This is a genomic window from Pseudomonas sp. TWR1-1-4, from assembly GCF_049897165.1.
Classification (GTDB): domain Bacteria; phylum Pseudomonadota; class Gammaproteobacteria; order Pseudomonadales; family Pseudomonadaceae; genus Aquipseudomonas; species Aquipseudomonas canadensis.
In genome coordinates, this window is sequence record NZ_JAFCVS010000001.1 from 737,273 (window position 1) to 967,958 (window position 230,686).

At 60.5% G+C, this 230,686-nt stretch carries 197 protein-coding genes, 5 tRNA genes, 1 pseudogene and 1 riboswitch (2 of these 204 cut by a window edge); of the genes and pseudogenes, 92 read left to right on the forward strand and 111 right to left on the reverse strand.

The window, feature by feature from the left end; genetic code table 11:
- The 7 genes from ACP7C6_RS03485 to uvrB form a co-directional block, all read right to left on the reverse strand.
- On the reverse strand, window positions 1-357 hold the 5' portion of the coding sequence (locus ACP7C6_RS03485; protein WP_010209050.1) for a TetR/AcrR family transcriptional regulator. It extends 183 nt beyond the left edge of the window; 357 of the gene's 540 nt are visible here — the first part of the coding sequence; it begins with the start codon at window positions 355-357; its stop codon lies off the left edge, out of view.
- Between the two features lie 182 nt (window positions 358-539).
- Window positions 540-615 (reverse strand) — tRNA-Glu (locus ACP7C6_RS03490).
- Window positions 616-692: 77 nt separating this feature from the next.
- A tRNA-Ala gene (locus ACP7C6_RS03495) sits at window positions 693-768 on the reverse strand.
- Between the two features lie 50 nt (window positions 769-818).
- A tRNA-Glu gene (locus ACP7C6_RS03500) sits at window positions 819-894 on the reverse strand.
- 78 nt (window positions 895-972) lie between these two features.
- A tRNA-Ala gene (locus ACP7C6_RS03505) sits at window positions 973-1,048 on the reverse strand.
- 147 nt (window positions 1,049-1,195) lie between these two features.
- Window positions 1,196-2,677: a glutamate--tRNA ligase gene (gene gltX / locus ACP7C6_RS03510; RefSeq protein WP_015884987.1), complete on the reverse strand. Its 1,482-nt coding sequence runs from the start codon at window positions 2,675-2,677 to the stop codon at window positions 1,196-1,198.
- 200 nt (window positions 2,678-2,877) lie between these two features.
- Complete coding sequence (gene uvrB / locus ACP7C6_RS03515) at window positions 2,878-4,893, reverse strand: excinuclease ABC subunit UvrB (RefSeq protein WP_010209048.1); 2,016 nt, start codon at window positions 4,891-4,893, stop codon at window positions 2,878-2,880.
- Between the two features lie 343 nt (window positions 4,894-5,236).
- On the opposite strand from uvrB, the gene ACP7C6_RS03520 reads away from it, so the two are divergent.
- Both ACP7C6_RS03520 and ACP7C6_RS03525 read left to right on the forward strand, forming a co-directional pair.
- Window positions 5,237-6,433: an amino acid aminotransferase gene (locus tag ACP7C6_RS03520; protein ID WP_028617132.1), complete on the forward strand. Its 1,197-nt coding sequence runs from the start codon at window positions 5,237-5,239 to the stop codon at window positions 6,431-6,433.
- 188 nt (window positions 6,434-6,621) lie between these two features.
- Window positions 6,622-6,831 (forward strand): hypothetical protein, encoded by a 210-nt coding sequence (locus tag ACP7C6_RS03525; protein WP_028617133.1) that lies wholly within the window; start codon window positions 6,622-6,624, stop codon window positions 6,829-6,831.
- 105 nt (window positions 6,832-6,936) lie between these two features.
- Here the strand turns inward: ACP7C6_RS03525 and ptrR are convergent, their stop codons facing one another.
- A complete protein-coding gene (gene ptrR, locus ACP7C6_RS03530) occupies window positions 6,937-7,809 on the reverse strand; it encodes a putrescine utilization regulator PtrR (protein ID WP_068932731.1) in 873 nt (290 codons plus the stop codon).
- Window positions 7,810-7,913: 104 nt separating this feature from the next.
- Here ptrR and ACP7C6_RS03535 point away from each other — a divergent pair, with 104 nt between their 5' ends.
- Window positions 7,914-9,296: an aldehyde dehydrogenase family protein gene (locus ACP7C6_RS03535; protein ID WP_028617135.1), complete on the forward strand. Its 1,383-nt coding sequence runs from the start codon at window positions 7,914-7,916 to the stop codon at window positions 9,294-9,296.
- Window positions 9,297-9,327: 31 nt separating this feature from the next.
- Here the strand turns inward: ACP7C6_RS03535 and ACP7C6_RS03540 are convergent, their stop codons facing one another.
- Window positions 9,328-10,236: a LysR family transcriptional regulator gene (locus ACP7C6_RS03540; protein ID WP_353632348.1), complete on the reverse strand. Its 909-nt coding sequence runs from the start codon at window positions 10,234-10,236 to the stop codon at window positions 9,328-9,330.
- A 110-nt stretch (window positions 10,237-10,346) separates the two neighbouring features.
- Here ACP7C6_RS03540 and ACP7C6_RS03545 point away from each other — a divergent pair, with 110 nt between their 5' ends.
- On the forward strand, window positions 10,347-11,546 hold the full coding sequence (locus tag ACP7C6_RS03545) for an MFS transporter (protein WP_426108260.1): 1,200 nt from the start codon (window positions 10,347-10,349) through the stop codon (window positions 11,544-11,546).
- 3 nt (window positions 11,547-11,549) lie between these two features.
- On the opposite strand, the gene ACP7C6_RS03550 is transcribed toward ACP7C6_RS03545, so the two are convergent.
- Window positions 11,550-11,855, reverse strand: coding sequence for a protealysin inhibitor emfourin (locus tag ACP7C6_RS03550; protein ID WP_426108261.1), 306 nt, complete (start codon window positions 11,853-11,855; stop codon window positions 11,550-11,552).
- A gap of 14 nt (window positions 11,856-11,869) precedes the next feature.
- Entirely contained in the window at window positions 11,870-12,934 is a 1,065-nt protein-coding gene (locus ACP7C6_RS03555; RefSeq protein ID WP_426108262.1) for a M4 family metallopeptidase, read from the reverse strand.
- A 128-nt stretch (window positions 12,935-13,062) separates the two neighbouring features.
- Here ACP7C6_RS03555 and ACP7C6_RS03560 point away from each other — a divergent pair, with 128 nt between their 5' ends.
- On the forward strand, window positions 13,063-13,989 hold the full coding sequence (locus ACP7C6_RS03560; protein WP_426108263.1) for a DNA/RNA non-specific endonuclease: 927 nt from the start codon (window positions 13,063-13,065) through the stop codon (window positions 13,987-13,989).
- Window positions 13,990-14,293: 304 nt separating this feature from the next.
- Here ACP7C6_RS03560 and ACP7C6_RS03565 read toward each other — a convergent pair whose 3' ends face one another.
- Window positions 14,294-14,737 carry a hypothetical protein gene (locus ACP7C6_RS03565; protein WP_028617141.1) on the reverse strand — a complete coding sequence of 148 codons (444 nt, stop codon included), beginning with the start codon at window positions 14,735-14,737 and terminating at the stop codon, window positions 14,294-14,296.
- A gap of 103 nt (window positions 14,738-14,840) precedes the next feature.
- Window positions 14,841-15,035: riboswitch (cobalamin riboswitch) on the forward strand.
- Window positions 15,036-15,136: 101 nt separating this feature from the next.
- On the opposite strand from ACP7C6_RS03565, the gene ACP7C6_RS03570 reads away from it, so the two are divergent.
- Genes ACP7C6_RS03570 through ACP7C6_RS03580 form a run of 3 tightly spaced genes read left to right on the forward strand, consistent with a single transcriptional unit; the run spans window position 15,137 to window position 17,921 of the window.
- The gene (locus tag ACP7C6_RS03570) at window positions 15,137-16,147 is read left to right on the forward strand and encodes an ABC transporter substrate-binding protein (protein ID WP_426108264.1); all 1,011 of its coding nucleotides are present in this window, start codon (window positions 15,137-15,139) and stop codon (window positions 16,145-16,147) included.
- 8 nt (window positions 16,148-16,155) lie between these two features.
- Entirely contained in the window at window positions 16,156-17,160 is a 1,005-nt protein-coding gene (locus tag ACP7C6_RS03575; RefSeq protein WP_205036374.1) for a FecCD family ABC transporter permease, read from the forward strand.
- Complete coding sequence (locus ACP7C6_RS03580) at window positions 17,157-17,921, forward strand: ABC transporter ATP-binding protein (RefSeq protein WP_028617144.1); 765 nt, start codon at window positions 17,157-17,159, stop codon at window positions 17,919-17,921. The genes ACP7C6_RS03575 and ACP7C6_RS03580 overlap by 4 nt, the downstream gene beginning before the upstream one ends.
- Before the next feature lie 47 nt (window positions 17,922-17,968).
- Here ACP7C6_RS03580 and ACP7C6_RS03585 read toward each other — a convergent pair whose 3' ends face one another.
- The 5 genes from ACP7C6_RS03585 to tspO are packed head-to-tail and all read right to left on the reverse strand — an operon-like array spanning window position 17,969 to window position 20,630.
- Window positions 17,969-18,466, reverse strand: a complete 498-nt coding sequence (locus tag ACP7C6_RS03585; protein WP_426108265.1) for a GNAT family N-acetyltransferase — start codon at window positions 18,464-18,466, stop codon at window positions 17,969-17,971.
- Entirely contained in the window at window positions 18,463-18,687 is a 225-nt protein-coding gene (locus ACP7C6_RS03590; RefSeq protein WP_028617145.1) for a hypothetical protein, read from the reverse strand. The genes ACP7C6_RS03585 and ACP7C6_RS03590 overlap by 4 nt, the downstream gene beginning before the upstream one ends.
- Before the next feature lie 58 nt (window positions 18,688-18,745).
- Window positions 18,746-19,204 (reverse strand): GNAT family N-acetyltransferase, encoded by a 459-nt coding sequence (locus tag ACP7C6_RS03595; RefSeq protein ID WP_236639974.1) that lies wholly within the window; start codon window positions 19,202-19,204, stop codon window positions 18,746-18,748.
- A 41-nt stretch (window positions 19,205-19,245) separates the two neighbouring features.
- Window positions 19,246-20,190, reverse strand: coding sequence for an alpha/beta hydrolase fold domain-containing protein (locus ACP7C6_RS03600; protein WP_426108266.1), 945 nt, complete (start codon window positions 20,188-20,190; stop codon window positions 19,246-19,248).
- Window positions 20,190-20,630, reverse strand: coding sequence for a tryptophan-rich sensory protein TspO (tspO, locus tag ACP7C6_RS03605; protein ID WP_426108267.1), 441 nt, complete (start codon window positions 20,628-20,630; stop codon window positions 20,190-20,192). The genes ACP7C6_RS03600 and tspO overlap by 1 nt, the downstream gene beginning before the upstream one ends.
- A gap of 193 nt (window positions 20,631-20,823) precedes the next feature.
- On the opposite strand from tspO, the gene chrA reads away from it, so the two are divergent.
- Window positions 20,824-22,011: a chromate efflux transporter gene (chrA, locus tag ACP7C6_RS03610; RefSeq protein WP_426108268.1), complete on the forward strand. Its 1,188-nt coding sequence runs from the start codon at window positions 20,824-20,826 to the stop codon at window positions 22,009-22,011.
- Here the strand turns inward: chrA and ACP7C6_RS03615 are convergent.
- The 3 genes from ACP7C6_RS03615 to ACP7C6_RS03625 all read right to left on the reverse strand — a co-directional run bounded on the left by ACP7C6_RS03615 (window position 22,000) and on the right by ACP7C6_RS03625 (window position 23,881).
- Window positions 22,000-22,572 carry a nucleotidyltransferase family protein gene (locus ACP7C6_RS03615; RefSeq protein WP_028617150.1) on the reverse strand — a complete coding sequence of 191 codons (573 nt, stop codon included), beginning with the start codon at window positions 22,570-22,572 and terminating at the stop codon, window positions 22,000-22,002. The two genes, chrA and ACP7C6_RS03615, sit on opposite strands and share 12 nt — an antisense overlap.
- 25 nt (window positions 22,573-22,597) lie before the next feature.
- The gene (locus ACP7C6_RS03620) at window positions 22,598-22,831 is read right to left on the reverse strand and encodes a hypothetical protein (RefSeq protein WP_028617151.1); all 234 of its coding nucleotides are present in this window, start codon (window positions 22,829-22,831) and stop codon (window positions 22,598-22,600) included.
- Window positions 22,832-22,936: 105 nt separating this feature from the next.
- On the reverse strand, window positions 22,937-23,881 hold the full coding sequence (locus ACP7C6_RS03625) for a hypothetical protein (RefSeq protein ID WP_426108269.1): 945 nt from the start codon (window positions 23,879-23,881) through the stop codon (window positions 22,937-22,939).
- 222 nt (window positions 23,882-24,103) lie between these two features.
- Here ACP7C6_RS03625 and ACP7C6_RS03630 point away from each other — a divergent pair, with 222 nt between their 5' ends.
- The 3 genes from ACP7C6_RS03630 to ACP7C6_RS03640 all read left to right on the forward strand — a co-directional run bounded on the left by ACP7C6_RS03630 (window position 24,104) and on the right by ACP7C6_RS03640 (window position 27,196).
- Window positions 24,104-25,093 carry a zinc-dependent alcohol dehydrogenase family protein gene (locus ACP7C6_RS03630; RefSeq protein WP_122687085.1) on the forward strand — a complete coding sequence of 330 codons (990 nt, stop codon included), beginning with the start codon at window positions 24,104-24,106 and terminating at the stop codon, window positions 25,091-25,093.
- Window positions 25,094-25,433: 340 nt separating this feature from the next.
- Window positions 25,434-25,673: a DUF6124 family protein gene (locus tag ACP7C6_RS03635; protein ID WP_305381930.1), complete on the forward strand. Its 240-nt coding sequence runs from the start codon at window positions 25,434-25,436 to the stop codon at window positions 25,671-25,673.
- Window positions 25,674-26,212: 539 nt separating this feature from the next.
- Complete coding sequence (locus tag ACP7C6_RS03640; protein WP_426108270.1) at window positions 26,213-27,196, forward strand: LLM class oxidoreductase; 984 nt, start codon at window positions 26,213-26,215, stop codon at window positions 27,194-27,196.
- 38 nt (window positions 27,197-27,234) lie between these two features.
- Here ACP7C6_RS03640 and ACP7C6_RS03645 read toward each other — a convergent pair.
- The 7 genes and pseudogenes from ACP7C6_RS03645 to ACP7C6_RS03675 all read right to left on the reverse strand — a co-directional run.
- Window positions 27,235-27,417, reverse strand: a pseudogene (locus ACP7C6_RS03645) (monovalent cation:proton antiporter-2 (CPA2) family protein); the annotation flags it as partial.
- Between the two features lie 194 nt (window positions 27,418-27,611).
- Window positions 27,612-27,914: a putative quinol monooxygenase gene (locus ACP7C6_RS03650; protein ID WP_071495702.1), complete on the reverse strand. Its 303-nt coding sequence runs from the start codon at window positions 27,912-27,914 to the stop codon at window positions 27,612-27,614.
- A gap of 226 nt (window positions 27,915-28,140) precedes the next feature.
- Complete coding sequence (locus ACP7C6_RS03655; protein ID WP_426108271.1) at window positions 28,141-29,241, reverse strand: low temperature requirement protein A; 1,101 nt, start codon at window positions 29,239-29,241, stop codon at window positions 28,141-28,143.
- 98 nt (window positions 29,242-29,339) lie between these two features.
- Window positions 29,340-29,879, reverse strand: coding sequence for a DsbA family protein (locus ACP7C6_RS03660; protein ID WP_078047886.1), 540 nt, complete (start codon window positions 29,877-29,879; stop codon window positions 29,340-29,342).
- Between the two features lie 11 nt (window positions 29,880-29,890).
- A complete protein-coding gene (locus ACP7C6_RS03665; protein WP_078047885.1) occupies window positions 29,891-30,433 on the reverse strand; it encodes a redoxin domain-containing protein in 543 nt (180 codons plus the stop codon).
- Window positions 30,434-30,945: 512 nt separating this feature from the next.
- Complete coding sequence (locus tag ACP7C6_RS03670; RefSeq protein ID WP_426108272.1) at window positions 30,946-33,186, reverse strand: putative bifunctional diguanylate cyclase/phosphodiesterase; 2,241 nt, start codon at window positions 33,184-33,186, stop codon at window positions 30,946-30,948.
- A gap of 514 nt (window positions 33,187-33,700) precedes the next feature.
- A complete protein-coding gene (locus ACP7C6_RS03675) occupies window positions 33,701-34,288 on the reverse strand; it encodes a TetR/AcrR family transcriptional regulator (RefSeq protein WP_178083559.1) in 588 nt (195 codons plus the stop codon).
- A gap of 149 nt (window positions 34,289-34,437) precedes the next feature.
- On the opposite strand from ACP7C6_RS03675, the gene ACP7C6_RS03680 reads away from it, so the two are divergent.
- The 4 genes from ACP7C6_RS03680 (at window position 34,438) to ACP7C6_RS03695 (ending at window position 38,363) form a co-directional block, all read left to right on the forward strand.
- Window positions 34,438-35,538 carry an alkene reductase gene (locus tag ACP7C6_RS03680; protein WP_426108273.1) on the forward strand — a complete coding sequence of 367 codons (1,101 nt, stop codon included), beginning with the start codon at window positions 34,438-34,440 and terminating at the stop codon, window positions 35,536-35,538.
- Between the two features lie 39 nt (window positions 35,539-35,577).
- Window positions 35,578-36,366, forward strand: coding sequence for an SDR family NAD(P)-dependent oxidoreductase (locus tag ACP7C6_RS03685; protein WP_028617161.1), 789 nt, complete (start codon window positions 35,578-35,580; stop codon window positions 36,364-36,366).
- 82 nt (window positions 36,367-36,448) lie between these two features.
- Window positions 36,449-37,318: an alpha/beta fold hydrolase gene (locus ACP7C6_RS03690; RefSeq protein WP_426108274.1), complete on the forward strand. Its 870-nt coding sequence runs from the start codon at window positions 36,449-36,451 to the stop codon at window positions 37,316-37,318.
- A 46-nt stretch (window positions 37,319-37,364) separates the two neighbouring features.
- Window positions 37,365-38,363 carry an NADP-dependent oxidoreductase gene (locus ACP7C6_RS03695; RefSeq protein WP_028617163.1) on the forward strand — a complete coding sequence of 333 codons (999 nt, stop codon included), beginning with the start codon at window positions 37,365-37,367 and terminating at the stop codon, window positions 38,361-38,363.
- Between the two features lie 546 nt (window positions 38,364-38,909).
- Here the strand turns inward: ACP7C6_RS03695 and ACP7C6_RS03700 are convergent.
- From ACP7C6_RS03700 to ACP7C6_RS03720, 5 genes are all read right to left on the reverse strand, one after another.
- The gene (locus ACP7C6_RS03700; RefSeq protein ID WP_073860023.1) at window positions 38,910-39,428 is read right to left on the reverse strand and encodes a GNAT family N-acetyltransferase; all 519 of its coding nucleotides are present in this window, start codon (window positions 39,426-39,428) and stop codon (window positions 38,910-38,912) included.
- Between the two features lie 78 nt (window positions 39,429-39,506).
- Entirely contained in the window at window positions 39,507-39,692 is a 186-nt protein-coding gene (locus ACP7C6_RS03705; protein WP_426108275.1) for a hypothetical protein, read from the reverse strand.
- Window positions 39,693-39,732: 40 nt separating this feature from the next.
- Window positions 39,733-40,464: a hypothetical protein gene (locus ACP7C6_RS03710; protein ID WP_426108276.1), complete on the reverse strand. Its 732-nt coding sequence runs from the start codon at window positions 40,462-40,464 to the stop codon at window positions 39,733-39,735.
- A gap of 101 nt (window positions 40,465-40,565) precedes the next feature.
- On the reverse strand, window positions 40,566-41,252 hold the full coding sequence (locus ACP7C6_RS03715; protein ID WP_426108277.1) for a hypothetical protein: 687 nt from the start codon (window positions 41,250-41,252) through the stop codon (window positions 40,566-40,568).
- A 45-nt stretch (window positions 41,253-41,297) separates the two neighbouring features.
- Complete coding sequence (locus ACP7C6_RS03720) at window positions 41,298-41,624, reverse strand: hypothetical protein (RefSeq protein WP_308907771.1); 327 nt, start codon at window positions 41,622-41,624, stop codon at window positions 41,298-41,300.
- Window positions 41,625-41,742: 118 nt separating this feature from the next.
- On the opposite strand from ACP7C6_RS03720, the gene ACP7C6_RS03725 reads away from it, so the two are divergent.
- Window positions 41,743-42,042 carry a hypothetical protein gene (locus ACP7C6_RS03725; RefSeq protein ID WP_028617167.1) on the forward strand — a complete coding sequence of 100 codons (300 nt, stop codon included), beginning with the start codon at window positions 41,743-41,745 and terminating at the stop codon, window positions 42,040-42,042.
- Window positions 42,043-42,059: 17 nt separating this feature from the next.
- On the opposite strand, the gene ACP7C6_RS03730 is transcribed toward ACP7C6_RS03725, so the two are convergent.
- Window positions 42,060-42,668, reverse strand: a complete 609-nt coding sequence (locus ACP7C6_RS03730; protein WP_122687155.1) for a LysE family translocator — start codon at window positions 42,666-42,668, stop codon at window positions 42,060-42,062.
- Between the two features lie 112 nt (window positions 42,669-42,780).
- Between ACP7C6_RS03730 and ACP7C6_RS03735 the strand changes: the two genes are divergently transcribed.
- From ACP7C6_RS03735 to ACP7C6_RS03745, 3 genes are all read left to right on the forward strand, one after another.
- Complete coding sequence (locus ACP7C6_RS03735) at window positions 42,781-43,644, forward strand: LysR family transcriptional regulator (protein ID WP_426108278.1); 864 nt, start codon at window positions 42,781-42,783, stop codon at window positions 43,642-43,644.
- A 47-nt stretch (window positions 43,645-43,691) separates the two neighbouring features.
- Window positions 43,692-44,054 (forward strand): hypothetical protein, encoded by a 363-nt coding sequence (locus ACP7C6_RS03740; protein WP_068932067.1) that lies wholly within the window; start codon window positions 43,692-43,694, stop codon window positions 44,052-44,054.
- Between the two features lie 70 nt (window positions 44,055-44,124).
- A complete protein-coding gene (locus tag ACP7C6_RS03745) occupies window positions 44,125-45,372 on the forward strand; it encodes a hypothetical protein (RefSeq protein WP_028617171.1) in 1,248 nt (415 codons plus the stop codon).
- 38 nt (window positions 45,373-45,410) lie between these two features.
- Here the strand turns inward: ACP7C6_RS03745 and ACP7C6_RS03750 are convergent, their stop codons facing one another.
- From ACP7C6_RS03750 to ACP7C6_RS03760, 3 genes are all read right to left on the reverse strand, one after another.
- The gene (locus ACP7C6_RS03750) at window positions 45,411-46,133 is read right to left on the reverse strand and encodes a BPL-N domain-containing protein (RefSeq protein ID WP_426108279.1); all 723 of its coding nucleotides are present in this window, start codon (window positions 46,131-46,133) and stop codon (window positions 45,411-45,413) included.
- Between the two features lie 130 nt (window positions 46,134-46,263).
- Window positions 46,264-46,890, reverse strand: coding sequence for a glutathione S-transferase family protein (locus tag ACP7C6_RS03755; RefSeq protein WP_426108280.1), 627 nt, complete (start codon window positions 46,888-46,890; stop codon window positions 46,264-46,266).
- A gap of 83 nt (window positions 46,891-46,973) precedes the next feature.
- A complete protein-coding gene (locus tag ACP7C6_RS03760) occupies window positions 46,974-47,597 on the reverse strand; it encodes a TetR/AcrR family transcriptional regulator (protein WP_236321173.1) in 624 nt (207 codons plus the stop codon).
- A gap of 135 nt (window positions 47,598-47,732) precedes the next feature.
- Between ACP7C6_RS03760 and ACP7C6_RS03765 the strand changes: the two genes are divergently transcribed.
- Window positions 47,733-48,173 carry a hotdog fold domain-containing protein gene (locus tag ACP7C6_RS03765; protein ID WP_068932072.1) on the forward strand — a complete coding sequence of 147 codons (441 nt, stop codon included), beginning with the start codon at window positions 47,733-47,735 and terminating at the stop codon, window positions 48,171-48,173.
- Between the two features lie 38 nt (window positions 48,174-48,211).
- On the opposite strand, the gene ACP7C6_RS03770 is transcribed toward ACP7C6_RS03765, so the two are convergent.
- The 5 genes from ACP7C6_RS03770 to ACP7C6_RS03790 all read right to left on the reverse strand — a co-directional run bounded on the left by ACP7C6_RS03770 (window position 48,212) and on the right by ACP7C6_RS03790 (window position 54,150).
- On the reverse strand, window positions 48,212-49,948 hold the full coding sequence (locus ACP7C6_RS03770) for an OPT family oligopeptide transporter (RefSeq protein ID WP_068932073.1): 1,737 nt from the start codon (window positions 49,946-49,948) through the stop codon (window positions 48,212-48,214).
- A 182-nt stretch (window positions 49,949-50,130) separates the two neighbouring features.
- A complete protein-coding gene (locus ACP7C6_RS03775; RefSeq protein WP_426108281.1) occupies window positions 50,131-52,188 on the reverse strand; it encodes a methyl-accepting chemotaxis protein in 2,058 nt (685 codons plus the stop codon).
- A 220-nt stretch (window positions 52,189-52,408) separates the two neighbouring features.
- Entirely contained in the window at window positions 52,409-52,699 is a 291-nt protein-coding gene (locus ACP7C6_RS03780) for a DUF3144 domain-containing protein (protein ID WP_028617181.1), read from the reverse strand.
- Window positions 52,700-52,738: 39 nt separating this feature from the next.
- Window positions 52,739-53,434, reverse strand: coding sequence for a tRNA (adenine(22)-N(1))-methyltransferase (locus tag ACP7C6_RS03785; RefSeq protein ID WP_122687104.1), 696 nt, complete (start codon window positions 53,432-53,434; stop codon window positions 52,739-52,741).
- Window positions 53,431-54,150 (reverse strand): FadR/GntR family transcriptional regulator, encoded by a 720-nt coding sequence (locus ACP7C6_RS03790; RefSeq protein ID WP_028617183.1) that lies wholly within the window; start codon window positions 54,148-54,150, stop codon window positions 53,431-53,433. Before ACP7C6_RS03790 ends, ACP7C6_RS03785 begins: the two co-directional genes overlap by 4 nt.
- A 382-nt stretch (window positions 54,151-54,532) precedes the next feature.
- Between ACP7C6_RS03790 and ACP7C6_RS03795 the strand changes: the two genes are divergently transcribed.
- Window positions 54,533-55,894, forward strand: a complete 1,362-nt coding sequence (locus tag ACP7C6_RS03795; RefSeq protein WP_426108282.1) for an MFS transporter — start codon at window positions 54,533-54,535, stop codon at window positions 55,892-55,894.
- Between the two features lie 19 nt (window positions 55,895-55,913).
- Window positions 55,914-57,239: a glucarate dehydratase gene (gene gudD, locus ACP7C6_RS03800; protein ID WP_016976454.1), complete on the forward strand. Its 1,326-nt coding sequence runs from the start codon at window positions 55,914-55,916 to the stop codon at window positions 57,237-57,239.
- A 119-nt stretch (window positions 57,240-57,358) separates the two neighbouring features.
- On the opposite strand, the gene ACP7C6_RS03805 is transcribed toward gudD, so the two are convergent.
- Window positions 57,359-58,282 carry an ABC transporter substrate-binding protein gene (locus tag ACP7C6_RS03805; RefSeq protein WP_122725889.1) on the reverse strand — a complete coding sequence of 308 codons (924 nt, stop codon included), beginning with the start codon at window positions 58,280-58,282 and terminating at the stop codon, window positions 57,359-57,361.
- 241 nt (window positions 58,283-58,523) lie between these two features.
- Here ACP7C6_RS03805 and ACP7C6_RS03810 point away from each other — a divergent pair, with 241 nt between their 5' ends.
- Window positions 58,524-59,765 (forward strand): acyl-CoA dehydrogenase family protein, encoded by a 1,242-nt coding sequence (locus ACP7C6_RS03810; RefSeq protein WP_305381990.1) that lies wholly within the window; start codon window positions 58,524-58,526, stop codon window positions 59,763-59,765.
- Between the two features lie 105 nt (window positions 59,766-59,870).
- On the opposite strand, the gene argE is transcribed toward ACP7C6_RS03810, so the two are convergent.
- The 7 genes from argE to ACP7C6_RS03845 all read right to left on the reverse strand — a co-directional run bounded on the left by argE (window position 59,871) and on the right by ACP7C6_RS03845 (window position 67,094).
- Window positions 59,871-61,034, reverse strand: coding sequence for an acetylornithine deacetylase (gene argE, locus ACP7C6_RS03815; RefSeq protein ID WP_028617188.1), 1,164 nt, complete (start codon window positions 61,032-61,034; stop codon window positions 59,871-59,873).
- Window positions 61,031-61,705 carry a DUF1028 domain-containing protein gene (locus ACP7C6_RS03820; RefSeq protein WP_236320886.1) on the reverse strand — a complete coding sequence of 225 codons (675 nt, stop codon included), beginning with the start codon at window positions 61,703-61,705 and terminating at the stop codon, window positions 61,031-61,033. Before ACP7C6_RS03820 ends, argE begins: the two co-directional genes overlap by 4 nt.
- Window positions 61,706-61,714: 9 nt before the next feature.
- A complete protein-coding gene (locus ACP7C6_RS03825; RefSeq protein ID WP_323986880.1) occupies window positions 61,715-62,446 on the reverse strand; it encodes a class II aldolase and adducin N-terminal domain-containing protein in 732 nt (243 codons plus the stop codon).
- Window positions 62,447-62,500: 54 nt separating this feature from the next.
- Complete coding sequence (locus ACP7C6_RS03830; protein WP_028617191.1) at window positions 62,501-63,331, reverse strand: ABC transporter substrate-binding protein; 831 nt, start codon at window positions 63,329-63,331, stop codon at window positions 62,501-62,503.
- Between the two features lie 42 nt (window positions 63,332-63,373).
- Window positions 63,374-64,246 carry a phytanoyl-CoA dioxygenase family protein gene (locus ACP7C6_RS03835; protein WP_068932083.1) on the reverse strand — a complete coding sequence of 291 codons (873 nt, stop codon included), beginning with the start codon at window positions 64,244-64,246 and terminating at the stop codon, window positions 63,374-63,376.
- Window positions 64,247-64,271: 25 nt separating this feature from the next.
- On the reverse strand, window positions 64,272-65,789 hold the full coding sequence (locus ACP7C6_RS03840) for an amino acid ABC transporter permease/ATP-binding protein (RefSeq protein WP_426108283.1): 1,518 nt from the start codon (window positions 65,787-65,789) through the stop codon (window positions 64,272-64,274).
- 330 nt (window positions 65,790-66,119) lie between these two features.
- Window positions 66,120-67,094, reverse strand: coding sequence for a LysR family transcriptional regulator (locus ACP7C6_RS03845; protein WP_028617194.1), 975 nt, complete (start codon window positions 67,092-67,094; stop codon window positions 66,120-66,122).
- Window positions 67,095-67,276: 182 nt separating this feature from the next.
- Between ACP7C6_RS03845 and ACP7C6_RS03850 the strand changes: the two genes are divergently transcribed.
- The 4 genes from ACP7C6_RS03850 to ACP7C6_RS03865 all read left to right on the forward strand — a co-directional run bounded on the left by ACP7C6_RS03850 (window position 67,277) and on the right by ACP7C6_RS03865 (window position 70,164).
- Window positions 67,277-67,699: a RidA family protein gene (locus ACP7C6_RS03850; protein WP_028617195.1), complete on the forward strand. Its 423-nt coding sequence runs from the start codon at window positions 67,277-67,279 to the stop codon at window positions 67,697-67,699.
- Window positions 67,700-67,716: 17 nt separating this feature from the next.
- Window positions 67,717-68,157: a type II 3-dehydroquinate dehydratase gene (locus ACP7C6_RS03855; protein WP_236321109.1), complete on the forward strand. Its 441-nt coding sequence runs from the start codon at window positions 67,717-67,719 to the stop codon at window positions 68,155-68,157.
- Window positions 68,158-68,341: 184 nt separating this feature from the next.
- The gene (locus tag ACP7C6_RS03860; protein WP_028617197.1) at window positions 68,342-69,592 is read left to right on the forward strand and encodes a flavin-containing monooxygenase; all 1,251 of its coding nucleotides are present in this window, start codon (window positions 68,342-68,344) and stop codon (window positions 69,590-69,592) included.
- Window positions 69,593-69,717: 125 nt separating this feature from the next.
- Window positions 69,718-70,164 carry a hypothetical protein gene (locus tag ACP7C6_RS03865; protein ID WP_426108284.1) on the forward strand — a complete coding sequence of 149 codons (447 nt, stop codon included), beginning with the start codon at window positions 69,718-69,720 and terminating at the stop codon, window positions 70,162-70,164.
- Window positions 70,165-70,220: 56 nt separating this feature from the next.
- On the opposite strand, the gene msrA is transcribed toward ACP7C6_RS03865, so the two are convergent.
- A complete protein-coding gene (msrA, locus tag ACP7C6_RS03870; RefSeq protein WP_028617199.1) occupies window positions 70,221-70,727 on the reverse strand; it encodes a peptide-methionine (S)-S-oxide reductase MsrA in 507 nt (168 codons plus the stop codon).
- A 132-nt stretch (window positions 70,728-70,859) separates the two neighbouring features.
- Here msrA and ACP7C6_RS03875 point away from each other — a divergent pair, with 132 nt between their 5' ends.
- Genes ACP7C6_RS03875 through ACP7C6_RS03885 form a run of 3 tightly spaced genes read left to right on the forward strand, consistent with a single transcriptional unit; the run spans window position 70,860 to window position 73,850 of the window.
- A complete protein-coding gene (locus tag ACP7C6_RS03875; RefSeq protein WP_426108285.1) occupies window positions 70,860-71,903 on the forward strand; it encodes an alpha/beta hydrolase family protein in 1,044 nt (347 codons plus the stop codon).
- Window positions 71,904-71,930: 27 nt separating this feature from the next.
- Window positions 71,931-72,449: a DUF2569 domain-containing protein gene (locus ACP7C6_RS03880; protein ID WP_028617201.1), complete on the forward strand. Its 519-nt coding sequence runs from the start codon at window positions 71,931-71,933 to the stop codon at window positions 72,447-72,449.
- Window positions 72,450-72,455: 6 nt separating this feature from the next.
- The gene (locus tag ACP7C6_RS03885) at window positions 72,456-73,850 is read left to right on the forward strand and encodes a PLP-dependent aminotransferase family protein (protein ID WP_426108286.1); all 1,395 of its coding nucleotides are present in this window, start codon (window positions 72,456-72,458) and stop codon (window positions 73,848-73,850) included.
- Here the strand turns inward: ACP7C6_RS03885 and panB are convergent.
- Entirely contained in the window at window positions 73,838-74,653 is an 816-nt protein-coding gene (gene panB, locus ACP7C6_RS03890) for a 3-methyl-2-oxobutanoate hydroxymethyltransferase (protein ID WP_028617203.1), read from the reverse strand. The two genes, ACP7C6_RS03885 and panB, sit on opposite strands and share 13 nt — an antisense overlap.
- A gap of 139 nt (window positions 74,654-74,792) precedes the next feature.
- Between panB and ACP7C6_RS03895 the strand changes: the two genes are divergently transcribed.
- Complete coding sequence (locus ACP7C6_RS03895; protein WP_068932091.1) at window positions 74,793-74,954, forward strand: DUF2986 domain-containing protein; 162 nt, start codon at window positions 74,793-74,795, stop codon at window positions 74,952-74,954.
- A 1-nt stretch (window position 74,955) separates the two neighbouring features.
- Here the strand turns inward: ACP7C6_RS03895 and ACP7C6_RS03900 are convergent, their stop codons facing one another.
- The 6 genes from ACP7C6_RS03900 to ACP7C6_RS03925 all read right to left on the reverse strand — a co-directional run bounded on the left by ACP7C6_RS03900 (window position 74,956) and on the right by ACP7C6_RS03925 (window position 81,531).
- Entirely contained in the window at window positions 74,956-76,167 is a 1,212-nt protein-coding gene (locus tag ACP7C6_RS03900; protein WP_426108287.1) for a YeeE/YedE family protein, read from the reverse strand.
- A gap of 240 nt (window positions 76,168-76,407) precedes the next feature.
- The gene (locus ACP7C6_RS03905) at window positions 76,408-77,205 is read right to left on the reverse strand and encodes a DNA/RNA non-specific endonuclease (RefSeq protein WP_028617205.1); all 798 of its coding nucleotides are present in this window, start codon (window positions 77,203-77,205) and stop codon (window positions 76,408-76,410) included.
- 133 nt (window positions 77,206-77,338) lie between these two features.
- Window positions 77,339-78,358 (reverse strand): sensor histidine kinase, encoded by a 1,020-nt coding sequence (locus ACP7C6_RS03910; RefSeq protein WP_028617206.1) that lies wholly within the window; start codon window positions 78,356-78,358, stop codon window positions 77,339-77,341.
- Window positions 78,359-78,366: 8 nt separating this feature from the next.
- A complete protein-coding gene (locus ACP7C6_RS03915; protein ID WP_028617207.1) occupies window positions 78,367-79,827 on the reverse strand; it encodes an ATPase domain-containing protein in 1,461 nt (486 codons plus the stop codon).
- Window positions 79,824-80,258: a hypothetical protein gene (locus ACP7C6_RS03920; RefSeq protein WP_028617208.1), complete on the reverse strand. Its 435-nt coding sequence runs from the start codon at window positions 80,256-80,258 to the stop codon at window positions 79,824-79,826. Before ACP7C6_RS03920 ends, ACP7C6_RS03915 begins: the two co-directional genes overlap by 4 nt.
- Before the next feature lie 61 nt (window positions 80,259-80,319).
- Window positions 80,320-81,531, reverse strand: coding sequence for an MFS transporter (locus tag ACP7C6_RS03925; protein ID WP_323986896.1), 1,212 nt, complete (start codon window positions 81,529-81,531; stop codon window positions 80,320-80,322).
- 121 nt (window positions 81,532-81,652) lie between these two features.
- On the opposite strand from ACP7C6_RS03925, the gene ACP7C6_RS03930 reads away from it, so the two are divergent.
- Complete coding sequence (locus ACP7C6_RS03930; protein WP_236318877.1) at window positions 81,653-82,357, forward strand: TetR/AcrR family transcriptional regulator; 705 nt, start codon at window positions 81,653-81,655, stop codon at window positions 82,355-82,357.
- Here the strand turns inward: ACP7C6_RS03930 and ACP7C6_RS03935 are convergent.
- Window positions 82,260-83,183 carry a LysR family transcriptional regulator gene (locus ACP7C6_RS03935; protein WP_236318878.1) on the reverse strand — a complete coding sequence of 308 codons (924 nt, stop codon included), beginning with the start codon at window positions 83,181-83,183 and terminating at the stop codon, window positions 82,260-82,262. The genes ACP7C6_RS03930 and ACP7C6_RS03935 overlap by 98 nt on opposite strands.
- A gap of 145 nt (window positions 83,184-83,328) precedes the next feature.
- Window positions 83,329-83,787 (reverse strand): Hsp20 family protein, encoded by a 459-nt coding sequence (locus ACP7C6_RS03940; protein ID WP_028617212.1) that lies wholly within the window; start codon window positions 83,785-83,787, stop codon window positions 83,329-83,331.
- A gap of 480 nt (window positions 83,788-84,267) precedes the next feature.
- Here ACP7C6_RS03940 and ACP7C6_RS03945 point away from each other — a divergent pair, with 480 nt between their 5' ends.
- The 3 genes from ACP7C6_RS03945 (at window position 84,268) to ACP7C6_RS03955 (ending at window position 86,919) form a co-directional block, all read left to right on the forward strand.
- Window positions 84,268-85,251, forward strand: a complete 984-nt coding sequence (locus ACP7C6_RS03945; protein WP_122725799.1) for a DUF1852 domain-containing protein — start codon at window positions 84,268-84,270, stop codon at window positions 85,249-85,251.
- A 26-nt stretch (window positions 85,252-85,277) separates the two neighbouring features.
- Window positions 85,278-86,306, forward strand: a complete 1,029-nt coding sequence (locus ACP7C6_RS03950; protein ID WP_068932097.1) for a methionine synthase — start codon at window positions 85,278-85,280, stop codon at window positions 86,304-86,306.
- A 100-nt stretch (window positions 86,307-86,406) separates the two neighbouring features.
- Window positions 86,407-86,919: a flavin reductase family protein gene (locus tag ACP7C6_RS03955; RefSeq protein WP_426108288.1), complete on the forward strand. Its 513-nt coding sequence runs from the start codon at window positions 86,407-86,409 to the stop codon at window positions 86,917-86,919.
- A 314-nt stretch (window positions 86,920-87,233) separates the two neighbouring features.
- Here the strand turns inward: ACP7C6_RS03955 and ACP7C6_RS03960 are convergent, their stop codons facing one another.
- The 5 genes from ACP7C6_RS03960 to ACP7C6_RS03980 form a co-directional block, all read right to left on the reverse strand.
- Window positions 87,234-87,866: a hypothetical protein gene (locus ACP7C6_RS03960; protein WP_426108289.1), complete on the reverse strand. Its 633-nt coding sequence runs from the start codon at window positions 87,864-87,866 to the stop codon at window positions 87,234-87,236.
- Window positions 87,866-104,716 (reverse strand): hemagglutinin repeat-containing protein, encoded by a 16,851-nt coding sequence (locus tag ACP7C6_RS03965; protein WP_426108290.1) that lies wholly within the window; start codon window positions 104,714-104,716, stop codon window positions 87,866-87,868. The genes ACP7C6_RS03960 and ACP7C6_RS03965 overlap by 1 nt, the downstream gene beginning before the upstream one ends.
- A gap of 33 nt (window positions 104,717-104,749) precedes the next feature.
- Window positions 104,750-106,471: a ShlB/FhaC/HecB family hemolysin secretion/activation protein gene (locus tag ACP7C6_RS03970; RefSeq protein ID WP_426108291.1), complete on the reverse strand. Its 1,722-nt coding sequence runs from the start codon at window positions 106,469-106,471 to the stop codon at window positions 104,750-104,752.
- Between the two features lie 206 nt (window positions 106,472-106,677).
- Window positions 106,678-106,753 (reverse strand) — tRNA-Asn (locus tag ACP7C6_RS03975).
- A 60-nt stretch (window positions 106,754-106,813) separates the two neighbouring features.
- A complete protein-coding gene (locus ACP7C6_RS03980) occupies window positions 106,814-107,710 on the reverse strand; it encodes a LysR family transcriptional regulator (protein WP_426108292.1) in 897 nt (298 codons plus the stop codon).
- Window positions 107,711-107,812: 102 nt separating this feature from the next.
- On the opposite strand from ACP7C6_RS03980, the gene lldD reads away from it, so the two are divergent.
- Window positions 107,813-108,943: an FMN-dependent L-lactate dehydrogenase LldD gene (gene lldD, locus ACP7C6_RS03985; RefSeq protein ID WP_010208917.1), complete on the forward strand. Its 1,131-nt coding sequence runs from the start codon at window positions 107,813-107,815 to the stop codon at window positions 108,941-108,943.
- On the opposite strand, the gene ACP7C6_RS03990 is transcribed toward lldD, so the two are convergent.
- The 3 genes from ACP7C6_RS03990 to ACP7C6_RS04000 are packed head-to-tail and all read right to left on the reverse strand — an operon-like array spanning window position 108,940 to window position 112,516.
- Window positions 108,940-110,172 carry a CaiB/BaiF CoA transferase family protein gene (locus ACP7C6_RS03990; protein WP_338576341.1) on the reverse strand — a complete coding sequence of 411 codons (1,233 nt, stop codon included), beginning with the start codon at window positions 110,170-110,172 and terminating at the stop codon, window positions 108,940-108,942. The two genes, lldD and ACP7C6_RS03990, sit on opposite strands and share 4 nt — an antisense overlap.
- 26 nt (window positions 110,173-110,198) lie before the next feature.
- Window positions 110,199-111,728 (reverse strand): 3-hydroxyacyl-CoA dehydrogenase, encoded by a 1,530-nt coding sequence (locus ACP7C6_RS03995; RefSeq protein WP_426108293.1) that lies wholly within the window; start codon window positions 111,726-111,728, stop codon window positions 110,199-110,201.
- A gap of 2 nt (window positions 111,729-111,730) precedes the next feature.
- Window positions 111,731-112,516, reverse strand: a complete 786-nt coding sequence (locus tag ACP7C6_RS04000) for an enoyl-CoA hydratase (RefSeq protein ID WP_305382041.1) — start codon at window positions 112,514-112,516, stop codon at window positions 111,731-111,733.
- A 262-nt stretch (window positions 112,517-112,778) separates the two neighbouring features.
- Between ACP7C6_RS04000 and ACP7C6_RS04005 the strand changes: the two genes are divergently transcribed.
- From ACP7C6_RS04005 to ACP7C6_RS04020, 4 genes are all read left to right on the forward strand, one after another.
- Window positions 112,779-113,624 carry an IclR family transcriptional regulator gene (locus ACP7C6_RS04005; protein ID WP_122555173.1) on the forward strand — a complete coding sequence of 282 codons (846 nt, stop codon included), beginning with the start codon at window positions 112,779-112,781 and terminating at the stop codon, window positions 113,622-113,624.
- A gap of 69 nt (window positions 113,625-113,693) precedes the next feature.
- Window positions 113,694-114,848 (forward strand): acyl-CoA dehydrogenase family protein, encoded by a 1,155-nt coding sequence (locus ACP7C6_RS04010; RefSeq protein ID WP_426108294.1) that lies wholly within the window; start codon window positions 113,694-113,696, stop codon window positions 114,846-114,848.
- A 54-nt stretch (window positions 114,849-114,902) separates the two neighbouring features.
- Window positions 114,903-116,177, forward strand: a complete 1,275-nt coding sequence (locus ACP7C6_RS04015; protein ID WP_426108295.1) for an MFS transporter — start codon at window positions 114,903-114,905, stop codon at window positions 116,175-116,177.
- A 307-nt stretch (window positions 116,178-116,484) separates the two neighbouring features.
- A complete protein-coding gene (locus ACP7C6_RS04020; protein ID WP_028617232.1) occupies window positions 116,485-117,411 on the forward strand; it encodes a GGDEF domain-containing protein in 927 nt (308 codons plus the stop codon).
- A gap of 21 nt (window positions 117,412-117,432) precedes the next feature.
- Here ACP7C6_RS04020 and ACP7C6_RS04025 read toward each other — a convergent pair whose 3' ends face one another.
- The 7 genes from ACP7C6_RS04025 to ACP7C6_RS04055 form a co-directional block, all read right to left on the reverse strand.
- Window positions 117,433-118,233 (reverse strand): TenA family transcriptional regulator, encoded by an 801-nt coding sequence (locus ACP7C6_RS04025; protein WP_028617233.1) that lies wholly within the window; start codon window positions 118,231-118,233, stop codon window positions 117,433-117,435.
- Window positions 118,234-118,279: 46 nt separating this feature from the next.
- Window positions 118,280-120,742: an EAL domain-containing protein gene (locus tag ACP7C6_RS04030; protein ID WP_028617234.1), complete on the reverse strand. Its 2,463-nt coding sequence runs from the start codon at window positions 120,740-120,742 to the stop codon at window positions 118,280-118,282.
- A gap of 71 nt (window positions 120,743-120,813) precedes the next feature.
- The gene (locus tag ACP7C6_RS04035; protein WP_028617235.1) at window positions 120,814-122,616 is read right to left on the reverse strand and encodes an ABC transporter ATP-binding protein; all 1,803 of its coding nucleotides are present in this window, start codon (window positions 122,614-122,616) and stop codon (window positions 120,814-120,816) included.
- Window positions 122,609-123,211: a DsbA family protein gene (locus ACP7C6_RS04040; RefSeq protein WP_174890965.1), complete on the reverse strand. Its 603-nt coding sequence runs from the start codon at window positions 123,209-123,211 to the stop codon at window positions 122,609-122,611. The genes ACP7C6_RS04035 and ACP7C6_RS04040 overlap by 8 nt, the downstream gene beginning before the upstream one ends.
- A gap of 36 nt (window positions 123,212-123,247) precedes the next feature.
- Complete coding sequence (locus ACP7C6_RS04045) at window positions 123,248-124,189, reverse strand: rhodanese-related sulfurtransferase (RefSeq protein WP_028617236.1); 942 nt, start codon at window positions 124,187-124,189, stop codon at window positions 123,248-123,250.
- A gap of 118 nt (window positions 124,190-124,307) precedes the next feature.
- Complete coding sequence (locus ACP7C6_RS04050; RefSeq protein ID WP_028617237.1) at window positions 124,308-124,604, reverse strand: BolA family protein; 297 nt, start codon at window positions 124,602-124,604, stop codon at window positions 124,308-124,310.
- Between the two features lie 6 nt (window positions 124,605-124,610).
- Window positions 124,611-125,129: a DUF2059 domain-containing protein gene (locus ACP7C6_RS04055; protein ID WP_014719258.1), complete on the reverse strand. Its 519-nt coding sequence runs from the start codon at window positions 125,127-125,129 to the stop codon at window positions 124,611-124,613.
- Window positions 125,130-125,322: 193 nt separating this feature from the next.
- Here ACP7C6_RS04055 and ACP7C6_RS04060 point away from each other — a divergent pair, with 193 nt between their 5' ends.
- Window positions 125,323-126,705 (forward strand): class II fumarate hydratase, encoded by a 1,383-nt coding sequence (locus tag ACP7C6_RS04060; protein WP_122725772.1) that lies wholly within the window; start codon window positions 125,323-125,325, stop codon window positions 126,703-126,705.
- Here the strand turns inward: ACP7C6_RS04060 and ACP7C6_RS04065 are convergent.
- The 3 genes from ACP7C6_RS04065 to pap all read right to left on the reverse strand — a co-directional run bounded on the left by ACP7C6_RS04065 (window position 126,702) and on the right by pap (window position 130,634).
- Complete coding sequence (locus tag ACP7C6_RS04065; RefSeq protein WP_068932110.1) at window positions 126,702-127,658, reverse strand: DMT family transporter; 957 nt, start codon at window positions 127,656-127,658, stop codon at window positions 126,702-126,704. The genes ACP7C6_RS04060 and ACP7C6_RS04065 overlap by 4 nt on opposite strands.
- A gap of 70 nt (window positions 127,659-127,728) precedes the next feature.
- Window positions 127,729-128,913, reverse strand: coding sequence for a thiolase family protein (locus ACP7C6_RS04070; protein ID WP_028617240.1), 1,185 nt, complete (start codon window positions 128,911-128,913; stop codon window positions 127,729-127,731).
- Window positions 128,914-129,119: 206 nt separating this feature from the next.
- Window positions 129,120-130,634 (reverse strand): polyphosphate:AMP phosphotransferase, encoded by a 1,515-nt coding sequence (pap, locus tag ACP7C6_RS04075; RefSeq protein WP_028617241.1) that lies wholly within the window; start codon window positions 130,632-130,634, stop codon window positions 129,120-129,122.
- A gap of 141 nt (window positions 130,635-130,775) precedes the next feature.
- Here pap and mnmC point away from each other — a divergent pair, with 141 nt between their 5' ends.
- Complete coding sequence (mnmC, locus tag ACP7C6_RS04080; protein WP_426108296.1) at window positions 130,776-132,758, forward strand: bifunctional tRNA (5-methylaminomethyl-2-thiouridine)(34)-methyltransferase MnmD/FAD-dependent 5-carboxymethylaminomethyl-2-thiouridine(34) oxidoreductase MnmC; 1,983 nt, start codon at window positions 130,776-130,778, stop codon at window positions 132,756-132,758.
- Window positions 132,759-132,770: 12 nt separating this feature from the next.
- On the opposite strand, the gene ACP7C6_RS04085 is transcribed toward mnmC, so the two are convergent.
- Window positions 132,771-137,360, reverse strand: coding sequence for an NEL-type E3 ubiquitin ligase domain-containing protein (locus tag ACP7C6_RS04085; protein ID WP_426108320.1), 4,590 nt, complete (start codon window positions 137,358-137,360; stop codon window positions 132,771-132,773).
- Here ACP7C6_RS04085 and ACP7C6_RS04090 point away from each other — a divergent pair.
- The 5 genes from ACP7C6_RS04090 (at window position 137,286) to ACP7C6_RS04110 (ending at window position 142,889) form a co-directional block, all read left to right on the forward strand.
- Complete coding sequence (locus tag ACP7C6_RS04090; RefSeq protein WP_308908911.1) at window positions 137,286-137,555, forward strand: hypothetical protein; 270 nt, start codon at window positions 137,286-137,288, stop codon at window positions 137,553-137,555. The genes ACP7C6_RS04085 and ACP7C6_RS04090 overlap by 75 nt on opposite strands.
- A gap of 328 nt (window positions 137,556-137,883) precedes the next feature.
- Entirely contained in the window at window positions 137,884-139,656 is a 1,773-nt protein-coding gene (locus ACP7C6_RS04095; protein ID WP_028617244.1) for an N-acetylglutaminylglutamine amidotransferase, read from the forward strand.
- Window positions 139,657-139,659: 3 nt separating this feature from the next.
- On the forward strand, window positions 139,660-141,393 hold the full coding sequence (gene ngg / locus ACP7C6_RS04100) for an N-acetylglutaminylglutamine synthetase (RefSeq protein WP_028617245.1): 1,734 nt from the start codon (window positions 139,660-139,662) through the stop codon (window positions 141,391-141,393).
- A 24-nt stretch (window positions 141,394-141,417) separates the two neighbouring features.
- Window positions 141,418-142,602 carry an osmoprotectant NAGGN system M42 family peptidase gene (locus ACP7C6_RS04105; protein ID WP_016976388.1) on the forward strand — a complete coding sequence of 395 codons (1,185 nt, stop codon included), beginning with the start codon at window positions 141,418-141,420 and terminating at the stop codon, window positions 142,600-142,602.
- A gap of 59 nt (window positions 142,603-142,661) precedes the next feature.
- Window positions 142,662-142,889, forward strand: a complete 228-nt coding sequence (locus ACP7C6_RS04110; protein WP_003192759.1) for a YheU family protein — start codon at window positions 142,662-142,664, stop codon at window positions 142,887-142,889.
- Between the two features lie 7 nt (window positions 142,890-142,896).
- On the opposite strand, the gene csrA is transcribed toward ACP7C6_RS04110, so the two are convergent.
- Entirely contained in the window at window positions 142,897-143,100 is a 204-nt protein-coding gene (csrA, locus tag ACP7C6_RS04115; protein ID WP_028617247.1) for a carbon storage regulator CsrA, read from the reverse strand.
- Between the two features lie 129 nt (window positions 143,101-143,229).
- Window positions 143,230-144,045 (reverse strand): SDR family oxidoreductase, encoded by an 816-nt coding sequence (locus ACP7C6_RS04120; protein ID WP_028617248.1) that lies wholly within the window; start codon window positions 144,043-144,045, stop codon window positions 143,230-143,232.
- A 328-nt stretch (window positions 144,046-144,373) separates the two neighbouring features.
- On the opposite strand from ACP7C6_RS04120, the gene ACP7C6_RS04125 reads away from it, so the two are divergent.
- Window positions 144,374-144,526, forward strand: coding sequence for a DUF3309 family protein (locus ACP7C6_RS04125; protein WP_015885095.1), 153 nt, complete (start codon window positions 144,374-144,376; stop codon window positions 144,524-144,526).
- Window positions 144,527-144,692: 166 nt separating this feature from the next.
- On the opposite strand, the gene ACP7C6_RS04130 is transcribed toward ACP7C6_RS04125, so the two are convergent.
- From ACP7C6_RS04130 to ACP7C6_RS04150, 5 genes are all read right to left on the reverse strand, one after another.
- Window positions 144,693-146,780 (reverse strand): LTA synthase family protein, encoded by a 2,088-nt coding sequence (locus ACP7C6_RS04130; RefSeq protein WP_426108297.1) that lies wholly within the window; start codon window positions 146,778-146,780, stop codon window positions 144,693-144,695.
- A 358-nt stretch (window positions 146,781-147,138) separates the two neighbouring features.
- Window positions 147,139-147,330 carry a PLDc N-terminal domain-containing protein gene (locus tag ACP7C6_RS04135; protein WP_003172956.1) on the reverse strand — a complete coding sequence of 64 codons (192 nt, stop codon included), beginning with the start codon at window positions 147,328-147,330 and terminating at the stop codon, window positions 147,139-147,141.
- A gap of 68 nt (window positions 147,331-147,398) precedes the next feature.
- Window positions 147,399-147,929: a hypothetical protein gene (locus ACP7C6_RS04140; RefSeq protein WP_426108298.1), complete on the reverse strand. Its 531-nt coding sequence runs from the start codon at window positions 147,927-147,929 to the stop codon at window positions 147,399-147,401.
- Between the two features lie 42 nt (window positions 147,930-147,971).
- Entirely contained in the window at window positions 147,972-148,487 is a 516-nt protein-coding gene (locus ACP7C6_RS04145; protein WP_028617251.1) for an ankyrin repeat domain-containing protein, read from the reverse strand.
- Between the two features lie 111 nt (window positions 148,488-148,598).
- Complete coding sequence (locus tag ACP7C6_RS04150) at window positions 148,599-150,425, reverse strand: long-chain-acyl-CoA synthetase (RefSeq protein WP_426108299.1); 1,827 nt, start codon at window positions 150,423-150,425, stop codon at window positions 148,599-148,601.
- Between the two features lie 352 nt (window positions 150,426-150,777).
- On the opposite strand from ACP7C6_RS04150, the gene ACP7C6_RS04155 reads away from it, so the two are divergent.
- Window positions 150,778-151,056, forward strand: coding sequence for a DUF3509 domain-containing protein (locus tag ACP7C6_RS04155; protein WP_010208870.1), 279 nt, complete (start codon window positions 150,778-150,780; stop codon window positions 151,054-151,056).
- A gap of 60 nt (window positions 151,057-151,116) precedes the next feature.
- Here ACP7C6_RS04155 and ACP7C6_RS04160 read toward each other — a convergent pair whose 3' ends face one another.
- From ACP7C6_RS04160 to aroC, 4 genes are all read right to left on the reverse strand, one after another.
- On the reverse strand, window positions 151,117-151,386 hold the full coding sequence (locus tag ACP7C6_RS04160) for a response regulator transcription factor (RefSeq protein WP_068932116.1): 270 nt from the start codon (window positions 151,384-151,386) through the stop codon (window positions 151,117-151,119).
- A 212-nt stretch (window positions 151,387-151,598) separates the two neighbouring features.
- Window positions 151,599-152,129 carry a 1,2-dihydroxy-3-keto-5-methylthiopentene dioxygenase gene (locus ACP7C6_RS04165; RefSeq protein ID WP_068932117.1) on the reverse strand — a complete coding sequence of 177 codons (531 nt, stop codon included), beginning with the start codon at window positions 152,127-152,129 and terminating at the stop codon, window positions 151,599-151,601.
- A complete protein-coding gene (locus ACP7C6_RS04170; RefSeq protein ID WP_353632316.1) occupies window positions 152,126-153,286 on the reverse strand; it encodes an MFS transporter in 1,161 nt (386 codons plus the stop codon). Before ACP7C6_RS04170 ends, ACP7C6_RS04165 begins: the two co-directional genes overlap by 4 nt.
- A gap of 10 nt (window positions 153,287-153,296) precedes the next feature.
- On the reverse strand, window positions 153,297-154,388 hold the full coding sequence (gene aroC / locus ACP7C6_RS04175; RefSeq protein WP_016976377.1) for a chorismate synthase: 1,092 nt from the start codon (window positions 154,386-154,388) through the stop codon (window positions 153,297-153,299).
- 143 nt (window positions 154,389-154,531) lie between these two features.
- On the opposite strand from aroC, the gene ACP7C6_RS04180 reads away from it, so the two are divergent.
- Together ACP7C6_RS04180 and ACP7C6_RS04185 are read left to right on the forward strand one after the other, a co-directional pair.
- Window positions 154,532-155,494, forward strand: coding sequence for an alpha/beta hydrolase (locus ACP7C6_RS04180; RefSeq protein WP_122687131.1), 963 nt, complete (start codon window positions 154,532-154,534; stop codon window positions 155,492-155,494).
- A 99-nt stretch (window positions 155,495-155,593) separates the two neighbouring features.
- Window positions 155,594-156,400: a hypothetical protein gene (locus tag ACP7C6_RS04185; RefSeq protein WP_028617256.1), complete on the forward strand. Its 807-nt coding sequence runs from the start codon at window positions 155,594-155,596 to the stop codon at window positions 156,398-156,400.
- Window positions 156,401-156,461: 61 nt separating this feature from the next.
- Here ACP7C6_RS04185 and prmB read toward each other — a convergent pair whose 3' ends face one another.
- Window positions 156,462-157,370: a 50S ribosomal protein L3 N(5)-glutamine methyltransferase gene (gene prmB, locus ACP7C6_RS04190; protein ID WP_426108300.1), complete on the reverse strand. Its 909-nt coding sequence runs from the start codon at window positions 157,368-157,370 to the stop codon at window positions 156,462-156,464.
- Window positions 157,371-157,609: 239 nt separating this feature from the next.
- Here prmB and ACP7C6_RS04195 point away from each other — a divergent pair, with 239 nt between their 5' ends.
- From ACP7C6_RS04195 to ACP7C6_RS04215, 5 genes are all read left to right on the forward strand, one after another.
- Window positions 157,610-158,200, forward strand: a complete 591-nt coding sequence (locus ACP7C6_RS04195; protein WP_016976373.1) for a cysteine hydrolase family protein — start codon at window positions 157,610-157,612, stop codon at window positions 158,198-158,200.
- Window positions 158,201-158,341: 141 nt separating this feature from the next.
- Window positions 158,342-158,662, forward strand: a complete 321-nt coding sequence (locus tag ACP7C6_RS04200) for a hypothetical protein (protein ID WP_028617257.1) — start codon at window positions 158,342-158,344, stop codon at window positions 158,660-158,662.
- Window positions 158,663-158,737: 75 nt separating this feature from the next.
- Complete coding sequence (locus ACP7C6_RS04205; RefSeq protein WP_068932120.1) at window positions 158,738-159,295, forward strand: Smr/MutS family protein; 558 nt, start codon at window positions 158,738-158,740, stop codon at window positions 159,293-159,295.
- A 78-nt stretch (window positions 159,296-159,373) separates the two neighbouring features.
- Window positions 159,374-159,919: a GTP cyclohydrolase I FolE gene (gene folE, locus ACP7C6_RS04210; protein ID WP_003442011.1), complete on the forward strand. Its 546-nt coding sequence runs from the start codon at window positions 159,374-159,376 to the stop codon at window positions 159,917-159,919.
- Window positions 159,920-160,020: 101 nt separating this feature from the next.
- A complete protein-coding gene (locus tag ACP7C6_RS04215) occupies window positions 160,021-160,392 on the forward strand; it encodes a glutathione S-transferase N-terminal domain-containing protein (protein WP_028617259.1) in 372 nt (123 codons plus the stop codon).
- 93 nt (window positions 160,393-160,485) lie between these two features.
- Here the strand turns inward: ACP7C6_RS04215 and ACP7C6_RS04220 are convergent, their stop codons facing one another.
- From ACP7C6_RS04220 to ACP7C6_RS04230, 3 genes are read right to left on the reverse strand one after another with little or no spacing between them, the layout of a single operon-like run.
- Entirely contained in the window at window positions 160,486-160,803 is a 318-nt protein-coding gene (locus tag ACP7C6_RS04220) for an AtuA-related protein (RefSeq protein WP_236320547.1), read from the reverse strand.
- Window positions 160,800-162,125, reverse strand: a complete 1,326-nt coding sequence (locus tag ACP7C6_RS04225) for an acyclic terpene utilization AtuA family protein (RefSeq protein ID WP_426108301.1) — start codon at window positions 162,123-162,125, stop codon at window positions 160,800-160,802. The genes ACP7C6_RS04220 and ACP7C6_RS04225 overlap by 4 nt, the downstream gene beginning before the upstream one ends.
- Before the next feature lies 1 nt (window position 162,126).
- Window positions 162,127-163,419 carry a CitMHS family transporter gene (locus ACP7C6_RS04230; RefSeq protein ID WP_016976366.1) on the reverse strand — a complete coding sequence of 431 codons (1,293 nt, stop codon included), beginning with the start codon at window positions 163,417-163,419 and terminating at the stop codon, window positions 162,127-162,129.
- Between the two features lie 124 nt (window positions 163,420-163,543).
- Here ACP7C6_RS04230 and ACP7C6_RS04235 point away from each other — a divergent pair, with 124 nt between their 5' ends.
- Window positions 163,544-164,500: a LysR family transcriptional regulator gene (locus ACP7C6_RS04235; RefSeq protein ID WP_426108302.1), complete on the forward strand. Its 957-nt coding sequence runs from the start codon at window positions 163,544-163,546 to the stop codon at window positions 164,498-164,500.
- Window positions 164,501-164,505: 5 nt separating this feature from the next.
- On the opposite strand, the gene ACP7C6_RS04240 is transcribed toward ACP7C6_RS04235, so the two are convergent.
- Both ACP7C6_RS04240 and ACP7C6_RS04245 read right to left on the reverse strand, forming a co-directional pair.
- Window positions 164,506-165,108: a glutathione S-transferase family protein gene (locus ACP7C6_RS04240; protein ID WP_068932123.1), complete on the reverse strand. Its 603-nt coding sequence runs from the start codon at window positions 165,106-165,108 to the stop codon at window positions 164,506-164,508.
- A 10-nt stretch (window positions 165,109-165,118) separates the two neighbouring features.
- Window positions 165,119-166,285, reverse strand: coding sequence for a PLP-dependent aminotransferase family protein (locus ACP7C6_RS04245; protein WP_028617264.1), 1,167 nt, complete (start codon window positions 166,283-166,285; stop codon window positions 165,119-165,121).
- An 81-nt stretch (window positions 166,286-166,366) separates the two neighbouring features.
- Between ACP7C6_RS04245 and ACP7C6_RS04250 the strand changes: the two genes are divergently transcribed.
- The 3 genes from ACP7C6_RS04250 (at window position 166,367) to ACP7C6_RS04260 (ending at window position 168,960) form a co-directional block, all read left to right on the forward strand.
- Window positions 166,367-166,798: a MarR family winged helix-turn-helix transcriptional regulator gene (locus ACP7C6_RS04250; RefSeq protein WP_028617265.1), complete on the forward strand. Its 432-nt coding sequence runs from the start codon at window positions 166,367-166,369 to the stop codon at window positions 166,796-166,798.
- A 177-nt stretch (window positions 166,799-166,975) separates the two neighbouring features.
- On the forward strand, window positions 166,976-168,322 hold the full coding sequence (locus ACP7C6_RS04255; protein WP_028617266.1) for an NCS2 family permease: 1,347 nt from the start codon (window positions 166,976-166,978) through the stop codon (window positions 168,320-168,322).
- An 11-nt stretch (window positions 168,323-168,333) separates the two neighbouring features.
- A complete protein-coding gene (locus ACP7C6_RS04260; protein ID WP_028617267.1) occupies window positions 168,334-168,960 on the forward strand; it encodes a LysE family translocator in 627 nt (208 codons plus the stop codon).
- 358 nt (window positions 168,961-169,318) lie between these two features.
- Here ACP7C6_RS04260 and uraH read toward each other — a convergent pair whose 3' ends face one another.
- Window positions 169,319-169,672: a hydroxyisourate hydrolase gene (gene uraH, locus ACP7C6_RS04265; protein ID WP_028617268.1), complete on the reverse strand. Its 354-nt coding sequence runs from the start codon at window positions 169,670-169,672 to the stop codon at window positions 169,319-169,321.
- A gap of 345 nt (window positions 169,673-170,017) precedes the next feature.
- Between uraH and puuE the strand changes: the two genes are divergently transcribed.
- The 8 genes from puuE to ACP7C6_RS04305 all read left to right on the forward strand — a co-directional run bounded on the left by puuE (window position 170,018) and on the right by ACP7C6_RS04305 (window position 177,259).
- Entirely contained in the window at window positions 170,018-170,944 is a 927-nt protein-coding gene (gene puuE, locus ACP7C6_RS04270) for an allantoinase PuuE (protein ID WP_028617269.1), read from the forward strand.
- The gene (gene uraD, locus ACP7C6_RS04275) at window positions 170,941-171,456 is read left to right on the forward strand and encodes a 2-oxo-4-hydroxy-4-carboxy-5-ureidoimidazoline decarboxylase (RefSeq protein WP_122725719.1); all 516 of its coding nucleotides are present in this window, start codon (window positions 170,941-170,943) and stop codon (window positions 171,454-171,456) included. Before puuE ends, uraD begins: the two co-directional genes overlap by 4 nt.
- Before the next feature lie 41 nt (window positions 171,457-171,497).
- Window positions 171,498-172,493: an allantoicase gene (gene alc / locus ACP7C6_RS04280; RefSeq protein WP_028617271.1), complete on the forward strand. Its 996-nt coding sequence runs from the start codon at window positions 171,498-171,500 to the stop codon at window positions 172,491-172,493.
- Between the two features lie 121 nt (window positions 172,494-172,614).
- Window positions 172,615-173,118 carry an ureidoglycolate lyase gene (locus tag ACP7C6_RS04285; RefSeq protein WP_028617272.1) on the forward strand — a complete coding sequence of 168 codons (504 nt, stop codon included), beginning with the start codon at window positions 172,615-172,617 and terminating at the stop codon, window positions 173,116-173,118.
- Window positions 173,119-173,169: 51 nt separating this feature from the next.
- Entirely contained in the window at window positions 173,170-174,471 is a 1,302-nt protein-coding gene (locus ACP7C6_RS04290; protein ID WP_028617273.1) for a urate hydroxylase PuuD, read from the forward strand.
- Between the two features lie 205 nt (window positions 174,472-174,676).
- Window positions 174,677-176,023, forward strand: a complete 1,347-nt coding sequence (locus ACP7C6_RS04295) for a nucleobase:cation symporter-2 family protein (RefSeq protein WP_016976352.1) — start codon at window positions 174,677-174,679, stop codon at window positions 176,021-176,023.
- Between the two features lie 58 nt (window positions 176,024-176,081).
- On the forward strand, window positions 176,082-176,450 hold the full coding sequence (locus ACP7C6_RS04300; protein ID WP_323986956.1) for a hypothetical protein: 369 nt from the start codon (window positions 176,082-176,084) through the stop codon (window positions 176,448-176,450).
- A gap of 23 nt (window positions 176,451-176,473) precedes the next feature.
- Window positions 176,474-177,259, forward strand: coding sequence for an outer membrane protein OmpK (locus tag ACP7C6_RS04305; RefSeq protein ID WP_028617274.1), 786 nt, complete (start codon window positions 176,474-176,476; stop codon window positions 177,257-177,259).
- Window positions 177,260-177,350: 91 nt separating this feature from the next.
- On the opposite strand, the gene ACP7C6_RS04310 is transcribed toward ACP7C6_RS04305, so the two are convergent.
- Both ACP7C6_RS04310 and ACP7C6_RS04315 read right to left on the reverse strand, forming a co-directional pair.
- The gene (locus tag ACP7C6_RS04310) at window positions 177,351-178,484 is read right to left on the reverse strand and encodes a patatin-like phospholipase family protein (protein WP_028617275.1); all 1,134 of its coding nucleotides are present in this window, start codon (window positions 178,482-178,484) and stop codon (window positions 177,351-177,353) included.
- A 30-nt stretch (window positions 178,485-178,514) separates the two neighbouring features.
- Complete coding sequence (locus tag ACP7C6_RS04315) at window positions 178,515-179,450, reverse strand: lipid A biosynthesis lauroyl acyltransferase (protein WP_028617276.1); 936 nt, start codon at window positions 179,448-179,450, stop codon at window positions 178,515-178,517.
- Between the two features lie 119 nt (window positions 179,451-179,569).
- Between ACP7C6_RS04315 and minC the strand changes: the two genes are divergently transcribed.
- The 8 genes from minC (at window position 179,570) to ACP7C6_RS04355 (ending at window position 187,614) form a co-directional block, all read left to right on the forward strand.
- Window positions 179,570-180,307: a septum site-determining protein MinC gene (gene minC / locus ACP7C6_RS04320; RefSeq protein WP_028617277.1), complete on the forward strand. Its 738-nt coding sequence runs from the start codon at window positions 179,570-179,572 to the stop codon at window positions 180,305-180,307.
- 166 nt (window positions 180,308-180,473) lie between these two features.
- Entirely contained in the window at window positions 180,474-181,286 is an 813-nt protein-coding gene (minD, locus tag ACP7C6_RS04325) for a septum site-determining protein MinD (RefSeq protein ID WP_003175251.1), read from the forward strand.
- A 3-nt stretch (window positions 181,287-181,289) separates the two neighbouring features.
- Window positions 181,290-181,544 (forward strand): cell division topological specificity factor MinE, encoded by a 255-nt coding sequence (gene minE, locus ACP7C6_RS04330; RefSeq protein WP_003175252.1) that lies wholly within the window; start codon window positions 181,290-181,292, stop codon window positions 181,542-181,544.
- Between the two features lie 97 nt (window positions 181,545-181,641).
- Entirely contained in the window at window positions 181,642-182,277 is a 636-nt protein-coding gene (locus tag ACP7C6_RS04335) for an RluA family pseudouridine synthase (protein WP_005789965.1), read from the forward strand.
- A gap of 197 nt (window positions 182,278-182,474) precedes the next feature.
- Entirely contained in the window at window positions 182,475-183,764 is a 1,290-nt protein-coding gene (locus tag ACP7C6_RS04340; protein ID WP_028617280.1) for a M18 family aminopeptidase, read from the forward strand.
- 100 nt (window positions 183,765-183,864) lie between these two features.
- Entirely contained in the window at window positions 183,865-184,041 is a 177-nt protein-coding gene (locus ACP7C6_RS04345; RefSeq protein ID WP_010208820.1) for a hypothetical protein, read from the forward strand.
- A 52-nt stretch (window positions 184,042-184,093) separates the two neighbouring features.
- Window positions 184,094-186,259 (forward strand): mechanosensitive ion channel family protein, encoded by a 2,166-nt coding sequence (locus ACP7C6_RS04350; RefSeq protein WP_028617281.1) that lies wholly within the window; start codon window positions 184,094-184,096, stop codon window positions 186,257-186,259.
- A gap of 17 nt (window positions 186,260-186,276) precedes the next feature.
- Window positions 186,277-187,614, forward strand: a complete 1,338-nt coding sequence (locus ACP7C6_RS04355; RefSeq protein WP_426108303.1) for an amidohydrolase — start codon at window positions 186,277-186,279, stop codon at window positions 187,612-187,614.
- A gap of 182 nt (window positions 187,615-187,796) precedes the next feature.
- On the opposite strand, the gene ACP7C6_RS04360 is transcribed toward ACP7C6_RS04355, so the two are convergent.
- From ACP7C6_RS04360 to ACP7C6_RS04380, 5 genes are all read right to left on the reverse strand, one after another.
- Window positions 187,797-188,021: an MbtH family protein gene (locus ACP7C6_RS04360; protein ID WP_028617283.1), complete on the reverse strand. Its 225-nt coding sequence runs from the start codon at window positions 188,019-188,021 to the stop codon at window positions 187,797-187,799.
- 82 nt (window positions 188,022-188,103) lie between these two features.
- On the reverse strand, window positions 188,104-189,498 hold the full coding sequence (locus ACP7C6_RS04365; RefSeq protein WP_305382096.1) for an aspartate aminotransferase family protein: 1,395 nt from the start codon (window positions 189,496-189,498) through the stop codon (window positions 188,104-188,106).
- A 263-nt stretch (window positions 189,499-189,761) separates the two neighbouring features.
- Complete coding sequence (locus ACP7C6_RS04370) at window positions 189,762-190,529, reverse strand: N-acetylmuramoyl-L-alanine amidase (protein ID WP_426108304.1); 768 nt, start codon at window positions 190,527-190,529, stop codon at window positions 189,762-189,764.
- A 123-nt stretch (window positions 190,530-190,652) separates the two neighbouring features.
- The gene (locus ACP7C6_RS04375) at window positions 190,653-191,975 is read right to left on the reverse strand and encodes an ATP-binding protein (protein ID WP_426108305.1); all 1,323 of its coding nucleotides are present in this window, start codon (window positions 191,973-191,975) and stop codon (window positions 190,653-190,655) included.
- Entirely contained in the window at window positions 191,972-192,652 is a 681-nt protein-coding gene (locus ACP7C6_RS04380; protein WP_028617287.1) for a response regulator, read from the reverse strand. The genes ACP7C6_RS04375 and ACP7C6_RS04380 overlap by 4 nt, the downstream gene beginning before the upstream one ends.
- 161 nt (window positions 192,653-192,813) lie before the next feature.
- Here ACP7C6_RS04380 and dsbD point away from each other — a divergent pair, with 161 nt between their 5' ends.
- Genes dsbD through dsbG form a run of 3 tightly spaced genes read left to right on the forward strand, consistent with a single transcriptional unit; the run spans window position 192,814 to window position 196,121 of the window.
- Window positions 192,814-194,541 (forward strand): protein-disulfide reductase DsbD, encoded by a 1,728-nt coding sequence (gene dsbD, locus ACP7C6_RS04385; RefSeq protein WP_426108306.1) that lies wholly within the window; start codon window positions 192,814-192,816, stop codon window positions 194,539-194,541.
- Window positions 194,542-195,384, forward strand: coding sequence for a TlpA disulfide reductase family protein (locus ACP7C6_RS04390; protein WP_028617289.1), 843 nt, complete (start codon window positions 194,542-194,544; stop codon window positions 195,382-195,384). It begins immediately after the preceding gene.
- On the forward strand, window positions 195,360-196,121 hold the full coding sequence (gene dsbG / locus ACP7C6_RS04395) for a thiol:disulfide interchange protein DsbG (protein WP_311893304.1): 762 nt from the start codon (window positions 195,360-195,362) through the stop codon (window positions 196,119-196,121). The genes ACP7C6_RS04390 and dsbG overlap by 25 nt, the downstream gene beginning before the upstream one ends.
- Before the next feature lie 95 nt (window positions 196,122-196,216).
- Here the strand turns inward: dsbG and ACP7C6_RS04400 are convergent, their stop codons facing one another.
- The 3 genes from ACP7C6_RS04400 to ACP7C6_RS04410 all read right to left on the reverse strand — a co-directional run bounded on the left by ACP7C6_RS04400 (window position 196,217) and on the right by ACP7C6_RS04410 (window position 213,614).
- Window positions 196,217-199,657: a hypothetical protein gene (locus tag ACP7C6_RS04400; protein WP_311893305.1), complete on the reverse strand. Its 3,441-nt coding sequence runs from the start codon at window positions 199,655-199,657 to the stop codon at window positions 196,217-196,219.
- A gap of 259 nt (window positions 199,658-199,916) precedes the next feature.
- Complete coding sequence (locus ACP7C6_RS04405; RefSeq protein WP_426108307.1) at window positions 199,917-212,807, reverse strand: non-ribosomal peptide synthetase; 12,891 nt, start codon at window positions 212,805-212,807, stop codon at window positions 199,917-199,919.
- Between the two features lie 54 nt (window positions 212,808-212,861).
- On the reverse strand, window positions 212,862-213,614 hold the full coding sequence (locus ACP7C6_RS04410; protein WP_236318611.1) for a thioesterase II family protein: 753 nt from the start codon (window positions 213,612-213,614) through the stop codon (window positions 212,862-212,864).
- 302 nt (window positions 213,615-213,916) lie between these two features.
- Here ACP7C6_RS04410 and ACP7C6_RS04415 point away from each other — a divergent pair, with 302 nt between their 5' ends.
- On the forward strand, window positions 213,917-214,468 hold the full coding sequence (locus ACP7C6_RS04415) for an RNA polymerase factor sigma-70 (protein ID WP_005789991.1): 552 nt from the start codon (window positions 213,917-213,919) through the stop codon (window positions 214,466-214,468).
- 42 nt (window positions 214,469-214,510) lie between these two features.
- Here the strand turns inward: ACP7C6_RS04415 and ACP7C6_RS04420 are convergent, their stop codons facing one another.
- Together ACP7C6_RS04420 and ACP7C6_RS04425 are read right to left on the reverse strand one after the other, a co-directional pair.
- On the reverse strand, window positions 214,511-215,299 hold the full coding sequence (locus ACP7C6_RS04420) for a substrate-binding periplasmic protein (RefSeq protein ID WP_073860026.1): 789 nt from the start codon (window positions 215,297-215,299) through the stop codon (window positions 214,511-214,513).
- A gap of 94 nt (window positions 215,300-215,393) precedes the next feature.
- Complete coding sequence (locus tag ACP7C6_RS04425; protein ID WP_028617294.1) at window positions 215,394-216,017, reverse strand: TetR/AcrR family transcriptional regulator; 624 nt, start codon at window positions 216,015-216,017, stop codon at window positions 215,394-215,396.
- 153 nt (window positions 216,018-216,170) lie between these two features.
- Here ACP7C6_RS04425 and ACP7C6_RS04430 point away from each other — a divergent pair, with 153 nt between their 5' ends.
- The 8 genes from ACP7C6_RS04430 to ACP7C6_RS04465 all read left to right on the forward strand — a co-directional run bounded on the left by ACP7C6_RS04430 (window position 216,171) and on the right by ACP7C6_RS04465 (window position 225,479).
- Window positions 216,171-217,949 (forward strand): acyclic terpene utilization AtuA family protein, encoded by a 1,779-nt coding sequence (locus ACP7C6_RS04430; RefSeq protein ID WP_426108308.1) that lies wholly within the window; start codon window positions 216,171-216,173, stop codon window positions 217,947-217,949.
- Window positions 217,950-217,962: 13 nt separating this feature from the next.
- On the forward strand, window positions 217,963-218,835 hold the full coding sequence (locus ACP7C6_RS04435) for an SDR family oxidoreductase (RefSeq protein WP_028617296.1): 873 nt from the start codon (window positions 217,963-217,965) through the stop codon (window positions 218,833-218,835).
- A gap of 3 nt (window positions 218,836-218,838) precedes the next feature.
- Window positions 218,839-220,455 (forward strand): geranyl-CoA carboxylase subunit beta, encoded by a 1,617-nt coding sequence (gene atuC, locus ACP7C6_RS04440; protein WP_353632306.1) that lies wholly within the window; start codon window positions 218,839-218,841, stop codon window positions 220,453-220,455.
- A 45-nt stretch (window positions 220,456-220,500) separates the two neighbouring features.
- The gene (gene atuD, locus ACP7C6_RS04445; RefSeq protein WP_016976328.1) at window positions 220,501-221,658 is read left to right on the forward strand and encodes a citronellyl-CoA dehydrogenase; all 1,158 of its coding nucleotides are present in this window, start codon (window positions 220,501-220,503) and stop codon (window positions 221,656-221,658) included.
- Window positions 221,655-222,416 (forward strand): enoyl-CoA hydratase/isomerase family protein, encoded by a 762-nt coding sequence (locus tag ACP7C6_RS04450; RefSeq protein ID WP_353632305.1) that lies wholly within the window; start codon window positions 221,655-221,657, stop codon window positions 222,414-222,416. Before atuD ends, ACP7C6_RS04450 begins: the two co-directional genes overlap by 4 nt.
- Before the next feature lie 215 nt (window positions 222,417-222,631).
- A complete protein-coding gene (locus ACP7C6_RS04455; protein ID WP_353632304.1) occupies window positions 222,632-224,515 on the forward strand; it encodes an acetyl/propionyl/methylcrotonyl-CoA carboxylase subunit alpha in 1,884 nt (627 codons plus the stop codon).
- A gap of 73 nt (window positions 224,516-224,588) precedes the next feature.
- A complete protein-coding gene (locus tag ACP7C6_RS04460) occupies window positions 224,589-225,131 on the forward strand; it encodes an exonuclease domain-containing protein (RefSeq protein ID WP_236318607.1) in 543 nt (180 codons plus the stop codon).
- 63 nt (window positions 225,132-225,194) lie between these two features.
- Window positions 225,195-225,479: a pyrimidine/purine nucleoside phosphorylase gene (locus ACP7C6_RS04465; RefSeq protein ID WP_010208796.1), complete on the forward strand. Its 285-nt coding sequence runs from the start codon at window positions 225,195-225,197 to the stop codon at window positions 225,477-225,479.
- A gap of 66 nt (window positions 225,480-225,545) precedes the next feature.
- Here the strand turns inward: ACP7C6_RS04465 and ACP7C6_RS04470 are convergent, their stop codons facing one another.
- Both ACP7C6_RS04470 and ACP7C6_RS04475 read right to left on the reverse strand, forming a co-directional pair.
- Entirely contained in the window at window positions 225,546-226,352 is an 807-nt protein-coding gene (locus ACP7C6_RS04470) for an MOSC domain-containing protein (protein WP_353632303.1), read from the reverse strand.
- A 39-nt stretch (window positions 226,353-226,391) separates the two neighbouring features.
- Window positions 226,392-227,327 (reverse strand): chemotaxis protein CheV, encoded by a 936-nt coding sequence (locus ACP7C6_RS04475; RefSeq protein ID WP_028617303.1) that lies wholly within the window; start codon window positions 227,325-227,327, stop codon window positions 226,392-226,394.
- Window positions 227,328-227,867: 540 nt separating this feature from the next.
- On the opposite strand from ACP7C6_RS04475, the gene ACP7C6_RS04480 reads away from it, so the two are divergent.
- The 3 genes from ACP7C6_RS04480 (at window position 227,868) to ACP7C6_RS04490 (ending at window position 230,236) form a co-directional block, all read left to right on the forward strand.
- Window positions 227,868-228,317: a hypothetical protein gene (locus ACP7C6_RS04480; RefSeq protein ID WP_028617304.1), complete on the forward strand. Its 450-nt coding sequence runs from the start codon at window positions 227,868-227,870 to the stop codon at window positions 228,315-228,317.
- Between the two features lie 372 nt (window positions 228,318-228,689).
- Window positions 228,690-229,580, forward strand: coding sequence for a sensor histidine kinase (locus ACP7C6_RS04485; RefSeq protein WP_426108321.1), 891 nt, complete (start codon window positions 228,690-228,692; stop codon window positions 229,578-229,580).
- Window positions 229,577-230,236: a response regulator transcription factor gene (locus ACP7C6_RS04490; protein ID WP_028617306.1), complete on the forward strand. Its 660-nt coding sequence runs from the start codon at window positions 229,577-229,579 to the stop codon at window positions 230,234-230,236. The genes ACP7C6_RS04485 and ACP7C6_RS04490 overlap by 4 nt, the downstream gene beginning before the upstream one ends.
- On the opposite strand, the gene yegS is transcribed toward ACP7C6_RS04490, so the two are convergent.
- Window positions 230,195-230,686, reverse strand: the 3' portion of a protein-coding gene (gene yegS, locus ACP7C6_RS04495; protein WP_311893319.1) for a lipid kinase YegS. The gene runs 429 nt beyond the window's last position; 492 of the gene's 921 nt are visible here — the last part of the coding sequence; its start codon lies off the right edge, out of view — the gene reads right to left on this strand; it ends in the stop codon at window positions 230,195-230,197. The genes ACP7C6_RS04490 and yegS overlap by 42 nt on opposite strands.

Here is a 230,686-nt window from a genome sequence, read left to right on the forward strand (position 1 = left end):
GAACTCATCCGGCAGGCGGCTCATCTCGCCGACAGTCGCCGGAATCGGGCAGGCCTGGGCGGTTGAGTCACGGTGCTTGCGCGACAGGTAGAACGCCGCCACCAGGCTTCTGCGCTCCTCTCCGGTCAACTGGGCGTCCATGTCATCAATCGACGCACGACGCTTGGCCAGCAACTGGGTGAAGGCCTCCAGCATCAGTGCGTCCTTGCTTTCGAAATGCGCGTAAAAACCACCGACGGTCAGCCCCGCCGCGCCCATGACTTCACCCACACTCGGTTCGGCCGGACCGCGCTGGATCAACGCGGCGCTGGCGGCCTGCAGAATGCGTTCGCGGGTTTGCGCTTTTTTATCGCTCATCATTGCCTCCGATGTTCATGGGTTGAATATTATTACCATAATAATATTTCACAAGCCACAGGCATGACCGCTGGTCAGAAGAGAAGAATGGGATGGAAGAAAGATTTGGCCAAACACCAGACAAACAAAAGGGCCATTCAATAATTGAATGACCCCTAAAAATCCCGCAGAGCGGGTAATCGTGGCGTCCCCTAGGGGACTCGAACCCCTGTTACCGCCGTGAAAGGGCGGTGTCCTAGGCCACTAGACGAAGGGGACACAAACCTTCTGTACACTGATCAGGCTGAGACTGATCGATCCAAGGACGGTGTGGCCGGAACCTTGGAACTGTAAATTGGTGGAGCTAAACGGGATCGAACCGTTGACCTCTTGCATGCCATGCAAGCGCTCTCCCAGCTGAGCTATAGCCCCAAATTTTTCGTCTTTCGACGCAGCAGACCTTGCGAACTGCTTGTTGAAAATGGCGTCCCCTAGGGGACTCGAACCCCTGTTACCGCCGTGAAAGGGCGGTGTCCTAGGCCACTAGACGAAGGGGACAAAACCTTCTGTACAACTGATCAGCGCTGAGAACTGATCGATTCAAGGACGGTGTGGCCAGACCTTGAACCTGTAAATTGGTGGAGCTAAACGGGATCGAACCGTTGACCTCTTGCATGCCATGCAAGCGCTCTCCCAGCTGAGCTATAGCCCCTCATCGGTGAGGACGGGGCGAATCTTAATGGCGCTTTGGAAGTGTGTCAAATTTATTTTCAACATTTTCCAAAATTTTTTGCCGGGATAACAATCACTTACCGTCGAAACCCCGGAAAACCGGGGTTTCGCCGTTTCAACCGCGTGCTTAAGCGATAGCGCCCAGCAGCTTTTCCCACTCTTTGTTTTCTTTCTTCGACACACCACCAAGCAAATCAAGGGCTTGGCGCAGACGGAAACGCGTCAGGTCCGGGCCGAGAATTTCCATCGCATCGAGCACCGACACCGAACTGGCCTGCCCGGTGATCGCGGCAAACATCAGTGGCATGGCATCGCGCAGTTTCAATTCCAGAGACTCCACCACCGCCTGGATCGTCGCGGTGATCGCATCCTTCTCCCACTGGCGCAGGCTTTCCAGCTTCCACAGGATCAACTGCATCAATTGGCGAACCTGATCACCCGAGAGTTTCTTGGACTCGAACAGCTTAGGGTCCGGATTCACGCCCCCGGCAAAGAAGAAGCTGGCCAACGGCGCGACCTGGCTGAACGTCTCCACCCTGCCCTGCACCAGCGGCGCGATCTTCATCATGTATTCAGGGTTCAACGCCCACTGCTGCACTCGGCTGGCGAATTCTTCCACCGGCAGGTCACGCAGCCACTGGCCGTTGAGCCACGACAGCTTCTCGATATCGAAAATCGGTCCGCCGAGCGACACGCGGGACAGGTCGAAGTTATCGACCATTTCCTGCAGCGAGAACTTCTCGCGCTCGTCCGGCATTGACCAGCCCATGCGACCCAGGTAGTTGAGCATCGCTTCCGGCATGAAGCCCATGCGCTCGTAGAAGGTCACCGAGGTCGGGTTCTTGCGCTTGGACAGCTTGCTCTTGTCCGGGTTACGCAGCAGCGGCATGTAGCACAGCTGCGGTTGTTCCCAGCCGAAGTACTCGTAGAGCAGGATCAACTTCGGCGCCGACGGCAGCCATTCTTCGCCGCGCAGCACGTGGGTGATGCCCATCAGGTGGTCGTCGACCACGTTGGCCAGGAAGTACGTCGGCAGGCCGTCGGTCTTCATCAGCACCTGCATGTCCATGCGGTCCCACGGAATCTCGACGTCACCGCGCAGCATGTCCGGCACCACGCACACGCCTTCACTCGGCACCTTCATGCGGATCACGTGAGGCTCGCCGGCAGCCAGGCGCTGGGCCACTTCTTCTTTCGACAGCAGCAGCGCGCGGCCATCGTAGCGCGGGGTTTCGCCACGGGCCTGTTGTTCGGCACGCATCTGGTCCAGTTCTTCCGCGGTGCAGAAGCATGGGAACGCATGGCCCATGTCGACCAGTTGCTGGGTGTACTGCTTGTAGATGTCGCTGCGCTCGCTCTGGCGGTACGGGCCGTGCGGGCCGCCGACATCCGGGCCTTCGGCCCAGGTAATGCCCAACCAGCGCAGGGCATCGAAAATCTGCTGTTCCGACTCACGGGTGGAGCGCAGTTGGTCGGTGTCTTCGATCCGCAGGATGAATTCACCGCCGTGCTGCTTGGCAAAGCAGTAGTTGAACAAGGCGATGTAAGCAGTGCCGACGTGGGGATCCCCAGTAGGCGATGGCGCGATGCGCGTGCGGACGGTGGTCATGGCAGGTCTCGAATGGGCGATATAACTGAAAATTGAAACAAGGGGCGAATGGTAACACCAGCGCGGGGGGTTCTGGCAGACCGAGGTGCCTGCATTCGCGAGCAAGCCCGCTCCCACACTTGACCGATTTCCGACATGAGAATGCGGTCAACAGTGGGAGCGGGCTTGCTCGCGAAGAGGCCATCACCGTCCCTGCAAGATCAAACAGCCAGCAAGCGCTCACGCAACTTGCCGATCTCGTCCCGCGTCTGCGCCGCCGCCTCGAACTCCAGGTCCCGCGCCAACTGGTACATCTTCTCTTCCAACTGGCGGATGCGCTTGGTGATCTCGCTCGGCGAGCGCAGTTCGTTCTCGTACTTGGCGCTTTCCTCGGCGGCCTTGGCCATGCCCTTACGCTTCTTGCTACGCGAGCCCGGCACGGTGGCGCCTTCCATGATGTCGGCAACGTCCTTGAACACGCCTTTCGGGGTGATGCCATTTTCCAGGTTGAACGCGATCTGCTTGTCGCGACGGCGCTGCGTCTCGCCAATCGCACGCTCCATGGAGCCGGTGATGCGGTCTGCGTAAAGAATCGCCCGGCCATTGAGGTTGCGCGCCGCACGGCCAATGGTCTGGATCAGCGAACGCTCGGAGCGCAGGAAGCCCTCCTTGTCCGCATCGAGGATCGCCACCAGCGACACTTCCGGCATGTCCAGGCCTTCGCGCAGCAGGTTGATCCCCACCAGCACATCAAAGGTGCCCAGGCGCAGGTCGCGGATGATCTCCACGCGCTCCACGGTGTCGATGTCCGAGTGCAGGTAGCGCACGCGCACGCCGTGGTCGGCCAGGTAGTCGGTCAAGTCTTCGGACATGCGCTTGGTCAGCGTGGTGACCAAAACCCGCTCCTCCAGAGCCACACGCTTGGTGATTTCCGAGAGCAAGTCGTCGACCTGGGTCAGCGCCGGGCGGATTTCGATTTCCGGGTCAACCAGGCCGGTCGGCCGCACCAGTTGCTCGATCACGCGGCCGGCATGCTCGGCCTCATAATTACCCGGCGTGGCGGACACAAAGATGGTCTGCGGGCTGATGGCTTCCCACTCATCAAAGCGCATCGGCCGGTTATCCAGGGCCGACGGCAGGCGGAAACCGTACTCCACCAGGGTTTCTTTACGCGAACGGTCGCCCTTATACATTGCGCCCACTTGCGGCACGCTGACGTGGGACTCGTCGATCACCAGCAGCGCATCAGGGGGCAGGTAATCATAAAGCGTCGGCGGCGGCGCACCGGATTCACGGCCCGACAAGTAGCGTGAGTAGTTTTCTATACCGTTGCAGTAACCCAGTTCCAGGATCATCTCCAGGTCGAAACGGGTACGTTGCTCCAGGCGCTGGGCTTCCACCAGTTTGTTGTTGGAGCGCAGGTACTCCAGACGCTCGGCCAACTCGACCTTGATCCCTTCGATGGCGCCCATCAGGGTTTCACGCGGGGTCACGTAGTGGCTTTTCGGATAAAAGGTGAAGCGTGGCAGCTTGCGGATCACCTCGCCGGTCAATGGGTCGAAGGCCGACAGGCTCTCGACTTCATCGTCGAACAGCTCGATACGGATCGCTTCCAGGTCGGATTCCGCCGGGTAAATGTCGATCACATCGCCGCGCACGCGGAACGTGGCGCGTGCAAAGTCCATGTCGTTGCGCGTGTATTGCAGGCTGGTCAGGCGGCGCAGCAGTTCGCGCTGGTCGAGCTTGTCGCCGCGATCGACGTGCAGCACCATCTTCAGATAGGTTTCCGGGCTGCCCAGGCCGTAGATGCACGACACGGTAGTGACGATGATCGCGTCCTTACGCTCCAGCAAGGCCTTGGTCGCCGACAGCCGCATCTGCTCGATGTGGTCGTTGATCGACGCATCCTTCTCGATAAAGGTATCGGAGGATGGCACGTAGGCTTCGGGCTGGTAGTAGTCGTAGTAGGAAACGAAGTACTCCACCGCGTTGTTCGGGAAGAACGCCTTGAACTCGCCGTACAGCTGCGCGGCCAGGGTCTTGTTCGGCGCCAATACCAGCGTCGGTCGGTTGATCTGCGCAATCACGTTGGCAATGCTGAAGGTCTTGCCCGAGCCGGTCACCCCGAGCAGCGTCTGGTGCGCCAGGCCGGCCTCAATGCCCTCGACCATCTGGCGAATGGCTTCCGGCTGATCGCCAGCGGGTTCAAAGCGGGTGACGAGTTGGAAATCCGACATAACGTACCTCGTGTAGTCACCCCCGGACTGTAAACCCGTCGAGGACGAAATAGACCGCCACCCGCGAAGAATCAGAGCGGATAGTAGGAAAAACCATGATAGACATAGAAGTGGTGGCGAATGTGACGGGTTTCAAGGCAATCGCCCTACGTGCCCTGACCGATCAATGTTGCAATAAGACTAACGGTCAGCAAATAAACCGAAAAACTTGGCCGAAAAGCCGTTTCGGCTGTCGCCTCAGGCGGTGATGGTCTCTATACTAACTCCCCGTTTGTGCACCGCTCTAGTGCATTCGGCTGGAGCGCGACACGTCCCTCCTACCCCCCATAGAGCTGCCGCAAAAATGAGCCTGTTCTCCGCTGTCGAAATGGCACCACGCGATCCAATCCTGGGCCTCAACGAAGCATTCAACGCCGATACACGAACCACCAAGGTCAACCTTGGCGTGGGCGTTTACTGCAACGAGGAGGGGAAGATTCCACTCTTGCGTGCCGTTGCCGAAGCGGAAGCCATTCGCGTGGCGCAACACGCCGCCCGTGGCTACTTGCCAATCGACGGCATCGCGGCCTACGACAAGGCCGTGCAAACCCTGCTGTTCGGCGCAGAATCGCCGCTGCTGAACGCTGGCCGCGTTACCACCGTGCAAGCGGTAGGCGGCACTGGCGCGCTGAAGCTGGGCGCTGACTTCCTCAAGCAGTTGCTGCCAAACGCCGTCGTGGCCATCAGCGACCCGAGCTGGGAAAACCACCGCGCCCTGTTCGAAACCGCCGGTTTCCCGGTGCAGAACTACCGCTACTACGACGCCGCCACCCACGACGTGAATCGTGCCGGCCTGCTCGAAGACCTCAACGCCCTGCCACCCCAGTCCATCGTGGTGCTGCACGCCTGCTGCCACAACCCGACCGGCGTCGACCTGACCCCGACCGACTGGCAGAACGTGCTGGACGTGATCAAGGCCAAGAACCTGGTGCCGTTCCTCGACATGGCATACCAGGGCTTTGGCGACGGCATCCACGAAGACGCCGCCGCCGTGCGCCTGTTCGCTGAGTCGGGCCTGACCTTCTTTGTGTCCAGCTCGTTCTCCAAGTCGTTCTCCCTGTACGGCGAGCGTGTGGGCGCACTGTCCATCGTCGGCGACTCCAAGGAAGAAAGCGCGCGCATCCTGTCCCAGGTCAAACGCGTGATCCGCACCAACTACTCCAACCCGCCGACCCACGGCGCGGCGATCGTTGCAGCGGTACTGAACAACCCTGAACTGCGCGCCCAGTGGGAAGCCGAACTGGCCGAAATGCGCCTGCGCATCCGTGGCATGCGTGAGCAGATGGTGGCCGAGCTGGCCAAGGCTGCTCCGGGCCACGACTTCAGCTTCGTTGGCCGCCAGCGTGGGATGTTCTCCTACTCCGGCCTGACCGTTGAGCAAGTTACCCGCCTGCGCAGCGAATTCGGCATCTACGCCCTCGACACTGGCCGTATCTGTGTGGCGGCGTTGAACCAGTCGAACATTGATGCAGTCACAAAGGCAATTGTTCAGGTTCTCTAAACCTGACGGCGCTGCGGAAAGGGAAGCCACGGCTTCCCTTTTTTATGCCTGTCGGAAAACCGCCTGCTCCCCTAGACTGAATCCTGTAGGAGCCCGGCTTGCCGGCGATGGCGTCCCCATGGGCCTCATCGCCGGCAAGCCGGGCTCCTACAGGCAGAGTGTTCCGACATTACCCCAATGAGTAACCTATGAGAAACGACGACCTGGACCTGCGCGCCGACCGCGACGAACTGCATGACTACGCCCCACGCGCACCGCAACCCAAGCGCCAGAAGAGCCTGGTGCTGCAAGTGGCACTGGGTGTGTTCCTCGGCGGCCTGGCACTGTGGCTGGTGCAATTGGGTGCGACCGCACTGATGGCGAAGCTGGCGATGGGCACCCTGCAATTTGGCGGCTGAAAACGATCAAAATGTGGGAGCTGGCTTGCCTGCGATAGCATCAACCAGTTTTGCCTCATACACCGAGGTGCCAGCATCGCAGGCAAGCCAGCTCCCACATTTGAATTACTGCGCTACCAGATTGCGTTCCTCCAACAACTTCACGAAACTGTTCAAACTCTGCGACACCGTCCCCCGCCGCCAGATCAGCCATGTGTGCAGGATCCGGAAGTTGTCCGTCAGCGGCCACACGCTCACCGCCGCCGACCCCGGCATGCTGTCGAGCATGCTGCGCGGCATAAGCGCCAGCCCCGCCCCGGCGCTGACACAGGCGAGCATGCCGTGGTAGGACTCGATCTCGAAGATCTTGCCCGGTACCGCGCCGTCCTGTGAGAACCAGCGCTCAAAGTGATGCCGGTACGAACAGTTGGAGCGAAAGGTGTAGATATTTTCGCCATTCACGTCCTGGCCGCGTTTGATCGGCGCGTGGTGCAGCGGCGCAATCACCACCATCTCCTCTTCAAACACCGCCACGCCTTCCAGGGTGGAATGCAGCACCGGTCCGTCGACAAACGCCGCCGTCAGCCGCCCCGACAGCACGCCTTCAATCATGGTGCCCGAGGGGCCGGTGCTCAGGTCCAACTCAACCTTGGTGTGCTTCTGGTTGTACGCCGCCAGCAGCGCCGGGATGCGCACCGCTGCGGTACTTTCCAGCGAGCCAAGGGCAAACGCGCCCTGGGGCTCCTCCCCCGCCACGGTCGCGCGGGCTTCCTGCACCAGGTCGAGAATGCGCCGCGCATAGCCAAGGAAATTCCACCCGGCCGGGGACAGGCGCAGGCGGCTTTTCTCGCGGATGAACAGCTCCACGCCCAGGTCCTGCTCCAGTTGCTTGATGCGCGTGGTCAGGTTCGACGGCACACGATGAATCAACTGCGCGGCGGCGCTGATGCTGCCTTGCTCGGCAACGGCCTTGAAGATTTCCAGTTGCACCAGGTCCAAATCATTCTCCAATCGTGAACGTATTGCTTAATATTATTCAGTTTCCAGAAAAGAGATAGCCCCGTACGCTGAACCCCACTGAATTCACTCAGCAGGACGGTGCCATGAACGCGACTACCCACGCCCTCTCGATCAACCCGGCCAACGGCGAAACGGTCGGCAGCTATCCGTATGAAACCGCGCAGCAACTGGACGCCGCCCTCGACCGCTCCACCCTCGCCTTCCGCGCCTGGCGCCGCCAGCCAGTGAGCCAGCGCGCCGAGTTGCTGCTGAGCCTGGCCAGCGCGTTGCGCGAACAAGCCGAAGACATGGCGCAGATGATCACCCTGGAAATGGGCAAACCCATCGCCCAGGCCCGTGCCGAAATCGAAAAATGCGCGCAACTCAGCGAATGGTACGCCGCCCACGGCCCGGCCATGCTCGCCCCTGAGCCGACCCTGGTAGACAATGGCAGCGCGCAGATCGAATACCGCCCGCTGGGCCCGATCTTCGCCGTGATGCCGTGGAACTTCCCGGTGTGGCAAGTGCTGCGCGGCGCCGTGCCGACGATGCTGGCCGGCAACACCTACGTGCTCAAACATGCGCCGAACGTGATGGGCAGCGCCTATCTGATCCAGCTGGCGTTCCAAAAGGCCGGTTTCGCCGATGGCCTGTTTGAAGTGGTCAACGTGACCAACGAGGGCGTGTCCAAAGCCATTGCCGACCCTCGCATCGCCGCCGTCACCCTCACCGGCAGCGTGCGTGCCGGCGTCGCCATCGGTTCCCAGGCCGGTGCCGCGCTGAAAAAATGCGTGCTGGAGCTGGGCGGTTCCGACCCCTTTATCGTGCTCAACGACGCCGACCTCGACGCCGCCGTGCAAGCCGCGCTGATCGGTCGTTTCCAGAACAGCGGCCAAGTCTGCGCCGCCGCCAAACGCCTGATCATCGAGGAAGGCGTAGTGGAAGCCTTCACCGCCAAATTCCTGGAAGCCAGCCGTGCCTTGGTGATGGGCGACCCGACTTCAGCCACCACCTACATCGGCCCGATGGCACGCTTCGACCTGCGCGACGAGTTGCATGGCCAGGTCCAGGCCACTTTGGAAGAAGGCGCGACCCTGCTGCTGGGCGGCAATAAAGTACCCGGCGCCGGTAATTACTACGAGCCGACCGTGCTGGGTAACGTCACCGACCAGATGACTTCGTTCAAACAGGAACTCTTCGGCCCGGTCGCTTCGATCATCACCGCCCGCGACGCCGACCACGCCGTGGCCCTGGCGAATGACAGCGAGTTCGGCCTCACCGCGAGCATCTTCACCACCGACCCGGCCAAGGCGCGCGATATCGCCAACCAGCTGGAAACCGGCGGCATCTTCGTCAACGCCTTCAGCGTTTCCGACCCTCGGGTGGCGTTTGGTGGCGTGAAAAAGAGTGGTTTTGGCCGCGAGCTGTCTCACTTTGGCGTGCGGGAGTTCTGCAACGCGCAGACGGTGTGGCTGGACCGCAAGTAACACACGTGGGTGGTACGGGCACGGGTTGTGGCTATCGCCCTCCCAGCCCCGCCACCAAGGCTTCCAGCACCACACTGACCTTGGGCAACGCCTGGCGATTCCTTACCCAGGCCAGCCTGATCGCAGCCCCCTCGGTGGCCAGCTGCGGCAGCACCTCAACCAGCTTGCCTTCCTCCAGCGATGGCCGGACGACCCACGACGGCAGTTGCACGATCCCACAACCGGCCAACGCGGCCTGCATCAAGCCATCGCCATTGCCAATCACCAGGTGCGGCGACATCTGCCAGCGCCGTGCAGTGCCCTGTTCACCGGCGAAGTTCCAGGGGCTGACGCGTCCGTCCACCCAGCCGTAGGCGAGGCACTGATGCCGTTCAAGCTCACGCTCGCACGTCGGGGTGCCATGGTTCGCCAAGTAATCCGGCGAGGCACACAACGTATGCCATTCGTGGGCGAGCACACGCTGTTCGATCGTGTCTGGCCAGCCCTGCGCCCCACCGACACGCACCACCAGATCCACACCCTCCTTGAACGGGTCCACTAACCCGTCGCTGAAGGAAATGTGCGGCACCAAGGACGGAAAAGTCTTCAGCAAAGGCAGCAGCACCGGCAACACCCGGACGCGCCCAAACACATTGGGCAGATCAATGCGCACACGTCCACGCGGCTCGCTTTGCTCGGCGCGCAGCGACAGCTCGGCCTCCTCCAGGTCAGCCAGCACCCCCGTACAGGTACGGTAAAACGCCACACCGGCCTCGGTGAGGGACAAGCGCCGCGTTGTGCGCAGGAACAGTCGAGCGCCCAGGCGCGTTTCGAGCCGCGCGATGCTTTTGCTGATGGCCGAGGCAGTCAGGCTCATTTTCTCGGCAGCGGCGGTAAAGCTGCCGGAGTCCGCGACACACACAAACACATCAATCCCTTTCAAGCGTTCGGAAGAAAACATGCACGCCCCGCATTTGTGAATTCAGGTCAGCCAAACTGGTAATTAACATCCTAAATCAGAATTCAAATCAACAGTAAGCTATGGCCGATGAACCTGGCACTGAGGCTCGGATGCTGACCACGCTGAAAAACTACCCCCTGACCGTCAACCTGCTTCTGAGTGCGTCGCTGGTGTTGACCCTCGCCAGGGCCATCACCTTGCCCTATCTGGTGATCTACCTGTCGAGCCAGTTCCAATTGGGCGTCGCCGACATCGGCCTGGTGATCGGCAGTTCACTGATCGTCGGCTCATTATTGAGCCTGTACGGCGGTTTCCTGGTGGACAGCCAGCCAGGTTACCGCTTGATCCTGGGCTGTTGCGCGGTGTTCACCTGCGGGTTTCTGGGAGCGTTTGCCGCGCGGGACCTGTGGGTGTTCTACGCCTGCCTGGTCGCGATCAACCTGGCGTACGCCGTCATTGATATCGCAGTCAAATCAGGATTTGGCCGGCTACTGCCCGTCGATGCGCGCAGCGAAGCGTTTTCGATCAAGTACACCCTGACCAACATCGGCTACGCCGTCGGCCCTTTTCTTGGTGCGGGACTGGCCGCGCTCGCCATCAGCCTGCCCTTCCTGGCGTCGGCGATACTGGGCGCCGGTTTTTTTATCGTTTACGCCGTGTGGGGTGACAAGCACTCAATGCCCGTGGACACAAGCCAGCCCGGCGCGCCATTCCTGGCGGTCGGCAAAGTGCTGCTCAGTGATTACCGGCTGGTGTGTTTTACCCTGGGCGGTGCACTCAGTGCCGTGGTGTTCGGCCAATTCACCGCTTACCTCTCGCAATATCTGATCGTCACCACGACCCCCGAAATGGCCTACCGGATAATCAGCAGCGTGGTGGCCACCAACGCGCTGATGGTGATCAGCCTGCAGTACGTGATCGGCAAGCGAATCACCCATCAGCACTTGAATCTGTGGCTCGCAGGTGGGTTGGGCATGTTCATCGTCGGCCTGGCGGGGTTCGGCTTGTCCACCTCGCTGATGTTCTGGGTGGTAGCCATGGCGGTCTTCACGCTGGGAGAGATCATCGTGTTCCCTGCCGAGTACATGTTCATCGACATCATCGCCCCCGATCACCTGCGGGGCATGTACTACGCTGCGCAAAACCTGGGCAACGTTGGCGCAGCCTTGGGCCCGGTGCTCTGCGGGATGGTGTTGGCGACACACCCCGCCCACACCATGTTCTATATGCTCGCGCTGTTCGTTATCGCCGGCGGGTTGCTCTACAGCCTCGGTGCGGCGCTGGCAGGCAGGGTGAACGCTCCCACCTGAACCTCAGCAACGAACATGCCGACGCACGCACTGCACCAACCCGTCCAGCGCCTGCGACTTCACCGGCGCCAGCACGCAGACCGTGTGCTCGCGCTGATCCTCCTTCACCGTCAGGGTGTAATGCACCTGGCCCGGATTACCGGTGGCAGGTTCATTGCTTTGCGGCAATTGAAAGAAGTCACAGGCCTCGACAAGCCGCCGCAACTCCTGCTGGTCCTGCTCCGGCAGCGCGTCCAGTTCCACCGTCTGTGGCTTGGCCAGGCCCGGAAAGAACCCAGGCCCGCCATTTTCCTTGATTGAAATTTGCATGGTTGTTCCTCGCGTCAGACAGCAATGCCGACCGCTTTCCAACCGTCCTTGACCGCTTTCTGTTCATCCTTGTTTGCGCCGTAGAGTCGGCCCGCAACATCGTAAGTGATACGCGCAAAGCGCAGAAAGCCGGAGTTGGGCCGCAGCCGCGCATCGCGCAGCGCGTCATACCAGATGCGCCCGGCGCGCTCCCAGGCAAACCCGCCCAGCGCTGTCGCCACCTGGTAGAACGCATGGTTGGGAATGCCGGAATTGATATGCACCCCGCCGTTATCCTCGTAGGTTTGCACAAAATCATCCATGTGCCCGGGCTGCGGGTCCTTGCCCAGCAGTTTGTCGTCAAACGCGGTGCCGGGGGCTTTCATCGAACGCAGGGCGGTGCCTTTGATCTTCTTGGTGAACAGCCCTTTGCCGATCAGCCAATCAGCGTCTTCCGCGCTTTGCTTCAAGGCATATTGCTTGATGAGCGAGCCGAACACATCCGACAGTGACTCGTTCAACGCTCCGGACTGATTGAAATACATCAGCTTGGCCTCGTCCTCGGTGACGCCATGGGCCAACTCATGGCCAATTACGTCAAGCGCCACCGTGAAGCGGTTGAACAACTGCGCATCCCCATCGCCAAACACCATCTGGGTCGAGTTCCAGAACGCATTGTTGTAGTTCTGGCCAAAATGCACCGTGGCATCTAGCGCCATACCGGCGTCGTCGATGGAGTTGCGATCAAAGACCTGGTCGAAAAAATCGAAGGTGGCGCCCAAGCCCTCGTAGGCTTCGTCCACCGCGGCATCACCGCTGGCGGGTTGCCCCTCACCACGCACCAGCGTGCCCGGCAGGCTGTCGGTACCCGCGGCGCTGTAGATCGAGCGGCGCTTATCGGCCCCCATGGCCAGGGCCATGTGTGCCGGTCCTTTGGCAGGTTCGGCGACCATGCGCAACGAGCGGAACGTCGTGTCCTTGGCGCGGGTGCGCAAGGCGACCTCCCGTTGCGCTTTATCACCGTTGCGCGCGATCTGGTCGAGCATATAGGGCGGGATCAGGCAGAAAATCGGATTGCGATGCGGCTGACGAACACACATTGGCTGGCTCCATTTGGCAGGTGACAACGTCCGGGTCATCGATTCAGGATAGCCCCCAGGGGTTAACGCGTGTCATCAATTGTCATTAACCTATGTTGCAGTCGTGTTTATCCAAGGAGGACTGACTGATGCCCGCACGTAAAACCAAAATCGACCTTTCATACCGCCCCAGGCTCGCTGACCTGCGCCCGTTGATCGCACTGAGCCCCACATTGCTGGAGGCACGGGCGGCGACGCCACGCGTCACCCCAGCCAGAGACTTGAAGGACCGACGCGGCTACGCCGAGGACTTTCTCGGCAGCTTCGGGGTGCCCTGGCCCACGGTTGAAGAGGCCTTGGCGGGGGATGCACAGAAGCGCCTGGACTACACGCACTTCTCGATCACGATGTCACGCGCCAAGCGGCTTGCGCTGTATGTGGGCGTCAACATCGATGGTGGTCAGCACGTCGACATCATTCGCAGCAACGACACCTGGGCCTATGACGGCCGCCTGCCCATCGATGCGCAGGTGGGCGAAGCGCTGTATGCCAGCAATGGCCTGGATCGCGGCCACCTGGTCCGCCGACAAGACCCCAACTGGGGCGACGAGGCGCAAACCGCCAACCTCGACACCTTCCATTTCACCAACTGCTCGCCGCAGATGAGCGGGTTCAACCAGAAGACCTGGCTGGAGCTCGAAGACTACATCCTCGATAACACCCAACGCTGGAAAGCCCGCGCCACAGTGTTTACCGGTCCGGTGTTCGCCGACGACGACCGCGTGTACCGAGGCGTGCAGATCCCCAAGGCGTTCTGGAAAGTGGTCGCCTACCTCAACGACAACGGCAAGCCTAGCGCGAGTGCCTACATGATTGACCAGAGCCGCGAACTGGGCCAACTGGATCTGGTGTTCGGCCAGCTCAGGACCTACCAGCGCAGCGTGATCCAGATAGAGCGCCTGACCGGCCTGCGCTTCGGCAACCTGGCCGACTACGACGGCTTCAGCAACGAAGAGCGCGCCACCGGCACGCGGATTGAAGCGCTGATACAGGGTCCTGAAGACATTCGACTCTGACCGACGCTTCACATATTGAACTGCGTCACACCCAACGCCAACCACGATGCGAAGCGAGCCGCTCTGGCTCTTGATCTTGATCTGGCTTTTGATCTCAGGCGCCCCGTCAAACACGCTGGCCGAACGCAGGCTTGAGTCCGTGGGTAACCCGGCAGGACGCCGGGTTAGCCGTCAGGCCGCCTTCGCAGGCAAGCCAGCTCCCACATTCTGGATCACGGGAGTAACAGTAAGATTGCAGCCGGCCGTCAAGCCGCCAGCGCCGTACCCCGCGTGGTGTAGATACCTGCGCCCTTTGGCCGCCCCCTCATTGCGCATTGATGTAATGAAACTGCGCCTGCGACTTCTCAACCGCCGCACGCACGTTTTCCTTCTGCGCATCGGTGCCCGAGTAGTAAATCTGCAGACCCTTCAAATCCTGCCCTTCGACGGCTTTGCCGATCACCGCAACGTCGACCGGCGTGCCAGCCCCCATGATTAAAAAGAACACATCGCCCAAGCGCTTGGTATTCAGCAATTCGCCCCTGAGGCTGGCAGCGTTTTGGTCGCCGGCCATGGAAATCGCCAGGGTGTCGCCGAACATACCGCTTTTGGGGATGCTCATCGTGTGCAAGCGAAGCTTGTCTGAGTCGGCCGGCATCGACTTGACATAGGCGGTGGTGGCCTCGTCGAGAATCTGCTGTTCGGATTTACCTTGCGTGGCACAACCGGCCAGGGTGGCGATAAGGACGAGCGCGACAAATGATTTCACGGTGTATTCCTTGTGATAAAGCGATCCATGGGCTGAGCATCATAGGAGCCTCACTGCCAGAGAGCTACCGTTGAGTTCACGGCCTCCCGTTCAACCGCGTGATCGACTACCATACCGCGCCGGTTCCCGAACGGGACTAATAGGGAATCCGAAGCGCGGTACACCCGTGCCAATCGGAACTGCCCCCGCAACTGTAGGTGCTGAGCCTGCTCCCTGATGCCACTGGACCTTGTCCGGGAAGGCCGGAGCCTGGCGACGACGCATCAGTCAGGAGACCTGCCGGCCCAAGCTCAATTACTAACCGGCGGGGTGTCCGGGAAGGACATTCTTGCTGTCGCTCTCGCAGCGCTTAAGGGTGTATTTCCGAATGGCACGCACGGTTCACTCGGAGATTGCCCCATGCTGCCACGTGTTACCGCCCTGCTCGCTGGCCTGGGTTTCTGTGCCCTGGCCCAGGCCGCGCCCACTCACTATCCGTTGACCGTGGAAAACTGCGGCAGCCACCTCACCTTCCAGCAAGCGCCGGCCCGCAGCGTGACCATCGGCCAGGCCGCCACCGAAATGCTCTACGCCCTGGGCGTGGGCAATAAAGTGGTCGGCACCTCGCTGTGGTTCAACAGCGTACTGCCACAGTACAAAGCGCAGAACGACAGCATCGAGCGCCTGGCCAACAATGAGCCAAGCTTTGAGGCCGTGATCGCCAAACGCCCGCAACTGGTGGCCGCCGAGCTGGAATGGGTGGTCGGGCCGCAAGGCGTGGTTGGCACCCGCGAGCAATTTCATGAGCTGAAGATCCCCACCTACCTGTTGCCTTCGGACTGCGAAGGCAAGGACAACCTGGTCGGTGCCGACGGCACGCGGCTGGAGCCGTTCCGTATCGAAACCATTTATAAAAGCATCAGCCAACTCGCCGAGATCTTCGACGTGCAGGCACGCGGCCAACAGCTGAACGAAGAACTCAAGGCACGCCTGGCCAAATCCGTCGCCACCGTGCAAAGCAAGGGCCTCAAGCAAGCCAGCGCCTTGGTGTGGTTCTCCAGCTCCGAGATGGCCAGCGACCCTTATGTGGCCGGCCACAAGGGCATTCCAGAATTCATGCTGGAAACCCTCGGCTTGCATAACGTCGTACAGTCCGACGAAGAGTGGCCCGCCGTCGGCTGGGAAACCCTCGCCAAGGCCAACCCGACCGTGCTGGTGCTCGCGCGCATGGACCGCCGCCGCTACCCCGCCGACGACCATGAAAAGAAACTCGCCTTCCTGCGCAGCGATCCGGTGACCCGCAACATGGACGCGGTGAAAAACAACCGCATCATCATCCTCGACGCCCTGGCGCTGCAGGCCAGCATCCGCACGTTCGACGGCCTTGAACAACTGGCCACGGCCATCGACGGCTACGATCTGCACCCATGAATACCAGCGTGATCCACACCCTGCTCGCCCTGGCCCTGCTATTAGCCGCCGTCCTCGCGGGCGTGGCCATCGGCGAAACCGCCATCTCGCCGCACGTGGTACTGCAGGTACTCGCGAACAAACTGTGGGCCGCCGGTTATGCGCTCGACCCCATCGACGAAGGCGTGGTGTGGAACTACCGCCTCACCCGCGCCCTGGTCGCCGCGGCGTGTGGCGCCGGGCTGGCGACGTGTGGCGTGATCCTGCAATCGCTGCTGCGCAACCCGCTGGCCGATCCGTATCTGCTGGGCATCAGCGCCGGCGCCTCGACCGGCGCGGTGCTGGTGGCGTTGATCGGTGTGGGCGGCGGGTTGATTTCGTTGTCGGCGGGCGCGTTTGTCGGCGCCATGGCCGCGTTTGCGCTGGTGATCCTGCTCGCGCGCGCCAGCGGTTCGGCCAGCGGCACCGGCCAGATCATTTTGGCGGGCATTGCCGGGTCGCAGTTGTTCAATGCACTCACCGCGTTCCTGATCACCAAATCCGCCAGTTCCGAACAGGCGCGCGGCATCATGTTCTGGCTGCTCGGCAGCCTCAGCGGCGTGCGCTGGCCTTCGGTGTGGCTGGCGGTGCCGGTGGCGATTGGCGGGTTGGCCGTGTGCCTGTGGCACCGTCGTGCGTTGGATGCGTTTACCTTTGGCAGCGACTCGGCGGCCTCCCTCGGCATTCCGGTGCGCCGGGTGCAGTTTGTATTGGTGGGCTGCGCGGCGCTGGTGACGGCGGTGATGGTGTCGATTGTCGGCTCCATCGGTTTTGTCGGATTGGTGATTCCCCACGCCGTGCGCCTGCTGCTCGGCACCGGGCACTCGCGCTTGCTGCCGGCCAGTGCGTTGGGCGGCGCGTTGTTCTTGATTGCGGCGGATGTGCTGTCACGCACCCTGATCAAAGGCCAGGTGATTCCGGTCGGCGTGGTCACCGCGCTGGTCGGTGCGCCGGTGTTTGCGCTGATCCTCATTGGCCGGAGGAATGCGCGATGACCGTGCTGAGCTGCGCAGGATTGGGTTTTAAAGTGCGCGAGGCGCAGTTGCTGAGCGACATTCATCTGGAGGTTCAGCCAGGTGAAACACTGGGGATTGTCGGTCCCAATGGTTCTGGCAAATCCACCTTGCTCAAGCTGCTCGCCGGCCTGCGCACGCCAGCGTCCGGCGAAGTCCTGTTAGGCGGCCAGCGCCTTGGCAAGCTATCGCGCCGCGCCATCGCACAGCAACTGGCGGTAGTGGAACAGCAGGCCGACACCGACGACGCCATCCGCGTGTTCGACGCCGTAGCGCTGGGCCGCACACCGTGGCTGTCGGCGCTGAGCCCCTGGTCCTGCGAGGACGACGCCATCGTCAACCAGGCGCTGCACGACGTCGACGCCACCCACCTGAGCCATCGCGCCTGGCGCAGCCTCTCGGGCGGTGAGCGCCAGCGCGTGCACATCGCCCGTGCGTTGGCGCAGCGGCCGCAGATCCTGTTGCTGGATGAGCCGACCAATCATTTGGATATCCAGCATCAGCTTGGCATTTTGAAGGGCGTGCAAGGGTTGCCCGTCACCACCTTGATTGCCCTGCATGATCTGAACCAGGCATTGACCTGTGATCGGCTGGCGGTGCTGGATCATGGCCGGTTGGTGGCGCTGGGCAAACCACTGGAGGTGCTGACGCCGCAGCGCTTGCAGGAGACGTTCGGGGTGCAGGCGCATTACCTGACGGACCCGTTTGATGGGGCGCAGATATTGCGGCTACGCCCAAACTGATCAACGCGTCCCACTGTAGGAGCCCGCGCCTACAGTGGGTGGTGGGGTTAGAGGGTGCGTTGCATATGCGTCGTGCGCCACACCGGGTCCGTGTCCACATCCACCACCTCGAACCCCTGCCGCAGCCAAAAATCAATCGCCCCCGGCAAAAACGGATGGGTGTGCAGGTACATCACCGCGACCCGATCTGCTTTGGCCTGCGCCTCCAGCGCACGGTACAACTCGCCCGCCAGACCAAAGCGGCGGAACGCCGGCAGCACAAACAGGCGCACCACCTCCACAGTCTTGCGGCCCTGGTAATCCAACTGCGGGAAACGCCCGTCATAGGGTAGGTAGCCAATCGCAGCGACTATCTCGCTCTCATCGCGGGCCAGCAGAAATTGCCCATCGCCCTGCAGATAGATCGCCTCGAACTGCGCCAAGTCCACCGGCATCCCCGTCGCGCTGAGCTTGGGGAAAAGCTCGGCACGGGCTTGCAGCACGAATCTCAATACCTCAGGGATATCCGCCGCAGTGGCCACCTGAATGATCGGGCTTGAACTCATGCAACGGCTATCTGTGTAATCCCCACCACCTGCGCCTGCTCCAGAATTTCATCCGGGCTCGCATCCGCGGGCGGCAGGATCAAGCCATTCTCGGCGTCGCCAAAATGCAGCTGTAGCAGGTGCAACGCCGCTTCATGCACCTGCAATTGGGGTTGCTTGAGTTCGAACACATGGGTGCGGGGCTCGTCGTTGAACAGGTAGTTGAGGGTGTATTCGTGCATGGGGGAGTCCTTTTTATAGAATAAGAGCAACTGATTAACCTGACTCATCGATCAATTTTTAAGTTCCCAATCCATTTGCGCGCTCATAGCGAAGGTAGCCATGGGAGTCTGTCCCCACCGCGATAAACCCTGCACATTCATACATCAGCCGGGCGGGGTTGTCTGGGCGCACGCTTAAACTCAGGTGAGTGCAGCCGCTGCCCAGCGCCGCAACCCCATAGGCATCCAGTAATGCCCGACCTATCCCCTTGCGTCGATAAGCTTCACTGACATTGATCGTGTAGAGCTCGGCGAAACTGTCCTCGGGTCTCCATAACGAATACCCGACAAATTCACCGTCAAGCATCGCTACCGTGAGCAGCTCGAAGTTATCGACCCACAGAGCGAGGTTGTGCTCCACCTTGGAGCGCCAACCGGCTTCGTGAGTGGGCTCCCACTGTTGGATGTAGGCCAGCTCCCCTCGGTAGATTGACGGGAGGTCAGTGACGATCGCCGGGCGTAGACTCAGTGCGTTCACAGGCACGTTGTTTCCTTGGCGCTGTATTGAAAGGCGAAAGATTACTCGGACGATGGAAGGTTAAGTACTTCCCCGTTCACTCGCTGGCTTATCCACTCACGGCTATAGGCAAGCACTTCCTTCCCCATCACCACCGGAAAATGAATAAACCCATGCGCCGCCTCCGGCAACAAATGCGCCTCAGCTCCCGGCCACCGCTCAGCGATCAACAGCGTGTCATCCCTCAACGGGTCCAGTTCCCCCACGAACATCAACGCCGGGGGCAGGCCTTCGAAGTCGCCATACAAGGGTGACAGCGGCGGCAACCGACGCGCGTCATCACTCAACCCCGGCGTGAGCAGGCGCAGCGCCTCGACCATGCCCGGGCCGTCCAGCAACAAGGTGTCGGGCCCCGCCGCGCGCACGCTGGGTGTGCCGGTCAAGTCGTAGACGCCGTAATACAACACCGCCCCGCTCACCCGTTGGAGCAACGCGGGCCATTGCTTCAACGCCAGCAACGTCGCCGCTGCCAGGTGCCCGCCCGCCGATTCGCCGACGACGATCACCGGCAGGCCGGCAAATTCCTCAGTGGTGAGCAGCCACCGCGCGGCCGCCAGGCAGTCGTCCATCAGCCCTTCGACCGGCGTGTCGACCGCCAGCCGATAATCCACCGACACCACCGCCACGTCGCAGGCGTTGACCATGCCCAGGTTGAGGTCGTCATCCATCTGCGCATTGCCGATCACCCAGCCGCCACCGTGGATATCCAGCACCACGCCCTTGGGCTTGCCGCCGGGGCGCAGGATGCGCACGGGGACCGAGTCGACGTAGTGGGTGTCAGCCAAAGGCGCTTGCTTGATCTTTTGACTGACCCGCAACAGCGCCTGGATAAAACGCGGCGTGACGCGATTGCGGATCTTGAAGCGCGGCAACCAGGCAAGCTTTTGATTGAAGCGGCGCATCTCGGCCCGTTCGGGCTCGCTGGCGGGCCAGGCTTTAACGGCCATCAGCGGTTATTCCGCAGAATCGAGAAGTTGAGCGCCGCCGCCACACACAGCCACGCGAGGTACGGGAACAGAATCAAGCCGGTGATCAGGTCCAACTGCACCGCCAGCACCACCATCGTCGCGACGGTCAACCACAACACTGCCAGAATCACCATCCCCGCGAGGATGCGATGGGCGCCGAAGAACACCGGCGTCCACAAGGTGTTCAACGCTATCTGCGCCGCCCACAGCGCCAACACCATTTGGCTGCCAGGGATCAGGCTGAGGCGGTAACCGGCCCAGGCCAGCAGCAGATAAATGATCGTCCACGCCACCGGGAACAACCAATTAGGTGGGGTGAAGCTGGGTTTGAGCAGGGATTCGTACCAGGCACCCGGCTTGAAAATAAGGCCGGTGCTCGCGGCGGCGGCACAAGCCAGCAGAAAAATAAAGAAAGTCATCGTCTGTCCTTGGCTGTAGTCAGCGGTTGTGAAGGGCCGGCTTTTTCCGTGCCTGCTTAAATGACTCAAGCGCGCGGGCAAAAATTCAATCAAAGCGGCACATCGGGCAAACCGACACCGCTTCTTCACGTCATCAAATTTCGCTAAGGTGCTCGCACGTTAGCCCGATTTGTCATGAGCGAGACCCCTCACTTTGGCTCACCCCTCTACCCATCCTTGGAAGGTGTTCCTGATCTTCCTGCGATTGGGCCTCACCTCCTTCGGCGGCCCGATTGCGCACCTCGGCTATTTCAGGCAGGAGTTCGTCACACGGCGACGCTGGCTGAGCGAGCGCAGTTACGCCGAACTGGTTGCTTTGTGCCAATTTCTGCCCGGCCCGGCCAGCAGCCAGGTCGGCATCGCCCTGGGCCTGTCCCGCGCGGGTTACGGCGGTGCCGTTGCGGCCTGGGCCGGTTTCACGTTGCCATCGGCCATTGCGCTGATCCTGTTCGCCCTGGGTCTTGCGCACTACGGTGCCGTAATCCCCACCGGTGCGTTGCATGGCCTCAAAGTCGTCGCCGTGGCCGTGGTGGCCCAGGCGGTTTGGGGTATGGCACGCAACTTGTGCCGGGGCGTGGCGCGTTTCACGCTGATGCTGATTGCTGCAGGCGTGGCACTGCTGGAGCCGTCTGCCTGGGGCCAGGTCGGTGTGATCATCGCAGCAAGCGTGGCCGGCCTGTTGCTGTTCAAGCTCGAACCCGGCGCCGAGCATGACGCGCTGCCAATCGCCATCAACCGCCGCGCAGGCGCCCTGTGGCTGGGGCTGTTTGTGATTGCGTTGGTGGGCTTGCCGGTCCTGGTCAACTGGCTGCCCAATCCCACCCTGGCCCTGGTGGATGCCTTTTATCGCACCGGCTCACTGGTATTCGGCGGCGGTCACGTGGTGTTGCCTCTGCTGCAAGCCGACGTGGTGGCGCCACAGTGGGTAAGCAACGACGTTTTCCTCGCCGGCTACGGCGCCACCCAGGCCGTACCTGGCCCGCTGTTCACCTTCGCCGCCTTCCTCGGCGCCTCGATGAACCACGCCCCGACCGGCTGGCTGGGCGGCACGGTCGGCCTCCTGGCGATCTTCGCACCGTCGTTTCTGCTGCTCTTCGGCGCCCTGCCCTTTTGGGCCAGCTTGCGCCGCAGCCCACGCACCCAGGCTGCACTGGCCGGGGTGAATGCGGCGGTGGTGGGGCTATTGCTGGCGGCGTTGTACCAGCCGGTGTGGACCAGCGCGATTTTCACTGCGCTGGACTTCAGCCTGGCAGTGGTCGCCCTGACATCACTGATGGTATGGCGCTTGCCACCCTGGCTGGTCGTTGCCGGCTGCGGCGTACTGGGAGGCTTACTGGGCTGAACCCGGCTCCACGATCCGCAGCCAAGGCCAGCGCGCCTGATAACTTCTGGCCTTCTGCGCAAACAACGCTGGCTCCGGATGCAGCGGGTTGATGCGCAGCACGCCCTGTGCGATGTCTTCCAACCCATACGGCGCATACAACTCGCCCGTGGCAATCTCCAGGCCGATGCAGGTGCCCGCTACCAGATACCGGTCAATCCCCTGCTTGGCCGTGTGCAACTGTAGATAAGGCCGGCCGAAGCGCTCGCCGTACCAAAGATGAACCCGCGCCTGGTTCTTCACTTCCACATTCACGCCCAGGTCCTGGAACAACTGCTCGGCCGCACGGATTACCCTATCCTCGGCCTCGTAGGACAAGTCCGTATCAAAGTAGAAAACGTCGTAGTCCTTTACGCCCTGGGCAGCAGGCAAGTTCGACTGATGATTCCACACCGCCTGGAACAGGCAGCCCGCCGTGAGGAAACATTGGTCCACCCCGAGGTCAGGCAGGCGCGCGGTGATCTCGGCGTTGATGGGGTTGGCCATGGCCAGGTTGAGCAGGGTTTCGACGGTCAATGTCATATGCACTCCTTGGAACCACGCTGTATCAGCCTTTCAATTCACCCGCACGGTGAGTCGCCGCGTCGTCGTAAATCACATACAACGACTCGGCGATCTGGCTTTTGATGGCCTTGGTGGATTCCAGCCCGAGCACAAACCCTTCGGCTTTACCGCCGGCACGGTTGAGTGCTTCGTGGGTGGCGGCACCGGTGATGGCGTCGAAGAGCTTGCTGGCGTGGGGGCCTACGCCTTTCGGCAGGGAGATTTGGTCGATGGACATGGGCAATACCTTGCGAGAGAGAGATCGGTAGCGCGTGGAACCACTGCCGGGAGGGCATGGTAGACCGGCTGGCATAGAAAGGGGCGGCTTTTGCGCAAATCGCACTCAGGGGCCGGACTTGAACCGGCCTTGAATCGCAATACGCAGACAGGCCCAGGCGATGTAGCCAATGATCACCACCTCGACGACACCGATAAACAGGTTGAATGAAAAGCTCACAGGGTGATCGGCCCAGTCGAAGGTCGTTGCACGTGATCGAAACCCACTGACCCGCAGCCGCCCGGTCAGCAAGGCGGGCACCAGTGCGAAGACCTGCGACAGCTCCAACACCCCCAGAAACGCACCCAGCAAGCCCAGTAGACCCCGTGCGGGTCTGCCGATGGTTTCGGTCGATTCAGGTAAAGAAGCAGGCTCTTTTTCTTTTCGCGCACGGGCGACCTTGGCCGGGGATGGAGCAGGCCGATAGGGCGGCGGCTTGCGAGGCGCCGACGCATCGATCACGTCGGACGGCACCGCCACGTTCAGATAGCCAGCCAACTCCACCAGCCACCGCTCGGTGCGTGGGCTGCCCGGCACTACCGGAACGTTGTCGGTGGTCAGGCGGTGCTCGGTGCCATCGCGCAGCACCAGCCACAGCTGGGTGTAGACCGGCTCGGCCTGCGGACGGCGGCGCAGTTCGAGATGGCTGGGGTGGTCAAGCCGAAAGGCCTGACGCACACGCTCACGGCGCCCAAAGGCATTGCGGGTCAGACGTTGGCCTTCGCCGTCGTGCCGCGACAGGCGCAAGATCTCGCGAATGCCGGTGTAAAACATCAGGAACAGGCCAAGGGCAGGCATCAACAGCAACGCGAGCACGATCAGCAGCGAGGACAGTGGGTCCAGGCCGACCAGCGGCAAATACCCTTCAATGATTCCACACACCACAAACGCCACAGGCACGCTCACGGCCAGCCCGCCCACCAGCCACACAGCACCACTCTGTACCCTGTTGTGGGAGTGGATGAGCACGTCATCTTGCGCGGTACGCTCGAACCGATGGCCAATCCACATGCCGCTCTCCTGATGCGCTTGCGAGGCACCGGATGATACGGGAGCGCGCCCATTTCTTTCATGACCCTGCCCACAAAACCGTGATATCGATAAGTTACTTCCCCCCTGGCCACTGTTCGGCACCTTGCTCAGCGCATCGACCCAGCCCAGTGGCGCTATGTTGGCACTGGCGATTGGAGTGGCCTACATTGAACGCCTCATCGATCAACACCGAGGCCCCCCATGGCACGCATTGTCCGAATCCACGCCTACGGCGACGCCAGCGTCTTGAAACTCGAAGACATCGACGTCCCTGCCCCCTCCGCCGATGAAGTGCAAATCGACGTCAAAGCCTTCGGCCTCAACCGCGCCGAAGTCATGTTCCGCAACCACGCCTACCTGCAAGAAGCCGAATTCCCCAGCCGCCTGGGCTACGAAGCGGCCGGCGTGGTCACCGCAGTCGGCGCCGACGTCATCGACCTCCAAGTGGGCGACGCCGTCAGCGTCATCCCACCTCTCGACATCGCCCGCTGGGGCACCTACGGCGAAGTCGCCAACGTGCCCGCCCACCTCACCGTCAAACACCCGCACAACCTCAGCTTCGTCCAAGCCGCCGCCTCGTGGATGCAATACGTCACCGCCTGGGGTGCCCTGGTCGAACAAGCCAAACTCACCACAGGCGACTTCGTACTGGTCACCGCCGCCTCCAGCAGCGTCGGCCTCGCCGCCTTCCAGATCGCCCGCAGCGTCGGCGCCACCGCCATCGCCGTCACCCGTACCCGCGCCAAACAACAAGCCCTGCTCGATGCCGGCGCCCACCACGTCATCGTCAGCGACGAAGAAGACCTGGTGCAACGCGTGATGCAACTGACCGACGGCAAAGGCGCCCGCGTGGTGTTCGACCCTATCGGCGGGCCGGGCTTTGAAGCACTCACCCAAAGCATGGCTCAGGGCGGGATCTTGCTGGAGTACGGCGCACTAAGTTCCGAGCCGACGCCGTTTCCGTTGTTTACCGTGTTGGGGAAATGTTTGACGCTCAAGGGGTATTTGTACGCCGAGATCGTCGCAGACCCGGCTGCGTTGGCGCGGGCCAAGGCGTTTATTTTGGATGGGCTCGCGTCGGGCGCGTTGGCGCCGGTGATTGCGAAGACGTTTGCGTTGGATGAGGTGCAGGACGCACATCGGTATTTGGAGGCGAACCAGCAGGTGGGCAAGGTGGTGGTGACGGTGTGAGGGCGATGTCCTAGGACATTTCCCAAAGCTGGGGATTGGGTTGCCCGATTGCCTACGCCTGCGTCAGAATCCGCCGGCTTGTGCGCTGGGGTGGTGGAATCTATGGTTGCGCGGTCGCTGAATTTTTCGGTGATCGGGTTTAGTAGCCTGATGGTTCAATTACGTTGAGTGCATGAGCTTCATCAATCTGACATTCCTGTCGGTGCTTGATGGTGGCTGTGCGTAGGGCGCCTCCGGGCGCGCCGGCTTTGCGTAATTCCCCGGTCTACTAACCTGCGTACAGCTGCCACCCTTTCGTTTAGTAGCGATGGGGTGACGGCCCGACTTGGGAATTACGAATATGTGCAAAGCCTCATCTGACCCAACCGTCCTCTTTACTGTCAGTCCCGACGCCAGTACTGAAAGCCTCATTACCAATAGCTACGAGACCTTTAGCTCGGTTAGCACTCTTCTGCTCGACCTCTCGGAAGACCTCAGCGGTAAGCACCGTGACATTGCACTGGCGATTCACCAATTGAGCGAATTGGGCGTGCTGATGACGGCAAGACTCCTCGACCGCGAAGCACCGTGCCCTCGTTAAATAACAGAAATTCCAGTCACTAGCGGACTGCTCGTCGAATCGTCGTATGCGGGAGTTACGATTTGGCGACTTTGCTTCCCATGAAATCGATGAACTCCGGAGCAGGTCTAAACTCCCGGCTTTACCTATGTAGTTCAGGGTCTGCTTTCGGCCAATAGCGGCCGTTCTGGAATGGTAGGAAACGACCGATAACTGTCTTCGATACGCAACTTTCGCCCGGAAGCGGCTCGATTGTAAGAATATGGCGGAGAGCTGCAAAACCGCCTACGCTTATAGAATGATTCCTCGAACGCCTTGCCCATCTGGTGGTATAGAGCCGAGAGATCTGACTTCCTTTGACCGTCCGCTTAACACCCACCCGGGCCAACCCTCGCCTATCGCCAGCAACTGGCCCCTGAGTCCGGTCCACACGACCAGCAGTACGGCGCAACGGGTAAAAGCCAGACCCAGTCCCCCCACCTGCCGTTCAAACGCGACCGATGCCGCAGCACCTCAGGAAACGGGGGCGCTATTCACGTTCTGCCATGAGGTCAATCCGTATGTATCGGCCGAGCACGATTCCTTACCAGCAGCATCGAGGGTTCAGCCGAACCTTCACTCAGGGGCATTTGAGCCTTGGATTGTTCTTTCCCATGGAGGCCTTCGACGGGGACACTCCGAGCATGCTCAACCAGGTCACACTGGCTAAACAAGCCGAGGCGCTGGGCTTCTGCGCGCTCTGGTTTCGCGACGTGCCGCTTCGCGACCCTGGCTTCGGGGATGTCGGCCAAGTCTTCGACCCCTGGGTTTACCTGGGTTATATGGCCGCCCATACCTCGGAGATTGCACTTGGCACCGCCTCCATCGCCATCCCGCTGCACCATCCCCTGCACACGGCCAAGGCGTCAGCCAGCGTCGATCAGCTGAGCACTGGTCGCTTGATTCTGGGGGTCGCTTCGGGAGATCGGCCAGTGGAGTTTTCGGCGTTTGGCGTCGATCCCGAAAGGCGTGGAGAGATCTTTCGAGAACACTACGAAGTGATTCGCCGTGCCCACAGCACCAGTTTTGAGCCCATCCACTGGAGCACTGGTGAAATGCAAGGCGCAGACCTGATTCCGAAACCTACCACCCAATTCATTCCAATGCTCGTGACCGGCAACAGTCGCCAGTCACTGGATTGGATCGCGCGTGAGAGCAACGGATGGATCAACTATCCACGCATTCCGAACATGCAGCGGCTGGTCGTGGAAGATTGGCGACTGGAGGTCACCAGGCAATGTGGCTCTGTGTACAAGCCCTTTACTCAGTCGCTGTACATCGATCTCGATGAGAATCCGTCCACGCCACCCACACGTATCCATTTGGGTTTCAGACTGGGACGTTACCATCTACGGTTTTTGCTGGAGTCGCTTGAGGAAATCGGCGTGGACCACGTCATTCTCAATCTCAAATATGGCAAGCGCCCTGCGGCGGAGGTTATCGAGGAATTGGGTACGCAAATCGTTGCGCAGTTCGGAGTGCAGCCGCGTCCGGCAGCGCATTGAACATCGGTCACTGCTACGCCGACGAATGCTCACTTGACGAAACCATAAAGTGTTACGGCGCGGATGACCTCCGGATCTACATCAATGATGGAGATCTTCGCGCCATGAGCGACCGGTGCCCGGCAAGCAATCTACCCTACCCAGCCTAAACCCGTGATGAGCACATTGCCTTGCAGATTCTGTGCGGCTTCCACGCCGTCCATGGACACGATTTGCGCGCGTATCCTTTCACTTATACCGAGCGCGCGAGCATGGCATGAATCCTGGACACGGCACTTTAGCCATGACATTTATCTTCAATACAGGTGTTTTGATTGATCACCGCCCGGAACAGCAGCAGGCCCAGGCTATCCTGATTTTCACAAAATACATCGTGGGCCTCCCAGTACTGACTGGAGCTTCCTATTGGGTTTGCTTAGCCGGGTACCTTGGCCGCAAGGACGTCAACCTTCTCGATTGATGGCGGTTCGGCAAACAGCTCGGCAGCGTTTGCCATAAGCGCCGCCGCGACCTTGCCCGAAAGATGAGCCTGCCGGCCCGCTTCATCCGGGAATGCGTCAAAGATGCCAAAGGTAGACGGCCCCAAGCGGATTCCAAACCAGGCTGTAGTGGCTGGCTCCTCCTCCACTAAAGGAAGGCCGCTCAAGAGAAAGCGCTCCACCTCTTTCTCTTTCCCAGGTTTTGCTTCCAGACGAACGAACAACGCTACTTTGACCATGACGTGGCTCCTGTTGTAACGATGCGGCTGGTGCTATCTGGTCGCAATAGCTAAAAGGGGCATCCGACTATTAACTATGGTCGACGACACCAGGATTACAAACCCAAAGAGACCAAGGGTAGCGTCGCATGTCGCTCGGACACTGAGAATGACGTAGTAGGCAGCGCGCAAACCGCAGACCAGCCGCGTGATCACTTTTCCCGAGCTGTGGCCTGATAATCAAGACTCAACGATATCTGAAATTCAGGAGAACATAACAAATCATGGTGACTGTCAAGCCGACCAATATGTACTCGACACGTGGTAGAAATATAACTAACCCACCTAAAGAAAACACGATCAAGGTGTTTTGCAGTATGTATTTCCTTATTCGACTCACAGCTATGAAATAGCCATATTGCTTCCCCATGAAAAACAAGACCATGCCGGTGATCGACATAATCTGGAAATCGCGCATCGCAATGTCGTTCAGGATCGCATGCCTAATCAAATTTGCCAGAAGTGCCAGCCCCATAAAAAGAAAAAGGTGCGAGTAGATTAAGGCGTGCCCACTCATACTGCTTTGATGTTTGTTCAATAAGTAAAAACTATCAAAATAGATCCACCAGATACTGCAAATCATGATAAATCCGGTGATGGCCGCCATCACATTATAATAACCCCATTGAATGTTAGACAAGCCTCCGGAAAGGCTAATAATTGACTCTCCCAATAAGATTAGGGTGAGTAGGCCTATGCGCTCAACCAAATGTTCCGTGTGTGCTGGCAACGGTTTTAGTTTAGTCCAGAAAAATACAGGAAACAGAATATCAAGAACAATCCCAATATAAGCAACAAGGTAACGCAAGGGCGGGTCAAAAATAACGGATGAAAGACTAATAACTGCGCTAACTAATAGGGCAAAACCAAGCCTTGAGGAAAGTTCGCCGCGAGAATCGAGTTTACTAATGGATGAAATGTACATAACACTGATGATCGCTCGTATACCAAAATAGCAGGCAATAATAAGCGGGTAGCTCACTTCCAGGTCTTCCCCAATCCGTGCCGATAGCACAATGAGCAGGAGCATTATGAATAATGTTGCCAAACGGTGAAGATTACTGTCTGTATCGAACCTGTTGGAGTAAATCGTGTGACTGGACCAGATCCACCACAACGGTACAAAAAGCAGTAAGAATGTCCATAATTGCTTATGTTCAAAGTGGCCGTCATGAACATGTCCGAGAGTGTGCGTAACCTGGCCTATCGTAACAACGAAAGTCAGGTCAAAAAACAACTCCAACCATGTGGCGTGTCGATTTTCTTCATAATACTTCAAAGATTTCATTAGTTGCCGGCTCCGTGTCCACCTCTTTAATGTAAAAGGAAGCTAACGTTGGTTTTTCCTCGGCTCCGATGTGGGTGATGTTAAGCCGATTTGGCTCTCTAGCGATTTCGTCCACGCACTAACAAAAGTTCAATCATCTGACTCATCCCGATGAACTCTGGAACTCCGTCATAGCGAAGCCCGTCAATGTAAAACGCTGGGGTGCCATTCACGCCGCTGCGTACACCGCCATTGAAATCGGCTTGTATTTTGGGAATGTAAGTATCCTCTTGCATTGCAAGATCGAATTCCTCCTTGGGAAGGCCGTGTTTGAGAACGATGGCGCGATACAGCGGCAGGCCCAATCGATCCTGATTTTCGTACAATTCGTCGTGGGCCTCCCAGAAGAATCCTCGACTCCCGGCATACTCAGCGGTGACCGCTGCACCCAATGCATGGGGGTGAGCGGTGGTAAGAGGGAAGTTACGGAACACAAACAGCAAGTCATCGCGAAAATGCTGTTGCAGATTCTTGACCATCCAATAAGCTTCACCGCAATAGGGACATTCATAGTCGCCAAATTCCACCAAGGTGACCTTGGCATGCGCACTTCCCTGGCGATGGTCGTTGGCACTTACCGGGACTTTGAGAGTGGCCATGTAATCACCTGTTAATTTTTGGTTGGCGTGCTTTGTGGCGAATTCACCAGAGCATCCAGCGCATCCAGAATGCCGTCCGCCCCAGGGTTGATTGCCATTGGTGAGACGTAGCTCCAGGCGACCACCCCCTCCTTGTCAATCACGAACAGTGCCCTCTTACAAACTCCGAGCTGGGACTCGTACGCTCCATACTGTCGTGCCACCGCCCCTTTGGGCTCGAAATCGGCCAGCAGGCTGAAGTGGAAATTTCGATCTTTGGCAAAGGCCTGATGACACCAGGCGCTGTCAACCGAGATACCCAATAGCACCGCACCATATTCTCTGAAGGTGGGTAACAACTGGTTGTACAAGGTCAGTTGGTCACCACACACCGAAGTCCAGTCAGCGGGATAAAACGCCAGTATCACGGGATTTCCCTTTAGCTCACGCAGCGACAACTGTTGATCAGGGGTTGCGTGAAGAGTGAAGTCGGGCGCGACAGTGCCGGCCGGCAGCGGACCCTGAACCAGGTCGCCATTGGTTTTTTGTGCATCATCTAACTCTGAAGTATTCATTGCTTGAACCTTGATAGATGGGTGGTTGGGACGTGCTCAGTGGGATACGACGTGCCCGGCGGGATAACTCCATCCACCATCAAGGGGAAAAAAAAGACAACGCTGCCTCGATCTCAGCCTGAGCCTGAGTAATTTCGGCAGCGAAACGTTTACGTTCCGCATCAAGGAACACAAGAAGATCCGCCGTGTAATCGCGGAATTGGATTAGGCCAGGTTGGCAGGGGAATGGTCGGATTCGCTCTGGCTCACCAATGACTATAGTCGTTGATGACGCTTACCGTAGTAACTGAACGAATTTTCTGTACCCTCCAGTGCCAACAACAGTCACGCGCTTAATGCGTCCACGGCCAGGCGTGTTGAGCAGAGCTTGGGTCTAAAGCGCTCAGTTTCCCAAACGCTTCTGGACCCGGCAAAAGATCTGAAGCGCTCAACAGGAACGCTCCAGGACCGAAGTGGCAACTGAAGTGTGGTTCAGGGCAACCGGACTCGTTCGAATCTGAAGATTCGCCTTTTCAAACTTCGGAACAGACAAGATCGGGCGTCAGGGACCGGGACGCGCGAAGGCTTAGGAAGGCTTCGAGGTCAGCATAGGGCATCGGTTTAGCAAAGTAATACCCCTGAAAAACATCGCAGCGACCGCCCTTGAGAAAATCCACTTGAGACTTGGTTTCCTCACCTTCGGCGACCACCGTCAGGCTGAGGTGATGGGCCATGGAAATAATGCCTTGGGTGATCGCGGCATCGTGATGGTCGGTAGCGATATCCCGGATGAAAGAACGGTCAATCTTGATTTTGTCGATGGGTAAGCGCTTGAGGTAGCTGAGGCTGGAATAACCGGTGCCGAAATCATCGAGCGCAATGCGTACACCTAGAGCCTTGAGCTGGTGCAACGTGTCGATCGCCTGCTCAACGTTATGCAACAGGAGCGACTCGGTAATCTCCAGTTCCAACTGCCCGGCGCTAAGTTCGTACCTGTTCAGCACTGCCTGTATACACTCGACGAACTGCCCACGCTGGAAATGCATCGGCGAAATATTCACGGCCATCGAGATGCCTGTGATGCCCTGCTCGCCCAGTTGACGCAACTGCGCGCAGGCCGTATCGAGTACCCAAAGGCTCAGCGGGATGATCTGACCACTGTCTTCAGCCACTGTTACAAACACCGCTGGTGAGATAAATCCTTTTTCCGGATGCTCCCAGCGCAGCAAGGCTTCGATCCCGACCACCTGCCCCGTGCGTGCGTCTATCTGCGGTTGATAATGCAGCTGGAAGGATTGAGTTTCGATAGCCTTTTGCAAGTCATTGCGCAGGCTCGCGTGCTCGCAAACACGTTGATTGAGCTCGCTGGTGTACCACTGAAAGTTGTTGCGCCCTTGCTGCTTGGCTTTGTACATGGCCATGTCAGCCTGCTGGATCAGTTGCATCGGCTGCTCAATGTGACCATCGCTCAGGGTGATGCCGACACTTGCACTCACATGCAGGTCAATGCCCTGGATGCAGTAGGGTCTGGCAATGCTGGCCATCAAGCGCTCGGCGACTGGCACTGCGTCCTCGTCACGCAGCAGGTCCGGCAGCAGCACAATGAATTCGTCACCGCCCATGCGCACGATGGTGTCACCGGGACGAACTTGCTGGGTCATGCGTTGCGACACTTCGATCAGCACCTGATCGCCGAAGTAATGCCCGATCGAATCGTTGATGGATTTGAATCCATCCAGATCAATGCACATTACCGCCAGACGCCGATTACGCCGACGACTGATGTGGCAATCCCGAACAAGTCGCTCTTCAAGCGAAACACGGTTAAGCAAACCGGTCAGCCGGTCATGGCTGGCATTGAAGCTCAATTCGCGTTCGAAATTTTTCTGTGCGCTGATGTCCCGGGCAATGCCGAATACTCCCACAATCTCTCCGTTGACCATGATGGGCAGGTTGGAGATATCCATGGTCAACAGTTGCTCACTTTCGTCGCGAAGCTGTGCCTCGAAGCGCTGAGGCGATCCGGCACGGGCTGCGCAAAAATGCTGACTGACCCGTTGCAGATCCTCATCGAGTACAAGATGGGAAAAATGATGACCAATGAAATTGACGGCCGTCTGCGGTTTCAGCTTCAGGCCCGCAGGATTGACGCTCTGGACGTTGCCGGCCAGATCGAGGGCGAACACCGGGTTGGGGTTATAGGTGAACAATGAACGAAAACGTTGTTCGCTCTCCTCCAATCGCCGACCGTCACGCTCATGACGGATCGCAATGACTGCCAGTTGCGCGGCAAACACCAGCTGTTGAATCTGCACCTCGTCCGGCGCATGGATACTCTTTTGGTACAGGGCAAATGTCCCCAACACCGTTCCTTCATGGGAGAGCAAAGGGACTGACCAGCAGGAACGCAGGTCATGCCCCAGCGCCAGGCTGCGGAAACGTTCCCAGTTCGGGTCCCGTGCGATGTCTTCGGTGACTACAAGCTCGCGCCGGAACGCTGCTGTGCCGCAGGTCCCTTCCTGCGGACCAATAGCCATTCCATCTATCGCCTCGCTGTACTCGGCCGGCAGACCTGGTGCCGCGCCGTTGAGTAAGTGCTTGCCCTCTGCATCCGCCAGCAGGATAGAGCAGTAGGTTTCGGGAGTCTGTGTGTCGAGCATCTGGCAGATGGCGCAGAGTACATCGCCCAGATGCTGATCGGTCGCGATCATGCCGAGAATGTCACGTTGCGATTGGGGGAAGGTCTTGCTCTGAAAGCTTGGACGAGTATTCATGGTGATTCCTGAAGACTCTCGATTCGTCCGGTCTTCAGAGAGCCAGAAACAGTAGCGGGCCGATCACTGTCCACTTGTGCGTCGGATATACACTCTATAGAGCGTCGCCCCGTTAAAAACAGACTCAGATCTAACAAAAAAAGCAGGATCACATTGTTGCCGTCTGGCTGACTTCGCTGTCTCGACTTTTGGAAATCCACCCTTTTACGGACGTTCACGACACCGCAGGTGGCCACATCGAACGCTGCGATTTTCAAGCCTGATTGTTCACCCGTGGCTACGGCGTGGGCGATGCCAAGACGACGCCGCACCCTAGCGATTTCGTCCGCGCCCTACGGACCGCTCTACTGGAGTCCCGTCATACTCCCTATGGCCGAAAGCAGTCATTTGTGGACGGCAGCTATCGGCCAAAAACCGTCATTCGCGCCCCATCGTTTTGGACTCAAATCAGCTTTCTGCTCCGAGCATAATCATCGCACTTCTACTGAAGCTACTCTTTGAATGAGCGCCGTCTCTACACCGGCTCCACCTCATCGACCGGCAATGAAGCAACCATTTCTGCCCGGCACACTTCAAGTATTTCATCAGCAAGTGCGGAGTCATCCGGGCAGGCGCGCGACAAAATAATCGCGCCGACGGCACGTGAAAGCAGGTCGATCATTTTCTTTCTGCCCTCACCCGGCTCAGGATCCGCTCCCGTCGGGTATTTCTCTTCTAGCGTCTGCAGGGTGTGTTCTATGCCTTCGGCAAACGTCGCTTTCACATCGTCCGCCTGACGCGCCGCGTCGCCACACAGCGCGGCCATCGTGCAACCACTGCCGCGTCCGTCGCGATGTTCTCTATTCACGTAAACGTTGATGAAGCCCGGAACATCCAGAGCTTGGGCGGCTGTCAGCGATTTGGCCAGACTGCACGCCGAGGCTTCGGCCATCAGGTCTGCCTTCGACCCGAAATGTTTGTAGAAACCACCATGAGTGAAACCAGCGGCCGCCATGAGATCAGCAATGCCGACGCCGTCAAAGCCCCGCTCACGGAACAGCTCTGAGGCGGTTTCAACGATGCGCTCTCGATTTGCCTGCGCCTGGGCCTTGGTTACTCTCACTTGCAATACCTCGTGTTTCCCGGGAAATCCTAAGTCCGATGATACATAGATGTCACCTATAATCAAAATTGTTGACAGTTTAGATTTCGATCATCATCATAATTGCAAGCACCACTGATCTTCATCAACGGGCACGGAAGATTCATCAGATGACCAAGCAGACTCTGTTCACTCCTTACATACTAGGCAGCCTCACGCTATCAAACCGCGTCGTTCTCGCGCCGCTGACACGCAACCGCGCCGGTCAAGGCTTCGTCCCTAGCGAATTCGCGGCGACCTATTACAGCCAGCGCGCCAGCGCCGGCTTGCTGATCAGCGAAGCCACGCAGATTTCCCGGCAGGGACAGGGCTATCAAGACACCCCGGGAATCTACACGTCGGCACAGATCGATGGCTGGCGCGCCGTGACTGATGCCGTGCATGCCAAGGGAGGAAAAATCTTTCTGCAACTGTGGCATGTCGGCCGCGTCTCGCACGTCGACCTGCAGGAAAACGGCGCTGCCCCCGTGGCCCCTTCTGCGCTACGCGCCGCCACCAAAGTGTTCGTCAACAACCGCTTCGAAGACGTCTCCGAGCCTCGCGCACTGGACATCAGCGAACTGCCGGGAGTCGTCAGCGACTTCCGTCAGGCGGCGGCCAATGCGATCGCCGCTGGCTTCGATGGCGTGGAAATTCACGGTGCCAACGGCTACCTGCTCGATCAATTCCTCAAGGACAACGCCAATCTGCGCACCGATGCTTACGGCGGCTCGATTGAAAATCGTGCTCGTCTGTTGCTCGAAGTGACGGAGGCTGTGGTTAGTGAGATCGGTGCCGACCGCACCGGTGTACGCCTGTCACCAGTGTCGCCGGCCAATGGCGTATCCAGCAGCGATCCGCAGGCGCAATTCGATTACGTCGTAGAACAACTCGACGCCCTCGGCGTGGTTTACCTACACGTGGTCGAAGGCGCGACCGGCGGCCCGCGTGACGTGGCGCCCTTCGATTTCTCCGCCCTGCGCCAGCGCTTCAAAAACACCTACATCGCCAATAACGGCTATGACCTCGATCTGGCCACCTCGCGGCTCGCTGAAGACCAGGCAGACCTGATCGCCTTCGGTCGCCCCTTCATTGGCAACCCGGACATGGTGGAACGCCTGAAACATGGCGCGCCGTTGTCCGCGTTCAATCCCGCCACCCTCTATGGCGGCGGCGCGGCAGGCTACATCGATTACCCGACACTGGCTGAATCGAGCATCAGCGCAAGCTGAGCTCGTTCTGTTTCTCATATCCTGAAAGAGAGATACCCCATGAGCACTCGCCCAACTGTTTTGATCACTGGCGCCTCCACCGGGATTGGCGCCGTCTACGCCGAACGCTTTGCACAACGCGGCCACGATCTGGTGGTAGTTGCCCGCGATCAGGCGCGCCTGGATGTACTGGCCGCGCGCTTGCGCAGCGAACACAACGTCAACGTCGATGTGATCCCGGCGGACCTGACTCAACCCGGCGATCTGAGCAACGTTGAAAACCGTCTGCGCGACGACGCCCACATCGGGATCCTCGTCAATAACGCCGGCGCTGCACTGTCCGGTCATTTCGTCGAGCAAAGCACCGATAAAGTGGCGCAACTGGTCGCCCTCAATACCACGGCGCTGGTTCGGCTCGCCAGCGCCATCGCTCCACGCCTGGCCAAGGCCGGTGAAGGTTCGATCATCAACATCGGTTCGGTTGTAGGCCTCGCACCGGAATTCGGCATGACGGTCTACGGTGCGACCAAGGCCTTTGTGCTTTTCCTGTCCCAAGGTTTGAGCCTGGAACTGTCGCCTCAAGGCGTCTACGTGCAGGCCGTGCTGCCGGCCGCCACGCGTACGGAAATATGGGATCGCTCCGGCGTCGACATCAACACCCTGAGTGAAATCATGGAAGTGGGCGATCTGGTGGATGCCGCTCTCGTCGGCTTCGATCGTCGTGAACCCGTGACCATTCCGCCGCTGCACGAAGCGGAGCGTTGGGATGCCCTGCAGGGCGCACGACTGGGCCTGATCGGGCAAATACGTCAGTCCGCGGTTGCTCAGCGTTACCAGACTCCAGAGTGATCTTCAGGTAGTGAGCATTTGGGGCGGATTCGATGCAAGCGCAAGGCGTTGCATCGAATCCGTCCAGAAATCGGGAGTGGTAATGAATTCAGCCCAGACAAATCCCCCTTCGGGTTCGCCAACGTCGTTCATCAACGCTGCGAACCAATCGATCACGGTCAACGGTATTCCATTCGCCTACCGCGATATCGGCCCCACTACCGGTGTGCCCCTTGTAATGTTCAACCATTGGGGCGCGGTGCTCGATAACTTCGATCCCGCAATCATCGATGGCCTGGCGCAAACCCGACGCGTCATTACCACCGACTATCGTGGCATCGGCGGCTCGGGTGGAACCGCGCCACTGACCGTTGGCGAGATGGCCGACGATGCGATTCAGTTGATCCGTGCGCTGGGGCTGGAAACCGTTGATGTGCTCGGATTCTCCCTCGGCGGCTTCGTCGCTCAGGACATCGCTCTGAAGGCGCCTGATCGGGTGCGGCGGTTGATTCTGACCGGCACCGGGCCGGCTGGCGGCAGCGGTATCGGCAAAGTTGGCGCGGTGTCGTGGCCATTGATTCTCAAAGGCCTGCTGACCCTGCGCGATCCGAAATTCTACCTGTTCTTCACTTCTACGGCCAACGGCCGTCGATCTGCCGCGCAGTATTTGCAGCGCCTGCAAGCCCGCAAGAACAATCGTGACCAAGGCCCGACGCCCCGTGCTTTCCTGCGCCAGTTGAAAGCGATCACCGCGTGGGGCAAACAGCCGCCGCAAGACCTCGAACGCTTGCGGGCACCTGCGCTGGTCGTCAACGGCGACACCGATATCATGGTGCCCAGCATCAATTCGTTTGAACTGGCCAAGCGTATCCCCAACGCAGAGCTGGTGATTTATCAGGATGCCGGTCACGGCGGGATTTTCCAGCACCACGTTGATTTTGTGGCCAAGGCGCAGGCGTTCCTCGATACCTGACCACGCACCGGCTACCCTCCCTACAACCGACAAGAGCCGCACCTCGATGAAAGCATTTCTTATTGATCGCTACGGCAAGCAACCCGGACGCCTCGGCGAAGCGTCAGCCCCGGAAGTGGGTGCCCACGACGTCTTGATCGAGGTCCATGCCAGCAGTGTCAACGTGCTGGACTCGAAGATCAGCACAGGCGAGTTCAAGCTGATCCTGGCCTACTCGTTTCCGCTGATTCTGGGCAACGACCTGGCGGGGGTAGTGGTGACAGTCGGCTCGCATGTGACACGCTTCAAACCAGGTGACGAAGTGTACGCTCGCCCGCCGCAAGGACGGATCGGCACGTTCGCCGAAAGGATTGCCGTGGACGAGAACGCGATCGCCCTGAAACCAGCCAATACCAGCATGGCGCAAGCCGCGTCCCTGCCCTTGGTGGCACTGACTGCCTGGCAAGTGCTGGTCGACACCGCCCGGCTACAAAAGGGCCAGAAGGTGTTGATTCACGCAGGCTCCGGCGGCGTCGGCACCATTGCCATCCAGCTTGCCAAACACCTGGGTGCCTTTGTCGCCACAACCACCAGCACCGCGAATGTCGAATGGGTCAAGCTGCTGGGGGCTGACGTGGTCATCGACTACAAAAAGCAGAATTTCGAAAATGTCTTACACGGCTACGACGTGGTGTTGAACAGCCTCGGCACCGATGTCTTGGACAAGTCACTCAAGGTCCTCAAACCCGGCGGCCAACTGATTTCCATCTCAGGGCCGCCCACTGCGCTGTTCGCACAGGAGCAAGGGTTATCCTGGCCATTGCAGCAGGTTATGCGTCTGCTGAGCCTCGGCATTCGGCGCAGGGCACGCAAGCAGGACATCAAGTACTCGTTCGTGTTCATGCGCGCCAACGGCACCCAACTGCAACAAATCAGCGCACTGGTTGAGGCGGGCATCATCAATCCGGTGATTGATCGAACGTTTTCCTTTGAATCAACGGCAGAGGCTCTGAAATACGTCGAACAGGGACGGGCCAAAGGCAAGGTCGTCGTTACGATCAAATGACTACCCGCCTATCAATGCCGACTGCGCCCGAGCAATTTGAAGCACACCAGCACTCGTCATCCGAGCTGAGCGAGTCGGCTGCAAAAAAGTTGCCGAAACAGATAGCGCCACAAACAGACCTCTTACCTGTTGCACCGACAGTGATCTTATGGCGCAGTTTGATGCTTCAGCAGTAGAAATCTGGGTGTATGAGAGGCGTGCAGTATGGCTAGCGCCGAATATCGCTGACGCCAACTCCCTATCCGAGTTGGGAAAGTATCGGGCGAATGATTCAGGGCGAAAACGAGCAGGCGTGAACGGCAGCTTCTGGCCGATAGCAGACAGTCATTCTCGCTCTGCTCCGGAGTACACAACTATCCCCCTACCTCCCCAGCAACTCCCGAACCCTCCCCCCAACACCTCCACCGCAAACGGCTTCAACGCACCTATCCCGCCCAGCAACCCCACATCCATCACCAGCAGATCAATGTGCACATCCGCCCTCAACAAGCGTCCGGCAGACTCACCTTCTTTTCCTAGAGGCTTGGAGGCCTGACAGTTTTGTAATTACGCCACTGGCCATGCCATGGCACACCGACTGTCCGGAGCGAATCCATGCTTGTATTCCTCACTCAATATCCCCGCCAGCCTCTCATCTAGATCTGCGGTGGCTTTAGCCTGAAAGCCTATGCGGGAGTAAAAGGGTGCATTCCATGGCACGTTTGTGAATGTTGTAAGCGTTACAAAACTAAGTCTGATTGAGCGCGCATAATCCTTCGCGGCCTCAACCAGTCGCCGCCCTGTACCTTGTCCTTGCATCGATTGCATCACTGATAATTCATAGATATGAAGATCACTGCCATGGCGCTCGGCGCTGAGAAATCCTTGTGGCCGATTCTCGGCATCAAGTGCAACCCAACATGTCGATAGCGCAATGAGTTGGCTATGACGTTCGATGGACATCGGAGGCGATTCAGCCAGCCAACTCAACTCATCAATTAAGCGAAATGCTTGAGCAGCGGAGGTTTCAATGGCAGGCAGGCGTTGTGCATCTTCCGGTACAGCAAGGCGGATAGTTACAGGCATATGTTGCCTTTGGTGAGGTGAGTGAGGTAGCGGTCAAACTGGAAAAGCCAGCTTTGGATAGTCGAAGATATCATGCACTCAGACGACCGGACGCGCGCCCTTCGGGGCACAGCAACTGCAGGGTGCCGAACGACGAGCCGGTATGGACAAGGCGGCGTCGACAATCTTGCCGGAGAGGGCTTTGAGGTCTTGCTCGCCGATCAGGTCAAGGCTAATGCGGTGCAGGCATTCGATGTCCGAGAGGGCGGACTCCGAGTCGCTCAATCGTTATTCTTCAAGATAGGCGACACGCTTATGACCGGGACTACTTCTCCCTACCTTTAATCGATGTAAGCGCATCAAACGCTCGCTCATAGAGCGTTAGAGGCGTCTTGCCGAAGGTCACCGGCGTGGGTGAAAACGCCTCAAAAAACTTCACCGCCCTGTCGGCATTACCATTTGAGGCGATGAGTGCGCCTGCCTGGGCATCGTATAACTCTGCCAATTGAGAGTAGTACCGTAAAAAAGAAATTGCGACTTGAAGCATGAGGATGGCTAACGCAATCGCGCCGATAGAAAATGCAATGGAAGAAAGTGAAGAAACCCAATCAGAACCTCTCATTGCTGACTCTGGTTCCTTTTCTTTGGACGCTTTTTCGGCGCGCTCATACAGCCCAACCAATCGATCAACTTCATGCAGGTAGGCCAGGCGTTCCTCTGACATAAGCTCTACTTTCTTCACCTTCTCGCCATCCATTGCTTTGCCCATGGCGACCAATTCATCAGGGTAGGCCTTATTCAATAAATCTCGGGAGGTACGCAGAAAAATACTGGGGTCACGTGGCGCGCTATTCGAAATTCTTTCTGCAAAACTTCGGTAGGACGTGATGCCACCCACATTAAAAAAATACACAACCGTTACGGCGGTAAAGATCGCGAAAAACATACTGATCGCAATAATTCGCCTCGTTTGCCGCGCGAGCAAAGCCCGTGCTTTCAAGTCCTCGATCGCGGCCTTAAAGTCAAACCCTTTAAATCCCTGGTCTAATTCTTCCATCTTCTTCGCTCTATCATTTTGAACACACAACAGGGGCGTTTTTTCGATGAACAGCCCCAACAAACCTACCGATTTATTGCAAGTGACGCCCCTGCTGTTTCTTACAACCCACGCCCATACTCAAACAGCGCCATATCCATAACCCGAGCAGTGGAATATGGCAGTTTCAGCCGCGTCGTCTTCAACACCAGGGGGCGAACCTTCAATTCTCGGACCACACCTGCCAGCGCAGTGAGGCCCTTTCCGCGGGCCGCAGTGATGTGTGGAAGGCGCGGAAATAGATCTCGGCAAGCCGCAATATAAAAGCGGTCCAGCGCCGGGCACTCCCCCAAGACGCCCATCAGGATTTTGGTCTTGAGCGTATCCGTCCAAGAGACGTTACTGGCCAGCTGCTCCATCGCCCCTAATACCTCGTCCAAGAGCTTCTGGTTGTAGACCAGGTTTGGCGAGCCCGCTGCAAAATCATCCAAAGAGAGCTCAAGCAATTCCGGACCTTTGCCCGTAAAGAGAGACTTGGCCAATGCTTTCATCAGATCAAGGTTGCTGTTTTGCAACAACCCCGAGGAGCCGCGGAACATCCCCCAGTTCGCCAGGTAGAACCCGATGTGCAGCGCTGTCGTGTCGATCTGATCATCATTGATGAGGTCCGCCCAATGAGGTCGGCATTCGTCCCAGATGTACTCGTAGAGGAACTCCCATGCCTTGAGTCGCGGGTAGTCGTTACCCGGTGATGGCTGGATATTCTGGTAATACATTTGAGCATAACGGTTAACGTCAAACATCTTCATCCGGCTTCCTGCGCGAGGCTTCCCTATTGATTACCGCAGCGCAAGTTATCGGCAGGGCGGGCGAGATAATGAGGGCAACATGCCGATCTCAGCAGTCAGCCCCAGCAAATCATTCACCAGCTCAAGGGCTTCCTGCTGATAGCCCTCACGCCAACGCGCGGAGAAGTCCTCGGGCCTGCCCTGCTCTTCCCACTCGGCCAATGCCAAGCCATTGATGATTTCCAGCTCGAACCATTGGCGCTGCCACGCGGCAGCGTCCACCACCAGCACAGTGTCCTGCCACAGGAACTCGGTGTGAGCGACAAATTGGCTCCATGGAAACAGCCCGTATGGGGCCCTTTCTGCCTGCGCGATCAGTTGCGCTTTGTCCATTTAATGCTCCTTTCTAACGACGCCCTCTTTTTCCCAGCCATGCTCTCACAGCGCAGAAAAATAGCCTGGCATTGTTGTAGACTTCCCGGCCCTCAACCCCCTACTTGAGAACATGGACGTGAAAAAAATCCTGCTGCTCGGATGCATCTCCTCGGCCTTGACCGGCTGCACCTTCACCGGCGCCAATGAAGTCGCACCGGGCGAATACATGATCACCAGCCATGGCAGCATCTTCAATTCCCGAGAAGGCCTGCTGGAAAACATCAACCAGAAAGCCGCGAAAGTCTGCGACGGCAAACCGTATCACCTGGAAGGCGACAGTGGCGCGAACATGGTGGTGAGTACCACCACGCATATCGGCCAGACGCCCACTACCGTGCTGGGCTTGAAAGCGGTGTGTGAAGGTCGCAAGGACTGAAGCCCATGCCATTTCCGTCAGCTGTGGATGGGTAACGCCAACCCAAACAGCACAAAGAACCCGCCGCAGACTTTGTTGAACCGTCGCCCCGTTCGCGCCAGCCAAGGCCGAACGCGGTGCGCGGCGCTGGCCACGGTGTATTCAACGACAAACTCGACGACCGCGTAGGTCAACGCAATGGCGGCCGTCTGCGCGATGAGGTTTCTGTGTGGGTCGAGGAACGGTGGAATAAACGCGGTAAACAGCAACAAGGCCTTGGGGTTTGACAGGGCCGATACCCACCCTTGGCGGAACAGCGACCAGTGTCGCTGGCTCACCGTGCCGGTCGTATCCAGGCTGACGGGGGCCGAGCGCCACAGGCCGAAACCCAGCCAGATCAGATAAAGCCCGCCGGCCACTTTCAAAGCCATGAACCAGGTGGCCGAAGCCTGGATCAGTGCCCCCAGGCCCAACGCGCACAGCGTCAGCACCATGGCAAAGCCGAGTACACCACCGCTGATGGTGAACAGGGTTTTGCGGCTGCCGTGGAGCGCGCCATGGGTCAGCACCAGCAGCGCATTAGGTCCTGGCACTACGGCGATGCCGCAGCAGGTGAACAGGTACAGCAACCAAGTCTCGAAGGGCATGATCAGGTCCGGCAACGGTGGGTTCAAGCCCGCATCCTGCGAGCGAACAGCTATCATGAAAAGCGCATAATTCACGCAACAGTCATTCGATTAACGAATAGAGGTCACCCGCATGCCTTCCAGTGATTTGCAGATCGATTGGCTCAAGTGCTTCGTGGCAGTGGTAGACGCCGGTTCGCTGTCGGGCGCGGCCCATGAGGTGAACCGGTCGCAGTCTGCCGTCAGTATGCAAATGAAGAAACTGGAGGCCGCGCTGGGACGCCCCTTGTTGAACCGTGGCCCGAGGCATCTGCAGTTGACCGATGACGGCCAGACGCTGCTGGGTTATGCGCGCCGTATGCTCGCGCTGCACGCCGAGACCCAGGCGGCGTTTCATGGCGAAACCTTGACTGGGCGCATCCGCCTTGGGGTCGCGGAAGACTATGCGGCCAAGTACCTCACGCCGGTGCTCAAGCGTTTTGCGCCGCGCTACGCCGGTGTGGACATTGAGTTGACCTGTGAACAGTCCACCGCCCTGATCCCACGGGTGCGTAGCGGTGATCTTGATCTGGCGCTGGTGTCCAGGGACTCGCCGCACAGTGGCACCTTCCTGTTCAAGGAACCGATGGTGTGGGTAGGCTCGCCTCAGTTCGAACTGTGGCGCCGGGACCCGGTGCCCATCGCCGTCTACGAAAGCGCCAGCCTGGCGCGGCGGTATGCGGTGAGTTCACTGGCCCAGCAGGGGCGTCAGTTCAAGGTGGTGTACAACAGCTCCAGCCTCGCCGGCCAAGTGGCTGCGGTCGAGGGCGGGCTCGCGATTGCCGCGATCACTCAGTGCACCGTGCAGCCGTCACTGCAGGTCTTGGGCAGCGAACAAGGGTTGGGGAGTATTGAACCGATGGAGGTGTCGATTCTGCGCAGTCGAGACTCTCGCGGGTCCAAGGCGGTCAACAGTCTGCATGCATTTATCATCCGTGCGCTTAGGGTTCAGGCGTAGCGCGCGCCCTGTTAATCTGCGGCACCTGCCTTCTTACGGAGCTCTCTGTGAGTTCATCAAAACGCGACAGCACCCGCATCGAACGCCGCCTTGTCGCCGCGCTCACCGACGCCTGCGAAACCGCCAAAGCCGAAATCCCCGGGTTTGAATGGCTGACGCACACGGTCAATTACGCCGACTTCCCCGGCAGCCTGCGTATCACCTGGGTCTTTGACACCCGCGCCAGCCAGGCGCAGGCCGTGGCGACAGGGCTGGACGCGCGTATCCGCGAGTTGACCGCCACCGCGCTGCACGACGCCGAGATCCCGCCGGTACCGTTGGCGCGTTGCGTTCACTTGGATTCTGAAGAAGCCTGCCATGCCCAGCACGGCGGTAACTGGCGTTTGCGCCTGATGCGCTCAGCCAACTAGAGACTGACATCCAACTGCTGGATAATGTCTCCGCCCTGTTCCTCGCCTGTCGATAAGGAAGTCCTGTCCCATGAAGTTGCCGTTTTCCGCTGCCCTGCTCGCGTCAGCCCTGCTGTCGCCTTCCTTTGCCCAGGCCGACGACGCCGCGTTGGTCGACACGCTCAAGGCCTTCACCCGTTGTGACGAGACGTTCTTCAGCCGCCTGAACACGCACCGTGATGCGTGGCAGGCCTATGCCCCACTCAAGCAGGAAAAGAACTTCACCTGGATCGCGGTGCGCGACCGCACCGAACCCAAGGCCTCGGCAGTGCCGGTGACCGCGCCGGCCATCGCGGGGTTGAAGCTGCTGTCCTATAACGATGAGGTCAGCGATCTTGGCCCGCTGGGCCTGTATTACTTCTGGGGCTTCACGGTGGACGGCACGATGGATGAAGTCGCCCCGCGCGTCGCGGCGTTGCTGGACCAACCCGGTGCGCTGCAAAAAGGCGAGGGGCAATACACGCGCAGCGAGTTGAAGGTGGGCAACAGTTGGCAGGCGATCAAGCCCATGCCGGGCAAGGCACCGGGGCTGCGCAATGTGGAGCGGGTGCTGATCGTGGAGCCGGAGGGCAAGCATTCCCGTGTGAGCTGTTCGGTGCAGGGTGGCGTGAATGCCGGGTTGCTGGCGTTGTTGCGGCCGGACATCGCGCCAGTGGATTACCCGCGCACCGTCGCCGACACCCATCTGGCCGATGTGCCGGTGCCACCCAACGTGCTCCAGGGCCTCGACGCGCCGCTGTTGCAGCCCAAGTTCAAGACGTTGAGCTACAGCTATCTGTCGAAGAACGCCGCGGGCAAGGACGCGCCGATCACCATCCGGTTCAAGGCCGAGGGCGGTTTGCTGGTGAAGAATGAAGCCTACGGCGGCGCCTTCAATGTGGACCGCCTGATGCTGGCGGACCTGATCCAGCTGAAATCGAAAATGAACGGCGTGGGCGAAGGCCAGGTGCTGCAGACCCGAGAGGCCGAGGTGAAACTGCCGACGAGCTGGGCGCCGGGCCAAACCCTGAGTGCGCACCTGAAGATGGCCAATGTGCCGGTCAAGCCTACCGACAAACCGGTCGAAACCACCTTGACCTGCAAGGTGGGCGAGCGCTTCCCGGCGCGCCAGGTGTTCGCGTCGTTGACGGGTGATGCCATTCGGTTGACCTGCGAGCAGGACGGTTATTCGTCCAATCGCGCGTTTATCGAAGACCTGGGCGTCGCGTTGACGCTGGAGTCGACGTCGAGCCAGACCCACTATGTGAATGAAATCCAGACGCTGGACGTGGTGCGCTGACACAGGGTGGTCTAACCACTACAAAGGATAGGCGGGTCTCAAAAGCTGCGTATCAGCGAGCCGAAAAGATCCCCCTCAGGCATCTTGCTCAACGGAATGTCGGCATTCTCGAACCACTCCTGACTGGCCTCAGGGTGCGGACCGCTCAGCACCACCACGCCCTTTTCATAGGTATACCGCGCCGCCGCTACGTCGCCGTTGCGGTAGGTGGCGATGGTTTTGTACGACCCTTTGGGAAAGTAGGGGCCGTCCTGGAAGAACACGTGATCAGACCTGCCCGCCCACGTGACCTGTACGGCGGCATCGGCGATGCCGGCCACCTCAAAACCAGGGCGACCGGCTTCGCCGTCTAGGTCCTGGGGGATCAGGCCGAGGTTGTTGTCGTCCGCCAGGTAGGCGCCCATGCACAAGCCCAGGTAGCGGCCGCCGTTGGCGACGTAGCTGCGGATGGCTTCGCTGCGTGCTTCACCCAGGCTACGCAGCGCGCCAGGAATGTCCTGACCGCCGCCCGGCTGCACGTAAAGGTCGTAGCGCGCCAGGGTTTGTGGCGTGATGTCGATCGACTCATCCGCGCCCACAAAATCGATGTGATAGTTGGGGTTGAGTCGTTGCAGGGCCTTCGCCACGTTTTCGGAACAGTCGTCACAACCCGCCGGGCCCCGGTAGATGGCGACGTGGGTGATAGGCCTCGCGGCCTCGGCCGGTGACGGCAGCAACAGGACAAAGGCAAACAACGTGGCAGTGACGGCTCGCAGGTTCATGGCGATGGGCTCCAGGGCGGACACCCCAAAGCCTATAGCGATTGCGCCGGTCAATCCGTTAACAGTTGTAAACACTGCGCGCGGGATGAACGGCGCCTTGCTACCGCCTTAAGACGTCACGCCAGTGGCTTCACTGGGCAAACGCATACGCCCCGCCCTGCTCCACCGCCTCGCGATACGCAGGTCGCGCCTGGAATTTCTCCACCCACGCTGCCAGGTTCGGGTAGGCCTGCAACTTGCCCTGGGCCCTGGCGATTTCGCCGATAAAGCTCATCTGGACGTCCGCGCCGCTCAACTCATCGCCAAGCAGGTAGGCTTTGCCCGCGAGCACGTCGTTCAGGTAACCGAGGTAGTTGGCCACTTCCGATTCGATCCGCGGATGCAACGGCGCGCCTGCCTCGCCCAGGCGGCCGACGTAGAGGTTGAGCATCAACGGCAACATGGCCGAGCCTTCGGCAAAATGCAGCCACTGCACGTAGTGGTCGTAGGTGGCGCTGGCGGGGTCCGGTTGCAGGCGGCCCTGGCCGTGGCGGCGGATCAGGTAGTCGATGATGGCGGCGGACTCGATCAGCACCAGGCCGCCGTCTTCGATCACCGGCGATTTGCCCAACGGGTTGATCGCCTTGAGTTCCGGCGGAGCGAGGTTGGTTTTCGGGTCGCGTTGGTAGCGCTTGATCTCGTAGGGCAGGCCGAGTTCTTCGAGCAGCCACAGGATGCGTTGCGAGCGTGAGTTGTTGAGGTGGTGGACGATGATCATTGAAGGCTCCGCAGGGCGAGAGGAATGTCTTGGAAACAGACTACGCCAGCCTCCAAGAGTGCCGACGATTAAATGTCTGCCGATTATGCAGGCGTTTGGCTGATCGAGGCCCACGCCGCCTGCGCCAGCAACGCGGCGTAGTGATTGGGGCTGTGTTTGACCCGGCCGGATAACCACGCACGGGCATAGCTTTCGGCCGAGCCGATGATCAGCGACAGCAACAGCTCTGCCGGAATATGGCTGAACGCCTCGCGGCGGCCTTCGTCGCTCATCCACTCGGTCAATTGCGCATTGCGCTGCTTGTTGCGGGTGAGCAGTTCGTCCTTGTGCGGGCCGTTGGCCACGGCGAAACGGCTCTGGAACATAAAGCGCGCCCATTCGGGTTGCGCATCCACCCACTCCACATAACTGCGCACCAGCGCTTCCACGCCGGCCTGGGCGGTTTGCGCCGGCTTCAGATAGTGGTCTCGCAAGGCGGCCTGATCTTCCAGCGCGGCAAAAAACAGCGCGGCGACGATGCCTTCCTTATTGCCGAAGTGATGGTAGATGGCGCCCACGCTGGTCTCGCACCGCGCGCGGATGGTTTCGATATTCGTCGCTTCAATACCCACGTCGTTAAAGCTGGCCAGGGCCTCGCGCAGGATGCTGCGCTTGAGGTCGCTGCGCCGGCCCGGGAAGGTGCGCTCGATCAGGTCAGGTGCGTGCATGGAGTGGCTCGCCAAATGTACGGAGTCTAAAGGTACAGCCGCCTGCAGAGAAGGCATGGCTTGACACCCATGGAATTTACAGAATATCGTTCTTTTACAGAATATTATTCTGTTAACCCATTGCGAGGATAATCCATGAGCCAGTTTCTCAGCATGTTCAACAGTGCAGGCCCTGCAGCGTTCAGCCAAATGGCCTGCCAAGTGGCGCCCTACTTCAGCACCATCAACCCGGAAATCGCCGAACTGCGCCCTGGGCATGCGGTGGTCAATGTGCCGTTTCGCAAAGAAATCACCAACCACTTGGCGTCCGTGCATGCCATTGCGTTGTGCAACGCGGCGGAATTGGCAGGTGGGACGATGACGGACGTGTCGATACCGTCAGGTGCCAAATGGATCCCAAAGGGCATGACCGTGGAGTACCTGGCGAAGGCCAAGACGAACATCCGTGCCGTAGCGGATGGCAGCGGTATTGATTGGTCCACCGCGGGGGACAAGATCGTGCCGGTGGATATTTTTGATGAGGGCGAAGTGAAGGTGTTCACCGCCAGGATCACCATGAATGTGAAGATCGCCTGAGGCCATGGCGGCTGGCTCGGCAACTGCCGAGCCACGCTTCAGTGCACCATCGACCACAGTGAAGCACCTACGCCGGTGATGCTCTCCCCCGCAATCAAGCCAGCGGCGGCGGTAATCGCAAAGCGCTCGGTGAGGCTCGGCCAGCGGCAGCTCAGCAGCCAGGTCAGTATCGCGCCCAGGGCCATCATCAACGAGACCGAGGCCGGCAGCACAAAGGCCAGGCCCAGGGCGGCGGCACTCGGGAGGAAGCGGGCACGATGGGCAGGCAAGGTGCTGTCCAGCACACCGAGCACTACGCCAACCAGGCCGCCGATGGCAATCGCCCAGCGAATGCTGGTGGACAGTGAATCCACCCCATGGGTGAGGGTTAGCGCCACGGCTTTCCAGGTAGCGACCGCCGGGGCCGGCCACTCTTCGGTGAGCAGCATGGTTTGCGGGTCCGGGATCAACGCCAGGTAGGCGAATACGCCAACGATACTGCCGATGAAAATCCCCAGGATCTGCGCGATCACCTGCTTATGCGGCGTGGCACCAATGGCCTTGCCCACTTTGAAATCATTCATCAAGTCGGTGCACTGCCCGGCCGAGCCACCGGCCGTGTTGGCGCTCATCAGGTTGATCGGCACCTGCCCCGGCGCGACGATGCCAAAGCTCAGCTGGGACAGTTGCCCAATGGCGCCGATGGGCGGAATGCCGGTGGCGCCCACCACGCGCGCGGCGACGGCGGCGAGGCAGATCGCCAATGGGATCGTGAGCAACGCCATGCCCAGATTAATGCCGAACAGCAGCGCCTGCAGACTCACCACCAGCACAATCGCCAGCACAAAACCGGCGGCCGGCCCCGGTTTTGGCACCGTCCAGGTCGATTCGCCGCCGGAGTGCGTTGATCGGTACAGGGCCCACAAACGAATCGCCAGCGAGGCCAAGGTGGAACACACCATCAAGCTCACGCCCGGCCACAGCAACCACTCCACCAGCGCGGCGAACTGCGGGCCGCTGCTGCCCGCAGGCAAGGTCACCAGGTGTTGCGCCAACAACCAGGGGCCCAGGCCGCCCCACGCGAGCAAGGCGCCGAGCAGCAGGGTCAGGCCCACGCGAATGCCGATGATACCGCCGAAGCCCACCAGCAACAGCGAAGGGTCGGCGGTGAAGGTCAGGCGCTCCAACTGAGCGCTGGGCGACCAGCGCGGGAAGGCCCACATAAAAGTATCGACCCACTTGACCAGCCCGGAGAGCAACGCGGCGCTGAGCAGCACCTTCAAGCGCGTCGCGGCTTCGCGCCCATGGTTGTAAATGTGCAGCAAGGTTTCCAGGGTGGCCATGCCCTCGGGGAATTTCAGCGCCTTGTCATTCAGCAACGAGGGCCGTAGATACCAGGCGATCCAGATGCCCAGGAAACTCACCGAGAACACCCAGGCAATCATGGGGATAGCGTCCAACTGGTTGCCCGTCAGCAAGGTATAGGCCGGGATCGGCGCTACCAGCCCGCCGGAAATGATTGAAGCGGCGGCCGAGGCGACGGTCTGGTTGATGTTGCTTTCATGCAAGGTCCACGGCAGGTGGTCGGTGGAACGCTTGGCCACTCCTTGAAAGATGGCGTAGCCGATCAACAGCGCGATGATCGACATGTTGAACGACCAACCGATTTTCAACCCGGCGTAGACATTGGACGGCGTGAGCAGGATGCCGAGGACACTGCCGGTGATGACGGCGCGCAGGCTGAGTTCGCGGGTGACGGGGCCGTGCGGGAGGGTCGTTGGCGGGGCTGAAGTCATGCGGAGTCCTTTCGGCGACGAAACAGGGCGACCTAGTAAGTGAGCCCTGTAGAAGCCGAAGGTTCCTGTGGTGGGGGAGCTTGTTGTGGTGAGCAGACTTGTTTTGGTGAGCAAGCTTCCTGTGGTGTGAGCGGGCTTGCCCCGCTCACACCACAGGAAGCGTGGTCACCACAAAAACCTGTTCAGCCCAGGCGAAACCGCGCGGTGTTGTCGCTCAATGCCTGGCTGCCTTTGCTCAAGGTGTCGGCCGCTCGGTTCACAGCCCGCGCGCCGTCGAGCAAACGCCCGGCCGCCTGGTCCACTTGCTGAATATTGCCGCTCACTTCATCCGCCGTCGCCGCTTGCTCTTCAACAGCAGTGGCGATCTGCGCCAGGGTGTCGGTGACGTGTTGCACCGCACCGGCAATCTCGCCCAAACGTGTGCCCAGCCCGGTGACGGATTCAGCATCCGTCAGTGCCTGTTCACACGCGGCGCCCATCAACGTGACCGCCTGGCTGACCGTGGCGCGCAGGCTGTCGACCGTGCCGGCGATCTGCGCCGTAGACGCCTGGGTGCGTTGCGACAAGCTGCGCACTTCATCAGCCACCACGGCAAACCCGCGGCCCTGCTCACCGGCACGGGCGGCTTCGATGGCGGCGTTGAGCGCCAGCAGGTTGGTCTGCTCGGCAATGCCACGGATGGTGTCGACCACCGATTGAATCTGCTGGCCCTGCTGGCTGACCTGCTCCAGCGCATCGGCGGTGTCGGTCAGGCGCAGGTTGAGTTGCTGGATGCTGGCCGTGGTGCGCTGGCTGTCGCGGCTGCTGTCTTCGGCGATGCGTCGGGTCTGCTGGGCGCTGCCCGAGGCTTGTTCGCAGCTTTTGGCGACGCCCAGGGAGGTGGCGGCCAACTGGGTCGCGGCGGCGGCGATCTGGCTGATTTGCAGTTGCTGGTCTTCGACTTCGGTCAGGGTGCTGCCCGATTGCGAATTGAGGGTGAGCACCGCCGAGCCGAGTTGCTGCGTCTCGTGGTTGACCCCCAGCAGGCTGGTGCGCAGTTGCACCACCGCAACGTTGAGCGCGGTGCTGATGGCCGCGAGTTCGTCGCGCCCTTCCACCGCCACCTCGACGCACAGGTTGCCGTCGCGCAGGGACTCGGCCAGGGTGGTGATGCCGCTGGCGCTACGGCGGATCGAGGCTTGCAGGCATATGAACAGGTAAAGCGCGGCCAAGGCCAGCAGGCTGAATGTCGCCGCGACGGGAATGAATTTCTGCAGCGAACGATCACGGTAGTAACCCAAGCGCGCGTCCAGCGAATGCAGCGACTGGTTACGCAGCGCGCCGAGGCTGTCGAGCATCGCGTCGACACTGCGTTCGAAGCCTGCGGTGTCGAGCTTGATGGTGCCGCCGAAGACGCCGTCGTCGAGCACCTTGAGTTCGTTGTCCAGCCGTTGCAGGCTGTCGTCGTACTGCGCGGTCCAGGGTTCGAGACCGGCGTATTGCTTGGCCTTGAGCGAGCCTGCCGCCTTGACCAACTGGTCCCGCGCGTCGCCGATCCGACCGCGCAGGTCACGCATCTGCAAGCGGCTTTGCAACGTGAACTGCCCCGACGCGATAGACGACTGGCCGACACTGGCCATGCGCCCGATACGCTCGATCAGGTCAGGGGTGTGCTGGGTGGAAATCTGCATCAGCAGGTAGGTTTCCAGCCACGGGTCGAGGATCAGGCCAGCATCCAGGGTGATCTGCTCGCGCAGGGTTTGCATGGCGGTGAGCGCCGAGGTGAAACGGTCATAACCGTCCGGCCACCAGCCCACCGTGCGCAGGGATTGGGAATCCATGCCCTTGACTGACGCCTGCAAGGCGTCGAAGCGCGCGAGGATGTCAGCGCTGGCGTTCTGGGCTTTGAGTGAATCGCCCAGGTTTTGCAGGCTTTGCAGGATCACCGGGAAATTGGCGTCGACCTTGTCCATCGCCGCCTTCGCCGCGGGGGTGGGCGCGTGCAGTATGTCCGCCGCCTTCCAGCGTGCGGCCAGGTTGCGCTGGGCCGTCAACTGGCCATCCAACGCGTCCAAGGCCGACAGTTGCCGGACACCGGACTGCTCGCTGGAAATCACGGTCAATTTGTCGCGATAGTCCGAGCCGATCATCCACAGGCTACCCGCCAGGGGCAGCATGAACAGGAAGAACAGGATCTGGAACTTGCGCGCAAAGCCGAAACGCCCCAACAGGCGGATACCCGGTGATAAAAGGCTGTGCATGTCCGACCACTCCCCAAAAACGACCCACGCGGTGCACCGCGGGGTGAAGCCTTGAAATGACTAACGGCAAAATGCCATGTCATTGATTAGCTTGACACTAGCAAGATACGGGCCGCTGTCAGCGCGCCCGAGATAGGCGGCGCGGGGAGCAGTCGAGAACATAGCGTGCGCGAAAATGGGGCAAAAGCACTCAAGGCCTGTGCAGACCTGTAACAGTGACCTATCGGGTCGACATGTACCGGTCAAAATTATTGATGTGATCGTCCAGATTATCCTCAAGCATCATCCGGTACTGGTCGCAGAAGTACTTCAACATCGCCTCCCGCGCCTCGGCCATTTCCGCGCCGGACTTGAAGTTGCGCGCGCTGGCCCAGGCATTGAAACGCGTGGTGCCGAACATCATCGAGGCGCTGACCTGGCCGAGGTTTTCGTGAGCCTGGAGTTGCTCGTTCGACAATTCGATGTGCGCGTCGGCGCGGTCGTAGAAGGTGGGGTCGGTGGCGTCGGCCATGGTGGGTGTCCTAGGTCATCAGGTTTGAATGAAGGGGTATCAGGCCAGTAGCGCGGTAATCCATTTGGCCTGCTGCACGATCTCTTGTCGCTTCTCTTCCGGCACCGCTTGCCGAGCGTGCTCGAAGCTGGCCAGGGTCTTGTGTTTTTGGCGCAGCATACGTTGCCATTTGGCGATGAACACCGGGCTGCGCGCCTGCAGTTGCAGCGGCCCGAAGTACAACTGCTCAGCGGTGTAAGCCACTGGCCCGGCGCGCTCTGCGACAATGATCTCGTAGTAAAAGCGGTTTTCGCGCAGCAACTCTTCTCGAAGGATCGAGTAGCCGTTATCCATCAGCCATTGGCGCAACGGTTGCTCACCGCCGTTGGGTTGCAGGATCAATCGCTCTTGGCCGCTCAGGTGCCGCTTACCGCTTTCGAGAATGTCACGGATAGTCTCGCCGCCCATGCCGCAGACGCTGATCGCGGTGATGCCGTCATCGGGCTTCATGGCCGCCAAACCATCAGCCAGACGCACGGTGATCTGTTGCTCCAGGCCGTTGTCGCGCACGGTACGTTGCGCCGCATGAAAGGGTGTGGTCGCGACCTCCCCCGCCACTGCCATCGTGATCAGGCCACGCCGCATCAATGCTACCGGCAAATAACCGTGATCGGAGCCGATATCGGCCAGGCGCGCGCCCTTCGGTACGTTGGCGGCGACGCGCTCCAGTCGCAGGGATAAGGTGTGTTCGTTCAACGCCCCTGCTCCCCCGAAAAACGGTCCCGGCTGTTGGTCAGATGCAACACCATGGCGGCGCGGGCGGCGTCCGGGTCCTGGCGTTTGATCGCGTTGAAGATCGCCTCATGTTCCAGGTTCGCCAACTGGCCCAGTTGGGCAAAGTCGGCGCCGCCACGCTCATCGCCTTTCACCTGGGTGCGCGGGATCATCGCATTGCCCAGGTGCAGCATGATTTCAGTGAAGAAGGTATTGCCGGTGGCTTCAGCGATCAGTTGGTGAAAGCGTTTGTCTTCCTCCACGCAACTGTCGTTGTTGGCCAGGGACGCCTGATAGTCGTCGAGTGCCTGGCGCATGTGGGCCAGTTGTTGGTCGGTGCGGCGCACGGCGGCCAGTGCGACGGCTTGCACTTCCAGGCCCAGGCGCAGTTCGAGCATGTTGCGCACGCTGGCCACCGTGTCCACATGCAGGCGCAGGCCCTGCTGGGCGTGCTGTTCCAGCACAAAGGTGCCGATGCCGTGACGTGTCTCCACCAAACCGGACGCCTGCAACTTGGAAATCGCTTCGCGCACCACGGTTCGGCTCACGCCATGCTCAGCCACGATGGTGGATTCAGAGGGCAGCTTTTCGCCGGGTTTCAACTGGCCGAGCAGGATGCGCTGGGTCAGCGCGTCGACCACGCCCTGGGCCAGGTTGGTGGAGCGTTTACGGACAGCGGGTCCATGTTCAATGGGCATAGTGACGAATCCACAGAGTTAGCGGGTGCGAGCTTAACACCCTGTAGGAGCGAGCTTGCTCGCGAAAAACCTGAGCACGCCGCGTTCATCCAGGGTGCCCGCGTTATCTTTGACGTTTTTCGCGAGCAAGCTCGCTCCTACACAGAATGTCGTGTGAGGCAGAAGATCTCAACTTGTATGACAACCAACATTAATCCAGTTACCGTCCTCCGCAAACACCCAGCCCCGAAAACCCATTAAAACCTAATGGATGCTCAAAAAACCTGTTTATAAACACAAAAAAATCACCCACCCCATTGCGACCTGAAAAAAACAACTTGTATGATGTCTATCAACAAGACACGCAAACCCGCATAAAAATAATCAGGGGGAGTTTTGAATTGTGACCAATTCAATCCATGTATCTGCCGCACCCGAAAGTGATCCCGTCCTCGCGCGCGCCGTGAGCAAAGTGAAGCGCCATGTGCTGCCACTGTTCGTGATCATGTTCATCCTCAACTACATCGACCGGGTCAACATCGGCTTTGTGCGCACGCACATGGAGCACGACCTGGGCATCGGCGCCGCCGCCTATGGCTTCGGCGCCGGACTGTTCTTCATCGGCTATGCCCTCTTCGAAGTGCCCTCCAACATGTTGCTGCAAAAGGTCGGTGCGCGTATCTGGCTGACTCGCATCATGTTCACCTGGGGCATCGTCGCCACGCTGATGGCGTTCATCCAGAACGAAACCCACTTTTACATCCTGCGCTTCCTGCTGGGTGTGGCCGAGGCCGGTTTCTTCCCTGGGGTGATCTACTACTTCACGCGTTGGTTGCCGGGTGTGGAACGCGGTAAGGCCATCGCGATTTTCCTCAGTGGCTCGGCAGTTGCCTCGCTGATTTCCGGCCCGCTCTCGGGCGTGCTGTTGCAAATCGAAGGCTTTGGCTTCCACGGCTGGCAATGGATGTTCGCCATTGAAGGCTTGGCTTCGGTGGTGATTGGCTTCTTTGTGTGGTTCTGGCTGGACTCCAAACCCCACGACGCCAAATGGATGACCCGCGAAGAACAGGATGCACTGGTCAATGCCATCGATCAGGAACAGCGCGACCGTGAGGCCCTCACCAGCGTCAAGCCGACCCTCGGCAAGCTGCTCAAGGACCGCCAGATCCTGCTGTTCTGCGCGCTGTATTTCTGCATCCAACTGACGATCTACGCCGCCACCTTCTGGCTGCCGAGCATCATCAAGAAAATGGGTGACCTCAGTGATGTGCAGGTCGGGTTCTTCAACTCGATCCCCTGGCTGATCTCGATCATCGCCATGTACGCCTTCGCCTCGTTGTCGGGCAAGTTCAAGTTCCAGCAGGCCTGGGTGGCGGCAGCGCTGTTGATTGCGGCAGCGGGCATGTTCATGTCCACCACGGGCGGGCCGGTCTTTGCCTTTGTGGCGATCTGCTTTGCGGCTATCGGTTTCAAGTCGGCATCGTCGCTGTTCTGGCCGATTCCCCAGGGCTACCTGGATGTGCGTATCGCCGCCGCCGTGATCGCGTTGATCAACTCTATCGGCAACCTGGGCGGCTTCGTTGCGCCCACCACGTTCGGCTTCCTGGAACAGACCACCGGTTCGATCCAGGGCGGGCTCTATGGTCTGGCCGGCACGTCGGTGCTCGCAGCGATCCTGGTGTTTTTCGCCAAGACCGCGCCCTCTGCCGCGCTGACGTCACCGAGCGCCGTGCCCACCCGCGCCGCCCTCAGCAAACCTCTTTAAGACCATTCAGGAACTTGCCATGACTACGCCCGTCGTTACTCACTTCCAGGTTATCCCCGTCGCCGGCCACGACAGCATGCTGCTCAACCTCAGCGGCGCCCACGGCCCGTACTTCACACGCAATATCGTTATCCTCAAGGACAGCTCCGGTAATACCGGCGTGGGTGAAGTGCCCGGCGGCGAACGCATCCGCGAAACCCTGGAAGACGCCCGCAGCCTGGTGATCGGCCAACCCATCGGCCAGTACCAGCGCATCCTCAACCAGATGCGCAGCACTTTTGCTTCCCGCGACGCGGCGGGTCGTGGTTTGCAGACCTTTGACCTGCGCATCACCATCCATGCCGTCACCGCCATGGAAGCCGCGCTGCTCGACCTGCTGGGTCAGTTTCTCGAAGTCCCGGTGGCCGCCCTGCTCGGTGAAGGCCAGCAACGCGACGCGGTAAAAATGCTCGGCTATCTGTTTTATGTCGGCGACCGCAGTGCCACCGACCTGGCCTACCGCAACGAAGCCGACAGTGACGATGAGTGGTTCCGCCTGCGCCACGAAACCGCGCTGACGGCCGACGCCGTGGTGCGCCTGGCCGAAGCCGCCAAAGCCAAATATGGTTTCAATGACTTCAAGCTCAAAGGCGGCGTGCTGAGCGGCGACGAAGAAATCGAAGCCGTCACCGCCCTGGCCGAACGCTTCCCGGATGCGCGTATCACCCTCGACCCGAACGGCGCCTGGTCATTGAAAGAAGCCATCCGCCTGTGCCGCGACCAGCACCACGTACTGGCCTACGCCGAAGACCCCTGCGGTGCCGAAAACGGCTACTCGGGCCGCGAAGTCATGGCTGAATTCCGCCGTGCCACCGGCCTGAAAACCGCCACCAACATGATCGCCACCGACTGGCGCGAAATGGGCCACGCGATCCAACTGCAATCGGTGGACATCCCCCTCGCCGACCCACACTTCTGGACGATGCAGGGCTCGGTACGCGTTGCGCAGATGTGCCATGAATGGGGCCTGACCTGGGGCTCGCACTCCAACAACCACTTCGACATTTCCCTGGCGATGTTCACCCAGGTCGCCGCAGCAGCACCGGGCGACATCACCGCCATCGACACCCACTGGATCTGGCAGGACGGCCAGCACCTGACCAAGGCGCCGCTGAAAATCGAAGGGGGTTATGTAAAAGTGCCGAGCAAGCCTGGCCTGGGGGTGGAGATCGACATGGACGCGGTAGCCAAGGCCCATGAGGTTTACAAAGGCATGGGCCTCGGCGCGCGGGATGACAGCGTGGCGATGCAGTTTTTGATTCCGGGGTGGCGCTTCAACAACAAGCAGCCGTGCCTGGTGCGCTGATTCAGATGTTTGTAGGGGCGGGTTTGCTCGCCAAATACTCGAGACCGCCGCAGTCCTCCTGAATGCCCGCGTTATCGTTGGCACTCTTCGCGAGCAAGCTCGCTCCTACAATCAAGGATTTAAAGCACCCGATCAAACAACGGCGCCACGTCATACCGCTGCTTCAACATCTGCGCATCCACCAGAAAATCCGCCGTGGCCTGGGCCTCGCTGATAATCGTCGGCGAGATCGGCAGCACCTTGATCGCATCGCGCTTGAACCACACTTTGGCGATTTCCGGCGCCGACTGGTTGGCCTTCGACCAGGCTTCGGCGTACTCATCCACGTGCGTGTTGCTCCACACCCGGGCGCGGGTCAGGCGGGCGATGAAGTCCTTGATGATCGCGCTTTTCTGCGCCAGCGCCGGCTCGTAGGCGACGATGTAGGTGGGCGCGCTCATCAGGCCCTTGGCGTTGCGGATCAGCGTGCTGCCTTCTTTTTCCTGCAGCGACACGTAGGGTTCCCAGGTGCCGAAGGCGTCGATGTCGCCCTGGGTCAGCGCCAGGCTGGCCTCGGCCGGCAGTAGGTATTTGAAGTGAACGCTGCTGCGCGGCACCCCGGCTTCATCCAGCGCTTTATAGGCCAGTTGCTGGCTCCATGAGCCGTTCCAGATGGCGACGGTCTTGCCCTTGAGGTCGGCCACCGACTGAATGCCCTTGCGCGCGACGATGCCCACGCCGTCGAGGCTGGTCTGGGTGCTGGCGACGACTTTGACCGGTGCGCCATTGGCGGCCAGGCTGATCACCGGGGTGTCGCCGACGATACCTACGTCCAGCGCGCCGCTGGCCACGGCCGAGGCCACCGGCGAGCCGGTGTTGAAGCGCTTGAAGTCGATTTTATAAGGCAAGTCTTTCAGCTCGCCCGACAGCTCCAGCACGATGCGGTTGGAGAAGAACTGGTCACCCACGGTAAGGGTCAGCGGTTCGGCGGCGCCGGCCGATGGCCCATACAAAGCAAGAGAGGCCAAGCCCAGCAAAGACAGCAGTGTTCGACGGTTGATCATGGAAAATCCCACAGGGTTGGAGGGTTGGTTCAACCATCCGTGGGCGTGCAGTCTGGTCGTTGGTCGTAGAAGCTAACGCAATAAAAGCGCGGGGTTTAATACTGTTGGGCACTATCGATAGAACCGTCGTACAGGTCGCTAGCTGCTTTTCGTATTAAAAACTTCGCCGCGCCTGAGTTAGGGTGAGCTCACCAGACCACTGGACCCCAGCACCTGAACCATTTTCTGCAAGGTCCATTGCATGTCGATTCCCGCTTTGAACATCTGGGGCGCACCGCCCACTGCCCGTTACGAACAACTGGCCGCACCGTTTCGCCCGCTCTTTGCGCAGATTCTCGCGCAGGCGGCGGTGGCGGATCAGACACGCGGCAGCCTCGCCACCGTGATCCAGCAACTGAACGCCTTGGGCCTGCCGCGCTGGCGCCTGCCGGCGAGTTATGGCGGCCAGGATGCAACGTTGGTCGAGTTGCTGGCGCTGCTCACAGAACTGTCCGCCGCCGACTCCAACATCACCCAGGCCCTGCGCGGGCACTTCGGTTTTTGCGAAGACGTGCTCAGCGCCAAGGACTTGGATTGGCGCGCCAAGTGGCTGGACCGGCTCGGCCAGGGTGCCCTGCTCTCTCCCGGCAGCACTGAAGTCGGCAACCAGGCCCGTGGCGATTTCGAAACCCGCCTGCACCGTGACGAAGCCGGCGCCTTGCGCATCAGCGGCAGAAAGTTCTACACCACCGGCGCGCTCTACAGCGACTTGATCAACACCATCGCGACGGGCGAAGACGGCACGATCTATAGCGTAGTCGTCGACCTCAAGGCCCCCGGCGTGCAGATCGTCGATGACTGGAATGGCTTCGGCCAACGCCTCACCGCCAGCGGCACCTGCATCTTCGATAACGCGCCTGTGGTGGATGACGATGTACGCCCCACCCAACAGCGCTTTGGCCACGGCCAGTCGTTCTTCCAGCTCTACCACCTCAGCACCCTCGCCGGCATCGCCCGCCGCGCCGCCCTCAGCGGTGCCGAGGAACTCAGCCAACGCGCGCGCACCTTCACCACCGGCAATGCCGACACCGCTGGCCAGGACGTACAACTGCTGCAGGTGATCGGTGAAGTCGCCAGCCAAGCCTACGCCGCGCAAGCCATCGCCCAGCAAGCGGCGCAACGGCTGGAGCACACCGCACGGTATGTCATCGCCCATGACCAGCCGTTGCACGATGACGATCCGCAGGTTGCGCTGGCTGAATTGGAAGTGTGCCTGGCAGTGAACCCGGTGGTGGATGCGACACTGGCGGCCACCACGGCGCTGTTCGATGCACTGGGCGCCAGTGCCACCGCCAGTAACAAGGCGCTGGACCGGCTGTGGCGAAACGCGCGAACCCTGGCGAACCACAACCCGCGCGTGTACAAATCGCGGATTGTGGGGAATTACCTGGTGAATGGGATTTTGCCGCCTGCGCAGTGGCGAGTAGGCGTGGCGAAGGTATAACGGCCATAAATTGGCCCTATGCTGAGCGGGCCTCTGTATGTTGAGCGGGCTTGCTGTGGTGAGCGGGCTTGCCCCGCGCTGGGCTGCGAAGCAGCCCCAAAACGGCTAACGCGTTTTTGCAGGGCGGCTCACAAACCCCAGCACCCGCGCCAGCATCCGATCACAGGCCTGCAACTGCGCCACGCTGATGAACTCGTCCGGCTTGTGCCCCTGCTCCATGCTGCCCGGCCCGCACACCACCGTGGGAATGCCGGCTTGGTCGAACAGCCCACCTTCAGTGCCAAAAGCCACGGTGCCGAATTCCCTTGAGCCGCAGAACTGCGCCACCCACTCGGCGGCCTGACTTTCCAGCGACGTGGCCAACCCCGGATAGCTGGACAACTCGCTGAGACTGATCGCCGATTGCCCACTCACCGCCCGCATCGCCGGCAGCAGGGTCTGCTCGGCGTATACCTGTAATTGCCGGGCGACCTGCCAGGGATCCTGAGTCGGCAAGGAGCGCACTTCGAAGTCGAAACTGCAATCCTGCGGGACGATATTCAGGGCCTTGCCGCCGTTGATAAGGCCGGTCTGCACCGTGGAAAATGCCGGATCGAAACGCTGATCCAGATGCTGCGGCGCCTTGAGCGCTTCGCCGAGCCGCACCAGTTCGCTGATCAAGCGCGCGGCGTATTCAATGGCATTCACGCCCGTCGGCGCATAGGCCGAATGGCACGCCGCACCGTGCACGTGGCAACGCATCGCCAGTTTGCCCTTATGGCCGAGTACCGGCTTGAGTTCGGTGGGTTCGCCGATCACGCACAGCAGCGGTTTGACCGGTTGCCCATGGAATCGCTCGATCAGCGAACGCACACCCAGGCAACCGACTTCTTCGTCATACGACAGCGCAATGTGCACCGGCATACGCAGCGAAGCCTTCGCCAGGGCCGGCACACACGCCAGCACACAGGCGATATACCCCTTCATGTCTGCCGTGCCACGACCGTACAACTTGCCGTCTTTCTCGGTGAGGTCAAACGGCGCCACGCTCCAGCGCTGCCCATCCACCGGCACCACGTCGGTATGCCCGGACAACACAATGCCGGGCACTTCTGCCGGGCCGATAGTGGCGAGCAGATTGGCCTTGCTCTTGTGTTCGTTGTACACCAGCTCGCAGGCTACGCCCTGGTCCTGCAAATACGTGCGCACAAAGTCGATCAAGGCCAGGTTGGATTCGCGGCTGGTGGTGTCAAAACGCACCAGTTGCGCCAGCAGGTCGCGGCTGTTCATCGGTCGTCTCCCGGTACGGCGTAGCCGGGTGCGACCTGTGGGTTGATGGCGCGGTCGATGTAGGCCTGCAACTGCCCGCGATAAGCCTGCCAGAGCTGGTCGAGGGCGCCGATGGGGTCTTCATCCGCCCAGTCCACGCGCAGGTTGACGATGGGCCACAAGAGGTCATCCACCACCACCAGTGCCGCCGAATGCACCGGCCCCGCTTCACCACCGCCTGCCACACCGGCGTGCATCGCCGCCAGCAGGCGGTCGGCCAGATGTCCGGAGGCCTGTTCGAAAGCCGCCACCATGGCGTCGATCACAGCAGGTTGGGCGAGCATATTCCCCGCCGCCACACACTGCTCGCCACTCACCGCATGGTGGATGCCCAGGGTCTGCGCGCCGCTGAAATGCGCCGTGCGGCCTGCGTTATCAATCACCGTCACCTGGCGATATTCACTGTGATCCTGCCCAGCCAAGGTGGCCAGCGCCTCACTGGGCGCCAAGCCCTGTTCCAACAGGTCCAGCACCTGGGGGCCTAGGCTGGGCAAGGTGATGTTCTGCGACGCCACCGCGCCCACGCCGGGCCGTAGCCACGGGCAACGCGCGCCCACCGCAATGCTTGATGAGCTGATGGCGATACCCAACTGGCCCGTCTCGGCGCAGCGGGCGACAATGGAAAAAGTCATGGGGTTTCCTCAGTCGAGCACGGAAGGGTCAGCGTCGATCATCAACTGCTTCATTTCTTCAAAGTGCTGGCGCGAGAAATCGGCAATACCTTCCCAGCCGCGCGCGGTTTTTTCCGCCACTTCATCGGACAACACCCGCAACGGCTGCCCGGTGGACCAGGCGGTGACGAGGATCTGGCAGGCGCGCTCCAGGGTCCAGATATCGTCAAACGCTTCACCGATGGAACCCGCCGTGACCATCACGCCGTGGTTGCCCATCAGCAGCCGACTCTTGCCATCCAGCAGCCCGGCCAGGCGCGCGCCTTCTGCCTCGGTGTCGGCCATGCCGCCGTACAGCTCGTCCACCGCCACGCGGTTGAAATAGCGCGCGGTGTTCTGGTCGATCGGCGGGACATGCGGCTTGGCCAGGCATGCCACAGCGGTGGTGTAGACCGGGTGCAAATGCAGCACCGCGCGGGTTTGCGGCAGCAGCCGATGAATTTGCCCGTGGATTGACCAGGCGGTGGCGTCCACATTCGGGTGATCGGCACAGGATGAATCGTCGGCGTTCAGCAGCAACAGGTCACTGGCGCGGATACGGGAGAAGTGCTTCCACTTCGGGTTGAGCAAAAACTGTTTGCCATCGGCCGATACGGCGGCGCTGAAGTGGTTGGCCACCGCTTCATGCATGCCCAGGTACGCGATGATGCGAAAGGTCGCCGCCAGGTCGATGCGCGTCTGGTCTTCGTGGGATAACGCCATGAATCGGTCTCCGCAGGGCGCGGCCGCACGCGAATGCGGCACGCGCTGATAGGTTTACTTCGGCATCAGTGCCGCGATGTCGGCATCGGTCGGCGCTTCGAAGTTGTACTTCTTGAGCAACGCGGCGTACTCAGGCGTAGCGCGGTATTTTTCCAGGCCGTCGAGCAAGGCCTTCTTCACCGTGTCATTGCCCTTCTTCACGCCGAAGCCATTGAGCACCGGGTAGATCAGGGTGTCGGACGAGATCACCACGCGGCTGCCGAGCTTGTCGATCACGCCACGGGCCACGGCAGCGTCGGTGATCTGAGCTTCAACCGCGTGGGCCAGCAGGGCCTGGGTGGTTTGCGGGTCGGTGCTGTATTCGCTGATCTGGATCGGCTTCAGGCCCTTGGCCACGCAGTACTCGGCCGACAGCTTGTTCATCTGTGCCAACCACGACGTGGCGCCCATCGAGCCGATCTTGTGGCCGCAGAACTCTTCCGGGGTCTTGGGCTGGAAGCTGCTGTCCTTGAGGGTGAGGATCGACTCGCCGCTCTTGAGGTAAGGGATCATGTCGATGACCTTGACCCGCTCCGCCGTGATGTACATCGACGAATTGGTCACATCGAAACGCCCGGCTTGCAAGCCGGTGATCAGGTTGGGGAAGCGCGTGTCGAGGGTCTCGACCTTGCGGCCCATGACCTTGCCCAGGCCGTCCATGAACTCGATGTCAAAGCCTGCGGGCTTGTTGTTATCCATGTACTCATACGGGAAGAACGTTACGTCGGAACCGGCGATGATCTTGCCGTCCTGCTGGAACGCCGAAGCCGCCAACGAAGTCATCGCAACCGCAGCGCCCAGCAGGCACACGGCAAGGGGACGAACACTTTTACGAAACGCTGTCATGGTGATTACCTGCAAGGTTTTAGTAAGTAGCAAGGAATGTGGCTAGGCAGTGGCTGAGTCTTGTCCGGCCTGTTGCACGAAGAACGAAGCGCCACGGGGCTTTTGCGGCAAGCGCATGTGGTTGTCCGTGGAACGCACCAAGCCACTTTCTTCACCGGCCACCAGCAGGCCGGCATGTGCGCTGGGCAGAGGGTTTTCGCCGAATGGCAGCGCGTCTTCAGCGGCGTACACGCTGATGAAGAGGGTGCGCGGCAGTTCGGTCTCGTTAGGGCTGGAAGCATGCAAAAGGCGGGTGTGCATGAAGCACACGGAGCCCGCGGGACCGTAGCAGGCCACCGCTTGCTGGCAGTGTTCTTCGACGACAGCGTCGTCCACCGAACCGGTAAAACGCTGGTGCTGCCAGTGTGACCACAGCGGGCCTTTGTGGCTGCCGGGGATCACGTTCAGCGGGCCGTTTTCCGGGGTCACTTCGCTGACCATCAGCAAGGCGGTGACGATATCGTCGTTGCTGTGGGGCGTGAACAGGAAGTCCTGGTGCCACTTCACCTGGGTCGCCGTATGGGGCAGTTTCGAGTTGATCTTGCTGTGGTGAAAGCGCGTGCCGTGGGCGCCGATCAACTGCGCGGAAATCGCCGCCATGCGTGAGTGCAACGCCACACGCTCATAGGCCGCTGAAATCTCGGTGGGCGAACTGACCCGGCGCAGCGACGGGTGATCGGCGCGGTGATCGCCCTCCAGATCAAAACGCTCGCGGCCATCGACGGTGGCGCCCCAGCCCTGCGCGTGGCTGCGGCTTTCTTCGACCCACTGGTCGAAATCGTGCTGCAACGCGGCCACTTCCTCCGGCGACAGCACGCCTTCGACCACCAAGAAACCGTCACGCTGGAATTGTTCGATTTGCGCTTGCTCGATCATTGTGTTTTTCCTGAACGTTGAAAGGTCACGCCAGCGAGACGTCCTTGAGGAACGCCTCTACGCGTGGGTTGTGGCCGCTGCGCAAGGCGCCCGGCGTGTCGTCGCAGACCACGCGGCCCTTCTCCATGAACACGATGCGGTCGGAGACCTTGAAGGCGAAGTTCATCTCGTGGGTGACAATCACCATGGTGATGCCCTCCTCGGCCAGGGCTTCGATGACTTGCAGCACTTCGTTGACTTTCTCCGGGTCGAGGGCCGAGGTGGGCTCGTCAAACAGCATGATCTGCGGGCGCATCATCAAGGCGCGGGCGATGGCCACGCGTTGTTGTTGGCCGCCGGACAGCTGGTGCGGGTATTTCCAGGCATGGTCGAGCATGCCGACCTTGTGCAGCAGTGCGTAGGCCTGCTGCTTGAGCTCGGACGTCGCGCCCAGCCGATGGTATTTCGGCGCCATCAGCAGATTGTCGAGCACGCTCAAATGCGGGAACAGGTTGAAGCTCTGGAACACCATGCCGATGTTCAGGCGATGTTCGGCGTGCTCGATGTACTGGGGTTTCTGCGCGCCGACTTTGTTCAGGTGAATAAAGGGCAGGCCATTGATCCTGATCTCGCCGTTATCCAGTTGTTCAAGGCCGTTGAGCAGGCGGATCAGCGTAGTTTTGCCAGAGCCCGACGGGCCGATCACCGACACCACTTCACCGGGCTGGATCTGCAGGTTGACCGAGCCCAGCACCTCGATATCGTTGTAAGCCTTGTGCAGCCGTGCGGCTTGCAACGCGGGTTCGCCGTTGCTGGCCGGGCGCGCCAAGGCGGTGCGCTGTTGGGTGGCCAGGGCCAGCACCGCCGCATCAGGAACGCGGGAGACGTTGCGCTGGTTGACGTCGAGAAAGCGCTCCAGGCGTTTAAGCAGGAAGTCGAACACCGTGACGATAAACACGTAGAAAAACGCCACCGCCGCCATGGTCTCGATCACCAGGAAGTTCTGCGAATACAGACGCTGGCCGACCATCAGGATCTCGGTCAGCGAGATCACCGACACCAACGAGGTGAGCTTGACGATAGAGATGTACTCGTTGGCCAGCGACGGCAACGCCACCCGCAATGCCTGGGGAATCACTACGCGCCATTGCGTGCCGAAGAACTTCAGGCCCAACGCCCGCGCCGCTTCGCCCTGCCCTTTGGGGATCGAGAGCAGGCCACCGCGATGGATCTCGGCCACGTAGGCGGTCTCGCAGATCACCAGCGCCAGCAGGCCGGACCAGAACGGGTCGGCCAGGATCGCCGAGGTGCCGGGCAACGCTTGCGGCAGGTTGTAGATAAAGATCAGCAGCACCAGCAGCGGCAGGCTGCGGAACAGCCAGATATAGCCGCGCGCCGGCACGCTGAGCAGGCCGTGCCTGGATTGCTTGGCCAGCGCCAGCAGAAAGCCCAGGCCGATGCTCAAGACCCAGGTCAGGGTACTGAGCTTGATCACCGTCCACGTCGCGCGCCAGAACTCGGCATCGCCCAGCAAACCAAACATGTAATTCCAGTCGAATGTCATCGTCGCTGTGCCCTGAGAAGTTGATCTACATCGATGGGTTCAGAGTCGTGGCGGGAGGCACTTGGGGTCAATTCGTAAAAGCCGGCCCTTTGAGTAGGGAGAACCTATGCAGTGCCAGGGCGCTTGTTTTCTGTGGTGACTGGGCATGCTGTGGTGACTGGGCATGCTGTGGTGAGCGGGCTTGCCCCGCGCTGGGGCGCGAAGCGGCCCCAATCCAGCCCACCTTTTTATAAGTCATCACTCGCCAGCAGATTTTAGGGCCGCTCCGCGCTCCAGCGCGGGGCAAGCCCGCTCACCACAATGCAGCCGGCGCCTGTATTTGGTGCAAGCTCAGCTCACCCCACTCAAGACCCGCACTGCATGCGGATCAAAAAAGCTCGGCGGCGCCATGCCGGGGATGTACTGGTCGGACACAAACATGCGGCAGCGCTCGGCAAACGCCGACACCACGCGCGACAGCTGAGTGTTGCTGGCCGTGGCGTAGCCCAGGCGCATCGGCCGGTGGGCGCCCGCCAGGCGCAGGCGGATCACGCGCTTGCCGTCCTGAGACAGGTTCGATTTCGGCCGCGCATTCGCGAAGGAATAGCCGATCCCATTGCCGACCATGGCACGCACCGTTTCGAGGTTGGTGGAGCGCATGATGATGTTCGGCGTGGTGCCGGCCTGGATAAACAGGCTGAGGAAATAGTCGCGGCTCCACGGTGTGTCGAGCAGCACCACCGGGTAAGCCTCAAGGTCTTGCATGCTCACAGCCGGAGAGTTCGCCAGCGGGTGATACTCGCCGACCATCACATAGGGCGGCAGCTGTGCCAGGGGCTGGAAGTCGATGTCCGGGCTGGTCACCAGGTCGTAGGTCAGGGCGATATCCAGCTCGCCACTGCGCAGTTTTTCCAGCAACTCTTCGTGGTTGCCTTCGGCTTGCGTCAGCCGCACGCCAGGAAACGCACGGCCGAAACCAAACACCAATTCCGGCGTGATCATCGGCGCCAGCGACGCCAGGCAGCCGACCCGCAACGGCCCGCGCACGGTGTTCAAGGACTCCGACGCGATGGTGTAAAGGTTGGTCATCTGCTCCAGGATCAGCTTGGCTTCCTGCATCACCAGGCGCCCCACCGCCGTGAGGGAAATGCCCTGGGCGTGGTGGCGGATAAACAGCTGGATGCCCAGCTCGGCCTCCATATGGGTGATCGCCGCCGAGATCGACGGCGACGACACGTGGATGCGTTCAGCGGCAGCACTGATGCTGCCTGCCTCTCCCGACGCAACGAAATACTCCAGTTGACGCTGAGTAATACGACTGAGCATCACGCCTGCCCCTCAACAATGACTGTACCGGAAGCGTTGCAGGGTTCGTGCCGGGTCAGGCGCCAGGCGATGAGTTGCACGGGCTTCGGTTTTTCCTAAGCACTACCCCGCACAAATGCTGGTTTCGTCGTAACCGGGCCAGTGTGAAGCTGGCGGCATCCCGCTTCCCATGAGTTGCCGTTATGCCGACCCACACCCGCATCCGCATGTTCAACACCCAACAGACCTACCCCAACCAGACGCTGGACAACGACCTGTGCCAAGCCGTGCGCGCCGGCAACACCATTTATGTGCGCGGCCAGATCGGCACTGATTTCGACGGCAACTTGGTTGGTCTCGGCGATCCACGCGCCCAGGCCGAACAGGCGATGAAGAACGTCAAGCAACTGCTGGAAGAGGCGGGTTCTGATCTGTCGCACATCGTGAAGACCACCACCTACCTGATCGACCCGCGCTACCGCGAGCCGGTGTACCAGGAAGTCGGCAAGTGGCTCAAAGGCGTATTCCCGATCTCGACCGGGCTGGTGATCTCGGGCTTGGGCCAGCCGGAGTGGTTGATGGAAATCGACGTGATTGCGGTTGTGCCGGATGACTGGCAGCCCTGAATAACCTGGAGTACGCCATGACCCACCCTGTGTTTTTCCTCAACGGGCCCAACGCCAATCTCTACGGCCTGGACAAAGCCGGCACCTACGGCAGCGAAAGCTTCGCCAGCATCCAGGCCCGCTGCCAAGACCTCGCCGCGACCCTTGGCCTGACCTTGGATTTTCGCCAAAGCAACCATGAAGGCGTGCTGGTGGACTGGATTCAAGAGGCACGACTGAACGCCGACGCCATCGTGATCAACGCCGCCGGGCTCAGCTACAGCTCGGTGCCGATCCTTGATGCGCTGCTGGCCTTCGACGGTCCGATCATCGAAGCGCACATGAGCAATATCTGGAAGCGCGAACGCTTCCGGCACCACTCCTACGTGTCCAAGGCCGCCACCGGTGTGATCGCCGGGTTGGGGGCGCTGGGTTACCAACTGGCACTCACGGCCGTGGCGGAGCTTTTAGAACCATAAGCTTCAGAGACAGCCGAGCTGTTGTGGTGAGCGGGCTTGCCCCGCGCTGGGGTGCGAAGCGGCCCCACACCTGACAGCGAGGTTTGCCTGAAAGAACGCCATGACTTGATCAGGGCCGCTACGCGCCCCAGCGCGGGGCAAGCCCGCTCACCACAAATAGTTAACCTATCCTCGGGAACCGACCATGTCAGTAGAAACCATCAACACCCTGGTCGTCGGCGCAGGCCAGGCCGGCGTCGCCATGAGCGAACACCTGTCGCTGATGGGCGTGCCGCATATCGTGCTGGAACGCCACCGCATCGCCGAACGCTGGCGCTCGGAGCGCTGGGACTCCCTGGTCGCTAACGGGCCGGCCTGGCATGACCGGTTTCCCGGCCTCACATTCGAAGGCATTTCGCCGGAAGCCTTCCCCCCCAAAGAGCGTATGGCCGACTACTTCGAAGCCTACGTGGACAAATTGCAGGCCCCCGTGCGCACCGGCGTCGAGGTGCAGCAGGTAGAGCGTCATGTGGGACGACCCGGCTTCAAGGTGACCACATCGACCGGCGTGATCGAAGCCGCCAATGTGGTCGCCGCCACCGGCCCGTTCCAGCGCCCTTCCATCCCGAACATCGTCCCGAGCACCGCGCCGTTGCATCAACTGCACTCTTGCACCTACAAGAACCCCGGCCAACTCCCCGAGGGCGCCGTGCTGGTCGTCGGCGCTGGCGCCTCCGGCTCGCAAATCGCCGAAGAACTGCAAAAGGCCGGCAAGACCGTGTACCTCTCGGTGGGCGAACACTACCGCCCTCCCCGCGCCTATCGCGGTCGTGACTACTGCTGGTGGCTGGGTGCATTGGGCCTGTGGGATGAAGTCAAAATCCAGCCGAAGAAGAAGCACGTCGCCTTTGCGGTCAGCGGTTACGAAGGCGGCAAGACGGTCGATTTCCGCCGCCTGGCGCACCAAGGGATTCATCTGGTGGGCGTCACCGAGGATTGGAAAGACGGCGTCATGACCTTCCAACCCGGCTTGGCCGAGAACGTGGCTCAGGGGGATCGCGCCTACTTTGATGTGCTGCGCGATGCAGATGCCTATATCGAGGCGAACGGGTTGCCGTTTCCCCCGGAACCGCAGGCCTGGGAGTTGTTGCCAGATCCTGAGTGTTTGGTGAACCCAGTGTTGAGCCTGGACCTGGCAGAAGCGGGCGTGACCACAATCCTCTGGGCCACTGGCTTCACGTTCGATTTCAGCTGGTTGAAGGTCGATGCATTCGATGAGAAAGGCGAGCCGTTCCACAAGCGCGGGATCTCGGCGCAAAGCGGGATTTACTTTTTAGGCCTGCCGAATCTGGTCAACCGCGCGTCATCGTTTATCTACGGGGTGTGGCACGACGCGAAGTATGTAGCGGACCACATCGTGTTGCAGAATGAGTACATGGCGTACGGCAAATCCTGACGCCCTGACGATGGTTTGGTGTTTTCTCGATTCATCGGTGTTGTGTCAACATGGGCTCTATTACCCCATGGATTTAGCCAGGGAACAGCCGATAGTGCTGCCCTGGGACACAAGGAAACGATGACGTGGCAACAGAAAAAACCAGGAAAGTGTTTTGGTATTCCGCGTGGGGATTGCTGTTTGCAGGTTTGGCCGGCGTGCTGATAAAACAGGCCTTCGAAGAGACACCCGAGCCCAGCAAACCCAGCTACCTCAGCGACCTGATCATACTGACCGCGCGAACGACGGCTCGTAATCGAATGGTCAACGAGGACATAAGGTTCGACCGGGCGGAAGCGGCTAACAGCCACGCGATAAGGTTCTATTACACGCTGGTCAATTACGATACCCAGCCTGATAGCTTTGACTTGGACGCGACATTCTCAGACATCACCCAGGCTATTTGCGCCGCGCAGATGCCAAAAGACTCGTCAATTCTCACACTGGGCGGCACCTTCATTTACATTTTTGGCAGTAAAAACGTAAAAGAGGTTGGGCGATTCGAAATCGACAAGCAGAGTTGTGCTGGCTAACGGTGAAGGGGGCGGATTGATTCGCCCCCCTTTTAATTTTCTGCCGATGCGTCGCCTTAACCCCGCTTCGGCAACTTCCAGTTCGGCCGAATAAAGTGGCAGGTATACCCGTTGGGAATCCGCTCCAGGTAATCCTGATGCTCCGGCTCTGCCTCCCAAAACGGCCCCGCCGGCTCAATCTCCGTCACCACCCGCCCTGGCCATAACTTCGATGCATCCACATCCGCAGCCGTGTCTTCGGCAATGTCACGCTGCTGCTCACTCAGGTAATAGATCGCCGAGCGATAACTCGGCCCAAGATCATTGCCCTGTCGGTTCGGTGTGCTCGGGTCATGGATCTGGAAGAAGAACTCCAGAATCTGCCGATAACTGATTACCGCCGGGTCAAACACGATCTCGATCGCCTCCGCATGGTTGCCATGGTTGCGGTAGGTGGCATTCGGCACATCGCCGCCGGTGTAGCCGACGCGGGTGTGCAGCACGCCGGGGTAGCGACGCAACAGGTCTTGCATGCCCCAGAAGCAGCCGCCGGCGAGGATGGCGGTTTCGGTTGGGTTGGTCATGGTCGGTTCTTCCGCGCAATGGATACAGGCAAGTTATGGGGTTGGGTTGGCAAATACCAAGGGTAAAGGGGGGTACCCAGACGATCGGTTTCAGGTAATGATGCGCGACCAAAATCAAGGAAGATAACAACAATGAAAACCGCCTTGCGCGCCCTGCTTGTGTTTTGCCTGACCACGCCCGCCCTCGCGGCCGAAAGCCCTGTCGGCTTCAAGACCACCACCCTGCCCGACGCGCAGACCAGCCGCCCGCTGGAAATGGTGGTCTGGTATCCCGCTGCTGCAACCACCGCAAAACCCCAGCTGATCGCCGACAACGGGGTGTTCATCGGCGCCCTCGCTGTGACAGATGCACCACCGGCTGCCGGTGAGCATCCTTTGGTCGTGCTCTCCCACGGCTACGGCGGTAATTGGGGCAAACAGGTGTGGTTGGCCAGTGCCTTGGCGCACAAAGGATACATCGTAGCGGCAGTCAACCACCCTGGCACCACCACCAAAGATCGCAGCCCGCAGGCCGCCGCTCAACTATGGAAACGCCCGGCCGACCTGAGCCGTGCCATTGATGCGGTCCTGGCCCAGCCCAAGCAATTTGGCGCGGTGGCGAAAAACCGGATTGCCGCCGTCGGCCACTCCCTCGGCGGTTGGACCGTGCTTGAGATTGCCGGCGCGCGTTTCGATCCCGATCTGTTCACCCAAGCCTGCGACGCACACCCGAAGCTCGGCGGCTGCATGGGTTACCACGAGATGAACCCCGCCGGCACACCCGAAGGCAAAGTCCAGTTGGCCGCTGACTTGAGCGACAAACGCGTCACCGCCATTGTGTCCCTGGACCTGGGCCTCGCGCCCGGCTTCACCGACGCCAGTCTGGCCACACTTTCCGTACCGGCGCTGGTGATCGCGGGTGGCGTGCCCACGGAAGATATGGACCCTAACCTGGAGTCCGCCGCGCTGGTCAAGCGCCTGCCCAAAGCCTCGACCCAGTACGTGGAGATCGGCGACGCCACTCACTTCACGTTCATGTCGATCTGCAAGCCGGGCGGCATGGAGCTGATTGAAGAAAGTTCGCCGGGCGATGGCATGATTTGCCGGGATGGAGAAGGGGCTCGGCCAAGGGCAGAGATCCAACAACAGGTGGTAGGACTGATGACTGCGTTTTTGCAGCAATCGTTCAGCCATTGATCAACTGAATCACCCATGGAGCGCAACATGCAAGAAAGCCAAGAGTTGAGAGGGTTACGAGGCTGGCTCGTGCTCATTGTAATAGGCCTGGTCATCTCGATTTCCCGCACGGCCTATAGCCTGCTTGCGGTGCATTACCCTATTTTTGCGGATGGCTCCTTTACCCTGCTGTCGACGCCTGGGACTGAGTTGTACAACCCGTTGTGGGCGCCGATTCTGGTGTCGGAAGCGCTGATTAATGTGTTGTTTGTCGCTACCTACGCGTACCTCATTTACCTCTTCATCACCGAGCACTATCTATTTCCCAAGGTCTATATCGCGACGGTGATTGCTTCGGCGGTGTTCATTCCGCTCGATGCCTGGGTGTGCTCATTAGTGTTCGTAGATGAACCCATCTTCGACGCCAACACGACAAAAGAGCTGGCACGGACATTGATCGCCTTGTTCATATGGGTGCCTTACATGCTGGTCTCCAGACGGGTAAAGGCAACGTTTGTCATGCATAAGCCGCAGAGCGCTGACGCGCACACGGCCGTCGGCTCTTGAGTACGCATGGCTAACCCCAAGGACACCGCCTTCGCCTATCAAGCGGTGTACCGCTACCTCGTCGAGTTGATCGAGGCCGGCCCCGTGCAAAGCGAGCAAAAACTACCGTCCCTGCGCCAATTGGCGCAGCGCCTCGGCGTGTCGGTGTCGACCACCAAATACGCCTATTCGTTGCTGGAGGATGAGGGACGGATCTACGCCCGGCCCAAGCTCGGTTATTTCACGCGGTTGATACCCGCGCCTTTATCGACTGAACGCTCATCCAACCTGCTCGACCAGGTCTTCGCCAACTCCCGCCAACCGGGCATGCTGGCCCTGAGCGCCGACGTCCCGGCCATCCTGCTATCGCTGGAAAACCCGCTGCTGATGATCGAGCGCGAACTGGCCCGCCACTACCCGCGCGCCCTGACACCGCAGTACCTGCCCTTCGGCGAGCCCGAGTTGCGCGCGGCATTGGCTGAACGCTACACCTGTTCCACGGGCAACTACTGGCAGGCCGATCAGGTGTATATCGGTGCGGACCTGCACAGTGTGTTGGAGCTGGCGCTCAACGCCCTGGACCTGGCAGGCAGCGTGGCGCTGGTAGAGTCGCCGTGTTCGTGGGCGATCCTGCGCCAGTTGCAGGCGGCGAACATCCGGGTGATCGAACTGAACCTGGACGACGACGGTCGTTTCGACCTGCTGGCCTTGAATGAACTGCTCGAACATACGCCCGTCCGCCTGGCAGTGCTGTCATCCACTGTGAACATTCCCCACGGCAGCCGCATGCCCGCCGAGGATAAGCAGCAGGTCTGCCGGTGGCTGGCGGAGCGGGCTATCTGGTTGTTCGAAAACGATACGTACGGCGACTTGTATTTCGCGCCCCAACCGGCGCGCTATCGCGACTTTGCCGACCCACAGAAGCTGCTGGTGCTCTCGACCTTCGACAAGGTGATCGGCTCGGAAGCCCCCTATGGTTATGTGCTGTGCCGTGGATGTGGGCCGCAGTTGCAGCGTTTGTTCCTGGAGCGGGCGTTTCGCCTCTCACCGATCCGTCAAAAAGCGATCGCCAAGCTCTACACCTCCAAACGCATCGACGCGCACCTGCACAAGCTGCGGGCCTTGCTGCACGAGTGCATGATCCGCATGAAAAACCTGCTGGACGAATACGCCCAGGACGCCTTTGAGGTCATGACTGCGCAAGGCGGCGCGTGCTTCTGGCTTGCGGCGACGCACCCGGTCGACATGCGCCAGGTGCTCGAACGCTTGCTGGCCGAGCGCATCGTCATAGCCCCCGGTGAACTGTTCAGCCAGCAAGGCAGCTGGAAACAGCACCTGCGCCTGAGCTTCACCCTCGATTGGAGCAAGGATATCGCCCAGGCCGTGGAGCAGTTGTCGCGCGCGGTTCGTCAGAGCCCGTAGCAGTGCCGTGCCTCTGGGAAGCGGCCGTGGCGAACGTCTTCGGCAAACCGCTCGCAGGCGTCGCGGATCACTGCCCCCACATCCGCGTACTGTTTGACGAAGCGCGGCAGGTGTTCACCGCCCAGGCCCAGCACATCTTCAGTGACCAGCACTTGGCCGTCGCAGGCCGGTGATGCGCCGATGCCGATGGTCGGCATTTTCGAATCGAGAGTGATCTGACGGGCCACGCCTTCAGCCACGCCTTCGAGCAACAGGCTGAACGCCCCCGCCTGCAGATTGGCCCGTGCGTCCTCGGCAATCCGCGCGCCGGCTTCAGCGGTGAGGCCCTGGGCCTTGAAGCCGCCCATCACGTTGACGAATTGCGGCATCAGTCCTATATGGGCCATCACCGGAATACCCCGCGCCACCAGGAATTCGACAGTGCCGGCCAAGGCCTGGTTGGCCTCCAGCTTCACGGCATCGCAGCCCGTGCGCGCCAGCACCTGGGCGCAATTGCGAAAGGCCTGCTCGTTGGATTCCTGATAACTGCCAAACGGCATGTCGGCAATGACACACGCCAGACGTGTGCTGTCGACCACGGCGCGGGTGTGGCCGATGATTTCTTCAAGCTGCATGCTCAAGGTCGAAGGCCGGCCATAACCGACCATGGCCGTGGAATCGCCGATCAGGATGAAATCGACCAACGGATCGATCAGCTTGGCGATGGCACTGGAGTAAGCCGTCAGAGAGACGATTTTCTGCTGCCCTTTCATGGCAACCAATTGTGGGACGGTCAGGCGTTTAGTGCGGGTGTGGAGGCTCATCTGGTGACTTCCGTTGTGCGGTGGAGCACCCGATTATTGGCGAAAGGACAGGCGATTCAATGCACAGATCGGCGCTAAAAAGCGACCCAGTGAGCGAAGCTGGTATCATCCCGAGCCTGAATAACCCGGGTAGAACGACATGAACCGCCAGAAAAAACTCCAGCAGCTCTTCAAGGAAAAAGCCAGGAAGGCCAACGCGAAATTGGCGCCGAAGAAAAAGGATAAATACATCAGCAAGGCGGACCGCGAAAAGCTGGCGGCTGAAGCGGCTCAGGCGCCAGACAGTGCCCCGGAAAGCTGATTCAGCAACCGCTCAATGCCACCTGCGGCCGCTCACCCGCAAAGAAAAACGGTCGCAGGCGCACACCCACGCTGTTGCCAATGAACGCCGCCACCAGCCATACCCAGCCATGCAGGCTGCCTGAGGCGATGCCGCTGAAGTACGCGCCGATGTTACAGCCGTACGCCAGGCGCGAACCGTAGCCGAGCAGCAGGCCGCCGATCACCGCAGCCACCAGTGAGCGCGCCGGAATCTTCAGGCTGGGGGCGAAACGCCCGGCCAGGCCGGCGGCCAACAACGCGCCGAGGATGATGCCGATATCCATCACGCTGGTGATGTCTTCCCACACCGGTGCAGCCAGGGCCTTGGCGTTGCCCGGCATCTGCCAGAACGCCCAGCTGGCTACGTCCACACCCAAGCCACTGGCGACCTTGGCGCCCCACAGCGCAAACGCCGAGGTAATGCCCCATGGTCGACCCGCCAATGCGAGGGTGGCGTAGTTGAGCAAAGCCAGGCCGATGGCGCCCCACACCAATGGCCACGGTCCGCGCAGGAAGCGGCGCAGGCCTTGGTGCTCGCTTTTCACGCCCTCCTCCAATTGACCATGACGGCGCTTCTCCAGGCGCACGGTCACCCGCGCAATGATCGCGAACACCGCCAGGCTCAGGCCCATCGCCGGCACCACGCCGAAGCTCTTGACGATGGACACCGCCGGGAAGGCCGGCAGCGCAAACCACCAGTCCACGTGGTGCGTGGCGATCAGCGAACCACAGATAAAGAAGAACAACGTCACCAGCATGCGCGCATTGCCGCCGCCCACAGTGAACAGCGTGCCCGACGCACACCCGCCGCCCAACTGCATGCCGATGCCAAAGATGAACGCCCCAAACACCACCGACACCCCGGCCGGCGCCACCAGCCCGACCACCGGCTGCCCGAACAAACTGCCCGCCCCCAACGCCGGGAAGAACAACAGCACCGCGATCGCCAGCATCACCATCTGCGCACGCAAACCGGCGCCACGGCGATCATTGATGAACACGCGCCAGGCCGAGGTAAACCCAAAGGCGGCGTGGTAGAGGGTCAAGCCCAGTGCCGCGCCAACCACCAGTAACAGCACCTGGTGCGAGCCGACGCTGTTTTGCAGGAACAAGGCGCCCAGCACCAGGAGGATAAAGGCCACCAACGGCGCAATAGGCTTGCGCGCGGGAGCGAGAGGAACAGAGGTGCTCATGGGGTATCTCGGTAGGTTTGAATGGGCGCGAGTATAAACCCCAACCCAAGATATTGTGGTGAGCGGGCTTGTTGTGGTGAGCGGGCTTGCCCCGCGCTGGGCTGCGAAGCGGCCCCATTAAAAACACCGAGCATCGTCAGTTAAACCGAGTCGCCAGAATTTAGGGCCGCTTCGCAGCCCAGCGCGGGACAAGCCCGCTCACCACAAAAAATCTATATGCCATTGGAAAAAGAGGCTTGGTCAGGTCCGCCCCACCGACCCCGACACCGGAAGATCCCCCAACAACCTGAGCCCGGTGCTCTTCACAAACGTCTCGTAATCCATCGGTTTTTGAATGCGCGTCTCGGCATTGGGCAGCACATACGCCCAGGCACGTTTGCTGGAGGCGTCGTACACCAGCTTGAACAGGCGCGTCGGCACCCAGACCTTGTTGTCCCCGATGGTGCCGTAGCCAGCATCGAACAACGGGCCGGTGAACACATACACATCGCCGCCAGCACGCTTGGCGAACTTGCGCACGTCGGCCTCGACCTTGCTCCAGATCTTGCGGTTGTTGGTCGGGTCTTGCGGCACCATGTTCGACAGCGCGAACGACTGGGCCATGGCGTGGGCGTCAGGCGCATCAGCGGCCGGAGCCTGGTGGCCGCGGTCCACCGCCGGATGCTGGCTGCGGTAGTCACTCAACTCCGCGCGCCCCGCCTTGGGGATGCGTGGGTCGGGATAGAACTGGTTGGTGCGTTCCTCGCCTTTGGCGTCTTTCAACTGCGCGGCGTTCAGACGTTCGACCACCACCAGCGGCGTCTTGCTGGTTTGCGAGTACAGCACCGCAAAGGTGTCGGAGCATAGCGCCAGAGGCTTCATCGATGCCGGGACGGTGGCGGTTTTGATCGGCGTGGTGGCGGGGAAAAGTTGCGCGCAACCTTCAAACGAACTGCGTTGCTGCGCGGGGGAATAGGGATTGGCCAGGCTGCGAGCGTCGACAGCGGCGCAAAGCAAAACAAGGGCCGACAGCCCGACTGCAATGTTGCGTAGGTACATGCGTTAGATCTTATGGTGAGGGTGAAACGGACGACAGGCTCCGAGGCGCTGAGCCGACAGACGCACGACCTCAGGCGATCGGGCGGAGCTTATGGACCCTCATAAGCCAATTTGGTGCCGCGCGCTCGCCCCGTTATGCCAATAGCGGCAGCATCACCACAAACTCGCTGCCCTTGCCGTGGCCCTCACTCACGCCCGTCACCGTGCCGCCGTGGGCTTCCACCAGTTCGCGCACGACGGTCAAGCCAATACCCAGGCCAGCACTGTTGAAACCGATAGCGTGTGCGTCTTGCACGTAAGGATCAAAAATGAACGGCAAAGCCTTGGCGGTCACACCGATGCCGTTGTCACAAATGCTGATCCTCAGCTGCTCGGCCTCGACGGTGACAACCATCGAGATTTTGCCACCCGCTTGGGTGTACTTGGCTGCGTTACCCAGCAAGTTGTGCAGTATCTGCGCAAGCCTCACCGGGTCGCCGTTCATCAGCAGGCTAGCGTCGGGAAGCGCCACATCAAATTGCTGGTTACGCGCGATCATCACTGGACTACAGGTATCGACAGCAGCATTGAGGATGCGCAGCATGTCCACCTCACGGCAGTGGATGCGCAGCTTGCCGGTGCTGGCGCGCGACACATCCAGCAGGTCGTCGACCAGCTGGGATATATGCTGAACCTGGCCTTCGATCAACTCACGCATGCGCGGCAGTTGGTCGCTGGGCAACCTGACCATGCGCTCGGCGATCATGCTGATGGGTGTCAGCGGGTTGCGCAGTTCATGGGCCACCATCGCCAGGATACTTTTCTGCTGGCCCAGCGCACGTTCGGCGGTGCCCTGAAGGTCCTGAGCGCTGAGCGCGGCGATTACCAACTGCGCATTCGCTTCGCGCAGTTCCTGGAACAGCTGCTGCTCTTCGGCCTGAGGCGCCGCAGTCGCATCGGATTGCGCAAGGAGTATTGCCAGCACCAACTGCTGATTGGCTTCGATCAGTTGTTCGACGTGCTGAGCGTCCTCCAGACGATTGTTCGCGTCGCTCAACTGGTCCTGCAGCGCAGCCAACACGGCGCGGGCTTTAACGGTTTTGCGACCGAGCAGGAAGAGTTCGTGGGCCGCATTGGCGACCCTGCGCTCGTCTTCTCCGGCGCCGTTATTCATACGTCAGCTCAAACATTGTCACTCCCTGTGCGCCGGGTAGTCGGGCGACCACCCAGCAGCCCCTCCTGATCAGGCAGCATCTCGCCGATCTGCAGGCCATCGTCATTGATGTGGTATTGGCGCAACTCATCGCAGTGAGCACTGGCGCGCACCTTGACCACGGCCATGATGCGCAACAATCGGCTGCGTACTTCGATGTAGCGCTGCACGATGATCGCATCGGTCAGGAACGCCGTGCCGTAGGGACTGAAGCGCAGATCGGTGTAGCGGTCTTCCAGTTCCGAGGTCATCAACACGCTGACGCCGGCGCGGGTCAACGCGGTGACCATGCGTGACAACGACTCACGGAAGTCCGCGCGGAACGTCGGCGCGAGGGCCAGCTCAAAGCCCGACAGCGAATCGATGACCACCCGCGTGGCACTCAAGCGGGTGATTTCGCTGAGGAGCAAGTGAACAATTTCGTCAATCGACAGGTCAGGCGCCCGACTGTCTACCAAACCGACCTTCCCGCTTGCGATCAAATCGGCCAGCACCGCGTTTTGCGAGTGGTTGGGGCGTTGCTCAAACACCGCGATAACCCCGGTTTCGCCACTGCGCGCGCCCTCGGCCAGGAAAGTCGCCGCCAAAACGCTTTTACCCGACCCCGAAGGCCCTGCAACCAGCAGTGAATAACCCCGTGGCAATCCGCCGCCGAGCATCTCGTCAAGGCGCGGCACGCCCATTTTCAGGCGCTGCACAGGCAGTGTCATCGGTTTATCGACCGGGTTCAGCGCGGCCGGCGCAAAAACCTTGATGCCGGAACTGGCGATACGGAAGGTGTGCAGCCCCGGCAAAGTCGGTTGGCCGCGCATTTTCATGATTTCCAGCTTGCGCACCATCGAATTGCGTTCAACGCTCTGGCGCATCCAGATCAGCCCATCGGCCACGGTGAAAATCGGGTTGGTGTCGGTCTCGGTGAAATACTCGCCAATCAGGAATGTGGTCGCCTGCCAGGTGGTCATCAACATGCCCAGTTGTTGAACGAACTGCGGCAGGTTGTTATTGGGATTGTGCTGGGTCTGGCTGGCCATCACCACCGAGCGGAAGGAGTCGACAAACACCAGCGACGGCGAGTGCGCCTCCACTTCGCTGACAATGCGCCGCAGCACTTCATCCAGGTCTCCGGCCAGGGTGTCGTCGGCCAAGTTGATGTAGCGGATCGACTGGTTGATCGCTTCGTCGTCGAAAAAGTCGAACTGCTGCTGATAACGCAGCATCTTCAGCGGCGGCTCGCCCAGCACCGTGAAAAACAGCGCGGGACGTTCGGGTGTCGCCAGGGCAAACATCATCTGATGCGCCAGGGTGGTCTTGCCACAGCCGGGCGGGCCGGCGATCAGGTTGAACGAAAACTCCGGCAAACCTCCGCCCAGCACCTCGTCCAGACCTGGCACGCCGGTAGCCAGGCGGTTGATAGTTACTTTGGTGCTCATGGCGAATTTTCCTGCGAAGGGGTGTCGCTCAAAGAAGGTGCCCACACGTCGCGCAATAAACGGGCGGTCAGCGAGGGTCCGATCAGCGTGGTGAGCAAGGTGTAGAAGGTGGTCAGCAGCACCTCACCGAAAAACAGCGCATCGGCTTCACTTTGCTCAAGCAATACGACCTTGAGGCCGTCACGGTCGGGCGTTGCCTGCAAATGCTCGTAAGTACCGGCCAAGCGGGCATGGGACGAGGCACTGAGGTGCAGGCTGCGGCGCAACAGTGCGACACAGCCTTGCTGCCCGATAATGGGCGTGAGTGCTGCGTCCATGTCCTGCAATATCGAAATGATCGCGTCGGCGATGCCTGCAATATCAGCGGTGGGACCAACACGGTGCGCCAGAGAAGCTACGATCTGGCGGCTCTCTTCGCTTAGCGTGGACATGAAGGGCTAATATCCGATGAATTGAGACCCAGCCTACACCTTATGGCGCCCAACCGAGGGTTTAATGTGCCACGACTGCCGCACCCGCCCGTTGCCCGGGCTTGAAGCCATGCTCGCGCGCCGCCCACGCGATCACCAGCGCCACTCCGATCAACACCAGCATTGCCCACGGAAACGACGCCACGCCCCAGGTGTCCAGCAACACCCCGCCGACCACACCGCTGCCGGCAATCGCGCTGTTCCACGCCACCACATTCAGCGACAGGGCCACGTCCGCGCCGTCCCCCGCTGCATCGGCCAAGGCGGTCTGCAGCAAAGTCGCGGCGCCGCCGAAACTCAGGCCCCACACCGCTACGCCGACATAGATCACCTCAGGTACATTCCCCAGGAAGCCGAACACCAGGCTTATCGCCGCAAAGGACACCAAACTCACCAGCACGGTTTTACGCAGCAGCGGCTCGACCAATTTGGCCGTAAGCCAGATCCCTGCCAACGCGGCGACCCCGAACACCAACAGCACCAAGTCGACTCGGTCGGTCAAACCGGCAGGCAGCACGAACGGCGCAATGTAGGTGTAGAGCATGTTGTGCGCCAGCATCCAGCTGATCACCACCGCCAGCACCGGCCGTACGCCCGGTGTGGTCAACACCTTGCCCAAGGACAGGCGTTGATGTGCGGGTTGAGGCGCGTAGTCCGGGACTTTCACCAACACCCACGCAATCAGCACCAGGCTCACCGCCGACATCAAGCCAAAGGTCGTGCGCCAGCCCACCAGTCCACCCAGCCACGTACCCAACGGCACACCCAACGACAAAGCAATCGGCGTACCGACCATCGCCAGTGCCAGTGCCCTGCCCTGTTGGTGCGGCGCAACCATGCGCCGGGCGTAACCGGCCAGCAGGCTCCAGGCCAACCCCGCCGCCACACCGGCAAAGAACCGCGCCACCAGGGTCACGCCGTAGTGAGACGACAACGCGGTGATGGAGTTGAACAGCAAAAAGCCGACGATGGTCAGCAACAACACATTGCGCCGCCGCCAGCCACGGGTGGCGATGGTCATGGGAATCACCGCCAGCACCGAGCCCAAGGCATAGGCCGTGACCATCTGCCCGGCCATCGACGGCGAAATCGCCAGCCCCTCGCTGATCAACGGCAACAGGCCCGCCGGTAGCGTTTCGGTGACGATGCAGATGAAGCCGGTCATGGCCAGGGCAAGCAAAGCACCGATGGGCAAACGGTCGGATGACGCCGGTAACGTAAGTGAGGGGGTCACGGGAAACTCCTTGAGCGGGACTTAGATACTGATCGATATAGATGTTGCAGGCGAGCGTCGCGCGTTGTCAACGACTTATGTATCGACTAGTATTTATCTCGCTATCCACCGGAGACCAGACATGGCACAGATGGGCCGCCCCCGCACTTTCGACCGCGAACACGCCGTAGACCAGGCGTTGCACCTGTTCTGGCAGCACGGCTACGACGCCACCTCCCTCGCCCAGCTCAAGGCCGGCTTGGGTGGCGGTATTTCCGCGCCGAGTTTTTATGCGGCGTTCGGCTCCAAAGAGGCGTTGTTCGATGAATGCGTGCAGCGTTATCTGGCAACCTACGCCCAGGTCACCGAGTGCCTGTGGGACGAAAGCCTGTTACCGCGCAAGGCGGTTGAAACAGCGCTGCGCCAGTCGGCGCGCATGCAGTGCGAAGACGGCCACCCCAAGGGCTGCATGGTAGCGCTGGGGGTGATGAGCGCACCGAGCCCGGAGAATGCGCGGGTGGCGGGTGGGTTGACGCAGTCGCGACGACGCACCAGTGCGGGGATTGTGGCGTGTGTGGAGCGGGCGATGCGCCTGGGGCAGTTGCCGCAAACGCTCAACCCGACCGTGATGGCGACGGTGTTTGACAGCTTCCTGCAGGGCATTTCGATCCTGGCGCGGGACAATGTGCCCCATGCAACCATCGACGCAGCGATCAGCCAACTGCTGTTGACCTGGGATATCGCCGCCTCTACGGCGCCGCCCATTCGTCCCGACACTGCATCAGGAAATCCACAAACGCCCGTACCCGATGCGGCACATAGCGCCCATGGGGATACAACAAGGTAAACGGCCGCGAGCGCCCGCCAAACGGTTGCAACACCTCCACCAGGCTGCCAGTGGCCACTTCCTGCTCGACAATGAACTTGTAGGTCTGGAACAACCCCGCGCCATGCTTGGCCAGGGTCACGCCGCCAAGTACATCGTCGGAGCAACTGTACCCCGCCTCCCCTGCATATTCCTGAGGCTTGCCATCCACCTGGAATAACCATGGGATGCGCCGGCCACTGCTCGGCAGTTCGTACTGGATGCATTCATGGGCAGGCAAATCTTCCAACGTCTGTGGGATGCCGGCGCGCTTCAGGTAGGACGGTGACGCCACTACCACCAATTCGCCGTCTTCCAACAGGCGGGCAATCAGCGACGAGTCCGGCTGGGCGCGCACGCGAATGGCCAGGTCATACCCTTCGGCGACAAAGTCGATATTGCGGTTACTGATGTGGATATCCACCGTGACTTGTGGGTACAGCGCACGAAACTTCGGCAGCAGCGGCAACAAGCGGTGATGGGCATAGGTGGTAGGAATGCTGATGCGCAGCAGGCCCGACGGCACGGCCTGTGCGCCCATCACTTCCTGCTGGGCTTCCACCAGTTGGGTCAGGGCCTGGCGGCATTGCTCGAAGAACGTCCGGCCGCTGTCGGTGAGACGGATGCTGCGGGTGGTGCGCACAAACAGGCGTGAACCCAGGCGCTCTTCCAGGCGCGAGATGCTGCGGCTCACGGCAGCCGGGGTGACACCCGCCACCTGCGCGGCGGCGGTGAAGCTGCTGGCTTCGGCGGCGAGGCAGAAGAGTTCGATACTGCCGAGCTGCAAATCTTCGAAATGGCGTTTCATGATCGCTCCCTGGAACAACAGCCGCGAGAAATTGCAGCACGCCTGTACCAGTTGCGCCACCTCTTGATTCAACCCGTATTGCCTGCGCGTTAGCGAGGGTCTTACGAATAAAGGCGCTCCTTAGAGCGCCTTTATTCATTTCAACTCACTGCTCGCCAATGGATTTCACATCAGCCTTGGCAGCGCCACCAATCGCAATGCGTTTAGGCTTGGCTTCCTCCGGTACTACCCTGAGCAAGTCGATGCTCAGTAAACCATTGGAAAGCTGCGCGCCTTGCACCTCGATGTGGTCGACCAGGCGGAACGACAGACGGAACGCGCGCTGGGCGATGCCTTGGTGCAGGTAGGTGATGCCCTCGTTGTGTTCACGTTTGCCGCCGGCGACCGTCAACACGCCCTTTTCCACCTGGATTTCCAGGTCATCTTCCACCAGGCCTGCTGCTGCGATGACGATTCGGTAGTGGTCATCGCCATGCTTTTCGACGTTGTGGGGTGGATAGGTGGTACCGGCCTCGCTGCGAAGCGCCGATTCGAAAAGGTCGTTGAAACGGTCAAAGCCGACAGAATGGCGGAACAGTGGGGCCAACGAAAGAGTAGTAGCCATTGCAAAATCTCCTGAGGTTTCTCCAAGTGATTTGGTACGCGACCCGGATTCGGCATCGCGTAAAACCTAAATAGGTTCAGGCGATAAATTTTCAAGCGGCACCCACAAAAAATTTTATCCGGTGCACGGGGGCCTGAGGAAATGCGGTGTGTGCGCGACCACCTTGCCCATGAAGTCCAAGGTGGCTGCAGGCCCACGCCACCGACGATGCCCCGCTTGAACGGCAACTGGCGCGTCGGGCCGTCGGCCAGGGTGGCGAACTCGGCATAGATCTGGTTAAAGCCTGCATCGCTGCAGGCTTTTCTTTATTCGCTGCCCCGTCATGAGAAGGGCTAACGATTCAGTGAAATCAATTCATTTTCACTCAAGCAATCGCCCAGCCTAGAATGTTTGTTAATTAAAGACACTGTAAAGACCTCTGAGTGAAAACCAGATGAGACGTTCTTTCAGGTTTATCTCAGACATCAGGGTGCCAGGGTAATGAGCAAAGCATTCACGTTCAGCATTAAGCGAATTCGTTTCGACGAAAACTATCAACCGTCCGAAAACACGCGCATCACGACCAACTTTGCCAATTTGGCGAGAGGCAAAAGTCGTCAAGAGAACCTGCGCAATACGTTGAGGATGATTGACAACCGCTTTAATACCCTGGCGCATTGGGACAACCCCAAAGGTGATCGTTACACCGTCGAACTTGAAATCATTTCTGTTGAGATGGCTATCGATGCGGGCAGCCGTACCAACGCCATCCCCCTGATTGAAATATTGAAATCGAACATTATTGATCACACGACCAACGAGCGTATTGAAGGCATTGTAGGCAATAACTTCTCCTCTTACGTGCGTGACTATGACTTTAGCGTGGTGTTGTTGGGGCACAACAAGGATCAGCCACAATTCAGCACGCCGGAGAACTTTGGCGAGCTGCACGGAAAGCTATTCAAATGCTTCGTCAACTCAGACGCCTACAAGGAAAACTTCAATAAACCGCCGGTTATCTGCCTGAGCGTTTCAAACACCAAAACCTACCACCGGACCGAGAACCAGCATCCTGTTTTGGGCATTGAATACCAGCAGGATGAATACTCGTTAACGGATGAATATTTCAAGAAGATGGGGTTGAAGGTTCGCTACTTCATGCCGTCCAACAGCGTTGCGCCATTGGCATTTTATTTTTCTGGCGATTTGCTCAGTGATTACACCCCTCTTGAGCTGATCAGTACCATCAGCACCATGGACACGTTCCAAAAGATTTACCGGCCTGAAATCTACAACGCTAACTCGGCAGCCGGACAATCCTACCAACCTAGTTTGAAGCATCAGGACTATTCGTTAACCCTGATTGTTTATGACCGAGAAGAACGTAGCCGGCTGGCTATCGAGCAAGGAAAGTTTGTCGAAGAGAACTTCATCAAACCCTACCACGCTGTTCTTGAGCAGTGGTCCGCTCATTGCGCGCTTTGACTTATCAGAATACAAGGTCACCCATCGTGAAAAAATTACTACCCACTTCAACTGCGGGCAGCCTGCCTAAACCCGTTTGGCTTGCCCAACCTGAAACGCTTTGGTCACCCTGGAAACTGCAAGACGAGGCACTGGTTGAAGGCAAACACGATGCTTTGCGTTTGTCGTTGCAAGAACAACAACACGCCGGCATTGACATCGTCAGCGATGGCGAACAAACACGCCAACACTTCGTCACGACCTTCATTGAACACTTGGACGGCGTTGACTTTGAGAAACGTGAAACCGTCCGGATTCGTGATCGCTATGATGCAAGCGTCCCCACGGTCGTGGGCGCAGTGTCTCGCCAAAAGCCTGTGTTTGTTGAGGACGCCAAGTTCTTGCGCCAACAAACCAGGCAGCCGATAAAGTGGGCGCTGCCAGGCCCCATGACGATGATCGACACGCTGTATGACAACCACTATAAAAGTCGCGAAAAGCTGGCGTGGGAATTTGCCAAGATTCTCAATCAGGAAGCCAGGGAACTGGAGGCGGCGGGTGTCGACATTATCCAGTTTGACGAGCCGGCCTTTAACGTCTTCTTTGACGAGGTGAATGATTGGGGAGTGGCCACCCTGGAAAGGGCCATTGAAGGCCTCAAATGTGAAACGGCTGTGCATATTTGCTATGGCTATGGCATCAAGGCCAATACCGATTGGAAGAAGACGCTGGGTTCAGAGTGGCGACAGTACGAAGAAGCCTTTCCAAAGCTGCAAAAATCCAGCATCGATATCATCTCGTTGGAATGTCACAACTCCCATGTCCCCATGGATTTGATCGAACTGATTCGCGGCAAAAAAGTCATGGTAGGGGCCATTGATGTGGCCAACCACACCATTGAAACGCCCGAGGAAGTCGCCAACACCCTCCGCAAAGCGCTGCAATTTGTGGACGCCGACAAGCTCTACCCTTGCACCAACTGTGGCATGGCCCCGCTGCCTCGCCAGGTAGCCAGAGGCAAGCTGAATGCACTGAGTGCAGGTGCGGAAATCGTTCGAAGAGAGCTCTCGAACTAGTGCCGGGCGAAGGCCAGAAAGAGCGCATGGCAGATTTTAAAATGCCACGCCACTTCGGGCCTTCGCGCTTTCATACAGCACCCACTATTCAGGATTCACTATGTCACTCTCCAATACCGCTATCGAGCCATTGTGCTTTCGCGAAGCGCTCGGGCACTACGCATCCGGTATCACGGTGATTACATCCCACGTGGATGACGAGCCGATTGGCTTTACTTGCCAGTCATTCTATAGCGTGTCGATGAGCCCGCCGCTGGTGTCATTCAGCGTCATGTCCAACTCGGCCAGCTATCCCAAGATTCGCCAGGCAGGTCGATTCGCGGTGAATATCCTGTCAGTTGAGCAGGTCAGTATTTCCAACCAGTTCGCCCGTCGAGGCACGGATAAATGGCACGGCATCGAATGGCAGGAATCGCCGCTGGGTAATCCGGTCATTGCCGGCAGCCTGCATTGGCTGGATTGTGAAATCCACGCCGAGCACGTCGCGGGTGATCACCTGATCGTGATTGGTGAAGTGAAAGCGCTGGATTTATCCAAAGAAGCTGTTGCGACGCGGCCATTGCTGTATTTCAAAGGGCAATATTGCAACATAGGTGTGCATGGCATCGTTTGAGGGTTTATTTGTACGGCCCTTTTTTATGTCGCTATCTGCCTCCACGACCTGGACTCGAATCGACCCAATTATTAACAGTCATTTGCAAGCTGTTAGGTGCACTGGGGCCACAAAAAAAGGGGACAGATTTATTTTCCGAAAACAAATAAATCCGCCCCCTTTCCCTTTTAATTTTTTTATTCGGAAACCCATATAAAACTCTATATACAGGACACTGATACACGGCAAATTTCACACATTGCAAAGTACCCAAAACCGGTTTACGTTGAGGGAATTTTGCGAGAGAGGGGGGGAGATTTATTTATTCAGAGAATTTAAATCCGCCCCCTTTTTTCGTTTGTCCAACTGGAAAACATTTGATAAAAATGACGTTCTACCTCATCGTTCCTGAGCAACTGATCGCTTGCAAAATCAAAACTATCAGACTTCACTAGCACACAATGCAACGCTTCTGGAATATCATTGACATTAGCAAATTTAGTAGGCACTAGATACCTGAAATAATCCCCCATCTCAGACTTCCCACTATAGCCAACTGGATAGTCCGCGCCTTCGTTATCGCCTTCAACACCATGATATACAAAAAAGCCTTTATTGACGGACAGATTAGCCTCAGCGTAAGACGCTGACTCTGCCAAATCAAACTCAAGGTGCTCAACCACACTGTCTTTTGATTGGAGGTGCCCATACCGCCAAGCAGAATACAAGTCGACCTTGAGTTCTCCCTGTTTATTCGGCGTATCGCTCAAAAACTCAGAAGACTCGTCCCACATAAACTCAGACATCTTATCAAGTAAAGCTTCCACGTTTTCTGTGCTCAACAATATCCTTGGCAATTCTCCGTAGCAGTTATTTACCATCACTGCGATCTTACCCGCCTTATCTATTGCGAACCACGTGACTATCGTTCCAAACCCAGGCCGCCACTCTGCATTCAATAAACTCATTAGAGATCTCCTCGTGGCCAGGTTACGCTGCAGTTTGTACAGGTCGGAATTATCGCTGCGTCAGGAATACGGTCCTTTCCCCACACATCACGTGGACGGACCGCGTCAGTAAACTTTATCCCCGAGGGATCAACTCCTTGCCTGACAAGAGAATCCGCAGCCGATACTTCTGCACAGGCACCCGCCTTGTTTTTGCAAAAGTCGGTAAACTCTCCGATCTTCACACCCAACTTATCCTCAATATATTTTACTGTGTTCGGATGCAACATATCGGCCGCTATGGCGCCATTGCTACTTCCTATCGCCGTCTTGCCCGTGACAGGGTCATATGCACCCACCATCGTTGCTTGTTTACTTGCCTGTGTTTTTGAAGATATCTTGTTAATTTCATCTAATAAATCTTGTCGAGCTTGAGTGGCCGCCTTTTCAATTTGACTGGCATTAGGTAAGCCCAATGGTGCCGTACTAACCTTAGAATAAGAAGCAAGCTCACTCGTTCCATCAGCGTACACAACCTTCATCGTATCGTCACTGACCGTGACAATACTGCCCTTGGGGATCACTTTCCCACTCTTCAGCGTTACGCTCTCACTGAGCTCGACTGTAGTATTGGCCTGAATCGTGGCGCTTTTAACGTATTGGGGGCCACCCACCGGCACGTGATTGGGCACATCAATCGGATGTGGCACATCAGGATTTGGCCCAACACGTTCAAACTTGGCCAGCTTACCCTCAACACCTCCCGCAGCCTTGGTGGCGGCAGCAATCTCTTTAAAGCCATTGATAGAGACCTCGACGCCAGCTTTAGAAAGTGTTGACGCACCCTGAGCAGCTCCCACTGTTCCGCCGGTAGCAATGACTTGGGCATACAACGCCACCGCCTCGCCCATTTGCTTACCAAGCTTCTCGGCGTTTTCATCACCACCGACAACCAGCGCATCGCGAAGCTGACTGATTTGCGCCTTGAAGCCAGCGGCAGCCTTACCGAAGAGCTTCTCCCCCTCGACTGACAATATGAACGCGTTCATAGCGTCAATGCTTGCAACTGGATCGCGCAACACTCCCACTGCACCGTTCAGAGTATCTATGCCTGCGCCGGCCATACTGTCTTTGAAACTATTGAAGAGCGCACTGGCTGAAGTCATATCTTGACTACCAGAAATGGATAACCACTTGCCCGTCACCTTCATTTTTTCAGCGAACGTTTCCGCCTCTGCGACCTCCTTGACCATTTGAACTATTTGCTGGGTCGCCAGCCAATTGTTGTCGACGTTCGCAACCGCGGCGTTGCTAGCCGTCGCCGCGCCGTTCGGGTTGCTCATTGCAGCAATGCCGGTCACCATCGACGCGATGATGTTGCGCTTGGCCTCTCGCTCCTCGCTCGTTTCATTAGGGCTGGTTTCGTTAAAAAGGCCTGCGAGCAAACTGCTGGCCGAACCACCCAGCGCACCCGCTGAACAGCTCTGGCTGCTGGCCGCAGCACCGGCACAGCCGAGAATGGCATGCAAGCTGGCGTGCTCGGGGCTGCCTTCTTTCATCCCCTTGATGACCAGTTTGCCGATGTAGTCCGAACCCTGCTGCTGGACGTAGTTAACGACCATGTTCTGCGCAAACTGCGCACCACCACCGGTTACGTTTCCGCTTGCGCCGGCGACCAATGCGGTGGCTATTTGTCGGTAGGTGCCGCCTGCTCCCCAATCAGCAGCAACGGCATTGGCTTGTTTATTCAGGTCCAGGTAGTTCTGGCGATGAACCGCTTGTACGTTAGGGTCGACTTCAGGGTCGCGGGATTTGGCATATTCCTTTTCAGCGTCGCTACGCAGCGCATCTGCCTCGCGGGCGCGGGTCTCCAGATACCCAGCTACGTTCTGAACAAACTTGCCGGTAATCTCGAAACCGACCTGAATCTCCTTCGCGTCGAAAATTGGCTTTAGCTTATTGCTGCCATCTCGATCACTGGACACATCAGTATTGATTGCAGCCACAGCTTGCTCGGCCGTCTGGCCGGTCAACGCCTGCTGCTTGGCGCTGTCAGTCACCGTCACTGCCGCGCCGCTGATACCGCTTAAGGTTTTACTGCTGGAGCTGTCACCGGCATACAGCGCAACAGGCGCGTTGACGCCAAATCCGCCTTTATCAGCCACTGGCGTTCCGGTCTTGGTGGCATCAACGTTGCCGTTTGCATCCCTGCCAACCTTCCCGCCAGCACTGTAGCCACCGCTCAGATTGATACTGGTAGCGTCGTAATCGGCTTTGTTCTTGATGTCCGAACTGGTTAACGTGCCCGTTGTGAGCGTGTTCTTACCATCAGCGACTGCCTTATCAGTGCTGGCGATAATTGCGCCCTTGAGGTCGGTATTACCCTTAACCTCAATCTGGAATCCACCGTCGCGCGCCTTGATGCCCGATTGATCACTGACACTGGCATAGTCGCTGTGCATTTTTTGCTGACCAATGCCACCACTGACACTGCTCATGCCCATGCAGAACGGTGGTATGCAAATGCTGACGCCAACGTTCGCACTCAGTTGTTCCGAGCGATAGGTGCTGGTGTCTTGCAGGCTTTCGATATTGAGATCGCCGCCCACTTTGGCCTGAACCTGCTGACCGGTAACGACCGCACCCTTGAGGTTGGTATCCCCAGCGCTGTCAAGGCGTACCGTCTGTCCAGCCTTAACGGTCGTGTTGGTCTGAGTGACGTCATCACCATCGGACATACCCCGGCCTTTATTGGCCGCCAGGTCCAATGTGAACCCGTTTTGCTGCCCACCAAAACTGAAACCAACTCCAGCACTCCACCCGCTGTTGTTATTGGTGCTCTCCTGATGTGCCGTATTTTGTGCAGCGAGCAGATTGATTTTGCCGTCAGCCTTGAGGTTGGCGTCGCCTCCTGCGTCAATCCGACTGCCCACCACATTTAAATTGCTATCCGCGCCCGCCCCCTTGGCAGTGATGTTGACGTCCCCCCCTGCAACCACGCTGCTGCCGACCACATTGCGACCACTTTGCTCACTCGCACTGTGGCTGCGGCTGTCGCTCAAGTTGACGCTGATCCTCACCCCAGTGAGGTTTTGGTTCATCAACGCCTGGCCACCTTCGATGGCCGCATTGGCACTCATGGCGGCATTCACGGCAGACAGCGCAAGCATGCGGCCGTCGCTGGTTTGTTGGGCCGACTCAACTGTTCCTTGGAGGCTTCGCAACGCGTCAACCATTGGAACGCTGACCGTTCCGCCAATTGCCGTGCGACTGGTACTCGCCGTATTGCTGGCTTTGAGGGTGTCAAAGCCGGCCACGATGTCCACATGCTTGGCTTTGATATCGATATCGCCTTTAGGCGCAACAACCTGGCTGGCAATTTGGGTGTATTGCTCGCCCGCTGACAGGCCGACGTCCCCCCCCAGCGAGGCGATCTGGCTACCCGTTTGACGCGTGGTGTCGCTCTGCTCGGTTTTCTTGGTCTTGACGACACCCGTCGCACTTTGCCACCAGGAACCTACCTCTCCGACCTTTTTGCTATTGGCCTTGGAGTTGGCGCTTTCACTGTTTTCAGCACTGACCACTTCAAGATTGCGCCCCGTGTCGATCCGCAGATCGCGGTCCGTGACCAACGTACTTCCGCGCACGGTGGTATCGCGACCGCTGGTGATCTGCAAGCTATCAGCGCTGATGTCACTGCCGATACTTTGCGAGGCACTTTGCTGGGCCTGCTGGCCTTTCTGAGTCGCCGACATACCAACAGTCAGCGACAGCCCGACTTTGCTGGACTGCTTTGATTGGCTAGAGGTTTGCTGCACCTGCGCCGTGCCGATTTCAACGTCATTGCCAGCGTTGAGCTTTATGGCGCCCTCTGCCCGCAAAGCCGCTGCCTCTAGGGAAATATCGTGATCCGCTTGTAGTTTGATTGACTCGGCAACCAGCTCAGTACTGTTGAGCGTTGTTTGACTACTCGACTGGCTACGAGACTTACTAGAAAACATCCCTTTCTTGGAGGAAGCGCTGGCTTGGCTGGAATAGTTTTGCGCAGCCTCAAGATTGATGTCGTGCCCAGCAGAAGCCAGCAGTTCGCCACCACTGTTGATTTTCGCCCCCTCAAGATTGATATCCTGAGCTGCCGAAACAACAACCTTCTTGCCCGCATCAATAGATGAGCTGATAGCAACATCGCTTTCACTCTCACTCATTTTTGTACTCTTTTTACCCCACGATCCTTTTTTGGTTTTGGAGTAATAGGAGTAATCGCTGTCCTCGGCAGTGTTGAGACTCAAGTCATTACCGGCAAACAGATACGCTTCGTCCCCCGCAGAAACCCGACTAGCCGTAACGGCCAAGTCCTGCCCAGCACTCAACGACACATCCCTTCCGGCTTTTACCGTCGTCGACACCTGACTGACATGGTCTTCCCGAGTCTTGAGCTTCTTCGAGTTGTACGCTGAGTGTTGCTCATCCGCCGCAGAAATCAGGCTTAGATCCCCAGTAGCCGACATAGCCACATCACGTTTGGCCTCAATCTGGCTGGCAATAGCCGTCAAATCCCGACCAGCCACCGCCTTAAGGTCGCGACCCACGGTCACAGAAGAACCGTGCTGGGTCACCGTACTGTTGCTGATGCGACCTCCGGTGTAGCCGGTGACCTGCTCGGCCGATCCAAAGCTTAGGTCGCGCCCGGCCTGGATAGTGGTGTCGCGCCCGCTCTGCAACACTGCGCCCTGGTTTGAGAAGTCCTGCCCCGCCTTGACACTCAGATCATTCGCCGCCTCAACCCGCGCAGCGCTATCCACATAATCGCGATGTTGCGAATACCCCGCCCCTTTGTCATCCCAACCGGTCACGCTGCGTTCGTTGATCACATCACCATTGATGGCGGTCAGCGTCACATCGCGCCCTTTGATGATGCCTCCGGCTTTGTTGACGATGTTGTTGCCCGCCAGCAGGTCCAGGCGGTTGCCTGCTTCGATCAGCCCGCTGTTGGTCACATCATTGGCGGCTTTGGCCGACAGGTTGTTGGTGGCGCGCAGGGTGCCGGCGTTGACCAGGTTTTCACCGGCAATCAGGTTCAGGTCGTTACCGGCGATCAAGGCTCCGGTGGGGGCAAGACGGTTATTGGCCTGGGCCAGGTACAGCACCGGCACCAGGACTTTTTCACCGTTCACTTCGTGCTCTTCCAGCCACACAATGTCATGCGTCAGGGCCGCGACCTGTTGCGAGGTGAGGCTGACGCCCATCGACAGGTTCAGTTGCTGCTTGCTGCTGATGGCGTTGTCCATCAGGTACTTGAACAGTTTTTCGTCGGTGGTCTGGCCGTCGATAAAACGTTGGCCGGTGCGCGCTTGCACGGCCTGCTGAACCAAACGTTGTTCGTACAGGCCATCGCCCAGGCGCTTCCAGCTTTCGTCCGGGTTGTAGCCCAGGCCTTGCAGCAGGTAGTCCGAGCTCATGAATTGCTTGAGGTCGGTAAGTACCGGGTTGGTTTCGATCAGGTATTTGTGCGGCTGCGAGACGGCCCGACTGTCCGGCAGGCCCTGGACGCGGCTGATGGTTTGGCCGGCCAATACCGTGGGCTGGCTGACGGCTGGTGGTTGTACGTGACCGCCAGCGAGTACGTCCTGGGCAGCCGGGGTAAGGCCCGGCAGTTGGGTCTGCGGCGCAGCGATCGCCGTAACGTCGGTACTGCGCGCAATGGTCGACAAGCCCGGCACACTCAGATCAGGGAGCGTTCCGTCTGACGACGTATGCACAACTCTATCGCCTGGCGTGACGGCAGGCAGGTCGATGCCCGGCCGCGAACCATCGACCGCAGGCTGGGAAGCACCCGCGGGATTGCGCGCGTCAATGCCGTCAACGCGGGTGATGTCGGCACCGTTGGTGCGTCCCGGTAGCCGGGTTTGCACATCGGCGCTGCCTACACCGCCGGTATCGATGGCACTGGCGACCGCATTAAGCAAACCCGCTTCACGGGCAGCCACGGCGACCTGACGCGTGCTGGTGGCGACTTGCGCCGCCTCGCCGACTTGAATCACGCGTCCATGGGTGGATGGCAGCGCTTGCTGGCGCTGGCTTGGATCAAGGCTGGCACTGCCCAGCGTCCAATTCTGATTAACAGTGCCCGTCTGCCCCGTGGTGCCGCTTTGACCACTTAAACGAAACAACCCGTTCTGCCCGCTGGGCAAACCGAAGCCCGGCAGGGTCAGGGGGTTGACCTGCTGTTGGGCAAGGTCGGGTGGCAACTGTGCATTGAGCACCACCACCTGGGTTTTATTGGCGCCTACGCCGGTGTCCAGCGAACGCCCACCCACCGCCAGCGCGGTCTTGATCACGTTGATGTTGTTGATGCTTTTACTGGCGGTGAGCGCAGCGTTGCCACCGGCCTGAATAATCGCCGGGGCCACCACTTGGGTGCCGCCTTGTACGGCAATGGGCTGGTTGATGCCGGGAAACAGCGATGGACTGAACCGCGCCATCAAGGCCGCAAACGCCGCCTCATCCACTGGCGAGCCCTGCGGGTGCGCGCGGTTATAGGCCTGCACCGCCGCGACCATCTGGTTGTACTGGCCTTTGGAGATTTTGGTAATGCCGCTGTATTCCTGGCTCTGGGAGCCGGAACCACCGGTAGCTGCCTGGTTGAGGATGTTTTCGCCAGTAATCGATAGGTCATTGGCGGCCGACACCACGCTGTAGCGGTTGGTGAAGTTCTGCCCGGTTACCACCATGTTGCGCCCGGCGCTGAGGGTGGCCGAAGGCGAGTCGATTTCAAGCACACTCGACACGGTACGGCTCAAGGTCACCGCAGGGCGTCGGTCACTCCAACCGCCGCTGCAATGCTGGGTGCACCGAATGCCCACGCCCACGGACGTCAGTTGCTGGTTGAGCTTGAATTTCTCGCGCTCGTTGACCACGTCATTGGCCGCGATTCTGAGGTCGCCCATGCTCTCGATGCTGGCCGAAACGTTACGCACGCTCTGCGCCTGGGTTCCACCGGCTACCCCCGCTACCGTGAGGTTGCCCAGGCTGTAGATGTCCGAATAGTTGTTGGTCAGGCTGCCCAGGTTGAAGGTCGAGTCCTGGCCGCTGAACAGGAATCCGCGTGCGCCGATACCGCTTGCAGCATGATCGTTGAGCAGGCTCTGGGCCGTCAGCACCAGGTTCTGTGAAGCCCCCAACGTGCCGGTGTTAACAATACTGCCGGCGTTGATGCGCAGATCGCCGCTGGAGGTCAAACGCCCACGGTTGAGCAGTTGGCCCCCGGTGGTCAGTTGGGAAGCGCCACCGCCTGCCACGCTGGCAGTTTCATTCACGGTTATCTGCGCGGCGCTCAGGCCCAGGTTGCCCAGGCTGCTATAGCGCCCGTTACCGCCGTAGCTGCCGGCCAGCGTCAGATTGGCCGTGCCGTCACTGGCGATCAGGCCATCGTTGTTCCAGTTGCCGCCGTTGCCCGTCAGGCTGTCGGAAGCGAGTAACTGGCCGCTGGCGGTCTGGTTCAGGGTATTGACGTTGACCGTCAGGCGCCCGGCCTGGATCACGCTGCTGTTGGTCCAGCTGTCTGCGGCCAGGGTCAGGCCGCCACGGGTCACCAGGTTGCCGCCGGCATTGATCAGGTTGGCGGTGGCGATATCAAAAGTGCCGGTGCCGCCGTGCAGCAGGCTACCGCCCTGGTTCAGGAAGCCACCGGCATTCAGGGTCAGGTCAGCGTTGGAGGTTTCCAGTCGACCATTACGGTTATCGAATGCACCGCCGAGCTGGAAGTTGGTTTTGCCGCTGCGGCCCAGCGCGCGCAGTTGCCCGCCTTGGTTGTCGACGCTGCCGCCCGTCACGCTCAGGGTATTGTCGCTTTCAATCACGCCGCTGCGGTTGATCAGCGCGCCACTGGCGCTCAGCTCAACCGCACGACCTGCAATCTGCCCGGCGCTGTTGTCCAGTTGCACACCACTGACTCGCATCAAGCCGGTGGCATACACCCCGCCATTGGCATTGGCGAAGTAGTTGGCGTTGACCACTGCATCGCCGGTCTGCGCAGCGATGAAGCCGCTCTGGTTGTCGAGGCGGTTGGCATTCAGGTCAAGGCGATGGGCCTGGAGCGTGCCGCCTTGGTTATTGAGGTCGCCGCTGATGTTCAGGCCCAGGCCGGTCTGGCCCTGCACCTTGCCTTTGGCGTTGTTCAATCCCACCGCGGTCAACTGCACATCGGCGTCCTGGCTGTAGATCAGACCGTCGCTGTTGTTCTGCACGATACCGGTGCTGGTGATCGCTACGCGGTCTTTACCAGCGAGGGTGCCGCTGCCACTGTTGTTCAGGCCACCGCTGAACAGCGTCAACAGACTTTGGCTGATGATTTTGCCCTTGGCGTCGTTGTTGACCTGCATCGCCCGTTGCAGCAGCAATGGGCCGGAACTGGCAATGCTGCCGCCGCTGTTGTTGAGGGTGCCGAGCAGGTTGAGGGTCAGGCGGCCGTTGGTGGCCAATGTACCGCCGTTGTTGTTCAGGTCGGTGCCGGTGACGGTCATCGCTTGTTGGGCGTTGATCGTGCTTTGGTTGGTCAGCGTTGCCGCCTGCAGATCCAGCGTGGTGCCACTTTCTATCAAACCGCCATCGACGTTGGTCAACGCACCGGCCACGTTGAGCGTTTGCCCGTCGCCACTGGACAGTACGCCTTTGCCACCGTTATCCAGGCTGGCGGCACTGACGCCCAAACGGCCTTGGCTAACCAGCGCGCCTTCGTTGTTGTTCTGCAACGCGCCGCTCAGGCGCACATCAATTGCACCGCTACGGCTGGAGAGCGTGCCGTTGTCACGGTTGTCTAGGTTGTCACCCCTGACGTTCAGACCTTGCCAGCCGGACAGCAGGCCTCTTGCGGAGTTGTTCATCGTGGACGCGTTGACGGTCAGCACTTGGCTGCTGATCAGCTTGCCGGCGCTGTTGTCCAGGTTGCGCGCCGTCAGGGCGAAGCTTTGCTGGCTGGAGATTTCGCCGCCCTGGTTATTCAGGTCACGCAGGTTTTTCAGGGTCAGCGGGCCGTTAGTCAGCAGCAGGCCGTTGCGGTTGTCCAAGTCGCTGTTGTTGAGGTCCAGGGTCATCCCCTGCTCGCCCACGACGCGACCGCCCGCCAGCGCCAAAGCGTTGAGGTTTGCGGTCAACACGCCTTTGGCCGAGACTTCGCCGCCGTTGCCCGTGTGGAGGCTGGCAGCGTTGAGGTTCAGGGATTGCTTGGCACTGATCAAGCCTTGGTCCTGGTTGTTCAGCAGGCCATCGCTGGTCAGTTGCAAGTCGCTGCGGCTATTGAGCGTGCCGCCACGGTTGTCGACGGAGCCTGCGTGAGCGTCGAGGCTGGCGGCGCCGATCAGGCCTTTCAAGTTCGCCAGGGCTTGATTGACGCGCAGGGTCAGGGCCTGGTTACTCAGCAGCTTGCCGTTGCTGTTATCCAGACTTTGCGCGGCCAAGGTGAAGGCTTGGGCGCTGGAGATTTCACCGTCCTGATTATTGACACTGTTGAGGTTGTTGAGCGCCAGCGGGCCAATAGCGTTGATCAATCCGCCTCTGTTGTTCAGTTGGCCGTTGTTCAGGTCCAGACTCAAACCCGCGTTGCTGAACAGCTTGCCGCCCTGCTGATCCAAACCCGTGACGCTGGCGGTCAGTGCCTTGGCGCTGCCGATGCTGCCGCCATTGTTCAACTGTGCGGTGGTCAGGGCCAGGGTGTCGCCGCTGTTGAGACGGCCGGTTTGGTTGTTCAGCTCCCCCGTGGTGATGGCGACAGGGCCTTTGCCGCTGATGACGCCTTGCCTGTTGCCAAGATTGGCGCTTTGCAGTGTCAGGCCGCCGTCGGTGAGCAATTTACCTTCGCTGTTGTTAAGGCTGTCGGTGACGGCGACGCTCAAACCATTGGCGCTGGACAGGCTGCCCTTGCTGTTGTTCAGGCTGCGGGCGTTGACGGCCAACGCACCTTCGCTGCCAAGTACGCCCTGGCTGTTATCGAAGTCGCCTGCGAGGTCCAGCTTCAGCGACTCTTGGCTGAGCAGCTTGCCGCCGTTGTTATCCAGCGATGTGCCGGTCAGGATCAAGCGTTGGCCGTTGAGTTCGCCGAGGGTGCGGTTGATGAGTTGATCAACGGCGAGGTTCAACGTCCCGCCTGCGAACACCATGCCCTTGTCGCTGTTGTTGAGTTGTTGGCCGATGACGCTGACGTCGGCGTTGCTGGTCAGTTCACCGCTGCGGTTGTCGACAGTCGCCACGTCGAGTTTCAGCGCTTTTGTGGCGCCTACCAGACCGTTGCGGTTATCGAGATTTGCGCCGCTCAGGTTGAGGGCGTCGGTGCTGATCAGTTTGCCGTTCTGGTTGTCGAGTTTGCTGGCGTTGATCGTCGCAAGCGCCTTGCCCGCGATCTCGCCGCTGCGGTTGTCCAGCGCTGCGCTGGTCAGCAACAAGGCACCGTCGGCGATCACGCTGCCGCGTTTGTTATCGAACCATTCGCTGGCGCTGAGGGTGACATCGCCACGCCCACTGAGCAGGCCTTCGGTGTTGTCCAGGCGAGTGCTGCGGGCATCGAGGCTGGCGGCGTTGATATGGCCTTTGAGGTTGGCCAGCAGTTGGTCGACGCGCAGGGTCAGTGCCTGGTTGCTGATCAGTTTGCCGTTGCTGTTATCGAGGTTTTTTGCGACCAGGGTGAAGGCGTTTTGGCTGGAGATTTCGCCGTGCTGGTTGTTGATAGTGGCGAGGTTGTCGAGTGTCAGCAGGGGTGCGTTGATCACCCCTGCGTTGACCAGTTCACCGTTGTGCAGGTCAAGGTTGAGTTGCGTGGTGCTGACCAGTTCGGCGCCGCCCCATTGCGTCAGGCCGGTGAGGCTGGCATTCATGGCGCCGACGCTGCCGATATGCCCGCTATTGTTGAGCTGGGTGGCGCTGAGGTCGAGCTTGTCGGCGCTGATCACGCGGCCGTCGATGCCGTTGGTGAACAGTCCGGTGTTGACCGTGGCCAGACGTTGGCTTTTGAGCAGGCCGTTAGTGTTCTCCAGGCTGGTACTGGTCACTGTGAGGTTTTGGCCGCTTTCGACGGTGCCACCTTGGTTGATTAGCGCCGCTGCGCTCGCAAGGGTCAGCGGTCCTGCGCTGGAAATCTTGCCGCGGGTGTTGTCGATGCGCTGGCCTGCCAGCGCCATCGAGCCTTCGCTGGTGAGCTTGCCGCCGGTGTTGTCCAGGCCTGCCTTCAGTTGAAGTGCCAAAGCACGCTGAGCGCCAACAGTGCCATCGGTGTTATCTACAGCAGTGCCGGTAAGCCGGGCGTCCTGGGCAAAGATCAAACCTTTGGCCTGATTGATCACCTCGGCCATCGCCAATTCCAGCCCAGTACCGGCCAACAACTTGCCGCCACTGTTATTTAGACGCGTGCCGCTGAACTCGATGTTCTGCTGGCTGGAGATTTCCCCGCTGCGGTTGTCGGTGCTGCCGACCTTGAGTTTCAGCACTTTTGTCGCGGCGAGCAGGCCGCCGTTTTGGTTATCCAACGTGTCAGCGTTGAGGCTCAGATTGCCCTGGGCGACCCACTGACCGCCCTGCTGATTGAGCACACCAACCGTGGCGTCCAGATCATCCTGGCTGGCGATGCGCCCCTTGGCGTTTTCGACGGTATCGAGGGTCAGGCGTACCGGGCCCATCGCGCTGGTCAGGCCGTTCTGGTTGTTCAAAGACTGGCCGGCAAGTGCCAGCGCCTGCTTGCTGTTAAGCACGCCTTCGCGGTTGTCGAGTTGGCTGACGCGCAGGTTCAGGCCCTGATTGGCGCGCACCGCGCCGCCACGGTTGTCCAAGCTATTGCTGCGTAGCGTCAGCAGGTTCTGTCCGGACAGGCGACCGGCGCGGTTATCCACACTCCCCGCCTGGATGTCCATCACGCCTTTGGCGAGCACAGCGCCTTTGGCTTGGTTATCAAGCAGGCCGTCGACCTTCACCGTCAGGCTGCCATCGGTCGCCAGGCTGCCGGACTGGCTGTTATCCAGGCTGGCCGCGGTCACGTTCAAACGCTGGCCGGCACCCAAGGTGCCGCCTTGGTTGGACAGCGCGCCGGTGGTGGTCAGGTCGAGGCTGATGTCGCCCATCACATGACCGTCGTTGCGGTTGTTCAGGGTCATCGCATTGACCACTGTGGCGCCGCTGCTGGAAACTTCGCCGTCGTCGTTAAGCAGGTCGGCCCCCAACGTTAACGCGAGGTCTTTGGAACTGCTGAATACGCCGCTGGTGTTATCCAGTCGTTCTGCTTGAGCAGTCAGGCCTGCCGCAGCAATGACGCCCTTGAGGTTGATCAGCGCTTGGTCGACTTTGAGGGTCAGCGCCTGATCGCTGAGCACATGGCCGTCGCTGTTATCCAGACTTTGCGCGGCCAGGACGAAGCTACGCTCGCTGGAAATCTCGCCATGCTGGTTGGCGACGGAGGCGAGGTTTTTCAACAGCAATTGCCCCGGCGCGTGGATCAGGCCACCGGCGTTATTGAGAGCGCCGAGGTTCATGTCCAGGCTTAAATCGCGGGTGCTGTAGAGCTGGCCACCGTTGCGCTGATCCAGGCCGGTGAGGCTGGCGGTCAGTGCCTTGTTACTGGCGATATGGCCGTCAAAACGGTTATCCACCTGCCCTGCCGTCAGCTCCAGGAGATCGGCACTGGTGAGGCGCCCGCCGCTTTGGTTATTCAATGCACCGGTCGTGATCCGCACAGCGCCGTCGCCGATTATTTTGCCGCCGCTGTTGTCGATACTGGCGCTGCTCACGGTCAACGCCATCGCGCTAAGCAGTTCGCCGTTGCGGTTGCTCAGAACGCCGTTGGCGGTCAGATTCAACGCCGCGCCGCTGCTGAGGCGGCCGCCGTCGTTGTTCAGTGTGGCGGTTTGCAGGGTCAGGCGCTTGTCACTGCGCACGGTGCCTTGCTGGTTGTTCAGTTGGTCGAGTTCCAGACTCAGTGCGCCGTTCGCCAGAAGGCGACCTTTGAGGCTGTTGTCGAACTGCTTGCCGTTGAGCGACAGGTCGGAAAGGCTGGAAACTTCGCCGCCTTGGTTGTTCAGGCGATCAACTTTCATCACCAGCGACTGGCGTGCATTGAGCAAGCCACCCTCGCGGTTATCCAGTTGCGTGCCGCTTACCTGCATCGGCCCGGCTGCCGTTACGCTGCCGCCACGGTTATCGAATTGACCCATCGCCAGGTCCGCCTGCTGACCGCTGACAAAACGGCCGCCACGGTTGATCGCGATACCACGGGTGGTGACGTCAAGTAACCGGTCCCCTTGCAACAGCCCTTGGCTGTTATCCAGGCTCATACTGCTCAAGGTGGTGGTAGCACCGATGATTTCACCGTGGCGATTGTCCAGGGCCGTGTCGACGGACAGCGTCAGATCATCGCGGACTTTGAGCTTGCCTTCGGCGTTAACCAGGCTGTTTGCGTGCAGGTCCAAACCCGTGGCGGCGACCAAGCCTTTGATGTTGTCCAGCGCGTTGGCAACGCGCACCACAAGCCCTTGCTCGCTGAGCAACTTGCCGCCCCGGTTGTCGAGGCTGCCGGCGGTAAACACCAGGGCCTGGGCACTGGAAATTTCCCCGCCCTGGTTATCGACACTGCTTAAATTGCTCAGTAGCAGTGCACCCGGCGCATGAATCAAACCACCTTGGTTATTCAGGTGACCGTGGTTCAGGTCCAGGTCTACACCTGCCTGGCTGTGGATATTGCCTTTGGCACTGTTATCCAGGCTTGCCGCGCTCACCCGCAATGGGCCGGTTGCACTGAACAGACCGGCCTGGTTCAGCAAGTGCGCGCTGATCAACGCGGTAAGGCGACCGTCGCTGGTCAGCTTCCCGCCACTGTTGTCCAAGCGCGTCGCGGTGATGTCCATCGCCTGCCCGGCGAACAGCGTGCCCTGGCGATTGTCGATCAGGCCCACGCTGTTGAGCGAGAGTATCGCGTCGCCTTGCAGCAGGCCCTCGCGGTTATCCAGCGACGTACTGTTGACCGATGCCGTGCGCGCCAACAGCTTGCCACTGCGGTTATCCAATGCTCCGTCGATCTGCGCGATCAAGCCATCGCCGGCGCTGAGCGTGCCACCTTGGTTAGCCAGGCCGGCGGCGCGCACATCCAGGGTTTTAGCCGAGATCAAGCCTTGCGTGTTATCGAGTGCGCGGGCGATGCGCACGGTCAAACCCTGCTCGCTGAGGAGCTTGGCGTGGTGGTTATTCAGGGTGTCCGCGGCCAGGGTGAACGCCTGGGTGCTGGAAATTTCGCCGCCCTGGTTATCGACGCTGGCGAGGTTGCTCAGCAGTAATTGGCCAGGGGCGTTGATCGTGCCACCCTGGTTATTCAAATGACCGTTATTAAGATTGAGGCGCACATCCCCCTGGCCGAAAAAACGACCATCGTTGTGCTGATCAAGACCACTGACGCCAGCATTCAGCATTTGGCCCGCGCTAATGCGGCCGCCCTCACTGTTATCCACTTGGCCGGCGTTCAAGTTGAATGCGCCATCACCGCGCAAGGTGCCACGCTGGTTATTCAGCGGACCACTCGATTGCACAGTGAGGTTATGGGCGACAAGCGTGCCTTGTTGGTTATCAAGGCGGCCCAGGTTGAGGCGTGCATCACCTTTGGCGGCAAACAGACCGGTCTGGTTGAGCAATTGTCCGGTGATCGCCGCGACCAACGCGCCGTCGCTGGTGAGCGTGCCTGCGCTGTTGTCCAGGCGGGATGCATTGAGGGTAGCGGTTGCACCTGCCGCCAATGTCCCGCGCTGGTTGGACACCACACCGCTGTTGAGCACCAGGGCGCGATCACCTTGCAGGCGGCCGCGGTCGTTGTTCAATTCACCCGTGGTGGACGCGAGGTCGGTGGCCAGAAGCTCGCCGCTGCGATTGTCCAGCAGGCCTGCGGTATTCGCCGTCAGACGATTACGTGCGCTGAGCTTGCCGCCCTGGTTGTTCAGGTTGGCGGCGTTGATGTCGAGGTTTGACGCCGAAACCAGGCCCAAAGCATTGTTCATCGCGCCGGCGATACGCAGGGTCAGATCTTGGTCGCTGAGCACTTTACCCGCGCCGTTATCGAGGCGGTTGGCGGCCAAGAGGAATGACCGCGTGCTGGAGATTTCCCCTTGGCGGTTATCGACCGTATTGAGGTTATCAAGGGTCAATTGACCGCTGGCGTTGATCTGGCCGTTGCGGTTATCCCAGTGCCCTTGGTTGAGGTTCAGCGTCAGTGAGTCTTGGCTGGTGAGCGAGCCTTTTTGGCTGTTGTCGAGGGCGCCACTATTGATCTGTACTGTCTGACGCGCAGCAATTCGGCCACCCTGGTTATTGATCAAACCTGATGCGTTGAGGCTCAACGACTGCCCGGCCGACACCAGGCCTGCCACGTTATCCAACGCTACCAATTGCAGCGTGACCTGCGCCTGGCTCGACAGCTCGCCGCTGCGGTTGATCAATTGCCCGATACCCGCCGTCAGGTTGCCGGTGCTGGTGACCAATCCGCGTTGGCTGTTAAGCAGTTGATCCGCGTTGATTCTGAGGTTGCCTGCGCTGAGAATGCGGCCTTGGTTTTGGTTATCGAGTTGGGTGGCGGTCAGTTGGGCTGCCCGTTGGGCACTCAGGGTGCCGCCCTGATTGGCCAGCTCGCCCGTGTTGATGGTCAAGTCACGGCTGGCGATCACCGTCTTGCCAGTGTTGTCGATGCTGTGAGCTTTTAAGCGCACATCGCCTTGGGCATTGCGGGTGTTGTCTGCATTGACGCCCGCTTCGATAATCCCGTTATTGGTCAACCGCCCAGCGGCGTCCAGCGTGATGCTGTCCTTGGCTGCCAGGGTTTGCTGATTGGTCAGTGCGCCTTGGGTACTCACCGACAAGTCGGTCCCGGCATACACTGCGCCTTTGGCCTCTACGCTGGCCGCTTTGACCACCACTGCCGTACCGGCTGAGGTTTGGCCCATGACCACGTTACCCGCAGCGTCAATCTGGATATCGCCACCGGCAACCATGTCCCCGGACAGCTTTACGCCGACGCCTGCTTCGGTCCCAACCAGCTTCACCGCCCCCACGTACATGCCGCCCAACGCCGACGAGTCAATCGCCAGGTCCGGCGCCTTGCTGCCGTCCGCTGCACGCGCCGTGGCGTTCAACGTGCGCGCATCCACATCGTTGCGCCCCGCCACGATGGTGAGTTTTTTCGCCTGGATCTGTGCATTGATGGTGGTGGCACGGGTGATGATTTCGAACTGGTCGACGTTGCTGGCGTTGAGGCCGGTGCCTTCAATGGACACGTTGCCCTTGTCCACCTGATAGCGGCTGATCTGGCCGTTTTCGATGACCGCCTTGCCCGTGGTGAGTGTGGCTTGTGGAGTGTTGATAAAACCGCAGCCGTTGCAGCTGATGCCGTAAGGGTTGGCCACGATCACATGGGCCGACTGCCCCGCCACTTCGGTGTAGCCACGCAGTTGGCTGGAGCTGCCGCCATTCACCTCATTGAGAATGACGCTGGCGGCGCTGCCATGGAAATTTGGGTTGCCGACGATAATTCCGCCGAGCTGGGTGGACTGGGTGCGGTCGGTGGCATTGTTGAGGATGACCCCGTTGGCACCGACGTTGTAGTCGTGGAATTGGTTATGCGACAGCCCATTCGCGTTCGGCGCGGCAATATTCACGATCGGTACGCCGTTGCCCGCTTGTCCGAGCGTGGTACCCGGCCCGCTCACTGCAATCCCGTCCGCCTGAGCCAGCAGCGGCTGCCAGAACATGGCGTTGGCCAGTACCAATGCCAACCCGCGCTTGGGCAAGCCCAGGAAGGTGGACCGGTTTTTTACGGCTGCAGAAGGCTGGCGCGCAAGGTAGGCGAACTGGCGAACATCCATGTCATGTCTCGATGCCCAAAGGGCGGTAAAAATTTAAAGGAAGAAATCCATGCGGAAATAGATCGGCGCTTCACGTTCCGTGATCGGGTCCGGTCGTTCCAAAGAGTGTGCAAAGGTCACCGTGGCCGCGACGTTCTTGCCGCGTGCAAACAGTTCCAGGGAATTGCTGCTCATGCGCCCATGTTGCTCGGCGTTGTAGCGACCATGGCGGATCACGCCCTGGTCGTAGCCGAGGCTGGTGCCGTATTCGGCCAGCACGGGTTGCAGCCAGGCCCAGGTCACCGGGCGGCTCCAGCGCAGGTCGTTGCGCCAATAGCCGCCGCTGTCGCCGGAGAGCATCTGATCCTTATAACCACGAATCGATGACTGCCCGCCCAGGCTTATGCGCTGGGGGCTGAACAGCACGTCCTCACTGCGCTGGCCGGTCATCAGGCTGCTGAAGCTCAACGACTCGCCCCACAGCTTGAACGGGTACAGGTAGCTCACGGTTGCGGTGTATTTGCGGTAGCGCGCATCAGCCTGACCCGGCCGTGGGTTGTGATTAGCCTGGGCGTCGAAGGCGCCAATGCCGTCCTGCATGCCCAGGTCGATGTTTAGGAATGACTCGCCAATGCGCCGACCGTGGTTGATGCCGAACTGCGCTTCGCTGAGACGGTTGCTGCTCAGGGCCAGCTTGCTGTCTTCGATGAAATTATTGGTACGCAGGTAAGCCACGCCAGTGCTGAGGGAGGTTTTGCTCAGCGCATCACGGTGAATGACTCGCTCCAGGCGCAACTGGTGGCTCTGGCTGTCGCCCGACTGCTTGAAGTTGAAGTTGTTGGCCTGGGCCAGGGAGCGGTATTCGGACTCGCTGTAGCTGTAATTGAGGTTCCACCAGCCAAACGGCAGGTTGTAATTGAGCATCGAGTTACGCGAGGTTTTCTGGTGGTCGCTGACGGCATCATGACCGCCACGCAGGGAAAGCTGGTCGGCAAGGCCAAGCGGGTTATCCCAATCGAGACTGGCGCCCCATTGCTGCTCACCGGTGCTGCGCTGACCGCCGTTATGGCGTGACAGTCCAACGCGCCAGGGTTTTTGCGGGGTGTTTTTGACCAGTACATCGCTGCCGCCCACTTCTTTACCCGGCGCCAGTTCCATCTGCGCCTGATTCGACGGCAGGCGGTTCAACTGATCGACCATCTGCTCAATTTCGCGCAGGTTAAGCAATTCACCCGGTTTACCTGGAAAGCTCATCCCGAGTTGGCGGTCGGTGATGCCGCTGCCCTGCGCGCCCTTCAACTCTTCCAGCCGGCCTTCGACTACTTGGATCTTGAGCACGCCACTGGAGAGGTCCTGTTGGAGCAAGTAGGCACGACTGGTAACCAGCCCTTTGGCCAGGTAGCGGTCAGTGATGACCTTGAGCACCTCATTGAGTTGCGGCACGCCCAGGCACTGGCCAATGTAGGGCTGGATCAGCGCTTGGCGTTCGCGTTCAGAGAGCGCGTCGGCACCGGAAACTTCGAGGGTCTTGATGGGAAAGCAACGAGTGTCGACGGGGGCCGTTGGCGCAGTGGGCGCGACGGTTTTCCCTGGCAGGTCCTTGAGCTCTTCGAGACGACGCTGCTGCTCTTCGAGCAAACGGTCCTGACGGTCACGAATCAGATCGGTGATGCCCGGCGTGCTCTGCGGGGGGGCGGCTTGAGCCAATCCGGCTGCGCTCAGGCAAAAAAAAGCGGACAGCGGGCCGAGCCCGGTCCGGCGTAACAAACGCCACATCAATAGATCCCTCTATATGGCACAGAGCCATCAACGAGCGGCGATCATAGGGTGGCGATATAGTGGCGTCAATTAAATGTATGGATTTGTTTCAACATCGATACAGAGACGGCTGAATGCTGGCCGCGCTGTAGGTTTGATCACCCTGGAGAAATCCAAGGCAAAAAAAAGCCTGCATCTCTGCAGGCTTTTTTTATGTCGCTATCTGGCTCCACGACCTGGACTCGAACCAGGGACCCAGTGATTAACAGTCACTTGCTCTACCAACTGAGCTATCGCGGAATGCGCCGTATGTTACTGATTAAAAAGGATAAGTCAAGCACTCCCTTTCATTCGGTGTGATTAAACCGGATGACCGGTTGAATCGGCGTGTTCCTTTGCCAACTCCAGCCAGGCCAAAGCCGCCGGTGGCAGATGGGCGCTCGAGCGCCAGGCCAGGGCGATGTGCCAGTCGGTGTGGGGTTCATCCAACGGGATCAGGGCGATGCCAGCATGTTGATGTTTGTGCGCCAGCATGCGTGGCACGAAGGCTACACCCAGCCCGGCGGCGACCAGGTCGATGATGAAGTCGATCTGTCCGCTGCGTGCGGTCACCTTGGGAGTGACGCCTTTGCGCTCGCAGGCAGCGAGGATCTTGGCGTTGAGGGCAAAGCCGGCTTCGAAGAGGATGAACGGTGAATCGGCCAGGTCAGTGAAGTCGATGCGCTTGCGCTGGGCCAAAGGTTGGCTGATGGGCAGCACGGCCATCAGCGGCTCATTGCGCACAGGTTGGTAGTCGAAGTCTTCATCCACCGGCAGCAGCAGCGCCGCCAGGTCGACCTCCCCCGCTTCCAGGCATTCGCGCAACTTTTTGCTGCCGTACTCGGTGAGTTCGATGTCGATGTCCGGGTAGCGGCTGCGGTAGGTCGCAAACATCGTCGCAAACAGCACGCCGCAGCCCACCGGCGGCAGGCCGATACGCAGCACGCCACGCTTTAAACCGCGCAGGTCGTTGATCTCGGCCACCAAGTCGTTGCGCTCGGCAAGCAGCACCAAGGCGCGTCGGTAGGCGATTTCGCCGGCAGCGGTGAGTTCGTTACGGTGGCCCAGGCGGTTGAGCAACGGTGTGCCCAGTTCATCTTCCAACGTCTTGACCGTCTTGCTCACGGTGGATTGGGTCAGGCACACCACCTCGGCGGCCTGGGAGAAACCACCCTGGCGCACCACTTCGACAAAGGCACGCAATGTTCTCAGGTTCATCAGTATTCCTTCGGCGACTGACCACCAGCGATAAAAGTTGTTTTTATCATGCCAGAGAATTGCCTATCCTGACTTCACCTTGCCTTGTGGAGCCCTCCAATAATGATCATCTCGTCCGCCTCCGACTACCGCGCAGCCGCCAAGCGCAAGTTGCCGCGCTTCCTGTTCGACTACATCGACGGCGGCGCCTACGCCGAACACACGCTGCGTGCGAACAGTTCGGACCTGGCCGAGATCAGCCTGCGCCAACGCATCCTGCGCAATGTGGACAACCTGAGCCTGAAGACCACGCTGTTCGGCCAGGAGCTGGACATGCCGGTGATACTCAGCCCGGTGGGTCTCACCGGCATGTACGCGCGACGTGGCGAAGTGCAGGCGGCCAAGGCGGCGGCGAATAAGGGCATTCCGTTCTGCCTGTCGACGGTGTCGGTGTGCCCGATTGAAGAGGTGGCATCGCAGAGCGCGCAGGCGATCTGGTTCCAGCTGTATGTGCTCAAGGACCGTGGTTTCATGCGCAATGCGCTGGAGCGCGCGCAAGCCGCGGGCGTCACTACATTGGTGTTTACCGTGGATATGCCCACGCCCGGCGCGCGCTATCGCGATGCCCACTCGGGCATGTCCGGACCGTTCGCAGCACAGCGGCGCATGCTGCAAGCCGTCACCAAGCCGCAATGGGCCTTCGATGTAGGACTGATGGGCCGTCCCCATGACCTGGGCAACATCTCCAAATACCTGGGCAAACCCACACACCTGGAAGACTACATCGGCTGGCTGGCGAACAATTTCGACGCCTCCATCAGTTGGAAAGACCTGGAATGGATCCGCGAATTCTGGAAAGGCCCGATGATCATCAAAGGTATTCTCGACCCTCAGGACGCCAAGGACGCAGTGAGTTTCGGTGCCGATGGCATCGTGGTCTCCAACCATGGCGGTCGCCAGTTGGATGGCGTGCTGTCCACTGCCAAGGCCCTGCCTCCGATTGCCGATGCGGTGGGCGACGATCTCACGGTTTTGGTGGACTCCGGCATCCGCTCCGGGCTGGACGTGGTGCGCATGCTGGCCTTGGGTGCCAAGGCCTGCCTGCTGGGGCGTGCCACCGCCTACGCGCTGGCGGCCGACGGCCAGCACGGTGTGGAAAACCTGCTGGACATCTTCGCCAAGGAAATGCGCGTGGCCATGACCCTCACCGGCGTCACCTCCATCGCGCAGATCGACCGCTCTACCTTGGTCTAACCCTGCTGCTCGACGATCCCTCGCGCCTTGAGTTGGGCCAGTTGCTGCGCCGACAAGCCCAACCGTTCACCGAGGATATCGTCGGTGTGCTGCCCCAGCCTCGGCGCCGGACGCACATATTCCACGGGCGTGCCGGACATTTTGATCGGGCTGCCGACCATGGCAAAGTCCGGGTTCTGCGGGTGTGGGATGTTCACCATCAGGTTACGCGCGATCACCTGGGGTTCTTCCAGGGATTGCGCAATCGAGTTGATCGCCCCCACCGGCACCTTTGACGCATGGATGCACGCCACCCACTCATCGGCGCTGCGCCCCAGGAAGTGCGCCGAGAGCAACGCGACGATGTCTTCGCGATGGGCCACGCGGTCGGCATTGCGACAAAAGCGCGGGTCCTGCGGCAAGTGCGGCAGGCCGATGCTCTGGCACAGGGCGATGAACTGGCTGTCATTACCGCAGGCGATGATGAAGTCACGGTCGGCGGCGCGGAACACCTGGTAAGGCACGATGTTGGCGTGGGCATTGCCATAACGCTGCGGCACCTTGCCCGACGCGAGGTAGTTCATGCTCTGGTTGGCCAACGTGGCGACTTGTACGTCCAACAACGCCATATCGATGTATTGACCAACGCCGGTGCGCTCACGGCTGAGCAATGCAGCCTGGATCGCCACGGTGGAATACAGGCCGGTCATCAAGTCGGAAAACGCCACGCCAACTTTTTGCGGGCCGCCGCCCGGCAAATCATCACGCTCGCCAGTAATGCTCATCAAGCCACCGATGCCCTGGATGATGAAGTCGTAACCCGGCTCTTCGGCACGCGGGCCGGTCTGGCCGAAACCGGTGATGGAGCAATACACCAGGCGTGGATTGATCTCGGCCAGGGTCGCGTAATCCAGGCCATAACGGGCCAGGGAGCCGGCCTTATAGTTCTCGATCAGTACATCCGAGCTGGCCGCCAATGCGCGTACCAATTCCTGACCTTCGGGAGTGGCCATGTCGATGGCCACGGATAACTTGCCGCGATTGGTCGACTGATAATAAGAAGCTTCGCCGGACGATTCGCCGGTGTCGGTCTTCATCCAGGGCGGCCCCCAGGCACGGGTGTCGTCGCCGCTTTTCGGGCGTTCGATCTTGACCACTTCCGCGCCAAGGTCGGCCAACACTTGCCCACACCAGGGGCCGGCCAACACACGGCTTAAATCCAGTACCCGCAAACCTGTCAATGCACCCATTGTTCTTGTCCTGTGAGGTTGGGAAATCAGCCGGCTGTCGGCTCTTCATGGCGCAGGGAAACACCCAGCATCGCCCGCCGCCGTAACCAGGGGCTGGGGCGGTAACGTGGGTCGTGGGTGAGTTCGCTCATGCGCTGCAAAATCGTCAGGATCCGCCGAGGCCCAAGGGCATCGCCCCAAGCCAGCGGCCCCTTGGGATAACCGAGGCCCAGTTGCACGGCCTGGTCGATATCCTCGACGCTGGCGATGCGCTGCTGGGCAATGTCACAGGCCAGGTTGACCACCATCGCCAAGGTGCGCTGGACCACGAAGCCAACGCTGTCGCCAATCACCGTGACGCCCACACCGTCTGCTGCGAGCAAAGCGTGAGCCGCATCGCGCATGGCGGGCGAAGTCAGTGGGTTCTGCATCAAGGTGCGATGACGCGACAGGTCCGTCAGCAGGTCGATGCACAGGGTGCGCGCGGGGTCGGTGTCGAAGCGCACGCAGGCGCTGGTGGCGTCGCGGCCATACGGGGCCAGCAGGCATAACGCCTCAGGCGAAGGTTGCGCGGCGTGTTCCAGATGGGCGCCCAGGTTGATCACCAGGGCGCTCAAGCGCTCGTAGTCTTCACTGTTTTCCGTGGCGATCCAAACCGGCGGTTGCGGGTTTACAGTCGGTACGGGTTGAGGCTGAGGGCCATTGATGAGCTGGCCGTTTTCATACTGATAGAACCCATGCCCGGTCTTGCGTCCAAGGCGTCCAGCCACCAACATCTGCCGGGTCAGGGGCGACGGTTTGTAGCGGGGTTCCTGATAAAACTGGTTGTAGATCGACTCCATCACCGGGTGCGACACATCCAGGCCGGTGAGGTCCAGCAACTCCAGCGGCCCCATCCGGAACCCGGCGCCGTCGCGCAGGATGCGGTCGATATCACCGCGCTCGGCGATGCCCTCATCAAGCATCTTCAACGCTTCAGTACCATAGGCACGACCGGCGTGGTTGACGATGAAACCCGGCGTGTCCTTGGCGCGCACGCCGCGATGGCCGATACGTGCAGCCAGGGCCAACAGCGCGTCGCCAACCTTTTGCGCGGTGGCCAGGCCGTCGATCACCTCCACCACACGCATCAGCGGCACCGGGTTGAAGAAGTGCAGCCCGGCCACGCGCTCAGGGTGCTGGCAACCGGTGGCGATGGCCGTGACAGACAGCGAAGAGGTGTTGGTGGCGAGGATGCAGGTCGGGCTGACGATGCCTTCCAGCTGTTGCAGCAGGCCGCGCTTGGCGTCGAGGTTTTCCACGATGGCTTCGACGACCAGGTCGCAATCGCTCAGGTCATCAATCGCCTCGGCAACCCGCAGGTTGGCCAGCGCCGCCTCCATCGCGGCCTGGCTGAGCTTGCCCTTGCCCACCAACTTGGCAAAGGTGCCGCTGAGATTATCCCGCGCCGATTGCGCAGCGCCTTCACGGGCATCGAACAGATGCACCACCACACCGGCCTGGGCCGCGATTTGTGCGATACCGGCGCCCATGACGCCAGTGCCCACCAATCCCATCGTATTCAGGGTGTCGGTCATGCTTATTCCCCCCGGTAGTGCGGTGTGCGTTTCTCGAAGAACGCGGCGGCGCCCTCCTTCTGGTCCTTGGAATCGAACAGCAATTGGAAGGCCTTGCGCTCCAGTACCAAGGCGCTTTCCAGCGGCAGGTCGGCGCCGGCCAGCATCACTTCCTTGATCTGCTCCACCGCCAACGGCGGCAATGCGGCAATCTGCGCGGCCAGTTCCAGGGCGCGGGGCAGTGTCTGGTCGTCGCTGACCATTTCGCTGAGCATGCCCATCGCCAGCGCTTCTTTCGCGCTGACCATGCAACCCGTGAGCGCAATGCGCATAGCCTGGAACTTGCCCACCGCGCGGATCAGGCGTTGAGTGCCGCCCGCACCGGGCATCAAGCCGAGCTTCACTTCCGGCTGGGCAAATCGCGCCGACTCGCCCGCCACGATCAGGTCGCAATGCATCGCCAGCTCGCAGCCACCGCCCAGGGCAAAACCGTTGACAGCGGCAATCACCGGCTTGGGGCAACGACTGATGGCTTCCCACAGGTATTCAGTGTGGCGGCGGTACATATCGATCGCGCCCGCACTGGCGAACTCCTTGATATCCGCGCCGGCCACGAAGAACTGCTCGCCACCGGTCAGCACGATGGCGCGTACATCCTGGCGTCGGGACAGTGTGCGGAAGTGCTCGGCGAGAGCTTCACGCACCTGGGCATTGAGGGCGTTTTTCACTTCAGGGCGGTGGATACGCACCACGGCCACGCCATTGTCATGGATGTCGAGGGTCACCACGGGTGAGTTGGCGCTGGTCACATTCACTCCTGCTGCATTGTTCTTGTTAGTTGGATTGGCGCATGTTTCGCTGTGCGAAATAACATTCCGTATTTGATGATTAGCATAAGTACCGACCCCGCTGGTGTAAACGGAAAAACGCGGACAACGCTCAAACCATCGACTAACTCGCTGTTTTAAAGGCTTTTATCTCATCTTAAAATCAAGGCGCAAAAGATTGCTTAGTTTCGCAGTGCGGAATACTATTTTGTTTTGTTGATTTTATAAAAAAATGAGGATTACCATGCGCCGTCGAAACCCCGAGCCGGACAGCACAGAAGTTTCCGCTTTCGAGCATGTGTTGATCGACCCGATGAACAACGATGAGGAGGAAGACAAGGATCGCCAATTCGTCACCGCCCTGGCCCGTGGCCTGGAACTGTTGCGCTGTTTCACGCCAAGCGAAAGCGTGCTGGGCAACCAGGAACTGGCGCGCAAGACCGGCCTGCCGAAACCGACGATCACCCGCATGACCCACACCCTGACCCGCTTGGGTTACCTCAAGCACCTGCCGCAGTCAGGCCGGTATCAGTTGGATGTAGGCGTGATGGCCTTCGGTTACGCGATGTTGTCGAACCTGTCGATCCGCGCCGTGGCTCATCCGTTGATGGAGACCATGGCCAAGTACGCCCAGGCGGCCGTTGCGATGGCCACTCGGGACCGCCTCGACGCGGTGTACCTGGACGTGGTCCAAGGCGAAGCGAACATGACCATGCGCCGCCAGGTCGGCACACGGTTGCCGTTGCACTTGAGTTCAGCAGGCCGCGCCTGCCTGGCAGCAATGCCGGAAAACGAGCGGGAGTTCATTCTCGACCATATCCGCCAGCGCCATCTGGAGGACTGGCCGAGCATCCGCAAGGGGCTGGAACGCGCCTTCCGGGACTACACCGATTTCGGCTATTGCATGTCGATCGGTGAGTGGCACCGCGATGTCAACGCCATCGCCGTGCCGCTGCGACACGCACAACACGGCTTGCTGGCGTTCAACTGTGGCGGACCGAGTTTCCACCTCTCCCGGGAGAAACTCGAAGACGACATCGGCCCACGCCTCAAGCACATGGTGAACAACATCGAGGCCGCCACCCGCTAACTGGACCGGTGCATGGCCTCGGCAGATTGACGATAACAGGCCCGCCGAACGGGCCGCTGAGGAATGCACATGATCCGAGACGCACAAACGCTTCATATCCTGGTGGACGCCATTGCGCAGTTCGTCGACGAAGCGCTGATCCCACGGGAAAACGAAGTCGCCGAGACCGATGAAATCCCGGCGGACATCGTCAGCCAGTTCCAGGACATGGGCCTGTTCGGCCTGACCATCCCCGAAGCCTACGGCGGCCTCGGGCTGACCATGGAAGAAGAGGTGACCATCGCCTTTGAACTGGGGCGCACCTCACCGGCCTTCCGTTCCTACTTCGGCACCAACAATGGCATCGGCTCCATCGGCATCCTGCTGGATGGCACCGACGCACAGAAAGAGCACTACCTGCCGCTGTTGGCAAGCGGCGAGCTGCTCAGCTCGTTCTGCCTCACCGAGCCAGACTCGGGCTCCGACGCCGCCTCACTGAAAACCACCGCCGTGCGCGATGGCGACCACTATGTGATCAACGGCACCAAGCGCTTTATCACCAACGCGCCCCACGCCGGGATTTTCACCGTGATGGCGCGCACCGACCCGGCAATCCGTGGTTCGGCCGGTATCAGTGCGTTCATCATCGAACGTGACACACCCGGCCTGTCCCTGGGCAAACGCGACCACAAGATGGGCCAGCAAGGCGCCCACACCAGCGACGTGATTTTCGACAACGTACGCGTGCCGGCCGGCCAGTTGATCGGTGGCGTGGAAGGCGTGGGCTTCAAGACCGCGATGAAGGTCCTCGACAAAGGCCGCCTGCACATCGCCGCCGTCAGCGTGGGCGCTGCCGAGCGCATGTTGAACGACGCGCTGAACTACGCGATCGAGCGCAAGCAATTCGGCCAGCCGATTGCCGAGTTCCAGCTGATCCAGGCCATGCTCGCCGACAGCAAGGCCGAGATCTACGCCGCGCGTTGTATGGTGCTCGACGCCGCCCGCAAGCGCGACGAAGGCCAGGACATCGGCACCGAGGCGTCGTGTTCGAAGATGTTCGCCACCGAGATGTGCGGCCGCGTCGCTGACCGTTGCGTGCAGATCCATGGCGGTGCCGGCTATATCAGCGAGTACGCCATCGAACGTTTCTACCGGGATGTGCGCCTGTTCCGCCTGTATGAAGGCACCACGCAGATCCAGCAACTGGTGATTGCCCGCAACATGATTCGCGCGGCGCAACGCTAGGCCTCACCGCACCACCATACCCAATGCCCTAACAACTACAAGCAAGGTATCGCTATGGAAGTCGCCGCATCGGCGGGCGCGTTGTCGCCTGCAAAAAGCAAACTGTGGATCGTCGTTTTCATCTTCTGCTTCCTCGGCCTGTTGATCGATGGCGCGGACCTGATGTTGCTGTCCTACAGCCTCAGCAGCCTCAAGGCCGAGTTCGGCCTGACCAGCGTCGAAGCCGGCAGCCTGGGCAGCTTCACCCTGGCCGGCATGGCCATCGGGGGTATCTACGGGGGCTGGGCCTGTGACCGTTTCGGGCGGGTAAAAACCGTGGTGTGGAGCATCGTGCTGTTTTCCATGGGCACGGCGATCCTGGGCATGACCCACAGCTATTGGCAGTTTGCGGCCACCCGGTTTTTCGCCTCCCTCGGCCTGGGCGCGCTGTATGTGGCGTGCAACACGTTGATGGCCGAATACGTGCCGACCCGCTACCGCACCACCGTGCTCGGCACCCTCCAGGCGGGTTGGTCGGTGGGCTACATCGTTGCCACCCTACTGGCCGGTTGGATTCTCCCGGAGCACGGCTGGCGCTGGCTGTTCTACGTGGCCATCATCCCGGTGATCCTCGCCGTGCTGATGCAACGCTTGGTGCCGGAGCCTCAGGCCTGGTTGACCGCGCGCGCCGAACGGGCGAAAGACAAAGCCAACGGCAGCCAGGACGTCCTGAAGAAAAAGCCCGATGGCATGATCAAGCTGATCTTCAGCGACCCCAAGGCCAGCCGTATGTTCCTGCTCTGGGCCCTGACCGCAGGCTTCTTGCAATTCGGTTACTACGGCGTGAACAACTGGATGCCGTCGTACCTGGAAAGCGAGCTGGGGATGAACTTCAAGTCGATGACCAGCTACATGGTCGGCACTTATGCGGCGATGATCTTCGGCAAGATCCTCGCGGGCCTGGCGGCGGACCGTCTCGGTCGACGCGTGGTATTCGCGTTCGGCGCTCTGGGCACGGCGATCTTCCTGCCGGTGATCGTGCTGTTCCAAAGCCCCGAGAATATCCTGTGGATGCTGGTGGTGTTCGGCTTCCTGTACGGCATTCCCTATGGCGTGAACGCGACCTACATGACCGAAAGCTTTGAGGCCAAGTTTCGTGGTTCGGCGGTGGGTGGAGCGTACAACATCGGCCGTATCGGCGCGGCGGTGGCGCCGGCAGCCATCGGCTTCCTGGCGTCCCATGGCTCCATCGGCATGGGCTTTTTGGTGATGGGCGGCGCGTACTTTATCTGCGGTGTCATACCGGCGTTGTTTATTCGCGATAAACAGTTCGATCCGCAGAAACAGTAAGGCCACCGCTTAGTTGCCAATTAACTGGCGTCATCATCCAGCGACTGCTTTTAGCGATAAAAGCAGTCGATTGATTTATATGACTTTTAATTAGTTATAAGCGATTTGGCATGAATCTCGCTCTACCCTTATTCAAGCAGGTTAAGCGATGACAAGACGTGCGGCAGCGCCCAGGGGTTATAACCCTGTGCAAAGCGGTCTAAACTGTTACTCATGTTTTACGGAACTGAAGGAACAGTAAGACGCTTGGCATTCGCCACTCTCATCGAGCCTGTAAGACAGCCCAGTGCTTAGAGGCCGATCGCTTATGAAAACACCCACCCAGACCAACGCAATTGACTTTGACAGTGCCAAATTGCAACGCCTGGGGTTTGGTCAGCCATCCCTCCTCCCACGCCGTCCCACGACGCTGGAGCAACTTCGCCAGCAACTGGGCCTGCAATTACAAACCAGCCTGGAGCCGGAGCGCATCCTCGGTGTGTTCTTCCGTGAGATCCAACGCCTGGTGCCCCTGGACGCGTTGCAGTACCGCCATCAGGCCAGCGACTTGCGCCTGGAGTTCGGCCATCGCGGGCATCACTCAGTGAGCTATAGCCTGAGCCATGAAGGCGAGCACCTGGGCGAGCTGATCTTTCGTCGCAACCAGCGCCTGGCGGAAGAAGAGCTCGGCCAGCTCGAATCCCTGCTGGCCACCTTACTCTACCCAATCCGCAACGCCCTGCTCTACCGCGCCGCCACCCGCAGTGCCTTGCGCGACCCGCTGACCGAGACCGGCAACCGTATAGCCATGGACCAGACCTTGCAACGGGAAGTCGACATGGCGCGCCGGCACCTCAATCCGCTGTCCTTGCTGATGCTCGACATCGATCACTTCAAGATCATCAACGACACTTACGGCCACACCGCTGGCGATAAGGTACTGCGCGCCGTAGCCGGGGCGATCAAGCGCCAGTTGCGTAACGTGGATATGGTGTTCCGGTTTGGCGGGGAAGAGTTTCTGATCCTGCTGTCCAACACGGGCCGGGATGCCGCTGCGATGGTCGGTGAGCGCCTACGCCAAGCGGCGCAGGCCCAGGATTATTGGGCGGATGACACGCGGATCGAATTGACGGTGAGCCTGGGCTGCTCGACCTTGCTGGCCGCAGAGTCTACCGAAAGCCTGCTGCGTCGGGCCGACAGTGCCTTGTATGTGGCCAAGCGAGAGGGTCGCAACCGCCTGGCAATGGCGGGGTAAGCCCCCGCCACTCTCATTTCATCAAGCTTCGCTGGCGACCCGCACCTGGCGCTCGCGCACCACGGCTGGGGCTTTTTCTTTCTCCAGGCGCATGCAGCTTTCCAGGAACAGGTACATGTAGTCGTAGCTCTTGCACACGGCCTGGCGCAGCTCGGTCTGCAGTTCCTTGGTCGGGTTCATCCCGGCCAGGGTGCAGATGATTTCCAGGGCTTCCCATGGGTGGGCATCATCGTACTGCGCGTGCATCTTCAGCCACTTCATCGCCCGCTTGCGCTCTTCCTCTGGGAAAGCGGCCGCATAGACGCCGGTAGAACACACCACGGCGGACCATTCACCCGTGGCACCCTCGATCGCATAGTTGGTCGCGGCAATGGCCACGATCAGCGAGTCGGCAGAGCTGGTGTGCCAGCACCAATGGCTCAGCGCATGCAGTTCCGGTGGTACGTTCTGGGCCTGCAATTCCTCCAGGCTCACGCCGTGGGCACGGGCCCAATGCACCCAATAGTCGGCGTGGTTGAGTTCCACGCGAATATTGCGCATCAGCCAGCGGCGCGCCATGTCCTCCCCAGGATGGCGGGCAAATTTGGTCTTGGTGAGGTTCTGTGCCATGTACAAGGCAAACTGTTCCACCACGGGCCATCCACCGATCAGGTAATGGCGCATAGTCTTGGCGCTGAGCGTGTTGTCGCGCATGCGCTGGTACAGTTCGTGTTCGACAACGCGGCGCTTGCTCTCGCTACAGTCCAGGATCAGTTTCTGAGCCCAGGCAGGGTAACTGGAGGCTTCCATAAGCGGGCCGGTTCTGATGAATGTGTCGATCACTGTTAAGGCTCCTTTTTAAGTGTGATTGTACAGACCAGCGAATGTTTCAGCGGAATGTGCCGGGCGCCTTGAATAACAGAGGCTGCGGCCGCACAGGTCGACACTGCAAGCTATCAAAGGTAAACAATTGCGGTCGTTCAATCAGGTAGCCCTGAGCGTAATCCACACCAATTTCGAGTAATGCCTGTTCGATTTGCGGTGTCTCGACAAATTCAGCAATTGTGCGCTTACCCATGACATGGCCGATGTGGTTTATCACTTCGACCATCGCGCGGTTAATCGGGTCGTCCAGCATATCCTTTACGAAACTTCCATCGATCTTCAGGAAGTCTACAGGTAAATGTTTGAGATAGGCGAATGAGGACATTCCGGCACAAAAGTCATCCAGCGAAAACTGACAACCTAAAGCTTTGAGTTCATTAATAAAACGGATCGCACTGCCCAAGTTTGCAATAGCACTGGTTTCGGTTATTTCAAAACAGATCATGCCCGGCGGAATATTGTATGTATGAAACTTCTCACGTAAAAATCCGAGGAAGTCTTCATCACCAATAGTGATGCCTGACAGATTGATCGCACACATGGCCATCGGGCGTCCCGGCCGCTCCTGTATGCACCGGCTGATGAGCTTGAACACATTCTCCACCACCCAGCGGTCCAGGGACGTCATCAAACCGTAACGTTCGGCCGCCGGGATAAAGCTGTCGGGCAGGATGATACGGCCGGCCTCGTCATGCAGGCGCAACAGGATCTCGATATGCCCATCGCCGCCGTCGGTAGGCCCCAGCGGTGAAATTTCCTGGGCATATAGGCAGAACCGGTTCTCTTCCAACGCCATGTGCAGGCGCTGCACCCAGGCCATTTCGCCAAAACGCAGCGACAGTTCCGAGTCGTCGGCGTGGTACACCTGCACGCGGTTGCGGCCTTTTTCCTTGGCCATGTAGCACGCCATGTCGGCGGCGCGCAGTGAGGTTTCCAGCGTGGTCGGAGTATGGCCCAGGTGCACCAGGCCGATGCTGACGGTGGTCATGAACGGCCGCCCCTTCCACACAAAGTGCAGGCTTTGCACGGTATGGCGCAGGCTCTCGGCGATCTTCTCCGCGACTGCCGCCGGGCAGTTTTCCAGCAGGATGCCGAATTCATCGCCCCCCAGACGCGCCAGGGTGTCGCCCTCGCGCAGGTCCGACTGCAGCAGCGCGCAGATATGCCGCAGCAGTTCGTCGCCGGCCGCGTGGCCACACGTGTCGTTGACCAGCTTGAACTGGTCCAAGTCGAGGAACATCAACGCATGACGCTCGCCCAGCCGCTGCGCGGTGGGATGCAGCACCTGTTCCAGGCGGAATTCGAATTCGCGGCGGTTGGCCAGGCCAGTCAGGGCGTCGTGGGTCGCCTGCCAGGACAGGTTGGCGATGTATTGACGCTCCTGGGTCATGTCATGCAACACCAGCACCGCACCCGTGACCTTGCCGGCACTGCGGATCGGCGCGCCCACCAGCGTCACCGAGACCGTGCTGCCGTCCAGGCGCTGGATGGTTTTGGAATGCTCGCTGCCGCCACTGAGTTGGCCCTTGACGATATGTTCAATGAGCGTAAAGCCGTCGGGCTGGGCATTGTCGTCCAACAGGTTGAACAGCGCAGCCAAGGGCAGGCCTTGGGCCTGGGCCGAATTCCAGTGGGTCAGCGCCTCAGCCGCCGGGTTCATGTAGGTGATGGCGCCGTCGACGTCGGTGGTGATCACCCCGTCGCCAATCGACTCCAACGTGATCTGCGCACGCTCCTTCTCTTGCTGCAGGGCATTGGCAAACGCGTGGCGCTGGGTCAGCAACTTATGGGTACGCAGCAGTGCCAGGACGATCAGGCCGAGGGCCGTGGCCAGGTTGGTGATCAGCAACAACCGCAGGATCATCCGCGAGCCTTCGCCCAAGGCATCACTGAACGCTTTGGCCGCCGGTGTCACACCTTCGTTGATGGCGATAATGTGTGCTTTCCACTGGCGTACGTCGTTGGCGCTGACGTGGTCACGGGTGATTGCGCCGTGCATCTCGCGGGCCAACTCATCCAGTTGCACCAGGTAACCATCGCCCACTGTCCATAACTCGATGGCTTTTTCCAGGTAGCTGAAATGGCGAAAGTTGAGGTACAGCCAGATCAGGCTGGAAACGTCATCCGGGTGGTTGCCGCCCTTGAGGATGCCCAAGCGGGCAGCACTGAGGTCTGGTGTGGATTGGTCCAGCGCAACCCGCAATTCATGCCCGCCCTGGGGCACGGCAATCGCCTGCTGGTATTTGAGGTAGGTGGTTTCGTCACGGTTGTCGGCGTAGAGCGTCAGGTAATAGATGGCATCTTTCTGGCCCTTGGACCACAGACTTTCACCTGCCACGTAGCCGCGCACTGCCGAGAGCACGTAAAGACTGACGCAGCCTAACAATGCCTGGAACAGCACAACGGCGATGAAGGGCCAGACAATGCCCAACAGCCGTGGCGTTCCGAGAGTCCGCTTTTGCTTCATGAAGCCCCTTGCACATGCACCGCTGGATACGCACGCGAAACACCGCTTCCGATAGCTCAGCCTAGGCTAAATCAACGAACTTGCTGCAAGTGCCCGTAGAGTTTGGCGTACAACCCACCGTCAGCAATCAGCTGTTGATGGTCGCCGTCCTCTGCAATGTGACCGCCGTCGAACACTAACACTCGGTCGGCTTGCTTAACCGCCGACAGGCGGTGGGCGATAATCAGTGTAGTACGGCCGCTGAGGAACCGCGCCAGCGCCTGGTGCAGGTTGTACTCGGTGGCGGCGTCCAGGGCGGAAGTCGCCTCGTCGAGGATCACCACTTTTGGCTCGGCCAGCACCATGCGCGCAATCGCCAGGCGCTGACGTTGCCCACCGGAAAACCGCACCCCGGAACGCCCCACCACACTGTCCAGGCCCATGGGCAATGCCTTGACGGTAGCATCCAGCTGGGCGATTTCCAGTGCCTGCCAGCAGGCTTGATCACTGCGTTCGCGGCCCATGGTCAGGTTGGCGCGCACCGTGTCGTTGAACAGCGCCGGGTGTTGCAGCACTACGGCGACGTTTTCGCGAATGGTTTCCAGGCCGATTTCCTGCTGGGTAGCACCGCCAAAGCGGATAGTTCCAGCCTGTGGCGTATAGAGTCCGAGCAACAGTTGCACCAAGGTACTTTTACCGCCGCCGCTGGCGCCGACGATTGCCACCTTCTCACCGGGTGCGATGGCCAGGTTCAACTGGTCGAGCACCAAGTCTTCGCCATAACCGAAATTGAGGCCGCGCACCTCGATGCCGACAGTCTCACGCCCAACGAAAGGATCTTCGCCGCCGGCGTATTGCGGCTCATCGGCACGCGCCAGCAGTTCGTTGATCCGCGTCAGCGCGCCGCCTGCCGCGTAATAGGCGTATTGCAGGTTCAGCAATTGCTCCACCGGGCCGATCATGAACCACAGATAGCTGAACACCGCGAGCATCTGGCCGATGGACAGGTCGGAGAACAAAACGGTAAGCATCGCCGCTGCGCGGAAGATGTCGATACCGAACTGAAACAGCAAACCGCTGGCGCGGCTGGAGGCGTCGGTTTTCCACTGCGAATGGATCGCGTAGTCGCGCACTTCCTGGGCACGCTGGCCCAGACGCCCGAGGAAGAAGCCCTGGCGATTGCCAGCGCGGACCTCCTGGATCGCGTCCAGGGTTTCAGTCAGCGCTTGGGTAAAACGCGAAGTGCTGTCGTTTTCCAACTTCTTCAGGTGTTTGACGCGCTTGCCCAACTGCACCGTGGCGTAGATCACCAGCGGGTTGAACAACAGGATCAGCAATGCCAGCTGCCAATGCATCCACACCAGGATCGCCGAGGTACCCACCAGAGTGAGCATGGCCACCAGGAAGCGGCTAAGGGTTTCGCCGACAAATTTGTCCAGCGTGTCGAGGTCAGTGACCAGGTGAGTCGTTACCGTGCCGCTGCCCAGGCTTTCGTACTCGCCCAGGGAGATACGCTTGAGCCGCTCGATCAGGCGCACACGGATGCGGTACACAATGTCCTTGGCCAGCCGCGCAAACAGCCGCGCCTGCACCACGTTGAACACCAGGGCACCACAGCGCAGGAACAGGGTCACCAGCAGCATCAGGCCGATATAGCCGGCCGCCTTCTGCCAGCCCAGCGGCAGCGCGTGATTCATCACCTTGAGGGCAGCGTCGCCGTGGCCCAGCAGGACCTCGTCCACCAGCAGCGGCAACAGCAAGGGAATCGGTACGCTGCACAAGGTCGCCAGCACGGCGACGCCATTGGCGATCCACAGGGATTTCTTGTGACGCAGCGCCAGGCGGCGAATTTCCGCCCAGGTCAGGCGATCGGTGCGCTGGGCGGGTTCATGCACAGGTGGCTCGCTCCAGCCATCGGCCCAGCAGAGGCGACAGCTCGGACAGCGGCTGGTAACCGTTGGTCAGCAACGCCAACTGACCATTACGCTCGGCCAGCAGCGTCGGGAAACCGGCGATGCCCAGGTCTTGCACCCAGGTGAAATCGGCCGCCGTGGCGGCATGCTGCTCAGCGCGGTCAAACTCGCCGGCAAACTCGATGCGCGGGATGCCCGCCTGCTCGGCCAATTCCACCAACACGCTGGCGAGGGTCACGTCGCGGCCTTCCACATAGAAAGCACGCTGGATCAGCCCCAGCAGTTTCCAGGCGCAGTCCGGCGCCAGGCTGCGGGCGGTGACGATGGCGCGGCACGCCGGCTCCGTGTCGTAGACAAAACCGTCGGGCAACGCGCCTTCACGCTTGAACGGCTGGCCGGTGGCGTCAGTGACCGCCTGCCAGTGTTCCAGGATATAACGCCGGGTGGTCGGCTCCAGCGCTGCGCCGCTACCGGTACGCAAGCCGCCTACCACCAGATGCAGCTCGACGCCGGCCGCCTGGGCCTGCTCCACCAACGCCTCGGCCACCGGGGCAAAACCCCAGCACCAGGAACACATCGGGTCCATTACATAGAGCAGGCGCGCGGACATGGGTCAGGCCTCGGAAGGGGTTTGCTTGTAGTTGAAGCCAATCGGGTGCGGCATGTTGCGGGCCTTGGCCAGCTCGATCTGCTTCTGCCGGTCGATCGCGCTGCGACGGGTCTTCTCCGGCAGCTTATCCCAGCAATGCGGGCAACTGATGCCAGCCACATAATGCTCGGAAGCGCGGTCTTCGACACTGACCGGTGTACGACAGGCATGACATTGATCGTAGTCGCCTTCGCTCAGGTCGTGGCGCACGGTCACGCGATTATCGAAAACAAAGCAGTCGCCCTGCCATTTGGTTTCTGCCTGCGGCACCTCTTCGAGGTACTTCAGGATGCCGCCCTTGAGGTGATAGACCTCGTCAAAGCCTTCGCTGAGCATGTAGCTCGACGCCTTCTCACAGCGAATGCCACCGGTGCAGAACATCGCGACTTTCTTGTGCTTGGCCGGGTCGAAGTTGGCTTTGATGTAGTCGGGAAATTCGCGAAAACTGGTGGTTTTCGGGTCGATCGCGCCTTCAAAGGTGCCGATGGACACTTCGTAGTCGTTACGGGTGTCGATCAACAGCACTTCCGGGTCGCTGATCAGCGCGTTCCAGTCCTGCGGGTCGACGTAGGTACCGACTTTCTTGTTCGGGTCGACGCCTTCGACGCCCAGGGTCACGATCTCTTTCTTGAGCTTGACCTTGGTGCGGTAGAACGGCTGGTCGTCGCAGTAGGATTCTTTGTGGTCGATGTCGACCATGCGCGGATCTTTCTTCAGCCAGGCCATCAGGCCATCAATGCCTTCGCGGCTACCGGAAACCGTGCCGTTGATGCCTTCTTCGGCGATCAGCAAGGTGCCTTTGATGCCGTTGTCGACCATCGCCTGCAACAGGGGCTCGCGCAGGGCGACGTAGTCTTCGAGGGTGACGAACTTATACAGTGCCGCCACGACGATCGGTTGAGTCATGGGTGTTCTCTCCAGGTGGCTACCCTCGTAAAGGGTGAACCGGATGCAAAAAAAACGCGCCGGCTGAGCGGCGCGTTGCAGATTCTAACAAATGCCTGGTGTCAGAGACACCCGATCATCAATCATGTCCGCCAGCGCAGGTCGGCGAGGCCGGGGCTGCGTCGATTTTCGCCCATTCTTCAGGCGTGTAGGTATGCAGCGCCAACGCATGAAACTCGTTCATCAGGTCACCCAGGGTGGCGTAGACCTTCTGGTGGCGCTTGACGCGGTTGAGCCCCTCGAACTGCGGGCTGACCAGCACGGCCTTGAAGTGGGTCTGCAACCCACGGCTGTGCATATGGCTTTCATCCAGCACGCTCAAGTGGTCGGTGCCCAAGGCGGCAAGCGCCGTTTCGATACGCTGTTGCATGGTCATTCCTGCTTACTTCTTCTTGGCCGGAGCGGCGGCTTTAGGCGCCAGCTCGTTGGTCATGTCTTCCAGCAGCTTGTTGACTACCGGCACGGCGCTTTCCAGCTTGGCCTGGGTCATCTGGGCCGATTGCTGGGTCAGCTGCGGCATTTTTTCCAGGACTTTCTTGCCCAGCGGCGACTGGTAGAAGGCAACCAGGTCCTTGAGCTCGGATTCGCTGAAGTTGGTGGTGTAGAGCTTGACCATGTCAGGTTTCAGCTTTGGCCAGCCGATGGCCTGGTCCAGGGCGGCGTTGGCCTTGGCCTGGTAGCTGTCCAGTACGGACTGCTTGGCGGCAGGCGCCTTGGTCTGTTCAAAACGCTGGGCGAACATTTGCTGCACTTGCATGTACACCGGGGTACCCAGCTTGTCGGCATGGGCCAGGGTAAGGAAGGCTTCGGCACTGGCGTTGTGGCTGGCGGTATCGGCAAGAACCTGGCCGCTGGCGCAAACCAGAGCAACCGCGGTACAGATGGCACGAAGACGAGTCATCGAGTTTCCTTTTCTAGCAGGCGAGGTCAGACCCCAAGGGCGCCCATTCTGCGCCTAAAAAACCTTATGGCTCAACCCCGAGCCTTGCTGGATAAAGATTCTCGAGGGATGAACCCGATGAAAAGTCTTTTAGGGAACCCACTAGGCCGAACACGGCCTAAACTGCGCAAACGAACTTGAAGGAGTGTGCCCGATGAGCCGTATCGAAACCGACAGCCTGGGAGAAGTTCACGTCCCGGATGACGCTTACTGGGGCGCCCAGACCCAACGTTCGCTGGTTAACTTCGCCATTGGCGAACAGCGTATGCCGCTGGCGGTATTGCACGCCCTGGCCCTGGTCAAGAAGGCCGCAGCACGGGTCAATGACCGTAATGGCGACTTGCCCGCCGACATCGCCCGCTTGATCGAACAGGCCGCCGACGAAGTACTCGATGGTCAACACGACGACCAATTCCCCCTGGTGGTCTGGCAGACCGGCAGCGGCACCCAGAGCAACATGAACGCCAACGAAGTGATCGCCGGCCGCGCCAACGAACTGGCGGGCAATAAACGTGGCGGCAAGAGCCCGGTGCACCCCAACGATCACGTCAACCGTTCCCAGAGTTCCAATGACTGCTTCCCCACCGCCATGAGCATTGCAGCGGTCCAGGCTGTGCATCAGCGCTTGCTACCGGCAATTGCGACGCTTTCCGGCGGCCTGGCTGAACAAGCAGCCAAACATATGAAGCTGGTGAAGACCGGCCGCACTCATATGATGGATGCCACGCCGATCACCTTCGGCCAGGAGCTTTCGGCGTTCATCGCCCAGCTTGACTACGCCGAACGCGCCGTTCGCGCCGCACTGCCCGCCGTCTGCGAGTTGGCTCAGGGCGGCACCGCCGTCGGCACCGGGCTGAATGCGCCCCACGGTTTTGGCGAGGCGATTGCCTCCGAGCTGGCGGCGTTGTCGGGCTTGCCGTTCGTCACCGCGCCGAACAAATTCGCCGCCCTTTCCGGCCATGAGCCGTTGGTGACGCTACACGGCGCCCTGAAAACCCTGGCCGTGGCCCTGATGAAAATCGCCAATGACCTGCGCCTGCTGGGCTCCGGCCCGCGCACCGGGTTGGCCGAGGTGAAGTTGCCGGCCAACGAGCCCGGCAGTTCGATCATGCCAGGCAAGGTCAACCCGACGCAGTGCGAAGCGCTGTCGATGCTGGCCTGCCAGGTGCTGGGCAATGACGTGACCATCGGCATCGCTGCCAGCCAGGGGCACTTGCAGTTGAATGTGTACAAGCCGGTGATCATCCACAACCTGCTGGAATCCATCCGCCTGCTGGCCGACGGCTGCAACAACTTCCAGGAACACTGTGTGGCCGGGCTTGAGCCAGACCCCGTGCAGATGGCCGAGCACTTGGAGCGCGGGCTGATGCTGGTGACCGCGCTCAACCCGCACATCGGCTACGACAAGTCGGCGGAAATCGCCAAGAAGGCTTACGCCGAAGGGTTGACGCTAAGGGAGGCCGCGCTGGACCTGGGCTACCTCACCGACGCGGAGTTCGACCAGTGGGTTCGCCCGCAAGACATGCTCGGCGCCTAGGACGCCATGCGCAACCGCCGGGCCTTGAGCCCGGCGAGCAACGACGGCGCCAGCGCCACGGTCGCCGAACCCAGCACCACCACCAACGCCCCGGCATAGCCCAGGGCGTTGATCTCTTCGGCCTGCACATACTCAGGCCACAGCCACGCCGACAGGGCGACCGCAACGAAAGTCACCAGCGGTGTAAGCGCCAGGGTCGCACTGACCCGCGAAGCTTCCCAATGGGCAAGCGCTTCGGCAAAAGCGCCGTAGGCCACCAAGGTATTCATGCAGCACGCCAGCAACAGCCAGCCCTGCAGCGGGCTCAGGTCCAACGCCTCCATAGGATGCGCCCAGGGCGTGAGCAACAAGGCGCAGGTGAGGTAGATCACCATCATCACCTGCAGCGAGTTCCACACCGTCAGCAACTGCTTCTGGCCCAAGGCGTAAAACACCCAGATTGAAGTGGCCAACAATATCGTCAGCACACCGGCGGTATAGGCACCCAGGGATGTCAGCAACTCCTCCAGACGCTGGTTGAAGAACAGGCCAAAGCCTGCAATCAACACGAATAACCCGAGCACCTGCCCGCGACTGAAACGCTCCTTGAACACAAACACACTGGCGATCATCAAGAAGATCGGCCCCATCTGCACCACCAGTTGCGCCGTGCCAGGGCTGAGCATTTTCAGGCCCACCAGGTACAACACGTAGTTGCCCACCAGGCCGCACACCGCCATCCCTACCAGCCAGCCACCCTTGGGGCCCAGCACCTTGCGGCTGGGCAAGCGCTTGGTCAGCGCCAGGTAGACGAACAGGCAACTGCCAGCCACGATCAGGCGAAACCAGGTAACGGTGATCGGGTCCATCACCTGCAGCACCTGCTTGAGTTTGATCGGCAGGATGCCCCACAGAAACGCGGTCAGCAGGGTCAGGAGAAAACCATAGACCCAGCGGCCGGAAGAGATGTGCATGAGTGCCCCAGAAGCCAGAGGAAGTGGAGCCGCATTCTAGGGGCACCCGACGCACTTTGTGTAGCGAAGATCAGCGCACCGCTTCGAACAATCCGGTGGCGCCCATGCCACCGCCCACGCACATGGTGACGATGCCATAACGCAGATTGCGCCGCTGCAACTCACGTACCAGATGCCCCACCTGCCGTGAGCCGGTCATGCCGAATGGGTGGCCGATGGAGATCGATCCGCCGTTGACGTTGTATTTGGCATTGTCGATTTCCAGGCGATTACGCGCATATAAGCACTGGGACGCGAAGGCTTCGTTGAGTTCCCACAGGTCGATATCCGCCACTTGCAAGCCCTTGGCCTTGAGCAGCTTGGGCACCGAGAACACCGGGCCGATGCCCATCTCGTCCGGTTCGCAACCCGCCACCGTGAACCCACGGAAAAACGCCTTCGGCTTGAGGCCCAGTTCAAGGGCTTTTTCCAGGCTCATCACCAGCGTCATCGAGGCGCCGTCGGAGAGCTGCGACGAGTTACCCGCCGTCACCGAGCCGTCCTCGGCAAATACCGGCTTCAAGCCTTGCAGGCTGGCCAACGTGGTGTCCGGGCGATTGCAGTCGTCACGGTCGACCACGCCCTCGAGCACCTGCACTTCACCGGTGTTCTTGTCTTCGACTTTGTACTTGACCGCCATCGGCACGATTTCATCGTTGAACAAACCGTCTGCCTGAGCCTGAGCGGTGCGTTGCTGGCTTTGCAGGGCGTACACGTCCTGCTCTTCGCGACTGACGTTGTAGCGACGAGCGACGATCTCCGCAGTCTGGCCCATGGGGAAGTAGATACCCGGCACCTGCTCTTTCAGCAGCGGGTTGATCAGGTTGTCGGTGTTGACGCTTTTCATCGTCAGGCTGATGGACTCGACGCCACCGGCAACGATGATATCGCTGCAGCCCGACGCGATCTGGTTGGCCGCGATGGCAATCGCCTGCAAGCCCGACGAGCAGAACCGGTTGAGGGTCATCCCCGCCGTACCGGTGCCCAGTTGTGACAACACCGCCACATTGCGCCCGATGTTGTAGCCCTGGGCACCTTCATTGGAGCCGGCGCCGACGATGCAGTCCTCCACGGTGGCAGGGTCGATTCCATTGCGGGTGAGCAGCGCGTTGACGCAATGGGCCGCCATGTCATCCGGGCGGGTCTGGTTGAACTTGCCACGAAACGATTTGGCCAGGCCAGTTCGTACGCTGTCGACGATCACTACTTCACGCATGGGCTACCTCGATCTTGTGGTTGTCGGGAGATGGATCGAGGATAGATCCAGCTCCCGCCAACCGCGACGATCATTCACCCCGCCTATACAAAACCATGGCGCCGAACCTATCTGTAGGAGCGAGCTTGCTCGCGAAAACTCGAGAGCGCCTCGCTTATCCAGAAAACACGCGCCATCGTTGACGATTTTCGCGAGCAAGCTCGCTCCTACTTCTTGCCTTTCTTGTCGTGCTTGTCTGACTTGTCGAACGCCGCCTCCAGTGCCCGGTTGATCGTGCGCAGCACCTTGACCCGCGCCCAGCGCTTGTCGTTGGCCTCCACCAGTGTCCAGGGCGCGATTTCGGTGCTGGTGCGGTCAACCATATCGCCCACGGCGGCACGGTAGTCGTCCCACTTGTCGCGGTTGCGCCAGTCGTCTTCAGTGATCTTGAAGCGCTTGAACGGGATTTCCTCACGGGCCTGGAAACGCTCCAGTTGGGTCTGCTTGTCGATGGCCAACCAGAACTTGACCACGATCACACCCGCGTCGCGCAGTTGCTCTTCAAAGTCGTTGATTTCGCCATACGCGCGCATCCAGTCCGCTGGGGTGCAAAAGCCCTCGATGCGTTCCACCAGTACACGTCCATACCACGAACGGTCGAAGACAGTGAACATGCCCCGCGCCGGGATCTTCTGCCAAAAACGCCACAGATAAGGCTGGGCACGCTCGTCCTCGCTCGGTGCGGCAATCGGCACGATGTGGTACTGGCGCGGGTCCAGCGCCGCCGCCACCCGACGGATCGCCCCGCCCTTGCCCGCCGCGTCGTTGCCTTCGAACACCGTGATCAACGCGTGCTTGCGCATGCGTTTGTCGCGCATCAGGCCGGAGAAGCGTGCCTGCTCGGTGATCAACTGTTCTTCGTAATCGTCCTTTTCCAGGCGCTGCGTCAGGTCGAGGCTGTCCAGCAGGCTCTTCTTGTCCACGGAGGCGATCAACGGTGCCGGGTTCATGCCGCTGGCCTTGCCTTTGACCAGCTTCAACGCATTTTGCAGGCCTTCCAGCAGCAGCTTGCCCACGGTGAGGCTGCGATAGTTGCTGTCCACCCCTTCGATTACATGCCACGGTGCATAGTCGCGGCTGGTGCGGCGCAACACGCGCTCGCCGAAATGCACGAATTTGTCGTAAGTCTCAGACTGCTGCCAATCCAGCGGGCTGATGCGCCAGCTGTGCAGCGGGTCATCGGCCAGGGCCTTGAGCCGCGCCTTCATTTGCTTCTTGGACAGGTGAAACCAGAACTTGAAGATCAGTGCGCCTTCATCACAGAGCATCTTTTCCAGACGCTCCGCACCGGCGATAGCCTGGTCCAGGCGCGCGTCCTTGATCTGCCCATGCACGCGGGCCTGCAGCATCTGGCTGTACCAATTACCGAAGAAGATCCCCATGCGGCCTTTGGCGGGCAGTTGCCGCCAGTAGCGCCAGGCCGGCGGCCGGGCCAGCTCTTCGTCGGTCTGCTGGTCGAAGGTGCGCACCTCGATCAGACGCGGGTCCATCCATTCGTTCAATAGCTTGACCGTCTCACCCTTACCGGCACCCTCGATACCGTTGATCAGGATGATCACCGGGAAGCGCTTCTGCTGCTGCAGCTCGTATTGCACCTCCAGAAGTGCCTCACGCAGCGCAGGGACTTCGGCGTCGTAGGTGTCTTTGTCGATGGCGTGACCGATTTCGGCGGATTCGAACATGGGCAGCTCCGTTTCAAGATGGCTCAAGACTAGCGGATTGGGCAGCAACACGCGGGAGGAAATTCCATCGGTGCTTGCCGTGGGTCAATTCATTGCCTGTTGATCGGCTAGAATGGCGGCCTTGTCTTGACCGAGCCGCCCATGAACCCCATCACCCACGCCCAGCTCGACTGGGATGACCAAGGCCGCCCGCACTCACGGGTGTTCGACGACGTGTACTTCTCCGATAAGTCCGGCCTTGAAGAAACCCGTTATGTGTTCCTGGAACAGAACCGCTTGCAGGAGCGTTTTGCCGCCTTGCCGGTGGGCGGGCGCTTGGTGATTGGCGAAACGGGGTTCGGTACGGGCTTGAATTTTTTGTGCGCCTGGCAGTTGTTCGAGCAATACGCGGTAGCCGGTGCGCACCTGCACTTTGTCAGCGTGGAAAAGTACCCGCTGAGCCACGCCGACCTGCACCGCGCCCTCGCCCTTTGGCCTGAACTACAACCCTTTGCCGAACAATTACTCAAGCAATACATCGCGATCCACCAAGGCTTCCAACGCCTGATCCTGGATAACGGCCGCGTGACCCTTACCCTGTTGATCGGCGATGCCCTGGAGCAACTGCCGCAACTGGATGCGCAGATCGACGCGTGGTTCCTCGACGGTTTCGCCCCAGCGAAAAACCCGGACATGTGGACCGCCGAACTGTTCGCCGAACTGGCGCGGCTGGCCGCACCGGGGGCAACCATCAGCACGTTTACCAGCACCGGTTGGGTGCGCCGGCTGATCAATGCCGCCGGCTTCAAGATGAAGCGCACGCCGGGTATTGGGCATAAATGGGAGATCCTGCGCGGGGAGTTCCTCGGTTGGCCAGCGCAGACGCCCTTGCCGCCTGCCGCCAAGCCGTGGTTCGCACGGCCGCCTGCCATTGATGGCGAACGCCACGCCCTGGTAATCGGCGGCGGCCTGGCCGGCTGCACCACGGCGGCCAGCCTGGCGGCGCGCGGCTGGCGGGTCAGCCTGCTGGAGCGCCATACGGCCCTGGCGCAGGAAGCCTCGGGCAACCCGCAAGGCGTGCTGTACCTCAAGCTATCGGCCCACGGCACAGCCCTGTCGCAGTTGATACTCAGTGGTTTCGGCCACACCCGACGCCTGCTGGAGCACCTGCACCGTGGCGTCGACTGGGACGGGTGCGGCGTGCTGCAACTGGCCTTCAACGCCAAGGAGGCCGAGCGCCAGGCGCAGTTGGCCGCTGCCTTTTCGCCCGGCTTGCTGCACCTGCTGAACCCGGCCCAGGCCCAAGCGCGCGCAGGCGTGGCGCTGGAGCACGGCGGGTTGTTCTTTCCCGAGGGCGGTTGGGTGCATCCTCCGGCGTTATGCGAGTGGCAGGCACGCCATCCGCTGATCACGGTGCTGACACATCACGAAGCCCTTGAGCTGCAACGCGTTGACGGCCAGTGGCACGCCCTGGCCGGTGACACCCGGCTGGCCAGCGCGCCGGTGGTGGTGTTAGCCGGTGCGGCCGAGATCAAGCGTTTTCCGTTCAGCGCCGACCTGCCCCTCAAGCGTATTCGCGGGCAGATCACCCGCCTGGCGCAAACCCCGCAGAGCGAAGCCCTGGCTACCGTGGTCTGCGCCGAAGGCTACGTGGCCCCGGCGCGCCTGGGCGAGCACACCCTGGGCGCCAGCTTCGATTTCAAGAGCGACGACCTGACGCCCACCGTCGCCGAACACGCCGGCAACCTGGAGATGCTGCGCGAGATTTCCGTCGACCTGACGCAACGGTTGGGTGCCGACGCATTGGCCCCCGAACAGCTGGAAGGCCGTGCCGCCTTCCGCTGCACCAGCCCCGACTATCTGCCGATTGTGGGGCCGCTGGCCGAACGCGCAGCCTTCGACCAGGCCTACGCAGCGTTGCGCAAGGATGCCCGCCAGATCCCAGAAGCCGCCTGCCCGTGGCTTGACGGCCTGTACATCAACAGCGGCCACGGCTCGCGCGGCCTGATCACTGCGCCACTGTGCGCCGAACTGCTCGCAGCCTGGCTCAACGACGAGCCGTTGCCGGTGCCCGCCAGCGTGTCAGAGGCGTGCCACCCCAATCGGTTCGCCCTGCGGGCGTTGATTCGCGGCACGGGTGGGTGATAACACGGGCACCTAGCAGACATTCAACGCGCCGGGTTTGAGTGCGTCCTCGGTCTGGCGCCTGATTTCAGCCGCTTCAACCGGCATGCGCTCACTGGTAATCACGTTCATTTGCTCGACGTAGTCGGTATCGGTCAGTGTCTGGCGTTGATCGAATACCCGCTGCGCGCGTTCGTGGAAAGAACCCAGTACGTCTTCAAACCGTCCTTGAAAGCGTCTTTTCAAATAGTCGATCCAGAACGGCAACCCGACTATAAAGTCCAACAATTCGGATGAAAGCTCGGCCACCCGGACCTTGTCAGCGGCAGCCACCAAATCCTTATTCGTCACCTCGGCCAATTGCCCAAAGCGCATATGCCTGGGTTGGCCGGGCAGGTCTAACTTGTCGGCCAGACCTATGCGAAACGCCAGGCTCACTTCCAACGGGTCGGCGCTGGGATGACTGAGGCTGTGGCTGCGGGCATAGCGTTCAACCTGGTCGAGCCGAAACAGGCCCTTACTCAACTTCAGCAGCGGCTCAGCCGTCAACTGGCCGCTCTCGACGCCTTTTGAAGCCTCATGAAGAAGCGTCAGCACCTCAAGGTTGCTGAAGCTTGCAGCTGCAGCATCATCACAATTGAGTGGCGTAGCGGCACGGTCAAAGATTTCTGCACGCAAGCCTGCATCGGCTTCAGCAGCCTCCAACACCCACCACACCCGTTGGCTCATGTCCACGCGAACATTTTTTGCATCAGCGGTACTGCCCAGTCCGGCGAGGAGATTGAACAGCCCCTCGGAGCCCTCCTCGGCCCTGAGTGCTGCCCAGGTGGCGCGTTTCATCTCTATATCCGCCCCCATATCCTTTAACCAGCGCTCTTGCGCCCGTTGCTCAGTCAAACGGGCAGGATCATCCTCCAGGAAACCCATGCCGACACCGACGCGACTCCGGTAGGCACTGACCAACTGGCGGCTAGGCGTGTCCAGGGGGTTATCCCCCAAATGGAGCGTTTGTGCGAGAACTCGTGGGACTTCAGACAGCCACCGAGGCAGTGTCGTAATGTGATTGCCGCGCAGGTCAACCGTTTCCAGGTAGGGCGGGCGTCGAAACCCCGCTGGCAACTCCTTCAGAGAACAACTGTTCAGGAACAAGGCGCGCAAGTCGAACATCCGATCGATCAGCGGCGCGTTTAGCAGTGGGTTGTGGTTGAGGTTCAACACCCGCAGTTCGGTCAAGGTTGCAAGTTGCGTTCGACCAGCCTCCGTCAGTTGCAGTTGGTTGCAGTTCAAGTACAGGCGCCGCAGCAGGGACATCTGCGACAACACCGTCGGTACTTGGGTCAACTTGTTGCCCGCCAGGTCGAGCATATTGACCCCATTGAAGCGCTCAAGAAAAGACCCGACCTGATCATCGAGGTCCATATTGCGCAACACCAAGCGACGCACATGACCAAAATCCACCCCGACGGGCAACTGGGGCAAAGCACCGACATTCAGGCCCTCCAGCTCCAGTCCGAACATCTCGATACCGCGCTCGTTGCGCAGCAGTGTTTTACGCTTCCAACTGCGCTCAATCGCCTTGGCGACTGCTTTGCGTCCGTCACGCAAATCACTCCTGGCCGAGCGTGAAAGGCCCTTTACAGCGGCTTTTTCGTCGCACCACCGTGCCAACGCGAGCTGTAGAGCCTTGAGCTGTTGCTGCAACACCTTGACGGCCCTGGCGCGCGACAAATGATCCGTGCCCATGTCTTGAAGCAACAACGTGAGCTGGCGTGAACTCAACTTGGGGTAGAGCTTGCAAAGCTTGCGCATCAAGGCTGCCGGCTGTGGCGCCAGCTCCTCCAGCAGCGCCTGAACACACGCCACCGCCGGCTCGGGCACTGCGCGCTCCGGCCAGAGGTAACGGGCAAGCGTCTTGCGCTCCGTTTCGGCCTTGCCCAGTAACTCTTGGTTCAAGTGGCTGGCACGTTGAGTCCCATTCAATCTCAGCGTGGCGATTTGATCAGCGGATAACGTCTCGGTCAGGGCTTGGTAAAAACCCTCCCCACCCGTTGCTAATGCCCCCAAGGCTTTGCCCCGTGCATCAAATGCCTGAAAGCCATCGGCAGACGCTACAACCGTCCGGTGCAATGTCGCCGCCTGCCCGCCGAGTTGCGCGATCACTTCGCCATTGAGCGAACCGCGGCGTAGCTGCAATGCCTGGGTCTGTGGCCAGTCGACAACTCGCCCCAGCAGCCCGACGGCCAGGCGCTGGGTGGCCTCATTGCCATATCTCGGCCAGTACAGACCACTGAGTGCTCGGTCTTCTTCAAGCAGTCGCAGGGCCTCTCGGGTTCGTTGCGCCAGCAACAGGGGCACCCGCCGTGTCTCGCGCAGGCGCACGCGCTGCCGGGTCGAAGCGTTGGAGAGCAGCTCCCAGGCCTGGCGATTCGGCAAGCCTGGGTAGTGATGAATAAGCAGCGCATGATCGCTGTGCGTAATAACGTTGGCTTCCTGGTACAGCTGATCATGAACCTGCCGATGGCTGCGTTCGAGCGACTTCAACAAGCGGCGCTTCAAGATCACTTCTGCTTCGCCAGGTTCTACGACGCCACCCAGCAATGCCTGTGTTTCCTCCGGGTCCAATGCGGCCAGCAGCGTAGGCATCACCTCGCCACGTTCAAGCTGCTTTTCGGTGATATGAATGCTCAGGTCTTCGTAGTCAAACGGCGCTGCATCAGGATAGCTTTCAAGCAGGTTGCCCTCCTCGTCCAGCACTTCAAAAAAGCGCCCGCGGGGCCAGCCGGGCATATGGGGCAATGCAAGCATTTGGGTGCGTGCCGTACTCAGATCCAACTGCGCCTGATGCTCAAGCTGCCAGGTCAGGTCACGCACTTTCTGCTCTTGCATGAAGCGCACTACTCCATCATTGAAACGTTCCGGCAATGGCAGGTTTTCCTGGGCCAGGTAACGCAACCGAGGCAGGGACAAATCGGCGATGGTTGCAAGTTCCCTCAACCGCTCCCCCGTCAGCGTCCCGAGGAATGAATTCGACCGCGTGATAATGTACGCAGGCTCTTCCCAGTCTTGAGGCCGCTCCCACTCAAACTGCCATCCCGCCGTGCCGTTGTGCTTGAGCGGGGGGCGGTACGCATCGCTGCGTAGCGGGTGAATGGCAGACCACTGCTTCACAGCGGCGTCATAGGCGATCGCATACACCCGAGCTTCGATCTTGGTGTAAGCGTGTCCATTGGTCTTGTACACCCCCATGGCATTGGCAACCGTGCCGGAAACCACCTCCGGGGGGTGTTGATACGCCGTTGTGCGGCGGCGCCATAACCACGCGCTGCCGTCCGGCCGCTTGACGGCCTCAATGCCATCAAAAAACACCTCCGTTCGAGTCACCCATCGCTTGACCCCACCGAAGGCCTTCACCCCTGCGGCGAACGCTGCCATGCCAGCGATGCTCTCCGCCACGTTGACCAAATGTTCAAGCGCCTCGTTTTTTTCATTGTGGCTCCAGTCGTCGATGCCCTCGAACATCTCGCCCAGTAACTGGCCAATACCCTCCCCCATCATCAATAGCCCAATCATCGGCACCACGAACCCTGCAATGTTGAGCAGGGTCAAGCCTGCATCCAGGTAGCTTTGCAGGCGTTTCTGGCGAGCGTCATCATCGGCCTGTGCGGTGGGCACTGCCAATGTGATCGCATCCAGCTGCAGCTTGCCGGTGCACACATTGAAAAAGAACCTGGACAGGTTGCCCGGTTCCTCGATTGGCTCCAGCCGCGCGAGGGTTCGGTTCCTATCAAATCGCTGGAAGAACTCAAAGCGTTCGGTCTCGGCCAGGTAGCCGGTAAAAAAACGCCGATAAGCCTGCACTTGAAGTTTGAGCGTCAGGTATTGCTTGAAATCCTCCAGCGACGGGTACTCGTACCACCGCCGCGTCGGCTCGTTAGGCATGTACAACACCGCCGGCCCCGAGGGAAAGCCGTCTTCGTTGGCATTGGCCAGGACCATCACGCCCCACACGCAGGCCCCCCCGACACTCAACCCTCGCCACACCATGGGCTTACCCTGAAAGAGCAGGTGCGCCATCTGGCTGGCGGGTAAGTCGCGCTTGATCAATTCAGACAGCAACGTGTAGGTCGGCGGGCTGACATCGCCTTTGGCATACGCAATATGCAAGTCAACCAGCATCTCCAAGCGCCTGGCATTGCCGAGCTGCAAGACTGCCGGGTTGTACCCTCGGTCAGACTCCAGCGCCGCTTCACTGGGCGCCGGCAGGTTGAACACATCGCGAAGGTGCAGTTGGTAGGCAGCGCCCAGGTCCAGTTCACGACAGTAACCCGCGAACGCCTCAGCACTGAGACCGCGCACGACCGTGTTCCCGGCACGAACGACCGAGCCTTTCGGCAGCTCGGCTCCATCCTGCGAGAAGTTCTGCATGGCCGCCTGCAGCAAGCTGTGCTTCTCAATCTTGATCTGATCATACGTCGGTCCGAAAACGCTGGTCATTGTGAAAGTGCGCCGCGGCACTTCCAGCATGTCGAGTTCGACATTCAGCGACGCATGCCCCTTGGCGGACAGAAACGCCTTGAGTTTCTCGGCGCAAAATTGTTTGAGCGGTTTGACACGCCCCAACAACCGAGCTGCCTGTTCGCGCGGTCGTTCACTCTGTTCATGGGCCTGTTGCAGCGCTTGGAGAGTGGCGGCATCGGCATCCTTCCACCAGGCGGGCAATTTTTGCTGCAACACCAGGGCTATATCCAGGTCTCCCGTCAGTTCCAACAGCGCGGCGGTAACGTCCTCCTCCGACACCGGCGTAACGGCGTGGCTTGAATCCTGTGTCTCAGTCATTGGCAATCATCCTTATTGCGTTGAGAAATACCGCCCAACGATAAGGCCGATCCTGGATTCAAATGACGCAAATACTCGGGCGATCAGGCACCCGACCCCCCGACTTTTTGCATGCATCCCAGCGTTGTTTACCGCCATTTAAGCCAACGTCACTGCACACGCAGACTGGCATTCAACCGATCAAGGCTCTTTGCCTTATAACCGATTGTTCTAAAACTCCCAGGATAGGCGTGTGTCAGTTTCTGGGTACGCGCCCTTCTGGGCGTATTGAGTGTTTCCCCTCCCCAACGGAAAAACCGGTAAGGAATTTATGTGCGGATTAGCTGGCGAATTACGTTTCGATGCCCAACCTGCCGACCTGGCTGCGATTGAGCGCATCACCCATCATCTGGCCCCCCGTGGGCCCGACGCCTGGGGCTTCCACGCCCAAGGGCCGATTGCCTTGGGGCATCGACGCCTGAAAATCATGGACCTGTCGGACGGCTCGGCCCAACCGATGGTCGATGCGCACCTGGGCCTGTCCCTGGCCTTCAACGGCGCGATCTATAACTTCCCGGAACTGCGTGAAGAGCTGGAAGCCCTGGGCTACGCCTTCTATTCCGGCGGCGACACCGAAGTGCTGCTCAAGGGCTATCACGCCTGGGGCGAAGCGCTGCTGCCCAAGCTCAACGGCATGTTTGCTTTTGCGATCTGGGAGCGTGACGCCCAGCGCCTGTTTATTGCCCGTGACCGCCTGGGCGTGAAGCCGTTATACCTGTCGCGTACCGGCCAGCGGTTGCGCTTCGCTTCGGCACTGCCGGCGTTGCTTAAAGGCGGCGACATCAATCCGATCCTGGATCCGGTTGCGCTTAACCATTACCTGAACTTCCACGCCGTGGTGCCTGCACCGCGCACCTTGCTCGCCGGCGTCGAAAAAATGCCGCCGGCCAGTTGGATGCGCATCGACGCCAGCGGCAACACCGAGCAGAAAGTGTGGTGGACCCTGCCCTACGGCCCACACGACGATGAAAAAAACCTCACTCTCGAAGACTGGACCGACCGCGTGCTCGACAGCACCCGCGAAGCCGTGGCCATTCGCCAACGTGCGGCTGTGGATGTGGGCGTGCTGCTTTCCGGTGGCGTCGATTCAAGCATGCTCGTCGGCCTGCTGCGCGAAGTGGGCGTACAGGATCTGTCGACGTTTTCCATCGGTTTTGAAGATGCCGGTGGCGAAGCGGGCAACGAGTTCCAGTACTCGGACCTGATCGCCAAGCACTACGGCACCCGTCACCACCAACTGCGCATTGCCGAAAGCGAGATCATCGAGCAACTGCCCGCCGCGTTCCGCGCGATGAGCGAGCCGATGGTCAGCCACGACTGCATCGCCTTCTACCTGCTGTCGCGGGAAGTGGCCAAACATTGCAAAGTGGTACAGAGCGGCCAGGGCGCGGATGAACTGTTCGCCGGTTACCACTGGTACCCGCAGGTGGACGGGGCGAGCGATCCCTACGCGGCTTATCGCGAGGCTTTTTTCGACCGTAGCTACGACGACTACGCGGCCACTGTCGCGCCGAAATGGCTGACTGCCAACGACGCCGCCGGCGACTTTGTGCGCGAACATTTCGCCATGCCCGGCGCCGACGCCGCCGTGGACAAGGCCCTGCGCCTGGACAGCACGGTGATGCTGGTGGACGACCCGGTCAAACGTGTCGACAACATGACCATGGCCTGGGGCCTGGAAGCGCGCACGCCGTTTCTGGACTATCGCCTGGTGGAACTCTCGGCCCGTGTGCCTGGCAAGTTCAAACTGCCTGATGGCGGCAAGCAGGTGTTGAAAGAAGCTGCGCGTCGCGTGATCCCGAGCGAAGTCATCGACCGCAAAAAAGGCTATTTCCCGGTGCCGGGCCTCAAGCACTTGCAGGGCGATACCCTGAACTGGGTACGCGAACTGCTACTCGACCCGAGCCAGGATCGTGGCCTGTTCAATCCCGCGATGCTCGACCGCTTGCTCACTGACCCGCAAGGCCAATTGACCCCGCTGCGCGGCTCCAAGTTGTGGCAGCTGGCGGCGCTGAACCTATGGCTCAGCGAACAAGGAATCTGATCGATGAAACCCCATGCAGCGGCTTACAGCCAACGCTTGCTCAAAGGCCAGGCGCCCACTTATGAGCGCCTGCAAGCGCGCCTGGCGGAAGATGGCAGCCCCTTGGCAGCCGAACCAATTGCCGTGCATTGCGGTTGGGGCCGGCTGTTGATCGGTCATACATTTCCAGACCCTGCCAGCCTCGCCCAAGAGTTGCTCAACGAGCAGCCGGGCGAACGGGATATCGCACTGTATGTGGCGGCGCCCCAGCAGATTCTGGGGATTGATCCGCAGCAGTTGTTCCTTGACCCGTCCGATACCTTGCGCCTGTGGTTCAGCGACTATCGCCCGGCCACTCGGGTGTTTCGCGGTTTCCGCATTCGCCGGGTCCAGACCGAGGCGGATTGGTTGGCGGTGAATCAGTTGTATCAAGGCCGCGGCATGTTGCCGGTCGACGCCGAACGCCTCACACCGCGCCATCAAGGTGGCCCGGTGTATTGGCTGGCGGAAGACGAAGACAGCGGCGCGGTGATCGGCAGCGTCATGGGCCTCAATCACCAAAAGGCCTTTCACGACCCGGAAAACGGTTGCAGCCTGTGGTGCCTGGCAGTCGATCCGCAATGCACGCGGCCCGGCGTGGGCGAAGTATTGGTGCGCCATTTGGTGGAGCACTTCATGAGCCGTGGCCTGAGCTATCTGGACTTGTCGGTGTTGCACGATAACCGCCAGGCCAAGAACCTTTACGCCAAGCTTGGCTTTCGCGCGCTGACCACTTTTGCGATCAAGCGCAAGAACGGCATCAACCAGCCGCTGTTTCTCGGCCCGGGCCCACAGGCGGGGTTCAATCCCTATGCGCGGATCATTGTCGAGGAAGCCCATCGGCGTGGCATCGACGTGCAAGTGGATGACGCCGATGCGGGCTTGTTCACGCTGAGCCATGGCGGGCGTCGCGTGCGTTGCCGTGAATCCTTGAGCGATTTGACCAGCGCCATCAGCATGACCCTGTGCCAGGACAAAAGCCTGACCCACAAAGTGCTGAAAGCCGCCGGTTTGAAACTGCCGTCACAGCAACTCGCGGGCAGCGCGGATGACAACCTGGAGTTTCTCGACGAACACCAGCGCATCGTGGTCAAGCCGTTGGATGGCGAACAAGGCCAGGGTGTGGCAGTGGATCTGCAAAGCATCGAGGAGGTGCAGCAGGCGATTGAAGCCGCGCGGCAGTTCGACAGCCGTGTGTTGCTGGAGAGCTTTCACGAAGGGTTGGACCTGCGCATCCTGGTGATTGGTTTCGAGGTGGTCGCCGCTGCGATCCGTCGCCCTGCCGAAGTGACCGGTGATGGCCACCATTCCATCGGCGCGTTGATCGAAGCCCAGAGCCGTCGCCGCCAGGCCGCCACCGACGGTGAAAGCAAAATCCCGTTGGATGCCGAAACCGAACGCACCTTGAAAGCCGCCGGTTTCGACTACAGCAGCATCCTGCCCCGTGGTCAGACCCTGGCCGTGCGCCGCACCGCCAACCTGCACACCGGCGGGTGCCTTGAAGATGTCACCGCGATCCTGCACCCAACGCTGGTGGACGCCGCCGTGCGCGCCGCCCGTGCCCTGGACATCCCAATGGTGGGTCTGGACCTGATGGTGCCCGCCGCCGATCAACCCGAATACGTGTTTATCGAAGCCAATGAACGGGCCGGCCTGGCCAATCATGAACCGCAGCCTACCGCGGAGAAATTTGTGGATTTGCTGTTTCCCCATAGCTGAACGATCCGAACCCCAGGAGTCTTTATGAGCCGAACCATCCCCGAACCGGATCTGAATTACCTGCAAAAAGTCCTGCTGGAAATGCTCGCTATTCCCAGCCCTACCGGATTTACCGACACCATCGTGCGTTACGTCGCCGAGCGCCTGGAAGAACTGGGCATTCCCTTCGAAATGACCCGGCGCGGCACCATCCGCGCTACGTTGAAAGGCCAAAAAAACAGCCCAGACCGCGCCGTGTCCGCTCACCTGGACACCATCGGCGCCGCCGTGCGTGCAATCAAGGACAATGGCCGCCTGAGCCTGGCACCGGTGGGCTGCTGGTCGAGCAGGTTCGCCGAGGGCAGCCGCGTCAGCCTGTTCACCGATAACGGTGTGATCCGTGGCAGCGTGTTGCCGCTGATGGCCTCCGGGCATGCGTTCAACACCGCCGTGGATGAAATGCCGGTGAGCTGGGATCACGTGGAACTTCGCCTCGACGCCTACTGCGCGACCCGCGCCGATTGCGATTCCCTGGGGATTGGCATCGGTGACTATGTGGCCTTCGACCCGTTGCCGGAATTCACCGAGAGCGGCCACATCAGCGCCCGCCACCTGGATGACAAGGCCGGTGTCGCCGCCCTGCTCGCCGCGCTCAAGGCCATCGTCGACAGTGGCGAACCCCTGCTGATCGACTGCCATCCGCTGTTCACCATCACCGAGGAAACCGGCAGCGGTGCGGCTGCTGCCTTGCCTTGGGACGTCAGTGAGTTTGTCGGCATCGATATCGCCCCGGTCGCCCCCGGCCAGCATTCAAGCGAGCACGCGGTAAGCGTGGCGATGCAGGATTCCGGCGGGCCGTATGACTATCACCTGTCGCGGCATTTGCTGCGCCTGGCGTCGGAGAATGAATTACCCGTGCGCCGCGACCTCTTCCGCTATTACTTCAGCGATGCACATTCAGCGGTCACCGCCGGCCACGATATCCGCACGGCCTTGCTGGCGTTCGGTTGCGATGCGACCCATGGCTACGAGCGTACCCACATCGATAGCCTCGCGGCCCTGAGTCGTTTGCTGGGTGCTTACATTCTCAGCCCGCCAGTGTTCGCCAGTGATGCGCAACCGGCCCAGGGCTCCCTTGATCGATTCAGCCATCAGATCGAGCACGAGACGCAGATGGAGAGCGATACCCGTGTGCCATCGGTGGACAGCCTGGTGGGCAACAAGTCCTGAGGCTGGCAACTATGATCCCGGCGCAGTAGCATCGCCGGGATCCATCACCCGAGGCTTGTATGCTGATTCCCTACGACGCACTTGAAGTCGACACCCTCACCCGCCTCATCGAAGACTTTGTCACCCGTGACGGCACCGACAATGGCGACGACACGCCCCTGGAAACCCGCGTGCTGCGCGTGCGCCAGGCATTGACCAAGGGCCAGGCACTGATCGTGTTCGACCCGGAGAGCGAGCAGTGCCAGTTGATGCTCAAGCACGACGTGCCCAAGCATCTGTTCGACTGACCGGGTTTCAAGGGTTGGGCACAGGCTCCGGATGCGTTCTGGCGCCTTGGCGTTCGAGGATTTTCTGGTACACCTCTGCTCGATGAACCGGCACCCCGGCCGGCGCGCCAACGCCGAATTTCACCTGGTTACCGTTCAACTCAAGGATGTGCACGGCGATGTCATCGCCGATGGAAATGACTTCGCCTACACCGCGGCTTAGGACCAGCATGGCGGTTGTCCTTTTAACAATGAAAGGACCTCGACCATGCGCGCACTGGGTGGGCCGCAGCAATGGCTCGCGACGAAAACAGGCACTGCCTACAAGAGCAGGTAAATTACCTGACAGAGCACTGCCTGATCAGCCCTTGGCCGCCTGCGCTTTGGCGCGCATTTTGTCGGCCATAGTGGTCATCTCGTCATAGAGCAACTGCGGGTTCTTTTGCTTCAAGGCCCACGCCATCCGCCCTTGTTCATGGGGCAGGATCATGAACTCGCCCTCTGCCACGCGCTGGTAGATGTAATCGGCAATCTGCGCCGCCGAAATCGGCGAGCTTTCAAGCAACTTGCCCACCTGGGCCTTCATCGCCGGGGTTGGCCCACGAAACGAATCGAGCAGGTTGGTCTGGAAGAACGATGGACACACCACGTGCACGCCGACTTCCTGCTGCTTGAGTTCCACCAGCAGGCTTTCCGACAGCGCGACCACGCCGGCCTTGGCTACGTTGTAGTTGCTCATCGCCGGCCCCTGCATCAATGCCGCCATGGACGCGATGTTGATGATGCGACCCTTGCTCTTTTCCAGCAGCGGCAGGAACGCTTTGCAGCCCTTGACCACGCCCATCAGGTTGATTGCGATCTGCCAATCCCAGTCCTCCAGGGACAGTTCGGCAAAGAACCCACCGGAGGCCACGCCGGCATTGTTGACGATCACATCGATGCCACCCAACTTGACCTCGCAAGCCTGGGCAAACGCGGTGAGCTGGCTGTAGTCGCGCACATCGCAACGCTGGATAAACCCGTCGCCGCCTGCCTCGCGTACCAGTTTAAGAGTTTCCTGCAGGCCCGGCTCGCTGACGTCCGACAAAGCCAACTGCCACCCTTCACGGGCCCAACGCAAAGCGATTTCGCGGCCCAGGCCCGACCCGGCACCAGTGATCATCATGCGATTTTGCATAAGAAGTAGCCTTGTGGTTCACGGAAGAAGTGACCGGCAGTGTAGCGAAGGTCTTTCCTGCCCCCATCCACCATCAGAATGATGAATGCCCCTGGCAAACCGGCAGCTGGGTCGGAGGCTCGCGTATAGCCTAAGTTCAATATTTTTCAACTAACCACGCACATTCGCGAACGCATTAAAAGAAATAAGCAAGTTTGCGAAATGCTTTAAAAAAATACTGAATTTTCCGCAGTTGTCGACAGTCGGAGTTGTTAAGGCGTTCGTGAATCAACTAGCGGGCCTATCGTTAATAACCGGTCTTTGCTGAAGGCCAATAAGGAAAAAAACCATGAGCCTCATTCTGATCATTATCCTGATCCTCCTGCTGGTCGGTGGTCTGCCAGTATTCCCTCACTCGCGCAACTGGGGTTATGGCCCGTCGGGTATTCTGGGTGTCGTACTGGTGGTCCTGCTGGTACTGTTGTTGCTCGGCCGGATATAAAAGCCAACCCCTGTAGGAGCGAGCTTGCTCGCGAAGATCGTTAACGGTGACACGGAGTTTCTGAATAAACGCGTTGCCCTTGCGTTTTTCGCGGGCAAGCCCGCTCCTACAGTAAACAAAGCAAAAAAAAGAGGCCTTTGAAGGCCTCTTTTTTATTGCCGGTTAATTAGTCCGGCTTACCGTCAACTACGCCGGCAGTGTTATCCAACAGGCTCTTGGTTGCCGTCTGCAGGAATGACTCCAGCTTCTGCCGTAATGCAGTTTCGTCCGGCGATTCAGCAATCACTTTGCCGGTCGGGTTGGCGCCCAGCTCATATTCCCACAGCTTGGGCGGCATTTCCTTCGGCAGTACCAGCACCCGGTCGCCGGTGAGCAACGCGACCGTCTGGTCGCTGCCTGAAGGCTTGATCACGCCAAAGCCCTTGTCGCCTTCCGGCAGGTTCAGCAGGTCGCGACCCCAGCACTGGTGCAGGGTTTCGCCACCCAGGCGGCCCATGATGGTCGGCACGATGTCGATCTGGGTGCCGACGGTGTGGTCACGCTCGCCGAACTTCTCTTGGATGCCTGGTGCAATCATCAGCATCGGCACGTTGAAGCGGCCCAGATCCATTTCGGTGATTTGCTGCTCGTTACCGAAGCCGTGGTCGCCCACGATGACGAACAGGGTTTCCTTGAAGTACGGCTCCTTGCGGGCTTTTTCAAAGAACTGGCCCAAGGCCCAGTCGGAGTAGCGCATCGCCGTCAAATGCTCGTCGAGGCTGCCACGACCCGTGACCTTCTCCACCGGCAATGGCGTCGGCAAGGCATACGGCGTGTGGTTGGACAGGGTTTGCAGCAAGGCATAGAACGGCTTGCCGCCTTCGCGGGCTTTCAATTCTTCCAGGCCACGGTTGAACATATCCTGGTCGGACACGCCCCACGTCGGGTCGGAGAACACCGGGTCGACGAAGTCGTTACGACCGATGAAGTTGGTCATGCCCTGGTTGCTGAAAAAGCCCGACTGGTTGTCCCAGGCGAAATCGCCGTTGTAGACATACACATCGTCAAACTTGCGCGCACTGAGCAACTGCGGCAGGCCCGACAGCTTGTGGCTGCCTTCAGGGGTCTGCATCAGGTATTCGAACGCCGGCAGGTTCGGGAAGCACGCCATGGTGGCGAACATCCCCTGGTGGGTGTGCGTGCCGTTGGAGAAGAAACGGTCGAACAGCAAGCCTTCCTTGGACAGTTTGTCGAAGTACGGCGTGATATTGCCCGGACGCCCCAGCGCGCCTACCGAGTGACCGGCGAAGCTTTCCATTAGGATCACGACGACGTTCTTGATCGGCAGGGTTTTCTCGGCCGGCGGAGTGAACTCACGGCGCACGGCGGCGGTGTCGGTATCCACCAGTTTTTCGGTCGGCAGCACCAGCATGTCACGCACGGTCTGGGTCGCCAGCGGCTGCTCCAGTGTGGCTTTCCAGGTATTGTCACGGTGTTCAGAGAAACGTGCCTTGGCCGCACCGATCAACGACAGCGTGCCATTGAGGCCCAACTGGTTGGCGAAGTTCGAGTCGGTGGTGTACACGTCCCCCCAACGCAGCGGCGGGCCCTGGCGCAGGGTGCCACGAATGGCGACCACGGCGATCAGCAGGCAGACCACAAACACCGCAATGCGGGTGTACCACGGTGCGACTTGACGGGTGCCGATACTGCCACCGCTGAACGGCCCGCGTGGGCGCGTTGCGCGGTCGGCGCCCTTAAAGGCCATGCTCAGGATCAGCGTCCCCACGGCCCAGGCCAGCAGGTAGCGCACCACCGGGAAACCGTACCAGAGCATGCTCATCACGGTTTTCGGGTCTTCCTTCACATATTGGAAGACCAGACCGTTGAGGCGCTGGTGGAATTCACGGTAGAAGTCCATTTCCATCAGGCCCAGGAACAGGGCAATGCTGGACGCGACGGTCAGCCACAGACGGAAGAACCCACGCGCGGCCATGGCGCGGACGCTGAACAGCGCCAGCAGCAGCGGAACCAACGCGTACATCACAAAGCGGATGTCGAAGCGCGTGCCATTGACAAACGCTTCCAGGAAGGTCGAGGCCGGCGTGTCGAGGATCATTTCGCGGTTGTACACCAGCAGCGCCAGGCGCAGCAGGGAGAACATCACCATCATGACCAGTGCGCAGAGCAGCGTGTACGCCAGATGGGATTTGACGGTCGGTTGCAGCAAGCGATTTGAAGCTCGCTGCTGATTCAGGGCGTCCGGGTTTGCCATGTCGTTTTAGGACCCATTGGAAGTTTAAGTGACGAAGTGGTGCAGTGGCGCGAATGGTGCCCGATCAATGCCAGCAAGGCTATTAATTACTGAACGCACACCGCAGCCCCGCCTTTAGTGGCGCTTGGAATAGAGCCCTGGCAGGGAAATAAAGCCGGCGAATTGTCTTGGATGGGATGTGAAAATTCTGTGCAGCGAATATTTCGAAACATAAATCTAATGATGTGCTGAAACCAATGTGGGAGCGGGCTTGCTCGCGAATGCAGTGTGTCAGTCGAAACATCCGTGATCGATAGACTGCATTCGCGAGCAAGCCCGCTCCCACATGGACTGTGCCCAGTCTAGATCGATTGGATAATCAAATCCGCACGTTGCCCCGCGGTCCGGCGATTGCCCAGATGATCAGCCCCAGCACCGGCAGCAGCAGGATCAACAGGATCCACAGCACCTTGGCGCCCGTGCTCGCGCCGCTTTTGAACACGTTGATGATCGCCCAGATATCCAGCGCCAGAATGATCAGCCCGATCAAGCCATTAAAAGTGGAACCCATGGTGTCGCTCCTAAGTGAGGGCATGCACTTGTAGGATAGTCAGCGCTGGCGGGGGTTCCGTTTTATTTTCAGACGTGAACGGCGATCTTTAGCGCTTCCAGGGACGGCTCAGCCTTGATGCCGACTTCAGCGCACAGCGCCAGCACGCGGGGCAGATCGTTACCGTACACCAGCACGGCCTGGATCTCGTCATCCAACAGTTGACTGAAATTGAGCAGCACATAGCCACCGTCTTCCGGGCTCAGCGCACTCATCTGGATCTGGATGCGGTTCAGCGCGGTGAGGTCTTCGGTCTTCCCAAGCTGCTTGGGCTTGAGGTTGAATGCCACGCCAGGACCAAACGAGGCGACGATCTGCGCGAACAGGTCGCCGTAGGTGTCGGCCTGGAACAACGCGGTCTCCGGCAGGCTGCCGACGACGACCCACTCCCCCAACGGAATCGGGAAGCTGTCGTCGTAGTTGATATCGGGGTTGGCCGCCAGAAATGCCACGGGGTCCGCGTAGGCCTGGGCCGCCTCATCGGCAATGCGCGCCACTTCGTCCTCGCTCATGACACCGGCGCTGATTTTGCTGATGAGTTCGACGAGGGCGGTTTTCATGGGTGTTGTCCTGTGGCGGGCGGGTTTTCGAGGGCGCGTAGCCTACACCAGTTTTTGCAACTTCGCCGCCGTATCCACTGCGCCCATGGTGTGTGCTGCCGCCAACGCGGTTGCGCCTTGGGCATCAGTAGCCTTGGGGTTGGCGCCCTGGCCGAGCAGGTAGTCGAGCATTTCGACGCGATTGAACATCGCCGCCATCATCAATGCTGTACGGCCATCGGAGGACGACGCATCCACTGGCGCACCGCCTTCGATCAGTGCCTTGACCACCTCCAGGTTGCCCTTGAACGCCGCGCCAGCCATCGGCAACTGGTTCTTGTCGTTGGCAATCAGAGGGTCAGCCTTGAATTCCAGCAGTACTTTTACCGCGTCGGCATGACCGTGGTAGGCCGCCAACATCAACAGGGTGTCGCCATTGTGATTACGGAAGTTTGCCGGCAAGCCCTTGGCCAGTAGCGCGGCAAGCATGGCGGCGTCGCCTTTGCGGGCGACGTCGAACACCTGCTCGGCAAATTCTGCTGCTTCATCATCGGTCATTTGTTTGGCTTGTTCTGACATGTGGGGCTCCTTGTCTGGTCCTTTATATGGCGCCCAGTGTCGCGACGGAGTTCCCACCTGTCATGGCTTTTTTGTCAAAAGGCGCCATAGGCAGAATCAATAACGCAGCTTTTAATAACGGAACTGGCCACCTTGGATCTGCGCCAACAATTGTCCCGTCACCGGCACATAGCAGTCCGAACCCGGCAACCAGGCATAGACCGGGTCATTGCCCGCTTTTTCAGGGTCGAACGCCTCCTCCTTGAGCTTTACCTTCTGGTATTTGAACGTACCCGTGGTTTCCATCTTGACCTTGATACGCAGGAACAACGGCACCGCGTAATGCGGCAACTGGCCGTGGGCGAATTGCAGCAACTCACGCATATCCAATGAGGCCAGGGATTCGCTCGGGGTGATGGCAACCATGCCGGCGCGGCCGTTGGTGTTTTCGATTTCCACACCGTAGGCCACCACTTCAGCGATCTGCGGGTGCTGCAGCAGCACGTTCTCGACTTCGGTCGTCGAGACGTTTTCGCCCTTCCAGCGATAGGTGTCGCCCAAGCGGTCGACAAATTGCGCATGACCGAAGCCGATGCTGCGCACCAGATCGCCGGTATTGAAGTAGCGGTCGCCCTTCTCGAATACGTCGGTGAGGATGACCTTGCGGTTCTTTTCCGGGTCGGTGTAGCCGTCATAGGGTGACTTTTCATCGATCCTGGCCAATAGCAGGCCTTGTCCACCCGTCTTCACTTTATGCATGAAGCCATCGCTGCCACGAATCGGCTCACCGCTGTCGTGGGCGTAGTCCACCAGCGCCCAGTGCTGAAGGCAAAAGCCGACGGTGTTATCGAAATTCAGAATGTTGGTGAACCCGATATTGCCGTCGCTGGCAGCATACAACTCGCAGACATGCTCAACCCCGTACCGCGCCTTGAACTGCGCCCACACGCCAGGACGCAGGCCATTGCCGACCATCTTGGTCACACCGTGATCACGGTCGTTGAGGTTGGCCGGTTGATCGAGCAGGTAACGGCACAATTCACCGACATAACCCAAGGTGGTCGCCTTGAACCGGCGGGCCTCATCCCAGAACTGGCTGGCGCTGAACTTGCGCCGGATGGCGAACCCTGATGCCCCGACAATCGCCGAGCCCCAACACACGCAGAGGCCGGTGGCGTGGTACAGCGGCAAGGTGCAATAGAGGACATCGTCCGGGCCCATGTCCAAGGCGATGCTGCCGAAGCTGACAGCGGTTTTGGTCCAGCGGCCATGTTTCATGATGCCGGCCTTGGGCAGGCCCGTGGTGCCGGAGGTGTAGATATAGAAGCAGGGATCGTTGAAGAAGATCTGCGCGGTGCTGGCCGGGTTATCCACCGGGGCCTCGGCGCTGGCGGCTATCAGATCGGAGTACCCGTCAGGCAGCGCGCTGGCCTGTAGGTCAGCGACAAACCAGGTGCGCTCGGCGGGAATTTCCACTTGATTGCGTACGGCCTCGTATGAAGCCACCAATTCCGCGCCCACCACAATCGCCGCCGGGCTCACCAGGTTCAGGCTGTGCACCAGCGCCGCTTGGGTCTGCGCCGTATTGAGCATGGCGCAGATGCCGCCCAACTTGGCTACAGCCAGCACATTCAGCAGCAACTCGGGACGGTTTTCGATAAACATCGCTACCACATCGCCCTTGCGAATGCCCTGGGCCTGCAAGTGGTGGGCGATACGGTTGGCGGACTGGTTGGCTTGCGTGTAGGTGAGCACGCGGTCGGCGTACAACAAAGCGGTGCCCTGTGGATTGCGCAGGGTAGCTTGCTCGAAGTGCCAGCCCAGGCCACAGGGCTGCTGAGGGTCGGTGACGTTGGCGGCACGCATGCCGCGCACCACCCGTGGCAGGGCGCGAACAATGGCAGGCACCTTACGCAGCATCATGCCCCAGGTGATCATGTCGTTTTGCGAATGGCTCATGGGAACGTCCTTTTTCTTATTCTTCGTAAACCTTGCGGAAAAGTACGTCAGCCTCTCTTCGGCTGTACACGCAGGATTTGAAAAGTTTTGTATCCCGATGAACGCCCGCTGAAAAAAGGAATTCAGCGACGCCGATGCAGTCTCTAGGAATAAGGGTGGGCCCGTTCGGCGCCGTGGAGCCACGCAAAATGCAGGATGCATGATGGCCATTCATGCAAATTGCACGAAACCGAAAATTTGTATTTTTTATATCTTATTGATTTATAACGATATTTTGTAAAACCAATAGCTGGCACAATCACTGCACCTATCTCTCCATGCTTGCCAACTTGAGCCAATGGAGCTGATAGACATGAGCCTGATCCAAGATAAATTCGCTTCAGTATTCTCCAACTACGACGTCACCACCCAGCCACGTCCCGACGGCGGCATCCTCTTGACCCTGCGCAACAGCGAAGGCAAGCAGGTCAAGCGCTCCATCTCCTACCAGCAGTTGCACACGGCCGACCAATTGACCTGGGTGATCAGCGCTATCCGCCGCGACCTGGCTGAACAAGCCAGCGACCTGCCACAGATTTCGATGCTGCAAAGCCAGAACCGCTTTGCCCTGCCGACCTACCACTCGGCCTAAGCAGAAGATAAAGCAAAGGGCCGCGACACCCTAGGGTGTCGCGGCCCTTTTTCCATGTATTCAGCAAAGCCCCTTGCGCGCCGCTTCGTTCATTGCTTGGACACGGTTATTGACCTCCAACTTGCCGTAGATATTGCGCAAATGGAATTTCACCGTGGCTTCAGACGTGGCGCGTATCTGGCTGATCTCCCACACCGTCTTGCCTCCCGAGGCCCAGCGCAGTATTTCCAGCTCCGTGGGCGTCAAACTCTTGCCCGCCAGATTAATGCGCCGCCTGACAGCGTTGGGCACCGAATACGGCGCCTGGAACAATTCCCGTGGGCCTCTCATTGGTTTCTCTCCATTTTTATTGACTGACGCCCTATCACCCTTCGAATTCCTCCTATTGACGGATGATATAAACGTTATTGCCGGGGAGAGTTACATAAGGCGTGGGATTAAAGCGCACCCCCCACAATAAACAGCAAGACCCTACAGGAGCTTAAGTTTCTTCCTACAACAACTTGCAACATGCGGGGATTGAAGTTTCTGGTAGCTAGCGATTAATCATCCAAAGCGGGAAAACTGTGGGCAATATCGTCACCGGTGAATTCAGGAATCCACCCTTTCGCGGTATTGAATAAACGCAACGCCACGAAGTGCGGGTTATCACCCATGTCAAACCAGTGCGCCATACCGGCCGGGACCACCAGCAGGTCGTTTTTCTCGCAGCGTACGGCGTATACGTAATCGCCTATGTGCAACGCGAACAGGCCCTGGCCGGCGAGGAAGAAACGCGCGTCGTCTTCGCTGTAGCGGCGCTCCTCAAGAAACTGCCCACGTAACTCGGCGTTCTGCGCGGGGTCTGCGGCATTCCTCAGCACCTCGGCGGCGCTGTAGCCGAGCTTATCGATCTGCGCCTGACAGGCGGCGATCAGCTCGGCATCGCTGGCGCCCCGCTCGACCGAACCAGGCTGCCAGCGCTCAAAACGCACGCCCTGCTCGGCCAAGGTGGCGGCGATGTCCTCGAAATGGGTCAGGACCTTGTTCGGCGTATCCGGTGTAGCGACGGAGTAGACAGCGACATAGCTCATTGAAGGGTTCCTTGGTTCTGCTCTTGCAATCGAAAACCGATGATAACGGCGGCCGCCAGGGCAGCGACGCTGGCGATGCTGAAGGTCAGGGTCGGCCCCAACAGGTTCCAACTGTAGCCTGAATACAGAGCGCCCAATGCGCCGCCAGTGCCGGCCAGCGCCGCATACAGCGCTTGGCCCTGGCCTTGTTGCCTGTCACCGAAACTGCGCTGCACAAAGGCAATCGCCGCCGCATGAAAACTGCCGAAGGTAGCGGCGTGCATCACCTGCGCCAGCAACAGCACCCAGAAAAATTCGGCAAACGAGCCCAGCAGCAGCCAGCGCAGTGCCGCCAGCAGGAAACTCGCCAGCAACACCCGGCGTACCGAAAAGCGCGAAAGGATGCGGCTCATGGCCAGGAACATCAGCACTTCCGCCACCACCCCCAACGCCCACAACATCCCGATCACACCGCGGCTGTAGCCCAAGTGTTCGAGGTGCAAAGTGAGAAAGGTGTAATACGGGCCATGGCTCATCTGCATCAGCGCCACGCAGGCATAAAACGCCAGGACGCCGGGGCTGCGTAATTGCTTGAGAAAACCGTCACCCGCCGGGCGATTGCCGTGGCTGGCAGGCTGCGCATTCGGCACCCACAGGCTGGCACCGATGATGCCGGCCATGATCACCACGACCACTACCGGGTAGATGTCCAGGCTCAGCCAGTCGAACAGGCGGCCCATGACCACCACGGTGAGAATGAAGCCGATGGAGCCCCACAGGCGGATCTGGCTGTAGCGCGAGGTCTGTTTTTGCAGGTGCGCAAGGGTGATCACCTCAAACTGCGGCAGCACTGCATGCCAGAAGAACGCATGCAGCGCCATGACCAGCGCCAGCCAGGCGTAGGTGTGGCTGATAAATATCAGCGAAAAACTTGCCAGGGTGCACACCGCGCCGAACCGCACGATGGCCAGGCGCCGGCCGGTGTAGTCGCCCAGCCAGCCCCACAGGTTGGGCGCCACGCAGCGCATCAGCATGGGGATGGCGACCAGCTCGCCGATGCGCGCGCTGGAGAACCCCAGGTGGTCGAAGTACAGCGCCAGAAAGGGCGCCGTCGCCCCCAGGAGGGCGAAGTAGAAGAGGTAGAAGCTGGAGAGGCGCCAGTACGGAAGGGCTGTCACAGCCGAACCGTCACAGCTGGCCCAGCACCGGCGTACTCACGCGAACATCGGCATTCTGCCCACGGTTGCGCAGCAGGTGATCCATCAACACGATGGCCATCATAGCTTCGGCGATCGGCGTTGCACGGATGCCCACGCAAGGATCGTGGCGCCCCTTGGTGATCACGTCCACCGGGTTGCCGTGCACGTCAATCGAACGGCCCGGCGTGGTGATGCTCGACGTCGCCTTGAGCGCCAGGTGCGCCACAATTGGCTGACCGGAAGAAATGCCACCGAGGATGCCGCCCGCGTTGTTGCTGAGGAAACCTTCCGGGGTCAGCTCGTCGCGGTGCTCGGTGCCGCGCTGGGACACACAGGCGAAGCCGGCGCCGATTTCCACGCCTTTCACCGCGTTGATGCTCATCAGCGCATGGGCCAGCTCCGCGTCGAGGCGGTCGAAGATCGGTTCGCCCAGACCGGGTTTCACGCCTTCGGCAACCACAGTGATCTTGGCGCCGACGGAGTCCTGGTCGCGGCGCAACTGGTCCATATAGGCTTCCAGTTCCGGCACCTTGTCCGGGTCGGGGCTGAAGAAGGCGTTGTCTTCCACGCTGTCCCAGGTCTTGAACGGGATTTCAATCGGGCCCAACTGGCTCATGTAGCCACGGATCACAATGCCCTGGGTCGCCAGGTATTTCTTGGCGATGGCACCGGCCGCCACGCGCATCGCGGTTTCGCGCGCCGAGCTGCGGCCGCCGCCACGGTAGTCGCGCTCGCCGTATTTGTGGTGATAGGTGTAGTCGGCGTGGGCCGGGCGAAACAGGTCCTTGATCGCCGAGTAGTCCTTGGACTTCTGGTCGGTATTGCGGATCAACAGGCCGATGGCGCAACCGGTGGTGCGGCCTTCGAACACGCCGGACAGGATCTCGACTTCGTCGGGCTCCTGGCGCTGGGTGGTGTGGCGGCTGGTGCCGGGCTTGCGGCGGTCGAGGTCGCGCTGCAGGTCTTCCAGGGACAGCTCGAGGCCGGGCGGGCAGCCGTCGACAATGGCGACCAACGCCGGGCCATGGCTTTCGCCCGCGGTGGTGACAGTGAACAGCTTGCCGAAGGTATTGCCGGACATGCAGGGCGCTCCGTGAAATCAGTTGAATCAAGTCAACCGTAATAACTTAAGGCGGCCAGTATACGCAGGCTAACCGAGTAGTTCATCCTCGAAACCTTAGCGGTAGACCTTGGTCCAACCGGCACCTCTCTCTTGATGGCGCGATGATGCTGCGAGTTCTGCTTTTGACCCTCACCCTGTTTTCCAGCCTAGGCTTCGCCGCCTCCCCTGTGGTGCTGCAACGGCCAATCAGCCTGGACACCGGTAGCGGCGAGCTGTTTGGTTCGCTCTTGCTGCCCAAATCCGACAAGCCAGTACCGGTGGTGCTGATCATCGCCGGTTCCGGCCCTACCGACCGCAACGGCAACAGTGCCGACGGCGCGCGCAATGACAGCCTCAAACGCCTGGCCTGGGTGCTGGCGCGGCATAACATTGCCAGCGTACGCTACGACAAGCGCGGCGTAGCGGCCAGCCTGGCGGCGACCCCCGACGAGCGCAACCTGACCCTGGACGCCTACGTCGCCGACGCCGTGGCCTGGGGCAAATTGCTCAAGTCTGACAAGCGCCTGGGCCCGCTGATTGTGCTGGGCCACAGCGAAGGAGCGTTGGTGGCGGCCCTCGCCGCGCCGCAATTGGACCCGGCGGGCGTGGTCTCGCTGTCCGGCAGCGCGCGCCCGGTGGATCAAGTCATCCGCCAACAGTTGGCCGATCACCTGCCCCCTGCCCTGCTGCTGCGCAGCAACCAAATCCTCGATCATCTCAAGGCCGGCCAAGTGGATGCGGATGTGCCTGGCCCGCTGGAAGGCATTTTCCGACCCAGTGTGCAGCCGTATCTGATCAGCCTGTTCCGTGCCGATCCTTCGGCAGCCTTTGCCAAATTGAACATGCCGGCACTGATCATCCAGGGCACCAACGATATCCAGGTCGGTGTGGGCGATGCCCAGCAACTGAAAAAGGCCAAGCCCGACGCGCAGCTTGTGCTGATCGAGGGTATGAACCACGTGATGCGCATCGTGCCCAACGAGGTGAAACAGCAATTGGCCTCCTACAACGACCCGCAACTGCCCCTCGCCGCCGAGTTGGGCAACCGCCTGGTGCGCTTTATCGACGGACTTCAACCCCGTTAAGCGACAATTTGCCTCCAGTCCTGGGGAAAACGGCCGATAAGCCCAGAGTCGACAGTAAAAAGACTGTCGACTCGCAGGGCTTGGACAGGATCGCGCCGCATGACAACCACTGAAGCAACACCGGAATCCACCGCCGACACCCCGGCTGACAAAACCGAGGCCGTCGACGCGGCGCCCCTGCCGTGGGCGGATGTCCAGGCTGAGCATTTCAAAATGCTGCGCCTGGCGCCCCTGGCCACCGACCGTGCCACCGGCGTGCGGCCGTTGCGCTTCGTTCAGTTCGGCTACGCCGAGCGCAACGACAAACACCACAGCCTGTTGCGCATGGTCATCCAGTTGCCCGGCCAGCGCGTGCGCCGTGAACAGAATCACCTGGATATCTGGGTTGATCACGATAAACATCGCGTGCACTTCGGCCCCGGTAATAGCCTGGAAATCGAACCGGCCAACCGTGGCATCGGTCGTTTCCTGGTGGCCCAGGGGGCCGCATGGGCGAAAAAGAAATGGTCGCACTATCGCCTCGACGGCGTTGACCTGGCCAACAAGGACGCGCTGAACGAAGCCACCCGCTTGCGTCGCGATCACTTCCTGCGCATCCAGGGCTTTGATGTGGCTTATGCCGATGTGCAGCACCTCAAGGGTAACGTGCAGCCGGGCAAGGTCAGTGATGTGCTGGACAGTTGGAACACTGAAAAAGTGCAGTTCGTCGAGATTCTGGAAGCGGCGCAGATGCTGCAACAGGCCGAGCAGAATCTGTTGGAGCAGGAAGTGAAGCTGCGCAAGGAAGAGGAAAAGGTCACCAAGTTCAAGCGTGAGGACAGCGGGTTGCGCTTTACCATCACGTGCCTGGTGGCGTTTACAGTATTTCAGGCGGGATTATTGATCTGGATTGCTACACACCGCTAATCCAAATGCTTGATTAAATCTCCTGTAGGAGCCGGCAAGCCGGGCTCCTACAAGGTGTGCGTCACACTCGGGCGGCGAACACCGCCTGATGTTGACGGCACTGCTCAGCCGTCAACATGAACACCCCGTGACCGCCGCGCTGGAAGTCCAGCCAGGCAAAGTCCACTTCCGGGTACAACGCCTCGACGTGCACCTGGCTGTTACCCACTTCAACAATCAGCAAACCCTTCTCGGTGAGGTGGTCCGCCGCCTCGGCCAGCATGCGCCGCACCAGGTTCAGGCCATCATCGCCACACGCCAGGCCCAGTTCCGGTTCGTGCTGGTATTCGTCAGGCATATCGGCGAAGTCTTCGGCATCCACATACGGCGGATTGGACACGATCAGGTCAAAGCGCTGGCCCGGCAGGCCGTCGAATCCGTCACCCTGCACGGTGTAGACACGTTCATCGACGCCATGGCGTTCGATGTTCTGGTTGGCCACTTCCAGGGCTTCGAAGGACAAGTCCCCCAGCACCACTTCGGTGTCCTGGAACTCATAGGCGCACGCGATACCGATGCAACCGGAACCGGTGCACAGGTCGAGGATGCGTGCCGGTGGCTGCGCCAACCAGGGTTCGAAGCGGTTTTCGATCAGTTCGCCGATCGGTGAACGCGGGATCAGCACGCGTTCATCGACGATAAACGACATGCCACAGAACCAGGCCTCGCCGATCAGGTAAGGTGTCGGCACGCGTTCGTGGATGCGGCGATGCAACAAGCGTTGCAGGTGGGCGACTTCCTCTTCTTCCAGGTTGCAATCAAGGTAGCTGTCGGCAATTTCCCACGGCAAGTGCAAGGCACCGAGCACCAGTTGCCGGGCATCGTCCCAGGCATTGTCGGTGCCATGGCCAAAAAACAGGTCTTCCCCATGGAAACGGCTGACAGCCCAACGGATGTGGTCGCGCAAGGTGCGCAGGCGGGAAGTGGTCACGGGGGCAAGCTCCTGGAAAAAACGACTGGCGATTCTAACAGCCTTCACCTGTACCGACGATGTACGAAAACCCGTCGCCACCCGTCGGATTTCATCCAAATTGCCATCATTGTGTTAAACAGGCCCACCTCTTGACATGGCTGCACGTCAACAACGGCGTACCTTACGATGGTAGCGATTCACAGAACCGCTCAGCCAGTGGACAATGTCGCAAAAGCCCCCCTCACAGGAGCCCCAGAATGTCCGTTCCAAAGACGATGTTTCAACTCAGCGGTCGTGGTTACGCAGCAGCGAACCTCAGCCATGCGACCCTCGTGATCATCGACGCCCAGAAGGAATACCTCAACGGCCCGCTCGCCCTCTCGGGCATGGACGCGGCCGTCGGCAACATCAAGCAGCTTGTGTCAGCCGCCCGCAACGCCGGGCGCCCGATCGTGCATGTACGTCACCTGGGCACCGTGGGTGGTCTGTTCGATCCACAGGGCGAGCGTGGCGAATTCATTCCGGGCCTTGAGCCGGAAGGCGACGAAACCATCATCGGCAAGCTGCTGCCCAGCGCCTTTCATGGCACCGGCCTGGAAAAACACTTGCAGGACCTCGGCTCCCTGGACCTGATCGTCTGTGGCTTCATGAGCCACTCCAGCGTCAGCACCACCGTGCGCGCCGCCAAGAACCTGGGCTTTCGCTGCACCCTCGTGGAAGACGCCTGCGCCACCCGCGACCTGCCTTACAAAGGTGGCATCCTCAGCGCCGAGCACGTGCAGCAAACCGAAATGGCCATCATGGCCGACAACTTCGCCACCCTAGCGTTGACCAAAGATCTGATCTGATCGACCTTCAGATGAGCGGCGCGGCCTGTTTACGGCCCCGCTCATCCGCAAAGCCCTTTCATTTGGCGCATTTACCCCTCGCCCCGGAACAACCTGTGTATTGTCCGGTCGAAGGGCCGATACCCTGGAGGAAAGGTCGGAATGAAGATATCCGATGGTTTTGACGCTCGTCGCTTGCGCCCCAAGGGCCCGAGCAACTGGCGTCTGCGCCTGGTAGCCGGCATTGCCGCGTTGCTGGCGATAGTTGGTTTGCTGTTGGCCGGCGCTGGTGGCGCCGGTTTGTTTGGTCACTCGCCAGCCCTTGGTGAATTGAATGCCAGCCCTGGCGGCTCGGCGATTCTGTTGGTGATCGGGCTGCTGGTGCTGTGGTTGGGCGTATGGTTATGGCGGCGCAGCCGTCGGAAGATGCGTCAGCCGTTGTCGCTGAACATCGCTTCACACCTGATGAAAAAGCACGACTGATGGCGCTTGGATAGCGTTTCCTGCGCCCTGGCCGCCGCGATTTAGGTAAACTGCCCGCCCTTCGCGGAGGCCAACATGCAAGACGACGATTTTTCCCTATTCAAAAACGAGCTGCGCGGCGTCAAGCCGATCAAGCACGACCGCGCCGACACCGGCAAACCCAAGGCCGACCGGGCGCAGATCGCCAAGCTGCGTCAGGCCGCGACCGTGCGCACCGATGCCACCACCGTGGATGGCCTGTCGGACCAGTTCGTGATCGACGTCGGCCCCGAAGACGAGCTGATGTGGGCCCGCGATGGCGTGCAGGAAAGCCAGATGCGCAAGCTCAAGGCCGGCCAGATCCCGTTCGAAGGCAGCCTTGACCTACATGGCATGAATGTCGAAAAAGCCCGAGAAACCCTGTGGGCCTTCCTGGCTGAAGCCACCAAGTTCGAAATCCGCTGCGTACGCGTCACCCACGGCAAGGCTGTGCGGCTGGACGGCAAGCGCCCGATGATCAAAAGCCACGTCAACACCTGGCTGCGCCAGCATGCCCAGGTGCTCGGTTTTGCCTCATGCCAGGCCCGCCACGGCGGCGCGGGGGCGGTGTATGTGATGCTCAAGCGCACCATGATGGAAGGGCGCGACGAGTAACAAGTGCCATCGTCAGGCTTGCAGCGATGTGCCCGCCACCGTAACCTTGCGCTTTGCGAAAATCCCACAGGTAGTTTCATGTCCCTGGAACAGAATTACACCGCGATCCTCGGCCAACTCGGCGAGGACGTTTCCCGCGAGGGCCTGCTCGACACGCCAAAGCGTGCCGCCAAGGCGATGCAGTACCTCTGCCGCGGCTATGAGCAGACTCTGGAAGAAGTCACCAACGGTGCCTTGTTCAGCTCCGACAACAGCGAAATGGTGCTGGTCAAGGACATCGAGTTGTACTCGCTGTGCGAACACCACCTGTTGCCGTTCATCGGCAAGGCCCACGTAGCCTACATCCCGAGCGGCAAAGTGCTGGGCCTGTCCAAGGTTGCGCGGATTGTCGACATGTACGCGCGCCGCCTGCAGATCCAGGAAAACCTCAGCCGCCAGATCGCCGACGCGGTGATGCAAGTGACCGGCGCCCTGGGCGTGGCCGTGGTGATCGAAGCCAAGCACATGTGCATGATGATGCGCGGTGTGGAGAAACAGAATTCGTCGATGATCACTTCGGTGATGCTGGGTGAGTTCCGCGAAAACGCGGCCACCCGCAGCGAATTCCTCAGCCTGATCAAGTAACAGGCTGTGCACAAAAAAACCGGCGTTCATCGCCGGTTTTTTTTCGTCTGCAAAATTGAGGTAAGCTGCGGCCCCTTCTTCATGGGCAAGAGGTTTCAGCCATGTTCGTCAAAGCACTTCGAGTGGGCCTCGGCCACGTCATCATCGCGGGCGACTTTCTTACCCGCCCACGCAAAAAGCAGCGTTCCGCCGAGCAACAGGCACAGGTGAATGCAGCGGCCAAAGAGCTGACGCTGTATCAGTTCCACGCCTGCCCGTTCTGCGTGAAGACCCGTCGCACCCTGCACCGCCTGAATGTGCCCGTCGCGCTGAAAGATGCGAAGAATAACGACCAGGACCGCCAGACCCTGCTGGAGCAAGGCGGCAAGATCAAGGTGCCGTGCCTGCGTATCGAAGAGAATGGCCAGACCACCTGGATGTATGACTCCAAGGTGATCATTGATTACCTCGATAAGCGTTTCGCAGCAGTCTGACAGCCCCCCACCTGTAGGAGCCCGGCTTGCCGGCGATGGCGTCCGTAAAATCGCCGCCTGGCGTTGGGGCCTCATCGCCGGCAAGCCGGGCTCCTACAGGGCGTTGATATCCAGATCCAGCAGCGCGGACCCTAGGCATTTGCCATGGGCATCCAGCGCCAGCGAGCGGGTGACGCCGCCGCGCAGGATGCCCGGCAACACGAAGTTCAGCGCCTGCACATTCGGCAATTCATAGCGCCGTACAGGCGCCGCGCCCGGCTCACGCAACCCCGCGAAAAACTCGGCCACGCGCTCGGCCGTCAATTGTTCGCAGAGCAGTGGGTAGTCCTCGACACGATAAGCAATGATCGAAATGTTCGACGTGTCGCCCTTATCCCCTGTGCGGGAATGGGCCAGCATCTGCAGCTTCATGCTTCGATCCTCGGGTTGACCTTATCGCGCGGCAGCAACAACGACGCTACCGCCACCACCTGACGCACGCTTTTGCTGGCACCGCCGCCGCCCGACGGGCCGTTGGTGTAGAGGGTTTCCACTTCATTGCCCACCCGAACCGCCTCACCACGCTCCTCACAGCGAGCCGCCACGCGCAGGCGCACTTCCCAAGGCTCGACCGTGCTGCGCGGACCGTGGAGCGAGTCCATGCCGATCAACTCAGCACGCACGTCCTGCATCTTCACGCCCATCAGTTCAAGACGCTTGAGGACGACATCCCGAGCCAGCTGCGCCCGTGCGACAGCGCCGGGACCGCCGTAGGACATCTGCCCTTCACCTATCCAACCGTCCAGATAGCCGACACTGACCTTCAACTTTTCGGGGCGCGCGAGGCCATCTGCACCTCGAGCACGCACGCGGTCGACGCTTTCCTCAACGAAACTCACTTGAGAGAAATCGGCCGTCACGTCAGGCGTGAGGTACGCCGCCGGGTCGTGCACTTCATAGATCAGCTGTTCAGTGCAGGTCGCACGGCTGACCCGCCCGCCGGACCCACCCACCTTGGTAATCACCGCCTCACCGTCCTCAGCGATCTCGGCCAAGGGGAAACCCAGGCGCGCCAGGTCCTCCACATCCTTGAAGCCAGGATCTGTGAAATAGCCGCCGCTGACTTGCCCGGCGCATTCAAGCAAATGCCCCACCAACGTGCCGCGCCCCAGACGCTGCCAATCGTCCGCTGCCCAACCGAATGCAAACATCTGCGGTGCCAGGAACAGCGAGGGGTCAGCCACACGCCCGGTAATCACCACGTCCGCATCGGCCTTCAACGCCTGCAGAATACCGTCGACGCCCAAATAGGCATTCGCGGAAATCAGTCGTGCGCCCAAGGAACCGACCGTCTGGCCGTTATCCAGCAAACACTCGGGCTGCAACACGCTCAACACATCATCGCCGACGACAGCGACCACCTTGAGATCAAGGCCCAATTCTTTGGCGATTCGCCGCACTTCACTGGCCGCTGCCACCGGATTGGCCGCGCCCATATTGGTAATCACCCGCAAGCGACGACGCCCGGCTTTCACACCAACGAAAGGCAACACGCGGCGCATACGCTCACTCAACAACGGGTCGTAACCGCCCTCTGGATCGCTGATTCGCGCCTGTTGCGCCAAAGCAATCGTGCGTTCGGCCAGGCATTCGAACACCAGGTAATCCAGGTCGCCCTGCTCGGCCAGTTCCACGGCAGGTTCGATACGGTCGCCGGAATAGCCGGCGCCGGACCCGATGCGCAAGGTTTTCATCTCAAATAACTCCCAGGAGCAACGCGGTCAGGGTCATCAACACCGACGCGGCAAACAGAAACGGAATGGTGAAGCGCTGGTGATCGGCCAGTTCGATCTTGCACAGGCCCACCAACAGGAAGGTCGCGGGGGTCAGCGGGCTGACTGGGAAGCCAGTGGTGTGCACACCCAGCAACGAGGCCTGGGCTACTTGCAGCGGGTCGACGCCCAGGGCCTTGCCGACTTCGGCGATCACCGGCATCACGCCGAAATAGTAGGAATCCGGGTCAAACAGCATGCTCAGTGGCATGGAAATGAAGCCCACCACCGCCGGGATCAACTTGCCGTGGCCGGCCGGAATCTGCGCCACCGCCACTTCGGCAATCGCCTTGAGCATGCCGGTGCCCTGCATGATGCCGGTGAACACCCCGGCGGCGAGCAGGATGCTGGCCATGGTCAGGGCGGTTTTGGCATGGGCGTCGATGCGGGCACGCTGGGCGTCGACGTTCGGGTAGTTGATACACAGTGCCACCACCGTGCCGAGCATGAACATCACCACCGGATCGACCCAACCGGCAATCATCACCACCATCACCAATACGGTCAGGATCAGGTTGACCCAGAACAGGCGCGGGCGACGCAGCTTGATGTCATCGTCACTCAGTACCCGTTGCGGCACCGCATCCACGGTGGAGCCAGCGCCGAGGCCCAGGCGTTTCTCTTCGCGACGGCCGAGCCACCAGGCACAGGCGAATACAAAGATCAGGCCGACAATCTGCACGGGGATCAACGGCTGGAACAGGTCCGCCACCGGCACGTGCAGGGCCGCAGAGGAACGCAGCACCGGACCGGTCCATGGCAAAAAGTTGACCCCGGCCGCCATCGCGCAAACACAAGCCAGGATGCGTTTATCGATGCCCAGCCGTGTATACAGCGGCAGCATCGCCGGCACCGTCACCAGAAAGGTCACCGCGCCGGAGCCATCCAAATGCACCAGCAGCGCCAGGGTCGCGGTGCCTACGACAATGCGTGTAGGACGCGTGCCTACCGTGCGCAGGATGCGATCAATGATGGGGTCGAGCATGCCGGCATCGGTCATGATCCCGAAAAACAGGATCGCAAACACAAACATGCCCACCACGGGGGCGACGTTCTTGATGCCGGTGATGATGAAGGCGCTGGTTTGCAAGCCGAACCCGCCAAGCAGCGCGGCGATGATCGGCAGGGCGATCAGGGCCACCAGTGGCGAAAGGCGTTTGCTCATGACGGCAGCGAGCAGGCACAGAATGGTAATGACACCCAGGGTAGCGAGCATGGGTTACTCCAGAGCGGCCTGATGGCCGGTTATTGTTTTCCCTGGAGTATTGGAAGCGGGTTAATCTTTGTAAATTGGAATATTCACCCGCTAGTGTTCGGAAAAACAAAATGAAGCTGCTCTTATGAAAAACAGCATCCAACACATCCAGGCTTTCCTCGCCGTCGCTCGCACCGGCAGTTTCACCAAGGCCGCCAACGAGTTGCACCTGTCGCCCTCTGCGCTCACCGTACAGGTGCAACAGCTGGAAGACTGGCTCGGCGTCGCCCTGCTCGACCGCAGCCCTCGCCATGTCAGCATCACCGCTGCGGGCCAGGACGCGCGGGGCCCCATGGAAAAACTGCTGCTGGACCTGGACAACATCGTCACCGGCTCCCGCGACCTTGCCGCCCTGCGCCGAGGCGTGGTCACTATAGCTGCCCTGCCCTCCGTATGCGCCGGCACATTGCCGCCGGTTCTACGCGTGTTTCGCGAGCGCTTTGCCGGGATCGAAGTGCGCCTGCATGACCTGGTGGCCCATCGCATTCATGCCCAAGTGCGTTCCGGCGAGGTGGATTTCGGCATCGGCGTGCGCGCACGGCTCAGCCACGGCCTGGAGTTCGTGCCGGTGTTGAATGATCGCTTGTGTGCATTCGTGCCGGTCGACCATCCGCTGACCCGCCATCGCACACTGACCCTGGAGCAGTTGGCCGATCAGCCGATCATCCTCACTGGCCGCGACAGCAGCGTGCGCGAGCAAGTGGATGCATTGTTCGATGAGACTCGGTTGACGATGAACGCCGGCATGGAGGCCAACTACATGTCGACGGTATTGGCATTGGTGCGCCAAGGGTTGGGGATCAGTGTGCTGCCGGAGTCGGCGGCGGACAGCCTGGAGGGATTGAAACGCATCAACATCGATCATCCCGGCGTGAACCGGGAGATCGGGTTGATCAGTCGCAGCGGGATGGGCTTGAGCCCCGCGGCGCAGCGGTGTTTTGATCTACTGAATACAGAGTTGCGATCCCTGAAGGAGCCCGGCTTGCCGGCGATGGCGCCCCTGAAAACGCTATCGCCGGCAAGCCGGGCTCCTACAGATTAGGGTACTCAGTCCAACATGGCGACGTGCTTGGGATGGCTGGCCACTCGCGCCAGCCAGGCTTGAACACCCGGATAAGCATCCAACTCAAAACCACCCTCATTCGCCACATGGGTGTAGGCATACAAGGCCACATCGGCGATGGAGAACTGATCGCCCACCAGATACGGCGTGAGTTGCAATTGGCGCTCCATCACTTTGAGCGCTTTGTAACCGCCCTTGTGCAGCTTCTTGTATTCCTCCAGGCGATCCTCAGGCAACCCCAGGTAAAACTGGATAAACCGCGCCACCGCAATGTACGGCTCGTGGCTGTACTGCTCGAAGAACTGCCACTGCAGCACTTGCGTGCGCAGGCGCGGTTCGGAAGGTAGGAATTCACTGCCATCGGCCAGGAAGTTGAGAATCGCATTGGACTCCCACAGGCAGGTGCCGTCTTCCAGTTCCAGCACGGGGATCTTGCCATTGGGGTTCTTCGCCAGGAATTCGGCGGTCTGGGTGTCACCCTTGAGGATGTCCACATTCACCCATTGGTACGGGATGCCCAACAGGTTGAGCATCAATTTGATCTTGTAGCAGTTGCCCGACTTGTAATCGCCATAAACCTTGTACATGGGGCTCCCCTTATGCCGCTTGCGCGTGCTGTGCTTGACGGACAACCGCGGCCAGGCGCTTGAGACCTTCGTCGAGGCGGGCCGGGTCGATATGGCTGAAATTGAGCCGCAGAGAACCATGATGTTGGTCCGGCTCGGAAAAAAACGGTTCACCGGGCATGAACGCTACATTCTGTTCCAGCGCTTGCGCCAACAAGGTGCGGGTGTCGAGTGGCTGTTTCAAGGTCAGCCAGAAGAATAATCCACCTTGGGGCACTTGCCAGTCGGCCAGATCGGCGAAGTGACACTTTAGCGCAGCCTGGAATGCATCGCGGCGCTGGCGGTAAAAACTACGCAGTTCCACCAGATGCCGTTGGTATTTTTCGCTGCCGATCCACTGCATCGCCTGCCATTGGCCAACACGATTGGTGTGCAGATCGGCCGATTGCTTGAGCTTGAGCAAGTGCGGGAACAGGTCCGGGCTGGCGATCAGGTAGCCGACGCGCAAACCCGGCAACAGGGTCTTGGACACGGTGCCGGTGTAGATCCAACTGGCTTTTTTCAGGCGCCCGACGATGGGTTTGGCGCTGCCGCCGTCGAAGGTCAGTTCGCGGTAGGGCTCGTCTTCAATCAGAGTGACGCCGAATTCATCGAGCAGCGCAGCGACGGCTTCGCGCTTGGCTTCGCTGTAGCGTACGGCGGAGGGATTCTGGAAGGTCGGGATCAGGTAGATGAACGCCGGGCGATGGCGTTCGAGGTTGGCGCGCAACGCGGCCAGGTTAGGGCCATCGGCTTCCAGTTGCACGGTAAGACAATCGGCACCGAACAGTTGGAATATCTGCAAGGCGGCGAGGTAAGTCGGGCCTTCCAACAGAATCTGCGTGCCTTTGTCGATGTACAGCTTGGCCGCCAGGTCCAGGGTTTGCTGGGAACCGCTGACCACCAGCACCTGGCTGGCCTGGCACGGCACGCCGAGTGCACGCGCTTCGGCGGCAAGCAATTCGCGCAACTGTGGCTCGCCTTCGCTCATGCCGTATTGGCCAATGTTGAGGGGCATGTCGTCCCAGTTCAGCGCAGGCAGCATGGCTTCGGCCGGCAGGCCACCGGCGAACGACATCACTTCCGGGCGCTGGGCTGCCGCGAGGATTTCACGGATCAAGGAGCTTTTGAGGCGCGTAACACGTTCAGAGAAGGCCATAAGGTCACCGGTAGCGAAGCCTGTGGGAAATACGTCAAACTAGTTGACCGAAATTACGACGACTCACACGGATACGTCAATATGCTTGACCTTAAAAACCCCACCGCTCAGCAAACAGCCATGGAAGCGTTCTTCTTCGGCTACCAGGCGTTTACCGCCAAAGCCGACGAAATGCTGGAGCGCCGTGGCCTGAGCCGGGTGCACCAGCGCATTGTGTTTTTTATCGCACGCTACCCGGCCTTGAGCGTGAAGGAACTGCTGGAGTTGCTCGGTGTGAGCAAGCAGGCGCTGAACATGCCGCTGCGCCAATTGCAGGAAATGCACCTGGTGAACAGCGTTGCATCTGAGACCGACAAACGTAAACGCCTGCTGGAATTGACCGACGAAGGCCTGCGTTTCGAGCAATCTCTGCGCCGTGAACAGGTGAAACTGTTGCAACGCGCGTTCAGTGAAGCGGGCGAAGAGGCAGTGACAGGATGGCTGGCCGTCAATCAGGCATTGAGCGCGAACTAGCCCTTCACACCGCTATTCGAAAACATTATTTGCTTTATTTGTATACAAAAGCATAATTCGCCTCGTGCGAGTTCCTGACCTATTGGTCAACAAAACCCGCCAGTACCTCAAAGCGCTGTTGCCCACACCCGTGACCGGCGCTGGAAATAACAATAAAACTCTTGAGGAGTACTCGCTGTGGATAGCCGCAAATCCGAAGCCCCGACGCTTGACCTTGCCCCCTCACAGAACGGCTGGCTGGAACGCCTGTTCAAACTGCGCTTGCATGGCACCACAGTGAAGACCGAGCTGATCGCCGGCCTTACCACCTTCATCACCATGGCGTACATCATCTTCGTCAACCCCAACATCATGGCCGACGCAGGCATTGACCACGGCGCGGCATTTGTTGCCACCTGTATTGCCGCCGCGCTGGGCTGCCTACTGATGGGCTTGTATGCCAACTGGCCGGTGGGCCTGGCGCCGGGCATGGGCCTGAACGCGTTTTTCACCTACACCGTGGTCGGCACCATGGGGTACACCTGGGAAACCGCGCTGGGGGCGGTGTTTATCTCCGGCGTGCTGTTCATGGGCCTGACGCTCTCGCGAGTGCGTGAATGGTTGCTCAACAGCATTCCCGTCAGCCTGCGTCATGCCATGGGCGCGGGCGTGGGCCTGTTCCTAGGGGTGATCGGCCTGAAAACCGCCGGCATCATCGTCGACAGCCCGGCCACGCTGATCAAGCTCGGTTCACTGCATGAACCCGCACCACTGCTCGCGGCCGTGTGCTTTCTGCTGATCGCCATCCTCAGCTACCACCGTGTGTTCGGCGCGATCCTGATCAGCATCATCGCCGTGACGCTCGCTGGCTGGGGCCTGGGCTTGGTGCATTACAACGGCATGATCTCCACCCCGCCGAGCCTGGCGCCGACCTGGATGGCCATGGACATTAAAGGTGTATTCAATGTCAGCATGATAAGCGTTGTATTTGCATTTCTTTTTGTACACATGTTTGATACCGCAGGTACACTCATGGGCGTCGCGCAACGGGCCGGGTTGGTCAATGCCGAGGGCAAGATCGATAACCTCTCCCGTGCATTGAAGGCCGACAGTGCCTCCAGTGTGTTTGGTGCGATGGTCGGTGTGCCACCGGTCACCAGCTATGTGGAAAGTGCTGCTGGCGTGGCCGCTGGCGGTCGCACCGGGCTCACCGCCGTGACCGTAGGCGTGCTGTTTGTGGCGGCGATGTTTTTTGCACCGCTGGCCGGCATGATCCCGGCATATGCCACCGCCGGTGCGCTGATTTACGTTGCGATGCTGATGATGGCGAGCATGGCCCATATCAATTGGGATGAAGCCACCGACAGCATTCCCGCGATCGTCACGGCAATCATGATGCCGCTGACGTTTTCGGTTGCTGACGGTATTGCCCTGGGCTTTATCACGTACGTGGCGCTCAAGGCCGGCACTGGCAAGTACCGTGAGATTTCCGTCAGCCTATGGGTGCTGTGCGCGATCTTTATCGCCAAATTCATATTTCTATAAAGGAGTAACGGATGAACCTGGAAACCTGGCTACTGTTCAGCGGCGCGGCATTGGTGGTGATCCTGATCCCGGGGCCCCTGTCATTGCTGATGATCAGCAACAGTCTCAACTTCGGCCTGCGCCGTTCGTATCCAGCGTTTCTCGGTGGGGTGTTTGCCTCGATCTGCCTGTTGAGCGCCTCGGCCCTGGGCCTGGGCGCTCTGCTACTGGCCTCCGAGCAGGTGTTCAGCGCCTTGAAAATTGTCGGCGCGCTCTACCTGTTCTACCTCGCGTGGCAGAGCTGGCAGCAATCGCGCCAACCAGCGCAAGGTGCCGTAGTGCCCCAGGCCATCGCTACCCCACGCTTTCGCACGCTGTTTGGCCGAGCGTTTGTGCTGGGCGCGAGCAACCCCAAGGACATCCTGTTTTTCGCCGCCTTCTTGCCCCAGTTTCTCAATGGCACGCAGCCCTTTCTCCCGCAATTGCTGATCATGATCGCCACCTGGACCGTACTCGACCTGCTGTGCAAGTTGACCTACGGCCTGGGCGCCCATGGCGCTGCGCGGTACTTGCGCAGCGGCAAAGGCCAGAACTGGTTCAACCGCGCCAGCGCCGCCTTGTTCGGCGGGGCTGGCGCGGCGTCGCTGCTCAGTCGCTGAAGCAGGCACTCAGATACCTTCAAGCTTGACGAAAAACACCGTGAACGTCCGCGATTGGCATCGTGCTGGATACCCGCCAGCACGTTGACCAGGCGCCCCTGCGCGAGGGCTGCCCTGACTTGCGCCATGACACTGCGCTGGCCCACCCATTGGCCACGACTGCCCGCCTGGAACCAGGCATCCGACCGCTGCATGCCGTGCTCATGAATGCCTCCTTGGCATTGCAAACCAGAGGCTAGGTGAACGACGCACGGCGGGAGAGGTAGACAGTTAACCAGAGATCAAGACGAAAAAAAGCCCGCAGTGTGGGCGGGCGAAAAACCAACGAAGAGCTTTGGGGGTGTGAAGCGAGGTGACGCTAGCTACCGCGATAGGTGGAGTAGCTGTAGGGCGAAATCAGTAGCGGGACATGGTAGTGATCCTGTTCGGCGCTGATGCCGAAGCGCAGGACCACCACATCCAGGAAGGCCGGTTCGGGCAGTTGCACACCACGGGCGCGATAGTAGTCACCGGCGCTGAATTGCAGCTGGTACACACCACTGCGGTAATCATCGCCCTGCAACAAGGGCGCGTCGCAACGGCCGTCGCTGTTGGTGACGGCGGTGGCGACAAGTTCCAGCTGCGCGCCTTCGACGCGGTACAGCTCAACCTTGATTGCGCTGCCGGGGCAGCCGTGTGCAGCATCCAAAACGTGTGTGGTCAAACGTCCCATGGCGTCTACGCGCCTCCCATAGTCAGTAGAAGAGTGGTCCGCACTTTTTCAGGGCAGCGAAAAAGCCGGCGATGGCTGATTAAGACACTTTTTAAAAAAATTGTACACAATAAAAATCACAAACCTATGGATCTACCTGCCTGCGTTGCTCAACGGCACAATCGATGAGTAATCCTTGCTTTTAAACGACCTTTTGTCCATTAGCTGACCAACCAGGCAAGTTTCTTGCTACACCATTCATCTAGAGCCCTGCAGAAAAAATGCAGAAATGTAGGCTTACAAAGTGCGCGATAAGTTGTATACAATCACTCATCGCTAACACGACGAACAAGAAGGAAGACTGCAGTGAGCGCTGACTACCCACGCGACCTGATCGGTTACGGCAGTAACCCTCCTCACCCCCACTGGCCGGGCAAGGCGCGCATTGCGCTGTCTTTCGTACTCAACTACGAAGAAGGTGGCGAGCGCAATATCCTGCACGGTGACAAAGAGTCCGAAGCCTTCCTCTCGGAAATGGTCTCGGCCCAGCCGCTGCAAGGCGCACGCAATATGAGCATGGAGTCGCTGTACGAATACGGCAGCCGTGCCGGCGTGTGGCGCATCCTCAAGTTATTCAAAGAATTCGATATCCCGCTGACCATCTTCGCCGTGGCGATGGCCGCTCAGCGCCATCCGGATGTGATCCGCGCGATGGTCGAGGCTGGCCATGAGATCTGCAGCCACGGCTACCGCTGGATCGACTACCAGTACATGGACGAGGCCCAGGAGCGTGAGCACATGCTCGAAGCCATCCGCATCCTCACCGAGCTGACCGGCGAGCGCCCACTGGGCTGGTACACCGGCCGCACCGGCCCCAACACCCGGCGGCTGGTGATGGAGGAAGGCGGCTTTCTCTATGACTGCGACACCTACGACGACGACCTGCCCTACTGGGAACCCAACAACCCCACCGGCAAGCCGCACCTGGTAATCCCTTACACCCTGGACACCAATGACATGCGCTTCACCCAGGTGCAGGGTTTCAACAAGGGCGATGACTTCTTCGAATACCTCAAGGACGCGTTCGACGTGCTCTACGCCGAAGGCGCCGAGGCACCGAAGATGCTTTCCATTGGCCTGCACTGCCGCCTGATCGGCCGCCCGGCGCGCCTGGCGTCGTTGAAGCGGTTCATTGAATACGTCAAAGGTCACGAACAGGTGTGGTTCACTCGTCGTGTGGACATTGCCCGTCACTGGCACGAAACCCACCCGTACACGGGAGCCGCGAAATGACTGCGTTTCACACCTTGAAACCGTCGACCCTGAGCCGCGATGCATTCGTCGCAGCCTTCGCCGATATCTACGAACATTCGCCATGGGTAGCCGAAAAGGCCTACGACCTGGGCCAGGACGCTTCGATCGACCAGATCGAAACCCTGCACCAGCGCATGAGCGACATCCTGTTGAGCGCCGATCATGCCAGCCAGTTGGCGCTGATCAACGCTCACCCGGACCTGGCCGGCAAAGCCGCCGTCCAGGGCCAACTCACCCAAGCCAGCACTGATGAACAGGCTGGCGCGGGGATTCACCAATGCACGGCCGAAGAGTTTTCTCGCTTCACCGAGCTGAACGATGCCTACAAGGCCAAGTTCAAGTTTCCCTTCATCATGGCGGTAAAAGGCAGCAACCGGCACCAGATCCTGGCCGCGTTCGAAACGCGCATTCACAACTCGGTCGAGGCCGAGTTCAAATGTGCACTGGCCGAGATCAACAAGATCGCGTTGTTCCGATTACTGACCCTCTAAACGACCATCCCCAGCCACTCTCTCTAAGGCAGACAAGAAGAATGAAAGCTTACGCCGTACCTTTCGAAAAGTTCGTCAACCTGGCCGACGCCCGCCTGGGCACCAAGATCATCTCCGTCACCGATGACTGGTTCGCCGACGCCAACCGCCTGTTCCAGCCGACCCCGGCCGTATGGAAGGAGGGCGTTTTCGATGACAACGGCAAGTGGATGGACGGCTGGGAGTCGCGCCGCAAGCGCTTCGAAGGCTACGACAGCGCTGTGATCCGCCTGGGCGTACCGGGCAGCATCAAAGGCGTGGACATCGACACTTCATTCTTCACCGGCAACTTCCCGCCGTCGGCCTCCCTGGAAGCCTGCTTCCTGGCTTCGGGCGAGCCGGATGACAAGACCCAGTGGGTGGAAGTGCTGTCGGCCGTCGAGCTGCAAGGCAACAGTCACCACTACCACGAGATCAACAACGACCAGGCGTTCAGCCACCTGCGTTTCAACATCTACCCGGATGGCGGCGTGGCCCGTCTGCGTGTGTACGGCGTGCCGTTCCGCGACTGGTCCTCGGTGGGCGACAACGAACAGGTCGACCTGGCTGCCGCTCTTAACGGCGGTCGTGCCCTGGCCTGCTCCGATGAACACTTCGGCCGCATGAGCAACATCCTCAACCCAGGCCGTGGTATCAACATGGGCGACGGCTGGGAAACCGCACGTCGTCGCACGCCAGGCAATGACTGGGTGATTGTGGCGCTGGGCCATCCGGGCGAGATCGAGAAAATCATCGTCGACACCCTGCACTTCAAAGGCAACTACCCGGACACCTGCTCGATCCAGGGCGCCTTCGTGAAGGGCGGCACCGACAGCCAGATCGAAACCCAATCGCTGTTCTGGCGCGAACTGCTGCCGGCGCAGAAGCTGGAAATGCACGCTGAACACACGTTTGCCGAGCAGATCAAGGCGCTAGGCCCGATTACTCACATCCGCCTGAATGTGTTCCCGGATGGTGGTGTGAGCCGCCTGCGGGTCCTCGGTAAAGTAGCCAAGTAAGCACTGACCCCGAACCTGTAGGAGCCCGGCTTGCCGGCGATGGCGTCCTCAAGATTGCAATCGCCGGCAAGCCGGACTCCTACACAGAAATCACAGCATTCAAGAGATTAAGAAGACAGCCATGCGCACACTGATGATCGAACCCCTGACCAAAGAAGCCTTCGCCCCTTTCGGAGACGTTATCGAAACCGATGGCAGCGATCACTTCATGATCAACAACGGGTCGACCATGCGTTTCCACAAACTGGCAACGGTGGAAACCGCCAAGCCAGAGGACAACGCCATCATCAGCATCTTCCGCGCCGACGCGCAGGACATGCCGCTGACCGTGTGCATGCTGGAACGACACCCGCTGGGCAGCCAGGCTTTCATTCCGCTGCTCGGCAACCCCTTTCTGATCGTGGTCGCGCCACTTGGCGATGAACCTGTATCGGGCTTGGTCCGCGCCTTCGTCACCAACGGCAGGCAGGGCATTAATTACCATCGCGGCGTCTGGCACCACCCGGTGCTGACGATCGAAAAGCGGGATGACTTCCTGGTGGTTGATCGCAGTGGCACAGGCAATAACTGCGATGAGCATTTTTTCAAAGAGGATGAGCGGTTGATCCTCGCCCCCCACCAATAAGAGAAGGTCTGATCACCCGACAACAAGGGTGACAGGCGAGAGGTAAAGACTGTGGAAGCACATTTGATGGAATGGCTGAACCTGAGCGTGCGCTGGGTTCACATGATCACGGGCGTCGCGTGGATCGGCGCTTCTTTCTACTTCGTCTGGCTGGAAAACAACCTCAATCGCGTCAACCCCAAGAGCGGCCTGGCCGGTGACTTGTGGGCGATCCACGGTGGCGGTATCTACCACCTGGAAAAATACAAACTGGCCCCGCCGACCATGCCGGACAACCTGCATTGGTTTAAATGGGAAGCCTATTTCACGTGGATGTCCGGTATTGCGCTGCTGTGCGTGGTGTTCTATTGGAACCCGACCTTGTACCTGCTGGCCCCGGGCAGCAGCCTCAGTGGTCCGGAAGGCGTATTGCTGGGCATTGGTTCACTGTTCGCCGGCTGGTTCATCTACTCCTTCCTGTGCGACTCGGCCCTGGGCAAGCGCCCTGCTTTGCTCGGTTTCATCCTGTTCGTGCTGTTGATTGCCGCCGCGTACGGCTTCAGCAAAGTGTTCAGTGGCCGTGGCGCCTACCTGCACGTGGGTGCGGTGATCGGCACCATCATGGTCGGTAACGTGTTCCGCATCATCATGCCGGCGCAACGCGCGTTGGTGGCGGCAATCGCGGAGAACCGCACGCCAGACCCGGCACTGCCGGCCAAAGGCTTGTTGCGTTCACGTCACAACAACTACTTCACCTTGCCGGTGCTGTTCATCATGATCAGCAACCACTTCCCGAGCACCTACGGCAGCCAATACAACTGGCTGATCCTGGCGGGTATCGCGGTAGCAGCGGTGTTGGTACGGCACTACTTCAACACCCGTCACAACAGCCAGAAATATGCGTGGACCTTGCCGGTAGGCGCGTTGGCGATGATCAGCCTGGCGTACGTCACCGGACCAAAACCGGTGTCGACCGCCCCGGAAGTGGCCAAGGCACCCGCCGCCATCGAGTATCAGCCATTGCCGGAAACGGCGTTGGGTGGTGGCTTGAAACCCGCTGCGCCGGCCGCACCCGCCGCTCCGGCGGCTGAGCCGGCACCGGCCCAGGCCACCACGGATTTCGGCCAGGTCCACAGCGTGATCGAGCAGCGTTGCACCGTGTGCCATTCGGCCAAGCCCACCAGCCCGCTGTTCAGCACCGCACCGGCTGGGGTGATGTTTGACACAGCGGCACAGATCCAGCAGCAGGCCGCGCGTATTCAAGCGCAGGCCGTGGCGAGCCAGATTATGCCGTTGGGCAACATCACCCAGATGACCCAGCAGGAACGGGACCTGATTGGCACCTGGATCAATCAGGGGGCCCGTACAAACTAGCTAACGATGTCCTGTAGTGAGCGGGCTTGCCCCGCGCTGGGTGGCGAAGCCGCCCTAAAACCAGCCCCCTGGATTCTGTCTGGAAGTACACGGTGGCCGGATTGGGGCGGCTTCGCCACCCAGCGCGGGGCAAGCCCGCTCACTACAAAGCTCTCCGCTACACAATTGTTGAAACAACAAAAATAAAAAAGATCCGAGGTGTTGCATGACCGAGTTAGCCGAACCGCAGATTCCTGCCGCGCCCGCCATGGTGCGGCTGCCCCTCTTGCAACTGATTCTGGTAGGCCTGCAACACGTCTTACTGATGTATGGCGGCGCCGTCGCCGTGCCCCTGATCATTGGCCAGGCCGCCGGTTTGAGCCGTGAAGAAATCGCTTTTCTGATTAACGCCGACCTGCTGGTCGCCGGTATCGCCACCATGGTGCAGTCTTTCGGCATCGGTCCGGTGGGCATTCGCATGCCGGTGATGATGGGCGCCAGTTTTGCCGCCGTCGGCAGTATGGTCGCGATGGCCGGCATGCCCGGCATCGGCTTGCAGGGTATCTTCGGCGCGACCATCGCCGCCGGGTTCTTCGGCATGCTCATCGCGCCATTCATGTCCAAGGTCGTGCGCTTTTTCCCGCCGCTGGTGACCGGCACAGTGATCACCGCGATTGGCCTGTCGCTGTTTCCTGTGGCCGTGAACTGGGCCGGTGGCGGCAGTGCCGCCGCCACATTTGGCTCGCCGATCTACCTGGCGATTGCCGCACTGGTACTGGCCACGATCCTGCTGATCAACCGCTTCATGCGCGGTTTCTGGGTGAATATTTCGGTGCTGATCGGCATGGGCCTGGGCTACGCCTTGTGCGGTGCGCTCGGCATGGTCGACCTCAGCGGCCTGGCGATGGCACCGTGGGTGCAGGTGGTGACGCCGTTGCACTTCGGCATGCCCAAGTTCGAGTTGGCGCCGATCCTGTCGATGTGCCTGGTAGTGGTGATCATCTTTGTCGAATCCACCGGGATGTTTCTCGCGCTGGGCAAGATCACCGGCCAGGATGTCACGCCGAAGATGCTGCGCCGTGGCCTGTTGTGTGATGCCGGCGCGTCATTCTTTGCCGGCTTCTTCAACACCTTCACCCACTCTTCCTTCGCGCAGAACATCGGCCTGGTGCAGATGACCGGCGTGCGTTGCCGTTCGGTGACGATCATGGCCGGGGTCTTCCTGATTGTGCTGAGCCTGTTGCCCAAGGCCGCCTACCTCGTGGCATCGATTCCACCGGCGGTGCTGGGCGGCGCGGCCATCGCCATGTTCGGCATGGTGGCGGCGACCGGGATCAAGATCCTGCAGGAAGCCGACATCGCAGACCGTCGCAACCAGTTGCTGGTGGCGGTGAGTATCGGCATGGGCCTGATCCCCGTGGTGCGCCCGGAGTTCTTCGCGCAGCTACCGCTGTGGATGAGCCCGATTACCCATAGTGGCATCGCCATGGCCACGCTCAGCGCGTTGTCGCTGAATATCCTGTTCAACATTCTCGGTGGCGCTGAACGCCCTGAAGTCGCTCATACGCATTGATTCCCCCTGTTACTAAAAAGCAAAGAATAAAAACAATAACGAAACAGGGAACACAAGCATGCACACCCTTCACCTGGGGCCGGCCACAAGCCGTGCCCCATTCTCGCCCCACGCGCGCTTTAACAGCGCACTTGAGCCACGGCCTGGGAGCCAGTATTCTCCGCGCCCGCTCGAATCGACTCAAAAAAAAACAGCGAATGTAAAAGCTGACTGCAAGGCCAACTTATCCCGGCCTTATGTCTGCGGCCAAAGTGCGCAAAAGTCCTCTGAATTCGACTGCATTCCATGCAGCCGACGGGGATTTTTTGGCTTTTTAAACACCTTGGCGCAGCTCTTGCTAAAAGCACTAAAGCTGACCGAACAGACGATTTTTGCAGCGAACCTAAAGGCGCCACACCAGAGCGCCTGCGTAGAAGAAAAACCATAAAACTTTAACTCGGGAGCAACCGAATGAAACCTATGTTCAAAGGCCTGATGCTGGCGGGATCCCTGCTGGCCGGTGGCCAAGCCGTGGCCGGTGACCTGTTGCAGTGGCAAAACAACAGTCTGACTTACCTGTGGGGCAAGAGCTTTACCGTCAACCCGCAAATCCAGCAAACCGTCACGTTCGAACATGCGGATGCCTGGAAGTACGGCGACAACTTTATCTTCGTCGACCGCATCTTTTACAACGGTAAGGAGGACGGCAACGTCGGCCCCAGTACTTACTACGGTGAAATAAGCCCGCGCCTGTCGTTCGGCAAGATCTTTGATAAAGACCTGTCGTTCGGCCCGATCAAAGATGTACTGCTGGCATTCACTTACGAGTTTGGCGAAGGCGATAACGAGTCGTACCTGCTCGGCCCGGGCTTCGACCTGAACATCCCCGGCTTCGACTACTTCCAGTTGAACTTCTACCAACGCCAGACCGAAGGCAACCGTCCGGGTGACGGCGTCTGGCAGATTACTCCGGTCTGGTCCTACACCATCCCCGTGGGCAACTCTGACGTGTTGATCGACGGCTTCATGGACTGGGTGACGGACAACGACAAGAACGCCCGTGGCACTTACCACGCCAACCTGCACTTCAACCCACAGGTCAAATATGACCTGGGTAAAGCGCTGCATTGGGGCGACAAGCAGTTGTATGTCGGTTTTGAATACGACTACTGGAAGAACAAGTACGGGATCGAAGATTCGGGTGCGTTCAAGACTAACCAGGACACCGCAAGCTTCCTGGTCAAGTATCACTTCTGACCCTGGCTGATTCCCATGCCCCTACCCCTGTAGGAGCCCGGCTTGCCGGCGATAGCGGTCCTGAGGACGCCATCGCCGGCAAGCCGGGCTCCTACAGGTTCGGCGTGAGGCCTAGGAACCGCGACAACTCTTCACGCTTGGCCAACGCATCCCGCCGCCCCAACTCGATCAATTCGCTGCAATACCCCGCCTCGAACAGCAAGTAACTCAATACCCCCGCCCCGCTCGTCTTGGTCGCCCCCGGCCCACGCAGAAACAAGCGTAATGCCGCCGGCAATTCCTGACGGTGCCGTGCCGCGATTTCGTCGATTGGCTGACTCGGTGCAATCACCAGCACTTCCACCGCCGCCACGCCAGGCGCGGCGTGGCTGTACTGATTCAAGCGCTCCAGCAACTCGATATCGCTTTCCAGGCTGTCAATGAACGTGCTGTTGAGCATATGCCCGCCAATCTGCGCCAGAGTAGGCTCCTGGCCGGTGTAGGTACGCTGCGCCGCCGGTTCATTGCCGCGTGGGTTGCCGCTGACGCCGACCACCAGCACGCGACTGGCACCCAGGTGCAACGCCGGACTGATCGGCGCCGATTGCCGCACGGCGCCATCACCGAAATACTCCTGGTCAAGTTTGACCGGGGCGAACAACAAGGGAATCGCGGAGCTGGCCAGCAGGTGTTCAACCGTCAGTTGGGTCGGCACGCCGATACGACGGTGGCGCAACCAGGCATCGATAGTGCCGCCGCCCTGATAGAAGGTCACTGCGTGGCCGGACTCGTAGCCGAAGGCGGTCACCGCCACCGCATGCAGATGTTTGGTGCGAATCGCTTCATCGATGCCAGGCAAGTGCAGCTTGTCCCTGAGCAGCGCTTTCAGCGGCGTGCTGTTGAGCAGCGCCACCGGCACCTGCGCGCCAAGACCGAGGAGGCTGTGGATAAAGAAGCGACTCGCCTGGCGAATCACCCCCGGCCAATCACTGCGCAGCACCAGATGACTGCGAAAGCCCTGCCAGAACGCGGTAAGACGTTGGATCGCGGCCCTGAAGTCCGTAGCGCCACTGGCCAGGCTCACCGCGTTGATCGCGCCGGCCGATGTGCCGACAATCACTGGAAACGGGTTAGGCGCCCCCGGCGGCAACAGCTCGGCAATCGCCGCCAGTACCCCCACCTGATACGCCGCTCGCGCCCCGCCGCCGGAAAGAATCAAGCCTGTAACCGGTTCAGCTGGGCGCATTGCGTCACTCCATGTGGGGAAATGTCTGTCTTATCGGCGGCGTTTTTCGTACAGCTTAGGCTCACCCGGTGGCCGGCTCTTGAAGCGGCGATGGGTCCATAAGTATTGCTCAGGGCATTCACGCACCGAGGCTTCGACCCACTGGTTGATGCGCAGGCAGTCGACTTCATCGCTTTCGCCAGGGAAGTCAGTCAACGGCGGGTGGATCACCAGGCGGTAACCGCTGCCATCGGCCAGGCGCTGTTGAGTAAACGGCACCACCAGCGCCTTGCCCAGCTTGGCAAACTTGCTGGTGGCAGGCACGGTGGCGGCCTGGATGCCGAACAGCGGCACGAAAATGCTTTGCTTGGCGCCGTAGTCCTGGTCCGGTGCATACCAGATGGCACGCCCGGCGCGCAGCAGCTTGAGCATGCCGCGCACGTCTTCGCGCTCCACAGCCAGGGAGTCGAGGTTGTGGCGTTCGCGGCCACGGCGCTGGATGTAGTCGAACAACGGGTTGCCGTGCTCGCGGTACATGCCATCAATGGTGTGCTTCTGCCCCAGCAGCGCGGCGCCGATTTCCAGGGTGGTGAAGTGCAGGGCCATGAGGATCACGCCCTTGCCGTCCAGTTGGGCCTGCTTGAGGTGTTCCAGGCCTTCGACATGGGCCAGCCGCGCCAGGCGCTGGCGCGACCACCACCAGCTCATGGCCATTTCAAAGAAGGCGATGCCGGTGGAGGCAAAGTTTTCCTTGAGCAAGTGTTTGCGCTCTTGGGCGGATTTTTCCGGGAAGCACAGTTCCAGGTTGCGTGCGGCGATGCGGCGACGCTCGCCGGCCACGCGGTACATGCCGGCGCCCAGCAGCCGACCAATGGTCAGCAGCGCGCGGTAGGGCAGTTGGGTGACCAGCCACAGCAGGCCGAGCCCCAGCCATAACAGCCAGAAACGCGGGTGAAAAAATACAGCTCGAAAACGCGGGCGATCCATTACAGATTCCGGTAAAGACAAGGGCCGCGCATTCTACAACGGTTCGACTCGGCTTGCGGCGAGTGAGTGTTCTCGTTATAAGTCTCGACACTTTTCGTGACAAGCCGCTTTTGCCGACCATGAGCCAAACCGAACCGCTAGACCAAGATCCCGTGTTCCAGCTGAAAGGCAGCATGCTCGCCATCACCGTGCTGGAACTCGCCCGTAACGACCTCGACGCCCTGGACCGCCAGCTCGCCGCCAAAGTCGCCCTGGCACCCAACTTTTTCAACAATGCCCCGCTGGTGCTGGCCTTGGACAAACTGCCCGCGGGCCAAGGCGTCATCGACCTGCCCGGCCTGATGCGTGTTTGCCGCTCCCACGGGCTGCGTACCCTGGCGATTCGTGCCAGTCGTATCGAAGACATTGCTGCAGCGATCGCCATTGAACTGCCAGTACTGCCACCGTCCGGCGCGCGCGAACGTCCGCTTGAACCACTGGTCGGTGAAGAGAAGAAAAAACCGGAGAAACCACCGGAGCCTGCGATCAAGCCTACAAAGATCATCACCTCGCCCGTAAGGGGCGGCCAGCAGATTTACGCCCAGGGCGGCGACCTGGTGGTGATCTCTTCGGTCAGCCCAGGGGCGGAACTTCTCGCCGATGGCAACATCCATGTATACGGCCCGATGCGCGGACGTGCCCTCGCCGGCATCAAGGGTGATACCAAGGCCCGTATTTTTTGCCAGCAGTTGACCGCTGAGCTAGTGTCCATCGCAGGCCAGTACAAGGTTTCAGAAGATTTGCGCCGTGATCCGCTGTGGGGGGCTTCGGTGCAGGTCAACCTGTCGGGCGATGTGTTGAACATCATCCGTCTTTAACGGATACTGCCGCATTTTCCAAGCATCTCTAGACTCTGATAGCACAGCGAAACCGGCATTACTTATGTAGGAATTATTTTTTCCTACAAGGCTGTCCGCCTGCAGCGAGTTCCAAGAGATGTTTTTCAGGGACCGAAATGTCCTTCTTCCTTAGGGGTGAAACACCTTGGCCAAGATTCTCGTGGTTACATCCGGCAAGGGTGGTGTGGGTAAGACCACCACCAGCGCCGCTATCGGTACCGGTCTCGCGCTGCGCGGCCACAAGACAGTTATCGTCGACTTCGACGTCGGCTTGCGTAACCTCGACCTGATCATGGGCTGCGAACGCCGCGTGGTGTATGACTTCGTCAACGTGGTCAACGGTGAAGCCAACCTGCAACAGGCCCTGATCAAGGACAAGCGCCTTGAGAACCTGTACGTGCTGGCCGCCAGCCAGACCCGTGACAAAGACGCGCTGACCAAAGAAGGCGTAGGCAAAGTCCTGGCCGAGTTGAAGGAAACCTTCGAATACGTGGTCTGCGATTCGCCGGCCGGTATCGAAACCGGTGCTCACCTGGCCATGTACTTCGCCGATGAAGCCATCGTCGTGACCAACCCGGAAGTCTCCTCCGTACGTGACTCGGACCGCATGCTGGGCCTGCTGGCCAGCAAATCCAAGCGCGCCGAAGAAGGCCAGGACCCGATCAAGGAGCACTTGCTGCTCACCCGCTACAACCCGGAGCGCGTCAGCAACGGCGAAATGCTTGGCGTTGAAGACGTGAAGGAAATCCTCGCCGTGACCCTGCTGGGCGTGATTCCAGAATCCCAGGCCGTCCTGAAGGCTTCCAACCAGGGTGTTCCGGTGATTCTTGACGACCAGAGCGACGCCGGCCAGGCGTACAGCGATGCCGTCGATCGCCTGCTGGGCAAGACCGTGGAACACCGCTTCCTCGATGTCAAGAAGAAGGGATTCTTCGAGCGTATCTTTGGAGGCAACTAAACAATGAAATTTCTCGACTTCTTTCGCGCCAACAAAAAGCCAAGTACCGCGTCGGTAGCGAAAGAGCGTCTACAGATCATCGTGGCGCACGAACGCGGCCAACGCAGTACACCGGACTACCTGCCAGCCTTGCAGAAGGAACTGGTCGAGGTGATCCGCAAGTACGTCAATATCGGCAACGATGACGTGCATGTCGCTCTGGAAAATGACGGCAGCTGCTCGATTCTGGAACTCAATATCACCCTGCCTGATCGTTGATCGAACAGGCGGCCGCCACGGCGGCTCGTTCACCCTGATCCCTTTTTTGGGGGCCGGGTGGGCGAGCCGCCGTTGGCGTTTGTTACGAGGCTGTTTAATGCCGCTGTCCAACATTCATATCCTGCATCAGGACGACGCCGTCCTGGTGGTGAACAAGCCCACCCTGCTGCTTTCGGTGCCTGGCCGCGCCGACGACAACAAGGACTGCCTGATCACCCGCCTGCAGGAAAACGGCTACCCGGAAGCCCGTATCGTCCATCGCCTGGACTGGGAAACCTCAGGCATCATCCTGCTGGCCCGTGACGCCGACACCCACCGCGAACTGTCCCGCCAGTTTCACGACCGTGAAACCGAAAAGGCCTACACCGCCCTGGCCTGGGGCCAACCGGAACTGGACAGCGGCAGCATCGACCTGCCCCTGCGCTACGACCCGCCGACCAAGCCGCGCCACGTGGTGGACCACGAGTTCGGCAAGCATGCGCTGACCTTCTGGAAAGTGCTGGAACGCTGTGGCGACTGGTGCCGCGTAGAGCTGACGCCGATCACCGGGCGTTCGCACCAACTGCGTGTGCACATGCTCTCCATCGGCCACCCGTTGCTGGGTGATGGCCTGTATGCCCATGAGCAAGCTCTGGCCGCTTGGCCGCGCCTGTGCCTGCACGCGAGCATGCTGAGCTTCACCCATCCGCAGAGTGGCGAGCGTTTGCGCTTCGAGTGCCCTGCCCCTTTTTAAAGCTGCGAACGGAGTACATTGTGGGAGCTGGCTTGCCTGCGATAGCGGTCTATCTGTGCCAAATGCATTGACTGACACACCGCTATCGCAGGCAAGCCAGCTCCCACAGTAGTTTTGTGTGTTGCTCAAGAAGGTAGCTTCACGCCAAATCGCGAGCCAATACGGTAAACTCCGCGCACTGCTGTCTGGAGCTATTTATGCGCGAAGCGTTGAATCAAGGCCTGATCGACTTCCTCAAGGTCTCCCCTACTCCTTTTCATGCCACTGCCGCCCTGGCCCAGCGCCTGGAAGCGGCCGGTTACCAGCGTCTCGACGAGCGCGAGACCTGGACCACCGAGGCCAACGGTCGCTACTACGTGACCCGCAACGATTCCTCGATCATTGCCTTCAAGCTCGGCCGCCATTCGCCGTTGCAGGGCGGTATCCGCCTGGTCGGTGCCCACACCGACAGCCCGTGCCTGCGGGTCAAGCCCCAGCCTGAGCTGCAACGCCAGGGCTTCTGGCAACTGGGCGTGGAAGTCTACGGCGGCGCGCTGCTGGCGCCGTGGTTCGACCGCGACCTGTCCCTGGCTGGCCGCGTAACCTTCCGCCGCGACGGCAAGGTCGAAAGCCAGTTGATCGACTTCAAGCTGCCCATCGCCATCATCCCCAACCTGGCCATTCACCTGAACCGTGAAGCCAACCAGGGGTGGGCGATCAATGCCCAGACCGAACTGCCGCCGATCCTCGCGCAGTTTGCGGGTGACGAGCGCGTGGACTTCCGCGCCGTGCTCACCGAGCAGCTTGCACGGGAACATGGCTTGAACGCCGATGTGGTGCTCGACTACGAGCTGAGCTTCTACGACACGCAAAGCGCTGCGGTTATCGGCCTGAACGGCGACTTCATCGCCGGCGCACGCCTGGATAACCTGCTGTCGTGCTACGCGGGCCTGCAAGCCTTGCTCACCAGCGACAGCGAAGAAACCTGCGTACTGGTGTGCAACGACCACGAAGAAGTCGGCTCCTGCTCGGCGTGCGGTGCCGATGGCCCGATGCTGGAACAGACCCTGCGTCGCCTGTTGCCGGAAGGGGATGAGTTCGTACGCACCATTCAGAAATCCCTGTTGGTGTCTGCGGACAACGCCCACGGCGTGCACCCCAACTACGCCGAGAAGCATGACGCCAACCACGGCCCCAAGCTCAACGCCGGCCCGGTGATCAAGGTCAACAGCAACCAGCGCTACGCCACCAACAGCGAAACCGCCGGGTTCTTCCGCCACCTGTGCATGGCCCAGGAAGTACCGGTGCAGAGCTTCGTGGTGCGCAGCGACATGGGTTGCGGCTCTACCATCGGCCCGATCACCGCCAGCCATCTGGGCGTGCGCACCGTGGACATCGGCCTGCCGACGTTTGCCATGCACTCCATTCGTGAACTGTGCGGTAGTCATGATTTGGCGCATCTGGTGAAGGTGCTGGGCGCGTTCTACGCGAGCCGCGACTTGCCCTGATGTGGCATGGGGTTGATGTGTTTCTGATACACATCAACCCCACTTCCTGCAATCCGACCTAGACTTGTCAGTATTTCCACTCCGACAAGGCCGTCGCACCATGATCTCCATGTCCTCCTTCCACGCCATGCTTATCCCGATCCTGATCGGCATGATCATGCTCGCCGTGGGCTTCAACTTCCGTGACAAGCCCCTCGGCGTGTTTGGCATGTGGATTGGCATGCTGCTGATCCTGGGCACCGTGGTGTACAAGATCCTCGCAAAACTGGCTGAATGACGATTGCACTCGTACACTCGGTCAACTCGTCGTTTCCAAGGTTGACCGCCTCGTGCTTTCCCGTCTGTTTGCCCTGCCCTGCTACTGCCTGATCGCCCTGCTGACGCTGCTGCCGCTGACGCCTGCCCATGCCGTGGGCTTGCCGGGCCTGCTCGGTAACACCAACAAGACCCAGCCCCAGGCCGAAGTGCCGCTGGGGCAGTCGTTGGACGAGGTGATCAAGACCTTGGAGAACGACCAGCAACGTACCCAGTTGCTGAGTGACCTGAAAAAGCTGCGCGAAGCCACGAAAAAAGCTCAACCGGCCGCGGAAGAAGGCGTGCTGGGGTTGATCGGCGGCACCCTGGCCAACCTTGAAGCGCAGTTCTCTGGGGCCGACAGCCCGCTGGGGCGCTGGTCCAATGAAATCGACCTGGCCAAAGAAGAACTCAGTGCGCTGATGCTGCCAGCCAACGAATGGCTGCCGATCATTTTCGGTTTTGCCCTGATCCTTGCCGTGTGGAGCCTACTCGCCGCCGCGCTGATCTGGCTCAGTCACCGCGTGCGCGAACGCTTCGGCCTGCCCGAAGAACTGCCGCAACACCCGCGTACCTGGGACATGGTGCGTTTTGCCCTGCGTAAACTCGGCCCATGGCTGATCGCGCTGGTGATCACCGTGTACCTGAGCTACGCCCTGCCCTCGTCCCTGGGCAAATCCCTGGCGATGGTGTTGGCCTACGCACTGGTGGTCGGCACCTGTTTCTCGGCGATCTGCGTGATTGCGTTTTCGCTACTCGACGGCCCGCATCGCCATCGAGCGCTGTATATCCTGCGTCACCAAGCTTTCCGCCCACTGTGGTGGATCGGCAGTTTTGCCGCCTTCGGTGAAGCCTTGAGCGACCCACGACTGGTCGCAGCGCTTGGGCAACACTTGTCCCATACCGCCGCGACCATCGCCAATGTGATGGCGGCGCTGTCTACTGGCGTGTTCATCCTGCGTTTCCGCCGGCCTATCGCCCACCTGATTCGCAACCAGCCGCTGTCACGCCGCCTCACACGCCGCGCCCTCAGCGACACCATCGAAATCATCGGCTCCTTCTGGTATATCCCCGCTTTGCTGCTGGTAGGCATTTCGCTATTCGCCACCTTTGTCTCTGCTGGCGATACCAGCACGGCATTGCGTCAATCGCTGTTGTGTACGGTGCTGCTGGTGTTGTGCATGGTGATCAACGGCCTGGTACGGCGTCACGCCCTCAAGCCGCAACGCGGGCACAAGCGCCATGCGCTGTACTCCGAACGCCTGAAGAGCTTCGTCTACACCCTCGCCCACCTTATCGTATGGCTGGTGTTTATCGAGCTGGGCCTGCGGGTGTGGGGCCTGTCGCTGATCCGCTTTACCGAAGGCGACGGCCATGAAGTCAGCGTCAAGCTGTTCGGGCTGGCCGGGACCCTGCTGTTTGCCTGGTTGATCTGGATCCTCAGCGACACCGCGATTCATCACGCCCTCACCCGCTCGCGCAAAGGCCTGGCCAATGCCCGCGCGCAGACCATGATGCCGCTGATCCGCAACGTGCTGTTCGTGACCATCTTCATCATCGCCGCCATCGTCGCCCTGGCGAACATGGGCATGAATGTCACGCCGCTGTTGGCGGGTGCTGGTGTGATCGGCCTGGCCATCGGTTTCGGCGCACAGTCCTTGGTGGCGGACTTGATCACCGGCCTGTTCATCATCATCGAAGACTCCCTGGCCATCGATGACTACGTGGATGTCGGTGGTCACCTCGGCACCGTCGAAGGCCTGACCATCCGCACCGTGCGCCTGCGTGACATCGACGGCATCGTGCACACCATCCCGTTCAGCGAGATCAAGAGCATCAAGAATTACTCGCGGGAGTTCGGCTACGCGATCTTCCGCGTGGCCATCCCGTACAACATGGAGATTGACGACGCCATCAAGCTGATGCGCGATGTCGGCCAGAAAATGCGCAACGATCCGCTGCAGCGCCGCAATATCTGGTCACCGCTGGAGATTCAAGGCGTGGAGAGCTTCGAGTCGGGCAGCGCGATCCTGCGCGCGCGATTCAAGACCGCACCGATCAAGCAGTGGGAAGTGTCGCGGGCGTTCAACCTGTCCCTCAAGCGTCATCTGGACGAAGCCGGGCTGGACCTGGCTACGCCGCGCCTGAGTGTGCAGGTGGTAACCGCCGGCACTGTGCAGGAGAAAGATCAACAACAATAAACTCAGGAGAGGTCCCTATGCGTTTAACCGGTCTGACACACCCGTGGGTTTTCGGCGCGCTGTGCGCCGTTGCCAGCAGTGCCGTGATTGCCGCCAGCAGCGGCCAGGACAGCGCCCGTGAGGAAATTGCCACCCAGGCAAAAGCCCTTGAGCCGGCGCTGCTGGAAACCCGACGCGATATCCACGCCCACCCGGAATTGGGCAACACCGAAATCCGCACGGCCGAACTGGTTGCGAAACAACTGCGCGACCTGGGCCTTGAGGTAAAAACCGGCGTCGCCCGTACGGGCGTCGTTGCAGTACTGAAAGGCGCCCTCCCCGGCCCCACCGTGGCCCTGCGCGCCGACATGGATGCGCTGCCGGTGAAGGAAGTCGCCGACCTGCCCTTCGCCTCCAACGCCAAAGGTACCTACCTGGGCAAGGAAGTCGACGTGATGCACGCCTGCGGCCACGACGCCCACGTCGCCATCCTGCTGAGCACGGCGAAAATCCTGAGCGGTATGCGCGAACGCCTGCCGGGCACTGTGGTGTTCTACTTCCAACCGGCCGAAGAAGGCCCAAGCGACTTCATCCCCGACGGCAAAAATACCTGGGGCGCCAAGATGATGGTGCAGGAAGGTGTGATGAAGGCGCCCAAACCGGACGCGGTGTTCGGCCTGCATGTGTGGGCCGGCGTGCCCGCCGGGCAGATTGCCTACCGTCCTGGACCGACCCTGGCCAGCTCGGACGATTTGCGCATCAAGATCCTCGGCAAACAGACCCACGCCGGCCGCCCTTGGGACGGCATCGACCCGATCACCGTGGGCGCGCAGACCATTGTCGGCCTGCAGACCGTGGTCAGCCGTCGCACGGATATCTCGTCATTCCCGTCGGTGGTGAGCATCGGCACCATCAATGGCGGCACGCGTTACAACATCATTCCGGAGTCGGTGGATATGACTGGCACCATTCGCTCCTACGACTACGGTATCCGTCAGAAGCTGCACGCGGACGTGCGCCAGACCGTGGAAAAAATCGCCGAAAGCGGCGGCGCCAAGGCCGAAGTCACCATCATCGAGAAGTACGATCCCACCATCAATAACCCGGCGCTGACCGAGAAGATGTTGCCGAGCCTGCGTTGGGCGGCCAAGGATGATGTGGTGCAGGGCCCACTGGTGGGCGGTGCTGAGGACTTCTCGTTTTATGCCAAGGAGGCACCGGGGCTGTTTGTGTTCCTGGGGGTGACGCCCAGGGATCAGGACATGAGCAAGGCGGCGCCGAACCACAATCCGGGGTTCTTTGTGGATGAGTCGGCGTTGGTGGTGGGGGTGAGGACGTTGGCGTCGTTGGCGACGGATTATCTCTATACCAACTAATCGCCGAGATGGTTTTCTGTGGTGGGCAGGGTTGACCTGTAGTGAGCGGGCTTGCCCCGCGCTGGGCTGCGCAGCAGCCCCTAAAAAGCCGGGAGCGCTTCGCACTCCAGCGCGAGCAAGCTCGCTCACCACAGAAGCCCGTTCACCACAGAAGCTCGCTCACCACAGCAAGCCCACCCGTCTCAGCCCGCGAGCGCAGCCCCGTCCATTTTCTGGCGCAAACTCAACGGACGCATATCCGTCCAGACTTCTTCAATGTAGGCCAGGCATTCTTTCTTCATGCCACTCTTGCCCACGGTGCGCCAGCCTTCCGGCACGGCCTTGTAGTCGGGCCAGATGGAATACTGTTCTTCATGGTTGACCACTACCTGAAACAGGATGTCGTCGCGGTCAAATACTGAGGTCATTGCTGTTCTCCATCGCTAAAAGGCTGGCTGCGCACCGTGCGCAGCACTGATATCTGTAAAAACGTACCAAGCCTGCAAAAAATTAGAGGCTGGCGACCGCCGCCGCCAACGCACGTCCGAAGATGTCCGCCACTTGGTCGACTTCAGCCGCCGTGATCACCAGCGGCGGCAGGAAACGCACCACACTGCCGTGCCGACCACCGAGCTCCAGGATCAAGCCGCGCTTTAGGCATTCACGCTGTACCAACGGCGCCAGTTGGCGATGCACGGGCGGATGGCCCTGAATGTCTAGTGGGCCATTCGGGTCCACCAGTTCGACACCCAGCATCAGCCCACGACCGCGAATATCCCCCAGGTGTGGGAAGTCGCGCTGCAGGATGCGCAGGTGTTCACCCAGGCGTTCGCCCATGGCAGCCGCGTGACCGGCCAGGTCGTGGTCCTTGAGGTAGCGCATCACCGCCGAGCCCGCCGCCATCGCCATCTGGTTACCACGGAAGGTCCCGGCATGGGCGCCCGGCAGCCAGGTGTCGAGCCAGTCGCGATACACCACCACCGCCAGTGGCAGGCTGCCGCCGATGGCCTTGGACATCACCACCACATCCGGAATGATGCCGGCGTGTTCGAAAGCAAACATTTTGCCGGTACGACCGAAACCACTCTGGATTTCATCGACGATCAACGCCACGCCCGCCTGCTCGGTGATACGGCGCAGGCCACGCAGCCAGTCGAGATCCGCCGGAATCACACCGCCCTCGCCCTGCACCACCTCGACAATCACCGCCGCCGGCAGTAGCACGCCCGCTTCCGGATCATTCAGCAGGTTTTCCAGGTAATGCAGGTTGACCCGCACGCCCTCCGCGCCACCCAGGCCAAACGGGCAACGGTAGTCGTAGGGGTATGGCAAAAACTGCACGCCATTGCCGAGCAAGGCACCCAAGGGTTTCTTCGGCCCCAGGCTGCCCATCAGGCTCAGGGCGCCCTGGCTCATGCCGTGGTAACCGCCCTGGAACGACAACACCGTGCTGCGCCCGGTGGCGGTGCGCACCAGCTTCAACGCGGCTTCCACCGCATCGGTGCCGGTGGGCCCGCAGAACTGGATCTTCGCCTCCCGCGCCAATGCCGGCGGCAACAGGCCGAACAGGTCCTGCACGAACTGGTCCTTGACCGGCGTGGTCAGGTCCAGCGTGTGCAGTGGCAGTTCATCGGCCAGCACTTGCTGGATGGCCTCGATCACCACCGGGTGGTTATGCCCCAACGCCAGGGTGCCGGCGCCGGCCAGGCAGTCGATGAAGCTGCGGCCTTCCACGTCTTCCACGTAAATACCCTTGGCGCGCTTGAGCGCCAGGGGAATACGCCGAGGGTAGCTGCGGGCGTTGGACTCCTGCTGGCGCTGGCGGGCGAGCAAGGGTGTTTCGTCGAACTGGTAGAGCGTTTCATGCACCTGGGCGTCTTCGATACGGCTGGTAGCGACTGACATTTCTCGATCCCTCAATACGCTGATGTGGTGACCAAACTGCCGATCCGCTGGCGTCTGGCCCAAGGGGCATGCGCACGGATTTCCTGTTCTGGAAACGCACCAGCATGAGAGGGATTTAGTGACTGTGATCGTTAACTGATGGATGAAGATCCAAATGTGGGAGCGGGCTTGCTCGCGAATGCAATCTGCCAGTTGATGGGAGTGGCGACTGACGCACCGCCTTCGCGAGCAAGCCCGCTCCCACATTTGAACCGCGTTCGGCATCAGAGCCCGAGGTATTTTTCGTTCAGCGCATACAAAATCGCGCAGGTCTCCCCGTCCAGAAACCCGCAGTAATCCCGAGGCCGAAAGTGCATCTGAAACGCCCTCGTTCTCTGCTGAAACCCTTGCCGATTTTTCGCAGGCGCATACCCGTAACGCTGAAACGCCCGCTCCACCTCGACCTCTGGCGGCAACCCGAGGCAAAAGCGGCGCTGGTACATTGCCCGCGTCGCCTCATCAAACCAGGCCCCTACCCCCGCCTCATGCAAACGCTGCCATGGCAGACGCGGCCCCGGATCACTCTTGCGGCTGAACGCCACGTCCGAATGCCCGAGGATGTCGGTCGGCCCGATCTGCGGATAACGCCCCAGAACGTCGCGGACCAGCGCAATCAACACCTCGATTTGTTCCTCCCCGTAGGCAGGAAACGTGAACACACCGCCATCATCCCGCGCCAGGTTGACAATCTCGATGCCAATCGAGCGGCTATTAAGGTTGTCACGCCCCGCCCAATGGCTCACCCCGGCATGCCAGGCGCGTTTGTCCTCCTCCACCAAGCGGAAGACCCGCAGTTCTTCATAGCCCGCAGCGCGGTAGCTGGGGTCCTCTGGATCGGGCAGTAGGTAGTGCGCACTGACCCCGTCCTGGGTCAGGGTGCGCAGAGAGGAGCCAAAAGGCACCGCTGTGTAATGCACGATCACCTGCCGCACGGGTTCGCCGTTGCGCTCGTTGAAGCCTTTGGCAGGGAAGCTTGTATCGATGACCAACATAAGAACCGTCCTTTTCAATACAGGCCGAGTCGTTCAGCCCGTTCAAGCGCAAAAAATTACCGCCATCCTGAAGGCTTGATCCTCAGGAGGGCGGTAACTATGTGGCACTTGAAAGAAAAGTGATCAGCGCCGTAGCGGCATGCCCAATTCGACGCGCAGGCCATCCGGCTGGCTGTCGAACTTCAAGGAGCAGGAGCAGCGCTGCACGATCGCTTGCACGATCGCCAGGCCCAGCCCGCAGCCTTCGCTGCTGCCATTGCGCCAAAAGCGTTGGGTCAGGTATTGCAGGTCCTCCGACGAAATCTGCTTGCCGTGGTCACGCACGCAGAACACCACGTTATCCGCCTCGATCAATACGCGCAGTTCCACCCGCGTGTCCGCCGGCGTGTGGCGCAAGGCGTTGTCCAGCAGGTTGCGCAGGGCCGCGACCGCCAGGCCCACCGGCATTTCCACCGGGGTAACCGAGAGGTTATCCGGCAGGATCAGGTCGATGCGCGAGTTATCACCGGCATTGGCATCCTGGAGGGCCAGCCGTGCCACGTCCTCGGCACTGGAGTGCATGCCATCATCAAATGACAGGTTGCCCTCCACCCGCGCCAGCAGCAGCAATTGCTCCAGGGTGCGATGCAGGCGGTCGGCGCCTTCCTCGGCGTGGGCCAGGGATTGGTCGCGGGCTGCGCCGTCGGTCATGCGCGCCACTTGCAGGTGGGTCTTGATCGCTGTCAACGGGCTGCGCAGTTCATGGGCGGCGTCGCCGGTCAGGCGGCGTTCGCGCTCGATGGTCTTGGCGATGCGTTGCAACAATTGGTTCTGGGTGTCGAGCAGTGGCTTGAGTTCGCTGGGCAACGGGTGGATCTGCAGCGGTTCCAGGGAGTCCGCACTGCGCCGCATCAGAGCGTCACGCATGCGGTTGAGCGGCAGCAGGCTCTGACCGATGCCCAGCCACAACAGGCACAGACAGCCGAGCATTGCCACACCCACCGGCACCGAAGCGGCCAGCAGAATCGACAGGTTCAACGCCTCACGCTCCACCTGACGGTCGGCGGTGGTGATCAACAGGTCGCCACGGGATAGCGTGAAGCTGCGCCAATTCACCCCATCGATCACCTGATCACGAAAGCCACTCTGGCGCGATTCCAGGCCTTCATCCGGCGTGGCATGACTGCGCGCCAATACTTCGCCACGCAACGAACTGACCTGGCACGCCATGCCACCCGGCACGTTGAGTTGTGCCCCATGGAAATGCGCGCCGCCACTGACACTGGCCAGGCCCGGCATCTGCTCGGTCAGCCCCGCCACCATGCGCGCCGATGCCACCAGGCGTTGGTCGAGGGAGAACATCATCTGGTTGCGCAGATCGTTGAGCATCCAGGCTGCCGCCAGGGCCCAGATCAACACAAAAGCGGCGCCCAGCTTGAACGTCAGGCGCAGGCGCAGGCTTTTCACGATGCGTCCTCGCCCCCATCCGCAGGGCCCAGGCGATAGCCGAGGCCGCGCACGGTCTCGACGATGCCATTGCCCAATTTGCGCCGCAGGTGGTGGATATGCACGTTGAGGGCGTTGCTTTCCAACTCGTCGTTGAAGCCGTAGACGCTGTCCTTCAGTTGTTCACTGGACAGCACCCGGCCTTTGTTGTGCAGCAGGGCTTGCAACAGCGCCTGTTCGCGGCGCGACAGGTCCACCGGTTCGCCGCCCAGGAAGGTCTCGCGGCTGCTGGGGTCGTAGGCCAGGCGGCCATGTTCGATCAGGTTGACGCTGCGTCCCGCCACACGGCGCAGCAGGGTTTGCAGGCGGGCAGCGAGTTCGCGCAGGTCGAAGGGTTTGAGCAGGTAGTCATCGGCGCCGGCTTGCAGGCCGTCGACACGGTTGGTCACCGAATCGCGTGCGGTGAGGATCAGCACCGGAATCTCCAGGCCCTGGCTGCGCTGTTGCTGCAGCAACTTGAGGCCGTCTTCGTCCGGCAGGCCGAGGTCGAGCACCATGATGTCGAACGTCGCCGCCTTGAGCATCGCGCGCGCAGCACCCGCCGTGGCCACGTGTTCGACGGTGAAACCTTGGGCGGTGAGGCCGGCCACAATGCCGCTGGCGATCAGTTTGTCGTCTTCACAGACCAGTACGTGCATGGTGAACCCTTCATGAAAGATGGGGAGATTAAAGGGGCAGCGGATTAAGCGCAGATTATGCCGCTAAACACCCCACACTCAATCTAGAATAGCCGTGGTTAATCATCGGTTAATCAACGCCACACATTGTGTGCCTACTTGCATCGAACTAAGGCTTGACCATGCGGCATCTGTTTACCTTTCTGCTGGTGTTGTTCGCGGGATTCGCCCAGGCCGCGCCGGGCAATCCGTTTGAGACCAAACCCGACTTCCTGCCGGTGGGCAAAGCCTTCACTTTTACCTCCGAACGTCTTGAAAGTGGCGAGACCCAGCTGTACTGGCAGATTGCCGACGGTTATTACCTGTACAAGCAACGCATGAAATTCGATGGCCTGGCCGAGAAGCCCGCGTTGCCGCAAGGCGAGGCGCATACCGATGAATTCTTCGGCGACCAGGAGGTGTATCGCCAGGGCCTGGAAGTGAAGATCCCGGCTGGTGCTACCGGGCAGGTCAAGCTCGGCTGGCAGGGCTGTGCCGATGCGGGCCTGTGCTATCCGCCGCAGTCGATCACCGTGGACCTGGGCGGCAACCCGGCCGTCGCCGCGACCGCCGAAGCTCAGGATCAGAGTCTGGCCAGTGGCCTGCAACAACGCAGCCTGGGTTGGAGCCTGCTGATTTTCTTTGGCTTGGGACTGCTGTTGGCCTTTGCCCCGTGTTCATTGCCGATGCTGCCGATTCTCGCCGGTTTGGTGGTAGGCAGTGGCGCCAGCCCGCGTCGCGGGTTTGCCTTGGCCAGCAGCTACGTCGTGTGCATGGCGCTGGTGTATGCCGCGCTCGGCGTATTGGCTGCGTTGCTTGGCGCCAACCTCGCCGCGCTCCTGCAAACCCCATGGATCCTCGGCAGTTTCGCTGCGCTGTTCGTGATCCTCGCCTTGCCGATGTTTGGCTTCTTTGAACTGCAACTGCCGGCCTTCCTGCGTGACCGCCTGGACAACGTCAGCCGCCAGCAAAGCGGCGGCAGCCTGGTCGGCGCGGGAGTTCTCGGCGCCTTGTCCGGCCTGCTGGTGGGCCCGTGCATGACCGCACCACTCGCCGGCGCCCTGCTGTACATCGCCCAGAGCGGCAATGCGCTGCACGGTGGCCTGATCCTGTTCGCCATGGGCATCGGCATCGGCATTCCGCTGTTGCTGCTGGTGACCGTGGGCAATCGCTTCCTGCCCAAGCCAGGCACCTGGATGAATGTGCTCAAGGGCATCTTCGGCTTCCTGTTCCTCGGCACCGCCGTGCTGATGATCCGTCCGGTGCTCGATGAAAGCTTGTGGATCGGCCTGTGGGGCACGCTCGCGCTGGTGATGGCCTACTGCGGCTGGACCCTGGCCCGCGAATACGGCCTGGCCGCCAAGGTGTTTGGCGCCGGTTCCCTGGTGCTCGGCCTGTGGGGAGCGGTACTGGTGGTGGGCGCAGCCGGTGGCAGCGATGACCTGTGGCAACCGTTGAAGGTCTACAGCGGTTCGCGGACCGCCGCCGCGCCGAGCGCCCACGACGCCTTCATGACCATCAGCGACCCCGCCGTGCTGCAAAGCCAGCTCGACAGCGCCAAGGCCCAAGGCCAGTGGGTGTTGGTGGACTATTACGCTGACTGGTGTGTGTCGTGCAAGATCATGGAAAAACAGGTGTTCGGCAAACCCGAGGTGATGGCTGCCCTGAAAGACGTACGCCTGCTGCGCCTGGACGTCACCGCCGACAACGCCGCCAGCCGCGAGCTGCTCGGCCGCTATAAAGTCCCCGGCCCTCCGAGCTTCGTGTGGATCGGCCCGGACGGTGAAGAACGCCGTGCCCAACGCATCACCGGCGAAGTGGATGCCGCCGCCTTCCTGCAACGCTGGACGCAAACACGGGACGCCCTCTGAATGCTGACCCTGACCATCGGCACCTTCGCCATCGCCCTGAATCACATCCTGCTGATCAGTGCGCTGATTCTCGCCACCCTGGTGGGCTGGCGCGTGGCCAAGCGTGGTGGTGAAAACCCGGAATCGGTGCTGTTCAGCCTGTTCCTGCTGGGCATGTTGGTGGCCCGCGTCAGCTTTGTGCTGATGTACTGGAGTGATTACAGCCACGCTCCGCTGCAGATGGTCGACCTGCGTGACGGCGGCTTCCTCGCCTGGCCGGGTGTGATCGCGCTGATCCTGGGTGCGCTGCTCTACGGCTGGCGCCGCCCGGCCCTGCGCAAGCCGCTGGGCGCCGGGGTGATCACCGGCCTGGTGTTCTGGGGCCTGACCAGTTTGTCCCTGAGCCTCTACGACAAAGGCTCGCAACTGCCGGACATCACCTTGCGCAACGCCAATGGCGACGTGGTGCAACTGGCCGATTACAAAGGCGGCCCGCTGGTGATCAACCTGTGGGCCACCTGGTGCCCGCCGTGCCGTCGCGAGATGCCGGTGCTGGAACGTGCCCAGCATCAACGCCCCGACGTGACCTTCCTGTTCGTCAACCAGGCCGAAAGCATGCAGAGCGTCAGCACCTTCCTCGCCACCCAAGGCCTGACCCTCGACAACGTGCTGTTCGACGCCAGCGGCCGCCTCGGCCAGGCCGTTGGCTCGATGGCCTTACCGACCACCCTGTTCTACCAAGCCGATGGGCGCCTGATCAACAGTCACCTCGGTGAACTGTCCCAGGCCAGCCTGGCCCGTGCCATGGAACCCTTCGACGCCACAATAAGGAAACCGACATGCCAAGCCTCCGCCACCTGCTGATCTCGCTGCCGCTGACGCTTGCGGCCACCCTGGCCCAGGCCGAAGACTGGCCGGCGCCGATCAAACAGATCGAAGCCAAGGGCGCCAAAATCCTCGGCAAGTTCGACGCCCCCAGCGGCCTCACCGGCTACGCCGCCCAGTACCAGAACCGTGGCATGGCCCTGTACCTGACCGCCGACGGCAAAAGCGTGATCGCCGGCAACCTGTACGACGCCCAGGGCAACGACCTGAGCAGCGCGCCTCTGGAGAAACTGGTATACGCGCCGATGGCCAAGGAAGTCTGGGCCAAGATGGAAAAAAGCAGCTGGATCCAGGACGGCGACGTTAAAGCCCCACGCATCGTCTACCTGTTCAGCGACCCCAACTGCCCCTACTGCAACATGTTCTGGGAACAGGCCCGCCCGTGGGTAAAAGCCGGCAAGGTGCAGTTGCGCCACATCATGGTCGGCATCATCCGCGAAGACAGCCCAGGCAAATCCGCCGCGCTGTTCGCCGCCAAGGACCCGCAAAAGGCCTTGGAAGAGCATGAAGCCGCTGGCAAGGGCAGCAAGTTGCAGGCACTCGACAAGATTCCGGCGGATATCGAGGCCAAGCTTGATAACAACATGAAGTTGATGGACGAGTTGGAGTTGTCGGCGACGCCGGCGATTTTCTATCTGGATGACAAGGGTGGGTTGCAGCAGCAGCAAGGGGCACCGTCGCCGGAGAAGCTGGTGAAGATTCTTGGGCCGAGGTAACACCTGCATTAGTCAAGAGAATGCCCGCTCTGAGCGGGCACTCTCTGTGAACGACGAATCATGGGATCCGCCAACGGCGAATTAGCGAATATGGTTTACTCTCGATAGCACATGCTGAAGTTATCGATAAACGAGTAATCCTGTACAAGAACTGTCATCCACGCAACAGCGGTGCCAGGCGACGTTACCAATTCGACCCAAAATCCGCCTCGCCAATCGTCAGGGTAGGTCTGTTCCTGGACTACATTACCGGCGCGATCATAAAAGGTGACGGTCGCTGGTCGTTGTTTCCATGCCCAACTGAACCTGACAGATTCCAGTTCACGACTGAAATCAAACCGATGTAACTGTGGTGGATCTTGATGATCGGAATTCTCACACATGACAAAGTGCTTACCTGAGTAGTAGCTATCATCGCCAAAAGTGACGATACCCGCCACCCCCGATCCGGATTGAAAGGTTATTTTCATCAGGGACGTCTGAATACTGCCTCCCGCAGCAAAAGTCCCCAACGCCAAACCTTCGAAACGCTCCACCTGACAGACCAGTTGCCGTTTAAAAACCAGGTTCAACACCGGAAACATGACGACATCAGCTCCATGCTCGTTGGCATCGTCTGCCACGATGCAAGTGACTGTAAGGGCAGATTCATTTTTTAATAACTCTAGCTCTGATCGACTCATCGTCAAAGAGAGTCCATCGTTTGCCTCCGCCTGGGTGAGTGGTCTGCCATTCGCTAAGTAGAACGTATGACTGCCTCCCTCCTTTTTAGTACCTGTGCATTTCAGCCAGACGAATTGTCCCGGCAGCGCAAACCACCATTTTTCAACCGTGATCAAAGCATCACCCAAAAAGCTCGTCAGATCCAGAACGCCGTATTGAGTAGCGCGTGGCGTGGCCTGTTCGACGACCGGTGTGGGCAAGCGTGTTGGTTTAGTGATTTTCAGGTTCGAAGTAGGTGAAGAAAACGTTCTACCTGTGTCCGTCACCACGGTGTAATTGATCGGCACCGTTTTGTTCATCCCATGAATCACGGCCTCTCGTGGAATGTCGAAGTCGACATACCCCGGCACTGTATTGCCCTGCTTCGGCGATAATGGCAGGCAGGTACCGTCTGGCCGTTTCCAACACACAGAGATGGTGTGCCGCGTACTGATCCGGTCGTATTGCACCCGGACCGTAACACCCTCCCGGCCATTCCAGATAACCAGTTGCGAGTCCTGGGCTTCCAAGACCTCGGGCTCGCGCAAGACCAGGTCTTCCTGCACGACAGTGAGTACCAGAGGCGGGAAACTCACTGCCGTGTTTTTATCATCACTGCCATCAAGGGTGACCTTACAGTTGAAGGTCAACGCTTTACCATCGGCCAGTTTTTCAAGCTCGGCCCGCTGCAGAATCGACGCAACGCCCTTACCAACTTGGTCGGCCGTCACGGGCTCGCCCTCGAAGACCTTGATCTTGAGCTCGGTGCCATCGTCGCGAATACCGAGGCCTTCGAGCCAGACCTTCTGACCCTCAAGCATGTAGGGAATATCCCCCGTCCAGTGAGCGACGCTGATATTGGCATTGCCAGGGAATGTACCCAGATTCAGGACCAACTTGGTAGCCTGTACTACCTCTGGCGTCGGCCAATGGGCCGGGACCAAGACATCCAATTCAAGGTTGTTGGACGTCAGTTGCTTACAGGTGCTGGTCATTGAGTAATGGAGTACGACAGTTTTACCGATGCTCCTGATAACAGCCTCGAACGGCAGTTCGAAGTCAACATAACCCGGATTGCTATTGCCAGGTTTAGCCGGCGACGGCCAGCAGGCACCCTGAGCAGTTTTCCAACAGGCAGCAAGCGTATGCCGAGGGCTGATTCCCAGGTATTGCACGCGCACGGTCACGCCGTCCCGAGCGTTGATTGGGTTGAGTACCGTGCCCGACGCCTGGCATACCTTCGGCGCGTCAAGTTCCGGGTTGTGCTGACTGATATGGAAGGTTTTAACTGGGAACTCGAAAGCCGCCAGCAGATCCTCGGCCTTGAAACCCACGGCGAAGTGCAGTTCAAAGTTGCTGCAATCGGCCAGCGTTTCCAGATCGCTCCTGCGGATGGGGGTGTCGACCCCATGCGTCTTCCAATTGTCTGTGACAGGAACCCCCGTCAAAATATCGAACCGGGAAACGCTACCGTCTTCACCCTCCCCCGTAACCCACATCCAACACCAGTTCGAGCATTTGGCATACGCCCATACCGGCACTGTAGCTGTTGCATCCCCAGGGAAGATGTTGAGGTTCACCGTGTCGTCATTGGCCTCTTCAATAACCGCGTGGGTGAACTGGGGCACTGAAACGCTGACCACCTGCGGCGGTGATGGCTGTTCAGATTCATTGAAGGCAACGCTGTAGGTCAGCGTCATTGACTTGTTGAACAAATCGGCAACGGTACAGGACGGCAGTTTGGCAAACGCCAGATCCCCCTCCTTTTCAACGGTCACGCAGCCCAGCGGTTCGGCTTCGGAACCAGGCGCGTTCACAAAGAAACATACACGGTCGCCCGCATACGTATCCAAATCGGGCGTGTCTACATCCCCGCCGTCTTTGGTGAGTTCAGGGTTAAGGCACCAGCCACCGTTGTATTCTACCGACTGCCGTAAATGGGGGGCCTTGAGGTCCAACGCAGGATCAACAATTAAAGCCGCCGTGCGCCGACGTTGAATTTCCAGCGCATTTCTAGGCAGTTGCGTCTCAAGGTGAGGAGGAACATTAGCCGGAGGTTGAGCCGGCAAACCGCTAGTGATCCAGGCGCATTGGAGGGTGAGCGACTTCCAGGGTTTACGGCGCGCCAACCAACCACGGCGAATTGAGAAGCTGAGTACATTGCCCGCAACTGCATCAGCAGTCGTTAACGCATAACCATACACCACGGTGTAGAAAACGTGCTTAGCCGCGTCTTGCTCTGTAGCAGCTGTGCAGTAAAGCTTGTCTCCTGCCTTGGCAAGAGGTGGGACTGGCACACGTACGATCTCATCGCCCGTGTGATCGTGCATGTCATAGGTAGCCGTGTTGTGGAGGATTTTTTCGTGAAGTAAATGAGGTGCGAGCGCTCCACTTTCGCTCGCCGAATAAAACGAAATACCCACTTTCTTGACCAGCGAAACAGAGTGCTGCCCTTGCACTCGTCCTGAGTACGAAATGAGGAGCGTGAACCCCATCGTCTTCGTTAGATATTCCAAGGGGATCTTGATCTCCCTGGCGCCAGAGTTACCACTTGAATCCACAACGTCCTCAAATTCCAGTCCAGGCACCGGAGCTCCATTATGGTCCTCCGCGCTGAACCTGACGGTGATATCCGAGCTGTCCATACGTGAATCGACGGTCAGGTATGAGCCAACCATTCGGGATGGAACAATGGTTGCATCCACCTCGCTGGAAATCAGCGGGGCATTTACTTCAATCGCTTCCAGTTTGGATGCTTGAGCTTCTGCGCTTTTCGGCTTTGGTGTATTGTCAGCGCTTGATGAAGTTTCGAGGGTTGGGGTTTGCTTAGCCATGAGAAGAACTCCGTGTTCCAGAAGATATGCCCCCAGCCAGACCTGACAGGCGGTGGGGTTCTCCTAGTAAGCGCTCTCAATCCAGACCCGTATACTGTCAGAATTGACAGTTCTGACGCGTGGCTTGCAGCAACAGCAAGGGGCACCGTCGCCGGAGAAGCTGGTGAAGATTCTTGGGCCGAAGTAAGCGTCGCCTTGACTGACGCCTTCGCGAGCAAGCCCGCGAATAGGCGCTGACAGTCGGCAAACATTTCGAGTCTTACAGCCCCTCCAACTCCGCCATCAAATCACTCAACCGATCCACCTTCTCGGCACTGATGTCATTCGCTGCCAACCCGTCGATATACTCAGCCAACTCGCCTACCGTGCTGCACTCGAACATCGCCCGCAGCGGCACGTCCCGCTGCAAGGTCTTCTGCACCCGCGAGGCAATCTGCGTGGCCAGCAACGAATGCCCGCCCAGCTCGAAGAAGTTGTCTTGCACCCCTACCCGCTCAACCTTCAGCACTTCGGCCCAGATCGCGGCCAAGGTGGTTTCCAGCTCGTTGCGCGGCGCCAGGTAGTCCTGGCTCTGCAACTGGCCGATCTCCAGCGCAGGCAACGCCTTGCGGTCGAGTTTGCCATTGGCGTTGAGCGGCAGGCGGTCGAGCCACAGCCAGTGCAGCGGCACCATGTATTCCGGCAGTTCAGCACGCAGGCGTTGCTTGATGCGGTCGAGGCGTTCGCTTGGGTTCAGTGCCTCATCCGCCGCCACCAGGTAGCCGACCAGATGCTTGCCGTTGACGCCTTCCTGCACGCCTACCACCGCATCGCGCACTTCCGGTTGTTCGTGCAGGCGCGCTTCGATTTCACCCAGTTCGATGCGGTAGCCGCGAATCTTCACTTGATGGTCGACACGCCCGACGTATTCCAGCACACCGTCACTGCGACGGCGCGCGAGGTCGCCGGTGCGGTAGAGGCGTTCGCCGGGCGCGCCGAACGGGTTGGGTACAAATACCGGCGCGGTGCGCAGCGGATCGCTGACGTAACCGCGACCGACACCGGTACCGGCGACGCACAACTCGCCAACTGCGCCTTGCGGCACCAGTTCCAGCGCGCCATCGAGCAAGTACAAGCGGTTGTTGTCGGTCGGCGTACCAATCGGCAAGTAGGTGCCACGGGTAGACGCCAGGTCGACGCGATAGAACGCCACATCGTCCGAACATTCCGCCGGACCATAAGCGTTCACCAGCCCGATCTCGGGGTAACGCAACAACCACTGATGCGCCAGCTCCGGTGGCATCGCTTCGCCGGTTGGCAGCATCCAGCGCAGGCCATCCAGGCTGATGCGGTCCTGGGCCAACATGCCCTGGATCAGTGATGGCACGCTTTCCAGCACGGTGATCCCTTGGGTCTGAACGTGTTCCAGCAGGCCTTGGGGATCATGCGCGATGGTGTTCGGCACGATATCCACCCGCGCGCCAAACAGCGGCGCGGCAAGGAACTGCCACACGGAAATATCGAAGCTTTGCGACGCAGTCTGCGCGATCACATCGGCGTCGCTCAAGGTCAGGTATGGCACCTTGCTCAACTGGTTATTGAGCATGCCGCGCTGTTCCACCATCACGCCTTTGGGCAGGCCGGTGGAGCCCGAGGTGTAGATCACATAGGCAAGGTTGTCCGGGCGACTGTAGACGCCGGGGTTTTCGCCCCGTGCCGGTATCTCTTCCCACACCAGCAACTGGCAGTCGAAACCCTCCAGCAATTCGATGGCCTGCTCGCGGGATGCTTCGGTGCAGACCAGCAACGGCGTACGACTCAGGTCGATGATGCTGCGCAGGCGCTGGCTTGGCAGGCCTGGGTCTAGCGGCAAGTAGCCTGCACCCGCCTTGAAGCTGCCGATGATCATGCCGAGCAGATCGAGATTACGTTCGGCCAGCAATGCCACCGGCTGATCCAGACCGACACCCGCGGCTATCAGCGCATGGCCGAGGCCGTTACTGCGGCGGTTCAGTTCGTCATAGCTCCATTGCTGATCAAGGCAACTGGCGGCAATGCGCTGTGGATGCGCGGCGACCTGTTCTTCGAACAGTTCGATGTAGCTGCGCTCCAGCGGGTAAACATGCTCACTCTGGTTGCAGCCCTCTACCAGGAACTCACGCTCCTGCTCGCCAATCAGCGGCAGGTCGGCCACGTCGCCATGGAAGCCTTGGACCAACGCCAGCAGCAGGCGCTTGAACTCGCCGAGCATGTCTTGCACGGTGGTTTCGTCGAAGTAGCGCTGGTCGTAAGACAGGTGCAAGCCCAGGTCATCGCCCGGATAACACACGGCCGTCAGCGGGAAGTTGGTGTGGGTGCGGCCGGAGTCCGAGGTGGCATTCAGGCTTTGTGCGCGGTCCAGCACCGAGACTTCCACCGGGGCGTTTTCGAACACGAACAGGCTGTCGAACAGCGGCTGGCCCTTGGGCAGTTCGCTGTGTTCCTGAATCGTCACCAGCGGCAGGTATTCGTACTCGCGCAGTTGCATATTGCTGTCGAGCAAACCACTCAGCCACTGGCGCACGCTGCAACGCTGGTCATCCTCGGGCAGTTTCACCCGCAGGGCGATGCTGTTGATGAACAGGCCGACGGTGCGTTGCATCTCCGGCATTTCCACCGGGCGGCCGGCCACGGTCACACCGAACAACACGTCGCGATCGCCGCTCAGGCGACGCAGCACCAGCGCCCATGCCGCCTGGGCAAACGTGTTGACGGTCAGTTGGTGAGCCTGGGCCAGTTCGCGCAGTTGCGCACCGTCGCGGGCGTCGAGGCGGGTGTAGCAGTCGCCCACCACCATGCCGCCGCTGTGGCCCGCGTGCTCACGCAGGAACGGCCGGTCGCTCGGGATCGGCGTGGTGCGTTCGAAGCCTTGCAGGTTCTGCTGCCACCATTGGCGTGCCTCATTCAGGTTCTGGCGTTGCAGCCAGGCGATGTAGTCGCGATAACGCGGCGGTGTGGCCAGTTGCGGGTCGCGGCCTTCACCGAGGGCCATGTAGAGCTCGAAGAAGTCATTCATCAGCAACGAACGGCACCAGGCATCGATAAGGATGTGGTGGTTGCTCATCATGAACCAGTAGCGCTCGGCGCCGACGCGGATCAGGCGAAGGTGGAACGGTGCCTGGTTGAGCAGATCGAAACCGGCTTCGCGCTCTTGCTTGAGCAGCGCTTGCAGGCGTGGTTCCTGTTCGCTTTCCGGGTCGTTGCTCCAGTCCAGGTATTCAATCGGCGTGCTGCCCGGTTTGTGGATCACTTGCAGCATGTCTTCGCCGACGTTCCAGCAGAACGAGGCGCGCAGGGCTTCGTGACGGGCGATCACCGCCTGCCAGGCCTGGGCGAAACGCTCGGGGTCGAGGGCGCTGTTGATGCGGTAGCGGTCCTGCATGTAGTAGAGGCCGGTGCCGGGCTCCAACAGGGTGTGCAGCAGCAGGCCTTCCTGCATTGGGGTCAGCGGGTAGACGTCTTCGATGGCGCTGGCGGCAATCGGCAAACTGTCGAGTTGCGATTGGGTCAGGTGCGCCAGCGGGAAGTCGGACGGCGTGAGGCCACCGGCATTGTCTTGCAGGCAATGCGCGACCAGGCTTTGCAGCTCAGCGAGATAGGCATCTGCCAGTTCATGGATGCTCTGTTGATCATGGCGTTCGCGGCTGAAGGTCCAGCGCAGCACCAGTTCACCGCCGTACACCTGGCTGTCGACGCTCAACTCATTGGGCAGCGGCGCGTCCGGGTCATGGGCCAGGCCGGCGGGCTCGTCCAGTGGATGGAACAGCGCGTCGGCGCCGAAGCTCTGGTCGAACTGACCGAGGTAGTTGAAGGTGATCTGTGCGCTCGGCAGCGCAGCCATGCTCTGTTTGCACAGGTCATCGGCCAGGTAGCGCAGCACGCCATAGCCCAGCCCTTTATGAGGCACGCCGCGCAGTTGTTCCTTGATCGCCTTGATCGAATCGCCCTGCCCGGCGTGCGGGGTCAGGCGCAGCGGATAGGCACTGGTGAACCAGCCGACGCTGCGGGTCAGGTCGATTTCATCGAACAGGGTTTCACGGCCGTGGCCTTCCAGTTGGATCAACGCCGAAGGGTGGCCGCTCCAGCGGCACAACACGCGGGCCAAGGCGGTCAGCAACAGGTCGTTGACCTGGGTGCGGTAGGCACTTGGCGCCTGTTGCAGCAACTGGCGGGTGTGTTCGGCATCCAGGCGCACGCTGACGGTCTCGGCATCGCGATTACGCAGCGAGCCTTGCGGACGGGCCACCGGCAATACGGTTTCCGGCCCAGCCAATTGGTCTTGCCAGACGCTCAATTCTTCACGCAGGGATTCGCTGCCGGCATAGGCCTGTAAACGCGCGGCCCAGTCACGCAAGGCGCTGGTCTTGGCCGGCAGGCTGACGGACTGACCGTCGCTGAGTTGACGGTAGACGTTTTGCAGGTCTTCCAACAACACGCGCCACGACACACCGTCCACCACCAGATGATGGATCGCGATCAGCAACCGTTGCTGCCCCTCGGGACCGTCCACCAGCAAAGCACGCAACAGCGGGCCGTGTTGCAGGTCGAGGCTGCGCTGGGTGTCGGTGAACAGCGCGGTGCAGTGAGCCATGTCGCGCACTTGCGCCTGCATCAACACGCCGCCTTCCGGCACGGCCAAATGCTCGGCGTGCCATTGCGCGTCGCGCTGGCAGAAGCTCAGGCGCAGGGCGTCGTGATGTTCCAGCACTGCCAGCAGCGCTTGCTCCAGGCGATGGGGATCGAGCAGTTGCAGCGGCTTGAGGACCAGCGCCTGGTTCCAGTGCTGACGGTTCGGGATCTCGGTGTCGAAGAACCAATGCTGAATTGGCGTCAGGCCCGAAGGGCCGGTAAGCACGCCTTGCTCTGCGGTGATTTGCTCGGAACGCGTGGCTACGGCGGCCAGGGTCTGCACGGTCTGGTGCTGGAACAGATCACGCGGGCTGAAATGAATCCCGGCCTGCCGCGCACGGCTGACCACCTGGATCGACAGGATCGAGTCGCCACCCAGCTCAAAGAAGTTATCGTCCAGCCCGACTTGCTGCACGTTCAGTACCGCACACCAGATCGCAGCCAGGGTGCTTTCAAGTTCATTGCGTGGCGCCACATATGTTTGGCGGTTTGCCTCAGGATCTGGTTGCGGCAGGGCACGGCGGTCGAGCTTGCCATTGGCGGTCAGCGGCATGCTGTCCAGCACGATCAGGTGCGCGGGCACCATGTAGTCCGGCAGTTGCGCCTTGAGATGGGCCTTCAGCGCGTCACGCAGCGCGCCGTGCTCGGCATCGCTGACCAGATACGCCACCAGCTGTTTGCCGCTCGGCGAATCCAACGCCAGCACCACCGCTTCGCGCACGGCTGCATGTTCCAGCAGACGGGTTTCGATCTCGCCCAGCTCGATACGGAAGCCACGGACTTTCACCTGATGGTCGATCCGCCCCAGGTACTCCACCAGGCCATCGGCGCGTTGGCGCACCAGGTCACCGGTGCGGTACAGGCGCCCGCCGTTGCGCGCAAACGGGTCCGCGACAAAACGTTCGGCGGTCATGCCCGGACGCTGGTGATAACCCTGGGCCAGGCCCGCCCCGCCGACGTACAACTCGCCGGTCGCGCCTTGCGGCACCAGGGCCAGGTCGGCGTCGAGAATGTAAGCCACGCGGTCACCGATGATGCTGCCGATCGGCACGCTGGCGGCGCCCTCCTCCAACTGCTCCGGTGCAAGGCTGGCCAGCGGCATCACCACGGTTTCAGTCGGGCCATAGGCGTTGAAGAACACCTGCGGCTGGAACGCGGCACGGATGCGCTGCAAGTGTTCGCCGGTCAGGGCTTCGCCGCCGGTGATGCACATACGCACCGGCAAGGTCTGCTGCTGAGTGGCCAACCACTGCGCCAACTGGCTGCCGTAGCTCGGGGTGAAGCCCAGGATGTTGATGCCATGGGTGCGGATCAATCCGCAGATTTCCTCGGCATCCCACTGGCCCTGAGCCCGCAACACCACCTGCGCGCCGCTGAGCAGCGGCACCAACAGGCGCTCGGTGGCGGCGTCAAAGTTGATCGAATAGAAGTGCAGCTCGCAGTCATCCGCGCGCATGCCAAACCGCTCGATCACCGCCGCGCAATGCATGGCGATTTCACCGTGAGACACCACCACGCCTTTCGGCTTGCCGGTGGAGCCGGAGGTGTAGATCAAGTACGCCTGGTGTTGCGGCAGGCTGATAAGCGGCAGCGCATCGGCCGGGTAGTTGGTCAGCACCGGCAAATCATCTTCCAGGCACCAGCAGGCCACGGTGGCCGGCAACTCGCCGAGGGCTTCGAACATCGCCGCATCGCTGAGCAGCAGGCTGATGCCGCTGTCTTCGATCATGTAGTGCAGGCGATCCAGCGGATATTCCGGGTCCAGCGGCACGTAGGCGCCGCCCGTCTTGAGGATCGCCAGCAGGCCGATGACCATTTCCAGGGAGCGCGGCAACGCCAGGCCGACACGCACCTGCGGGCCGACCCCACGCTCGCGCAGCATCCAGGCCAGGCGGTTGGCGCGGGCGTCGAGTTCACGGTAGCTGAGAGTCACGCCAGCAAAGGTCAGCGCCGGCGCATCGCCACGGGCTGCCGCCTGCTGGCTGAACAGTGGGTGGATGCACTGATCGAGACGGTGCTCACCTTTCTCGATGCCCAGGCTGTCTTGCAACACACGCTGTTCATCCGCGCCCAGCAACGGCAATTCGCTGAGACGCTGCTGCGGATCCGCGATCAAGGCTTCCAGCAGGTTGCGCCAATGCTCAGCCATACGCGCAATGCGCGGTTCGTCGAACAGGTCGGTGCTGTAGGTCAGGCAGCAACCCAGGCGATGGTCGAGGTCGGTGACTTCCAGGTTGAGGTCGAACTTGGTCGCGCGGGCATCGTTGGCCAGGTATTCGACGGTCATGCCAGCCAGTTGGCGGCTTTGCTGGAACTCCCAGCGCTGCACGTTGCACATCACCTGGAACAGCGGGTTGTACGCTGCGCTGCGCGGGGGTTGCAGGGCCTCCACCAGATGGTCAAACGGTAAATCCTGATGGGACTGACCCTCGATCACGGTGTGGCGCACTTGCTCGAACAACTGCGCGACATTCATCTGCCCATTGAGCTGGCAACGCAGCACCTGGGTGTTGAGGAACGCACCGATCAGGCCTTCGCTTTCCGGGCGAATGCGGTTGGCGACCGGAGCGCCGATACGCAGGTCGGTCTGGCCGCTGTAGCGATAGAGCAACACAGCCAGGGTGGCGGTCATGGTCATGAACAGGGTAAGGCCGCGTTCGGCATTGAAGGCACGTACGCGGGCCGCAAGGTCGTCGCTGAGGTCGAAGCGATACAACTCGCCCTGGTGGCTTTGCACAGGCGGACGCGGACGGTCGCCGGGCAGTTCCAGCAGCGGGTGTTCATTGCCCAGTTGCGCAGTCCAGTAATCCAATTGGCGCTGACGTTCGCCGGATTCCAGCCACTGGCGCTGCCACACGCTGTAGTCGAGGTATTGCACGGGCAGCGGCGCCAGCGGCGAGTCGCGCTCGTCGATAAAGGCTTCGTACAACGCGCTGAGTTCACGGGCAAATATGTCCATGGCCCAGCCTTCGGTGACGATATGGTGCAGGGTCAGGACGAGGTAGTGTTCCTGCTCGCCGGCCTTGACCAGGCACGCACGCAGCAACGGCCCGGTTTCCAGATTGAATGGCGTGTGCGCCTCGTGATCGGCCAGTTGTTGCAGGCGCGGTTGGCGTTCGGTTTCGCTCAGCGCGGAAAAATCCTGCCAGTCCATGCGCAGTCCCGTTTGCGGCGAAACCTTCTGATAGGCCACACCGTCGACGCTCGGGAACGTCGTGCGCAGCGTTTCGTGGCGCATGATCAGCGCTTGCAACGCCGCCTCGAAACGCCCCACATCCAGCACGCCGCGCAGGCGCGCCATGCCGCCGACGTTATAGGCCGGGCTGTCCGGTTCCATCTGCCACAGGAACCACATGCGCTGCTGGGAATAGGACAACGGCACCGGTTGGCTGCGGTCGACCTTGGCGATGGCAGTCTGTTGGTTGCGCTGGCCCGACGCTTGGATCAGGCCGACCTGCTCGGCAAACGCCCCCAACTCACTGGCTTCGAACAGGGTGCGCAACGGCAGCTCGACGTCACACGCGTGGCGGGTGCGAGAGATGATCTGCGTGGCCAGCAACGAATGGCCGCCCAGGGCGAAGAAGTCATCGCGCAGGCCGATGCTTGGCAGGCCGAGGACTTCGCGCCAGATGGCTGCGATCTGCTGTTGCAGCGCGGTTTCGGGTTCAACATGTTCACGCACTTGCCACACCGGTTCCGGCAATGCACGGCGGTCCAGCTTGCCGCTGGGGCTCAGCGGCATGGCGTCCAGACGCATCAGCAGCGCGGGCACCATGTACTCCGGCAGCTCGGCGGCCAGGGCGGTTTTTACAGCCTCCTCGTCCAGTTCGCCCTGAGCGGTGAAGTAACCGATCAACTGCCCGTCACGCACCCGCACCACGGCTTGGGCGATACCCTCCAGGGCGAGCATGCGCGCTTCGATTTCTTCCGGCTCCACACGAAAGCCGCGCAGCTTGACCTGCTGATCAAGCCGACCGAGGTACTCGATCACGCCGTCGGCATTCCAACGGGCGCGGTCACCGGTGCGATACAAGCGTGCGCCTGCTTCACCATAGGGATCGGCAACAAAACGCTCCGCCGTCAACCCGGCACGTCCGAGGTAACCACGGGCCAGGCCGATTCCGCCGATGCACAGCTCACCCGGCACGCCCAACGGCACAGGGTTGAGCTGTTCATCCAGCACACGGCAGATCACATTGCCCAGCGGCCGGCCAATCGGCGAGCGCTCGCCGTCTTCGGCGCGGCAGTGCCAGTGAGTCACGTTGATCGCGGTTTCGGTCGGGCCATAACGGTTGTGCAATTGCACCGCTGGCAACTGTGCCAACACGCGATTACGCAACTCGGCGGGCAAGGCTTCGCCGCCGGAGAACAGGCGACGCAGGCTGGTGCATTCAGCCACCAACGGCTCGTCGATAAACAACTGCAACAGCGGCGGCACAAAGTGCAGCGTGGTCACGCCGTGTTCCTGCACCAACTGTGCGATGCGATGGGGGTCGCGATGCTCACCAGGGCCAGCCAGCACCAGACGGCATCCGGTAATCAGTGGCCAGAAGCATTCCCACACCGACACGTCAAAACTGATCGGCGCCTTTTGCATCAGCACGTCGGTTTCATTGAGTTGATAAGTGGCCTGCATCCATTGCAAGCGCTCGGCCAAAGCCGCATGCGTATTGCCCACGCCTTTGGGCTGGCCGGTGGAGCCGGAGGTGTAGATCACGTAGGCGAGGTTATCGCCATGCAGGTGCAGGCCGGGCGGCTGGGTTGGCCAGCTATCGAGGTGCAGGCTGTCCATGGCGATCACGCAAACGCCTTCGGCACTCGGCACCTGTTCCAGCAGTGCAGTCTGGGTCAGCAGCAGGTGTACGCCACTGTCCTTGAGCATGTAGGCCAGGCGCTCGGCGGGGTAATCCGGGTCCAGCGGCACGTACGCGCCACCGGCCTTGATGATCGCCAGCAAGCCGACCAGCAATTGCGGCGAGCGCTCGGCGGCGATGGCCACGCACACATCCGGGCCGACGCCTTTGTCGCGCAGGTAATGGGCCAGGCGGTTGGCCTGGGTGTGCAGTTGGGCGAAGGTCAGGCTGCCGCCATCCCAGACCAGCGCGGTGGCGTCCGAGGTCTGCTGGTTGAGCAGCTCCGGCAGCCACTGCTGGGCTGGCGCGCAGGGTGCTTCGCTGTAAAGCGCCTGTTCGTCGTGGTGCATCAGCCGCAGGTCGCCGATGGCTTGCTGGGGGTGCTCGCAGACGGCGTGCAATAGGTTGATGTAGTGCTCGGCCAGGCGCTGGATCGTCGCGTTTTCGAACAGTTCATCGGCGTAGTCGAACGACAGGCTCAGGCGCCCGTTGCGGTCTTCTTCGGTGTGCAGTTGCAGGTCGAACTTGGCTTCGCGACTGTGCCACGGCAACTCGTCGGCGAGCATGCCCGGCAGGCGGCGCAAGGCGCTGAGGTCGCGTTGCTGATGGTTGAACATGACCTGGAACAGGCCCTGCTCGCGGGCCTGCGGGAAGGCTTCCAGCAGTTGTTCGAACGGCAGGTCCTGATGGGCTTGGGCACCCAGCGCCGCCTGGCGTGTCGCGGCTAATAGCTCGTTGAACGGCAGGCGTCCATCCAGCTCGGCACGCAACACGAGGGTGTTGATGAAGAAGCCGACCAGGCCTTGGGTTTCCTGGCGCGGGCGATTGGCGTTGGGCACGCCGATGCGAATGTCGCGCTGGCCGCTGTAGCGATGCAGCAGGCTTTGGAATGCCGCCAACAGCAGCATGAATGGGGTGGACTCGTTGGCCTGGGCTGTCTGGCGAATCGCGTCGCAGAGGCTCGCGCCAAGCCGCACGGTGTGGCGTGAGGCACTGTGACAGTGGTGTGCCGAGCGCGGGTGGTCGGTCGCCAGGCTGAGGGTGGGGTGCTCCTCACCCAACTGCGCTTTCCAGTACGCCAGCTGACGCAGGCCTTCACCTTCGGCCAGCCATTGGCGCTGCCAACTGCCGTAGTCGGCGTATTGCAGGGCCAGGGGCGGCAGTTCCAGGGTTTGGCCTTGGGCTGCGGCGGCGTAGAGGCGCGAGAATTCGTCGATCAAAATATTGAGCGACCAGCCGTCGGCGATGATGTGGTGCAGCGTCACCAGCAGTTGGTGATCTTCATCGTCGAGGCGCACCAGGGTCACCCACAGCAACGGGCCTTTTTCCAGGTCGAACTGGGTGCGCGCTTCGTCTTCGCGGATCTGTTGCGCACGGGCTTCGCGCTCGGCAACGGGCAGGTCGCTGAGGTCGATGACTTGCAGTTCGAAATCCGCTTTGGCGTCGACACGCTGGAAAGCCTGGCCGTCGCGCTCATAGAAGCGCGTACGCAGGGCTTCGTGGCGCTGGATCAATTGCTGGAAGCTGGCGCGCACGGCGTCTTCATCCAGCTCGCCGCGCAGGCGCAGCGCGCCGGGGATGGTGTAGGCGCTGCTGCGGGGGTCCAGTTGCCAGGTGATCCACAGGCGGTTCTGCGCCAAGGATTGGGGCAATTCCTCTTGACGCGACAAGCTGTGAATCGCGCCTTGGGCGACGCCACCGTCTTGCTGCAACTGCGCAACGTTGGCCGCGAAGCCTTCCAGGGTCGGCGCTTCGAACAGCATGCGCAGGTTCAGTTCCAGGCCGAGGGTTTCGCGCAGGCGTGCGACCACCTGGGTGGCGGTGATGGAGTTGCCGCCGAGCAGGAAGAAATGATCATCGGCGGCAACGCTTGCGATGTTCAGTTGCTCACACCAGATCGCCGCAATCTGGTTGTGCAACTCGGATTCCAACGCCCCATCGCTCACCTGCGCTTGCAGGTCGGGGAACTGGGCATAGCTGTCGAGGCTGCCGTCCTTGTGACGAAGCGCACAGGCTGCGCGCTGCACTTTGCCGCTGGAGGTCTTCGGCAAGGCGCCGGGGTTGAGCAGCACCACCACGCTTGGCGCCTCTTGATACGCCTCGGCGACGGCCTGTCGGATCGCCTTGATCAGCGCTTCAGGCGGTAGGATTTTCTGCACGCTGCGGCTGATTTCGGCGGCAATGCCGATACCTTCCAGGCCCTGTTCATTTACCGCAAATGCCGCAACCCGGCCTTTGCGCACCACTTCCACTTCGCGCTCGATGGTCTGCTCGATGTCCTGGGGATACAGGTTGTGGCCGCGTACGATCAGTAAATCCTTGAGGCGTCCGGTGATATACACCTCGCCGTCACGGATGAAGCCCAGGTCGCCCGTGCGCAGCCAGGTACGACCAGCGTGCTCTACGAAGGTCTTGGCGGTGGCTTCGGGGTTGCGCCAGTAGCCGTGGGCGATGCTCGGGCCGGTGGCCCAGAGTTCGCCGACGCTGTTGTCGCCCAGCTCGGTGAGGGTGTGGGGGTCCGCGATCAGCACCGCGTGTTCCGGCTGGCTGGTGCCGCAGCTCATGATCGCACTGCCCTGCCCCGGTTTGGCGCGGTTGGCGGCCAGGGCCTGCTCGTCAACACGCAGCGCCGGGATGCCATGGCCACGGCTGCCGCCAGCGACAAACAGGGTCGCCTCGGCCAGGCCGTAGGAGGCAAAGAAATTGTTCGGGGTAAAACCACAGGTAGCGAACTTCTCGGCGAAGCGTTCCAGGGTGTCGAGGCGGATCGGTTCAGAACCGGAATAGGCCACGCGCCATTGGCTCAGATCCAAGCGTTCCAGGGCTGTCTCGCTGACCCGTTCGCTGCACAGGCGATAGGCGAAATCCGGACCGCCGCTGATGGTGCCGCCGTATTCGCTGATCGCTTCCAGCCAGCGCAAGGGGCGACCAAGGAAGTAAGCTGGCGACATCAGCACGCAGGGCACGCCACTGAAGATCGGTTGCAGCAGGCCGCCGATCAGGCCCATGTCGTGGTACAGCGGCAGCCAGCTGACGATCACGTCATCCGGGTTCAGGTCGATGCCAAAACCGCGACGGATCAACACTTCGTTGGCGACCAGGTTGCCGTGGCTGACTTGTACGCCCTTGGGAAGCGCGGTGGAGCCAGAGGTGTATTGCAGGAACGCGATGTCGTCCGGATGCAGGTCAGGGGCGACCCAATGGCCGAGGCTTTCCAGGCTATCGACGCTCAATACCGGCGGCGCGTTTTCGATCTGCGACAAGCCATCGGCGAGGCTGGCGATGGTCAGCAACAGGCGCGGCTCGGCATCGCTGATGATCGACAGCAGGCGCTCCTGATGGTGACGACGGGTGGACTCCGGTGGATAGGCCGGCACTGCAATCACACCCGCGTAGAGGCAACCAAAGAACGCCGCAACGTAATCCGGGCCGCTGGGAAACAACAGCACGGCACGGTCACCCTGGTCCGCATTGGCTTGCAAGGCGGCGGCGATGGTGCGGGCGCGCTGGTCCAGGTCGCGGTAACTGAGCACAACACTATGCTCGGCGGATTCGGCGAGGAAGCGCAGGGCGACCTGGTCCGGGGTCTGCGCGGCGCGACGTTGAAGGGACTGGACCAGGGTGCGGGGAAGTTCGAAGGCGTCCATCATGGGGTTCCTGCCTGAAATCGGCTTACGGGAAATTCAAGAATTCGGGGGGCTTGTTCAGCCGACGGCGAGTGACCGTGCCGCGCCATTGCGCCAGCGGGCCAGGTGTTCGTCGGCGTAGCGCCGCATGCAGCGCAGCACGGCGCTTTCGTGTTGCATGAGGAAGAAGTGGTGGCCGTCGAACATGTCCAGAGAAAAGCCGCTGGCGGCGTCGAGCTGCCAGTCGAGCAACTGGTCGGCGCGCACGCTGTCCTGCTTGCCGCCGAACACGTGGATCGGCATGCCCAGCGGTGCGCGCTCGCCGTAGGTGAAGCTGCCGCACAACAGGAAATCGGCGCGCAGGATCGGCAGCATCAACTGCATCAACTCGGGGTTGGCCAAGGCCTCTTCAGCGGTGCCCTGCAGTTCGCGCAGACGGGCGATCAGTTGTTCATCGGTCTTTTCGATGGCGTACTCGCTGACGTCGCGACGCGCCGGCCCGGCCGTTCCGGAAGCGAACAGGGCCAGCGGCGGCGGCACGTTGCGCGCACGCAACGCATGCGCCAATTCGAAGGCGAGCAGGCCGCCGAGGCTGTGACCGAACAAGGCATAGGGGCCGCTCAAGTCGTGGCTGATTTCGTCCGCGAGCTGGGCCGCCAAGGACTTGATATCGCGCTGCAAGGGCTCGTCCATGCGCATGCCACGCCCTGGCAATTCCAGCGGACACACCTGCAACCATTCAGGCAAGGCCCGGCGCCAGCGCGCGTAAACCATGGCGCTGGCGCCCGAATAGGGCAGGCAGAACAGGCGCAGTCGGGTCGGCGTACTCATCGAGTGACGACTCCAAACTGAAACACGCTGTATGCACGATAGAAACCCATTTCGCCCTCCTGCGGGTGCTGATCCTTGGCCGTATTGCTAACGGACCTGTCACCCAGAAGAACGGACGGCACCGGCAAATAATTAGTCGCCGGGTACGAGAGAGACGTGGTTCACACCTAACAAGAAAGCATAAGATTAGTTCGCCTTCTCATTTGACAATCATTATCATTCAGCATAATTTGTTGCCCGATGTGTAGGAGGCCTCAGCAAGGACGCCCTCCCCTAACCTCTTTTGCGACAAGGTGATTTCCATGACGGAACAAGTATCCACAGGCAGGTGCGACTCACCGCTTCTCCAGGCATTCGTCGATAATCGGCTGATTCTGGTGAAGATCGCGGCACGCATTACCGGCTGCCGCTCCCGTGCCGAAGACGTAGTGCAGGACGCCTACTTCCGGCTGCAGTCGGCACCGACGATCACGTCATCGTTCAAGGCTCAATTGAGTTATCTGTTCCAGATCGTGCGCAACCTGGCCATCGATCACTACCGCAAGCAGGCCCTGGAGCTCAAATACTCCGGGACGGAAGAGGAAGGCTTGAATGTGGTTATTCACGGCGCTTCACCGGAAACCTCGCACATCAACTTCAACACCCTGGAAAACATCGCCGACGCCCTGACGGAGCTGCCGCAACGCACGCGCTACGCGTTCGAGATGTACCGTTTGCACGGCGTGCCGCAAAAGGACATCGCCAAGGAACTCGGCGTGTCGCCGACCCTGGTGAACTTCATGATCCGGGATGCGCTGGTGCACTGCCGCAAGGTGTCGGGGAGCCATAGCGATACGTTTGCGCGGCGGGTTTGACAGACCGCTGTAGGAAATGTGGGAGCAAGCCCGCTCCCACACTCAGGGCACCGCTGTCACATCGATACGATACGGCTCGAAGATCTTCAGCATCTCGCCATCATCGCGCAAACGCTTGAGCAGCGCGGCAAACGCTTCCCCCGTAATCGGCGCTTTCGGGCGCAACAAGGCGAAGTGGTGATAGACCTGGTCAATGCGTTCCGACACCAGGAACTGCCCGGCCATATCCGCGTTGCGCACCATGAAGTCACTCAAGTACGAACGCGTCACCAGGGCGATGTCGGCACGCCCGCGCGCGACCATCAACAGGTTGCTGTCATGGGAGTAGGTCAACGTGGCATTGAAGTGCTCGGCCATGTACTTGGGGTCGGGGTTGAAGTTGGCGAAGGCGTAGTGATAACCGCTGAATACCGCCAGGCGTTTGCCGTTCAAGTCAGCGAAGTAAGCCTGATCACGGCCGGGCTCACGCTGGGCGACGAAGATTTCGGCGTCTTCCAGGCCCATGTCGACTGTCGTGTGGGAAATCTTCTGCCAGCCCCAGGCGGGGTTTTCGAAGATCGCCATATCGACTCGGCCCTGCTCGAAATCGCGGAAGCGTCGAGGGATAGAGGTGGGCACCAACACAAATTGGTAGTCGGTCTGCGAGGCGTTCAGGGCCTCGACCAGTTGTGGCAGCAACCCGGTGTCTGCGCCCTGCTCCGGGCGCACGGTGTAGGGTGGAAAGTGCGCCGCACCGATGCGCACCAACTGCGCAGCCGAGGCTGGCATCCACCACGCGGTGCCCAGTGCCCAAAAGGTAAGTCCTGCAGCCAGCCGCCATGGCGAAAACATCAAGGCACACACCGTTCAAAAACACTAATGGCAATAAGCTAGGCGTTTTTGTCTGGCGAGACAACTTTCTACCGGCAAATTAATAGCTTGCACTTCAATCGGTCTTCAAAACCATCAACAAGGCTTCTTCAGCCAGCTGTTCGAGGGTCATGCTGCCTTCTGCGCGGAACCAGGTGGTCGTCCACGACAACGCCCCGGTCAGAAAACGTCGGGTGATAAATACATCGCCCTTGATGTAACCGGCGTCCTTGGCCTCGCCCAGCACCTGCAGCCACAGCGCCTCATACACGTCACGCAGGGCCAGCACCTGGGCCTGGCCGTCGGCCGACAACGAGCGCCATTCGTACACCAGCACCGCCATCGCCTCGCCGCTGCCGCCCATGATCGACTGCAATTCGCAGCGGATCAGCGCCAGCACCCGCTCGCGTACGTTGGTGGTTTCCTCAAGGGACGCGCGCATCATCGCGGTGTTGTAGTGGATGGTTTCTTCCATCACTGCACGCAGGATCTCGTCCTTGCTCTTGAAGTGGTGAAAGATACTGCCGGACTGAATGCCCACAGCACTGGCCAGGTCACGCACGGTCGTGCGCTCGAAGCCTTTGTTGCGAAACAAGTGGGCCGCCGTCTGCAGCAGCTTGCCCCGGGCGCTGTCGGGGTCGGTCAATTGGCCGCCGTCGACCATGGTGCGCATCACCCGCTGGGCTTTATGCTCATCCATGCCTCTCTCCTCTACTTCCACGGACGTCTTGGCCGGCAATTTAGGCCGTGGCGGCCACCCAAGCAAGCGCTTGGCTAAAACTTGTGACTGGAGTTTACAAACCAAGCGCTTGCTTGGTAGTCTCGCCCACAGCCATTCGAGGAAGGATTTCTCATGAGCAAGACGGTTCGTATCGGCTGTGCCAGCGCCTTCTGGGGCGACACCTGCACCGCCGCCGCCCAGCTAGTGAACGGCGGCACGCTGGATTACCTGGTGTTCGACTACTTGGCGGAAGTCACGATGTCGATCCTCGCTGGCGCGCGCATGAAGGATCCCCAAGCGGGCTACGCCACGGATTTTGTCGACGTGCTCACGCCGTTGCTGGCGGATATCCAACGCCAGGGCATTCGCGTGATCAGCAATGCTGGCGGCATCCATCCACAAGCCTGTGCCGCCGCCCTGCAAGCGGCGTGCGACAAAGCCGGTGTCGAACTCAAAATCGCCGTGCTGTTGGGCGATGACCTGCTTCCCCAGCTCAAGCCACTGCACGGCATTACGGACATGTTCAACGGCACACCCTTGCCGCCCGTGTGCGTGTCCGCCAATGCTTACCTCGGCGCACCGGGCATCACCCAAGCACTGGCTCTGGGCGCGGATGTCGTCATCACCGGCCGCGGGGTCGACAGCGCCGTGGTCAGCGCGGCGCTGGTGCATGAGTTCGACTGGTCCTGGCAGGACTACGACCGCCTCGCCCAGGCCGCATTGGCCGGGCATATCATCGAATGCGGCGCGCAGTGCACCGGTGGTAATTTCACCGATTGGCGCGACGTGCCGGACTACGCACACATCGGTTTTCCCATCGTTGAAGTCAGCGCCGACGGCCAATTCACCGTCAGTAAGGTCGACGGCACCGGTGGGTTGATCAGCGAACTCAGCGTCGCCGAACAGTTGCTATATGAAATCGGCGACCCGCGCGCCTATCTGCTGCCGGATGTGATCTGCGACTTCAGCCATGTCAAATTGCAGCAGCAGGGCAAAAACTGCGTGCGCCTGCACGGCGCCAAGGGGTTGCCGCCCAGCGATCAGTACAAGGTCAGCGCGACCTACCCGGACGGTTTCCGCTGCACCGCCAGTTGCCTGATCGCCGGAATCGAGGCGGTGGCCAAGGCCGAGCGGGTCAGCCAGGCAATCATCGACAAGACCTCGGAGCTGTTCAGCCAACGCGGCTGGGCGCCGTACACCGAGGTGAATATCGAACTGCTCGGCAGTGAAGCGACCTATGGCACTCACGCAAGGCGCCAGGACTGCCGTGAAGTGGTGGTGAAACTGGCGGTGCGTCACCCGAATAAACAGGCGCTGGTGCTGTTCGCCCGTGAGATTGCCCAAGCTGCCACTGGCATGGCGCCGGGCCTGACCGGCATAGTCGGCGGACGACCGACCGTGTACCCGTTGATCCGGCTGTTTTCATTCCTGATCGATAAATCCGCCTGCGAGCTGCTGATCGACTTTCAAGGGGAACGCCACGCCTGCACCCTGCCGGTTGCCGACGCCCCCGCCCTGCCCGAAGCACCGATTGACCCACCCAAGCCACAAGGCCGCGCCGACGCCAGCGTACCGCTGGTGAAACTGGCCGTGGCGCGCTCCGGCGACAAGGGCAACCACAGCAATATCGGCGTGATCGCCCGCGATCCCGAGTACTTGCCGTGGATCGCCGAAGCGCTGACCCCGGAAGTGATCGTCGACTGGATGGGCCACGTGTTGGACCCCGTGCACGGTCGCGTCGAGCGCTGGTATTTGCCCGGCAGCCACAGCCTCAACTTCCTGCTGGAAAACGCCCTGGGCGGCGGCGGTATCGCCAGCCTGCGCATCGACCCGCAGGGCAAGGCCTTCGCCCAGCAACTGCTGGAAATCCCTATCGCCGTGCCGCAACAGATCGCAGATTTTCTCAAATAACAGGAGCGTTGCCGTGGCCTTCGACTCGATCTTCAAAGCCGACCTGTTTCAGGGTCACACCGTGATTGTTACCGGCGGTGGCAGTGGTATTGGCCGCTGTACCGCCCATGAACTGGCGGCCCTGGGTGCCCAGGTGATCCTGGTGGGGCGCAAGCCGGAAAAGTTGGAGAGGGTCGCGGCGGAAATTGCCGAAGATGGCGGCGTTGCGCAGTGGGGCGCTTGCGATATTCGCGACGAAATCAGCGTCACCACACTGGTCAGCCACCTCATTCAACAGTACGGCCCGATCCACGGCCTGGTTAACAACGCCGGAGGGCAATACCCGTCACCGCTGGCTTCAATCAACCAGAAAGGCTTTGAAACCGTAGTCCGCACCAACCTCGTCGGCGGCTTCCTGATGGCCCGCGAAGTGTTCAACCAATCCATGAGCAAACACGGCGGCGCCATCGTCAACATGCTCGCGGACATGTGGGGTGGCATGCCCGGCATGGGTCACTCGGGTGCCGCGCGCGCCGGCATGGACAACTTCACCAAGACCGCCGCCTTCGAATGGGGCTACGCCGGGGTAAGGGTCAACGCCGTTGCGCCGGGCTGGATCGCCTCCAGCGGCATGGACACCTATGAAGGCGCGTTCAAGGCGGTGATCCCGACGTTGCGCGAACACGTGCCGCTCAAGCGTATCGGCACCGAATCGGAAGTCAGCGCGGCCATCGTGTTCCTGCTCAGCCCCGCCGCCGCGTTTATCAGCGGCAGCACCTTGCGCATCGACGGCGCGGCCAGCCTGGGCAGCCGCGCCTGGCCGTTGCACAAGGCGCAGGCACCGAACGAGCCCTTCAATGGCTTTCATCGTGCCTACCTGCCGGATGTGCTCAAGGCGGAGAAATAAACCATGCCGGTGATTGAATCCCTGATCGACGCCCACAGCGCCCAGTTCGCGCAAAACCGCGCGGCCATGCTCGCGACCATCGCCCAACTTCATCAGTTGGAATCCAACCTGCTCGCCAAGGCTCAGGAAGCCAAGCCCAAGTTCGACAAACGCGGCCAACTACTACCCCGCGAGCGCCTCAACCTGCTGCTGGACCCCGGTGCGCCGTTCCTGGAACTGGCCAGCCTGGCCGGCTACAAGCTGCACGATGACAAGGACGGCAGCGCCGCCGGCGGTGGGTTGATCGCCGGCATCGGCTACGTCAGCGGCGTGCGCATGCTGGTGGTGGCCAATAACAGCGCGATCAAGGGCGGCACCATTTCCCCCACCGGCCTGAAGAAGTCCCTGCGCCTGCAACAGATCGCCATGGAGAACAAACTGCCGGTGGTGACCCTGGCCGAAAGCGGCGGCGCCAACCTCAACTACGCCGCAGAGATTTTCGTGGAGGGCGCGCGCAGCTTTGCCAACCAGGCACGCATGTCGGCCATGGGCTTGCCGCAGATCACTGTGGTACACGGCTCGGCCACGGCCGGCGGCGCCTATCAGCCTGGGCTGTCGGATTACGTGGTGGTTGTGCGCGGGCGGGCCAAGCTGTTCCTCGCCGGACCGCCGCTGCTCAAAGCCGCAACGGGTGAAGTAGCGACGGATGAAGAACTCGGGGGCGCCGAGATGCACGCGCAAATCGCCGGCACCGCCGAATACCTGGCGGAAAACGACGCTGATGGCGTGCGGATCGCGCGGGAGATCGTCGGCCTGTTGCCCTGGAATGATCGCCTGCCCGCAGTGCCCAAACGTCCCTATAAGGAACCGCTGTACCCCATTGAAGAACTGCTGGGCCTGATCCCCGACGACCCGAAAAAACCCTACGACGTCCGCGAAATCCTCGCGCGCCTGGCCGACGGCTCGCACTTTCTCGAATTCAAAGTCGAGTTCGATGCCCACACCGTCTGCGGCCACCTGCACATCCAGGGCCGCGCCGTCGGTGTGATCGGCAACAACGGCCCGATCACACCCAAGGGCGCGAGCAAGGCCGCGCAATTTATCCAGCTGTGCGACCAGAGCCGCACGCCGTTGCTGTTCCTGCACAACACCACCGGTTTCATGGTCGGCACTGAGTCGGAGCAGCAAGGGGTGATCAAGCACGGCGCGAAGATGATCCAGGCTGTGGCCAATGCACGGGTGCCTAAACTGACGATAGTGGTGGGCGGTTCTTATGGCGCCGGCAACTATGCGATGTGCGGCCGGGGGCTCGACCCGCGCTTCATTTTCGCCTGGCCCAACAGCCGCACGGCGGTGATGGGCGGCGCGCAGGCGGGCAAGGTGCTGCGCATTGTCACCGAGGCCAAGCAATTGAAAGAGGGCCTGGTGCCGGACCCCAAGGTGCTGGACATGCTGGAACAGGTCACCGCGCAGAAGCTCGACAGCCAGTCCACTGCGCTCTACGGCAGCGCGAACCTATGGGATGACGGACTGATTGATCCACGGGATACGCGAACCTTGCTGGGCTTTCTGCTGGATATCTGCCATGAGGCCGAGGTGCGTGAGTTGCAAGCCAATACCTTCGGTGTAGCACGCCTCTAAATTTCGCCCGAGACGCTCCGCGTCGCGATAAGGAGAACAATAAAAATGATCTTTACCCAGGAACACCAGGAATTGCGCCGCACCGTCCGCGCCTTCGTCGACCGCGAGATCAACCCCCATGTGGACGAATGGGAAAAGGCCGGGCGCTTTCCCATCCACGAGATCTTCCGTAAGGCCGGCGACCTCGGCCTGCTGGGCATTTCCAAGCCGGAGCAATTCGGTGGAATGGGCCTGGACTACAGCTACTCCATCGTCGCCGCCGAAGAGTTCGGCACCATCCGCTGTGGCGGCATCCCCATGTCCATCGGCGTGCAGACCGACATGTGCACCCCCGCCCTCGCCCGCTTCGGCAGCGATGAACTGCGCGACGAATTCCTGCGCCCGGCGATCAGCGGCGAGCAGGTCGGCTGCATTGGCGTCTCGGAAACCGGCGCCGGCTCCGACGTGGCCGGGCTCAAGACCCACGCGCGCAAAGACGGTGACGACTACGTGATCAACGGCAGCAAAATGTGGATCACCAACTCGCCCAGCGCCGACTTCATCTGCCTGCTGGCCAACACCTCCGACGACAAACCGCACATCAACAAATCGCTGATCATGGTGCCGATGAACACCCCCGGCATCAGCGTCAGCCCGCCCCTGGAAAAGCTCGGCATGCACAGCTCCGAGACTGCCCAGGTGTTCTTCGACGGCGTGCGCGTGCCCCAACGTAACCGCATCGGCCACGAAGGCGCGGGGTTCATGATGCAGATGCTGCAGTTCCAAGAAGAACGCCTGTTTGGCGCGGCCAACATGATCAAGGGCCTGGAGCACTGTATCGACAGCACCATCGAATACTGCAAAGAGCGCCAGACCTTCGGCAAGGCGCTGATCGACAACCAGGTGATCCACTTTCGCCTGGCCGAACTCGCCACCGAAATCGAATGCCTGCGCGCGTTGGTCTACCAGGCCACCGAGCAATACATCAAAGGCCAGGACGTGACCCGCCTGGCCTCCATGGCCAAGCTCAAGGCCGGGCGCCTGGGCCGCGAAGTCAGCGACAGTTGCCTGCAATACTGGGGTGGCATGGGCTTCATGTGGGACAACCCCGTGGCCCGCGCCTATCGCGATGTGCGCCTGGTGTCGATCGGCGGCGGCGCCGACGAAATCATGCTGGGCATCATCTGCAAACTGATGGGCACCTTGCCGGGGAAAAAATCATGAACCCCCTGCTGCTCGAACCGCACAACGGTGTGCTGCACATCACCCTAAACCGCCCGGAATGCCGCAATGCGATGAGCCTGGAAATGGTCAATGAACTGCGCAGCGTGCTGGCGCAGCTGGACAGCCAGACGCGGGCCGTGGTGATCAGCGGCGCGGGCGAGCACTTTTGCGCCGGGGCGGACGTGAAAGACCTGGTCACGGCGGGCAATCAACTCCAGGCGCTGAACCGGGCGTTTGGCACCTTGCTGCAGGCAGTGGAAGCCGTGCCGCAAGTGGTGATCGTGGTGCTGCAAGGCGCGGTGCTGGGCGGCGGTTTTGGCCTGGCGTGCGTGAGCGATATCGCCATCGCCGATCACCAAGCGCAATTCGGCCTGCCGGAAACCAGCCTGGGCTTGTTGCCGGCGCAGATTGCCCCGTTTGTGGTCAAGCGAATTGGCCTGACCCAGGCACGCCGCTTGGCACTGACCGCCGCGCGCTTTGATGGCGTAGAGGCCGAGCGACTGGGGGTCGTGCACTTTACCGAGCGCGATCCGCAGGCGCTGGCAGAACGATTGGATGCAGTGTTGAGCCAGGTACTGAAGTGTGCGCCAGGCGCCAATGCACGGACCAAAGCGCTGCTGCTCGCGAGTGTGGATGAACCGCTTGAGGCAGTACTGGATCGAGGAGCGCAGTGGTTTGCCGAGGCCGTGAGGAGTGAGGAAGGGATTGAGGGGACGCAGGCGTTTGTGCAGAAGCGGAAACCGAAGTGGTGCAGATGACGCCTTCGCGGGCAAGCCCGCTCCCACATTTGGACCGAGTACGGCACGTACAAACCGGTCGGCTCTAAGGCCGCCGCGCTTTTGATTTTGATCTTGGGCGCCCCGTCAAACACGCTGGCCGAACGCAGGCTTGAATCCGTGGGTAACCCGCTGTAAGAGCGGAACCGCCAGCAGCCGTTACCGCAGAAATGGATATGTACCCGAGGACCGCAGCAATGCCGCAGCTAACAAAAATCCTGATCGCCAACCGCGGCGAAATCGCCTGCCGCATCCAACGCACCGCCCAGGCCTTGGGCTATCGCACTGTGGCCATCTACAGCGACGCCGACGCTCAGGCCCTGCATGTGCAAATGGCCGACGAAGCCGTCCACATCGGCCCTGCCCCCGTCCACCAGTCATACCTCAACATCGAAGCCATCCTCAACGCCGCCAAACGAACAGGCGCCGACGCCATCCACCCCGGCTACGGCTTCCTCTCCGAAAACCCCGACTTCGCCCGCGCCTGCCAACACGCCGGCCTCACCTTCATCGGCCCCAGCGTTGAAGCCATCGAACTGATGGGCAGCAAACGCCTGTCCAAACTCGCCATGCTCGAAGCCGGCGTCCCCTGCATCGCCGGCTACCAAGGCAGCGCCCAGGACGACACCACCCTGCAACAGGAAGCCGACCGCATCGGCTACCCCCTGATGATCAAGGCCAGCGCCGGCGGCGGCGGTCGCGGCATGCGCCTCGTACACCAATCGAAAGACCTGCTGGACAACCTGCACACCGCCCGCTCGGAAGCCAAAAACGCCTTCGGCAGCGACGAACTGATCCTCGAACACGCTTTGATCGACCCGCGCCACGTCGAAATCCAGCTGTTCGGCGACAGCCACGGCCACCTCATTTACCTCGGTGAGCGCGACTGCTCGATCCAGCGCCGCCACCAGAAAGTCATCGAAGAAGCCCCCTGCCCTGTCATGACGCCCGAGCTGCGCCAAGCCATGGGCGAAGCTGCTTTGAAGGCCGGACGTGCGGTGAACTACGTCGGCGCCGGCACCGTGGAGTTCCTGCTCGACCGCCACGGTCGGTTCTACTTCCTGGAAATGAACACGCGCCTGCAAGTGGAACACCCGGTGACCGAACTGATCACCGGCCTCGACCTGGTGGACTGGCAACTGCAGATCGCCGCCGGCCAACCGCTGCCGTTGACGCAGGCCGACGTCACCCTCAGCGGCCACGCCATGGAAGTGCGCTTGTACGCGGAAGACCCGACCCAAGGCTTCCTGCCGCAAACCGGCGATGTATTGCGCTGGGACCCAGCCACTGGCGTGCGTATCGACCATGGCGTGATGGAAGGCCAACGCATCAGCCCGTTCTACGACCCGATGCTGGGCAAGATCATCGCCCATGGCGCCACCCGCGAAGAGGCGCGACGCAAATTGCTCCGGGCAGTGGAAGACACGGTGCTGCTGGGGGTCGCGACCAACCAGCTGCTGCTGGTGGATTTGCTCAAGCATCCGGACTTTGTCGGCGGCGATTTCAGTACCGGGTTTATCGCTGAGCACTTCCGCGAAATCCCGCCCCTGAAGCCATCAACAGAACAGCTGGCCCTGGCCGCCGCGCTGTTTTACCAGCACAGTGCCAACCAGCACCCCCAAGGCCTGGCGGGATGGCGCAACAACGCCAGCGCGCCTTGCACCTATCGCCTGGAGGTCAACGGGAACATCCATACCGTCAGTGCTGAGCCACTGCAACTCACTACCGACGGTCGCCACGTCACCCTGGTATTCAACGGCATCCGGCGCCGCATGGCCTATCACCTCGACGCCAATCAGTTGTGGCTGCCCGGCCTCAAGGTGATCAACCGCACCCAGCAAGTCGCCAGCCGCCAGGCCGACGCCAGCAGCGGCACGGTCAAGGCGCCGATGGACGGTGCAATCGTCGATGTGCGGGTCAGCGTCGGCGACAGCGTGACCAAAGGCCAATTGCTGCTGGTACTCGAAGCCATGAAAATGGAGCATCCGCTGACGGCCGGTATCGACGGTGTGATCAAGGGCGTGCAAGTGATTGCCGGTGATCAGGTGCGCAATCGTCAGGTTCTGCTGGAGATCGTCTAGCCCCTAGGCGGAACTACAGGGCCGGGCTACGCTCTATCCCCAACAGAAAGGGAAGAGTACGGGAACCTGCACGATGCCTCATTGGCTGATTATTGACCTTGAAGCCACAACGGATGAAGGCGGCTGGCCCGTGACGGAGATGGAAGTCATCGAGATCGGCGCGAGCCTGGTCAACCGCCAGGGCCGCGAGCTGGACCACTTCCAGCGCTTTGTGCGGCCGCTGCGCCGGCCATTGCTGACGCCCTTTTGCCGCCAACTGACCCACATCACCCAGGCCAATATCGATAACGCGGCGCCGATTACCGAGGTGTGGCCGCTGTTCGAGCGCTGGCTGGGCCAGCATCAGCCGCGCCTGGAAGGCTGGGCCAGCTGGGGCGATTACGATCGCAAGCAACTGGAACTGGAATGGCAACGCCATGGCCTGGCCAGCGCACTCGCCACCACGCCCCATGTGAACCTCAAGCAACGCTTCGCCAAGGCCCGCCGCCTGGACAAGCCCCTGGGGCTCAATGGCGCCCTGCAATTGGCGGGGATGCAGTTTCATGGCCAGCAACATCGGGCGCTGGAGGATGCACGCAATACGGCGCGCCTGCTGCCGCTGATTTTGCCGGTCTAGGCAGCTCCTCTGCCCTTGGGCATACTGGCCGACCTTTCCAGACCCTTTTCCGAGGAATCGCCCATGTTTAAAGTCAACGAGTACTTCGACGGCACCGTCAAGTCGATCGCTTTCGGCACCGCAGAAGGTCCGGCGACCATCGGCGTCATGGCCCCCGGCGAATACGAATTCGGCACCGCCCAACGTGAAATCATGCACGTGGTGTCCGGCGCGCTGACCGTCAAACTGCCGGATGCCAGCGAGTGGGAAACCTTCGCCGCCGGCAGCCAGTTCAACGTGCCGGCCAACAGCAAGTTCCAGCTGAAAGTCGCCGTGGACACTGCTTACCTGTGCGAATACCGCGGCTAAGGCTTTCCCGGAAGCAAAAAAATGCCCGTCTCACAAGCGACGGGCATTTTTTATGCGTGAGGAAAACTACTCCAGGAACGTCACCGGCATCCCGACTTCCAACCGCCCAATGCCATCGTTGACCAGGTTCTGGCCGAAAATCGCACCGTCTTCGGTCTTGCGGTAAGCCTCCAGCGTGGCGAAGGGTTCGCGGTCGGCGCTGCGCTCGCCGGTTTGCGGGTCGATGGTGGTGAGGATGCAGCGCGAGCACGGCTTGACCGCACGGAACTCCACGTCGCCGATGCGCAGGCGTTTCCAGCCGTCTTCGGCGAAGGCTGCGCTGCCCTCGATGACGAGGTTGGGACGAAAGCGCAGCATGTCCATGGGGCGGCCGATGCGTTGGGAAAGATCGTCCAGCGACGCCTGGCCGATCACCAGCAGCGGATAACCGTCGGCAAACGCGACCTGATCGTCGTCCTTGCCGTAACCGGCCTGGGTGGTGCGGGCGCGTTCAACGGGGATTTGCACCAGGCGCGTCGGTTTGCCGATGAAGTCGCTGACCCAAGCGGCCGCCGCGTCGCCCGCGTCCGGTACGCGCAGAGTGTCACGCCAGATCGTCACACCCCGCAATTCGGCGTCGCTACCCGGCAGCGCCACGTCCAGCGCGGCGTAGCCCGGAGAACTCAATGTGAGGCCGCCGCTGCTGTTCCACAGCGCCGACAACTGACTCATCTTGGCCACGGCACGCTGCGTGAGGAAACGCCCGCTGGCTTCATCCACCAGCATCCAGCGTCGGTCCCCGTCCACCCCGAGCTTATCCAGGCCGACCTGCTGCAGGATTTCGGCCTTGCCGGACTTCAAGGGGTAACGGTACAACGCACTGAGACGAAGCATGGGCCTGCATTCCTGAGGGGCAAAGCCGTCACCCTAAGGTCAAGCGGGCGCTTCGTCCAGCATCAGACGCTGACGCACCACATCGACCAGCTTGTCGGGCTGGAATTTGGACAGGAAGTTGTCACAGCCGACCTTCTTCACCATCGAGTCGTTGAAGCTGCCGGACAACGAGGTGTGCAGCACTACATACAGGCCACGCAGGCGCGGGTCGTTGCGGATTTCGGTGGTGAGGCGGTAACCGTCCATCTCGGGCATTTCGGCGTCGGTGAAGATCATCAGCAGCTTATCGGTCATTACATGGCCGGCGTCAGCCCAGGCCTTGAGCATGTTCAGCGCCTTGAGGCCGTCACTGGCGATGTGCATCTTCACGCCCAGTTGGCCGAGGGTGTCGCGCAGTTGCGAGAGGGCCACATTGGAGTCGTCCACCAGCAGCACCTCACGGCCACGGGCGCGCTCCAGCACCGGGTCTTCGAGTTTTTCACGGGAGACCTTGGCGTTATACGGGACGATCTCGGCCAGGACTTTTTCCACGTCGATGATTTCCACCAACTGGTCGTCGACCTTGCTGATGGCCGTGAGGTAATGCTGGCGGCCGGCGCTGGTCGGCGGCGGCAGGATAGCTTCCCAGTTCATGTTGACGATGCGGTCCACACCGCCCACCAGGAACGCCTGCACCGAGCGGTTGTACTCGGTGACGATAATGGTGCTGTTAGGGCCCGGCACCAACGGGCGCATGCCGATGGCCTGCGACAGGTCGATCACCGGCAGAGTCTGGCCCCGCAGGTTGACCACGCCGCAGACGAAAGGATGGCGCTGCGGCATCAAGGTCAGCTTGGGCAGTTGCAGGACTTCCTGCACCTTGAACACGTTGATCGCGAACAGCTGACGCCCGAACAGGCGGAACATGAGGATCTCCAGGCGATTCTCACCCACCAGCTGCGTGCGTTGATCTACCGTGTCGAGAATGCCAGCCATTAAAAGCTCCTGATGCGCAAAGGGATTGTGCTGCTCACTTAAGGCTTGTTATCGGCGGCAAGCGCCAGACCTTGACCCTTGTAAAATGCCACGTAAATTCATTGATGTCACACTGACATCATGGTTTACTGCGCTGGCCTCTCCACAGAGCGGTACAGCGACGTTGCACGACATTCAATTCGATGCAAGGTTCCGCTATGTAAGGGATTCCCCTATGCACAATCAGGCCCAACCTGATATTCGCAATATCTAATAGCCATTAATGTGACGCCATTCTCAATGCATGAATGGAGTCAGGCTTTTGTTTGCCATCCCAAGCCCTCGGCCCACGGCCCTTCCAGACATCCAGATGTCGGCAATTGAAGGTGCGCAATTGACCCCGCCTACGAGGGCCGCGCAGAGCCGTTGCCGTCACTCTAATAAACGCCCTACTAAAAACTCGGAAGCAACCTACAGATTCCAGTCATATTTGATCGCTACTTTTAAGCCATTCACCCGGTGCGACATCTCATCACCCGACCTTATGTTGTGGAGACTTGCATGATGAACGACGGTAAGGAGTGGCAACTTGCTCTTCCCGAATTCCTGCATGAAGCTGAAAAGCTGCTGGTCAAGTCGGAAGAGTGCCTGAGCCACCTGCACTTGATCCGAAACGACAGTGACGCCATCGACTGCATGAAGATCAGCTTGATCAAGCTCGCTGAAAAGGCCGACTGCCTTGCCCTGCAAGCGATCAGCGAATTTTCACGGCATATCCAGTACCTGATCGCCAATGCCGAAAGCCCCCTGCAATTGCATGATCAAGCCTTGGACGCCCTGGAGGAGTGCCTCAAGTTGCTGGCCTGGCAGTTGGAATTGATTGATGTAAAGACAGGTCAGTTGGCACTGGATGAGGCGGAGCAGACCACGCTGATTGCTACGGTAACGCTGCATATTCCACAAAAGGATTTCAGTGTTAAACCACAGCAACGCATGCATCACGCGTCCTGAGTCGATCGCAGGTCGTATTTAAACCTGAAGTTGTCTGAAAACGACATAAGCTGTTAATCCAACCGAGTTGAACTGAGCCGACAAAGATATCAATTAGCCATTAACCGCAATAACGATACAACCAAACAAAAATAATATAACCCCCCCCACTCCATGAACTCTGGGAATACCGCCCGGAGCATTTGCGCAGTTAATACCCCTTGCCAGGCACGGCACTAGGCGACCAACGGTAACAGTGGTGGTACTATGCCCGACTCGAAGTGACTCAACTTCATCATGCATAAAAACGATTCGATAACGCATTCCAAACAGAGTCCTGTCAGCCGCCGTGACCGGACTTCCCGCAGCGAACCTTCATTGGCTCCATCCGCTATGTACGCCAACCTCAAGACACTCATCGCAAGGTCCGCGTCCCGCAGCAATGCACGCCGTCTGATCCTCGCCCTGTGCCTTGGCTCGCTGCTGCTGAGCCTGTGGGCCTACAGTTTCTCCGCCGCCTTGCCGCTGCTGGTGGTACTTAACCTGGCCACGCTGGTGGTGGTCGGCCTGCAACAGTGGCACTCGCGTAAATCCATCAAGTTCCAGCCCCAGGAACTGGCCGATCGCCTGCTGCAAGTGCAGGAAAACGAACGCCACCGCCTCAGCCGCGAATTGCATGACGATATTGGCCAACTGCTCACCGCCGCCAAGCTGCAAAGCGAATGGCTCAAGCGCCGCCTGCCCGAAGACCTGCAAAGCCAATGCACAGTACTGTGCAACACCCTGAATGAAACCCTGGCCAAGGTGCGTGACGTCTCCGCCATCCTCAACCCTCGCCAGCTGGCCAGCCTGGGTTTGGAAGCCAGCCTGCGCGCGCACCTGCTCAAGACCCTGGAAAACACCCCAATTCACTGGAGCCTGGAATGCCAGCAGCGGTTGACCGGCATCCCGGAAGAAATGGCCGTGGCGGCCTTTCGCATCACCCAGGAAGCGGTGACCAACATGCTTCGCCACGCCCAGGCGCGCAATCTGCTGGTACGCCTGCAACGCCTGCCCGAGGGCCTGTCGCTGAATATCTGCGATGACGGCCAGGGTTTTTCGCCGGCCATCAACCCGGGCCTGGAAGGCCAACGAGGCATGGCCGGCATGTCCGAGCGGATTGATCAGCTTGGCGGTTCGTTATCCGTCAAGAGCCAGCCAGGCAAAGGGACACGGATCGACGCGCTTTTCCCCTGGGCGCCCCGCGCCCTCGAACGGGCCAGTTCCCCTAAGGTTATCGAGTGACCTGCACATTACTCCTGGTGGATGACCATGCTCTGATCCGGGCCGGCGTACGCGCGCTGGTCCAGGACATTCCCGGCTACACGGTGGTCGGTGAGGCCAGCGATGGCATACAGTTGCTGGAGCAGTTCAGCGCCCTGCTGCCCGATATCGTGCTGTTGGACCTGTCGATGAAGCACACCGGCGGGCTGGATGCCCTGCAGCAACTCAAGCGCGCCTACCCCAAGAGCCGCGTGCTGATCCTGTCGATGCACACCGACCCGGAACTGATCATGTGCGCGCTGGAATCCGGCGCCCACGGCTACCTGCTCAAGGACACCACCGCCAACGAGCTGGAACACGCATTGCTGGCCCTGCGCAACAACGAGCGCTACCTGAGCCCGGCGATTGCCCACACGGTGATCAACCAGGCGCTGGTGCGCAGCCAGGGCCCCACCACCCCGGCCGGCCATAGCCATAACCTTACCGCGCGGCAGTTGGAGATTCTGCGGTTGATTGTGCGCGGCAAGTCCACCCGGGAAATCGCCCACGGCCTGGGCCTGAGCATCAAGACCGTGGAAGCGCACCGCTCGCAGATCATGAAGCGTTTGCAGATTTTCGACGTGGCGGGCCTGGTGTTATTTGCGGTGCGCGAGCAGATCATCAGCCTGGACGACTAACGGCGAATCCACCGGCAGGTGCACGCGCAGGGCCTTGGGCAGGGCTTCGAAGTGCAGGTCATCGCCCTCAAGAGGTTCGCCGTCCAAGTTGATGTACAGACCTTGCGCGACCTTGATATTCACCCATGGCAAGCGCGCCCGCACAAACATGGTGTCGAGGCCCCAGCCATTGCTCATCAACTCACGCAAGGTGCCGACCACCTCCTGAGGGGCGGGCAAGATGCTGACATCCAGCAGGCCGTCATCGGCCATGGCGCCTGGGCATAGTTCATGCCCACCGCCTGCCTGGCGACCGTTGCCGATGCCCAGGGCGAGCAACTCGCCTTTCCAATGGAAATCCGGGCCATCCAGCTCGGCGTAGGCGGCCTTTAACTCGCTGAACCGCGTCAACCCCGTGAACAAGTAGGCGGCGCCGCCCAGGACTTTCTTCAAGTCCTCGGAAGTGTTGGC

Excerpts from the sequence above, each read along its gene's own strand:
- gltX (WP_015884987.1), bottom strand. The coding sequence starts at position 2,677 with ATGACCACCGTCCGCACGCGCATCGCGCCATCGCCTACTGGGGATCCC.
- uvrB (WP_010209048.1), bottom strand. The coding sequence starts at position 4,893 with ATGTCGGATTTCCAACTCGTCACCCGCTTTGAACCCGCTGGCGATCAG.
- ACP7C6_RS03520 (WP_028617132.1), top strand. The coding sequence starts at position 5,237 with ATGAGCCTGTTCTCCGCTGTCGAAATGGCACCACGCGATCCAATCCTG.
- ACP7C6_RS03525 (WP_028617133.1), top strand. The coding sequence starts at position 6,622 with ATGAGAAACGACGACCTGGACCTGCGCGCCGACCGCGACGAACTGCAT.
- ACP7C6_RS03535 (WP_028617135.1), top strand. The coding sequence starts at position 7,914 with ATGAACGCGACTACCCACGCCCTCTCGATCAACCCGGCCAACGGCGAA.
- ACP7C6_RS03540 (WP_353632348.1), bottom strand. The coding sequence starts at position 10,236 with ATGTTTTCTTCCGAACGCTTGAAAGGGATTGATGTGTTTGTGTGTGTC.
- ACP7C6_RS03545 (WP_426108260.1), top strand. The coding sequence starts at position 10,347 with ATGCTGACCACGCTGAAAAACTACCCCCTGACCGTCAACCTGCTTCTG.
- ACP7C6_RS03550 (WP_426108261.1), bottom strand. The coding sequence starts at position 11,855 with ATGCAAATTTCAATCAAGGAAAATGGCGGGCCTGGGTTCTTTCCGGGC.
- ACP7C6_RS03555 (WP_426108262.1), bottom strand. The coding sequence starts at position 12,934 with ATGTGTGTTCGTCAGCCGCATCGCAATCCGATTTTCTGCCTGATCCCG.
- ACP7C6_RS03560 (WP_426108263.1), top strand. The coding sequence starts at position 13,063 with ATGCCCGCACGTAAAACCAAAATCGACCTTTCATACCGCCCCAGGCTC.
- ACP7C6_RS03570 (WP_426108264.1), top strand. The coding sequence starts at position 15,137 with ATGCTGCCACGTGTTACCGCCCTGCTCGCTGGCCTGGGTTTCTGTGCC.
- ACP7C6_RS03580 (WP_028617144.1), top strand. The coding sequence starts at position 17,157 with ATGACCGTGCTGAGCTGCGCAGGATTGGGTTTTAAAGTGCGCGAGGCG.
- ACP7C6_RS03585 (WP_426108265.1), bottom strand. The coding sequence starts at position 18,466 with ATGAGTTCAAGCCCGATCATTCAGGTGGCCACTGCGGCGGATATCCCT.
- ACP7C6_RS03590 (WP_028617145.1), bottom strand. The coding sequence starts at position 18,687 with ATGCACGAATACACCCTCAACTACCTGTTCAACGACGAGCCCCGCACC.
- ACP7C6_RS03600 (WP_426108266.1), bottom strand. The coding sequence starts at position 20,190 with ATGGCCGTTAAAGCCTGGCCCGCCAGCGAGCCCGAACGGGCCGAGATG.
- tspO (WP_426108267.1), bottom strand. The coding sequence starts at position 20,630 with ATGACTTTCTTTATTTTTCTGCTGGCTTGTGCCGCCGCCGCGAGCACC.
- ACP7C6_RS03615 (WP_028617150.1), bottom strand. The coding sequence starts at position 22,572 with ATGACATTGACCGTCGAAACCCTGCTCAACCTGGCCATGGCCAACCCC.
- ACP7C6_RS03620 (WP_028617151.1), bottom strand. The coding sequence starts at position 22,831 with ATGTCCATCGACCAAATCTCCCTGCCGAAAGGCGTAGGCCCCCACGCC.
- ACP7C6_RS03625 (WP_426108269.1), bottom strand. The coding sequence starts at position 23,881 with ATGTGGATTGGCCATCGGTTCGAGCGTACCGCGCAAGATGACGTGCTC.
- ACP7C6_RS03630 (WP_122687085.1), top strand. The coding sequence starts at position 24,104 with ATGGCACGCATTGTCCGAATCCACGCCTACGGCGACGCCAGCGTCTTG.
- ACP7C6_RS03635 (WP_305381930.1), top strand. The coding sequence starts at position 25,434 with ATGTGCAAAGCCTCATCTGACCCAACCGTCCTCTTTACTGTCAGTCCC.
- ACP7C6_RS03640 (WP_426108270.1), top strand. The coding sequence starts at position 26,213 with ATGTATCGGCCGAGCACGATTCCTTACCAGCAGCATCGAGGGTTCAGC.
- ACP7C6_RS03650 (WP_071495702.1), bottom strand. The coding sequence starts at position 27,914 with ATGGTCAAAGTAGCGTTGTTCGTTCGTCTGGAAGCAAAACCTGGGAAA.
- ACP7C6_RS03655 (WP_426108271.1), bottom strand. The coding sequence starts at position 29,241 with ATGAAATCTTTGAAGTATTATGAAGAAAATCGACACGCCACATGGTTG.
- ACP7C6_RS03660 (WP_078047886.1), bottom strand. The coding sequence starts at position 29,879 with ATGGCCACTCTCAAAGTCCCGGTAAGTGCCAACGACCATCGCCAGGGA.
- ACP7C6_RS03665 (WP_078047885.1), bottom strand. The coding sequence starts at position 30,433 with ATGAATACTTCAGAGTTAGATGATGCACAAAAAACCAATGGCGACCTG.
- ACP7C6_RS03670 (WP_426108272.1), bottom strand. The coding sequence starts at position 33,186 with ATGAATACTCGTCCAAGCTTTCAGAGCAAGACCTTCCCCCAATCGCAA.
- ACP7C6_RS03680 (WP_426108273.1), top strand. The coding sequence starts at position 34,438 with ATGACCAAGCAGACTCTGTTCACTCCTTACATACTAGGCAGCCTCACG.
- ACP7C6_RS03685 (WP_028617161.1), top strand. The coding sequence starts at position 35,578 with ATGAGCACTCGCCCAACTGTTTTGATCACTGGCGCCTCCACCGGGATT.
- ACP7C6_RS03690 (WP_426108274.1), top strand. The coding sequence starts at position 36,449 with ATGAATTCAGCCCAGACAAATCCCCCTTCGGGTTCGCCAACGTCGTTC.
- ACP7C6_RS03695 (WP_028617163.1), top strand. The coding sequence starts at position 37,365 with ATGAAAGCATTTCTTATTGATCGCTACGGCAAGCAACCCGGACGCCTC.
- ACP7C6_RS03700 (WP_073860023.1), bottom strand. The coding sequence starts at position 39,428 with ATGCCTGTAACTATCCGCCTTGCTGTACCGGAAGATGCACAACGCCTG.
- ACP7C6_RS03710 (WP_426108276.1), bottom strand. The coding sequence starts at position 40,464 with ATGGAAGAATTAGACCAGGGATTTAAAGGGTTTGACTTTAAGGCCGCG.
- ACP7C6_RS03715 (WP_426108277.1), bottom strand. The coding sequence starts at position 41,252 with ATGAAGATGTTTGACGTTAACCGTTATGCTCAAATGTATTACCAGAAT.
- ACP7C6_RS03720 (WP_308907771.1), bottom strand. The coding sequence starts at position 41,624 with ATGGACAAAGCGCAACTGATCGCGCAGGCAGAAAGGGCCCCATACGGG.
- ACP7C6_RS03730 (WP_122687155.1), bottom strand. The coding sequence starts at position 42,668 with ATGCCCTTCGAGACTTGGTTGCTGTACCTGTTCACCTGCTGCGGCATC.
- ACP7C6_RS03735 (WP_426108278.1), top strand. The coding sequence starts at position 42,781 with ATGCCTTCCAGTGATTTGCAGATCGATTGGCTCAAGTGCTTCGTGGCA.
- ACP7C6_RS03745 (WP_028617171.1), top strand. The coding sequence starts at position 44,125 with ATGAAGTTGCCGTTTTCCGCTGCCCTGCTCGCGTCAGCCCTGCTGTCG.
- ACP7C6_RS03750 (WP_426108279.1), bottom strand. The coding sequence starts at position 46,133 with ATGAACCTGCGAGCCGTCACTGCCACGTTGTTTGCCTTTGTCCTGTTG.
- ACP7C6_RS03755 (WP_426108280.1), bottom strand. The coding sequence starts at position 46,890 with ATGATCATCGTCCACCACCTCAACAACTCACGCTCGCAACGCATCCTG.
- ACP7C6_RS03760 (WP_236321173.1), bottom strand. The coding sequence starts at position 47,597 with ATGCACGCACCTGACCTGATCGAGCGCACCTTCCCGGGCCGGCGCAGC.
- ACP7C6_RS03765 (WP_068932072.1), top strand. The coding sequence starts at position 47,733 with ATGAGCCAGTTTCTCAGCATGTTCAACAGTGCAGGCCCTGCAGCGTTC.
- ACP7C6_RS03770 (WP_068932073.1), bottom strand. The coding sequence starts at position 49,948 with ATGACTTCAGCCCCGCCAACGACCCTCCCGCACGGCCCCGTCACCCGC.
- ACP7C6_RS03775 (WP_426108281.1), bottom strand. The coding sequence starts at position 52,188 with ATGCACAGCCTTTTATCACCGGGTATCCGCCTGTTGGGGCGTTTCGGC.
- ACP7C6_RS03780 (WP_028617181.1), bottom strand. The coding sequence starts at position 52,699 with ATGGCCGACGCCACCGACCCCACCTTCTACGACCGCGCCGACGCGCAC.
- ACP7C6_RS03790 (WP_028617183.1), bottom strand. The coding sequence starts at position 54,150 with ATGCCCATTGAACATGGACCCGCTGTCCGTAAACGCTCCACCAACCTG.
- gudD (WP_016976454.1), top strand. The coding sequence starts at position 55,914 with ATGACTACGCCCGTCGTTACTCACTTCCAGGTTATCCCCGTCGCCGGC.
- ACP7C6_RS03805 (WP_122725889.1), bottom strand. The coding sequence starts at position 58,282 with ATGATCAACCGTCGAACACTGCTGTCTTTGCTGGGCTTGGCCTCTCTT.
- ACP7C6_RS03810 (WP_305381990.1), top strand. The coding sequence starts at position 58,524 with ATGTCGATTCCCGCTTTGAACATCTGGGGCGCACCGCCCACTGCCCGT.
- argE (WP_028617188.1), bottom strand. The coding sequence starts at position 61,034 with ATGAACAGCCGCGACCTGCTGGCGCAACTGGTGCGTTTTGACACCACC.
- ACP7C6_RS03820 (WP_236320886.1), bottom strand. The coding sequence starts at position 61,705 with ATGACTTTTTCCATTGTCGCCCGCTGCGCCGAGACGGGCCAGTTGGGT.
- ACP7C6_RS03825 (WP_323986880.1), bottom strand. The coding sequence starts at position 62,446 with ATGGCGTTATCCCACGAAGACCAGACGCGCATCGACCTGGCGGCGACC.
- ACP7C6_RS03830 (WP_028617191.1), bottom strand. The coding sequence starts at position 63,331 with ATGACAGCGTTTCGTAAAAGTGTTCGTCCCCTTGCCGTGTGCCTGCTG.
- ACP7C6_RS03835 (WP_068932083.1), bottom strand. The coding sequence starts at position 64,246 with ATGATCGAGCAAGCGCAAATCGAACAATTCCAGCGTGACGGTTTCTTG.
- ACP7C6_RS03840 (WP_426108283.1), bottom strand. The coding sequence starts at position 65,789 with ATGACATTCGACTGGAATTACATGTTTGGTTTGCTGGGCGATGCCGAG.
- ACP7C6_RS03845 (WP_028617194.1), bottom strand. The coding sequence starts at position 67,094 with ATGCTCAGTCGTATTACTCAGCGTCAACTGGAGTATTTCGTTGCGTCG.
- ACP7C6_RS03850 (WP_028617195.1), top strand. The coding sequence starts at position 67,277 with ATGCCGACCCACACCCGCATCCGCATGTTCAACACCCAACAGACCTAC.
- ACP7C6_RS03855 (WP_236321109.1), top strand. The coding sequence starts at position 67,717 with ATGACCCACCCTGTGTTTTTCCTCAACGGGCCCAACGCCAATCTCTAC.
- ACP7C6_RS03860 (WP_028617197.1), top strand. The coding sequence starts at position 68,342 with ATGTCAGTAGAAACCATCAACACCCTGGTCGTCGGCGCAGGCCAGGCC.
- msrA (WP_028617199.1), bottom strand. The coding sequence starts at position 70,727 with ATGACCAACCCAACCGAAACCGCCATCCTCGCCGGCGGCTGCTTCTGG.
- ACP7C6_RS03875 (WP_426108285.1), top strand. The coding sequence starts at position 70,860 with ATGAAAACCGCCTTGCGCGCCCTGCTTGTGTTTTGCCTGACCACGCCC.
- ACP7C6_RS03880 (WP_028617201.1), top strand. The coding sequence starts at position 71,931 with ATGCAAGAAAGCCAAGAGTTGAGAGGGTTACGAGGCTGGCTCGTGCTC.
- ACP7C6_RS03885 (WP_426108286.1), top strand. The coding sequence starts at position 72,456 with ATGGCTAACCCCAAGGACACCGCCTTCGCCTATCAAGCGGTGTACCGC.
- panB (WP_028617203.1), bottom strand. The coding sequence starts at position 74,653 with ATGAGCCTCCACACCCGCACTAAACGCCTGACCGTCCCACAATTGGTT.
- ACP7C6_RS03895 (WP_068932091.1), top strand. The coding sequence starts at position 74,793 with ATGAACCGCCAGAAAAAACTCCAGCAGCTCTTCAAGGAAAAAGCCAGG.
- ACP7C6_RS03900 (WP_426108287.1), bottom strand. The coding sequence starts at position 76,167 with ATGAGCACCTCTGTTCCTCTCGCTCCCGCGCGCAAGCCTATTGCGCCG.
- ACP7C6_RS03905 (WP_028617205.1), bottom strand. The coding sequence starts at position 77,205 with ATGTACCTACGCAACATTGCAGTCGGGCTGTCGGCCCTTGTTTTGCTT.
- ACP7C6_RS03910 (WP_028617206.1), bottom strand. The coding sequence starts at position 78,358 with ATGAATAACGGCGCCGGAGAAGACGAGCGCAGGGTCGCCAATGCGGCC.
- ACP7C6_RS03915 (WP_028617207.1), bottom strand. The coding sequence starts at position 79,827 with ATGAGCACCAAAGTAACTATCAACCGCCTGGCTACCGGCGTGCCAGGT.
- ACP7C6_RS03920 (WP_028617208.1), bottom strand. The coding sequence starts at position 80,258 with ATGTCCACGCTAAGCGAAGAGAGCCGCCAGATCGTAGCTTCTCTGGCG.
- ACP7C6_RS03930 (WP_236318877.1), top strand. The coding sequence starts at position 81,653 with ATGGCACAGATGGGCCGCCCCCGCACTTTCGACCGCGAACACGCCGTA.
- ACP7C6_RS03935 (WP_236318878.1), bottom strand. The coding sequence starts at position 83,183 with ATGAAACGCCATTTCGAAGATTTGCAGCTCGGCAGTATCGAACTCTTC.
- ACP7C6_RS03940 (WP_028617212.1), bottom strand. The coding sequence starts at position 83,787 with ATGGCTACTACTCTTTCGTTGGCCCCACTGTTCCGCCATTCTGTCGGC.
- ACP7C6_RS03945 (WP_122725799.1), top strand. The coding sequence starts at position 84,268 with ATGAGCAAAGCATTCACGTTCAGCATTAAGCGAATTCGTTTCGACGAA.
- ACP7C6_RS03955 (WP_426108288.1), top strand. The coding sequence starts at position 86,407 with ATGTCACTCTCCAATACCGCTATCGAGCCATTGTGCTTTCGCGAAGCG.
- ACP7C6_RS03960 (WP_426108289.1), bottom strand. The coding sequence starts at position 87,866 with ATGAGTTTATTGAATGCAGAGTGGCGGCCTGGGTTTGGAACGATAGTC.
- ACP7C6_RS03965 (WP_426108290.1), bottom strand. The coding sequence starts at position 104,716 with ATGGATGTTCGCCAGTTCGCCTACCTTGCGCGCCAGCCTTCTGCAGCC.
- ACP7C6_RS03970 (WP_426108291.1), bottom strand. The coding sequence starts at position 106,471 with ATGTGGCGTTTGTTACGCCGGACCGGGCTCGGCCCGCTGTCCGCTTTT.
- ACP7C6_RS03980 (WP_426108292.1), bottom strand. The coding sequence starts at position 107,710 with ATGAACCTGAGAACATTGCGTGCCTTTGTCGAAGTGGTGCGCCAGGGT.
- lldD (WP_010208917.1), top strand. The coding sequence starts at position 107,813 with ATGATCATCTCGTCCGCCTCCGACTACCGCGCAGCCGCCAAGCGCAAG.
- ACP7C6_RS03990 (WP_338576341.1), bottom strand. The coding sequence starts at position 110,172 with ATGGGTGCATTGACAGGTTTGCGGGTACTGGATTTAAGCCGTGTGTTG.
- ACP7C6_RS03995 (WP_426108293.1), bottom strand. The coding sequence starts at position 111,728 with ATGACCGACACCCTGAATACGATGGGATTGGTGGGCACTGGCGTCATG.
- ACP7C6_RS04005 (WP_122555173.1), top strand. The coding sequence starts at position 112,779 with ATGCGCCGTCGAAACCCCGAGCCGGACAGCACAGAAGTTTCCGCTTTC.
- ACP7C6_RS04010 (WP_426108294.1), top strand. The coding sequence starts at position 113,694 with ATGATCCGAGACGCACAAACGCTTCATATCCTGGTGGACGCCATTGCG.
- ACP7C6_RS04015 (WP_426108295.1), top strand. The coding sequence starts at position 114,903 with ATGGAAGTCGCCGCATCGGCGGGCGCGTTGTCGCCTGCAAAAAGCAAA.
- ACP7C6_RS04020 (WP_028617232.1), top strand. The coding sequence starts at position 116,485 with ATGAAAACACCCACCCAGACCAACGCAATTGACTTTGACAGTGCCAAA.
- ACP7C6_RS04030 (WP_028617234.1), bottom strand. The coding sequence starts at position 120,742 with ATGAAGCAAAAGCGGACTCTCGGAACGCCACGGCTGTTGGGCATTGTC.
- ACP7C6_RS04040 (WP_174890965.1), bottom strand. The coding sequence starts at position 123,211 with ATGTGTTCCTGGTGCTGGGGTTTTGCCCCGGTGGCCGAGGCGTTGGTG.
- ACP7C6_RS04045 (WP_028617236.1), bottom strand. The coding sequence starts at position 124,189 with ATGACTCAACCGATCGTCGTGGCGGCACTGTATAAGTTCGTCACCCTC.
- ACP7C6_RS04050 (WP_028617237.1), bottom strand. The coding sequence starts at position 124,604 with ATGACCATGCAACAGCGTATCGAAACGGCGCTTGCCGCCTTGGGCACC.
- ACP7C6_RS04055 (WP_014719258.1), bottom strand. The coding sequence starts at position 125,129 with ATGACTCGTCTTCGTGCCATCTGTACCGCGGTTGCTCTGGTTTGCGCC.
- ACP7C6_RS04060 (WP_122725772.1), top strand. The coding sequence starts at position 125,323 with ATGAGCCGTATCGAAACCGACAGCCTGGGAGAAGTTCACGTCCCGGAT.
- ACP7C6_RS04065 (WP_068932110.1), bottom strand. The coding sequence starts at position 127,658 with ATGCACATCTCTTCCGGCCGCTGGGTCTATGGTTTTCTCCTGACCCTG.
- ACP7C6_RS04070 (WP_028617240.1), bottom strand. The coding sequence starts at position 128,913 with ATGCGTGAAGTAGTGATCGTCGACAGCGTACGAACTGGCCTGGCCAAA.
- pap (WP_028617241.1), bottom strand. The coding sequence starts at position 130,634 with ATGTTCGAATCCGCCGAAATCGGTCACGCCATCGACAAAGACACCTAC.
- mnmC (WP_426108296.1), top strand. The coding sequence starts at position 130,776 with ATGAACCCCATCACCCACGCCCAGCTCGACTGGGATGACCAAGGCCGC.
- ACP7C6_RS04090 (WP_308908911.1), top strand. The coding sequence starts at position 137,286 with ATGCCCCTTGGCGGACAGAAACGCCTTGAGTTTCTCGGCGCAAAATTG.
- ACP7C6_RS04095 (WP_028617244.1), top strand. The coding sequence starts at position 137,884 with ATGTGCGGATTAGCTGGCGAATTACGTTTCGATGCCCAACCTGCCGAC.
- ngg (WP_028617245.1), top strand. The coding sequence starts at position 139,660 with ATGAAACCCCATGCAGCGGCTTACAGCCAACGCTTGCTCAAAGGCCAG.
- ACP7C6_RS04105 (WP_016976388.1), top strand. The coding sequence starts at position 141,418 with ATGAGCCGAACCATCCCCGAACCGGATCTGAATTACCTGCAAAAAGTC.
- ACP7C6_RS04110 (WP_003192759.1), top strand. The coding sequence starts at position 142,662 with ATGCTGATTCCCTACGACGCACTTGAAGTCGACACCCTCACCCGCCTC.
- csrA (WP_028617247.1), bottom strand. The coding sequence starts at position 143,100 with ATGCTGGTCCTAAGCCGCGGTGTAGGCGAAGTCATTTCCATCGGCGAT.
- ACP7C6_RS04120 (WP_028617248.1), bottom strand. The coding sequence starts at position 144,045 with ATGCAAAATCGCATGATGATCACTGGTGCCGGGTCGGGCCTGGGCCGC.
- ACP7C6_RS04125 (WP_015885095.1), top strand. The coding sequence starts at position 144,374 with ATGAGCCTCATTCTGATCATTATCCTGATCCTCCTGCTGGTCGGTGGT.
- ACP7C6_RS04130 (WP_426108297.1), bottom strand. The coding sequence starts at position 146,780 with ATGGCAAACCCGGACGCCCTGAATCAGCAGCGAGCTTCAAATCGCTTG.
- ACP7C6_RS04135 (WP_003172956.1), bottom strand. The coding sequence starts at position 147,330 with ATGGGTTCCACTTTTAATGGCTTGATCGGGCTGATCATTCTGGCGCTG.
- ACP7C6_RS04140 (WP_426108298.1), bottom strand. The coding sequence starts at position 147,929 with ATGAAAACCGCCCTCGTCGAACTCATCAGCAAAATCAGCGCCGGTGTC.
- ACP7C6_RS04145 (WP_028617251.1), bottom strand. The coding sequence starts at position 148,487 with ATGTCAGAACAAGCCAAACAAATGACCGATGATGAAGCAGCAGAATTT.
- ACP7C6_RS04150 (WP_426108299.1), bottom strand. The coding sequence starts at position 150,425 with ATGAGCCATTCGCAAAACGACATGATCACCTGGGGCATGATGCTGCGT.
- ACP7C6_RS04155 (WP_010208870.1), top strand. The coding sequence starts at position 150,778 with ATGAGCCTGATCCAAGATAAATTCGCTTCAGTATTCTCCAACTACGAC.
- ACP7C6_RS04160 (WP_068932116.1), bottom strand. The coding sequence starts at position 151,386 with ATGAGAGGCCCACGGGAATTGTTCCAGGCGCCGTATTCGGTGCCCAAC.
- ACP7C6_RS04165 (WP_068932117.1), bottom strand. The coding sequence starts at position 152,129 with ATGAGCTATGTCGCTGTCTACTCCGTCGCTACACCGGATACGCCGAAC.
- aroC (WP_016976377.1), bottom strand. The coding sequence starts at position 154,388 with ATGTCCGGCAATACCTTCGGCAAGCTGTTCACTGTCACCACCGCGGGC.
- ACP7C6_RS04180 (WP_122687131.1), top strand. The coding sequence starts at position 154,532 with ATGATGCTGCGAGTTCTGCTTTTGACCCTCACCCTGTTTTCCAGCCTA.
- ACP7C6_RS04185 (WP_028617256.1), top strand. The coding sequence starts at position 155,594 with ATGACAACCACTGAAGCAACACCGGAATCCACCGCCGACACCCCGGCT.
- ACP7C6_RS04195 (WP_016976373.1), top strand. The coding sequence starts at position 157,610 with ATGTCCGTTCCAAAGACGATGTTTCAACTCAGCGGTCGTGGTTACGCA.
- ACP7C6_RS04200 (WP_028617257.1), top strand. The coding sequence starts at position 158,342 with ATGAAGATATCCGATGGTTTTGACGCTCGTCGCTTGCGCCCCAAGGGC.
- ACP7C6_RS04205 (WP_068932120.1), top strand. The coding sequence starts at position 158,738 with ATGCAAGACGACGATTTTTCCCTATTCAAAAACGAGCTGCGCGGCGTC.
- folE (WP_003442011.1), top strand. The coding sequence starts at position 159,374 with ATGTCCCTGGAACAGAATTACACCGCGATCCTCGGCCAACTCGGCGAG.
- ACP7C6_RS04215 (WP_028617259.1), top strand. The coding sequence starts at position 160,021 with ATGTTCGTCAAAGCACTTCGAGTGGGCCTCGGCCACGTCATCATCGCG.
- ACP7C6_RS04220 (WP_236320547.1), bottom strand. The coding sequence starts at position 160,803 with ATGAAGCTGCAGATGCTGGCCCATTCCCGCACAGGGGATAAGGGCGAC.
- ACP7C6_RS04225 (WP_426108301.1), bottom strand. The coding sequence starts at position 162,125 with ATGAAAACCTTGCGCATCGGGTCCGGCGCCGGCTATTCCGGCGACCGT.
- ACP7C6_RS04230 (WP_016976366.1), bottom strand. The coding sequence starts at position 163,419 with ATGCTCGCTACCCTGGGTGTCATTACCATTCTGTGCCTGCTCGCTGCC.
- ACP7C6_RS04235 (WP_426108302.1), top strand. The coding sequence starts at position 163,544 with ATGAAAAACAGCATCCAACACATCCAGGCTTTCCTCGCCGTCGCTCGC.
- ACP7C6_RS04240 (WP_068932123.1), bottom strand. The coding sequence starts at position 165,108 with ATGTACAAGGTTTATGGCGATTACAAGTCGGGCAACTGCTACAAGATC.
- ACP7C6_RS04245 (WP_028617264.1), bottom strand. The coding sequence starts at position 166,285 with ATGGCCTTCTCTGAACGTGTTACGCGCCTCAAAAGCTCCTTGATCCGT.
- ACP7C6_RS04250 (WP_028617265.1), top strand. The coding sequence starts at position 166,367 with ATGCTTGACCTTAAAAACCCCACCGCTCAGCAAACAGCCATGGAAGCG.
- ACP7C6_RS04260 (WP_028617267.1), top strand. The coding sequence starts at position 168,334 with ATGAACCTGGAAACCTGGCTACTGTTCAGCGGCGCGGCATTGGTGGTG.
- uraH (WP_028617268.1), bottom strand. The coding sequence starts at position 169,672 with ATGGGACGTTTGACCACACACGTTTTGGATGCTGCACACGGCTGCCCC.
- uraD (WP_122725719.1), top strand. The coding sequence starts at position 170,941 with ATGACTGCGTTTCACACCTTGAAACCGTCGACCCTGAGCCGCGATGCA.
- alc (WP_028617271.1), top strand. The coding sequence starts at position 171,498 with ATGAAAGCTTACGCCGTACCTTTCGAAAAGTTCGTCAACCTGGCCGAC.
- ACP7C6_RS04285 (WP_028617272.1), top strand. The coding sequence starts at position 172,615 with ATGCGCACACTGATGATCGAACCCCTGACCAAAGAAGCCTTCGCCCCT.
- ACP7C6_RS04295 (WP_016976352.1), top strand. The coding sequence starts at position 174,677 with ATGACCGAGTTAGCCGAACCGCAGATTCCTGCCGCGCCCGCCATGGTG.
- ACP7C6_RS04300 (WP_323986956.1), top strand. The coding sequence starts at position 176,082 with ATGCACACCCTTCACCTGGGGCCGGCCACAAGCCGTGCCCCATTCTCG.
- ACP7C6_RS04305 (WP_028617274.1), top strand. The coding sequence starts at position 176,474 with ATGAAACCTATGTTCAAAGGCCTGATGCTGGCGGGATCCCTGCTGGCC.
- ACP7C6_RS04310 (WP_028617275.1), bottom strand. The coding sequence starts at position 178,484 with ATGCGCCCAGCTGAACCGGTTACAGGCTTGATTCTTTCCGGCGGCGGG.
- ACP7C6_RS04315 (WP_028617276.1), bottom strand. The coding sequence starts at position 179,450 with ATGGATCGCCCGCGTTTTCGAGCTGTATTTTTTCACCCGCGTTTCTGG.
- minC (WP_028617277.1), top strand. The coding sequence starts at position 179,570 with ATGAGCCAAACCGAACCGCTAGACCAAGATCCCGTGTTCCAGCTGAAA.
- minE (WP_003175252.1), top strand. The coding sequence starts at position 181,290 with ATGAAATTTCTCGACTTCTTTCGCGCCAACAAAAAGCCAAGTACCGCG.
- ACP7C6_RS04335 (WP_005789965.1), top strand. The coding sequence starts at position 181,642 with ATGCCGCTGTCCAACATTCATATCCTGCATCAGGACGACGCCGTCCTG.
- ACP7C6_RS04340 (WP_028617280.1), top strand. The coding sequence starts at position 182,475 with ATGCGCGAAGCGTTGAATCAAGGCCTGATCGACTTCCTCAAGGTCTCC.
- ACP7C6_RS04345 (WP_010208820.1), top strand. The coding sequence starts at position 183,865 with ATGATCTCCATGTCCTCCTTCCACGCCATGCTTATCCCGATCCTGATC.
- ACP7C6_RS04355 (WP_426108303.1), top strand. The coding sequence starts at position 186,277 with ATGCGTTTAACCGGTCTGACACACCCGTGGGTTTTCGGCGCGCTGTGC.
- ACP7C6_RS04360 (WP_028617283.1), bottom strand. The coding sequence starts at position 188,021 with ATGACCTCAGTATTTGACCGCGACGACATCCTGTTTCAGGTAGTGGTC.
- ACP7C6_RS04365 (WP_305382096.1), bottom strand. The coding sequence starts at position 189,498 with ATGTCAGTCGCTACCAGCCGTATCGAAGACGCCCAGGTGCATGAAACG.
- ACP7C6_RS04370 (WP_426108304.1), bottom strand. The coding sequence starts at position 190,529 with ATGTTGGTCATCGATACAAGCTTCCCTGCCAAAGGCTTCAACGAGCGC.
- ACP7C6_RS04380 (WP_028617287.1), bottom strand. The coding sequence starts at position 192,652 with ATGCACGTACTGGTCTGTGAAGACGACAAACTGATCGCCAGCGGCATT.
- dsbD (WP_426108306.1), top strand. The coding sequence starts at position 192,814 with ATGCGGCATCTGTTTACCTTTCTGCTGGTGTTGTTCGCGGGATTCGCC.
- ACP7C6_RS04390 (WP_028617289.1), top strand. The coding sequence starts at position 194,542 with ATGCTGACCCTGACCATCGGCACCTTCGCCATCGCCCTGAATCACATC.
- dsbG (WP_311893304.1), top strand. The coding sequence starts at position 195,360 with ATGCCAAGCCTCCGCCACCTGCTGATCTCGCTGCCGCTGACGCTTGCG.
- ACP7C6_RS04400 (WP_311893305.1), bottom strand. The coding sequence starts at position 199,657 with ATGGCTAAGCAAACCCCAACCCTCGAAACTTCATCAAGCGCTGACAAT.
- ACP7C6_RS04405 (WP_426108307.1), bottom strand. The coding sequence starts at position 212,807 with ATGATGGACGCCTTCGAACTTCCCCGCACCCTGGTCCAGTCCCTTCAA.
- ACP7C6_RS04410 (WP_236318611.1), bottom strand. The coding sequence starts at position 213,614 with ATGAGTACGCCGACCCGACTGCGCCTGTTCTGCCTGCCCTATTCGGGC.
- ACP7C6_RS04415 (WP_005789991.1), top strand. The coding sequence starts at position 213,917 with ATGACGGAACAAGTATCCACAGGCAGGTGCGACTCACCGCTTCTCCAG.
- ACP7C6_RS04420 (WP_073860026.1), bottom strand. The coding sequence starts at position 215,299 with ATGTTTTCGCCATGGCGGCTGGCTGCAGGACTTACCTTTTGGGCACTG.
- ACP7C6_RS04425 (WP_028617294.1), bottom strand. The coding sequence starts at position 216,017 with ATGGATGAGCATAAAGCCCAGCGGGTGATGCGCACCATGGTCGACGGC.
- ACP7C6_RS04430 (WP_426108308.1), top strand. The coding sequence starts at position 216,171 with ATGAGCAAGACGGTTCGTATCGGCTGTGCCAGCGCCTTCTGGGGCGAC.
- atuC (WP_353632306.1), top strand. The coding sequence starts at position 218,839 with ATGCCGGTGATTGAATCCCTGATCGACGCCCACAGCGCCCAGTTCGCG.
- atuD (WP_016976328.1), top strand. The coding sequence starts at position 220,501 with ATGATCTTTACCCAGGAACACCAGGAATTGCGCCGCACCGTCCGCGCC.
- ACP7C6_RS04450 (WP_353632305.1), top strand. The coding sequence starts at position 221,655 with ATGAACCCCCTGCTGCTCGAACCGCACAACGGTGTGCTGCACATCACC.
- ACP7C6_RS04455 (WP_353632304.1), top strand. The coding sequence starts at position 222,632 with ATGCCGCAGCTAACAAAAATCCTGATCGCCAACCGCGGCGAAATCGCC.
- ACP7C6_RS04460 (WP_236318607.1), top strand. The coding sequence starts at position 224,589 with ATGCCTCATTGGCTGATTATTGACCTTGAAGCCACAACGGATGAAGGC.
- ACP7C6_RS04465 (WP_010208796.1), top strand. The coding sequence starts at position 225,195 with ATGTTTAAAGTCAACGAGTACTTCGACGGCACCGTCAAGTCGATCGCT.
- ACP7C6_RS04470 (WP_353632303.1), bottom strand. The coding sequence starts at position 226,352 with ATGCTTCGTCTCAGTGCGTTGTACCGTTACCCCTTGAAGTCCGGCAAG.
- ACP7C6_RS04475 (WP_028617303.1), bottom strand. The coding sequence starts at position 227,327 with ATGGCTGGCATTCTCGACACGGTAGATCAACGCACGCAGCTGGTGGGT.
- ACP7C6_RS04480 (WP_028617304.1), top strand. The coding sequence starts at position 227,868 with ATGATGAACGACGGTAAGGAGTGGCAACTTGCTCTTCCCGAATTCCTG.
- ACP7C6_RS04485 (WP_426108321.1), top strand. The coding sequence starts at position 228,690 with ATGTACGCCAACCTCAAGACACTCATCGCAAGGTCCGCGTCCCGCAGC.